Source organism: Nocardia sp. CY15 (genome assembly GCF_009829295.1).
GTDB lineage: Bacteria > Actinomycetota > Actinomycetes > Mycobacteriales > Mycobacteriaceae > Nocardia > Nocardia sputi.
Genome location: NZ_VUOT01000001.1, coordinates 682,467 through 910,408, shown reverse-complemented (window position 1 = coordinate 910,408; position 227,942 = coordinate 682,467). Strand labels below are relative to the sequence as shown.

Annotated in this window: 204 protein-coding genes, 1 tRNA gene, 1 other RNA gene and 6 pseudogenes (1 of these 212 only partly in view); 106 read left to right on the top strand and 106 right to left on the bottom strand. The window is 68.4% G+C overall.

The window, feature by feature from the left end; translation table 11 throughout:
- Together GVY39_RS04370 and GVY39_RS04365 are read left to right on the top strand one after the other, a co-directional pair.
- Positions 1 to 610 carry the 3' portion of a mycofactocin-coupled SDR family oxidoreductase gene (locus GVY39_RS04370; RefSeq protein WP_159920903.1) on the top strand. Its footprint begins 221 nt before the window's first position, so the window shows 610 of its 831 coding nt (coding positions 222-831); the start codon falls outside the window, past its left edge; it ends in the stop codon at positions 608 to 610.
- 137 nt (positions 611 to 747) lie between these two features.
- Positions 748 to 1,128: an STAS domain-containing protein gene (locus GVY39_RS04365; protein ID WP_159920905.1), complete on the top strand. Its 381-nt coding sequence runs from the start codon at positions 748 to 750 to the stop codon at positions 1,126 to 1,128.
- A gap of 42 nt (positions 1,129 to 1,170) precedes the next feature.
- Here the strand turns inward: GVY39_RS04365 and GVY39_RS04360 are convergent, their stop codons facing one another.
- The 7 genes from GVY39_RS04360 to GVY39_RS04330 all read right to left on the bottom strand — a co-directional run bounded on the left by GVY39_RS04360 (position 1,171) and on the right by GVY39_RS04330 (position 10,680).
- Positions 1,171 to 2,232, bottom strand: coding sequence for a DoxX family protein (locus tag GVY39_RS04360; protein ID WP_159920907.1), 1,062 nt, complete (start codon positions 2,230 to 2,232; stop codon positions 1,171 to 1,173).
- Positions 2,233 to 2,715: 483 nt separating this feature from the next.
- Positions 2,716 to 3,570, bottom strand: a complete 855-nt coding sequence (locus tag GVY39_RS04355; RefSeq protein WP_159920909.1) for an alpha/beta fold hydrolase — start codon at positions 3,568 to 3,570, stop codon at positions 2,716 to 2,718.
- 85 nt (positions 3,571 to 3,655) lie between these two features.
- Positions 3,656 to 5,407, bottom strand: a complete 1,752-nt coding sequence (locus tag GVY39_RS04350; RefSeq protein ID WP_159920911.1) for an amidohydrolase family protein — start codon at positions 5,405 to 5,407, stop codon at positions 3,656 to 3,658.
- 4 nt (positions 5,408 to 5,411) lie between these two features.
- The gene (locus GVY39_RS04345) at positions 5,412 to 7,061 is read right to left on the bottom strand and encodes a class I adenylate-forming enzyme family protein (RefSeq protein ID WP_159920913.1); all 1,650 of its coding nucleotides are present in this window, start codon (positions 7,059 to 7,061) and stop codon (positions 5,412 to 5,414) included.
- Between the two features lie 40 nt (positions 7,062 to 7,101).
- Positions 7,102 to 8,148 carry an NAD(P)-dependent alcohol dehydrogenase gene (locus tag GVY39_RS04340; protein WP_159921313.1) on the bottom strand — a complete coding sequence of 349 codons (1,047 nt, stop codon included), beginning with the start codon at positions 8,146 to 8,148 and terminating at the stop codon, positions 7,102 to 7,104.
- Positions 8,148 to 9,305 (bottom strand): serine hydrolase, encoded by a 1,158-nt coding sequence (locus GVY39_RS04335; protein ID WP_159920915.1) that lies wholly within the window; start codon positions 9,303 to 9,305, stop codon positions 8,148 to 8,150. The genes GVY39_RS04340 and GVY39_RS04335 overlap by 1 nt, the downstream gene beginning before the upstream one ends.
- A 7-nt stretch (positions 9,306 to 9,312) precedes the next feature.
- The gene (locus GVY39_RS04330; protein ID WP_159920917.1) at positions 9,313 to 10,680 is read right to left on the bottom strand and encodes an NAD(P)/FAD-dependent oxidoreductase; all 1,368 of its coding nucleotides are present in this window, start codon (positions 10,678 to 10,680) and stop codon (positions 9,313 to 9,315) included.
- A 210-nt stretch (positions 10,681 to 10,890) separates the two neighbouring features.
- Between GVY39_RS04330 and GVY39_RS04325 the strand changes: the two genes are divergently transcribed.
- Positions 10,891 to 11,511 carry a TetR/AcrR family transcriptional regulator gene (locus GVY39_RS04325; protein WP_159920919.1) on the top strand — a complete coding sequence of 207 codons (621 nt, stop codon included), beginning with the start codon at positions 10,891 to 10,893 and terminating at the stop codon, positions 11,509 to 11,511.
- Between the two features lie 1,203 nt (positions 11,512 to 12,714).
- Positions 12,715 to 13,470: a DUF6319 family protein gene (locus tag GVY39_RS04320; protein WP_159920921.1), complete on the top strand. Its 756-nt coding sequence runs from the start codon at positions 12,715 to 12,717 to the stop codon at positions 13,468 to 13,470.
- Position 13,471: 1 nt separating this feature from the next.
- On the opposite strand, the gene GVY39_RS04315 is transcribed toward GVY39_RS04320, so the two are convergent.
- Genes GVY39_RS04315 through GVY39_RS04305 form a run of 3 tightly spaced genes read right to left on the bottom strand, consistent with a single transcriptional unit; the run spans position 13,472 to position 16,136 of the window.
- Positions 13,472 to 15,004, bottom strand: coding sequence for a GGDEF domain-containing protein (locus tag GVY39_RS04315; RefSeq protein WP_159920923.1), 1,533 nt, complete (start codon positions 15,002 to 15,004; stop codon positions 13,472 to 13,474).
- Complete coding sequence (locus tag GVY39_RS04310; protein WP_159920925.1) at positions 15,004 to 15,570, bottom strand: hypothetical protein; 567 nt, start codon at positions 15,568 to 15,570, stop codon at positions 15,004 to 15,006. Before GVY39_RS04310 ends, GVY39_RS04315 begins: the two co-directional genes overlap by 1 nt.
- Positions 15,567 to 16,136, bottom strand: a complete 570-nt coding sequence (locus GVY39_RS04305; RefSeq protein ID WP_223521298.1) for a pyruvoyl-dependent arginine decarboxylase — start codon at positions 16,134 to 16,136, stop codon at positions 15,567 to 15,569. The genes GVY39_RS04310 and GVY39_RS04305 overlap by 4 nt, the downstream gene beginning before the upstream one ends.
- A 167-nt stretch (positions 16,137 to 16,303) precedes the next feature.
- Here GVY39_RS04305 and galK point away from each other — a divergent pair, with 167 nt between their 5' ends.
- From galK to GVY39_RS04290, 3 genes are all read left to right on the top strand, one after another.
- Positions 16,304 to 17,422 carry a galactokinase gene (gene galK / locus GVY39_RS04300; RefSeq protein WP_159920927.1) on the top strand — a complete coding sequence of 373 codons (1,119 nt, stop codon included), beginning with the start codon at positions 16,304 to 16,306 and terminating at the stop codon, positions 17,420 to 17,422.
- 251 nt (positions 17,423 to 17,673) lie between these two features.
- Positions 17,674 to 19,383 carry a sodium:solute symporter family protein gene (locus GVY39_RS04295; protein ID WP_201295165.1) on the top strand — a complete coding sequence of 570 codons (1,710 nt, stop codon included), beginning with the start codon at positions 17,674 to 17,676 and terminating at the stop codon, positions 19,381 to 19,383.
- 11 nt (positions 19,384 to 19,394) lie between these two features.
- Positions 19,395 to 19,652 carry a hypothetical protein gene (locus GVY39_RS04290; RefSeq protein WP_159920929.1) on the top strand — a complete coding sequence of 86 codons (258 nt, stop codon included), beginning with the start codon at positions 19,395 to 19,397 and terminating at the stop codon, positions 19,650 to 19,652.
- A 235-nt stretch (positions 19,653 to 19,887) separates the two neighbouring features.
- Here GVY39_RS04290 and GVY39_RS04285 read toward each other — a convergent pair.
- A pseudogene (locus GVY39_RS04285) lies at positions 19,888 to 20,334 on the bottom strand (SRPBCC family protein); the annotation flags it as partial.
- Positions 20,335 to 20,484: 150 nt separating this feature from the next.
- On the bottom strand, positions 20,485 to 21,444 hold the full coding sequence (locus GVY39_RS04280; RefSeq protein ID WP_159920933.1) for a hypothetical protein: 960 nt from the start codon (positions 21,442 to 21,444) through the stop codon (positions 20,485 to 20,487).
- Between the two features lie 471 nt (positions 21,445 to 21,915).
- Between GVY39_RS04280 and GVY39_RS04275 the strand changes: the two genes are divergently transcribed.
- The 3 genes from GVY39_RS04275 (at position 21,916) to GVY39_RS04265 (ending at position 23,549) form a co-directional block, all read left to right on the top strand.
- Complete coding sequence (locus tag GVY39_RS04275) at positions 21,916 to 22,392, top strand: DNA-directed RNA polymerase subunit beta (protein ID WP_159920935.1); 477 nt, start codon at positions 21,916 to 21,918, stop codon at positions 22,390 to 22,392.
- Entirely contained in the window at positions 22,385 to 22,723 is a 339-nt protein-coding gene (locus GVY39_RS04270; protein ID WP_159920937.1) for a hypothetical protein, read from the top strand. The genes GVY39_RS04275 and GVY39_RS04270 overlap by 8 nt, the downstream gene beginning before the upstream one ends.
- A 151-nt stretch (positions 22,724 to 22,874) precedes the next feature.
- Positions 22,875 to 23,549 (top strand): hypothetical protein, encoded by a 675-nt coding sequence (locus GVY39_RS04265; RefSeq protein WP_159920939.1) that lies wholly within the window; start codon positions 22,875 to 22,877, stop codon positions 23,547 to 23,549.
- A 368-nt stretch (positions 23,550 to 23,917) separates the two neighbouring features.
- On the opposite strand, the gene GVY39_RS04260 is transcribed toward GVY39_RS04265, so the two are convergent.
- A complete protein-coding gene (locus GVY39_RS04260) occupies positions 23,918 to 24,847 on the bottom strand; it encodes a hypothetical protein (RefSeq protein ID WP_236565309.1) in 930 nt (309 codons plus the stop codon).
- Between the two features lie 27 nt (positions 24,848 to 24,874).
- Positions 24,875 to 25,063 (bottom strand): annotated as a pseudogene (locus GVY39_RS34230) (helix-turn-helix domain-containing protein); the annotation flags it as partial.
- Between the two features lie 301 nt (positions 25,064 to 25,364).
- On the opposite strand from GVY39_RS34230, the gene GVY39_RS04255 reads away from it, so the two are divergent.
- From GVY39_RS04255 to GVY39_RS04235, 5 genes are all read left to right on the top strand, one after another.
- Complete coding sequence (locus GVY39_RS04255) at positions 25,365 to 25,853, top strand: DNA-directed RNA polymerase subunit beta (protein ID WP_159920943.1); 489 nt, start codon at positions 25,365 to 25,367, stop codon at positions 25,851 to 25,853.
- Positions 25,846 to 26,163, top strand: a complete 318-nt coding sequence (locus GVY39_RS04250) for a hypothetical protein (RefSeq protein WP_159920945.1) — start codon at positions 25,846 to 25,848, stop codon at positions 26,161 to 26,163. The genes GVY39_RS04255 and GVY39_RS04250 overlap by 8 nt, the downstream gene beginning before the upstream one ends.
- Positions 26,160 to 26,474 (top strand): hypothetical protein, encoded by a 315-nt coding sequence (locus tag GVY39_RS04245; RefSeq protein WP_159920947.1) that lies wholly within the window; start codon positions 26,160 to 26,162, stop codon positions 26,472 to 26,474. Before GVY39_RS04250 ends, GVY39_RS04245 begins: the two co-directional genes overlap by 4 nt.
- A gap of 576 nt (positions 26,475 to 27,050) precedes the next feature.
- Positions 27,051 to 27,581, top strand: a complete 531-nt coding sequence (locus GVY39_RS04240) for a hypothetical protein (protein WP_159920949.1) — start codon at positions 27,051 to 27,053, stop codon at positions 27,579 to 27,581.
- A 56-nt stretch (positions 27,582 to 27,637) separates the two neighbouring features.
- Complete coding sequence (locus GVY39_RS04235; RefSeq protein ID WP_159920951.1) at positions 27,638 to 28,789, top strand: hypothetical protein; 1,152 nt, start codon at positions 27,638 to 27,640, stop codon at positions 28,787 to 28,789.
- A 195-nt stretch (positions 28,790 to 28,984) separates the two neighbouring features.
- Here the strand turns inward: GVY39_RS04235 and GVY39_RS04230 are convergent, their stop codons facing one another.
- The 5 genes from GVY39_RS04230 to GVY39_RS04210 form a co-directional block, all read right to left on the bottom strand.
- Positions 28,985 to 29,797, bottom strand: coding sequence for a hypothetical protein (locus GVY39_RS04230; RefSeq protein ID WP_236565290.1), 813 nt, complete (start codon positions 29,795 to 29,797; stop codon positions 28,985 to 28,987).
- Between the two features lie 97 nt (positions 29,798 to 29,894).
- On the bottom strand, positions 29,895 to 31,361 hold the full coding sequence (locus tag GVY39_RS04225; RefSeq protein WP_236565291.1) for a PepSY domain-containing protein: 1,467 nt from the start codon (positions 31,359 to 31,361) through the stop codon (positions 29,895 to 29,897).
- Positions 31,362 to 31,707: 346 nt separating this feature from the next.
- Positions 31,708 to 32,271, bottom strand: coding sequence for a hypothetical protein (locus GVY39_RS04220; RefSeq protein ID WP_236565292.1), 564 nt, complete (start codon positions 32,269 to 32,271; stop codon positions 31,708 to 31,710).
- Between the two features lie 142 nt (positions 32,272 to 32,413).
- Positions 32,414 to 34,072, bottom strand: a complete 1,659-nt coding sequence (locus tag GVY39_RS04215) for an acyl-CoA synthetase (protein WP_159920957.1) — start codon at positions 34,070 to 34,072, stop codon at positions 32,414 to 32,416.
- A 176-nt stretch (positions 34,073 to 34,248) separates the two neighbouring features.
- The gene (locus GVY39_RS04210) at positions 34,249 to 35,874 is read right to left on the bottom strand and encodes an acyl-CoA synthetase (RefSeq protein ID WP_159920959.1); all 1,626 of its coding nucleotides are present in this window, start codon (positions 35,872 to 35,874) and stop codon (positions 34,249 to 34,251) included.
- 252 nt (positions 35,875 to 36,126) lie between these two features.
- Here GVY39_RS04210 and GVY39_RS04205 point away from each other — a divergent pair, with 252 nt between their 5' ends.
- Positions 36,127 to 36,729: a carboxymuconolactone decarboxylase family protein gene (locus GVY39_RS04205; RefSeq protein WP_159920961.1), complete on the top strand. Its 603-nt coding sequence runs from the start codon at positions 36,127 to 36,129 to the stop codon at positions 36,727 to 36,729.
- Here the strand turns inward: GVY39_RS04205 and GVY39_RS04200 are convergent.
- Complete coding sequence (locus tag GVY39_RS04200) at positions 36,697 to 37,200, bottom strand: helix-turn-helix transcriptional regulator (protein WP_159920963.1); 504 nt, start codon at positions 37,198 to 37,200, stop codon at positions 36,697 to 36,699. The genes GVY39_RS04205 and GVY39_RS04200 overlap by 33 nt on opposite strands.
- A gap of 556 nt (positions 37,201 to 37,756) precedes the next feature.
- Between GVY39_RS04200 and GVY39_RS04195 the strand changes: the two genes are divergently transcribed.
- Positions 37,757 to 38,668 (top strand): phosphatidylinositol mannoside acyltransferase, encoded by a 912-nt coding sequence (locus tag GVY39_RS04195; RefSeq protein ID WP_223521331.1) that lies wholly within the window; start codon positions 37,757 to 37,759, stop codon positions 38,666 to 38,668.
- A gap of 396 nt (positions 38,669 to 39,064) precedes the next feature.
- On the opposite strand, the gene GVY39_RS04190 is transcribed toward GVY39_RS04195, so the two are convergent.
- Together GVY39_RS04190 and GVY39_RS04185 are read right to left on the bottom strand one after the other, a co-directional pair.
- A complete protein-coding gene (locus GVY39_RS04190) occupies positions 39,065 to 40,420 on the bottom strand; it encodes a cytochrome P450 (RefSeq protein ID WP_159920967.1) in 1,356 nt (451 codons plus the stop codon).
- A 65-nt stretch (positions 40,421 to 40,485) separates the two neighbouring features.
- Positions 40,486 to 42,438, bottom strand: a complete 1,953-nt coding sequence (locus GVY39_RS04185) for a hypothetical protein (RefSeq protein WP_159920969.1) — start codon at positions 42,436 to 42,438, stop codon at positions 40,486 to 40,488.
- A gap of 414 nt (positions 42,439 to 42,852) precedes the next feature.
- Here GVY39_RS04185 and GVY39_RS04180 point away from each other — a divergent pair, with 414 nt between their 5' ends.
- Positions 42,853 to 43,128: a hypothetical protein gene (locus tag GVY39_RS04180; protein ID WP_159920971.1), complete on the top strand. Its 276-nt coding sequence runs from the start codon at positions 42,853 to 42,855 to the stop codon at positions 43,126 to 43,128.
- A gap of 91 nt (positions 43,129 to 43,219) precedes the next feature.
- On the opposite strand, the gene GVY39_RS04175 is transcribed toward GVY39_RS04180, so the two are convergent.
- Both GVY39_RS04175 and GVY39_RS04170 read right to left on the bottom strand, forming a co-directional pair.
- Positions 43,220 to 44,449 carry an acyl-CoA dehydrogenase family protein gene (locus GVY39_RS04175; RefSeq protein ID WP_159920973.1) on the bottom strand — a complete coding sequence of 410 codons (1,230 nt, stop codon included), beginning with the start codon at positions 44,447 to 44,449 and terminating at the stop codon, positions 43,220 to 43,222.
- Between the two features lie 33 nt (positions 44,450 to 44,482).
- Entirely contained in the window at positions 44,483 to 45,877 is a 1,395-nt protein-coding gene (locus GVY39_RS04170) for an acyl-CoA dehydrogenase family protein (RefSeq protein ID WP_370523768.1), read from the bottom strand.
- 305 nt (positions 45,878 to 46,182) lie between these two features.
- Here GVY39_RS04170 and GVY39_RS04165 point away from each other — a divergent pair, with 305 nt between their 5' ends.
- The gene (locus GVY39_RS04165) at positions 46,183 to 46,806 is read left to right on the top strand and encodes a Uma2 family endonuclease (RefSeq protein WP_159920977.1); all 624 of its coding nucleotides are present in this window, start codon (positions 46,183 to 46,185) and stop codon (positions 46,804 to 46,806) included.
- 153 nt (positions 46,807 to 46,959) lie between these two features.
- Here GVY39_RS04165 and ftsX read toward each other — a convergent pair whose 3' ends face one another.
- From ftsX to GVY39_RS04140, 6 genes are all read right to left on the bottom strand, one after another.
- Positions 46,960 to 47,865, bottom strand: a complete 906-nt coding sequence (ftsX, locus tag GVY39_RS04160) for a permease-like cell division protein FtsX (RefSeq protein WP_159920979.1) — start codon at positions 47,863 to 47,865, stop codon at positions 46,960 to 46,962.
- Complete coding sequence (gene ftsE, locus GVY39_RS04155; RefSeq protein WP_159920981.1) at positions 47,865 to 48,554, bottom strand: cell division ATP-binding protein FtsE; 690 nt, start codon at positions 48,552 to 48,554, stop codon at positions 47,865 to 47,867. The genes ftsX and ftsE overlap by 1 nt, the downstream gene beginning before the upstream one ends.
- Positions 48,555 to 48,638: 84 nt before the next feature.
- Positions 48,639 to 48,764 (bottom strand): hypothetical protein, encoded by a 126-nt coding sequence (locus GVY39_RS34935; RefSeq protein WP_255466107.1) that lies wholly within the window; start codon positions 48,762 to 48,764, stop codon positions 48,639 to 48,641.
- A gap of 16 nt (positions 48,765 to 48,780) precedes the next feature.
- Positions 48,781 to 49,641, bottom strand: a complete 861-nt coding sequence (locus tag GVY39_RS04150; RefSeq protein ID WP_159920983.1) for a mechanosensitive ion channel family protein — start codon at positions 49,639 to 49,641, stop codon at positions 48,781 to 48,783.
- Positions 49,642 to 50,757, bottom strand: coding sequence for a peptide chain release factor 2 (gene prfB / locus GVY39_RS04145; protein WP_159920985.1), 1,116 nt, complete (start codon positions 50,755 to 50,757; stop codon positions 49,642 to 49,644).
- 504 nt (positions 50,758 to 51,261) lie between these two features.
- Positions 51,262 to 52,122 (bottom strand): helix-turn-helix transcriptional regulator, encoded by an 861-nt coding sequence (locus tag GVY39_RS04140; RefSeq protein WP_159920987.1) that lies wholly within the window; start codon positions 52,120 to 52,122, stop codon positions 51,262 to 51,264.
- A 143-nt stretch (positions 52,123 to 52,265) separates the two neighbouring features.
- On the opposite strand from GVY39_RS04140, the gene GVY39_RS04135 reads away from it, so the two are divergent.
- Together GVY39_RS04135 and hisN are read left to right on the top strand one after the other, a co-directional pair.
- Positions 52,266 to 52,862 carry an NADPH-dependent FMN reductase gene (locus tag GVY39_RS04135; protein WP_159920989.1) on the top strand — a complete coding sequence of 199 codons (597 nt, stop codon included), beginning with the start codon at positions 52,266 to 52,268 and terminating at the stop codon, positions 52,860 to 52,862.
- A 58-nt stretch (positions 52,863 to 52,920) separates the two neighbouring features.
- Positions 52,921 to 53,706 carry a histidinol-phosphatase gene (hisN, locus tag GVY39_RS04130; protein ID WP_159920991.1) on the top strand — a complete coding sequence of 262 codons (786 nt, stop codon included), beginning with the start codon at positions 52,921 to 52,923 and terminating at the stop codon, positions 53,704 to 53,706.
- A 357-nt stretch (positions 53,707 to 54,063) separates the two neighbouring features.
- Here the strand turns inward: hisN and GVY39_RS04125 are convergent, their stop codons facing one another.
- The 3 genes from GVY39_RS04125 to GVY39_RS04110 form a co-directional block, all read right to left on the bottom strand.
- Complete coding sequence (locus GVY39_RS04125) at positions 54,064 to 54,948, bottom strand: alpha/beta fold hydrolase (protein WP_159920993.1); 885 nt, start codon at positions 54,946 to 54,948, stop codon at positions 54,064 to 54,066.
- A 366-nt stretch (positions 54,949 to 55,314) separates the two neighbouring features.
- The gene (locus tag GVY39_RS04120; protein WP_240679452.1) at positions 55,315 to 56,157 is read right to left on the bottom strand and encodes a hypothetical protein; all 843 of its coding nucleotides are present in this window, start codon (positions 56,155 to 56,157) and stop codon (positions 55,315 to 55,317) included.
- 562 nt (positions 56,158 to 56,719) lie between these two features.
- The gene (locus GVY39_RS04110; protein WP_159920997.1) at positions 56,720 to 57,697 is read right to left on the bottom strand and encodes a hypothetical protein; all 978 of its coding nucleotides are present in this window, start codon (positions 57,695 to 57,697) and stop codon (positions 56,720 to 56,722) included.
- Between the two features lie 197 nt (positions 57,698 to 57,894).
- Between GVY39_RS04110 and recQ the strand changes: the two genes are divergently transcribed.
- The 4 genes from recQ (at position 57,895) to smpB (ending at position 61,762) form a co-directional block, all read left to right on the top strand.
- Positions 57,895 to 59,769, top strand: a complete 1,875-nt coding sequence (recQ, locus tag GVY39_RS04105) for a DNA helicase RecQ (RefSeq protein WP_240679451.1) — start codon at positions 57,895 to 57,897, stop codon at positions 59,767 to 59,769.
- A gap of 73 nt (positions 59,770 to 59,842) precedes the next feature.
- Positions 59,843 to 60,922, top strand: coding sequence for a metallophosphoesterase (locus GVY39_RS04100; protein WP_159921001.1), 1,080 nt, complete (start codon positions 59,843 to 59,845; stop codon positions 60,920 to 60,922).
- Between the two features lie 67 nt (positions 60,923 to 60,989).
- Positions 60,990 to 61,232 (top strand): hypothetical protein, encoded by a 243-nt coding sequence (locus GVY39_RS04095; RefSeq protein WP_159921003.1) that lies wholly within the window; start codon positions 60,990 to 60,992, stop codon positions 61,230 to 61,232.
- A 56-nt stretch (positions 61,233 to 61,288) separates the two neighbouring features.
- The gene (gene smpB / locus GVY39_RS04090; protein ID WP_159921005.1) at positions 61,289 to 61,762 is read left to right on the top strand and encodes an SsrA-binding protein SmpB; all 474 of its coding nucleotides are present in this window, start codon (positions 61,289 to 61,291) and stop codon (positions 61,760 to 61,762) included.
- 230 nt (positions 61,763 to 61,992) lie between these two features.
- Here smpB and GVY39_RS04085 read toward each other — a convergent pair whose 3' ends face one another.
- Together GVY39_RS04085 and GVY39_RS04080 are read right to left on the bottom strand one after the other, a co-directional pair.
- Positions 61,993 to 63,291 carry an ABC transporter substrate-binding protein gene (locus GVY39_RS04085; RefSeq protein WP_159921007.1) on the bottom strand — a complete coding sequence of 433 codons (1,299 nt, stop codon included), beginning with the start codon at positions 63,289 to 63,291 and terminating at the stop codon, positions 61,993 to 61,995.
- A 10-nt stretch (positions 63,292 to 63,301) separates the two neighbouring features.
- Entirely contained in the window at positions 63,302 to 64,615 is a 1,314-nt protein-coding gene (locus GVY39_RS04080) for an ABC transporter substrate-binding protein (RefSeq protein ID WP_159921009.1), read from the bottom strand.
- A 433-nt stretch (positions 64,616 to 65,048) separates the two neighbouring features.
- Between GVY39_RS04080 and ssrA the strand changes: the two genes are divergently transcribed.
- From ssrA to GVY39_RS04050, 5 genes are all read left to right on the top strand, one after another.
- Positions 65,049 to 65,419: a transfer-messenger RNA gene (gene ssrA / locus GVY39_RS04075) on the top strand.
- A gap of 826 nt (positions 65,420 to 66,245) precedes the next feature.
- The gene (locus GVY39_RS04065) at positions 66,246 to 67,433 is read left to right on the top strand and encodes a helix-turn-helix domain-containing protein (protein ID WP_159921013.1); all 1,188 of its coding nucleotides are present in this window, start codon (positions 66,246 to 66,248) and stop codon (positions 67,431 to 67,433) included.
- Between the two features lie 343 nt (positions 67,434 to 67,776).
- Positions 67,777 to 68,670 (top strand): aminoglycoside phosphotransferase family protein, encoded by an 894-nt coding sequence (locus GVY39_RS04060; protein WP_159921015.1) that lies wholly within the window; start codon positions 67,777 to 67,779, stop codon positions 68,668 to 68,670.
- Positions 68,671 to 68,957: 287 nt separating this feature from the next.
- The gene (locus GVY39_RS04055; protein ID WP_159921017.1) at positions 68,958 to 70,139 is read left to right on the top strand and encodes an MFS transporter; all 1,182 of its coding nucleotides are present in this window, start codon (positions 68,958 to 68,960) and stop codon (positions 70,137 to 70,139) included.
- A gap of 106 nt (positions 70,140 to 70,245) precedes the next feature.
- Complete coding sequence (locus GVY39_RS04050) at positions 70,246 to 71,112, top strand: alpha/beta fold hydrolase (RefSeq protein WP_159921019.1); 867 nt, start codon at positions 70,246 to 70,248, stop codon at positions 71,110 to 71,112.
- A gap of 118 nt (positions 71,113 to 71,230) precedes the next feature.
- Here GVY39_RS04050 and GVY39_RS04045 read toward each other — a convergent pair whose 3' ends face one another.
- Entirely contained in the window at positions 71,231 to 71,980 is a 750-nt protein-coding gene (locus tag GVY39_RS04045; RefSeq protein ID WP_159921021.1) for an SDR family oxidoreductase, read from the bottom strand.
- Positions 71,981 to 72,081: 101 nt separating this feature from the next.
- Here GVY39_RS04045 and GVY39_RS04040 point away from each other — a divergent pair, with 101 nt between their 5' ends.
- Positions 72,082 to 72,969 (top strand): helix-turn-helix transcriptional regulator, encoded by an 888-nt coding sequence (locus GVY39_RS04040; protein WP_159921023.1) that lies wholly within the window; start codon positions 72,082 to 72,084, stop codon positions 72,967 to 72,969.
- A gap of 19 nt (positions 72,970 to 72,988) precedes the next feature.
- On the opposite strand, the gene GVY39_RS04035 is transcribed toward GVY39_RS04040, so the two are convergent.
- Positions 72,989 to 73,897, bottom strand: coding sequence for a DMT family transporter (locus GVY39_RS04035; protein ID WP_236565293.1), 909 nt, complete (start codon positions 73,895 to 73,897; stop codon positions 72,989 to 72,991).
- Between the two features lie 282 nt (positions 73,898 to 74,179).
- Between GVY39_RS04035 and GVY39_RS04030 the strand changes: the two genes are divergently transcribed.
- Positions 74,180 to 74,575: a hypothetical protein gene (locus tag GVY39_RS04030; protein ID WP_159921025.1), complete on the top strand. Its 396-nt coding sequence runs from the start codon at positions 74,180 to 74,182 to the stop codon at positions 74,573 to 74,575.
- A gap of 84 nt (positions 74,576 to 74,659) precedes the next feature.
- Positions 74,660 to 75,565, top strand: a complete 906-nt coding sequence (locus GVY39_RS04025) for a universal stress protein (RefSeq protein WP_159921027.1) — start codon at positions 74,660 to 74,662, stop codon at positions 75,563 to 75,565.
- A 3-nt stretch (positions 75,566 to 75,568) separates the two neighbouring features.
- On the opposite strand, the gene GVY39_RS04020 is transcribed toward GVY39_RS04025, so the two are convergent.
- Complete coding sequence (locus GVY39_RS04020; protein WP_159921029.1) at positions 75,569 to 76,024, bottom strand: hypothetical protein; 456 nt, start codon at positions 76,022 to 76,024, stop codon at positions 75,569 to 75,571.
- A 154-nt stretch (positions 76,025 to 76,178) separates the two neighbouring features.
- Between GVY39_RS04020 and GVY39_RS04015 the strand changes: the two genes are divergently transcribed.
- Together GVY39_RS04015 and GVY39_RS04010 are read left to right on the top strand one after the other, a co-directional pair.
- Positions 76,179 to 77,141, top strand: coding sequence for a GlxA family transcriptional regulator (locus tag GVY39_RS04015; RefSeq protein ID WP_159921031.1), 963 nt, complete (start codon positions 76,179 to 76,181; stop codon positions 77,139 to 77,141).
- 81 nt (positions 77,142 to 77,222) lie between these two features.
- Positions 77,223 to 77,837, top strand: a complete 615-nt coding sequence (locus tag GVY39_RS04010) for a dihydrofolate reductase family protein (protein WP_159921033.1) — start codon at positions 77,223 to 77,225, stop codon at positions 77,835 to 77,837.
- 20 nt (positions 77,838 to 77,857) lie between these two features.
- Here the strand turns inward: GVY39_RS04010 and GVY39_RS34930 are convergent, their stop codons facing one another.
- Positions 77,858 to 78,298, bottom strand: a complete 441-nt coding sequence (locus GVY39_RS34930; RefSeq protein ID WP_159921035.1) for a MarR family winged helix-turn-helix transcriptional regulator — start codon at positions 78,296 to 78,298, stop codon at positions 77,858 to 77,860.
- Between the two features lie 83 nt (positions 78,299 to 78,381).
- On the opposite strand from GVY39_RS34930, the gene GVY39_RS04000 reads away from it, so the two are divergent.
- Positions 78,382 to 79,560: an MFS transporter gene (locus GVY39_RS04000; protein WP_159921037.1), complete on the top strand. Its 1,179-nt coding sequence runs from the start codon at positions 78,382 to 78,384 to the stop codon at positions 79,558 to 79,560.
- Positions 79,561 to 79,571: 11 nt separating this feature from the next.
- On the opposite strand, the gene GVY39_RS03995 is transcribed toward GVY39_RS04000, so the two are convergent.
- From GVY39_RS03995 to GVY39_RS03985, 3 genes are all read right to left on the bottom strand, one after another.
- Positions 79,572 to 80,501 (bottom strand): hypothetical protein, encoded by a 930-nt coding sequence (locus GVY39_RS03995; protein WP_159921039.1) that lies wholly within the window; start codon positions 80,499 to 80,501, stop codon positions 79,572 to 79,574.
- Between the two features lie 62 nt (positions 80,502 to 80,563).
- On the bottom strand, positions 80,564 to 80,884 hold the full coding sequence (locus tag GVY39_RS03990) for an ester cyclase (protein WP_159921041.1): 321 nt from the start codon (positions 80,882 to 80,884) through the stop codon (positions 80,564 to 80,566).
- Positions 80,797 to 81,078, bottom strand: a complete 282-nt coding sequence (locus GVY39_RS03985) for a nuclear transport factor 2 family protein (protein ID WP_159921043.1) — start codon at positions 81,076 to 81,078, stop codon at positions 80,797 to 80,799. Before GVY39_RS03985 ends, GVY39_RS03990 begins: the two co-directional genes overlap by 88 nt.
- Positions 81,079 to 81,207: 129 nt before the next feature.
- On the opposite strand from GVY39_RS03985, the gene GVY39_RS03980 reads away from it, so the two are divergent.
- The gene (locus GVY39_RS03980; protein WP_201295166.1) at positions 81,208 to 81,999 is read left to right on the top strand and encodes a DJ-1/PfpI family protein; all 792 of its coding nucleotides are present in this window, start codon (positions 81,208 to 81,210) and stop codon (positions 81,997 to 81,999) included.
- Here the strand turns inward: GVY39_RS03980 and GVY39_RS03975 are convergent.
- Together GVY39_RS03975 and GVY39_RS03970 are read right to left on the bottom strand one after the other, a co-directional pair.
- On the bottom strand, positions 81,980 to 82,528 hold the full coding sequence (locus tag GVY39_RS03975; RefSeq protein WP_159921045.1) for a thioredoxin family protein: 549 nt from the start codon (positions 82,526 to 82,528) through the stop codon (positions 81,980 to 81,982). The two genes, GVY39_RS03980 and GVY39_RS03975, sit on opposite strands and share 20 nt — an antisense overlap.
- Before the next feature lie 105 nt (positions 82,529 to 82,633).
- Positions 82,634 to 83,572 (bottom strand): threonine/serine dehydratase, encoded by a 939-nt coding sequence (locus GVY39_RS03970; RefSeq protein WP_159921047.1) that lies wholly within the window; start codon positions 83,570 to 83,572, stop codon positions 82,634 to 82,636.
- A gap of 562 nt (positions 83,573 to 84,134) precedes the next feature.
- Between GVY39_RS03970 and GVY39_RS03965 the strand changes: the two genes are divergently transcribed.
- Together GVY39_RS03965 and GVY39_RS03960 are read left to right on the top strand one after the other, a co-directional pair.
- Positions 84,135 to 84,629 (top strand): hypothetical protein, encoded by a 495-nt coding sequence (locus tag GVY39_RS03965; RefSeq protein WP_159921049.1) that lies wholly within the window; start codon positions 84,135 to 84,137, stop codon positions 84,627 to 84,629.
- Between the two features lie 90 nt (positions 84,630 to 84,719).
- Positions 84,720 to 85,529 carry an AraC family transcriptional regulator gene (locus GVY39_RS03960; RefSeq protein ID WP_159921051.1) on the top strand — a complete coding sequence of 270 codons (810 nt, stop codon included), beginning with the start codon at positions 84,720 to 84,722 and terminating at the stop codon, positions 85,527 to 85,529.
- On the opposite strand, the gene GVY39_RS03955 is transcribed toward GVY39_RS03960, so the two are convergent.
- From GVY39_RS03955 to GVY39_RS03945, 3 genes are all read right to left on the bottom strand, one after another.
- Positions 85,457 to 85,861: a VOC family protein gene (locus GVY39_RS03955; protein ID WP_159921053.1), complete on the bottom strand. Its 405-nt coding sequence runs from the start codon at positions 85,859 to 85,861 to the stop codon at positions 85,457 to 85,459. The genes GVY39_RS03960 and GVY39_RS03955 overlap by 73 nt on opposite strands.
- Before the next feature lie 54 nt (positions 85,862 to 85,915).
- On the bottom strand, positions 85,916 to 86,329 hold the full coding sequence (locus GVY39_RS03950) for an arsenate reductase ArsC (RefSeq protein WP_159921055.1): 414 nt from the start codon (positions 86,327 to 86,329) through the stop codon (positions 85,916 to 85,918).
- A gap of 414 nt (positions 86,330 to 86,743) precedes the next feature.
- Positions 86,744 to 87,655 (bottom strand): oxygenase MpaB family protein, encoded by a 912-nt coding sequence (locus GVY39_RS03945; RefSeq protein ID WP_159921057.1) that lies wholly within the window; start codon positions 87,653 to 87,655, stop codon positions 86,744 to 86,746.
- Between the two features lie 111 nt (positions 87,656 to 87,766).
- Here GVY39_RS03945 and GVY39_RS03940 point away from each other — a divergent pair, with 111 nt between their 5' ends.
- A complete protein-coding gene (locus tag GVY39_RS03940) occupies positions 87,767 to 88,513 on the top strand; it encodes a Sir2 family NAD-dependent protein deacetylase (protein WP_159921059.1) in 747 nt (248 codons plus the stop codon).
- A 27-nt stretch (positions 88,514 to 88,540) separates the two neighbouring features.
- Here GVY39_RS03940 and GVY39_RS03935 read toward each other — a convergent pair whose 3' ends face one another.
- A complete protein-coding gene (locus GVY39_RS03935) occupies positions 88,541 to 89,839 on the bottom strand; it encodes a D-arabinono-1,4-lactone oxidase (RefSeq protein WP_159921061.1) in 1,299 nt (432 codons plus the stop codon).
- Between the two features lie 54 nt (positions 89,840 to 89,893).
- The gene (locus GVY39_RS03930; protein WP_159921063.1) at positions 89,894 to 90,574 is read right to left on the bottom strand and encodes a TetR/AcrR family transcriptional regulator; all 681 of its coding nucleotides are present in this window, start codon (positions 90,572 to 90,574) and stop codon (positions 89,894 to 89,896) included.
- Positions 90,575 to 90,691: 117 nt separating this feature from the next.
- Between GVY39_RS03930 and GVY39_RS03925 the strand changes: the two genes are divergently transcribed.
- From GVY39_RS03925 to GVY39_RS03880, 10 genes and pseudogenes are all read left to right on the top strand, one after another.
- The gene (locus GVY39_RS03925) at positions 90,692 to 92,191 is read left to right on the top strand and encodes an MFS transporter (RefSeq protein WP_159921065.1); all 1,500 of its coding nucleotides are present in this window, start codon (positions 90,692 to 90,694) and stop codon (positions 92,189 to 92,191) included.
- A gap of 745 nt (positions 92,192 to 92,936) precedes the next feature.
- Positions 92,937 to 93,299 (top strand): DUF190 domain-containing protein, encoded by a 363-nt coding sequence (locus tag GVY39_RS03920; protein ID WP_159921067.1) that lies wholly within the window; start codon positions 92,937 to 92,939, stop codon positions 93,297 to 93,299.
- The gene (locus tag GVY39_RS03915; protein WP_159921069.1) at positions 93,296 to 93,595 is read left to right on the top strand and encodes a fluoride efflux transporter CrcB; all 300 of its coding nucleotides are present in this window, start codon (positions 93,296 to 93,298) and stop codon (positions 93,593 to 93,595) included. The genes GVY39_RS03920 and GVY39_RS03915 overlap by 4 nt, the downstream gene beginning before the upstream one ends.
- 47 nt (positions 93,596 to 93,642) lie before the next feature.
- Complete coding sequence (gene pgm, locus GVY39_RS03910; RefSeq protein ID WP_159921071.1) at positions 93,643 to 95,286, top strand: phosphoglucomutase (alpha-D-glucose-1,6-bisphosphate-dependent); 1,644 nt, start codon at positions 93,643 to 93,645, stop codon at positions 95,284 to 95,286.
- A pseudogene (locus GVY39_RS03905) lies at positions 95,276 to 96,517 on the top strand (MFS transporter); the annotation flags it as partial. The gene pgm and the pseudogene GVY39_RS03905, both read left to right, overlap by 11 nt.
- A gap of 603 nt (positions 96,518 to 97,120) precedes the next feature.
- The gene (locus GVY39_RS03900; RefSeq protein WP_159921075.1) at positions 97,121 to 98,068 is read left to right on the top strand and encodes a hypothetical protein; all 948 of its coding nucleotides are present in this window, start codon (positions 97,121 to 97,123) and stop codon (positions 98,066 to 98,068) included.
- Between the two features lie 38 nt (positions 98,069 to 98,106).
- Positions 98,107 to 98,607, top strand: a complete 501-nt coding sequence (locus tag GVY39_RS03895) for a type VII secretion system-associated protein (RefSeq protein ID WP_159921077.1) — start codon at positions 98,107 to 98,109, stop codon at positions 98,605 to 98,607.
- Positions 98,608 to 99,045: 438 nt separating this feature from the next.
- The gene (locus GVY39_RS03890) at positions 99,046 to 99,747 is read left to right on the top strand and encodes a thioredoxin domain-containing protein (RefSeq protein ID WP_159921079.1); all 702 of its coding nucleotides are present in this window, start codon (positions 99,046 to 99,048) and stop codon (positions 99,745 to 99,747) included.
- Positions 99,748 to 100,262: 515 nt separating this feature from the next.
- Positions 100,263 to 100,335: transfer RNA gene (locus GVY39_RS03885), tRNA-Ala, on the top strand.
- A gap of 130 nt (positions 100,336 to 100,465) precedes the next feature.
- Complete coding sequence (locus GVY39_RS03880; RefSeq protein WP_159921081.1) at positions 100,466 to 100,681, top strand: hypothetical protein; 216 nt, start codon at positions 100,466 to 100,468, stop codon at positions 100,679 to 100,681.
- 96 nt (positions 100,682 to 100,777) lie between these two features.
- Here GVY39_RS03880 and GVY39_RS03875 read toward each other — a convergent pair whose 3' ends face one another.
- Positions 100,778 to 101,680, bottom strand: a complete 903-nt coding sequence (locus GVY39_RS03875; protein ID WP_159921083.1) for a YbaB/EbfC family nucleoid-associated protein — start codon at positions 101,678 to 101,680, stop codon at positions 100,778 to 100,780.
- A gap of 143 nt (positions 101,681 to 101,823) precedes the next feature.
- Between GVY39_RS03875 and GVY39_RS03870 the strand changes: the two genes are divergently transcribed.
- From GVY39_RS03870 to GVY39_RS03850, 5 genes are all read left to right on the top strand, one after another.
- Positions 101,824 to 102,129: a hypothetical protein gene (locus GVY39_RS03870; protein WP_159921085.1), complete on the top strand. Its 306-nt coding sequence runs from the start codon at positions 101,824 to 101,826 to the stop codon at positions 102,127 to 102,129.
- A gap of 62 nt (positions 102,130 to 102,191) precedes the next feature.
- Positions 102,192 to 103,190 carry a WXG100 family type VII secretion target gene (locus GVY39_RS03865; protein WP_159921087.1) on the top strand — a complete coding sequence of 333 codons (999 nt, stop codon included), beginning with the start codon at positions 102,192 to 102,194 and terminating at the stop codon, positions 103,188 to 103,190.
- A complete protein-coding gene (locus tag GVY39_RS03860; RefSeq protein WP_159921089.1) occupies positions 103,184 to 103,444 on the top strand; it encodes a hypothetical protein in 261 nt (86 codons plus the stop codon). Before GVY39_RS03865 ends, GVY39_RS03860 begins: the two co-directional genes overlap by 7 nt.
- A 382-nt stretch (positions 103,445 to 103,826) precedes the next feature.
- Positions 103,827 to 104,471 (top strand): dihydrofolate reductase family protein, encoded by a 645-nt coding sequence (locus GVY39_RS03855; RefSeq protein WP_159921091.1) that lies wholly within the window; start codon positions 103,827 to 103,829, stop codon positions 104,469 to 104,471.
- Between the two features lie 136 nt (positions 104,472 to 104,607).
- On the top strand, positions 104,608 to 105,423 hold the full coding sequence (locus GVY39_RS03850; protein ID WP_159921093.1) for a DUF1206 domain-containing protein: 816 nt from the start codon (positions 104,608 to 104,610) through the stop codon (positions 105,421 to 105,423).
- A 45-nt stretch (positions 105,424 to 105,468) separates the two neighbouring features.
- Here the strand turns inward: GVY39_RS03850 and GVY39_RS03845 are convergent, their stop codons facing one another.
- Entirely contained in the window at positions 105,469 to 106,833 is a 1,365-nt protein-coding gene (locus GVY39_RS03845) for an FAD-dependent oxidoreductase (RefSeq protein ID WP_159921095.1), read from the bottom strand.
- 231 nt (positions 106,834 to 107,064) lie between these two features.
- On the opposite strand from GVY39_RS03845, the gene GVY39_RS03840 reads away from it, so the two are divergent.
- The 5 genes from GVY39_RS03840 (at position 107,065) to GVY39_RS03820 (ending at position 112,169) form a co-directional block, all read left to right on the top strand.
- Positions 107,065 to 108,312, top strand: a complete 1,248-nt coding sequence (locus tag GVY39_RS03840) for a cytochrome P450 (RefSeq protein WP_159921097.1) — start codon at positions 107,065 to 107,067, stop codon at positions 108,310 to 108,312.
- A 101-nt stretch (positions 108,313 to 108,413) separates the two neighbouring features.
- Positions 108,414 to 109,358 (top strand): metal ABC transporter substrate-binding protein, encoded by a 945-nt coding sequence (locus GVY39_RS03835; protein WP_321209499.1) that lies wholly within the window; start codon positions 108,414 to 108,416, stop codon positions 109,356 to 109,358.
- Positions 109,355 to 110,089, top strand: coding sequence for a metal ABC transporter ATP-binding protein (locus tag GVY39_RS03830; protein ID WP_159921099.1), 735 nt, complete (start codon positions 109,355 to 109,357; stop codon positions 110,087 to 110,089). The genes GVY39_RS03835 and GVY39_RS03830 overlap by 4 nt, the downstream gene beginning before the upstream one ends.
- A gap of 27 nt (positions 110,090 to 110,116) precedes the next feature.
- Complete coding sequence (locus tag GVY39_RS03825; RefSeq protein ID WP_159921101.1) at positions 110,117 to 111,001, top strand: metal ABC transporter permease; 885 nt, start codon at positions 110,117 to 110,119, stop codon at positions 110,999 to 111,001.
- A gap of 88 nt (positions 111,002 to 111,089) precedes the next feature.
- A complete protein-coding gene (locus GVY39_RS03820; RefSeq protein ID WP_159921103.1) occupies positions 111,090 to 112,169 on the top strand; it encodes an ADP-ribosylglycohydrolase family protein in 1,080 nt (359 codons plus the stop codon).
- 299 nt (positions 112,170 to 112,468) lie between these two features.
- Here GVY39_RS03820 and GVY39_RS03815 read toward each other — a convergent pair whose 3' ends face one another.
- Positions 112,469 to 113,089 carry a TetR/AcrR family transcriptional regulator gene (locus tag GVY39_RS03815; RefSeq protein ID WP_195138950.1) on the bottom strand — a complete coding sequence of 207 codons (621 nt, stop codon included), beginning with the start codon at positions 113,087 to 113,089 and terminating at the stop codon, positions 112,469 to 112,471.
- A 78-nt stretch (positions 113,090 to 113,167) separates the two neighbouring features.
- On the opposite strand from GVY39_RS03815, the gene GVY39_RS03810 reads away from it, so the two are divergent.
- Positions 113,168 to 114,598, top strand: coding sequence for an MFS transporter (locus GVY39_RS03810; RefSeq protein ID WP_159921107.1), 1,431 nt, complete (start codon positions 113,168 to 113,170; stop codon positions 114,596 to 114,598).
- Positions 114,599 to 114,828: 230 nt separating this feature from the next.
- On the opposite strand, the gene GVY39_RS03805 is transcribed toward GVY39_RS03810, so the two are convergent.
- The 6 genes from GVY39_RS03805 to GVY39_RS03780 all read right to left on the bottom strand — a co-directional run bounded on the left by GVY39_RS03805 (position 114,829) and on the right by GVY39_RS03780 (position 118,833).
- The gene (locus tag GVY39_RS03805) at positions 114,829 to 115,782 is read right to left on the bottom strand and encodes an alpha/beta hydrolase family protein (RefSeq protein WP_236565294.1); all 954 of its coding nucleotides are present in this window, start codon (positions 115,780 to 115,782) and stop codon (positions 114,829 to 114,831) included.
- A gap of 108 nt (positions 115,783 to 115,890) precedes the next feature.
- Positions 115,891 to 116,283, bottom strand: a complete 393-nt coding sequence (locus GVY39_RS03800) for a DUF6463 family protein (protein ID WP_159921109.1) — start codon at positions 116,281 to 116,283, stop codon at positions 115,891 to 115,893.
- Entirely contained in the window at positions 116,283 to 116,828 is a 546-nt protein-coding gene (locus GVY39_RS03795) for a TetR/AcrR family transcriptional regulator (protein ID WP_159921111.1), read from the bottom strand. Before GVY39_RS03795 ends, GVY39_RS03800 begins: the two co-directional genes overlap by 1 nt.
- Before the next feature lie 60 nt (positions 116,829 to 116,888).
- The gene (locus tag GVY39_RS03790) at positions 116,889 to 117,431 is read right to left on the bottom strand and encodes a DoxX family membrane protein (protein ID WP_201295156.1); all 543 of its coding nucleotides are present in this window, start codon (positions 117,429 to 117,431) and stop codon (positions 116,889 to 116,891) included.
- Entirely contained in the window at positions 117,428 to 117,874 is a 447-nt protein-coding gene (locus GVY39_RS03785) for an ABA4-like family protein (RefSeq protein ID WP_159921113.1), read from the bottom strand. Before GVY39_RS03785 ends, GVY39_RS03790 begins: the two co-directional genes overlap by 4 nt.
- The gene (locus tag GVY39_RS03780) at positions 117,871 to 118,833 is read right to left on the bottom strand and encodes a hypothetical protein (protein ID WP_236565295.1); all 963 of its coding nucleotides are present in this window, start codon (positions 118,831 to 118,833) and stop codon (positions 117,871 to 117,873) included. Before GVY39_RS03780 ends, GVY39_RS03785 begins: the two co-directional genes overlap by 4 nt.
- A gap of 107 nt (positions 118,834 to 118,940) precedes the next feature.
- On the opposite strand from GVY39_RS03780, the gene GVY39_RS03775 reads away from it, so the two are divergent.
- Together GVY39_RS03775 and GVY39_RS03770 are read left to right on the top strand one after the other, a co-directional pair.
- A complete protein-coding gene (locus GVY39_RS03775; protein ID WP_159921115.1) occupies positions 118,941 to 119,594 on the top strand; it encodes a MerR family transcriptional regulator in 654 nt (217 codons plus the stop codon).
- A gap of 58 nt (positions 119,595 to 119,652) precedes the next feature.
- The gene (locus tag GVY39_RS03770) at positions 119,653 to 120,219 is read left to right on the top strand and encodes a type 1 glutamine amidotransferase domain-containing protein (RefSeq protein ID WP_159921117.1); all 567 of its coding nucleotides are present in this window, start codon (positions 119,653 to 119,655) and stop codon (positions 120,217 to 120,219) included.
- A 9-nt stretch (positions 120,220 to 120,228) separates the two neighbouring features.
- On the opposite strand, the gene GVY39_RS03765 is transcribed toward GVY39_RS03770, so the two are convergent.
- On the bottom strand, positions 120,229 to 120,900 hold the full coding sequence (locus GVY39_RS03765) for a TetR/AcrR family transcriptional regulator (RefSeq protein WP_159921119.1): 672 nt from the start codon (positions 120,898 to 120,900) through the stop codon (positions 120,229 to 120,231).
- A 111-nt stretch (positions 120,901 to 121,011) separates the two neighbouring features.
- Here GVY39_RS03765 and GVY39_RS03760 point away from each other — a divergent pair, with 111 nt between their 5' ends.
- The 3 genes from GVY39_RS03760 to GVY39_RS03750 all read left to right on the top strand — a co-directional run bounded on the left by GVY39_RS03760 (position 121,012) and on the right by GVY39_RS03750 (position 123,625).
- The gene (locus tag GVY39_RS03760; RefSeq protein ID WP_159921121.1) at positions 121,012 to 122,157 is read left to right on the top strand and encodes an acyl-CoA dehydrogenase family protein; all 1,146 of its coding nucleotides are present in this window, start codon (positions 121,012 to 121,014) and stop codon (positions 122,155 to 122,157) included.
- A gap of 146 nt (positions 122,158 to 122,303) precedes the next feature.
- Entirely contained in the window at positions 122,304 to 122,768 is a 465-nt protein-coding gene (locus tag GVY39_RS03755) for a PaaI family thioesterase (RefSeq protein WP_159921123.1), read from the top strand.
- A gap of 527 nt (positions 122,769 to 123,295) precedes the next feature.
- On the top strand, positions 123,296 to 123,625 hold the full coding sequence (locus GVY39_RS03750; protein WP_159921125.1) for a transglycosylase family protein: 330 nt from the start codon (positions 123,296 to 123,298) through the stop codon (positions 123,623 to 123,625).
- 207 nt (positions 123,626 to 123,832) lie between these two features.
- Here the strand turns inward: GVY39_RS03750 and GVY39_RS03745 are convergent, their stop codons facing one another.
- The 8 genes from GVY39_RS03745 to GVY39_RS03710 form a co-directional block, all read right to left on the bottom strand.
- Positions 123,833 to 124,294, bottom strand: coding sequence for an SDR family oxidoreductase (locus GVY39_RS03745; protein WP_159921127.1), 462 nt, complete (start codon positions 124,292 to 124,294; stop codon positions 123,833 to 123,835).
- A complete protein-coding gene (locus GVY39_RS03740; RefSeq protein WP_159921129.1) occupies positions 124,291 to 125,505 on the bottom strand; it encodes a thiolase family protein in 1,215 nt (404 codons plus the stop codon). The genes GVY39_RS03745 and GVY39_RS03740 overlap by 4 nt, the downstream gene beginning before the upstream one ends.
- Positions 125,506 to 125,589: 84 nt before the next feature.
- Positions 125,590 to 126,639: an ABC transporter ATP-binding protein gene (locus GVY39_RS03735; RefSeq protein ID WP_159921131.1), complete on the bottom strand. Its 1,050-nt coding sequence runs from the start codon at positions 126,637 to 126,639 to the stop codon at positions 125,590 to 125,592.
- Entirely contained in the window at positions 126,636 to 127,448 is an 813-nt protein-coding gene (gene modB, locus GVY39_RS03730; RefSeq protein WP_201295157.1) for a molybdate ABC transporter permease subunit, read from the bottom strand. Before modB ends, GVY39_RS03735 begins: the two co-directional genes overlap by 4 nt.
- Positions 127,445 to 128,221: a molybdate ABC transporter substrate-binding protein gene (gene modA / locus GVY39_RS03725; protein WP_159921133.1), complete on the bottom strand. Its 777-nt coding sequence runs from the start codon at positions 128,219 to 128,221 to the stop codon at positions 127,445 to 127,447. The genes modB and modA overlap by 4 nt, the downstream gene beginning before the upstream one ends.
- Before the next feature lie 6 nt (positions 128,222 to 128,227).
- On the bottom strand, positions 128,228 to 128,626 hold the full coding sequence (locus tag GVY39_RS03720; RefSeq protein ID WP_159921135.1) for a molybdopterin-binding protein: 399 nt from the start codon (positions 128,624 to 128,626) through the stop codon (positions 128,228 to 128,230).
- An 87-nt stretch (positions 128,627 to 128,713) separates the two neighbouring features.
- A complete protein-coding gene (locus GVY39_RS03715; protein ID WP_201295158.1) occupies positions 128,714 to 129,412 on the bottom strand; it encodes a hypothetical protein in 699 nt (232 codons plus the stop codon).
- Between the two features lie 48 nt (positions 129,413 to 129,460).
- A complete protein-coding gene (locus GVY39_RS03710; RefSeq protein ID WP_159921137.1) occupies positions 129,461 to 130,708 on the bottom strand; it encodes a CdaR family transcriptional regulator in 1,248 nt (415 codons plus the stop codon).
- A gap of 272 nt (positions 130,709 to 130,980) precedes the next feature.
- Here GVY39_RS03710 and GVY39_RS03705 point away from each other — a divergent pair, with 272 nt between their 5' ends.
- From GVY39_RS03705 to GVY39_RS03675, 7 genes are all read left to right on the top strand, one after another.
- Entirely contained in the window at positions 130,981 to 132,117 is a 1,137-nt protein-coding gene (locus GVY39_RS03705; RefSeq protein ID WP_159921139.1) for a triacylglycerol lipase, read from the top strand.
- Positions 132,118 to 132,284: 167 nt separating this feature from the next.
- Positions 132,285 to 133,673 (top strand): lipase family protein, encoded by a 1,389-nt coding sequence (locus GVY39_RS03700; protein WP_159921141.1) that lies wholly within the window; start codon positions 132,285 to 132,287, stop codon positions 133,671 to 133,673.
- A 140-nt stretch (positions 133,674 to 133,813) separates the two neighbouring features.
- On the top strand, positions 133,814 to 135,178 hold the full coding sequence (locus GVY39_RS03695) for a glutamine synthetase family protein (RefSeq protein WP_201295159.1): 1,365 nt from the start codon (positions 133,814 to 133,816) through the stop codon (positions 135,176 to 135,178).
- The gene (locus tag GVY39_RS03690) at positions 135,159 to 135,905 is read left to right on the top strand and encodes a gamma-glutamyl-gamma-aminobutyrate hydrolase family protein (protein ID WP_159921143.1); all 747 of its coding nucleotides are present in this window, start codon (positions 135,159 to 135,161) and stop codon (positions 135,903 to 135,905) included. Before GVY39_RS03695 ends, GVY39_RS03690 begins: the two co-directional genes overlap by 20 nt.
- Entirely contained in the window at positions 135,902 to 137,263 is a 1,362-nt protein-coding gene (locus GVY39_RS03685; protein ID WP_159921145.1) for an aldehyde dehydrogenase, read from the top strand. The genes GVY39_RS03690 and GVY39_RS03685 overlap by 4 nt, the downstream gene beginning before the upstream one ends.
- A complete protein-coding gene (locus GVY39_RS03680) occupies positions 137,260 to 138,048 on the top strand; it encodes a 3-oxoacyl-ACP reductase (protein WP_370523763.1) in 789 nt (262 codons plus the stop codon). The genes GVY39_RS03685 and GVY39_RS03680 overlap by 4 nt, the downstream gene beginning before the upstream one ends.
- A gap of 312 nt (positions 138,049 to 138,360) precedes the next feature.
- Positions 138,361 to 139,644, top strand: coding sequence for an MFS transporter (locus GVY39_RS03675; protein ID WP_159921336.1), 1,284 nt, complete (start codon positions 138,361 to 138,363; stop codon positions 139,642 to 139,644).
- A 152-nt stretch (positions 139,645 to 139,796) separates the two neighbouring features.
- Here the strand turns inward: GVY39_RS03675 and GVY39_RS03670 are convergent, their stop codons facing one another.
- Both GVY39_RS03670 and GVY39_RS03665 read right to left on the bottom strand, forming a co-directional pair.
- Positions 139,797 to 140,174 carry a hypothetical protein gene (locus tag GVY39_RS03670; RefSeq protein WP_159921149.1) on the bottom strand — a complete coding sequence of 126 codons (378 nt, stop codon included), beginning with the start codon at positions 140,172 to 140,174 and terminating at the stop codon, positions 139,797 to 139,799.
- Between the two features lie 84 nt (positions 140,175 to 140,258).
- Positions 140,259 to 140,828 carry a TetR/AcrR family transcriptional regulator gene (locus tag GVY39_RS03665; protein ID WP_159921151.1) on the bottom strand — a complete coding sequence of 190 codons (570 nt, stop codon included), beginning with the start codon at positions 140,826 to 140,828 and terminating at the stop codon, positions 140,259 to 140,261.
- A gap of 97 nt (positions 140,829 to 140,925) precedes the next feature.
- On the opposite strand from GVY39_RS03665, the gene GVY39_RS03660 reads away from it, so the two are divergent.
- Positions 140,926 to 141,363, top strand: a complete 438-nt coding sequence (locus GVY39_RS03660) for a hypothetical protein (RefSeq protein ID WP_159921153.1) — start codon at positions 140,926 to 140,928, stop codon at positions 141,361 to 141,363.
- 77 nt (positions 141,364 to 141,440) lie between these two features.
- Here the strand turns inward: GVY39_RS03660 and GVY39_RS03655 are convergent, their stop codons facing one another.
- From GVY39_RS03655 to GVY39_RS03625, 7 genes are read right to left on the bottom strand one after another with little or no spacing between them, the layout of a single operon-like run.
- Positions 141,441 to 142,244 carry an SDR family oxidoreductase gene (locus tag GVY39_RS03655; RefSeq protein ID WP_159921155.1) on the bottom strand — a complete coding sequence of 268 codons (804 nt, stop codon included), beginning with the start codon at positions 142,242 to 142,244 and terminating at the stop codon, positions 141,441 to 141,443.
- Positions 142,245 to 142,254: 10 nt separating this feature from the next.
- Positions 142,255 to 143,217 carry a DUF1702 family protein gene (locus tag GVY39_RS03650; protein WP_159921157.1) on the bottom strand — a complete coding sequence of 321 codons (963 nt, stop codon included), beginning with the start codon at positions 143,215 to 143,217 and terminating at the stop codon, positions 142,255 to 142,257.
- Positions 143,218 to 143,250: 33 nt separating this feature from the next.
- A complete protein-coding gene (locus GVY39_RS03645; RefSeq protein WP_159921159.1) occupies positions 143,251 to 143,745 on the bottom strand; it encodes a flavin reductase family protein in 495 nt (164 codons plus the stop codon).
- Positions 143,742 to 144,923, bottom strand: coding sequence for an enediyne biosynthesis protein (locus GVY39_RS03640; protein WP_159921161.1), 1,182 nt, complete (start codon positions 144,921 to 144,923; stop codon positions 143,742 to 143,744). Before GVY39_RS03640 ends, GVY39_RS03645 begins: the two co-directional genes overlap by 4 nt.
- On the bottom strand, positions 144,920 to 146,932 hold the full coding sequence (locus GVY39_RS03635) for a CRTAC1 family protein (RefSeq protein WP_201295160.1): 2,013 nt from the start codon (positions 146,930 to 146,932) through the stop codon (positions 144,920 to 144,922). Before GVY39_RS03635 ends, GVY39_RS03640 begins: the two co-directional genes overlap by 4 nt.
- On the bottom strand, positions 146,929 to 148,359 hold the full coding sequence (locus GVY39_RS03630) for an aminotransferase class I/II-fold pyridoxal phosphate-dependent enzyme (RefSeq protein WP_159921163.1): 1,431 nt from the start codon (positions 148,357 to 148,359) through the stop codon (positions 146,929 to 146,931). The genes GVY39_RS03635 and GVY39_RS03630 overlap by 4 nt, the downstream gene beginning before the upstream one ends.
- The gene (locus tag GVY39_RS03625) at positions 148,356 to 154,682 is read right to left on the bottom strand and encodes a type I polyketide synthase (RefSeq protein WP_159921165.1); all 6,327 of its coding nucleotides are present in this window, start codon (positions 154,680 to 154,682) and stop codon (positions 148,356 to 148,358) included. Before GVY39_RS03625 ends, GVY39_RS03630 begins: the two co-directional genes overlap by 4 nt.
- A gap of 448 nt (positions 154,683 to 155,130) precedes the next feature.
- Here GVY39_RS03625 and GVY39_RS03620 point away from each other — a divergent pair, with 448 nt between their 5' ends.
- Positions 155,131 to 155,679 (top strand): ester cyclase, encoded by a 549-nt coding sequence (locus tag GVY39_RS03620; protein WP_159921167.1) that lies wholly within the window; start codon positions 155,131 to 155,133, stop codon positions 155,677 to 155,679.
- A 24-nt stretch (positions 155,680 to 155,703) separates the two neighbouring features.
- Here GVY39_RS03620 and GVY39_RS03615 read toward each other — a convergent pair whose 3' ends face one another.
- Positions 155,704 to 156,432, bottom strand: coding sequence for a TetR/AcrR family transcriptional regulator (locus tag GVY39_RS03615; RefSeq protein WP_159921169.1), 729 nt, complete (start codon positions 156,430 to 156,432; stop codon positions 155,704 to 155,706).
- A 795-nt stretch (positions 156,433 to 157,227) separates the two neighbouring features.
- Here GVY39_RS03615 and GVY39_RS03610 point away from each other — a divergent pair.
- Positions 157,228 to 157,893: a hypothetical protein gene (locus GVY39_RS03610; protein ID WP_159921171.1), complete on the top strand. Its 666-nt coding sequence runs from the start codon at positions 157,228 to 157,230 to the stop codon at positions 157,891 to 157,893.
- A gap of 49 nt (positions 157,894 to 157,942) precedes the next feature.
- Entirely contained in the window at positions 157,943 to 158,122 is a 180-nt protein-coding gene (locus GVY39_RS03605) for a hypothetical protein (protein WP_159921173.1), read from the top strand.
- Here the strand turns inward: GVY39_RS03605 and GVY39_RS03600 are convergent.
- The 4 genes from GVY39_RS03600 to GVY39_RS03585 form a co-directional block, all read right to left on the bottom strand.
- Positions 158,119 to 158,520, bottom strand: a complete 402-nt coding sequence (locus GVY39_RS03600; protein ID WP_159921175.1) for a PaaI family thioesterase — start codon at positions 158,518 to 158,520, stop codon at positions 158,119 to 158,121. The genes GVY39_RS03605 and GVY39_RS03600 overlap by 4 nt on opposite strands.
- A 54-nt stretch (positions 158,521 to 158,574) precedes the next feature.
- A complete protein-coding gene (locus GVY39_RS03595) occupies positions 158,575 to 159,774 on the bottom strand; it encodes an MFS transporter (RefSeq protein WP_236565296.1) in 1,200 nt (399 codons plus the stop codon).
- A 100-nt stretch (positions 159,775 to 159,874) separates the two neighbouring features.
- Positions 159,875 to 160,624 (bottom strand): SDR family oxidoreductase, encoded by a 750-nt coding sequence (locus tag GVY39_RS03590; RefSeq protein WP_159921177.1) that lies wholly within the window; start codon positions 160,622 to 160,624, stop codon positions 159,875 to 159,877.
- Between the two features lie 64 nt (positions 160,625 to 160,688).
- Positions 160,689 to 161,060: a hypothetical protein gene (locus GVY39_RS03585; RefSeq protein ID WP_195069347.1), complete on the bottom strand. Its 372-nt coding sequence runs from the start codon at positions 161,058 to 161,060 to the stop codon at positions 160,689 to 160,691.
- Between the two features lie 572 nt (positions 161,061 to 161,632).
- Here GVY39_RS03585 and GVY39_RS35185 point away from each other — a divergent pair.
- The 3 genes from GVY39_RS35185 (at position 161,633) to GVY39_RS03570 (ending at position 164,497) form a co-directional block, all read left to right on the top strand.
- Positions 161,633 to 162,991 carry an N-acetylmuramoyl-L-alanine amidase gene (locus tag GVY39_RS35185; protein WP_159921179.1) on the top strand — a complete coding sequence of 453 codons (1,359 nt, stop codon included), beginning with the start codon at positions 161,633 to 161,635 and terminating at the stop codon, positions 162,989 to 162,991.
- 95 nt (positions 162,992 to 163,086) lie between these two features.
- Positions 163,087 to 164,121: a GTP-binding protein gene (locus GVY39_RS03575; RefSeq protein ID WP_159921181.1), complete on the top strand. Its 1,035-nt coding sequence runs from the start codon at positions 163,087 to 163,089 to the stop codon at positions 164,119 to 164,121.
- 184 nt (positions 164,122 to 164,305) lie between these two features.
- A complete protein-coding gene (locus GVY39_RS03570; RefSeq protein ID WP_159921183.1) occupies positions 164,306 to 164,497 on the top strand; it encodes a hypothetical protein in 192 nt (63 codons plus the stop codon).
- On the opposite strand, the gene GVY39_RS03565 is transcribed toward GVY39_RS03570, so the two are convergent.
- The 4 genes from GVY39_RS03565 to glp all read right to left on the bottom strand — a co-directional run bounded on the left by GVY39_RS03565 (position 164,487) and on the right by glp (position 168,406).
- On the bottom strand, positions 164,487 to 165,509 hold the full coding sequence (locus tag GVY39_RS03565) for an AraC family transcriptional regulator (protein ID WP_159921185.1): 1,023 nt from the start codon (positions 165,507 to 165,509) through the stop codon (positions 164,487 to 164,489). The two genes, GVY39_RS03570 and GVY39_RS03565, sit on opposite strands and share 11 nt — an antisense overlap.
- A 140-nt stretch (positions 165,510 to 165,649) precedes the next feature.
- Positions 165,650 to 166,084 carry a molybdenum cofactor biosynthesis protein MoaE gene (locus tag GVY39_RS03560; protein ID WP_159921187.1) on the bottom strand — a complete coding sequence of 145 codons (435 nt, stop codon included), beginning with the start codon at positions 166,082 to 166,084 and terminating at the stop codon, positions 165,650 to 165,652.
- Positions 166,071 to 167,174: a bifunctional molybdenum cofactor biosynthesis protein MoaC/MoaB gene (gene moaCB, locus GVY39_RS03555; protein WP_159921189.1), complete on the bottom strand. Its 1,104-nt coding sequence runs from the start codon at positions 167,172 to 167,174 to the stop codon at positions 166,071 to 166,073. The genes GVY39_RS03560 and moaCB overlap by 14 nt, the downstream gene beginning before the upstream one ends.
- A complete protein-coding gene (glp, locus tag GVY39_RS03550; protein ID WP_159921191.1) occupies positions 167,171 to 168,406 on the bottom strand; it encodes a gephyrin-like molybdotransferase Glp in 1,236 nt (411 codons plus the stop codon). Before glp ends, moaCB begins: the two co-directional genes overlap by 4 nt.
- 174 nt (positions 168,407 to 168,580) lie before the next feature.
- Between glp and moaA the strand changes: the two genes are divergently transcribed.
- The 4 genes from moaA (at position 168,581) to GVY39_RS03530 (ending at position 172,083) form a co-directional block, all read left to right on the top strand.
- Positions 168,581 to 169,639, top strand: a complete 1,059-nt coding sequence (moaA, locus tag GVY39_RS03545) for a GTP 3',8-cyclase MoaA (RefSeq protein ID WP_159921193.1) — start codon at positions 168,581 to 168,583, stop codon at positions 169,637 to 169,639.
- Complete coding sequence (locus tag GVY39_RS03540) at positions 169,632 to 169,874, top strand: MoaD/ThiS family protein (protein WP_159921195.1); 243 nt, start codon at positions 169,632 to 169,634, stop codon at positions 169,872 to 169,874. Before moaA ends, GVY39_RS03540 begins: the two co-directional genes overlap by 8 nt.
- 258 nt (positions 169,875 to 170,132) lie before the next feature.
- Positions 170,133 to 170,846, top strand: a complete 714-nt coding sequence (locus GVY39_RS03535) for a YciI family protein (RefSeq protein WP_159921197.1) — start codon at positions 170,133 to 170,135, stop codon at positions 170,844 to 170,846.
- A 1-nt stretch (position 170,847) separates the two neighbouring features.
- Complete coding sequence (locus tag GVY39_RS03530; RefSeq protein ID WP_159921199.1) at positions 170,848 to 172,083, top strand: RNA polymerase sigma factor; 1,236 nt, start codon at positions 170,848 to 170,850, stop codon at positions 172,081 to 172,083.
- A gap of 4 nt (positions 172,084 to 172,087) precedes the next feature.
- Here the strand turns inward: GVY39_RS03530 and nadE are convergent, their stop codons facing one another.
- Positions 172,088 to 172,912: an ammonia-dependent NAD(+) synthetase gene (gene nadE / locus GVY39_RS03525; RefSeq protein WP_159921201.1), complete on the bottom strand. Its 825-nt coding sequence runs from the start codon at positions 172,910 to 172,912 to the stop codon at positions 172,088 to 172,090.
- A 22-nt stretch (positions 172,913 to 172,934) separates the two neighbouring features.
- Positions 172,935 to 173,540, bottom strand: a complete 606-nt coding sequence (locus tag GVY39_RS03520) for a TetR/AcrR family transcriptional regulator (protein ID WP_159921344.1) — start codon at positions 173,538 to 173,540, stop codon at positions 172,935 to 172,937.
- A gap of 144 nt (positions 173,541 to 173,684) precedes the next feature.
- Here GVY39_RS03520 and GVY39_RS03515 point away from each other — a divergent pair, with 144 nt between their 5' ends.
- The 7 genes and pseudogenes from GVY39_RS03515 (at position 173,685) to GVY39_RS03495 (ending at position 179,759) form a co-directional block, all read left to right on the top strand.
- Complete coding sequence (locus GVY39_RS03515) at positions 173,685 to 174,254, top strand: NAD(P)H-dependent oxidoreductase (RefSeq protein ID WP_159921203.1); 570 nt, start codon at positions 173,685 to 173,687, stop codon at positions 174,252 to 174,254.
- Positions 174,255 to 174,645: 391 nt separating this feature from the next.
- A complete protein-coding gene (locus GVY39_RS03510; protein WP_039799742.1) occupies positions 174,646 to 174,879 on the top strand; it encodes a redoxin NrdH in 234 nt (77 codons plus the stop codon).
- Between the two features lie 83 nt (positions 174,880 to 174,962).
- Positions 174,963 to 175,424: a class Ib ribonucleoside-diphosphate reductase assembly flavoprotein NrdI gene (gene nrdI, locus GVY39_RS03505; protein WP_159921205.1), complete on the top strand. Its 462-nt coding sequence runs from the start codon at positions 174,963 to 174,965 to the stop codon at positions 175,422 to 175,424.
- Between the two features lie 62 nt (positions 175,425 to 175,486).
- Positions 175,487 to 175,960: pseudogene (locus GVY39_RS35180) on the top strand (ribonucleotide reductase N-terminal alpha domain-containing protein); the annotation flags it as partial.
- A pseudogene (locus GVY39_RS35175) lies at positions 175,949 to 177,154 on the top strand (LAGLIDADG family homing endonuclease); the annotation flags it as partial. The pseudogenes GVY39_RS35180 and GVY39_RS35175, both read left to right, overlap by 12 nt.
- A gap of 24 nt (positions 177,155 to 177,178) precedes the next feature.
- Positions 177,179 to 178,795: pseudogene (gene nrdE / locus GVY39_RS35170) on the top strand (class 1b ribonucleoside-diphosphate reductase subunit alpha); the annotation flags it as partial.
- Between the two features lie 142 nt (positions 178,796 to 178,937).
- Positions 178,938 to 179,759, top strand: a complete 822-nt coding sequence (locus tag GVY39_RS03495) for an SAM-dependent methyltransferase (RefSeq protein WP_159921207.1) — start codon at positions 178,938 to 178,940, stop codon at positions 179,757 to 179,759.
- Positions 179,760 to 179,864: 105 nt separating this feature from the next.
- Here the strand turns inward: GVY39_RS03495 and GVY39_RS03490 are convergent, their stop codons facing one another.
- On the bottom strand, positions 179,865 to 180,857 hold the full coding sequence (locus GVY39_RS03490; RefSeq protein WP_159921209.1) for an LLM class F420-dependent oxidoreductase: 993 nt from the start codon (positions 180,855 to 180,857) through the stop codon (positions 179,865 to 179,867).
- Between the two features lie 202 nt (positions 180,858 to 181,059).
- On the opposite strand from GVY39_RS03490, the gene GVY39_RS03485 reads away from it, so the two are divergent.
- Positions 181,060 to 181,602: a hypothetical protein gene (locus GVY39_RS03485; RefSeq protein WP_195069340.1), complete on the top strand. Its 543-nt coding sequence runs from the start codon at positions 181,060 to 181,062 to the stop codon at positions 181,600 to 181,602.
- A 213-nt stretch (positions 181,603 to 181,815) separates the two neighbouring features.
- Here the strand turns inward: GVY39_RS03485 and GVY39_RS03480 are convergent, their stop codons facing one another.
- From GVY39_RS03480 to GVY39_RS03465, 4 genes are all read right to left on the bottom strand, one after another.
- The gene (locus tag GVY39_RS03480; RefSeq protein ID WP_159921211.1) at positions 181,816 to 182,763 is read right to left on the bottom strand and encodes a TauD/TfdA family dioxygenase; all 948 of its coding nucleotides are present in this window, start codon (positions 182,761 to 182,763) and stop codon (positions 181,816 to 181,818) included.
- A 175-nt stretch (positions 182,764 to 182,938) separates the two neighbouring features.
- Positions 182,939 to 183,829, bottom strand: coding sequence for an ABC transporter permease (locus GVY39_RS03475; protein ID WP_159921213.1), 891 nt, complete (start codon positions 183,827 to 183,829; stop codon positions 182,939 to 182,941).
- Positions 183,822 to 184,679, bottom strand: a complete 858-nt coding sequence (locus GVY39_RS03470) for an ABC transporter ATP-binding protein (RefSeq protein WP_159921215.1) — start codon at positions 184,677 to 184,679, stop codon at positions 183,822 to 183,824. Before GVY39_RS03470 ends, GVY39_RS03475 begins: the two co-directional genes overlap by 8 nt.
- Positions 184,676 to 185,758 (bottom strand): ABC transporter substrate-binding protein, encoded by a 1,083-nt coding sequence (locus GVY39_RS03465; RefSeq protein ID WP_159921217.1) that lies wholly within the window; start codon positions 185,756 to 185,758, stop codon positions 184,676 to 184,678. The genes GVY39_RS03470 and GVY39_RS03465 overlap by 4 nt, the downstream gene beginning before the upstream one ends.
- 663 nt (positions 185,759 to 186,421) lie before the next feature.
- On the opposite strand from GVY39_RS03465, the gene mgtE reads away from it, so the two are divergent.
- Positions 186,422 to 187,786: a magnesium transporter gene (mgtE, locus tag GVY39_RS03460; protein ID WP_159921219.1), complete on the top strand. Its 1,365-nt coding sequence runs from the start codon at positions 186,422 to 186,424 to the stop codon at positions 187,784 to 187,786.
- A 156-nt stretch (positions 187,787 to 187,942) separates the two neighbouring features.
- Here mgtE and nrdF read toward each other — a convergent pair whose 3' ends face one another.
- Positions 187,943 to 188,905: a class 1b ribonucleoside-diphosphate reductase subunit beta gene (gene nrdF / locus GVY39_RS03455; protein WP_159921221.1), complete on the bottom strand. Its 963-nt coding sequence runs from the start codon at positions 188,903 to 188,905 to the stop codon at positions 187,943 to 187,945.
- Between the two features lie 517 nt (positions 188,906 to 189,422).
- Here nrdF and GVY39_RS03450 point away from each other — a divergent pair.
- A complete protein-coding gene (locus tag GVY39_RS03450) occupies positions 189,423 to 189,815 on the top strand; it encodes a hypothetical protein (RefSeq protein ID WP_159921223.1) in 393 nt (130 codons plus the stop codon).
- Between the two features lie 15 nt (positions 189,816 to 189,830).
- On the opposite strand, the gene GVY39_RS03445 is transcribed toward GVY39_RS03450, so the two are convergent.
- From GVY39_RS03445 to GVY39_RS03410, 8 genes are all read right to left on the bottom strand, one after another.
- Positions 189,831 to 190,790: a dioxygenase gene (locus tag GVY39_RS03445; RefSeq protein WP_159921225.1), complete on the bottom strand. Its 960-nt coding sequence runs from the start codon at positions 190,788 to 190,790 to the stop codon at positions 189,831 to 189,833.
- An 80-nt stretch (positions 190,791 to 190,870) separates the two neighbouring features.
- Complete coding sequence (locus tag GVY39_RS03440; RefSeq protein WP_159921227.1) at positions 190,871 to 191,689, bottom strand: ABC transporter permease; 819 nt, start codon at positions 191,687 to 191,689, stop codon at positions 190,871 to 190,873.
- Positions 191,689 to 192,507, bottom strand: a complete 819-nt coding sequence (locus GVY39_RS03435; protein ID WP_159921229.1) for an antibiotic transporter — start codon at positions 192,505 to 192,507, stop codon at positions 191,689 to 191,691. Before GVY39_RS03435 ends, GVY39_RS03440 begins: the two co-directional genes overlap by 1 nt.
- Positions 192,504 to 193,490, bottom strand: coding sequence for an ATP-binding cassette domain-containing protein (locus GVY39_RS03430; protein WP_159921231.1), 987 nt, complete (start codon positions 193,488 to 193,490; stop codon positions 192,504 to 192,506). The genes GVY39_RS03435 and GVY39_RS03430 overlap by 4 nt, the downstream gene beginning before the upstream one ends.
- On the bottom strand, positions 193,487 to 206,791 hold the full coding sequence (locus GVY39_RS03425; RefSeq protein WP_159921233.1) for a non-ribosomal peptide synthetase: 13,305 nt from the start codon (positions 206,789 to 206,791) through the stop codon (positions 193,487 to 193,489). The genes GVY39_RS03430 and GVY39_RS03425 overlap by 4 nt, the downstream gene beginning before the upstream one ends.
- A gap of 198 nt (positions 206,792 to 206,989) precedes the next feature.
- Positions 206,990 to 207,451, bottom strand: a complete 462-nt coding sequence (locus tag GVY39_RS03420) for an AMP-binding protein (RefSeq protein ID WP_159921235.1) — start codon at positions 207,449 to 207,451, stop codon at positions 206,990 to 206,992.
- Positions 207,452 to 207,589: 138 nt separating this feature from the next.
- Entirely contained in the window at positions 207,590 to 208,678 is a 1,089-nt protein-coding gene (locus GVY39_RS03415; RefSeq protein WP_159921237.1) for an ABC transporter substrate-binding protein, read from the bottom strand.
- A gap of 49 nt (positions 208,679 to 208,727) precedes the next feature.
- Positions 208,728 to 209,534, bottom strand: coding sequence for a VOC family protein (locus tag GVY39_RS03410; RefSeq protein ID WP_159921239.1), 807 nt, complete (start codon positions 209,532 to 209,534; stop codon positions 208,728 to 208,730).
- Positions 209,535 to 209,840: 306 nt separating this feature from the next.
- Between GVY39_RS03410 and ctaD the strand changes: the two genes are divergently transcribed.
- The 9 genes from ctaD to GVY39_RS03365 all read left to right on the top strand — a co-directional run bounded on the left by ctaD (position 209,841) and on the right by GVY39_RS03365 (position 219,633).
- Positions 209,841 to 211,583: a cytochrome c oxidase subunit I gene (gene ctaD, locus GVY39_RS03405; RefSeq protein WP_159921241.1), complete on the top strand. Its 1,743-nt coding sequence runs from the start codon at positions 209,841 to 209,843 to the stop codon at positions 211,581 to 211,583.
- Positions 211,584 to 211,723: 140 nt separating this feature from the next.
- On the top strand, positions 211,724 to 212,941 hold the full coding sequence (serB, locus tag GVY39_RS03400) for a phosphoserine phosphatase SerB (protein WP_159921243.1): 1,218 nt from the start codon (positions 211,724 to 211,726) through the stop codon (positions 212,939 to 212,941).
- Positions 212,942 to 213,036: 95 nt separating this feature from the next.
- Positions 213,037 to 213,459 carry a protease inhibitor I42 family protein gene (locus GVY39_RS03395; protein ID WP_159921245.1) on the top strand — a complete coding sequence of 141 codons (423 nt, stop codon included), beginning with the start codon at positions 213,037 to 213,039 and terminating at the stop codon, positions 213,457 to 213,459.
- Entirely contained in the window at positions 213,459 to 214,268 is an 810-nt protein-coding gene (locus tag GVY39_RS03390) for an aminoacyl-tRNA hydrolase (RefSeq protein WP_159921247.1), read from the top strand. The genes GVY39_RS03395 and GVY39_RS03390 overlap by 1 nt, the downstream gene beginning before the upstream one ends.
- 136 nt (positions 214,269 to 214,404) lie before the next feature.
- Positions 214,405 to 215,238 carry an ABC transporter ATP-binding protein gene (locus GVY39_RS03385; RefSeq protein WP_159921249.1) on the top strand — a complete coding sequence of 278 codons (834 nt, stop codon included), beginning with the start codon at positions 214,405 to 214,407 and terminating at the stop codon, positions 215,236 to 215,238.
- 118 nt (positions 215,239 to 215,356) lie between these two features.
- Positions 215,357 to 216,124, top strand: coding sequence for an NUDIX hydrolase (locus GVY39_RS03380; RefSeq protein ID WP_236565308.1), 768 nt, complete (start codon positions 215,357 to 215,359; stop codon positions 216,122 to 216,124).
- Positions 216,125 to 216,466: 342 nt separating this feature from the next.
- Positions 216,467 to 217,243, top strand: coding sequence for an enoyl-CoA hydratase-related protein (locus tag GVY39_RS03375; protein WP_159920400.1), 777 nt, complete (start codon positions 216,467 to 216,469; stop codon positions 217,241 to 217,243).
- Positions 217,244 to 217,280: 37 nt separating this feature from the next.
- Entirely contained in the window at positions 217,281 to 218,258 is a 978-nt protein-coding gene (locus GVY39_RS03370; protein ID WP_159920398.1) for a class I SAM-dependent methyltransferase, read from the top strand.
- Between the two features lie 151 nt (positions 218,259 to 218,409).
- Positions 218,410 to 219,633, top strand: coding sequence for a class I SAM-dependent methyltransferase (locus tag GVY39_RS03365; RefSeq protein ID WP_159920396.1), 1,224 nt, complete (start codon positions 218,410 to 218,412; stop codon positions 219,631 to 219,633).
- A gap of 170 nt (positions 219,634 to 219,803) precedes the next feature.
- Here the strand turns inward: GVY39_RS03365 and GVY39_RS03360 are convergent, their stop codons facing one another.
- Both GVY39_RS03360 and GVY39_RS03355 read right to left on the bottom strand, forming a co-directional pair.
- Complete coding sequence (locus GVY39_RS03360) at positions 219,804 to 219,974, bottom strand: hypothetical protein (protein WP_159920394.1); 171 nt, start codon at positions 219,972 to 219,974, stop codon at positions 219,804 to 219,806.
- 192 nt (positions 219,975 to 220,166) lie between these two features.
- Positions 220,167 to 221,474 carry a PQQ-binding-like beta-propeller repeat protein gene (locus tag GVY39_RS03355; protein ID WP_159920392.1) on the bottom strand — a complete coding sequence of 436 codons (1,308 nt, stop codon included), beginning with the start codon at positions 221,472 to 221,474 and terminating at the stop codon, positions 220,167 to 220,169.
- 230 nt (positions 221,475 to 221,704) lie between these two features.
- Here GVY39_RS03355 and GVY39_RS03350 point away from each other — a divergent pair, with 230 nt between their 5' ends.
- Together GVY39_RS03350 and GVY39_RS03345 are read left to right on the top strand one after the other, a co-directional pair.
- Entirely contained in the window at positions 221,705 to 222,454 is a 750-nt protein-coding gene (locus GVY39_RS03350; RefSeq protein ID WP_159920390.1) for an acyltransferase, read from the top strand.
- A gap of 115 nt (positions 222,455 to 222,569) precedes the next feature.
- Positions 222,570 to 223,115 (top strand): DUF1697 domain-containing protein, encoded by a 546-nt coding sequence (locus GVY39_RS03345; RefSeq protein ID WP_159920388.1) that lies wholly within the window; start codon positions 222,570 to 222,572, stop codon positions 223,113 to 223,115.
- A gap of 10 nt (positions 223,116 to 223,125) precedes the next feature.
- On the opposite strand, the gene GVY39_RS03340 is transcribed toward GVY39_RS03345, so the two are convergent.
- The 3 genes from GVY39_RS03340 to GVY39_RS03330 are packed head-to-tail and all read right to left on the bottom strand — an operon-like array spanning position 223,126 to position 226,858.
- Positions 223,126 to 224,379: a glycosyltransferase family 4 protein gene (locus tag GVY39_RS03340; protein ID WP_159920386.1), complete on the bottom strand. Its 1,254-nt coding sequence runs from the start codon at positions 224,377 to 224,379 to the stop codon at positions 223,126 to 223,128.
- Positions 224,376 to 226,043, bottom strand: a complete 1,668-nt coding sequence (locus GVY39_RS03335) for a glycoside hydrolase family 57 protein (RefSeq protein ID WP_236565276.1) — start codon at positions 226,041 to 226,043, stop codon at positions 224,376 to 224,378. Before GVY39_RS03335 ends, GVY39_RS03340 begins: the two co-directional genes overlap by 4 nt.
- On the bottom strand, positions 226,040 to 226,858 hold the full coding sequence (locus GVY39_RS03330; protein WP_201295147.1) for a bifunctional 2-polyprenyl-6-hydroxyphenol methylase/3-demethylubiquinol 3-O-methyltransferase UbiG: 819 nt from the start codon (positions 226,856 to 226,858) through the stop codon (positions 226,040 to 226,042). Before GVY39_RS03330 ends, GVY39_RS03335 begins: the two co-directional genes overlap by 4 nt.
- A gap of 267 nt (positions 226,859 to 227,125) precedes the next feature.
- On the opposite strand from GVY39_RS03330, the gene GVY39_RS03325 reads away from it, so the two are divergent.
- Positions 227,126 to 227,911 (top strand): electron transfer flavoprotein subunit beta/FixA family protein, encoded by a 786-nt coding sequence (locus GVY39_RS03325; protein ID WP_159920384.1) that lies wholly within the window; start codon positions 227,126 to 227,128, stop codon positions 227,909 to 227,911.
- Positions 227,912 to 227,942: the final 31 nt, after the last annotated feature.

The following is a 227,942-nucleotide window of genomic DNA, read 5'->3' as shown; positions in this document are numbered from 1 at the left end:
CGACGTGCGCAGCCTGGAACAGATGCGGACGGTCGCCGAGCGCGCGCTCGAGGAATTCGACCGCATCGACATCCTGATCGCCAACGCGGGTATCGCATCCAACTCACCCGTCGCCGAGATGGACGAGCAGTTGTGGCAGGACATGATCGACACCAACCTGACCGGAGTGTTCCACAGCTTCCGCGCGATCGTCCCGCACATGATCGAGCGCCGCTGGGGTCGGGTCGTGGCCACCTCGTCCATCGTGGCGAAGATGGGCGTGCGCAACGCGGCGCACTACGCGGCGAGCAAGTGGGGCGTGCTCGGCCTGGTGAAGTCACTGTCGCTGGAGGTGGCGCAGTACGGCATCACGGTGAACGCCCTGCTGCCCTCCGGCGTGGACACCGACATGATCCAGAACCCCGCGACCTGGCGGCTCATGGTGCCGGACAAGGAGAATCCCACCAAGGAGGACTGGATGGCGATCATCGAATCCGGCCCGCCCAACGGCGATTTGATCCAGCCCGCCGAGGTGGCCGAAGCGGTGCTGTTGCTGGTCTCCGAGCACGGCCGCCACTTCAACGGGGAGGCCGTCACCATTTCCTGCGGCGGCAGCGCGAATACCTCCTAGCGGCGCTCCCGTCCGCTGGAAAGGTCTGGCCGCGAACGCAGTTCGCGTCGTCGCGCTGCTGTACAGACCGAGCGCACCCATGCTTCACTGGAGGCACAAGGTCTGTGCACTGCCAGCTTCCGGCCAGGAGTCAGCGCATGTTCCGCGATACCGAACGGACCGGCCCGCTTCGGTTTTCGGTGTGCCGACCGCGCCCTGACGTCACCATGCTGATGGTGGCGGGCGAGATCGATGTCGCCACCGCACCCCGGCTTCGCGCGCAGCTGGCGAGCGGCCCGGCCCGCCGTGCGGCCGTCCTCGTGCTCGACCTCTCGCCGGTCACGTTCCTCGCGGCGGCCGGGCTGAGCGTCTTGGTCGAGGCGCAGGCCGAGGTGACGCGGACGCGCCGCCGGATGGCGCTGATCACCCGGGTGCGGCCGGTGGACCGAGTCATCGAGGTCACCGGACTGGCCGACCGGTTCCATCGGGTGCGGTCGCTGGAGGCCGCCCTCGCACCCGGCTACGACGAAACCGCTTGACGGGCGCCGGCCGATCGAAGTCCGCCGCCGCCCGTCCGCCGCTCAGCGGCGACGCTCGACCGCCTCACGGGCGGCGTGCGCTGTCTTCGCTCCCCGCCGGCGGGCCAGTCGCGCGGTAAGCGCGCCCCGCTCCTTGGCGACCTCGGCGATCTCGGGTCCGCGGTGCTTTGCGCGCTCGGCCAGCTCAGCGCTGCGTTCCTTGGCGATCTCCGCCAGTTCCGCCCCGCGCTGCTTGGCCACCTCCGCGAGATGAGCACTCCGATCCTTGGCGACCTCCGCCCAGTCGGCGCCGCGCTCCTTGGCCACCTCCGCCCAGTCGGCGCCGCGCTCTTTGGCGATCTCGGCCCATTCGGAGCCCCGCTCCTTGGCGACTTCCGCCAGATCTGTGCCGCGCTCTTTGGCGATCTCGGCCCATTCCGAGCCGTGCACCTTCGCGGTCTCGGCCAGGTCGCTGCCGTGTTCCTTGGCCGCCTCCGCCCAATCCGGCCCACGACGCTGGGCCGTTTCGGCCAGTTCCGTGCCTTTGCTCGCGGCGACCGATCCGAGCGCACGCGCCCGTTCCGCGGCCTCGTGCGCGTAGTTGCGCAGCGCAGCGCCGGTCGCGCCCTCCGAGGTCGCGCCGAACGGCAGTGCGGCGGTGACCGCGGCGGCGGCGTCGCGCGCGGCCCGGCGGCCGCGCCAGCCCAGCGACGGCTTGCCCTCGGTGTCGGCCGCGGCGATCATCAGTCCGCCGAGCAGGCCGAGGTCCTTGAGGAACGCGGTGCGCTTCGCCGACTTGCGCGCCGGATCCTGCTCGTTCCAGAAGTCCTGCTCGGTGACGGCCGAGGGCACCACGGTCGCCGCGAGCACCAAGGCGGCCAAGCGCGGCGCCTTACCCAGCGCCAGCAGAACGCCGCCGCTCACCTGGGCGAGGGCGTTGATCTGGACGACGGTGTGGGGGTTCGATGGCAACTTGGCGGCAACCTCGTCGGGAAGCTGTCGCTGTCCCCGCTGCAGCAGTTCGCTCGCGGCCTTGGCCCGCTCGTCCGGGCGCCGCAGCGTATCGACCCCATCTACGACGAACGCGGTGGCCAGTAGCGGCCGGGCGAGTCGGCGCAACAACATGACAAAACCCCTTCCCTTGATGTAGTCACAAATCGGATTCCCGCGCGCTCGATGACCAAACAAGCCGGTCCGCCGCCGTGTGAAGGCCGCCTCATCCGGTAACGGCTGCCGGAAGGAGATCGATCCAGGAGTAACGGCGCCGCGGCTGCGTCCGGCCTGCGGTCCCGCTCTCCCCGCCGAAAGGTATCTGCTGTGAATACTTCTACGGCGACAACGGCTTTCGAAGCCATCGTCGCCGCGCTACCCGCCGCACCGAGGTGCACGTTCCGCTTCGATTCCGTGCCCTGCCGGCACCGCGCGGAATGGTTCATCCGTAAACGGTCCTGTTGCCACCCGGCGGGGGTGGACTTCCTCTGCGAGACATGCCATACCCGCATTCAGTGGATGCTCGATATGGGCATGACGTTCGAATGCGTCGGATGCGGAGTGCGCTCCGCCAGTTTCCCGGAACTCTGCCCTACCGCCGCTGCGCTCTGACGCCGCTCAGCGGCCGTCGGGCCGCTCCCGCGCGGGCACGGCGGTCGCGGCGAGAAAGCCGGTGATGATCGAACTCACCTGGTCCGGGGCCTCCACCATCGGAAGATGACCGCAGTCCGGTAGTTCCACCGCGGTGTGCGGGCGCAGCTTGCGGTTGAGCCGCCCGCCCGCCCTCGCCGACAGGACGCGGTTGCGCCGCCCCCAGATCGTGCAGATCGGCGGGAAGCCGGCGGGCGGGTCGAACCCGTCGAGCGCGCGGTAGGACGGGAAGTCCTGCACCAAGTCGTGGAGGGCTTGCAGCCTGCCCCGGTCGGTCCAATGCGCCCGCACGCGTGGCTCGTGCTGGCTTCCCCTGCCGCGACCGCGCGGGCCGAGCTGATTGCCGACGATCAGCGAGACCACCGGGCCCGGCAGGCTGATGCGGCGGGCCAGCGGCGCCAGCGGCAGCCGCGCGTCGAGCCAGGCCAGGCCCGCCGACTGTCCCGAGCTGACGGTGTCCCAGGTGAGCGGATTGATCAACACGAGCGCGCGCACCCGGTCCGGACGGTCCATGGCGTAGCGCAGAGAGGTCGCGCTGCCGAGGCAGTTGCCGACCAGCACCACGTCGGTGCGGTCGTGGGCGTCGAGGAACGCGGTGAGCATGTCGACGTAGTCGGTGAGCCGGTAGCCCGTGGCGGGCTGGTCGGACCGGCCGTATCCGGGGAGATCGAGCGCGAAGATCTCGTGCTCGTCGCGCAGCGCCGCGACCTGGTCGTCCCAGATACGGCGTTGCGCGCCCGCGTTGTGCAGGAACACCACCGGCGACCCGGCGCCTGCGCGGTCGAAGACGACGGACCGGCCCCGATGCTGGAAAACGTCCACGTCGACTCCCTACGGACGGCCGGCGAACGAGCCGCCGTGTCCTTGGGATTCTACGTGGCCGACCGGGCCGATCAGCGCGATCGGATCACCGTGCGGAGGTCGACGCGCGCAGGAACCGGCCGGTGCGGCTGGTGCCGAGTACCGCGGCCGGAGCGCCGTCACCGAAGACCGGCACGCCGCCGACGAACACCGCGGTGACCGTGTCGTCGTTGCGGTTGACCATCCGCGACAGGTTGTCGAACGGGGCGATCGGCGATTCGTGGTAGTCGTCGAGCGAATCGTCCAGGCGCGCCGGATCGAGGACGACCACATCGGCTCGGTCGCCCACCCTCAGGTGCCCGGCGTCCAGGCGGCACCAGTCCGCGAGTTCGCCGGTGAGCCGGTGCACCGCCTGTTCCTCGGACAGGAACGGGCGACCCGCTCGCGCGGCGTCGCGCACCCGGCGCAGGAAGCGGAGCCCGAAGTTGTAGAACGCCATGTTGCGCAGATGCGCCCCCGCGTCGGAGAAGCCCAGCTGCACGCCGGGGTCGGCGGCGAGCCGATCGAGCACTTCGGGTCGATGGTTGGAGATCGTCGTACGCCAACGGACCTTGCCGTCGTGCTCCACCACGAGGTCCAGGAACGCGTCCACCGGATGTGTGCCACCGCGTTCCGCGCCCACCTGGCCGAAGGTCTTGCCGATCACCGTGGAGTCGGGGCATTCGACGATCCGCGCATCGAAGAAGTCGCGGTGCCACACCCTCGGGCCGAATCTCTTGTCGTAATCCGCGCGGAATCGGCGACGATAGGCCTCGTCGCGCAGTAGTTCCCGCCGTTGGTCCACCTGGTCGGCCAGGTGCAACGCTTCGGCGCCGGAACCGAATTCCTCGAACACCACCAGGTCGATGCCGTCGGCGTAGACCTCGAAGGGCACCGGCAGGTGCTGCCAGCGGAAGTCGGCCCCGAGCGCGTTCAGCACCCGAGCGATCAGCGGGAACAGGTGCACGACGCCGGGAATCGCCTTGATGTCGGCAGCCGAGAGCAGACTGACCTTCAGCGGCTTTCGGAACAGGCCGAGACTGGCGGCGGCCATCGTGATCAGGCTGTGCGGCCGTGACACGTCGGGCCCGCCTTGCAGCGCCCGGCCGCGCCGTCGCAGTACGGCGTTGAGCCTGCGCCGTTCCCGGCTGGTCGAGTAGGTGGAGGGCAGGGTGCGCGATCGGCACACCTCGCCGTCGAGTTTGTCGAACATCAACTGCTGGGAGGACATCCCGACGAAACCCGCGTCCAGCGCCTCGGTCAGCTTCGCCTCCATTCCGGCCAGTTCGGCGGCATCGGGCCGCACGTCCTCGCGGGTCGCGCGATCCAGCCCCATCTCGGCCGCCCGGATATCCGAATGCCCGATGAACGCGGCGACGTTCGGGCCCAACGGCAGTTCTTCCAGCGCGGCCGCGTACTCGTGCGCCGAGCGCCAGGTCTTGTGCGCGTCGACCGCCGCGACGACGTGCTTGCGCGGGATCGCCTCGACCCGCGCGAACAGGTCGCCCGCGTCGGAGGCGCCGACGTGGACGGTCGACAACGAACACGAGCCCAGCAGCACCGTGGTGATGCCGTGCCGGACCGACTCGGTCAGCGCCGGATGCTGGAGCACTTCCACGTCGTAGTGGGTGTGGATGTCGATCATGCCGGGGATCACCCACTTGCCGGTGGCGTCCACGACGTTCGGACAGGCCGGGTCGTCGATCGGGTCGGCGGAGACGGCCGCGATCCGCCCGTCCCGGATGCCGAGGTGCCGGACCGCGGAGGGCGCGCCGGTGCCGTCGAACCAGCGGCCGTTGGCGATGACGGTGTCGTACATGGATTCACACCTCGAGATCGGTGCGCACGACCTTGCCGGTCGCGTTGCGCGGGAGTGGGGTCGTGGTGAGCCGCCAGCGGGCAGGCACTTTGTAGTAGGCGAGCCGCTCGGCGGTGAACGCGCGCAGCTCGTCTTCAGTGGTCGGCGTGGCGCTGTCGACCACGACCAAGGCGGCGACCTGCTGCCCGAGGTCGGCGTCGGGCACGCCGAGGACCGCGCATTCGCGCACCGCGGGATGCTCCTCGAGGCACTGCTCGATCTCCGTGGGATAGACGTTCTCCCCGCCGCGCAGGATCAGGTCCGAACGGCGTCCGGACAAGCGCAGCCTGCCGTCTTCCAGCACCCCGATGTCGCCGGTGCGCAGCCAGCGGTCCGCGGTGATGGCCGCGGTGGTCGCCGCCTCGTCCTGCCAGTACCCCAGCATCACATAGGGGCTGCGCACGCAGATCTCGCCTTCGGTGCCCTCGGGTACCGCGTTGCCCGCGCTGTCGCGGATCTCCAGCGTGACCCCGACGACCGGTCGCCCCACGGTGTCCGGGAACGCCGCCAGCTCCGCCGGGCTCGCCAGCGTCGCGGCGGTGCTGCATTCGGTCAGCCCATAGCTGGTCACCAGCGCGTTGCGCGCGACGGGCAGCTGATCGCGCAGCTTCTGTTGCAGTGCGGCCGAGGACGGCGCCGAGTTCAACGAGAACGCGGCCAGCGAGGACAGGTCGTAGCCGGACAGGTCGAGTTCGAGCATCCTGGTGGCCATGGTCGGCATGGCGCCCCAGTTGGTGATCCGCTCGGTCTCGATCAGGCGCAGCACCCGGTCGGCGTCGAACGACCCTTGGTGGATCACCGCCGCGTCGCCGGTGACCAGCCGGGGAACCACGAGGTTGTGCAGACTGGCGATGTGGAACAGCGGTGAGGTGACCAGGAAGCGCCGCCCGCTGGGCAGTTCGCCCGCCCCGGTGAGCGCGGCGGCCAGGGCATCGTTGAAGACGTGGTAGTCGGCGACCGCGACCAGGTTCCGGTGCGAATGCACCGCGCCTTTGGGCCGTCCGCTGGTGCCGCTGGTGTACAGGATCACCGCGGGTTCGTCTTCGTCGATCTCGGTGTAGGGCAGCTCGTCGGTCCGGTATCCGGCGATGAGCGCGGGTACGTCGTGCTCCATGGTGAGCACCGGAATCCGGATGTCGAGTTCCGCTACCAGCGCGGCACGTTTCGCGTCCACGACGAGGACGCCGGGGCTGGTGTGCTCGACGCCGTAGGCGACCTCGCGCGGCGCCCACCACGCGTTGTAGCCCACCGCTATCGCGCCGAGCGCTTGCGCCGCCCAGAACGTGAGCACCCACTCGGGCGTGTTCGCCGCGAGGATGCCGATGCGGTCGCCCTTTCCGACGCCGTATCGATCCCGCAGGGCCGTGGCCAGTGCCGCGACCGCGGCGGCGTGCTCGGTGAAGGACATCCTGCGGTCCGCGGTGACCAGGTAGTCCCGATCGCCGTGCGCGACCGCGTCGGCGAGCACTTCGCGCAGCGAGGACTTGCGGTGGCGCAGGACCGGCATCGGCGCGCCGAGCACGTCCTCGATCACCATCTCGAATCGACCGCCGGGGCCGGTGAGCCGGGCGGCGGCTTGCGCCACGAACGCCTGCGGGTCGAAGGGCTTTGTCATATCGGGTACTTCCTCGTCACTGCACAGGAGTTGGGGTTGGTCACTGCTCGGGGACCAGAACCGCTCGGCCCGTGACCAGGCCGCGTTCCAGCCGGTCGAGGGCGTCGCGGCCGTCGGCCAGCGGGTAGCGCTCCACCTCGACGCGTAGCTTGCCCGACATAGCCAGGGTTACGGAGTCGATCAGGTCGGATTTGGTGCCGCCGTAGGATTTTCGGACCGACGCGCCCCACGGCCAGCCCGGCCCGCCCGCGGGGGCCGCCGTGATCTCCGGCGCGCCGCCGCCGAGGCCGATCATCCGGTAGGCCCCGTTCGGCGCCACCGATTCCACCGCGAGCCGTGCGGTCGCGTCGACGCCGACGAAGTCGAACACCGCGTCCGCGCCGCGGCCTTCGGTGCGGTCGAGGATCTCGCGTGCGGTGTCGTCGCCCGCCGTGAGTCCCTCCGCCGCGCCGCACCGCGCGGCGAGTTCGAGCTTGTCGGCGCTCACGTCGACGGCCAGCACCCGCGCCGCCGTGGTCGTGGCGAGAATCTGCACGGCGACGTGACCGAGCCCGCCGATCCCGATGACCACCGCCACCGACCCGGGCCCGAGTTGCTCGCGCGCGCCGCGGATGGCGTGATAGCTCGACAGCGCGGCGTCGGCCAGCGGCGCGGCCTGGGCGAAGTCGAGGTCGCCGATCGGCACGAACGAACTCGCGGGCACCCGGACGTAGTCCGCCATCCCGCCATCCGGCCCCAGACCGGGGCAGGGCGGCATGGCGGTGCGGCCAGCGGCGCGGCAGACGTTCTCGTTGCCCCCGGCGCACTCCCGGCAGACCCCGCACGACCAGCACAGGTACACGACGCCGCGCTCACCGGCCCTGCGGCCGCCGACCCCGTCGCCGACGGCCTCGACGGTGCCCGCGATCTCGTGGCCGAGAGTCAACGGCTCCTCGCGCATCCGGAAGGGGATGTGCAGCACGTGCAGGTCCGAATGGCAGATGCCTGCCGCGCCTACGCGCAGCAGCAGGTCGGTGGGACCGATCTGCGGGATCGGCACCTCGCGCAGTTCCAGCACACCCGGCCCGGTGAGCTGTAGCGCCCGCATCATCCGCGCACCGCCGCGAACGTCGCGCGCAGGTAGGCGTCGGCACGCTCGGAGCCGATCAACCCCGGGGCCATCCGGTTCATGGTGTAGGCGAACGTGGTGCGATGCTCGAGGTCGTTGACCACCATCGCACCGCCGTACCCGGCCCACCAGCAGACTCGGCCCTCGGGCACCTCAGGGGCGGTCTGCCGCTGCGGCAGACCGTAGCCGATGCCGAAACGCAGTGGCAGCAGCAGCGCGAGATCCACACCGTCGGACTGCTGCTGGAAGATCAGCTCGATCGTCCGCTCCGACAGCAGCCGCCGTCCGTCGAGTTCGCCGCCGCAGGACACCAGTGATTGCACCCGCGCCACCGAGCGCGCGTTGCCGTGGCCGTTCACCGCTCCGATCTCGGCCTGCCGCCATCCCGCGCTCGCGGTTTCGGCGATGTCGAGCAGCGGACTGGTGAGGGTCTTGACCAGCACGCTGTCCTGATCGAGCGTCGCCATGTCGAATTCGGGCACGGTGGGCGGGATCAAGGTGGCGATCCGCCCGTGGTGTTCGGCCGCCGTGCCGATGTGGAAGTCCGCGCCCAGTGGCCCGGCGAGTTCGTCGGCGAAGAACTCGCCCAGCGAGCGTCCGGTGACGCGGCGGATGACCGCCCCGATCAGGTGGCCGTAGGCGAGCGCGTGATACCCGGACGCGGTGCCCGGCTGCCACCACGGCGGTTGGCTCGCGAGGCGGGCGGCGGCCGCTTCGGCGTCGTAGATGTCGGTCAGCTCGATCGGCGGCTCCCACCCCGAGACGCCGGAGGTGTGCGCGAGCAGATGCCGGATCTCGATGTCGCTCTTGCCGTTGGCCGCGAACTCCGGCCAATACCTGGCCACCTTCGCGTGCACGTCCAGTTCGCCGCGCTCGACCAGCAGCAGCGCGCACAGCGCGGTCATGGTCTTGGTGAGGGAGAAGACGTTGACCAAGGTGTCCTCGGTCCACGGCGCGGTGCGCTCGGGGTCGCGGTATCCGCCCCAGAGGTCGACGACCGGTTCGCCGTCGACCGTGACGCAGATCGACGCGCCCAGCTCGTCGCCGGAGGCGAGCCGGGTCTCCAGTTCCCTTCGCACCCGCGCGAATCGCTCGGCGCAGAACCCCGACGTGGCGGTTCCCGTGGTAGTGGTCATCGCCGCCTCACACGTGTTCCAGAGCCCGGGCCGGAACCGGCAGCGCGTATCCCGCGGCGGCCGCGCGTTTCGCCCCGCGCGCCAATTCCCGCCGCATGTCTCGCACGTACGGCTCGAATTCGATCTGAATGGTGTGCCGGGGCGAGTCGTAGTAGCGGCCCGTCCTGGCCGTTTCCGCGGATCGGATGGCCGCGTGCATCTCCTGTTCCGAGGGCGGGTGGTAACGGCCGGTCAGGTAGGCGGCGACCAGCTTGCTCTGCTGCTCGGCGAAGTTCACCAGCGTGGGTAGCGGCTGGGCCAGACCGAGGAAGAACACATTGTCGATGCCGGGCTTCATCATCTGTTTGAACAGCGGGAATCGATTGTCGCTGTCGGGCAACAGCTCGGGATCGGAGAAGAACGGGAAGGAGATGCGGTAACCGGTGGCGCAGACGATCACGTCGACCTCTTCGACGCTGCCGTCGGCGAAGCGCACCCGCGAGCCCTCCAGCGCGGTGATCGCGGGCTTGAACGTGATGTCGCCGCAGCCCGCGCGGTGCAGGAACTCCTCGCTTGCCGACGGATGCGCCTCGAACGGCAGGTGGTCGGGTTCGGGCAGCCCGTAGTCCTCCATCTTGCCGCGATACTTGCGGACGAAACGCTGCTTGAGCCGCAGGCCCAGCTTCGGCGGCATCCATCGGGGCATCGAGCGCTTGTCACCGACCTTGCCGTTGACGTACTTCGGCAGCACCCAGACCCCGCGGCGAGCGGAAACGTAGAGCTTCGCGGCGAGAAACCGCTGCGACAGCTCCGAGGCGATGTCCAAGCCGGAATTGCCCATGCCGACCACCACGACGCGTTTGCCGCGCATGTCGACGGGATCGAACGGGTCGTTGTAGGCGTGACTGTGCAGTAGCGTGCCGTCGAATTCACCCGGGTAGTCCGGGATCCGGGGATCCCAATGATGCCCGTTGCAGACGATGAGCGCGTCGTAGTCCGTGGTGCGGCCCTCGCTGGTGGTGATCAGCCAGCGGCCGTCCGCGCCGCGCTCGGCCGCGGTCACCTTCGTGTTGAACACGATCCGTTCGCGGATGCCGAAATGGTCCACGTAGTCGCGGAAGTACTGGAACAGCTGCGAATGGTGGGGGAAGTCCGGCCATTCGTCGGGCGCCGGATAGTCCTCGAACGCCAACCGGAACTTGGAGGTGTCGATGTGCAGGCTCTGGTAGCAGGCCGACATGCCGTTGGGATTCTTGAAGTACCAGTTGCCGCCCACGTCGTCGGACGCCTCGAAGCAGTCGAAGGGGATGCCGTGGTCGTGCAGTCGTTTGGCGGCGGTGATGCCGGAAGGGCCCGCGCCGATCACGCAGACCCGGGGGAGTGCGGTTGACGTCATTCACTGACCTCGCATGGGAAGAGCCGCCGACGACGGCCGAACCGTCCGGCGCGGGTCGAGCGCCGGAGTGACGTAGGCAACAAAATAACACTCGGTAGACTTGACGTCTAGTGAGTGACACAATGTCTATTCATGCGGCTCGCGCGTAGACTCGCTCGGCGGAAGCCGCACGTAAGCACGCTTTTCACGGATACGAGGTAGCTGTTCACCATGCGCACGAACGCGAACACGAACCTGCGGGAGGAGCAGAAACAGCAGACCAGGGCCCGCTTGATGGCGGCGGCCAAGGAGCTGTTCGCCGCCCGGGGTTACGCGTCCGTGCGGGTGGACGACATCGCCGCCGCGGTCGGCTGTAGTCGCGCCACGTTCTACCTGCACTTCGCGGGCAAGTTGGAGATCCTGCGTGCGATCGCCGAGCAGGGCACCGCGCCCACCGCGCTGCACTTCTATCAGGACCTCGACCGGGTGCTCGAGACCGGTTCGCGCGCCGAGTTCGCCGACTGGATGACCCGCGCGATCGAGTGGTTCCACGAGTACAAGGACCTGTTGCCCGCCTGGGACGAGGCGACCGTGCTGGAACCGGAGTTTCGCGAGATCGCCCGCGCCGGCATCCTCGCCCTGCCCAACGCGATGACCGCCTACCTCGCCGGTTGGCCGGCCGAGCGGCGGGACGAAGCGCGGTTGCGGGTGGAACTTCTCGTCGCGCAACTGGAACGGTTCTTCACCCGATGGGCGATGCAGGGCACCATCGACGTCTCGGCGGAGCAGGCTGTCGAGGTGCTCACCGACATCTGGTTCCCAGCGCTGCGTGCGCCCGCCGCGGCGAGCTGACTGCTCGTCGGGCCGGTCGGAGCCGCGCAGGCACAGCGTGATTCCCCGCTGCGCCCACCCGACCGCGCTGGCGCCTTCCGCGTCGCGTGGGCAAGCGGCGGCGTCCGGGGTGTAGGGCAGGACGGCGTTCACCCGGACGATCTTCTTGCCGACCCGGGCGCAGTCCACCTTGCTCGGCACGTGCCAGTCGGTGACGTCGTAGCAGGTACCGGCCTGCCAGTCGGGAGCAAGGCACAAGCGGAACCGCTCGTATCCGGCGGCATCGGCGCCCCGGTGCTCGCGCTCCACTCGCGGGTCGGTGCAGGTGCCGGTCTGTAGCACGCGGAAGTTGGCAGGCAATGTCTCGCAGGGGACGGGGGCCAGGTCGACCGTGTCGTGCCCGGACGCCCGCGAAGCGAATATCGCCACGCAATTGCCCGGACGGGCTTCGGCCAGCGGATCGGATGCGGCCGCCCGGGTGGCGTCCTCCGCCGCCACCGGAACGATGAGAACCAGGCAGGAGATGCCACCGAGCACCGCGACGACACCTGCCGCGGCGCCGACGAGGAACGGTACGTCGCGCTGGTTCGCCCGTGGGGAGGGTGGAGGCGACGACCTCGTCGGCGCGGTGTTCGCCGTTTCCCCCTCAGGCGCCGACCGCTCGATGAACGATGGTTCCCGCCGGGGTGGACTCGTCGCCGAGGAGTGTGGCGGCTCCTCGAGCGGCGGCCGAGCTTCCCGTGCGGGGCGCACCGGCTCGCCGTAGCGGTTCCGGGCGTCGAAATGCGATCCAGGCCCGCGGGTTCCGGCGATCATCGCGATCACGATCACACCGGCGGCGAGCACGGTGACCGCGACCGCGCCGAAGAGCAGATCGGTGTGTAGTGGTGCGGCGGCGAGCACCGCCGAATGCCGCGCATGGGTCATCTGGCCCCCCTGGTCGCCCCGTTCCAGATACCGGTTCGGGGCGGACCGCTGCGGGTCGGCGCCGGAACGCCGGTGCTGGCAAACCGATTCGCCGGAATCAGATCATGTGACACGCGCGAGTGTCAAAGCGAGCGGGAGGGGCGCCGCTCGCGGGTGAGCGGCGAGTGTTGCCAAATATTCGCTGATAGCCCGGGCCGCGCCGTCCGCCGACCCGATTCGACGGTGGCCGCAGAATCTGTCGGCGGCGTGGGGCATCATCTGTGCACGCAGCCAACCACGAAATCGCTCGGAGTCACCATGCCCTCCCCACGAACCAAGCCGCAGCCCTTGTCGGACAGCGAGATTCAACAGATCGCCGCGGACCTCGCCGGTGGCCGACCGCCCATGGTGTGGTTCACCGCCGCCGCGGTCGGCGTTCCGGAGGGGCGCTCGGGCAAGGTGATCGCGCTCGGCGACCCGGCCGACGGTGACTTCTTGCAGGTCCGCCCGACCGGATCGAAGGATGTGCTGTCCTTCTCTCCCACCGAGGTCACCTTGACCAAGCCGCCCCGAGGGGCCGCGGGCCCCACCACCGGGCCGAAGTCGACAACAAGGAAGGAATCCCCTGTGACCCAGTCGCCGTCCACGACGAGCACCGCGACCCAGCCCGTCGAGGCGAGCGCCCTTGCACCGCAGGCAACGCCGAAGCCGGTGGAGGCCCCGGCGAGCCGCGCCGACAGCGCGGGGAAGCCGGCCCCCGCGGCTGCCGCGGCCAAACCCGCCAAGGCGGCCGCCGCGCGCAAGGCCAAGGCGCCCGAGGTCACCGTGACGCTGACCGGCACCGCCGACGGCGAGTGGTCCATCGACGTGGTCAGCGGTAAGAAGCGCACCCTGCGCAGCCTTCCGGTCGCCGGTTCCGCGGTCGCGCAGGCGGCGAAGATCCTGCATCCGGAGGTCGCCGAGGTGGTCGCGGGGGTCTTGGAGGCCTTGCGCGGGGTGCAGGAGGCCAAGGTGCAGCAGTTACAGGCCGAGCTCGAGGAGGCCAAGCGCCTGCTCGACGAGCTCAGCGATTGAGTCACACCGCCGGACTGGTGGATCGAGTGGCCGTGCGCCAGATGCGGCGCTCGGTGTCGGTGGGCGCGCGCCGCACGTCGTCGTGGAACGCGTAGCCCATCGAGTACTGCTTCGCGTGGTACATGGCCGCGTCCGCATCCCGGAGCAGGCTGTGGACGTCGGTGTGCGCGCCGCGCGGACCGACGCACGCGACGCCGACGCTCGCGGTGATCGGGATCTCGCCCGCGCTCAGCCCGAACGGCCGCACGAACGCGCCGAGCAGACGCTCGGCGAGCACGGCTGCCTCCGGACGGGCGAGCGGGGAGAGCACGACGAATTCGTCGCCGCCGTAGCGAGTCACCACGTCGTCGCGGCGCACCACCCGCCGGATCCTGGCCGCCGCCGTGGCGATCAGTTCGTCGCCGACGGCGTGCCCGTAGCTGTCGTTGACCCGCTTGAATCCGTCGAGGTCGATGAACAGCAGGCAGATCGGTTGCTCGGCCCACTGTTCCCCGCGCTGCCGCAGGGCGCGCAGCAGCGCGGCGCGGTTCAGCAGTCCGGTGAGCATGTCGTGGTCGGCCTGGTATTGCGCGCGCCGCTCGCTGCGGGCGCTGCGCACGATCGCGCGTTCACTGCGCACCAGCATGCCGATCAGCAGCAGCGCGAACAGCGACGACACCACCACGCGATCGAGCGGGTGGAGACTGGACCCCACGACCGGCACCAGCGAGGCCACGATCAGCGCGATCGCGATGAGGCTGGCGCGTTGTCTGGAGTGGTGCGGGTGGATGCGCCGCGGCGTGCCGAGGGTGGCCATGGTGGGGTGCAGCGCCGCGACGCCCACGGTGGCGTAGGCGGCGAGCAGGGGAGCCAGCAGCATCTCGCGCCCGAGCGCGGTCGCGCCCGCGGTCTCCAGGCTGTAGCCCAGGTCGCCGAGCAGCAGTGCGACCAGTCCGGCGTGCAGCAGCCAGAGCGAGGTCTCCGCGCGCGTCGAGGTGGCCATCGAGTGCGCGACCAAGGTCAGCAGCGCCGCGTCGAGCACCGGGTAGGTCGCCGCGACCAGTACGTCCAAGCCGGTCTGGGTCGACTGCAGGATCGGTGAGATGAGGAAGGTCCAGGAGGCCAGCAGCGCGCCGAGGCCGATGAGGGCCGAGTCCAGCAGCAGGTCGTAGTCGCCGTGCACTTGGCGCGGCCACAACCAGATCAGCGCCGCGATCCCGACGCCGAGATAACCGAGCAGGGTGAACGCGTCGTCGAGCGGATGGACCGCGTGGTCGCCGACGTCACGCAGCGTGGTGCCGGAGGCGAACAGCACCGCCGAACCGGACAGCAGATACCACGGCAGCGGATGAGCCGGCTGGTGCGTGCGCACTCCGACGGCGATCATGGCGAGCGTCTCGCCGACGATGATCACCATCGTCACGAGCGCCGCCACCTGTGAGTCGAGCGCCAGATGGACCGCGATCGCGGCCCCGCTTCCCCCCAGAAGCACCGCGTACCAGCCGAACCCGAGACTGCGCCGACAGCTGGCCTGTGGCTGTTCACTGGGTGTCATCAGCCCCCCTTGGTCGCTCCGTCCCCGGTGAACCGGGCCGCGTAGTAGATCTGTGAATCTTCCACCGCGACTTCGACGTTCGCCTGTTCGTCCAGCACCGCCCGAATGCTGTCGGCGAACGAGAACCGAGTGTTGTTGTACGAGCAGATGTCCCAACCGACCGCCGCACGCTCGCCAACCAAAACCTGGACAACTGATTTGATCATGGCATGGAAGGCCGCCCCTTGGCGGGCACTTGGCGCAACAAGGGTGAAACCCGCGTAGTAGATCGCGTCGCGTGCCGCGTGTTCGGGGTAACGGGCCGCGAAATAGTCCGGACTGATCCACGGCACGGTGTCCAGGTGCCTGGTCAGCGTGGTCACGCCGATCGGCTCCCCATCCGCGTGCGCCACGTACTTCTGCACGCGGGGGTCCACCATCTCCTCCCGGAACTCCTCGGGACGCAGCACCTGCCGTGCGATGGCCTTCGCGCGCAACGGGCCGAACGCCTCCTCGTAGAGGCGGTGGAAGATCTCGATCCGTTCCTCCGGAATCGTCGTCTCGACGGTCACGGAGATCTCGCTCATCGCGGACCCCATGGAATGGTGTGGTAGGCGGCCAGGACCAGCGCGCAGACCGGATCGCCGTCGGAGGCGGCATCCACGGTGCACAGCTGGACCGGGCCGAAGCCACCGCCGCGGCGGCGCGTCATGTCCGCCATGCTGGCCCGGATCAGCGCGGTCACCTCTGCGCTGGTCTCGGCCTCGTGCTCCACGAAAAGCCCGGCGCCGGAGCCGTCGTCGCGCAGCGCCCAGCCGATGCCCGCCGCGGCGGTCGAGCCGCGCCCGTACGCGTGCCGCACGGCGTAAACGCAGTAGAGGCGATCACCCCACGGGATCGGCTTGCGCACCCGGCCGATGCGTTCGACGGTGGCGCGCGGCGGAATGACCGACGACAACCGGATGAGGTTGGCCTCACCCACGCCGAGATCGCGCAGCGCCGCGTCGAACGCCGCCATGGCGGTCGGTCCGACGCCGGTCGCCGCGCCGAGCTCGATCGTCAGCGGCGCCGGGTGCGCCCGGTCCAGCGGCGGCCGCAGCCGATCCGGGCGAGGCCGCGCGCGAAGGTCGCCGCGTGAGGTGTCGTGAACCATGCTGCCCTCCCGATTCGACGCGGCCACAGGATTTGCAGGCCGACTTTGCGTCGAATTCGACTGTGCGTCACGAAGGCCGATCGCGCACCCGAGCGCGCCGAAAACACAGCTCGGGCGGCGTGTCTCGTAACCTGACACGACCGAGGAAGAACAGCGAGGAACCGAGTTTGCGGACATGGGTGGCGCCGGGGCGGGTCAACATCATCGGTGAGCACACCGACTACAACGAGGGCTACGTGCTGCCGATCGCACTACCGCTGGTGGTGCGGTGCACGGCGGCGGCGCGCACCGACGGGCGGGTGTGGGTCGGCTCGCGGCAGCGGGACGAGCCGGTCCTCGCGGCGGTGTCCGACCTGGCGGGTCAGCGGGAGCTGGTGCCCGGATGGGCGCGCTATCCGCTCGGGGTGGTCGCCGAGTTCACCCGGCGCGGGCACCGGATCCCCGGCGTGGATCTCGACCTCGACGGTGCGGTGCCGATCGGGGCGGGGCTGTCGTCCTCGGCAGCCCTGTCCTGCGCGGTGGCCGTCGCGCTGCGTGACCTGTTCGCACCCGAGCTCTCGGACCGGGCATTGATCGACATCGCCCGCGCCGCCGAGAACGATTACGTCGGCGCCCCCACCGGCTTACTCGACCAGTCGGCCGCGATGCTGTGCACGGCCGGGCACGCGCTGTTGCTGGACGTGCGAGCATTCGCCGCCGACACCACCGCGCCGCGCGGGCACGAGCAGATCCCGTTCGACCTGGGCGGCTTCGGACTCGAACTGCTGGTGATCGATACCGGGCAGCCGCACGAACTGGTCGACGGCGGCTACGCCGAGCGTCGCGCACAGTGCGCGGCGGCGGCCGCGGCGCTCGGCGTCACCACCTTGCGCGACGTGGCGTCCGCGGCGGACGCCGACCGGATCGCCGACGACGTGCTGCGCCGCCGGGCCAGGCACGTCGTGACCGAGAACGCCAGGGTGCTCACGGTTGCCGAGAAATTGCGGAAGGGAGTAGACCCCCGGGGCATCGGCCCGATACTGACCGCCGGGCACGCCTCGCTGCGCGACGACTTCGAGGTGTCCACTCCGGCCCTGGACGCGGCGGTCGACGCGGCGCTGGCGGCGGGGGCGCACGGCGCGCGGATGGTCGGCGGCGGCTTCGGCGGAAGCGCCATCGCGCTGGTCGATCACGACCGCGCCGCGGCGGTGGCGCGAGCGGTGGCACGGCGTTTCGCCGCATCGGATCTTCCCGCTCCGCGCACGTTCGTGGTGGTTCCCGCCGCGGGAGCCCACCGAATCGGCTGAGCGACCGTCCAGAATTTGTGCGCGAATGTGCCACGCCGGTCGGGCATGATCACGCACAGTAGGTGTCAGCCGACACCATTCGGCGGGGCGACGAGAGGTCGTGCGCACCGGGCAGGACCAGCACGACGCACGACCTTCCCGCGACGAACGATCTCGCTCGACGCCCCGGTTTCACCGCCAGGAGGAACGCTGTGCCGCTCGCCGATCCACCCGTTCTCGCTGCCGCGCCGATCGCGTCCGACCTGCACCTGGTGGCCTCGTCCCCGCACCTGCAGGCCGCCGAGACGCTACGCCTGGACGCGCAGCCGGTCGACTACGCGCTGGTGGCACTGTATTTCGTGTTCGTGCTCGGCATCGGCCTGCTGGCCAGGCAGCGAGTGTCCTCCAGCATCGACTTCTTCCTGTCCGGGCGCTCGCTTCCCGCTTGGGTGACCGGTCTGGCGTTCATTTCGGCCAACCTCGGCGCCGTCGAGATCATGGGCATGTCCGCCAACGGCGCGGAGTACGGGTTCCCGACCTTCCACTACTTCTGGATCGGCGCGATACCGGCCATGCTGTTCCTCGGCGTGGTGATGATGCCGTTCTACTACGGCTCCAAAGTGCGCAGCGTGCCGGAGTTCATGCGCAGGCGTTTCGGCACGGGCGCCCACCTGGTGAACGCGCTGAGTTTCGCCGTAGCTCAGATCCTCATCGCCGGGGTCAACCTGTATCTGCTCGGATCCATCCTGAACGTGCTGCTGGGCTGGCCGCTGTGGGTGTCGGTGATCGTGGCCGCCGTGATCGTGCTCTCCTACATCACCCTCGGCGGTCTGTCGGCCGCGATCTACAACGAGGTGCTCCAATTCTTCGTCATCGTGGCCGCGCTGCTGCCGCTCACCCTGGTCGGCCTGCACAAGGTCGGCGGCTGGGAGGGGCTGCAGGACAAGGTCGGCGCGTCACCGGGCGGCGCGGAACAATTGGAGTCCTGGGCGGGCAACGCGCTCAGCGGGTTCGCCAACGACTTCCTCTCGATCCTCGGCATCGTGTTCGGACTGGGTTTCGTGCTCTCGTTCGGGTACTGGACCACGAACTTCGTCGAAGTGCAGCGCGCGATGGCGACGCACTCCATCTCGGCGGCGCGGCGCACGCCGATCATCGGCGCCTACCCGAAGATGTTCATCCCGCTGATCGTGGTGATCCCGGGCATGATCAGCGCCGTCCTGGTGCCGCAGATGGCGGAGTACAAGGCGGCGGTCACCGCGAATCCCGACGTGGACAGCGACACCACCTACAACCAGGCGCTGCTGTACCTGATGAAGGACGTGCTGCCCAACGGCCTGCTCGGCGTGGGGCTCGCCGGCCTGCTCGCGGCGTTCATGGCGGGCATGGCGGCCAACATCTCCGCGTTCAACACGGTGTTCAGCTACGACCTGTGGCAGCAGTACGTGCGCCGCGACCGCCCGGACGGCTACTACCTCGGCGTGGGCAGGCTGGCCACCGTCGGGGCGACCGTGGCCGCGATCTTCACCGCGTTCATCGCCTCCGGGTTCAGCAACATGATGGACTACCTGCAAACGCTGTTCAGCTTCTTCAACGCGCCGCTGTTCGCCACCTTCATCCTCGGCATGTTCTGGAAACGGATGACACCGACAGCGGGCTGGATGGGCCTGGTCTGCGGAACCGCTTCGGCGATCGCGGTCTTCATCCTGCACGAGATGAAGGTGTTCGAGTTGTCCGGCCAAGGCGCGAGTTTCGTGGCCGCCGGTGTCGCGTTCGTGGTCGACATCGTGGTCAGCGTCGCCGTCACCCAGGTGACGCAGCCGAAACCCGCGTCGGAACTGGTCGGGCTGGTGTACTCGGAGACCCCGAAGGAGATCCGCACCGACCCGGAGGCCGGTTCGCTGCCTTGGTACCAGCGCCCGGTCCTGCTCGCGGGCATCGCGCTCGTGCTCGTGATCGCGCTCAACATTCTCGTCGGATAGGGAGCCCCGCAATGCTTTTCGATATCCGTACCATCGTCGGCGCGTTGCTCGGCTGCTACGCGATCGTTCTCGTCGTCACGAGCCTGGTGGACGACACCGCGGCCCAGCAGGCCAAGACCGGCGGCGTCGAGGTGAATCTGTGGGCCGGGCTCGGTATGGGCGCCGTCGCCGCGGCCTTCGTGGCCTGGGCGCTGCTGCGCCCGGTCCAGGTGCCGCCCGAACCGCACACCCCCGCGGACGAGAGCGCCGCTGGCGAGGACTCGGCCTGAGCGACGACGGAGCCCCCGGGCAAGCCGGGGGCTCCGTGGCTGGTCGGACGGATCAGATTCCCGGGCGGTTGGTTTCACCGGGCCATGTGCCGGCTCCGCCGGCACCGGGACGCGGAGTTCCGCCGGGCATGCCGGTTCCGCCCGCGCCTGGGCGAGGAGTCTCACCGGGCAAACTGCCGGTTCCGCCCGCGCCCGGGCGAGGAGTCTCACCCGGCATCGTGCCGGTTCCACCCGCGTCCGGACGCGGGATGTCGCCGCGCCAAGCGCCGGTTTCGTGGCCCTGGCCTTCGATGAAGTGCTTGAAGCGCTGCAAGTCACCGTTCACGCGGTGCTTCAGCACGCCGAGCTTGTCGGCGACGTTCTCCACGAACCCTTCGGGGTCGACGTCCATCTGCGCGGTCACCCTGGTGTGGGTGTCATCGAGCCGATGGAAGGTGACGACGCCCGCGTGCTTCGGCCCGCTGTCGGACTTCCAGGCGACGCGTTCGTCCGGATGCTGCTCGGTGATGGTGGCGTCGAACTCCCGCGTCGACGGGCCGACATGGACACGCCAGTGCATATGCCGGTCATCGAGCTGTTGAACCGCTTCCACACCTTCCATGAACTGCGGAAACGACTCGAACTGCGTCCACTGGTTGTAGGCGGTGCGAACCGGGACCTCGACGTCCACCGTGGCGGCCATTGTGCTCACTTGCTACCCCTTTCCTCGCCCACCCGCACGATCGCACGGACGGGCGTTCTTCGGTTGACAAGCGCTCCCTTGGGGGCGACTCGGGACATTTGATCGCTTACCCGGGCATCGGGAGCACAAACAGGCCCAGCGCCGCGAGGGCTACACCAAGACGGTCGCCGCGTAGGTGTCCAGCTCACGGACCGGTCGCGCCGAAGCCCACGGTTCGAACGTCGCACGGGTCTGCGCGTACGCCTGTCGCAGCCGCGGCGAGGTGTTCTGCGCGGCCAGGCGCAGGGCCCGCTCGGCGGCTTCACACGCGCGGTCGAGATCACGCGAACCTGTCAGCTGCGCGAGGCTGAGATTCCACAACGCCCGGTCACGGGTGGCATGGGCGGGAATGAGCCCGAGCACCCCTTCGATCGTGTCGGCCGCCACACCCAGCTCGCCACCGGTTTCCAGGCAGCGGGCGGTCATGGCGCCGGTCGTCCACGCACTCTGGTAGTAGCAGTACGACTCGTCCGGTGTCGTCTGCTCGACGAACTCGTCGCTGACTGCGATCAGCAGGCGCCACGCGTCGGACTTTCGTCCGTCGGACGCGAACGCCTGTGCCGCGCACAGCTTCCGGAAGTCCTCGACGCGCCTGTCCTGGACGTGCGGGCGCAGCATGCCGTCCGCGATGGCGGCGGCGGTCCGGTATCGGCGCATCTGAACCGCCAACTGCGTGCGGTGGCAGAGGACGCCGGTCGCGATGTCGGTGTCACCGGATTCGTCCGCATGCTGGTAGGCGAGCCGAAACAGCCTGTCGGCCTTGCTCAGGTCGCCCTGATCCCACGCGGACCAAGCGCTGCTGGCCGTGGCCTCTCCGGTCAACGATTGCAGGGCCGGGCGCAGATTCGCCGGGCAGTCGCGCAGCAGCGACGCGCACGTCTGCGCTTGCGCTTCGATGATCGGCCGAGCCGCGTCGGAGCCCAGCTGATCGTCCAGTAGTTGCGCGGTGTGCACGCTGTTGCGCAGATGACCGATCGCGTCCGGGGTGACGGTTGGGGAACCTCCGCTGCCGCTCATTGACGCCGCGCCGATGACCGCACCGGTGGCGGCGATGAAGTCTCGCCGGTTCACGTCTAGGTCTCCAATCAACGCCCGGAAACGCTTTTGTGCCCCATGGTCCGCATCTTCGAGAACCCTGTCCAGCCGCGCTTGGTGGCCGATACCGACCTGACGGTTCGGTCGGCTCTCCCAGAAGCTCACCGTGCGCTGACCACAACGCAGCAGCTCCGCGAGGTCGCTCTGGGTCAATCTGCACGCGTCCCGGAGCGTCTTCACATCCGCGCCGGTCCACATCGTCACCTCTGCCACGGCGCCCCCTTGCCCGCTGGACGGTCATTGCTGCCGATTGCTCGAGCCTGCGTGTGCATTGCCTTCCACCAGGCATAGTGCACCGGCACGCTGGTATCTGTACCCGAAACCGAGAAACGCTGTCGGGCAAACGAACCGCTGTGTGACGGGACGTCGGAAGCGTGCACACGCATTGAGCCGCCTGATGTTCCCGGTCCGGTTCCGGGTCGACCGACGACCGCGAGGGGACCATCAGTGCAGAACAACCCGTACGGGGACACGCCGTCATCCCGCTGCGCCTATTACCGGCAGGTGTGCGATCTGCCCGCAGAGGTGTATCCGCCGCATCCGGGGCGGATCGTGATGCGGACCGGGGCCGTGTGGGCGCTGACGATGCCCGCGTCATCGGGCCGGGACGTGCACGCGTGGATGCACAGCCACGGTCACCGGGCGGGGCCGATCCTGACCCATCCACGGTCGCGCCGGTGGACCTTCCTGATCCGTCCGGATCTGTCCCAGGAGATGGGGCTGTTCGCCGAGATGTTCCGGGTGAACGTGTCCATCGTGGGGGCCGGAGGCGTCGTGGCGCTGCCCGGTCCGGGGCAGCGGCCCGGCCGGTTCCGGGAATGGTTGTCCCCGCCTCGCGATTCGTTCAGGCCTTCCGGGTGGACCGTCGTCGCGGCCATCCGGGACCTTGTGGGCGGGCTGCGGCTGGTGCGGACCCATGCCTGATGCGCCTGCCACGTCCCACGGTCCTTACGACGAACGCGCCGAAGCCGAGATAGCCGTCCTCACCGACACCATCGCCGCCGTCGGCGCGGCACTCACCGACGCCATCCGCCACGGTCGGCGCCCTCGTTGCCGACGGGCCCACGTGATAGCGGTCGTGCTCTACGAGCTGATCGCCAGCGCCCGGACCGCGGCCGGGCCCGAGACCGGTCGTCTCTACGCCGCCCCCATCCTCGATTCTTTCGTCGAGAACCAGCCCACCGTCAACGAATTGTCCCCCCTCGATCTGCTGATCCCGTTCCTCGTCACCCGCCACACCACCTCGGCCTCCTGACGTCGTCGCCCGGACAACCCTTCGCACACCGCGAGGACCACCCGAAACGTGCGAGGACATCCGAGAACGCGCACCGCCATTCTTGCTGCTGCGGCTATGACGCTTTCGTTGTGGCCAATGCCCGAGAACAGCGAGCAGAGGAGGGTCCGAAATGAAGAAGGTCGAGATCTTCGAGATGCCCACCCGAAAGGAAATGCAGAACCCCGAGGCGCTGAGAAGTCGCCTACCGGCCACCAACGGAGGCCGGGGTGATGCGTACGGCGCGTACCAGCTCGCCTGCTTGATGGCCGCCACCCAGGCGGAAGAGAACGGCAACGACGACGAGGACTGTCTGAGCCGGTTCGAGGAGGCGCTACCGAGCTGGTTGAGCAACCTCGGCCTGCGACTGGACGTCCACGCCTACGGCGTCTGCCACATGACGGATGTCGACAGTATCGATCGTGGCGACGCGTCTTCGATCTATTGGACGCTGTCGGGCTTCACAGACCGGTCTCGCATCTACGAGGCCATCGCGTTCCCCTCCGGCACACCGGCGCCTGCCGGCTCGCTGATGGAGCAATACGACGACTGGTCGCAGAACGCCGCCGCGGTAGCGGAGCAGGAATCCACCGACGCGGCGCGCTTCGCCGCGTTCGTGGACACGATGTCGGAATACCTGAACACGTCGGACAAGAAGTTCAGCGGAAGCTCGTTCGGCTACTTCAACAGCACCGGCAGCGAAATCTACACACCGAGCTTGGAAGCAACCGGAATGCTGTGGAGCGTTGCGCCCATGTCCTCCTTCGACGGCCATATGTACGAATGCATCACCGCCCTGCCGAAATAAGCGTTCTTCGCGAGATCGCGTGCCTCGCACACGCCGTGACGTGTGCGAGGAACACGAAAGTGGGCGAGGGCAGTTCCCGGCGCGGGGGTGGGCTCTCTTTCCGGGGCTCGGAGGGCTCGCCGTGCAGGGGCAACAAGGTCTGTCGGTGCCACAGCGGGTCCGGTGGGGCCTGAGAGCAGTGCGAGCGGTTCGGTCGGGCTGATTCGCGTGTCACCACTGATACCGATAGCGGGGCCACGCGACACACGGTCAGGCAGCGGGCCGGACACAAGAGTTGGCTGCTGGCTTGGCGCGGCCTGCGCGGGACGGCAAGCGGTGGGTGTCGGTGACCCGTCGCGGCTGTATCGGGGCGGTCAGTGGTGCAGAGACTACCCACGCGTGACACCGGGCGCTGTGCCCTCTACTCCGGTTATCTCGTCCAGCAGCATCCGCAACGTCAATGAGTGCTTCTCGGGCGGAAGCGTATCCATCGCACTACGCGCCGCTTGGATTCCCTGGGCTCGATCACCGGCTCTCACCAGCATCAGACCCCGGTGCATCTCCAGATGCGCCGCGAAGCGCGGCAGTTCAGCCGGAAGTTCCCTTCGCGCTTGCTCTTGCGACGCCACGGCCGATTTCTCATCTCCGAGCCGTGCCGCCAGCAAGGAGAGGAACACGTTCATGCGCCACCACGGGACGGCGTAGTCAGACGTCTGCTCATAAGACCCGGCCTTGTCGAACACCCGGCGTCCCTCTTCCACGAGAGCGCGTCCCGTCCTGTGGTCACCGCGCAGCACTGCCGCATGCGCCTTGCCCATGATCGCGTTGAGACGCCCCAAGCTCGGCTTGTCCGACAGCGACAGTGCTTGGTCGGCGAAGAGGTCCGCGACCGGCAGCGCCGCACCTTCGTAACCGAGGGCAATGGCTGCCCGCCCGCGCACCCATACTCGGGTCTGCTCGTCCTCGGAACGATCCGCAGCCTCAGCCGCCATGCGATACCAATTGACCGCCTTCGCGCCGTCCGACCCCGGAAAGGTCTTCGCGTACAGGGTCATCAGCCGGGCCGCTGCTGCCCACATCTGCGGGCTGTCCAACTGCTGTTGCAGGATCGCCAAGTCGATGGCCAGGCGCCGTTGGATATCCGCTGCACCGAGGGACATGTAGTCCGTGCCGTAGGCGCTGAGCTTCGCCTGCCATGCCTCGACACTCGGCCCCGCAAGGTCCAGCCGCGCCGAGAACCCGGCCGCCAGAAGGTCGGATGCCACTACCGGCGCGATGCTGGTCGCGGCCACCTGAGCCAGGAATTTCCGTCTGTTCATGCCATCGTCCTCGAAAACAGCCAGAGGCACGTCCAGCACGGCCGATAGATGGCGTAGCCAGAACCGGCTGGGCACCGTGTCTCCGTTCTCCCAACGCCTCGAGATGTACTCCCGAGAGATACTCGCCCCCGAGTGGGCAGCCAGTTCGTCCGCCAACCTGCCTTGCGACCATCCCCGCGCCTTCCGCAGTTCACGGATCAACTCGCCCACACCCATAGGCCGATCATCTCCCGTTTCAGCAGCCCGCGGAAGGATCAACCGCAGCCACAACCCCAAGTGCCACTACCAATGCCACTGCTGGCAGCCCTCGTAGTGCAGGCATCGGGTGATCCAGCGCGCGATGCCACCCCTCTGTGCCACTGCACAATCCGATCTCCGTGCGTGACGCTCGATTCAGCCCCGACGCCGGGTGCCGCCGGTTCCTCATCCCGGCCCTGCTGGTCGCCCGAGGATGGGCGGCTGGCGGTTGGGCCTCGGCGTCGGGTGCACACCAGTGCATCGAGCAGGGGAGCCGATTGTGGATTCATCGAAACATGCTGGGCACACACCATTGTCGTTGTGCCACTTCTACCGGCACGTGTGTGACCTGCCCGCCGAAGTCCACCCACCGCATCTAGGCCGGATCACGCTACGCGCGGGGCGGGTCTGTGGGTTGATGATGCCCGCGTTCATCGGCTCGGAAGTCAAAGCGTGGATGCACCGCACGGGCCAGCCGTCCGGACCGGTGCTGACGCATCCGCGTTCGCAGCGCTGGACGTTCCTCACCGGGCCGGACCTGCCGGAGGACATTCGATTGTTCGCGGAGATGTCGCGGCTGGGTGTCTCTATCCTCCGTGCCGGAGAGATCGCGTTACCCAGTCCCGGACAGCGCCCCGGCTTATTCCGAGCGTGGGTGCAGCCTCCCCGGGATTCCTATCGGCCGCCAGGACGGGTTGTGGTCGAGGCGATCCGGGGGTGTGCCGCCCAGCACACCCGGCAGCGACGGCGGGTGATGGTCTATGCCTGAACACGCCAACCCTGTGGTGCCGTACGGGTGTGATCCGGCTTGTGGGCCGTGGATCACCGTCGAACAATGCGGCTTGTTCACCTTTCACCAGGAGACCGGCGAGGTGTTGTCGGTGAAGTGCCCTTCCATTCATTGCTTCGGGCAGATGGTGAAGATCGTCCACGGCCGCATGGCCCACCACGAATTCCCGATGGACATCGCCCCCGGAGGCCGGAAATGCCCGTGGATCGGTACCCGCGTCGTGTTCGACCACGTCCGCGATCTCGACCTCGCTGCCCAGCCTGCCCCACCACCGCAGGCGGGTCGATGATCGGTGACCAGGACGCCGAGCGCTCCGCAGCCGAACTCGACGTCCTCACCGACGTGATCGGCACGCTTGTGACCGCCACTGCGGATGCCGTGCGCGCCGGGATGAGCGACACCACCCGTGTTCGTGTGATGGCGAAGGTGGTCTTCGAACTGATCAGCAGTGCCCGCACCGCCGCCGGGCCGCACACCGGACGGCTGTATGCCGCCCCGGTACTCGATCCGATCATCGACAACATCTCGGCCGCCGATGACATCACCCTTCTGGACCTGTTGATTCCCGCGATCATCGGCCAGCACCTCGACCGCACCTGAACCGCCCGGACCGCCCCACACGAATAGCCGTCCCCTGGTCCCCCTTTGCGCCGCAGGGTACGTAGGCACATGAGGGGGAGGCTGTGCGGACGGGACTCCGCATCGGTGTACCGCAAACCGATCCCGCCGCCAGCCACCCCGCTCTTGAAACTTATTGCACAACAGTCTTATTCAGGGCCGGTCGAACTGTTCAGCGAAAGGTTCTCACATGCAACCCGACACAACCGAACCGCATCACTGCCCCGCAGAAATCAACGACACCACCCGCATGCGATGAGTTCACCCCTGCCGGACGAACCCGACGTGCATCTGATCGTGCGGATGCGTGGCTACCACTTGCATTGCGCGGCGTGCCTACTACGGCTCTGGTCTTCGTGCAAGGCGAAGGTATCCACCGTTGCACCGACGCCGTATCTGTCGCCAGCGGCAGAACCGATCGGTTGCCCCGGTTGCCGTGTGAACGCCTGTATGTCGAGCGGTGATGCGACACCCGCCTCTCAGCCCGTCGCTTGCCCGCAGGCCCGTGCGGACGCGACACTGACCTGTTCGGGAGACATGCCCAAGAAGGAGGTAGCCGTGGAGAATGACGAGCAGATGACCATGGATCTCGGCGTAGAGATCCATGTAGACGAGAAGCTGGTGCAGCAGCGGCAGGCATGGACCGCGTGGATAGCGCCGGAGCGCATGAAATCGCAAATCCGGAAATTCCTCACAGAGACGCTTCCAGATGTGCACCCGGAACGATCACCGTGCCCTTGGTGGGAGCGTCCGTTACTGTCCCGTATCGAGGAAGCGGCCGACACCGTTTTTCTGGACAAGCTCGCGATTCTGTCACCCGAGAATTTCGACACCGTCGACCAGTATGCCCGTTTCCTGGGTGATTATTTCGTGCGGCAGGCCGGGGCGCAATGGTTCGACGCACCTGCTTCCAGTGCCCCGATATACGAGGCAATCGGTCCGAGTCTGCGTTTCGACTACACCGATGACGTTTTCAGCGTGCTTTATCTCGTGCAGTGGGCGATCGAGGAAGGCTGCTCGGATGTGACGATGGAAGCTCACAGCATGGGCCTGGACTGGACTGACTGGAAGACCCATTCCCGCCCGTGATGGTTTGCAGCCCAATATCTTCCATCTAACTTTTGCTCCACCGGGGGGGCTGACCGATGTCCGTCGATGATGCCAGGCGCCGGGAGGAAGACCGCGAGAGATTCCGCCGACAGGAGGCGCAAAGCAAACAGCGCGGCCGGGACAACCCGCAGAAAGGGGAGCGGTTTCACCGGGGTATGGCGCAGATGCGCGGCGAGACCCGCGAAAACGGGTGGGTTCGCGAGCACAGAGAGTGCACCTCGGAAGGAAACCGCCGTATCGACCAGGCTCGGGTGTACACCGAGCGTGGAGAACGTGCATTCACCGAATACAAGTCCGGCCGCGTCGATGACACGAAAGGGGTACGCAAGCAACTCGCCATCGACCGGCATCTACTTGAAACGGATAGATATCGTACCGGCGCGTGGGTAACCGTCCAGGGTAAGCATATCCCGCAGGAAATCCGTGCTTTGCTCCGGCAGATGGAGCAGGACTTCAAAGGCCGATTCCAGCACATTGAGGTATCGCAAGAAATGGCCGTACAGGCCATCGACCTGGGCAAAAACCTGGAGCTGGTTCAACAGCTCGAACTGCCCGGTGTCGGCGAGCAGGCCCTACAGCAGAAGGCGCAGCAGCGCGACCAGCAGACGAAAGCCGCAGCGCTGGCGAAGAAGGCACAAGAGCGAGCCGAGAAATTCCGGAAGATTCGGCAGTTCCGGGAAGCCGCTGCGCGTGGCCGGGCGGATGCGCCGCAGCAAGTCGAACGCGACCGGCAGGTCCGAGAAGAAGCCGAGCGAGCCAGGCACGCACGCCAGACGCCGGAAACCGAGCGGGCACGGATCGAACGGGAGGCCGCCGAACGGGTGGCGCAGGAGTTCCCGGTGCCCAGCCGGTATCAGGAACGCGAAACCCCCGATACCGGAGAGCAAGCGGCCCGAGAGGCAGCCGAAGCCGCCAGCGTTGAGCGCGAAGCAGCCGAGGCGCGCGCAGTGGCAGCCGACAAGGAACGTGAGGCGGCGTTCCAGGCGCTGGACGAGGCGCGGAACACGGCTTTCAAAGAACTGGACGAGAAAGGTCGTCTGTCGGAGGTCGAAAAACCGCTCTGGTTGGGACAGGCACATCCCCCACAAGCAGCGGTGAGGCAGCTGCCCGGTCACGCGCCGAGCGTTGAGCGTGGCGGCACTGGGCAAGGACACGACCGCTCGCGCGGAGTAGCTCGTGAACAGTAACCGTCCGCGCTCGATCGGCCCACAGTTGGACCGTCGGGTGCGTCGGCGCCTGGCGGTCCTTCGCCAACTCCCTATCGGTGCGAGTGCGGCTCCGGTGCAGGTTGGAATCCCCTGAACCGGAGCCGCCGTGACCAGCTCACTCTATCTGCAAAGTTCCTGGTCTACAGTAAGCTTCAGGACTGTCTGCGCAGCAGTTCATTGCCCTTTGAACGGTGCGTTGATCGTGCTGAAGTACATGATCGCCGCGCCGATGGCGACGGGGGCCGTCACCAGTATCTGGCCCGCGACCGTGCCGAGGGCGCCGACCGCGACGATGCCGCCGAGGCAGCCGACGGCGGCGGCCGGGATGAACGGGCCGAACATGCCGACGATGGTGGCCGCGGCGATGGTCGCTCCCGCGATGCCGCCCAGGATGCAACCGACCGAGGCGCCGCCGATGCCGCCGACCAGGGTGCCGATGCTGGCGCCCATGCCGATCGTGCTGGTCATCCGGGTCCAGGCCGCCTGTTCACGGTCGTATTCGGTCTTCCACGGCGCTTTGTCCTCGAACGGCAGGGCTACCGGCTTGTAGGTCGCGTGTGCCAAGTCGAACTGTGGGGTCAACGTCGCGGTGCGTTCGGAAATCTCGGCGGCGATGGGGAATTCGAAGTCGTCGACGCGGAAGGTCAAGGGCGCTCCCGCGACGACGGCGCCGTCGGCGGCCTTGATCTTCAACGCACCGTCCTCGACCACCAGCGAGCCGGAATCGGTGGTGATGATGCTCGAGGTCTCGGTGGCGTACGCGGTGAAGCCGACCGACTCCGTGTCGACCGACTCCGTGTCGCCGGGCGAGGTTTCGGCGGGCGAGGTTTCGGCAGGCGCAGGGTCGACAGCTGCGGGGTCGGCGGGAGCGGTCTCGACGGAGGTGGCGTCGGCGGGCGCTGCGGGGGTGGCGGAACTGGTGCCCGCGGCGATGCTCAGCGCCGCGGTGGTGACTGCGGCGGCCAGGGCGAGTTTCGTGATCTGCATGGAAATCCTTGGTCTTCGAGGCATGGCTGTACGACGGCCATACCGGTGACGTTCGATAGGTCGTTGAGTGACGGGCTTTAGCCCCGGGGTATGGGAATTACGAGGTGGCGCGCACCCGTCCGGCGACGCCGATCAGGACGTCGATCACGAGGAACGCAAGCAGGCTCAACCCGACCAGCGGGACGAACCAGCCGATCACCAACGCGGCGGCCAGCAGTGGCGCGATCACCCATAGCGGGGTCGTGCGCAACGCGCCCCGCCGCGGAGCCCGGCCGATGGCGAATCGTCCGGCGTCGCGAGTCGGGCGCCTGCGCCACCACATCAGGTAGCCGCGCACGATCACCGTGATCAGGCCGATCATCGCCGCGAGCAGCAGCAACTGATTGAGCAGCCCGAACATCAGGCCCATGTGGAACTGGATGCCCCAATTGGTGAGCTTGGCCATCAGCGGCCAATCGGCATAGGCCAGACGGTCGGTGACCGCGCCGCTCGCACCGTCGACGGCCACCGAGTCGACGGTGTAGGTGCCGGGCATCCGTCGTTCCTTCACCGCGAATGCCTTGTCCGGCGTGGCGGGCACGGCGATCTCGGCTGCCTGGGTGATGCCTTCGGAGCGCGCGGTCGCGTACACCCGATCCAGTCGGGTGATCTGTTCGGTCGGGTCGGACGGCGTGTGCGCCGCGTGGCCGCCGCCGTGGTGGTCGGAGCCGGGATCATGCTCTTGCGCAGCGGCTCCGGGGAGTGCGGTGCTGACCGCGGGCGTGGTCCAGCTGAGCTGCTCACGCAGTTCGGTGATGTTCTCGCCCGCGTAGGTCGACCAGGTCATACCGGTCGCGGACAGCAGCAATGCCAAAGGCAGCACCCATATGCCGACCGCACCGTGCCAGTTCAGGGTGCGCCCCCTCGCGCGCTGCGTACGGTCGGCCGCCAGCAGCCAGCCCCAGCCGTTGCGGGCGCGTCGGGCCCGCACTCGGCGTACCCAGATGACCAGACCGGCCAACCCGACGATCCACAGCCAGGACGCGGCGAGCTCGCTGTAGAGCCGGCCGGTGTCGCCCAGGTGCAGATCCCTATGCAACTGATCGATCCAGGTGCGCAGCGGCAGCGCCCCCGAACTGCCGTATACGACGGCATCGCCCACCGGCTGAGCGGTATACGGGTTGACGAATACCGCCCGCCGCTCGGATTCGCCCAGCGTCGGGTCATCGAACAGCACGCGCGTGGTGCCTTCGGCGTCCGCGGCCGGGGCTACGGCGACGAGTGGCAGGTTCCGTCGGGTGGCGACGGCCGCGCCGACCTGCTCCGACAGCGGTTTCGGCGTTCCCGTCTGCGTGACCGTCAGCAGGTCGCGCGACACGATCGATTCGATCGTCGGCGATATCGCGTAGAGCGCGCCGGTGACGGCCGCGATGAGAATGAACGGCCCGACGAACACCCCCGCGTAGAAGTGCAGCCGTCCGGCCAGCGCGGTCAGGCTGTTGCGCGCGGTGGACCGGCGTGGGCCGGGGGAGTCCGACGGCTCCGGTAAGTCGGCGTCGGCAGTGATTGTTTCTGTTGTATTCACGGTCGTTTCGTTTCTGACGGCGGGAACCCGGACGCCGGTCGCAGGCGGTTCTCCCGGTTGACGTCGGCTCGAAGCCGTTTCGGCAAGAGCGCATGCCTCGTGGCCCGATCGTCGTTCAACCATGTGCGACGACTGGCCTGGTCGACGGCGAACGGGCGCACTCGGGAAAGCGCGATCTCGCCGCGGTGCGCGGAAGAATGGCTTGCGACCGGGCGACGGCGTCGCGTGTCGGCACGCTCAGGCGTGGGCACGAGAGTGCGAGGCTACGCCGTGCTGCACGGTGCGGACCGTGGCCGTGAGCGACACTCACGCCACAGTTGCTCCATGCCCCGGGTGTGGGAAAGGTTCAGACGACGACCGTGAGCGGCGGGGCGCGAGTACGCAGCCCGTCGGTGGTGAACAGCCGCAGGACCACCCGATCGCGATGGGTGGTCCGCAGTGGAGCTCGAACCACGACGACGGGCGGGACGTGGCGCACCGGAAGAACGCGGTGCAACACCGCGGTGCCGATCCGGTAGGCGGCCTCCGCGCCGCGGATCACGATGGCGGCGGCGCATGCCGCGAATACATGCGCGGTGATCATGGCCGGGGTCAGCTGCGCGTCACCGTGGTGCAGGTGTCCCGAGCCGATGCCCATGGTGAAGTGCCCCAGTAGCTGACCGGCTACCAGCGCCGCGACCAGCCCGGCCGAGGTGTCGCGCAGCGGAGCCGCGCCCGCCACCAGCGCGCCGATCACGGCGGACGCGGCGCCAAGCAGCGCCAATGCGGTGGTGTCGGGCAGCATGCCGCCGGAGGCCCAGCCGTGCGCCGCGACGGAAATCGCTCCTGAGATCGCACCGGCCGAACCACCGCGCACCCGCGCGACGGCGCCGCGACGTCCCGCGGCAGACCGGTCGAACTCGCAACTCACCCGCTGATGATAGCCGACAGATTGCACCCGACGGACCGAGTCGGCTCGGCCGAAACTCGCGGCGACGTGCACATTCGAGGTGGAGTTACTTCGGTCTTCCGGACGGGCGAGAACCACGCCGCCCGGAAGCCGTGGACGCGGATCAGCCCGCGTCCACCTCCATCTCGATCAGCGGCTTGCGCAGCAGCTTGCCGGTCGCGTTGCGGGGCAGCTCGTCGAGGAAGATCACCTCGCGCGGGACCTTGTAGCGGGCGAGGTTGGCCTTGACGTAGTCCTTGATCTCCTGCGGGTCGCGCTTGCTGTCCGGTCCGGGGACGACGAAGGCGCGCAGCCGTTTGCCGAACTCGCGATCGTCCACGCCGACGACGGCGGCCTCGAAGATGTCCTCGCGTCCCGCGATGAGGTTCTCGACCTCCAGGGGGAAGACGTTCTCGCCGCCGGAGACGATCATGTCGTCGTCGCGTCCGTCGATGTAGAGCAGACCGTCGGCGTCGAAGTGGCCTACGTCGCCGCTGTTCATCATGCCGTCGACGACCTCTTTGGTGCGGCCGTCGGTGTAGCCGGTGAAGGCGAAACCGTTGTCCACGAAGATCGTTCCGGTGACGTTCGGCTCGGTGATCGGCTTGCGGTTCTCGTCCAGCAGCACGATCCGGATGCCGACCGGAGCCTTACCGGCGGTGGTGGGCGCCTTCCGCAGATCCTCGGGCGTCGCGACCGTCATGACGGCGCACTCGGTGGAGCCGTAGAGGTTGTAGAGGCTGTCGTTGAAGTGGTCCAGTGCGCGGGTCACCACGTCCGGTGCGATGGCCGAGCCCGCCGCGAAGATCACCTTGATGCTGCTGACGTCGTACTCGGCGAGCACGTTCTCGTCCAGGTCCAGCATGCGTTGCAGCATGGTCGGGACCACGACCAGCGAATCCGCCCGGTACTTCGCGATATTCGCCAGAGTCTGCTCGGGGTTGAAGCGGCGCTGCTGGAAGACCACCCGGTTGCCGAGCGCGAGACCGAGGGTGAACTGCGACAGGCCGGTGCCGTGGAAGATCGGCGCCGCCATGATCATGGTGCCGTTGTTGGGCAGCGGCACCCGGTCGACGAATTGAGCCGAGGCGAACGGACTCACGCGATCGCGCGGCGCGCCCTTGGGGGTGCCGGTGGTGCCACTGGTCAGGATGACTATGCCGCCCGGCTTCGCGGGTGCGGGAAGCGGAGCGCCGGATTGTCCTTCGATCATCGAGTCGATGGTCGGGATCGCGGTATCGGCGTCGTCCTTCTCGTCCACCCAGGTGAGGATGCGCGGAATCGCGGCGGGAATGGCGCTCATCAAGTCGAAGAACTCGCTGTCGTGCAGCACCGCCTTGACCTGCTCACGCTCGGCGACGTCGGCGAACTGCGGCTTGGCGAACCCGGTGTTCATCAGCACCCCGCGCACGCCGAGCTTGCCGGTGGCCAGCAGGCTCAGCACCATGCCGCGGTGGTCGCGCGCCAGGATCGCCACCACGTCACCGGGATTGATGCCTTTGCTCTGCAACCCGCGAGCGAGGGCGTTGGACTGTTCGTTGAGCTGGCCGAAGGTCAGCTCGCCGCGCTCGTCGACGATGGCCGCGGCGTGCGGCCTGGTCTGCGCGGCGTGCATGACGACGCCCGCGAACGGACCGAACTTCAGAACGTTGAACGCCGACCGGGCGGCGTGGTCGGGGCGCAGCGGATTGAACAGCCGCCGCTTGACCATCACGTTCACGCCAAGGGCCAGATCGCCCGCCTTACGGGCGCTACCGGCCAACGCGGGGAGGGAAAGAGACATCGACGACAACCTTCCGGCGGTGCCACCCGGTGGTCCTCCGGGTGGTGCGAACCGCAATTTCGGTACCCAGTGCTGGCGCTAACAGTAGCAAGCTCGTGTAACCGGATGTGTCATGTATCTCAGCGGTCGCTACCGGCCGGTAGCGGGCCGGGCGTAGTCGCCCGGCCCGCTGCGGATCAGGCCTGGACCTCGTAGTCCACCAACACGCGGCGCAGCAGTTTGCCGGTCGCGTTGCGCGGCAGGTCGTCGAGGAAGACCACCTCGCGCGGCACCTTGTAGCGCGCCAGGTTGTTCTTGACGTACGCCTTGATCTCCTCGCCGTCCGGCGCCTGGCCCGGTTCCGGGACGACGAAGGCGCGCAGCCGCTTTCCGAACTCCGGGTCGTCCACGCCGACCACGGCCACGTCGAAGACGTCGGGCCGCTCCAGCAGCAGGTTCTCCACCTCCTGCGGGAAAACGTTCTCGCCGCCGGAGACGATCATGTCGTCGTCGCGGCCGTCCACCATCAGCAGCCCGTTCTCGTCGAAGTGGCCGACGTCGCCGCTGGACATGAAGCCGTCGATGACCTGCTTGGTGCGGCCGTCGGTGTAACCCTCGAAGGGAGCTCCGCTGCGGATGAAGATGCGGCCGGTGGTGTTGATCGCGGTGACCTGCTGGTCGTTGTCGTCGTAGAGCCGCACCTCGCAGGTGATCGGCGGACGTCCGACGGTGCCGGGCGCCAGGGCGAGGTCCTCGGGGTTCGCCACGGTCGCGACGGCGCACTCGGTGGAGCCGTAGAGGTTGTAGAGCACCGGCCCGAACGCCTCGGTGGCCTTGATGGTGAGCTCGGGCGACAGCGCGGAGCCGGCCAGCATGATCACCTTCAGCGACGAGAGGTCGTACTTCGCCCGGATCGCCGGATCGAGCTCCACCATCCGGTGCAGCATCGTCGGCACCGCCACCAGCATGTCGGCCTGGTGGTCGGCGATCATCTGCAGCGTCGCCTCGGCGTCGAAGCGGCGGCGCACCACCACTTTGTTGGCCAAAGCCGCGCCGACCAGCCAGGTGGCCAGACCGGTGCTGTGGAAGATCGGCGACACGATCACCTGGGTGCCGCGCTGCGGGAAGGGAATGCGGTCGACGAACTGGGCGGTGGACAGCGGGGTGACCTTGGTGCGCGGCGCACCCTTCGGCAAGCCGGTGGTGCCGCTGGTCAGGATGATGAAGCCGCCCGGTTTGCTGGGAGCCGGCAACGGTTCGGTCGAGTTGGCCGCGATGAGGTCGTCGAGCGTCTGCGCGCCCGCGGGCAGTGCGGTGCCCTCGTCGACCCAGGTCAGATAGCGGGGCAGATCAGCGGGAAGGGCGTCGAGCAGGCCGAGGAACTCGCTGTCGTGCAGCACCGCCTTGACCTTCTCGCGGGCGCACACCTCGGCGAACTGCGGCTTGGCGAACCCGGTGTTCATCAGCGCCACGCGCACGCCGAGCTTGCCCGCGGCGGCCATGGAAAGGATCAGCCCGCGGTGGTCACGCGCCAGCACGCCGATCACCGTGCCCTCGCTGATGCCCGCCGCCTGCAGGCCGCGCGCGATCGCGGTCGACTGCTCGTCCAGCTCGCGATAGGTCAGGGTGCCCGCCTCGTCGGCGAGACCGGGCGCGTCCGGCGCCACCCGCGCGGAGTGCCGGATCAGGGTGGCCTGCGGGCCGAGGATCTTGGACTCCTTCATCGTCCGCAGCGTTTCCAGCGGTTTTTTGGGGTCACTGACGCCCGCGCTCCGCAGCACCCCTAGCGCCTTCACAAATTCCAGCGTGTGGGCCAGCTTCATGTCGAACAAACCTCCACAAAAACCCTCGCGTCGGTACTCGACCTAGCGAACCAATACGGCGTGTTGACCGCCACCGTAGCAGTGGGGAGTGTGGCAGGTCACAACAAAAGCGGACAAACCAGTCTCGGTTGGGTTGCGTCGCCGCAGGTGAGGCCGGTCCGTGACCCGATTACGCCTTTTTCACACGCGGCTACCGGCCGGTAGCGCTACCCTCGCAACGTCTCGAAACCGCTCGAAGGGAGATGCGGTCATATGCCCGATCCGAAAGACCGCGCGCCGTTCATCGACGTCCCCGGCGATCTGCCCGGCATCCGGGGCCTGTTCGCCTTCAAACCGTCGACCGGCACGGCGCTGAGCGAGTTCGCCCAGACGCTGTTGCGCGGGCCCTCGCCGCTGACCCCGGGCGAGCGCGAAACCATTGCCGCGTACGTCTCTTCGCGCAACGAGACCTACTTCTGCACGCAGTCGCATGCCGCGACCGCGGCGGCGCTGGTGGACGGCGGGCGCGAGCTGATCGACGCGGTGATCGAGGACGTGGACTCCGCCGCGATCGGTGCGAAACTTCGTGCGCTGCTCCGGATCGCGGACAAGGTGCGCCGGTCGGGGCTCGACGTGACCGGGGAGGACATCGAGCACGCACGTGCCGCGGGCGCGAAGGACGAGGACATCCACGACGCGGTCCTCATCGCCGCGGCGTTCTGCATGTTCAACCGCTACGTGGACGGCCTGGCGACGATCGCGCCCCGCGAGCGGGCGACCTACGAGCAGATCGGCGGACTGCTCGCCACCGCCGGGTATGTCGCGGCCGCAGCGGCGCCGGACTCAGCGCCGGGCGCTGGCCAGGGCGACCAGTAGGGGTACCACCCGGGCGGCGGGGACCTCGAATCGCCCGCGGCCCGCGGTGTGCAGCCAGCCGACCGCCGCCAGTTGACGCAGGTGGTGATAGATCTGGCCGGAGGTGCCGACCCCTTCCACCCCGGCCAGCTCGGCGGCCGTTCTGCGCCCGCCCATGATCTCGCGCAGCAGGCGCAGCCGCACCGGACTGCCCAGCGCGGCAAGGCATTCCGCGGTCTCGGCCCAGTCGTCCTCGATGAGGTCGCCGGTGGTGAACCGGGCCTGCCACTCACGCTGCTGGTCGTTGGGCAGGCGGACCGTGCCCGCGAAGACGACACCGCCGTTGGGCTCGTCGGCTGCCGCGAACTCCTCCCGCAGGCGCGTCACCGCCCAATGATGATCGGTCTCCGGCGGGAGGTTCTCCGGCCATACCGCTTCTTCCAGTGCGCTGAGCCGCCATTCCAATTCGGCGACTCGGTCTTCCAGACTCACGAATCCACAAGCTACGGAAGTACCTGACCTCCGACAAACCGAAAGCTCCGGCTCCCGGGACGGCGGAAGCCGGTTCTGGTGCAGCTCGAGTGCATACGTCCACTGATTCGTCGATCCAGCGACAGGGCGTCAGGCTGCCCGCTCGATGCGCGCCTGTCCACGGGGTGAGCGCCGAATGGCGTGATCATGTCGTTGACTCGTCGATGCAGCGGCGTGCTTGTCAAGGGGGCATTTCTCCGATACGACCGTTCCGTATGGTCCGATCGAGGGTAGTGTGGGACTTTCGAGGCGGCCGCCGAATCTGCGGCGGCGGCTAGACCGGGTCCATACGGCAAGCCATCCAATCGGGCGTCATCGATCGCGAGTGAGCGGAGAATCCGAGAAATGCATCGAAGTAACCAGCCCGCACCTGACTTGTTCAGCCATCCCAGTGAGCCGGTCGATGTCGGCGCGCCGCACCCCGAGGCGGTTCGTCTGCCTGTATTCAGCGACGCCGTCACCGCAACGCCTTCGGTGGCGACCGACGAAGACGCCGGTCGAAGCCGGTAGGCAAGCGGTGCATCCGGCCGCCCGGGCATGGGATCTCGGTTACGCCGCCGGCTGGCGGCTGGTGCGCGCTCTGCCGGAACCACTGGCTGTCCGCCTCTTCGAAGCGGGAGCCGACCGCGCGGCCCGGAATGGTGGACCGAACCAGTTGCGCCGCAACCTGTCCAGGGTACTCGGTGTTCCACCGGCGGAGGTCCCGCACACATTGATCCGTGCCAGCCTGCGGTCCTACGCCCGTTACTGGCGCGAAGCCTTTCGGCTGCCGTCGATGGACCCGGTGCGACTCGCCGACGTCATCGAATCCTCGGCCACCGGGCTGGAACACATCCACCGGGCGGTCGAACGCGGCACCGGTGCGGTGCTCGCCCTGCCGCACAGCGGCAATTGGGACCTCGCGGGAGTGTGGCTGGTGCAGCGCGTGGGCTCGCCGACGGTCGTGGCGGAGCGACTCGCCCCGGAATCGTTGTTCCAGCGCTTCGTCCGCTTTCGCGAAGGCCTGGGATTCGAGATCATCCCGCTCACCGGCGGCGCGGAGCCACCGTTCCCGCAATTGGTCGCCCGAATCCGGCAGGGAAGGATAGTCGGGCTGCTGGGTGAACGCGACTTGTCCGGCGCCGGTGTACCGGTCACCTTCTTCGGTGAACCCGCTCGGCTGCCGGCCGGCCCGGCGCGGCTGGCCATCGACACCGGCGCGCCGCTGCTTCCCGTGCATTGCTGGTACACCCCTGACGGCTGGGGATTCCACGTGGATTCCCCAATCGACACCAGCGGTGGCGTGCACTCGACCACGCAGGCGCTGGCCGACCGATTCGCCGCGGGTATCGCCGCGCACCCAGCCGACTGGCATATGCTCCAGCCCCTGTGGACGGCCGATCTCACCGCTCGCCGGCTCGCTCGCCGAGACATGACCCCGCAGGACTGATCACTCGGAGGGTTCGCGACGGCACCTCAATCCTTGGGCAGCCCCCACGCGAATCCGGCGGCGATCACGAAACAACTGACGATCGAGATAGGCACGATGCTCCACATGGGTGCGAAGGCTACGGGCCATCCGGTCCCAGGTCCATACCTGTGCTGGCGTCGAAAAATGTTGCTGGCAACGTCTATCAACTGCCAATGTGGAGTTCTCGTCGCGGCGGCGCAACCAGGGTGCGTTGGGAGGAGCGGGGCCGCGCCGAGTGTGGCGGGGACGCACGACGTCCTCCCCGTCGAAAACACGAAACCGGTGTCGGCCCGAAGATCGAACCAATGAATCGCGCGGTGGCCGACATCGGGTGTTCGGGACCCGAAACAGCTCGATGAGTGTGTGCGGCTGAGGTCAGCGAGATCGTCCTCGAACACGGGTGGCGACCTGCATGTGCAGACCCTTGGGCGCAAGAGCTGCTGAGATTGCCGGACGAACGCGTGCGCCGGTGCGATGGCGTAGCCGCCAGCGAGCGATGATGGTAGCCAAAGCCAGCGTTGCTTGCGTCAGCGCGAAAGATTCGCCTACACACCCGCGAGGTCCTCTGCCGAAGGGGAGAAATGCGCCACTGACGCCAATTCTGCCTGGAGTGTCCCAACGGTCGGGATCAAACTTTTCCGGGTCGACGTACAGATCTTCACGGTGGTGGATGAGATAGGGGCTGACGACCAATGCAGTACCGCGGGGCAGTGCGTAACCGCCGAGTTGGGTGTCCGTCGTAATCGTACGAGTGAGTAGCCAGCCCGGCGTGTACAGGCGCAGCGCTTCTGTCACTACATGTCGGGTGAGTTGGAGGGCTGGCAAATGCCCGAACTGCGCCGCGTCCCCTTGCAGAACTCGGTCCACCTCGGTGTGCAGCCGTTGCTCGATATCCGGATGCAGGGCAACGAGGTGCAGAGACCACGCCAAGGCGCTCGCGGTGGTCTCGGTCCCCGCCACGAAGAAGATGGTGAGTTGGTCGCAGATCTCGGCGTCGGTCAGCGGTTCGTCTTCGCCCGCCGCTGCCCGCAACGTGGACAACAGGTCACCGCGGTCGACATCATCAGCGCGGCGCTGCGCCAGGACGGTATTCATGGTCGCACGAAAACCCGCGCGGGCCCGCTGATATCGCCGATTCGCTGGTGTCGGCAGCCTGCGCAGCGGCGCCGGTGTCAGCAATTGCCGATATATATCCCCGATGAGGATGGTCATATCGGCCAGCGTGCGATCCAGCACCATGGGTGGCAATGCACCGGAGTACATAGTCGCCAAAAACGTGCGCGCGGTGATTCGCAGTGATTCGGACAGTATATCGACGTAAGCGCCGTCCTGCCATTGCGTGGTGACGGCACTGATCTCCCGGCTCATAACGTCCGCATAATTGGGCAATCGCCCGTGGTGGAAACTTGGCTGGATCAACCGGCGATACCGGCGGTGCGAATCATGCTGCACGGTGAGTACGTTGTCTCTGAACATCGTGCGGGCAACATCGAATAACGGCCCGCCTTTGTCGAATACTCGATCCTGGCGCAGCACTTGATTGGTCAGTTCAAGGTCGCAGACAACGACGACGGTGACAGGTCCGAATTGGACACGGACCAGACCACTGTCGAGTTTCGGTAAGGAGGCCAGAAAGGTCCATGGATCACGGAGCAGCGGACGTAAGTGGCCGATCAGCGGGATCCTGCCCGGCGCGCGCGGGATCGCACGGTGCTCCTTAGCTCCAGCCATATTGGCAGAATCAGGCGAGGCTGTGCCGGATGCGCCCACTGTCGGCCTCCTAAGCATAAAGCGGGCTACGGTGCGAGCACCGTAGCCAACGATCTGTGGGTCATTTGCCCTACGTACTCGAATAACCAGCCCAAAATACCGCTGTACATTGCCACCACCCGGTCTCCAGTGCGCCTCTCCTCGGTGGCGGCGATCTTCATAAGCGTCATCTCGGATTTTCCACCGGCTATGATCGTTTGTTGATCCAGCTCGAGACAGGTTGTGCAGCCAGCTCCTCGGCATTCCCGCAGGCCTGTGCGGACGAGGCCGTACACGTACCGCACGGTGTCGGCCAGTTCATGCAGGAGTGCGTCGATTTCGGGGTGAGCCGTGGAACCCGGATCCTGTACACGCAGGAACAATTCATAGGCGTCCACGCATTCCGGAAGCTTTTCCCGCTGATATTCGATTCCTGCGTAGGCGCGCTCGAGTGCTGCGACGACACTCCTTCTGACCCTTTCGTCGGTGTCCTGGCCAGGCCCATAGGGCCAGATCCTCCTGGTCCCCGAAGCTACGAGATAGCTGATGCTGTACCCTCTCTCGGGGACCGTCACGTAGTCCGAGGACGCGTTGTTCGCCCGATGCGCGTTGAGGGTGGCGCAGTATCGGGGGTCCAGCCAGCAGAATGCGGCCGAGCCTGCGGTGAGGAAAACCGCGTCATTCCAGTCGACGTCCTTCTCACACGGGCACGAGGTCACCGTGTCCCAGTAGTGGGCGAGTTCACGGGCGAAGGTGATCGTCTCTCCCCTCGGCCGCACGATCCGTCTGAACACGAGTTCATTCAGCTCGCTGGGTGGTGTAAGCAGATCCACATAGCAGCCGCTCAGATCGTTCTGCCAGTACGACAGCGCGTCCAGAACGGCGACACACCGAGCGCAGGTTCCGGCCGCGGTGGGGTCGACGCTGCTTTCCGGCAGATTGTCATCGGTCCGATGGGGCACTGTTCGCCAGTGGTACGGCATGGAAAAGGTGAGGCGGCGAACGCTACTGAAGGCTTCGAGTTCACGGTTGTACGGTCGGGGCCTTTCCTTCGCGGAGGGGAGCGACCCAGTGTTCGCATTCCTGACTACAGCGGCCCAGATCGCAGCCCTGACGATCCAGCAAACGAGCATGAGTTTTGTCGGAGCCGTCGTGGCGTCCAGAGTCTCTGCGGCACGGTGTTCATGGAAGGGGATGTCCGCTTCGGACACTTCGACGCCGTCGTGTGCAGTTGCCGCAGTCATCAAACGCGCACCGGCCAGTGCACCTTCCCGCCCGTATCTGACACCGCCGTTCAGCAGGTAGTAATGACGGGTCGTCGCGGCTGAATCGTCTCCCGGAAAACCATTGGCCGCCAGATATTTTCGATACTCATCGTACCTCTCGCGGTAGGCCGCCGGCTCCCCTTTTCCGGTCAAGAAAGGGAGGGACTTCGAGTCTATGCGGCCGTCGCCCGCAGCGAAATCGGCGAGTCGGGAAACACGGGCGATTCCGCGCGCTGTGCCGGGGCGCTCGGCCCGTGTGAGTGCTCGGGCCGTGAGTTGAGCATCCTCGAACCATGCGGTGTCGGCGATGAGAGCTCGGACAACAGACAGCAGAGCAGGTTCGGCACCACACCCGAGGCACGACACTCGATCCGTGGCGTCTGTCGCTTCCACCGAGCCTGTGGCCCTTGATTCCGCTATTTGTTCTTTCGCCTTACCTAGCGCGACAAAAAAGGACAGTAGTGTTTTGCCGCTGCCGCAGATACGACAGCTGGACATACGCCTGAAGACTGCGTCCTCGATGGCAGGGTCGTTCAAGGTGTACAGGCTCATCCTGGTCGTAATCCGGGCTGAATCCGGGCTGAAGGCAGCGTATTCGTCCGCTTCCATCTCCTGCGGGTGGTCGATCCGGGCCGAGCCCCGCCGTACCAGTTCTCCAGCCAGGCACTCCGCGATCGGCCTGAACAGGCTACTGCCGTTGAGGACAGTTACGTGGCCGAGTGACTGAGCGGTCATGAGCGATTACTCCTCCACACACATCATTGTGTGTCTCCGAAACGTACTGCAGTTGATGGATCTGTCAAGCCCTCGTTGGCGGGGATCGAGCGCACCGACCAGCTGATACCTCATTTGCGGCAGCTCAGCGGACTCTTCCCAGACAGGCCCCAGGCGATCGTGCGGCCGGGTTCGACGAGGCGGTGGTCGGCGTGTGTGCCAGGGGAGTCAGGACCGGGGAGATTCACGCGTGGCCAGGTTCATCGGAACGACCTTCACCGGCGACGCCTGGCTTCCCGACGCGAGCTTCTCTGGCGAGACTCGGTTCGGTCACGCTGCCGTGGGGCTCGGCCGATGGTGATCCGGTCACGGTCCGGCTGCTGCTCGTCAGCGAGCGAGGCAGCGCGATGAACGGGAATCTGTTCGGGCGAGATCGTGTGGAAGCCAGCGTTCGGCAAAGCGGGATTGGACTACCAGAACCGAGCCGACGGGATTCACTCCGGGCTCCGGTACCTGTATGCGTCCAAGCTGCTGTCGCGGGGCCTGTCGGTCGAAGAGTTGGCTGACTACCTCGGACACGAGGTCCCTGGCTTCACTCTCCGCGTCTATACGCACCTGCTTCCGTCCAGCCATGAGCGTGCTCGTCAGGCCGTGGATGAGGCGGCACGAATCTGGGAGCTTCCCGGCGATGACGGCCTACAGGCGGCCTGAGCGAACTGTAGACCGATGAGCCGAAACCGGACACGAAAAACCGGTGCGAGTAGATGAGTGGACTCGCACCGATTTTCCGTTGTCTATCAGCCTATTTCAGCTCTGCGCTGGTCTTGCCCAGAACGCGGCGCGCCACGATGAGCTGCTGGATCTGCTGGGTGCCTTCGAAGATATCCAGGATCTTGGAGTCACGGCCCCACTTCTCCAGCAGCGTGCGCTGCGAGTAGCCGATGGCGCCGGCCAGTTCGACGGCCTTCAGGGTGACGTCGGTGCCGGTGCGGCCCGCCTTCGCCTTGGACATGGAGGCCTCGAGCGAGTTGGGCTTCTTGTTGTCGGCCATCCACGCCGCGCGCAGGGCGAGCAGGTAGGCAGCCTCGTAATCGGCTTCCATCCGCAGGAATTCGGCGGCGGCGGCGTGCTGGTTGTTGGCCGGGACGTCGTAGGAGATCTCCACCCCCGCGGCCGTCAGGATCGAGCGAAGCTCTTCCAGCGCGGCGCGTGCGACGCCGATCGCCATCGCGGCGACGAGCGGACGGGTGTTGTCGAAGGTCTGCATGACCCCGGCAAAACCCTTCTCCACGTTGACTTCCGGGCTGCCGAGGATGTTGTCCTTCGGAATGCGGCAGTCCTGCAACAGCAGTACCGCGGTGTCGGAGGCCTTGATGCCGAGCTTGTGCTCGAGCCGCGCCACCGAGAGCCCGGGAGCGTCGCGCGGCACGACGAACGACTTGATCGCCGCGCGGCCGAGGCTCTTGTCGACCGTCGCCCACACCACGATGTGGGTCGAGCGCTGGCCCGCGGTGACGAAGATCTTCTCGCCGTTGAGCACCCACTCGTCGCCGTCGAGTACGGCGGTGGTGGACACGGCGGCGGAGTCGGAACCGAAGGACGGCTCGGTGATCGCCATCGAGGCCCACACCTTGCCGAAGCGCTCGAGCTGCTCGTCGGTGGCGACGGCGGCGATGGCCGCGTTGCCGAGACCCTGGTACGGGATCGACAGCATGAGGCCGACATCGCCCCAGGAGGTCTCCAGCGCGTTCAGCAGCGCGGACATGTTGCCGCCGTTGGTGTTGCCGAGCAGTTCGGTGGCATGGCTGTCGGTCTTGCTGTCGTCGGACCGGCCACCGGCGGCGCCGCCGATCTTCTGGGTGCCGGAGTCGGCCAGGCCTTCGACCATGGCGGCCATGGTGTCCAGCTCGACCGGGTACTCGTGCTCGGCGAGGTCGTACTTGCGCGAGATGGGGCGGAAGATCTCCTGCGCGACCTGGTGCGCCTGGTTCGCGCTTGCCCGCAGCTTCTTGGGGAGTTCGAGGTTGATCATGGGGAAGTTCTCCTGGAAAACGGAACGAGCCGGTTAGATGAGCACGACACCTTCGGCGATGCCGATGGCCCGCAGGTCGCGGTACCAGCGCTCGACCGGGTGTTCCTTCGTGAAGCCGTGACCGCCGAGCAGCTGCACGCCGTCGAGGCCGATCTGCATGCCCTTGTCGGTGGCGAGCTTGCGGGCCAGCGCCGCCTCCCGGCCGAAGGACAGGCCCTGCTCCGCGCGGGAAGCGCCGCGCAGGGTCACCAGCCGCAGGCCGTCGAGTTCGATCGCGATGTTGGCGACCATGAAGGCCACCGCCTGACGATGCGAGATCGGCTCGCCGAACGCTTCCCGCTCGTTCACGTACGGGATCACGTAGTCCAGCACGGCCCGGCCGGTGCCCGCGGCGAGCGAAGCCCAGCCGAGGCGAGCCAGGCGCACCGCGTCGGCGTACTCCTCGGCGCGGGTCGTGGCGTCACCGTCGCCCAGGATGGCGTCGGCGCCGACGGCGACGTTGTCCAGGATCAGCCGGCCCAGGCCGGCGGCGCGCAGACCCATGCTCGGGTCGGCCTCCACCACCAGGCCGGGCGCGTCCGACTCGATGATGAACAGCGCGGGGCGGCCGTCGAGCTCGGCGGCGACCAAGAACAGCTCGGCGTCGGCTGCGGCGGGCACCAGGCTCTTCACACCCGAGATGCGGTAGCCGCTCGGCGAGCGCACCGCCTTGGTCTCCAGCGCGAACGGGTCGAACAGGGCGCGCGGCTCGCTGATCACGACCGAGGCCTGCGGCACGTTCTCACCGGTGAACGACGGCAGGTAGGTCTTCTGCTGCGCGTCGCTGCCCCACTGCGCGAGCGCGACCGCGACGCCGCTGGGCGCCAGGATGGGCAGGGCCAGACCCATGTCACCGTGCGCGAGTGCCTCGGCGACCAGGGAGTTGGTCACCGCGCCGCGCTCCGAGGCCGCACCCTCGAGTTCCTCGGGAACGTTGATCAGGGTGATGCCCAGCTCGGCGGCGCGCTCGAGCAGATCGCGGGGGGCCTCGGCGGCGTTGTCGGCCGCGTAGGCGGCCGGGCGCAGGATCTCGGCGGCGAACTCCTTCACCGTCTCGACGATCATCTGCTGTTCGTCAGAGGGTGTCAGGTCGAAGAAATCCTTGTTCTTCGCTTCGTTGGCGGCCAGGCGCTTCGGCGCGCCGGTGCCCGCGACCCTGGCGAACGCGCGGGTCGCGGCGCCCAGTGTGCGGAAACCGGTCCTGGTGCCCTCGTAGGTGACGCGCTCGATCGGCTTGCGCAGGTTGTATTTCTCGGCGAGTTCCGACCCGGTGAGGGTCGTCATAACCCGCATCGCCGCGCCCATCCAATCCCGCTTGGGTTGGTTCAGGCCGACCGCGGACGTGTCCGGACGTCGCTTCGTCGCGCTGTCTCGAGTGCTCATCATCACCTGTTTTCTCGGATGGGTTCGGTGCGGTCCGTCCCAGCTATCTTACTCGGGAGTAAGGCTATCTTACTCCCGAGTAAGAAGGGCGTCGAGGGGCAGCATACGCGGGGAATCCGCACTTTGCTGGACGAGTGCCCAATGCTGGGCAGTCGACGGCCCGCCGTCGTCCGCCACACACCGGGCTACCGGTCTCGCCTCGATGGCCGCACCATCCGCGATCCGGGGAAGAAGGCTGGGGAGGCATCGGGGACTGGGGCAGCGGCTCGGCTCCAGCGACTGAAGGCGTAGTCGTGACTACAATCCGACGCATGTCAGCGATCTTCGACTGGGCCCGGCCGGACAACGTCCAGCCCGAGCCGATCACAGTCGACATCTGGCGCGAACTTCCCGACGAGTTCTGCCGTTTGGTGGAAGTGGTGAACGGAGACGCGGTCCGCTGTGAATCGCCGACACGGGCGCACCAGAAAGCCGTCCACCGGCTATTGGCGATGTTGGAGGTGGCGGCTCGGGAATACATGGCCGAAGACCCTTCGGCTTGCTTGGACGCCAATCACGATTTCGATGTAGTGCTCTGGGAAGTGCCCCGCGCGACGATCCGACGTCCTGACATCGCGCTGTTCGAATGCGTACCGGCCGATGTCCGGCCGATGCCCGCACGGCACCTGAAGATCGCCGTCGAAGTGATCTCGCCCAGTCATGTGAAAACGGACCGGCTCGAGAAGATGGGTGAATACGCCGCCGCCGGGATTCCCTGGTACTGGCTGGTCAGCGTGTCGGATACCGACGTGACCTCCATCGAGACCTACGGCCTCGACCACAGCGTCGGCCATTACCGCCTCGCCCGCGTGCTGAAGCCGCAGACCGGCTTCGCCGTGGACCTGCCGATCCGAATCCGACTCGACTGGGATCGACTGACCGATCTGGTGCTGTGAGCTCGGGACGATCGCAGTACCCGAGGGTCGGCTCGTCGCCGTCGAAAGGTCGCGTTGCTGGTCGAGCTGGGACCGGCGTTCTCGAGGTCGAGGCGGGTTGAGCAGCCTGCGGCCGGGTCGAGCCGGTGGCTCGGCGGCCACCGGCTCGGACGATCACTCGCGCACGTAGTACCGCAGCGTTGCGTACGCCGTGATGGCCGCGAAGACAATGCCGACCGGTGCGATGACCAGCGCGGTCATGGCGATGTCGTCGCCGGTGATGCGCGGGAAGACCTTGCTGGCGAACAGGTCGCCGAGGGCGCGGTCGATCACCAGCGGGCGGGCGATGAGCAGACCGAGCATGGCCAGTACCGAGCCGGCCAGCGCGGCGACCACGGCCTCGAGCAGGAACGGCAACTGGGTGTACCAGCGGGTCGCGCCGACCAGCCGCATGATGCCGACCTCGGTGCGCCGGGTGAACGCGGCGATCTGCACCATGTTCGCGATCAGCATCACCGCGGCCAGTGCCTGAAGCACGGCCAGGCCGAACGCCGCGTTGCGCAATCCGTCGAACAGGCTGACCAACCGGTCCACGATGTCCTTGTCGTTGCGCACCATGCCCACGCCGGGGCGGTCGTAGAACTTCTCGTAGATCGTGGGGTAGAGCTCCGCGTTCTCCATCTTCACGCGCAGCGACGCGGGCAGCGGCGTCTCGCTGACGTATTTGGCAAGTTCGGGCTGGTCCTTGAAGGTCTTCTCCTTGGCCTCGCGGACCGCTTCCTCGCGGTTGAGGAATTGGACCGCCTCCACGCCGCTGGTCGCCTTCAGATCCGCCATGAGTGGCCGGCACGGGTCCTGCGAGCAGTCCGGATCGTTGGCCGAGACGTCCTCGGTGAGGTACAGCCGCACCTCCAGCCGGTCCAGGAAGTACTGCTCGGTCTTGTCCGCGATGCGCACCGCGAGCAGGCCGCCGCCGAGCATGGTGAGCGAGACCGCGGTGGTCAGGATCATCGCGATGGTCATCGTGACATTGCGGCGTAGACCCGCGAAGACCTCGCCGAACAGGAAGCTCGCGCGCATTACCGGCCCACCCCGTACACGCCCGTCGCCTCGTCGCGCACCAACCGCCCGTGATCGAGCTCCACCACCCGCCTGCGCATCGCGTCGACGATGTGGTTGTCGTGTGTGGCCATCACCACCGTGGTGCCGACCCGGTTGATCCGCTCCAGCAGCATCATGATGTCGCCGCTGGTGTCGGGATCGAGGTTGCCCGTCGGTTCGTCGGCCAGCAGGACCAGCGGCCGGTTCACGAAAGCCCGCGCGATCGCCACCCGCTGCTGCTCACCACCGGAAAGCTCGGTCGGCAGCCGGTCGGCCTTGCCGCCGAGGCCGACCATGTCGAGCACCTCGGGGACGGTGCGGTCGATGAACTGGCGTCGCTTGCCGATCACCTCCAGCGCGAACGCGACGTTCTGGTATACCGTCTTCTGCTGCAGCAGCCGGAAGTCCTGGAAGACGCACCCGATGCGCTGGCGCAGCTTGGGCACCTTGCGGCCGGGTAACCGGTCGACCCGGAAGTCGGCGACTCTGATCTCGCCCGCCGTCGGGGCCTCCTCCTTCAGCAGCAAACGCATGAAGGTCGACTTGCCCGAGCCGGACGGTCCGATGATGAAGACGAACTCGCCCTTGCCCACATCGACGGTGATGTCGTCCAGCGCGGGTCGCGTCGAGGTCTTGTACGACTTGGTCACGTTCCGCATGGTGATCACGGGGAGCCAGTGTAACCAGCAACCGGGCGCGGACTGCGTCGTCAACCATGGGTGACAGCGCGGCGGCGGCCCGTCACGCTCGGCTCAGCGACCCGGCGGTTCCGTGATCACCGCTGCCGGAACAGCGTTGACCAGGGTGGCCGGAGCGGTGGTCGTTTCGTCGGGTTTGACGAATACGTACAGCGCGAAGGTGGCGACCCAGGTTGCCATCAGGATCGCCGTGGATCTACGTGGTCTCACTGATTCCCTCCCGGCGCAGCGCCGCGGCGACACGTACCCGCAGCTCGCGTCCGACTTCGAATTGTTTACCCGGCAACGTTCGGGCAACCATTCGGATGTTCATCTGGTCGACGGTGAGGTCTTCCACACCCATGACGGTGGGCTCGTCGAGCAGCAGCGGCTTCAAGCGAGCGTCTTCGTACGCCTTTGTACCGACCTCGTGCAGGATCTCGTTGACCCTGGTGATGTCAGCGCTCGCGGCCACCGGCACGTCGATCGCGGCGCGCGCCCAGTCCTTCGACAGGTTCGTGACCTTCACGATCTGCCCGTTGGGGACCGTGATCACCTCACCGTCCGCGTTGCGCAGCGTGGTGATCCGCAGCGTGACGTCCTCGACCGTACCCTCCGCCTGGTCTGCGGCTCCAGTCACCGCGATGCGGACCACATCACCGAATCCGTACTGCCGCTCCGTGATCAGGAAGAACCCGGCGAGGATGTCCTGCACGATGCGCTGCGCGCCGAAGCCGAGCGCGGCGCCGAGCACCGCGGCGGGCGCGACCAACCCGGTGACGGCGAAGCCGAGCCGCCGCAGCACCTCCATGGTGATCAGCACGTAGACGATGGTCAGTACCACCCACGTGATCACCTGGGCCAGCGCGTGACGATGCTTGGCCGCCTCGGTGCGCACCAATGCGTCGCTGCTGTGGAACCCGGCGTCGATTCTGCGAGTGACCCGGTCCCTGATGTAGGTGGCGAACCGGCTGAACAGGATGGCGCCGAGAACGAGCAGCACGATCTCCAGGCCCGAGCCGCGTAGCCACGTGGTGAAACCGGTGGAAGCGATCGCCTGGATGCCCGCGACATTCATCTAGCTTGCCTGCTCTCGCATTCGCCAGCGGATACCCGACTCGATGAACCCGTCGATGTCACCGTCGAGCACCGCCGACGGGTTGTTGACCTCGTAGTTCGTCCGCAGGTCCTTGACCATCTGGTACGGGTGCAGCACGTAGGACCGCATCTGGTTGCCCCATGAGGCGCCCTCGTTGGTCTTCAGCGCGTCCATCTCGGCGCGCTCTTCCTGCCGCTTGCGCTCCAAGAGTTTGGCCTGTAACACCCGCATGGCCGAGATCTTGTTCTGCAGCTGGGATTTCTCGTTCTGGCAGGTGACCACGATGCCGGTGGGCAGGTGGGTGATGCGGACCGCGGAGTCGGTGGTGTTGACGCTCTGGCCACCCGGGCCCGAGGAGCGGTACACGTCGACCCGGATCTCCGTCTCCGGCACCTCGATGTGGTCGGTGGTCTCGACCACAGGTAGCACCTCGACCTCGGCGAATGAGGTCTGGCGGCGGCCCTGGTTGTCGAACGGGCTGATCCGCACCAGCCGGTGCGTGCCCATCTCGACCGACAGCGTGCCGTAGGCATAGGGCGTCTTCACCGCGAAGGTGGCGCTCTTGATGCCCGCTTCCTCGGCGTAGGACGTGTCGTAGACCTCGACCCCGTACTTGTGCCGGTCGGCCCAGCGGATGTACATGCGCATCAGCATCTCGGCCCAGTCGGCGGCGTCCACGCCACCGGCGCCGGAGCGGATGTTCACCAGTGCGTCACGCTTGTCGTACTCGCCCGACAGCAGCGTGCGGACCTCCATCGCCTCCACGTCGGCGTGCAGCGCGGTGCGCTCGGCATCGGCTTCGGCGAGCGCGATGGTCCTGGCCTCGCCCTCTTCCTCCTCGGCCAGTTCGTAGAGCACCGGCAGGTCGTCGAGCCGTTGCCGCAGCTCCTCGACCCGGCGCAATTCACCCTGGGCGTGGGACAGCTCGCTGGTGACCTGCTGGGCGTGGTCCTGGTCGTTCCACAGGTCGGGGTCCGCGGCCTGATGCTCGAGCTCGTCGATACGACGACGCAGCTCGTCGATGTCGAGGACCGATTCGACCGTCTTCAAAGTGGCGTCGAGTTCGGCGAGATCAGCGGAAACGTCAGGATGCACGATGGTCAAGCCTAGCTGCCCCTCCGTGACCGCAGCACACGAGTGCGCGCGGGGTGACCGGGGACGGTCTCGGCGCGGGTGGGCAGCGCCGTATATGGGCGGAGCGAGTGCGTCACCGGGACGCCGCGCGCTCGCTTTCCACCCCACGCCGGGTGGGTGCGCTGTGACGGACGCCTCATGGGTTCATACCCTAAACGGCGACCGCGCTTGGCGCAGTTGGTGATTGGAATTGGTCGCTCTGCGGACGGCCGGAGGCCTGTCGTCCTGTTCAGGTGTCCGCCGGAGTAAAAGCTGGGCTCGGCGAAACGCGGCTGTTCTCGGGTCTCGCTCCTCGCGGCCCGCGTGGTCGCGCTGCCAGAGCCGATGTCGTGGAGGCGGGCGTGGGATATGCCGGTGGCGAATTCACCGGGTGCACCCGACAGCACCTGGCGGGAACGGCTGGCGAGGGGGCGTGGACGAATATCCGGCGGGAAGGCTGCTCGGCTCTGCCCTGGAGGGCGCCGGTCAGTTCGGTACCGCGCGCAGTCCCCCCGGGCGGCGTCCGGTGAGGGTGTCGAGGGCGGCGGCGGTGGCGTCGTCGGCCGGTAGGTAGACGATCACTCGCTGGTCGTCGTCGGCGGAGAGTTCCAGGAACTCGTAGGCCAGGCGCAGGGCACCGGCCTCGGGGTGGGCGAGGCGGGTGATACCGCTGGTGGCGGCCAGGCTCGGCACGGTGTTCACCCGCTCGGTGAACGCCGGGCCCACAGTGACGGTGAGTTCGTCGGCGAGGCCGGCGATGTGCGGATCGGCGCGAAAAGGCCCCTGCTTCAACGTGGCGACCGTCTCGTCGGCGACGTGCTCCCAATCCGGGTAGCAAGCCCTGGCGGCAGGCACGCGGAAGACGAAGCGCGCCAGATTCGGCGGGGCGTCGGGTCCGTCGAAGAGGCCGGTGGGCGCCATCAGCCGGTGGTAGCCGTCGGTGTAGGCCAGAACCTCGGTGAGGCGGTTGACCACCACGGCGGGCGCGGGTTCGAGCCGGTCCATGATCGCGCGCACCGTCGGCCGCACCTCGCGGAGCGGTTGCGCGTCGCCCATGCAGGTGAACCCGCTGTCCACCGACTTGGTCAACCTGTGCAGGTGGATGCGCTCGGCGGGGCTCAAACGCAACGCGTCCGCGAGCGCGGAAAGCACCGGGGGCGAGGGACGCCGGTCGCGACCCTGCTCGAGACGAGTGACGTACTCCACGCTCACACCGGCCAAGGTGGCCAGCTCGGCGCGGCGCAAACCTGGCGTACGCCGCCGCGGACCGGTGGGCAGGCCGACCTGAGCGGGCGTCACCGCTTCGCGGCGGGTGCGCAGGAACAGCCCGAGTTCGTTGTCGCTCACCTTTCGAACCTAACAAGGCGAAACGCCTGAAGGGTGTCCCTGTCACTACCACTCTCACGGCGGTCTCCCTGCTTCGCGCGCCGGACAGCAGATTGGGTTGACGCGGCTCGTCCGGGCCGCTTTGTGATCCGAGGAGGAACAGCATGTCCAGCACCCCCCTGAAGCTCGCGGTGATCATCGGCAGCGTCCGGGAGGGACGTTTCGGGCCCGTCGTCGCGACCTGGTTCACCGAGCAGGCGCGGCGGCACGGTGTGTTCGAGGTGGACGTCATCGACTTGGCCGAGGCGCACATCCCCCTGGAGTTGCCCGCGGTGCCCCCGGCGCTCGACCCGGATCCGCAGCGCCCCGAGGGAATGACCGACCTCAGCCGCCGACTCGCGGCAGCTGATGCCTTCGTCATCGTGACGCCCGATTACAACCGGAGCATCCCGGCCTCGCTCAAGGCCGTCATCGACTGGCATTTCACGCAGTGGGACGCGAAGGCGATCGGTTTCGTCGGCTACAGCGGAGCCTCCGGTGGCTTGCTGGCCATCGAGCACCTGCGGCAGATCTTCAACGAACTCAACGCGCACACCGTCCGCAACTATGTGTCGTTCCCGCGCTACTACCTGCTCTTCGACGCAGAGGGACGGTTGCTGGAACCCGAAGAGCCCGCCGCCGCCGCGACGGCGCTGCTCGACCAGCTGCACTGGTGGGCGAGCGCGTTGGCCGCGGCGCGGTCGCTGGAAACCGTGGGATGAGTGCCGGGTCGGCGCCGCTGCCCATCGGCGCGACCGGGCGGCCGATAAGGTGCGGAGTGTGGCTGTGTACTCCTCCGATCTGGAACTCGCCCTGCGGCTGGCCGATGCCGCCGACGCGATCACCCGGGACCGTTTCGGTGCGCTGGACCTGAAAGTCGACGCGAAGCCGGACCTGACGCCGGTGTCCGACGCCGACCTGGCCGTGGAGCAGGCGATTCGGCAGGTGCTGTCCGAAGCCCGGCCCGGCGACGCGGTGCTGGGTGAGGAATTCGGCGGGGCCGCCGAGTTCAGCGGACGCCAGTGGGTGGTCGACCCCATCGACGGCACCAAGAACTTCGTGCGCGGGGTGCCCATCTGGGCGACGCTGATCGCGCTGCTGGAAGACGGGGAGCCGGTCGTCGGTGTGGTGAGCGCCCCCGCCTTGGTCCGACGCTGGTGGGCCGCCGCGGGATCGGGGGCGTGGTCGAGCTTCCAAGGGCAGGTGGCCGAGCCGATTTCGGTCTCCGCCGTCGGCGAGCTGGGTTCGGCCAGCCTGGCGTTCTCCAGTCTTTCCGGCTGGCGCGAGCGCGGACTGCGCGAGCATTTCCTCGCCCTGACCGACGACGTGTGGCGCGTGCGCGGCTACGGCGACTTCCTCAGTTACTGCCTGCTCGCCGAAGGCGCCGTCGACATCGCCACCGAACCGGAGGTCTCCCTGTGGGACCTGGCCGCGCTGGACATCCTCGTCCGCGAAGCGGGCGGGCGCTTCTCTGCGCTGGACGGCGCACCCGGTCCGCATGGTGGCGACGCCATCGCCACCAACGGTTTGCTCCACGAGAACGTCCTCGACCGCCTGCGGGGCTGACGCCGCTTGCTGCTGGTTTCGGTGCCCGTGCATCGGGCGGTGTACTCGCGCTTCGTCGGTGTTGTCCACCACCTGGCTTGGCATCGGGGTCTGCTCGGCGTCCAAGTTCGAGCACATCCGCAGTGATCTTGTTCTCCAAGAAGCGCTGTCGACAAACGCCGACCCTCTGCACCTGTCGATCACGTTCGGCCCTTAGTGACGAAACTGCGGTCGGCTACGCCATGCTCGCCCGCCAGCTCATGGGGCACCCGGTGGAAGCACCTGATCGTCGGGGTGGCAACTGAGCTGGGCCCAGCTTCTTTTCGGTTCGCAATCTGGGAAAGGTCGTGAGTAGTAGGCCGCCTGTCAACGGGAGTCTCAGTCGATAAGTTCGCGCACCGCTTCGATGACGGCTTCGGGCCGCTCTTCGGGCAGGAAGTGGCCGCAATTCACTGTCGCGGTGCGTAGATCTGTTGTCCATGAGCACCAGATGGCCTCGGGGTCGAAGGGGAGGGCGAGGTCGCCGGGGTCTTGCCAGAGGGCAGTGACCGGCATGGTCAGGCGGTGACCGGCAAGGCGATCGGCCTCGTCATGGAGGTTGTCGGCGTAAGCGCTCGCGCGATAGTCGGCGCAGACCGCGGTGATCGCGTCGTCGTGGCGGGCGGCGTCCAGGTATTCGGAACGGATATCGGCGGGGATCGCGTCGTGGTTGTGCGCCCAGGTGTCGAGGAAGTGCCCGAAGAACGCCTCGGGATCAGCTCGAATCATTCGCTCGGCGAAATCGCCGGGTTGGGCGAGCAGGTAGAGGTGAAAGGCGAAGATCCCTGCGGTCCCGTGCAGGGTGGCCCACATGTCGGCTGCCGGTAGGACGTCGAGGATTGCCAAGTGGCTGATTGTCTCCGGGTGATCCAGCCCTGCGCGGAAGGCGACGAGCCCACCTCGGTCGTGGCCGACCAGGGCGAATCGGGGGTGGCCCAACGACCGCATGAGTTCAACGATGTCGGTGGCCATCGTTCGTTTGGTGTAGGTGTCCTCGCCGGGTATATCGGCAGGCTTGTCGCTTTCACCGTAGCCACGCAGATCCGGACAGATCACCCGGTGATCTCGCGCCAGGTCGGCGGCGACATGACGCCAAGCCAGATGTGTCTGCGGGAATCCATGCAAGAGCACGACCGGTGTACCGGAGCCGGCCACGGCGACGTTCAGCGCGATGTCGCCGACTTGAATACGGTCGTAAGTGAACTCGGCAATTCTGCTGCGCATGCTCGCACAGTAGCCACCGGCACCGACATTCTCGCGAGTGAACACTCGGCTTCGTTTCGGTCCGCAGTTCGCCGGGGCCGGACGCCGTTCGCACTGCCAGAGCACGAACCCAGGTCGGTTCCCGCCGACGAAGCCTCACCCACACCGAATACGCACGCTTCGGCTTGGGCGCCCCCGCCACACCGCGGGTGGTGGTGGAGCCGATCAACCCCCGCACCCTCGGTCCACCGAGCAGCGTGCCCTGCTGCGGGCCGCGGCGGCGCGCGTTCGCGATGATCGTCTTCGGCCTGGATGCCGGGCCGCGAAAGCCCGAGAGCCCTGGATCAGCAAACACCGCCGCTGCGTCCGCGACTACGAACCCGCCACTCAGGGTTGATCGGGCTCGTCGCGGTGGATACGGACTGCATACTGTATCGGCTTGTGGACGGGCACCTCGAGGAGGTCGGCTGCTGTCGCGGATGTGGGCTGAGGTGCCACGGCGTGGTCGTCGACTTGCCGGTCGAGTTCTTCGACGACCCAGTCGATCGACTGTTCATAGGCGGCCAGGCCAGCCGAAATGACCGGGTCGTCCCGATAGTCGCGTTTGGCCCGGTCGAGGAATTCCTTGATTTCGTCGCCGTGTTGGTAGCCGTAACCGTCCGGGTACCGCTGCGACGGCTCAGGTGCGGGAGCCCAGCGCAGCCCGTGGGCTTCGACGAAGTCGTTGACCGCGGCCAGCTGGCCGAGAGAGGTCGCCAGTTCTGGAAGCCGACCTTCATAGATCTCGGCGGCTGTCGATGCCGGGCCGAAGACCCGCTCGGCCTGACGCTCCGGTGACCGGTCCGGTACAGGGGCTCTGTCGACGATGGCATCCCAGACAGGTTGCGCGATCAATGCGAAGACGACCATGTCGCCGTCCAGCACGGTCGACGCGGGGATGTTGTCGTATTCGATTGCCAGGTGGGTGCGTTCGATGAGCTGCAGCAGCTCCTCGATGTGGCTGTCGGAGGTGAGTGCGTCACCGTCGAAGGTGCTGGTCTGATCTTTTGCAAAGAATCTGCCGTCGCGATACCGGTCGAGGAAGTAGCGCACAACGAGTTCGGTATCGAGGTCCTCGCGGACGCCGTCGATCCCGCCGAGTCGGTCGTAGGTGCCCGCGATGCCCAGCGTGATCGGCAGGTAGTTTCCGCCGACGCGTTGAAGCACGACCAGGGTGGCGTCAACAGGCATCAGACTGACACCGGTGATCATGCAACTACAGTCGTAGAAACCCATCGCGCCACCAACCGTTCTTCAAAGCCCGGTCGGTCCAGCCGAGCCGACCCTCACCGCAACCCGGCCTCCTGCCCACAGTAGGCACTTCCCACCACTGATACGTTGCGCTCACCCTGCCACTCAACCGGTCGCCCACAGACGGGGTAGTCCGCGCGCGGACCCAGTGGTTGCGTACGGATTCCGCCGTTCCGGCCGCCTTGTCGGCCCATTAGGCCGATGTCGCGAGGTTTCCCACGAGAGGCATTGTCGCCGACGGGCCGACAGCCGTCGGCGGATCAGGCGGCAAGTGACCACTGTCCGTTGCTGACTCAACGGTCGAGCCCTTCACCGGTGATCGCCTCGACGAGCGCGGAGATGAGAATTTCCGCCACTGGCGGGGTGACGGCGTTGCCGTACCGGCGCACCTTCACCTTGTCGGCGTTGCGCAGCTGGAGTCCGCGGCGCTCGTGGGCGTCGTTCGCGGATCGCGCGGCGGTTCATGTCGGAGATGCTGCGCGTTCCTGGAATGCCTTTCGGTCTATCCCGCCCGCGCCGGAGTCGCTGGAGTCAGATCGATGCCCGCTGGTGGGCGCAGGCGGCGCAGAGAGCCGTCCATGCTGGTGACGAACAGCGCCCAGGAATTCCCGTCGCGGTCGATGCGGACCGAAGTCGCGCCGTCCGGCGGGCCGCGCAGCGGGCCGGGTTTGATCAAGCCGGTGATGATCGCGCACGTGGCCCCGGTGTTCGTATCCACCTGGTAGACGGCGCCGAGGACGTGATCGGCGACGAAGAGCGCGCCCGCTCGGGTGGCCTCCATATCGTCGGGCAGGGCGACCAGGTCCGGGATGCCGGAGACGACCGTGGGACGCGACGGATCATCGAGTCGGACGCGGAGTATCTGCAGCGTCATGGTGTCGACGTAAACCGATTCGCCGTCCGCGGCCAGCGCGAGGCCGTTGGAAGGCGGCAGGATCGCCCAATCCCGCTCGTACTCGCTCGTCTGGGGCCAGTAGCGGGAGATCCCGCTCGGACCGCCCAGCCCGATCGTGGTGAACAGCAGGCTGCCGTCCGGCAGCAACAGCAGACCATTGGGCCCGTTCAGCCCGGTCAGCAGGACGCGCACCGCCCCGGTCTCGGTGTCGTAGCGCTGGAGTGTGCCGGGCGGTTCGCTGAGCCCGTCTCCGGTGAGGAAGTAGACGTAGCGTCCCGCGACGCGCACGCCCGCGGGCCGGTGCACGTCCGTGACCAGCTTCTCCATCCGTCCGGCACGGTCGACGTGGGCCAGGTAGCCGTCCATCAGCCCGGTGACGTAGAAACCGCCCTGCCCGTCGGAATCCAGATTCTCCAGATTGCCGACGCCTTCGACGACTGTCGTGGTCTCCCAGCCGTCCGAGCACATCGTGGGAAATGTCTCCGCTCGCGCTGTCGGCATCGCCCCGGTGACCACGGCGACTCCGGCGACCACGGTGGCGGTGAGCATCGCCGCACGCGCCCGGATCCCTCTCCCTGTTGCCATGAGCGACAACATAACAGCGCTTGATGGAGCGGGAAGGCCTGATATTTCCGCACGAGCGGAGAAAATTCGAGGTCAGCGAGCCGTGATCCACCACACCCTTTCTCGGTTGTCCACATGTGGAGAACTCGGCGGTTCAGCAGGACGAACGCCGAACCGGACCCCTACCGCCCTGGCCGAGCGCTCGTAGGATGGGCCGGGTGACTCCCCCCGATGATTTCGCGACTGTGGCGATCGAAGACGCTTCCGGTTCGGACTCCGGATCCGTTGCGGCGCAAGATGTTCTACGCCGGGTCTTCGGTTACGACAGCTTCCGCGGCGACCAGCGCGCGATCGTGCAGCACGTGATCGACGGCGGCGACGCGCTGGTGCTCATGCCGACCGGCGGCGGCAAGTCGCTCTGCTACCAGGTGCCCGCTCTGGTGCGCCCCGGTGTCGGTGTGGTGGTCTCACCGCTCATCGCTCTCATGCAGGACCAGGTTGACGCGCTCAGCGCTCTGGGCGTGCGCGCGGGATTCCTCAACTCCACCCAGTACCCCGATGAGCGGCGGACCGTCGAAGCGCAGTTCGTCGCGGGCGAGCTCGATCTGCTGTATCTGGCGCCGGAGCGGCTGCGCCTGGATTCGACCGCGCAACTGCTGGATCGTGGCAAGGTCGCGCTGTTCGCCATCGACGAAGCGCACTGCGTGTCCCAGTGGGGTCACGACTTCAGGCCGGATTACCTGGGCCTTTCCATGCTGCACGAGCGATGGCCGGAGGTGCCGCGGATCGCGCTGACCGCGACCGCTACCGAGAAGACGCGCGACGAGATCATCCAACGTCTCGATCTCGGCGGCGCCCGCCGCTTCGTGTCCAGCTTCGACCGGCCCAATATCCAGTACCGGATCGAGCCGAAGAACCGTCCCGACCGTCAGCTGCTGGAATTCATCAGCACCGAGCACGCGGGAGACGCGGGCATCGTCTACTGCCTCTCGCGCAACTCGGTGGAGAAGACCGCGGCGTTCCTCACCGAGAACGGCATCTCCGCGGTGCCGTACCACGCCGGCTTGGACAATCGCACCCGTGCGGCGAACCAGTCGCGCTTCCTGCGCGAAGACGGGCTGGTCGTCGTGGCGACCATCGCCTTCGGCATGGGCATCGACAAGCCCGATGTGCGCTTCGTCGCCCATCTCGACCTGCCGAAATCGGTGGAGGGCTACTACCAGGAGACCGGCCGCGCCGGCCGCGACGGGCTGCCCTCGACGGCGTGGATGGTCTACGGCCTCAACGACGTGGTGCAGCAGCGCAAGATGATCGACGCCTCCGAGGGCGACGCCGCCCACCGGCGCCAGCTGCAGCTGCACTTGGACGCGATGCTCGCGCTCTGCGAGACGGTCGGTTGCCGGCGCACCCAACTGCTCGCCTACTTCGGCGAGCCCGGCCTGCCCTGCGGCAACTGCGACACCTGCCTGTCCCCGCCGCAATCCTGGGACGGCACCGTGGCCGCGCAGAAATTGCTGTCCGCGGTGCTGCGGCTGAAGCGGGAACGCGGCCAGAGCTTCGGCGCGGGCCACATCGTGGACATCCTGCTCGGCAAGAAGAATCCCAAGGTTCTGCAGCACGACCACCACGAGCTGAAAGTCTTCGGCGTCGGCACCGACCTGCGCGACACGGAATGGCGCGGGGTGGTGCGGCAACTGCTGGCCCATGGGCTGCTGGCCGTCCACGGCGACTACGGGGTGTTGACGCTCACCGAGGCCAGCAGTGAAGTGCTGTTCGACGGTCGCCGAGTGCTCCTGCGCCGCGAGCCCGAACGCGCGATCAAGCACGCGCGGGCGGCGAAGGCCGCCAAGGCGGCCGCCGCCGACCTCACACAGACCGATCTGCCGCTGTTCGAGAAGCTGCGCGAATGGCGCGCGGCGACCGCGAAGGAACAGGGCGTTCCCGCCTACGTCGTCTTCCATGACGCCACCCTGCGCGAGATCGCGGCACGCAAGCCGGCCAGCCTGGCCGAGCTCGGCGGTGTCAGCGGTGTCGGCGAGAACAAACTCGCGAAATACGGGGAACAGGTGCTCGAAGTGCTCACAGCGGCATGAGCCCTCCGCCGCGCGGATCGCCGATGGGCGAGGATGGTCGCCGGGCAGGACCGCCGAATACCCTGGAGGACATGTGAGTGCGGGCGAGACGATCGGGCGCCGGGAATTCCTGGTCGGCGCCGCCACCCTCGCGGCCGGGGCCACGCTGGTCGGCCGTACGCCCGCGCATGCGGTGCCGGTCGCCGAGGGAGTCAGCAAGTTCCCCTTCCCGACCGAGCGCCGGGTGCGGGTACTGCTGACCGGCGACGCGGGCACCGGCGCCCGCGCCCAGTGGGCGGTGGCCGACGCCATGCGCGCGTGTCACGGCCGTGAGCCGGTCTCGCTGGCCCTGGGCCTCGGCGACAACATCTACGAGCACGGTCCCGTCGACGCGGCCGATGTCCAGTTCGCCGACAAATTCGAAAACCCCAACGCCGGACTGGATTTCCCGTGGCTGATGGTGCTGGGCAACCACGACAACAGCTCCGTGCTCGGTGGTGACGGCGGGTGGCTGCTGCGCGGCAACGCGGAGGTGGAGTACCACGCCGTCTCGCGGCGCTGGTGGATGCCGAGCCGCTACTACTCGGTGCGGATCCCGGAGCCCGACCCCGTCGTCGAGTTCTTCGTTCTCGACGTCAATCCGCTGGCCGCCTACGTGCCGCCGGTGTTCTCGCCCTATTGGGCGGTCGACGGCCAGTTCATGAACGAGCAACGCGACTGGCTCGACCGCGCCATCGCCGAGTCGCCCGCCACGTGGAAGATCGCCTGCACCCACCAGCCCTACCTGAGCAACGGCCCGCATGGCGACGCAGGCCGCTACGAGGGCTTGTCGCTGGAGCCGATCAACGGCGTGCACGTGCAACGCTTCATCGAAGACCATGTGGTCGGCCGGTGCCACTTCATTCTGTCCGGCCACGACCACTCGCTGCAGGTTCTCGAACCCACGGCGGCGTCGAAGGGAACCAGGCAGATCGTGTCCGGTGCCGCCGCGAAGACCGTCGGCCCCGAACCGCGACTTGCCGCGAGTGCCGGTCACAGCGCGTTGTACGAGACCTATCACGAGTTGGGATTCATGATCCTCGAGCTCACCGAAGGCCGGGCCGAGTTGGGCGTGCACACGGTCGACCTGGCGACCGGTGGGTCCACCGAGGTTTTCCGGCGGCGCTTGGGCTGAGTTCCAACTCCATTGCGCCTAGCGGCAATTGCGGCGTGTCGCCGTCGTGGCGGTTACCGTGCAGGCTATGGCACCGGGTGAGGGTTCCAGCGATGCGGACGACGAAGTTTCAACCGGCTCTATCGGGGGTGAGGCCCCGGACGCGCCACCGTACGTGCGCGGCAGGACCGATCCGTCGGTAGAGAGCGTGTGGCTGCGCCGCCGCCCGGCGCCGCACCGGTCCGGCGTCCCGCGGATGTCGACGGTGGCGCTGCTCGTCGCGTTCCTCGCCGTCCTCGCTCTCTACATAGTGCTGCGCCAAGGCGGGTAGCGCGTCGGCGACCTGCGGGAATAATCCGGTTGCCGGGTCACTTAAAGTGGACCGTTATGAAGGAACAGGGGCGCAAGGTCATCGCGACCAACCGCCGGGCGCGGCACAACTACACGATCCTGGACATCTACGAGGCCGGGATCGCGTTGGTCGGCACCGAGGTGAAGAGCCTGCGTGAGGGCAAGGCCTCGCTGGTCGACGCCTTCGCGACGGTGGACAACGGCGAGGTGTGGCTGCGTGGGCTGCACATCCCCGAGTTCAGCCACGGCACCTGGACGAACCACGCGCCCCGCCGGGTGCGCAAGTTGCTGCTGCACAAGCGCGAGATCGAGCGGTTGGTCGGCAAGTCCCGGGAGGGCAACCAGACGCTGGTGCCGCTGTCGATGTATTTCTCCGACGGCAAGGTGAAGGTCGAGTTGGCGCTGGCCAAGGGCAAGCAGGACTACGACAAGCGCCAAGACTTGGCCCGGCGCACCGCCGAGCGAGAGGTCACCCGCGAGCTGGGACGGCGGGTCAAAGGCATGCGATAACCGGCGAGCGACCCGGCCTGCTCGCTATCGCGGGTTTCGCGCCGGTCGAAGCGCTACCGGTGAGCCCGGAGTCGCCGGACGACGTGACGCGAAGATCACCACGTAACTCCGGACTACGGCCGCTGCTCATGCAGCGCCTCGCAGCCGGAGTCGTCCGGCTCACCGTGACGGCCGCCAGGGAGCCCGGGCGGCCGCGCGGCGAACCGCGACGACCGCCCTGCGATAGCAGATCATCGTGTGCACGGCTCGCGCATCGCGATGCGCTTCAGTGTGGGGCTGCGGTAGTCGGCGACCACCGTGCGCGAACCCAGCGAAGTGGACGGATCGGGCACGTTGACCACCGCGCGCTGCGCCGCGACGTCGGGTTCTTCCCGCCCATAGACCTGGGGCGCGGCCATTCCCTCGGAATCGACGGTGAGCCCGGCGAGGGCCTTGCGCAGCGTCGCGCGGTCCAATTCGCCCGTCTCGGCTGCCTTGGTCAGTAGCGCCTTCATCGGATAGGAGATCGCCCAACCCAGGTTGTAACCGAAATTCGTCGGTTCGCGCGGCGCGGCGTTCCTGGCGCGCTGCGCTCCGGTGCTCGTGCCGTCCCAGCCGTCGAACGGCGAGGTGTAGTTGTAGAGGGCCGTGAGCGCGGGCGCGGCAGGCGTCTCGAGCAACGCGTTGTTCCAGGTGGGGGTGGACCCCAGGAAACGGCCCGAGTAGCCGGATTTCGCCAGCTTGCCGACGATCTCGGCGGCTTCGCCCGGTCCGGTGGCCAGAAGGACCACGTCGGGCGGGTCGGCCATGATCTCGGCGACCGGGTAATCCTGATTGCCCACTTCGGTATTGGGCCCGGTGTCGATCCGCGCGTTGATTGTCGCGCCATTGTCCAACGCCCACTTGAGCGCCCCGCTGGCGTAGTCACCGCCATAGTTGCCGCGATAGGCGACCACGCCGAGCGTGCGCGGCTGATAGTGGTTCTGCGCGAACCAGTCCAGCCCGAGCACAGCTTCGGTGCAGTAGGAGAAACCGTCGTCCAGCACCAGATCGCGGTCCGTGGAGCGATACTGCCAGCCCGACCAGAGCGTGCCCGCGCCGGTCACCAGGTTCGCCTCGTCCATCTCGGGCAGAACGCCGAGTGTCTGCGCGGTCCCGAAACTCATAGCGAGAGCCAGCACATGGGGCGCCACGTTCTCGAATTCCTTGGCGTGCTTGCGCGGGTCGTAGGCGGTGTCGCGGCTGTAGGTCGCGATGTCGATCTCGTACCCGCCGATGCCGCCCTGCTTGTTCACCTCGTTCCAGAACGCCAGTTGCCCTTCTTGCAGGGACTTTCCGAGCGGAGCGAAGGGACCGTTGTTCAGATCCGACAGGACGCCCAAGTAGATGCAGCCCTTGTCGCGGTGTATCGCGTGGGGACAGGGTTCGCGGGTGACGCCCGGTGCGGCGGTGGGTGTCGGGGTCGAACATCCGCCGGTCAGCGCCAGACCGAGTGCCAGGGGAGCGGCCGCGAGACGAAGCAGCCGACGGAAGTTACGGTGTGAAAGCATGTTCGCTCGCTTACGGCTGCACGCAGGGCTCGGTGAGGGTGATGCGGTCCTGAGTCGGGCCGTGGTATTCGGCCGCCAGGGTCTTCGCGCCCAGCGGCGCGGTCTGATCCGGCACTTCGATGACCGCTCGCTGCCGAGTGAGGTCGGGTTTGGCCGCGCCGTAGATGTATTCGGGAATCGCGCCCTCGTAGTCGACGCGCAGGCCGTGCACCGCCTCGCGTACGCCCGCACGGTTGAGCTTGTCTTCGTTGACCGCCCGGGTGAGCAGCGCCTTCATCGGGTAGGAGAACATCCAGCCCGCGCTGTAACCCCAGGTGGATGGCTCCCTGGTCGCCGAGGCCCTGGCCTTCTTCGCGCCCGCGCTGGTACCGTCCCAGCCGTCCAGCGGCGAGGTCATGTTGTAGCGTGCCGTGATCGCTGTCGCTGCCGGGCTTTTCAGCAGGCCACCGTTCCACGTCGGGCCCGAGCCGAGGAACCTGCCCGGGAAACCGGCCAGTGCCGCCTTGCCCATGATCTCGCCCGCCTCCGCGGGCCCCGTGGCCAGCAGCACGAGATCGGCTCTGGCGTTCAGGATCTTGGCGACCGCGGCGTCCTGATTGCCTATCTGAGTGTTGGGCTCGGTGTCGATCTGCGCCACCATGTCGACGCGGTTGGCGGAGGCCCATTTCTTCGCGCCGGTGGAGTAGTCGCCGCCGTAATCGCCCTGATAGCTGACCGTCGCGATGGAATTCGGCTTCGCCACGTGCTCGGCGAGCCAGTCCAGGGCGATGATGGCCTCGGAACAATAGGAGTATCCGGACTCCAGCAGCAGGCCCTTGTCGCTGTTCTCGAATTGCCAACCCGACCAGAGGGTTCCGGCGATGGCGACCATGTTCGCCGCATCCATCTCGGGAAGCACCTTCTGCGTCTGCACGGTGCCGAAGCTCATCGCGAGCGCGAGGACGTGCGGCTCGATCCGCCGGTAGGCCTCGGCGTGCTTCTGCAGATCGTAGTTCGTGTCCTCGGTGTGGGTGGCGATGTCCACCTCGTATTTGCCGCCGATCCCGCCCCCTTCGTTCACCGCCTTCCAGAACGCCAGCTGGCCGTGCTGGATGTCCTTGCCCAGCGCGGCGAACGGCCCGCTCGTCAGATCGGACAGCACACCCAGGTAGATACAACCCTTGCGGGAGTCGATCGCGTTGGGACACGGGTCGGCGGTGACACCCGGGTGGGAGGTCCGGTTCGATTCGCCTCGCACGGTGGAGCACCCGGCCAGGACGAGTCCGGCGATGACGGTGAGGGCGGACAAGCGCAGCAACCTGTTCCGAATGGTGCGAACTGCCAAAGTGTTTCCTTAGTCTGAATTCGAGATCCGCTGCTCAGAGCCGATCGTACGGCTCGTGCAGTGTAAGTCGGCTTCGTCGTCGCGCCCGGAGAATCGGCTACCAGCATCCGGGAAGGGGCGGGTACCGCGCGTGCGGTGATCGTCAACGGTGCTTGCGGCGTGCTTCGGCTCGCGGTGCGGGAGGTCGTCGGCGGGTACGCCCGCTCAGCCCCCGGAGTGCCGATGGTCCATTGGCCCGCGGAGGATGTTCCTCGGTTCTCCACGACAGGTCAGGTTCGACGCCGCGACGTACATACGCCGACCTGGGCCTTCTCGGCGACGAGATGTGTCCACCGGAAGCAGCGGATGTTGCGACCGCCACCACCGAAAATCGGGATGATCCGAGCTTCCGGCGGTGTTAACATGGACAGCCCGGCAAGGTGCCGGGGCGTACGGGGCTGAACGGTTTCGACTGCGTACGTAGATTCAGGGGAAGCGTGTCGGTGCAGGCAAGAGACCACCGTAAGCGTCGTTGCAACCAATTAAGCGCCGATTCTCATCAGCGCGAGTACGCTCTCGCTGCCTAACCAGCAGAGCGTCTCTGTCGGCCCGGGGCATGCCCTCGGCTCCGGTGCCGGCATCAGCTAGAGGGCTCACCGTCCTACTCGGTCGCGGAGTAGGACGGGACATCGAACAGCGACTGGGATCGTCATCCGGGCTTGTTCGCGGGACCCGGAGATCCGAGTAGAGGCACAGCGGACTGCACACGGAGAAGCCCTGAAGACGCGGCGGAGGACCCGGGTTCGATTCCCGGCAGCTCCACGAGTGCGAGGCCCATGCCCATGGAGGGCATGGGCCTCGCTCGTTCCGCTGAGTGTTTTATGGGGGTGCAACCCCCACGCCCCGCCCGGCGGGCTCCGCCCCCGGACCCCCGTATCCGTGGTCGCGCTGGGCGGTCATGGTTCCAGTAAGTTCCCGCAAGCTCCACTACGGAAGGCTCGGTCTGCCAGGACGGGCCTTCCGTAGTGGCACACCAGCCGCCCGTGGGCTGTGCGGCAGACTTCCGGCTGAGCGTGGACCGGAGCTGGGTAGGCCGTTGGTCGATCGGATACAGTCCAGCGCTCTGCACAACCTCAAAGAGCTTCGCCCTCGAAACCCGGCGGGTTCCGAGATCAGGATGCTGTTCGTTTTCGACCCATTCCTTGCTCTCCTCGACCGGGACTGCGCGGCCATCGACCGCCTTGAACGGCTTGCTCAGGATTCCGCGCTCGTCGACCATGTGCCATATTCCGTCGGGGCGCTCGAGCCACCCGTACGGCCCCTCCTCCTGATCGTCCGGCGCGGTCATCGCTGCTCGTCCTCCAGTCGCTCGAAGATCTCGCGCGCGGGTACCGACTCATCCGGATCGTCGCCCAGCTCGAGTAGCCACGGCAGTACTCAGAACACCAGGATGAGCAGTCCGCCGAGGGCGGCGATGACGATGAGGATGGTTGTGAGCTCTGTGGTCATTCGGTGACCCTTCGGCGCGTGGAAGTGTGGTCGGTGGGGCATCCGACGCTGGGGATCAGGGGTGAACCGACGTCGGGGCCTGTGGATACCTTGGCCCGGGTGAACCCATGCGAAGCGGCACATCGTGTGTCACCGTGGGGGCATGGACGATGCCGGGGTGGGGGAACGTACGGCCAGGGCGCGCAAGCTCGCTCGGCTCACCCAGTTACAGCTCGCGCAGAAGGCGAATGTGTCGGTATCGCTGCTGCGTAAGGTCGAGCGAAGCGCCCGCCCCGCCTCGCCCGCGTTCATCGCGGCCGTAGCCGGCGCCCTCGGGGTGAACATCGAAGACCTGACCGGGCAGCCATACACTCCGACGCGCGAGGATGCTGGGGCACACGCCACCATTCGCGAGATGCGCCGAAAGATTCTGGCGTTCAACGACGAACCCCTGAGCGCGCCGACCACCCTGGAAAAGCTGACCGCGGCACTGCATCGGGTTCAGGAGAGCAGGCGTCGGGGGCGGTACGGCGACCACATCGCCGAACTTCCGGACGTGATCCACGGTCTGCACATGCTTGCGAGCGACGAGCCTTCCGGGCAGCGTCTGGAGACGATCTATTCGACGCTCGCCTACGCCTACAACAGTGCGTCGTCGGTCGCCTACCGGTACGGCTACCTCGACCTCGCGGGGCTGGCCGCCGAGCGCTGCGTGTGGGCCGCTGAACGCGGTGGTGACCCGGCGTGGCCGATCGCGGCCGAATACCACCGCGCGCTGATCCTGCAGTATTCCGGCGCATACACCGGTGGGATGCGGATCATCGAGCGCGCACACGCCGCCAGCGAACGACTGCCCACCACGCCGGAAGTCCTCGCGGTGCGCGGTGCGCTGCACCTGCGGGGGGCGATTCTCTCGGCTCGCGCGCTCGACGCCGACACCGCCGACGCGCACCTTCGGGAAGCGCGCCGGATCGGGGAGGCGATCCGCTCCGCCTCGTACCAGGAGTACGGAACGGGGTTCCATCTGCCGAACGTCGCGATCCACTCGGTCGCGGTGCCCGTCGAGTTGTCCGATGGCACGACCGCGGTGGCGCGCGCCGAGGGGATTCGGCTACCGGCGTCGGTCTCGCCGTCGCGCGCCGGGCATCACTGGATCGACGTGTCTCGCGCGTGGTTGCTACACGGGGACAGGCATCGTGCCCTGACCAGTCTCGATCAGGCGCGCCGGATCGCGCCGGGGCTCACGCGCAACCACCCGCAGGTGCACGAGACCGTCCGTGTGCTCGCCCACGCCCGCCGCGGAACCGACACCCTGGTCCGGTTCGCGAAGTGGGCCAACGTCAAGATTTGAGCTGATTCGGGCACCGGCCGTGCGCCTTGGTGTCACTGCGTAAGCGTGTGGAGGCGGCTCCGCGCCTCGGCTCGACGACCCCGCCTCGGGCGACCCCGGTGTTGCCTGGGTAGTCCACATGGGTCTGTTCCCGCTCGGTCCGCCTGCGGCGACAAAGCGGGTAATTCGGGCGAATCGGATGTTTTCTGTTTGATTGCTGGCTGGGGTGGAATGTCGGGGGTAATGTCGATTTACCAGGGAAAATGGGGTGTTAGCCCCCCGGTATCTGGATGGCTGCCATGAAGCTCGAGGCCGAGATGGGTTACTGCTCCCAAAGTGGGAGTGGGGGGCTTGGGAGGCTGACATGACCGCGGGGATTGCGGGCAATGGGATGCGGTCGATTCTGCGCGCCGCCTGTGTGAGCGTCGGCATCGATGCCAGCGATGCCGAGTCGCTGGGAATGCAGGGCGCCTACCGGCTGCGCGACGGGATCGTCGTGCGGATCGGCGGGCGCGGACAAAAGCACGCGACCGGGCGGGAAGTCGCCGTGGCTCGCTGGCTGGACACTTGCGGGGTGTCGGCCCTGCGCGTCGTCTCCGATATCCCGCAGCCGGTGGTCGTCGAGGGCTGCCCGGTGACCTTCTGGCACGACCTGCCGCCGCATCGCCCCGGTACGCCCGCGGAAGTGGCCAGGGCGCTGGGGCGGCTGCACCGGCTGCCGCTGCCGGGGTTCGAGCTACGCCGGATGTCACCCTTGGCGCGGGTCGAGGAGCAGATCGCCGCCGCGCGGACCGTGTCCGAGGACGATCGGCGCTGGCTGACCAAACACTTGGAGGAATTGCGCGGCCGGTGGAAGGCGCTGCCCAAGGGTATGCCGTGGTCGGTGGTGCAGGGTGGTGACTGGGTCGACAGCGTGGCAGTAGTCGCCCACGACGGGGATGTGATCCTGACAGGTGCGGGCCGGGCGATGATCGGCCCGCCGGAATGGGATCTGGTGCCCGCGGCGATCGAGTGCTGGACGGCAGCCGAGATCACCGTTTCGCAGTACGCGGACTTCTGCGCCGGGTATGGCCGCGACGTGATGCGCTGGGATGGGTTCTACCTGTTGCGCGACATCCAGGAGTTCCAGATGGCGCTGCGGTCGATGCATGCTGCCACCGCCGACCCGGCTTACCAGCGCCAGGCGCTGCGCCGTCTCGCATACATCCGCGGCGACGAGGGCATGCGGCCTTGGCCTGGCTGGGCGGATCTCGACTAGGTGGCATCTCCAAGTCATCGCCGCGCCGAGTTCGTTCGGCGGGGCGGCGGCTCGGTCTCCGCGGTCGGTGTGATGGCGGCGGTCATCGGTCGTTGATCGACGCCGTTGGAAGGGCGCTCACCTCGTCCGGGTGAGGTTCGTCGGATATGCCGGTCGCGGGCGGGATGTTGCCGTGCGGGCTGAGCACGTTCCTCATGACTAACCGTCTATATAATCTTGACAGGTTAGTGACACGCATGCATTCTTAACCACTGAAAGTAATTTAGACGGTTTAGGTGGTGTGGTGCATGCGGCGCGAACAGGTTGGCTGGGCAGGCCTGGCGGCTATGACGGTGTCGTTCGGACTGAACTTCTCCATGGGAGTGTTCTTCGCGCCCACCGCCGCCTCGTACGGGGTGAGTGCCACGGCGCTGGCCATCGCCGCCGCTCTCGGCACCACGGTGACAGGGCTGGCCCAGCCGTTCGTCGGTGGCCTGTTGGATCGGGTCGGAGCGAAGCGGGTGCTGATCGGCGGTCTGATGCTGATCTCGGCCAGCTATCTTGTGCTGGCGGTGGTGCGTACGACGTGGGAATTCGTCACGGCTTACGTGTTCCTCGGCGGGATCGGGTTCGCTTCGTCGTCCACGCTCGCGGTCACCACCATGATCGGACGCGTGCTGGGGGATCAGGTCGGGCCCGCGCTCGCCAGGGCGGCGGTGGGGATCAACTTGGGGCAGTTGATCGGTCCGTGGATTGCCACGGCGTTGTTCCAGCCCGTCGGTGTCCGGGCTACCTACGCACTTCTCGGCGGCGTTGGGCTGTTGGTCACCGCTGTGCTGTGGTGGGTGCTGCCCGCCGACAATATCCGCGGCCTCGCACTGCGGGCCGAGTCGTTGGCCGGTCGGGGGCGTGTGCTGATCTCTTTCGGCCTGCATTCGGCGACCCTCTACGTGGTTGTCCTGATGCTGCCCGAACATGCGGTCCAGACCGACTGGTCGATCGCCGGTGCCGGTCGCCTGGTGGCTGTCGCGGCATTGGCGGCGGGCCTGACTTCGGCGGCGATGGCGCGATTGCAGCGTTGGTATCGACCAGAGGTCCTGCTGCGGATCCTGTACGGGATGCGGGTGATCGCGCTCGCGCTCGCCGTCTTCGTGCCCGGTTCGAGCGTGCTCATCGCAGTCGCGGTGGTCTTCGGCGCGGCCTCATTTCCGGTCATCCCGTTGACCATGGCGATCATCACCCGCGGTCTCGACCCCGCCCGGATGGGCCGAACCTTGGCTCCAGCGTGGGTGATCCATCAGCTCGCCGCGGCCGCCGGTCTGGCGGTTGCCAGTGGAATCCATGCTCAGACCGGCGACTACCGAGGATATTTCGCACTGGGTGTGGTCTTCAGTGTCGCCGCGGCGCTACTGGTCGTCCCGGGGCGCGAACCCGAAACCCAACTCCTCACCAGCGCGGCCCGACCGTCCACGATCCGTGCCCGGCACTGAGCCCGATCGGTGCTCGGACCGCTGCTACGCCGACCTCGCCGAGGTTCTTGTTGCCTGCGACCGACCCCAACTGTCCGTTCGATCAAGTACAACCAGGAGAAACACAGTGAACACAGTGCGCCACAACACCGTCGAGATCCAGGGTCTGCCGGTCTTCTACCGCGAGGCGGGAGATCCCGGCAAGCCGACCGTCGTACTGCTGCACGGCTTTCCGACGAGTTCGGCGATGTTCCGCAATCTGTTGCCGGAGCTGGCCGCAGATTATCATCTGATCGCGCCGGACCATATCGGATTCGGGCAATCGGCCATGCCGTCCGTGCTCGCCTTCGACTACAGCTTCGAAAAGCTCACCGAGATCACCCTGGAACTGTTGAACACTTTGGGTGTCCAGCGGTTCGCCCTCTACATCCAGGATTACGGCGCACCGATCGGACTGCGCATCGCCTCCCGCAACCCGGATCGCGTCACCGCGATCATCACCCAGAGCGGCAACGCCTACCTGGAGGGGTTCACCCCGTTCTGGGAGGTGCTGTTCGCACACGCCAACGACCGTGCCGCACACGAGCCCGAGGTGCGTAAGCTGCTCGAAATCGACGCCACGAGATGGCAGTACACGCACGGTGTGCCGGCCGATCGGCTGGCGTGGATCAGCCCCGACACCTGGACTTTGGATCAGCACTACCTGGATCGGCCGGGCAATAAGGAGATCCAACTCCAGCTCTTCGCCGACTACAAGCTGAACCTGGATCTCTACCCGGAGTTCCAGAAGTACTTCGCTGAGCACCGGCCTCCGGTCCTGATCACCTGGGGCGAGCACGACGAGATCTTCGGAGCCGACGGCGCCCGCTCCTACCTGCGCGATCTGCCGGACGCCGAACTGCACCTGCTGAACACGGGCCACTTCGCCCTGGAAACGCACGGCACCGAGATAGCCGCACTGATCCGCGACTTCCTCACCCGCAAGCTCGGCTGACCGGCGGGAGATCGAGCCGGGCCGACGTTTTCGCTCGAGCGAAACCGAGCGCCGCGCGGAATTCAGACGGGGCATGCCCAGGTATGGGCATGCCCCGTTCCAACGGACAGGTCGGTGATCAGCCCTGCTGGGTCGGGACGACGACCAGTTCGGCGATGTTGACGTGCCGGGGCGCGCCCACGGTGTAGGCGATCGCGTCGGCGATGTCGGCGGATTCCAGGATCTTTATCGCCGTGCGCCACTCCTCCAGCCCGGCGCGTTGTTGCTCGTCCTGCATCCCCGCGCCGAGTTCGGTGCCGACGAAGCCGGGTTCGATGTTCTTGACCCGGACGCCGCGCGGCCCGAACTCGGCCCGCAGGTTGCGGGTCAGGTGCGCGACCGCGGCCTTGGTGGCGGTGTACACGGCGTAGTTGGGGAAGACGGTGTGCCCGCCGATCGAGCCGACCAGCACCAGATCCGCCGGCTTGTCCTCGGTCGCGGCGGCGAGCAAGTCGTCGATGAACGCTCTCGCGGTGTAGAGCAAGCCGGTGATGTTGGTGCCGACCATCTGGTCCCACTCGTCGGTCAACGCGGATTCGAACGGCGCGGCGAGCATGACGCCCGCGTTCGCGACGACCAGGTCGACGGGCCCGAACGCCGCCCGCACGGTGGCGGCGGCGTCTCGCAGGGACTGTTGATCACCGACGTCGGCGACCACCGCGACCGCGTTCGCGCCGATCTCGGCGGCGAGTTCTTCGATGCGATCCTTGCGCCTGCCCAACAGCGCTACCTCGGCGCCTTGCTGCGCGAGCTGCCGCGCGGTCGCGGCGCCGATTCCGCTCGATGCTCCGGTGACGACCGCGACGCGGCCGGAAAGGTTGTTCGTCATGTCCACTACCTTCCGGCCTTTCCCGCTCGCCTGACAGGCTGCGGACTTCCTGGTAGTCGCGGGGCCACCCAGGCCCGGTGCGGCTGACCTACCCTCGAACCATGGATTCCGACAATCGACTGGGCGCCTTCCTGCGCGCGCGCCGTGAGCTGGTCCGACCGGAAGATTTCGGGATGTCCAGCGGTGGCCAGCGACGGGTCGCCGGGCTGCGCCGCGAGGAGATCGCGCTGCTCGCGGGGGTGAGCGCCGACTATTACGTGCGCCTGGAACAGGGGCGCGACAGGCACCCCTCCGAACAGGTCATCGCCGCGCTGGCGCGGGTGTTCGCGCTCGACGAGGAGGGCACGGCGCACCTGCGGGAACTGGCGCGCCCCACCGGGCGTCGGCCGAAGGCCCCTCGGCAGCCCGAGCGCGTCGCACCGGGTTTGGTCCGCCTGATGAACGCCTGGCCGAACACCCCCGCGCTGGTGCTCGGCAGATATCTGGACGTCTTGGCGGCGAATCCGCTGGCCGCGGCGGTCAATTCGTGCTCTGTTCCCGGCGTCAACCAGGTGCGCATGGTCTTCCTCGATCCCGAGGCGCGCGACATCTACGGTGATTGGCCGACCATCGCGGCCGACACCGTCGCGAGCCTGCGGGCGACCGCGGGCGCCGACCTGGACGATCCGCGCTTGACCGCACTGGTGGGGGAGCTGTCGCTGAAGAGCGAGGAATTCCGGCAGCTGTGGGCGCGCCACGACGTCCGCGCGAAGACCGCGGGCGTCAAGCATTTCCGTAACCCCGTGGTCGGGGACCTGACCCTGTCCTACGAGACGTTCAGCGTCAACGGCGCGCCGGGTCAGCTACTGATCGCCTACCACGCGGAGCCCGGATCGCCCTCCGAGCGCTCTCTTGCCCTGCTCGGCAGCTTGATCGCCGACAACCCCGATACCGCGCGCGACGAGCACCGTGACGCCGGGCAATCCGGTTCCTCCCGGCAGAGGAGCTGAGCCGCGCCCGACCGCCGATTCAATCCTTCGCTCCGGTCCGTGTCGCACCTGCCGACGCGGCGACCACACACGCGACGCCCGCCCACTGCCCGAGAGTCATGACCTGACCGAGGACGGCCAGGCCCGCGATCGCCGCCACTGCGGGCTCGAGGCTCATCAGCACGCCGAAGACGCGAGGCGGCATCCGCCGCAGCGCTTCCAGCTCGACCGAATACGGCAGCACCGACGACAGTATCGCCACCGCGAATCCGGCGGCCAGCACGCCGGGCCGCAACAGCGCGGCGCCCGCGTCGATGACGCCGACCGGCAGCATCACCAGCCCGCCGAATGCCATGGCGAGCGCCAGCCCGCCGCCGCCGCTGGTCTGCTCGCCGAGGGCGGCGCTCAGCAAGATGTAACCCGCCCAGCAGGCCGCCGCGGCCAGCGCGAACATCACCCCGACCCAGTCCACGTCTCCGTCCGCCCTGGTCAGCAGCAGCACTCCGGCCCCGGCAAGCACCGCCCACAGCGGATCGCTCCAGCGCCGCGAGCCCGCCAGTGCGACCGTGAGCGGTCCCAGGAATTCGATGGTCACCGCCATGCCGAGTGGAATCCGATCGATCGCCGCGTAGAACGAGAGGTTCATCAACGCGAGCCCCGCCCCGTACCCGAGCACCACGGGCAGTGCGCCACGCGCCACCCGCAGCGACGAGCGCCAGATCACCAGCAGGACGATTCCGGCGAAGACCAGCCGCAATGTGACCGCACCGGCCGCGCCGGTAGCCGGGAACAGCTGCTTGGCCACCGCCGCGCCTACCTGCACGCTGACGATGCCCGCCAGCACCAGTATCGTCGGCGGCACGCCACCGAGCCCCTGAGCGGCGATCGAACGCCGGACCGAAACCGGCCTGGCCCCGCGCACCATCCGCTCGAAGTCGATCGCGACCACTCCGCACCTCCGTCGCCTGTAGGAAACCTTCGGACACACAACCACGCCGGGACGACACGACCGAACACACGGCACTCGGGGCGGAGGTCGTCGTAGCCACGCCGGTCCCCTGCCGTACGGCGGCGGCGTGGAAAGCCGCCCGATTCGTGTCCCGGCGTGGTCGAGATTCGGCGGTTCGCACCCCGCCGAGACCGAACGGGAGTGAGGATCTAGACATCGCGCCGGCGACCGTTGCCCGCGCCCGTTCGAAGAAGAGCGACTCACGACGATAGGACCACCGGAATGCGGATACGAGTTGGTGCGGTAGCGGCGATCGTAGCCACCGCGGCGGTCGTGCTGGGTGGCCACCCCTCGGCTGGGGCCACGGTTACCCAGGTGGAGATGTATCCCGATATCAACTTCGGGTTGGTGACGAACTACGGGACGGGCTGCACCTATACCGCGCGAGCCACCCTGACCGATAGCATCACGCCGGTCGTCTTCTACGACAACGGTATTCCGTTCGGCGTGGTCCGCCCCTCCGGAGGTGTCGCCTTGATCGACTGGGTGCCCGCCACGCCCGGACCGCACACCATCAGTGCCGTGCAGCAGCCGGAGACGCCGTACGTGGCGAGTATCGACCTCAGGGTCGGCCAAGGCGTCCACCTGGGCTACGCGTGCGCCGTTCTCGGCGGTTGACGGCGACCCTTCCGGTCCGCCGCGCCGGTAGGGTCGAGCGCGGTGGTGCGGGGCTCGATCTTTTCGGCGTGAAAGGACGTGAGCATGCGAAGCAACGGGCCGATCGTGGTCGGTGTGGACGGGTCCGCCGGATCGGCGGCGGCGGTCGCGTGGGGAGCGCAGGCGGCCGCGCAGCACCGGGCGCCGCTGCACCTCGTGCACGCGCTCGACCCGGTCGCCGACTACGGACCTGGCATCACCGAACCGCTCACCAGCACCGACTATGCCCGGCTGGAGGGCCACGGGCGCTGGGTGCTCGACACGGCGGCAGAGGAGGCGCGAATCGCCGTCCGCGCTCTGCGCGACGTCGAGGTAAGCACCGAGCTGGTGCACGAGCCGGCCGGGCCGGTGCTGCTGGACCGCACCGGCCGGGCGAGGCTGACGGTGGTCGGCACCAGGGAGCGCGGCACCGTGCGACGTGCCTTGCTCGGATCGGTCAGCGCGGCGCTGGCGCGGCGGGCGCACTGCCCGGTGGTCGTGGTCCGAGAGGGTGCGCCGCTCACCGAGGAAGCCAGGAAGCGGCCGGTCGTCGTCGGGGTGGACGGCACCGAGATCAGCGAACCCGCCATCGAAGCGGCGCTACGGGAGGCTTCGGCGCGGGGTGTGCCCCTGCTGGCGCTGCATGTGTGGATCGGCATCGAAATGCCGACGGTGAGCGCCGAACTCGCGGTAGACACCGAGAAGCAGATCGTGCTCGCGGAAAGCCTCGCCGGATGGCAGGAGCGTTTCCCCGAGGTGCTGATCAGGCGCGAGATCGTGACCGACCGGCCCGAGCGCTCTCTGCTCGAACGCTCCGAGCAGGCCCAGCTGCTGGTGGTCGGCAGCCGGGGCCGCGGCGGGTTCGCCGGCATGCTGTTCGGCTCGACCAGCCAGGCCCTGCTGCTGTCGGTGGCGTGCCCGATCATGATCGTGCGCGATGTCACGATGGCGGTCCGCTACCTGCCCGACTGAGCGTCACGCTCCGGTCGTCGAGCCCGGCCGCACGATCATCAGGACGGTGACCACCGCCCACAGCACGTTGAACACCCCGGTGTCCATGGCGAGACGGCGGATGAGCGCCGGAGTGGTGCCGGTGAGGTCGGCCAGGATCTTCTGCTGCCCGGGCAGCACGAGCAGTGCGAGCACGCCCGCCGCGGCCGCGGTCAACCCGATCGACACCACCAGCCAGGCGTCGTCGAGCACGCCGAGGCTGAGCGCGGTGAGCACACCGAAGGTCGGGACGAGCACGCCGAACAGGGCATAGACCCGGCAGATGCGATGCAGCGTGCCGAGGACGGCGGGATCGTGGCCGGTCGCGGTGGCGGCGAGGGCGCGGCGGGTGGTGGCCGGGAACATGCTGGCCGCGACCGTTACCGGGCCGACGGCGATGATCACGGCGAGCACGTGGACCGAGAGCAGGAACTTCGTCACGGCGGTCGACACTAGTCAGCGTGGCGGGGGAGCGAAATTGGCGAAAGTGCCATATAGCGGTCGTTTCTCGCCAAGTGCTGTGAGCTGCGGAGATCGAACGGAACGCCAGACAGGCGGTATTGGCTGGAAGTGACCGGATGAATACGCTTTCGCCATGCATACCGTGGCCGTACTCGCCCTGGACAAGGTGATCGCGTTCGATCTTGCCACGCCCCTGGAGGTGTTCGGACGGACGAGGCTCCCCGACGGCAGGCCCGGTTATCGCGTACTGGTCTGCGCGGCCACATCGACAGTCGACGCCGGGGTGTTCACGCTGCGGGCGCTGCACGGGCTCGAGGCGCTGACCGAGGCCGACACGATCGTCGTACCCGGCTGCGCCGACCTGGACTCGCCGGTGCCGGAGGAGGTGATCGACGCGCTGCGCCGGGCGGCGGCCGCGGGCACGCGCATCGCGTCGATCTGTTCGGGCGCCTTCATCCTGGCCGCGACCGGACTGCTCGACGGCCACCGCGCGACCACCCACTGGCTCGCCGCCGCGGAACTCGCGACCCGCCACCCGGACATCGAGGTGGACGCCGAGGTGCTGTACGTGGACAACGGATCGCTGCTCACCTCGGCGGGCGCGGCCGCCGGAATAGACCTGTGCCTGCACATGATTCGCCGGGACTACGGCTCGGCGACGGCGGCCGACGCGGCCAGGGCGGCGGTCGTTCCGCTGGAGCGCGAAGGCGGACAGGCGCAATTCATCGTGCACGACCAGCCGCCGACGCCGCGCGGCTCGGCGTTGGAACCGGTGCTGCGGTGGATTCAGGACAACTCGGCGCGGGATCTCTCCCTGGACGACATCGCCGCACACGCCGGAATGAGCACTCGCACGCTCAATCGCCGCTTTCGCGAGCACACCGGCACCACACCGTTGCAGTGGCTGCTGCGCGCCCGTATCCGGCAGGCCCAGTATCTGCTGGAAGCCACCAGCCACCCGGTCGACCGGATCGCGGGCCAAGTCGGTTTCGGATCGCCGACCGCGTTCCGCGACCGCTTCAAGCGGGTGGTGGGGACGAGTCCGCACAGCTATCGGGCCGCCTTCCACGGCTCCGATACGAGACCAGCCGGATAGCGCGCCCACCGATGAGTTCGCGCGCGTAGTCCCGTCGGATCAAGCGACAACACCCGCAGCATTGATCCAGGAGAAACGCGAATGAGGAAAATCACCGCAGGTCTGTTCGTCGCCCTCGACGGTGTCGTGGAGGACCCGCAGGACTGGCACTTCCCCTACTTCGACGACGCCATGGGCGCGGCGGTCGACGCCCAGCTCGGCGCCGCCGACACGCTGCTGCTCGGCCGCAGGACCTATAACAGCTTCGCGGGTGCTTGGCCGGAGCGCGAACAGGCAGGTGGCCCGGACGCGGTGTTCGCCAAGAAATTGGGCGATGCGCGCAAGATCGTGGTGACCCGGCAGGATCTCGACTTCACCTGGCGCAATTCCGAAGTGATCGACGGCGACCTGATCGAGGCGGCGACGGCGTTGAAGAACGAGCCGGGCGGCGACATCGGCATCAGCGGCTCCGTCTCGGTCGTCCGTCAGCTACTGGCCGTGGGCCTGCTGGACGAGCTGCACCTGCTCGTGCACCCGATCGCGGTCGGCAAAGGCGAGCGTCTGTTCGAGGACGGCGCCCAAACGATTCCGCTGCGGCTGCTGTCGTCGCAGACCTTCGAGACCGGTGTGCTGCACCTGGTCTACACCCGCGACGAGGCGGCGCCCGCAGGGGGTTACGAGGACGCGAAAGCGCATCTCTCGCAGAGTGTTCGGTAGCCAGGCGGGGCGGGCCTCGATCAGCCCTCGGTATCGGTGGCCATGGTGAGCAAGAGGTCGCGCAGGGCCTCTTGCTGAGCTTCGGTCAGTGCCGTCAGGGGTGAGTTGGCGCCGAGTAATTCGAGCGCGTCGTCGCGCCGCCGCTGACCGGCCGGTGTCAGCACGATTTGTTTCGCGCGCCGGTCCGTGGGATGCGGCTCGCGGCGGACCAAGCCCTGCTGCTCGAGCCGGTCCAGCACGAAGGTCGCGTTGGACGGCTCGCACGACATTCGCGCCGCCAGCTCCCTGGCGGTGATCGCCTCGGACAGTTCCCGCAGGGCGATCACTTGCGAAGGGGTGAGGTCGAGCTGCTCGGCGACGCGGCGGACGTGCACGTCCAGCCGGTGGGTGAACCGGTGCACCAGCTTGCACACGTCGCGGTCGAGTTCGGTGTCCACCACGGGGTCCGGCTGCCGCGTCATTGCTCCGAGTCTAGCGTCTTCGATTCGAACTGTGATAGTTCTAGTTCAAATCATTATAGTTAGAACTATCTGGAAGGCGTGTGATGCGGTCCGCGGTGTTCTCTCTCATGCTCGTCGTGTTCACCCTGACCACCGGCGAATTCGTGATCGCGGGCATCCTGCCCGACGTCGCGGACGGCTTGGCCGTCTCGGTGGCCGCGGCGGGCGCGCTGGTGACGGCGTATGCGGTCGGCATGGTCGTCGGCGGTCCGGTGGTCACCGTGCTGACCGCGCGGGTGGCGCGCAAGCCGTTGGTCATCGGGTTGGTGCTGGTGTCGATACTGGCGAACACGGGTTCGGCGCTTGCGCCGAATTACGTTGTGCTGCTCGTGATGCGCGGTGCGGCGGGCTCCGTCGTCGCCACCTTCTTCGCGGTCGCGATCGCCACGGCCGTGTCGACCGCTCGGCCGGGATCCGAAGCCGCGGCGGTGGCGCGGGTGGCGCTCGGGATGAATCTGGGCATCGTGCTCGGTACGCCACTGGGCGCGGCGATCGGCCAGAGTCTGGGCTGGCGAGCGACTTTCGCGTCCGTGGCGCTGTGCGCAGCGCTGGCGCTTCCCTTGGTGCTGCGCTTCATGCCGGACTCGCCGGGGTCGGCCGCCGGTTCTATCGGGCGGGAACTGCGTGTGTTCACCGATCGCGACGTGCTCTGGGCCTTGGCGCTCACCGCCGTCGGAAACATCGGCGTGGTCATGGTCTTCACCTACATCGCGCCGCTGCTCACCGAGGTCGGCGGCTTTCCCGCCGGGGCAGTGCCGATCCTGCTGCTGGTCTACGGCTGCGGCGCGGTGGTCGGCAACCAGCTCGGCGGCAAGCTCGCCGACCGGGCGCTGCTGCCCTCGGTGACCGCGCTACTCGTGGCGCTGGCCATCGTGCTGGTCCTGCTCTGGACGGCAGGTGGGACAAGGATCCTCGTCGCGCCGCTGATCTTCGCGCTCGGTGCGCTGGCCTTCGCGATCATCCCGGGTATGCAGACCCGGGTGGTCGCCGCGGCCACGGCCGCGCCGACCCTGGCCGTCGCGGTGAACGCGTCGGGATTCCAGCTCGCCGCGGCGGGCGCGGGCCGGATCGGCGGCTGGGTCCTCGCCGACGGGCCGGGTCTGCGGTCGCTCTACCTGGTCGGCGCGGCACTCACCGGCCTGGGCGTCGTACTCGCGGTGTACCTGCTCCGGCGCGACCGCCGGGTCGGTTCGAGCAGTGAAACCATCGCGCTCACAGGGTAATTCGAGAGCCGCTAGTGGCCGAGCGCTTTCGCGACGATGCCGCCGGTGACCGGTTTGATCAGATAGCTGGTCGAGTCGTGCGGCGACGCGCCGTTGTCGAAGGATTGCTCGGTGACCGGGACGACGGCGCCGCCGGGATACGGCGGGAAGAACGGAGTGAGGTCGAGATGCGCCGCAACGAGGTCGTCCTCGTCGACCAAGTTGTGCCAGTGCGTCACCGCTTTCGGCACGGTGCTCGGCTGCGGGCGCAGCCGGTCGTACACGACCGTGCGCAGACCGAGCGGCGAGCCCATGGTCAGCAGGGTCACCGGCTGGTCGGTGCGGTGCAGCGCCTCGTAGGCCACCACGCTGCCGAGCGAGTGCGCGATGACCAGGCGGGTGTCGGGACCGACCTGGTCGAGCACCTGCCGCTGGGCGTACTCCCGCACCTCGTCGTCGGTGAAGTACCGGGCGACCTGGGACAGCGCGCGGATGACGAACTTCTGCGCCAATCCGAAGCCGAACGGTGCGAACCAGCGCAACCGCATCAGCGCGTTGAGCGCAGGCCGCAGTCGAGCCTGCGCTCCCTGCGCCACCGCACCCGGCGGCGGGGGAGTGCCCAGGCGGCGGGCGGTCGCCCGATCACGCTCGTCGCCCGCGTGTGCGGCGGCCGTCGCGAGCCATTCGGCGGCGAGCTGCTCCATCAAGTCCAATTGCGCGTCGTCGAGTTCGGCGCCCGTGCCCTGGGCGCCTTCGACCAGGAACCGATTGCCGTAGAAGGCCATGCGGGTCGACAGGTCCCCGGGGGAATTGTCGCGCCACAACCGGTCCGCGAGCTCGGGGGCGCCGTGATTTCGCACTCCGCCCGCCAGTCCGGGCAGCCAGCGCGCCTCCAACGTGTCAGCCGATTCCTGTTCCTGCGCGATGCCGTGTACAAGGACGATCGTCGCCAACGTCCCCACCCCTTTCGATCCCCGGTGTCGGCACCAGTGTCTCTCATCGCGGCCCGCTCGGCAGCGGTGGGCTACTTCCCGGGACGGTTCCGGGCGCGGATCGCTTTGCCCAGTGGGGCAATCGAATTGGCGAGACCGAACAGCACTCGCTCGGCGATCGAGTGCGGCGGAGGCAGGACGGCGAGCTGGCGGGCGAGGTCGAGTCCGTTGACGATCGCGGTGTTCGACTCGATCAACCCGCCCCGCACGACGAACACGTCGGTGCCGAGGATGTCGAGCTGTCGTCCGTTCGGCGCCAACCCGATCAGCGGCACGGTGCCGTCGAACCGGCCCCGCATGCGCCAGTGCACCACCGCGCGCTCGTCCTGCGCGGTGACCGAGAGGATGTCCACGGTGAGGTCGGGAACCGCGACATGACATCGCGGAAGTAGGCCACGATCTCGTCCGGAGCGCGCAGGTCGGCGATGCCGACGAACACGTCGAGCGCGCCCGGCCGCCAGCAGTCCGCGACGGTCTCCCAGTCCTGCTCGCCGATCGCCTCGACGTAACGACGCGCGACCGAGCCCGGGTCCTCTGGATTCGTCATCGATGATCCTTTCCGGAAGCGGGGTCGGCGCCAAGCATGGCTCATGCGGCGGAGATCGACACCGGTTCGGCACAATGAGACTCCAGGCATCTCTTCTTCGCGGAGATGCCCGATGAACAGGGGGCGAAGATGACCGGATTCGAGCAGGGCGTACCGGGCAAGCCGGTGCGGATCGCGATCGTGACCTATCCGGGGATGACCGCGCTCGACGCGATCGGCCCGTACGAGGTGCTGCGCTTCGCGCCGGGGGCGCAGGTCCGCTTCGTCTGGCACGAGCCGGGACCGATCGCCACCGACAGCGGGGTGCTGCTGCTGGGCGCCACGCATTCGTTCGATGAGACGCCCGCGCCCGATATCGTGCTCGTTCCCGGTGGTCCGGGCTCGGCGGCAGCCGCGGTCGACGACGCGCTGCTGGACTGGCTGCGGCGAGCGCACGAGGGCACGCTCTGGACGACCTCGGTCTGCACGGGTGCGCTGGTACTGGCCGCAGCCGGACTGTTGCCCGGACGGCCGGCAACGACGCACTGGCTGGCGCAGTCCGCGTTGCGTGCGCTCGGAGCGGACGCTCGACCGGACGAACGGATCGTGCGCGACGGAAAGACGATCACGGCCGCGGGGGTGTCCGCGGGCATCGATCTGGCGCTGTGGCTGGTCGGGGAAACCTTCGGCGCGCGGCAGGCGCAAACGGCTCAGTTGATCATCGAGTACGACCCGCAACTGCCCTACGACGCCGGTCATGTCAGCAAGGCATCGCGCGAGGTTCGGCGAGCCGCCATTGCCGCGCAGGTTCGTACCGTGGCGGAGCCGGGTGGCTTCGGGGAGTTCGCCAGGTTGTCGGCCGCCGTGCCGCGGCTGGCGTGGCGCAGCGCGATTCGACGCGTGCGCGAACGAGGAAAAAGCTTCAGGCGTCCCGCCACTTGATCGAGCAACCCATGCTCGGCCGGTGCGGTTCGGGGGCGGGCTCGCCTGCCAGCACGGCTTCGACTGCCCTGCGCAAGTCGTCCCCGGTCAGCGGTTTCCCGTTCCCGGGTGTCGATTCGTCGAAGGCGCCGCGATAGGCGAGTTCGAGCTTCGCGTCGTAGAGGAAAAAGTCCGGCGTGCAGGCGGCGCGGAAGGCTCGCCCCACGTGCTGGGCCTCGTCGACGAGATACGGGAAGGTCCAGCCCGCGCGGATCGCTTGGTCGCGCAGCCGCAGCGGCGCGTCGTCCGGATAGGTGGCCGCGTCGTTGGTGCAGATGGCTACGGTCGGCATGGACGGCAGGGAATCGACCAGTTCGCCGAGCGCCGCCTCGATGTGTTTGACGTAGGGGCAGTGGTTGCACGCGAAGACGACCAGCAGACCGGGCCCGCCCGCGAAGTCGTCCCGGGAATAGACGCGCTGGTCGAGATCGGGAAGGGAGAAGTCGGGTAGCGGCGTGCCGATGGGAACCATGTGGGAGGTATGTGCCATGGTGTGCCTTCCGTCGGGATCGCAGAGGACAGCGGGAGCCTAACGCCGTGTCGTCCGATTCGTCGGAAATACGCTGATGGGCCGTCGATCGGCGTGGCGGCTGCCCTAGGGGGCCAGATCCGAGGGATCGGTGTTCGCCCCGCACAGCACCACGCATACCCGCTCACCCGGCGCGGGCCGGAAGGCGGGTTCGTCGCCGAGTATCGCCGCCAGCGCGGTGGCCGCGCCGTGCTCGACGGCGAGCCGGCGCTCTTCCCACAGCTCGCGGCGTGCCGCGACGATCGCGGCGTCCTCGACCAGCACCGAGTCCACCTCGTAGCGCCGCGCGGCCGTCAGCGCCATCTCCGAGGCGCGGCGCGCGCCGAGCGAGTCGGCGGCGACCGAGTCGACCGCCACGTCGACGACCTTTCCGGCCGCGATGGCGGCATGCAGCGCGCGGCAGCGGGCGGGTTCCACGGCGACGGTCCGGACACCGTGGTGATCGGCGGCGGTGGCCACGCCCGAGAACAACCCGCCTCCGCCCACCGCGACCACCACGGCGCCGAGGTCCGGAATCCGGTCGTGGATCTCCGTCATGAGCGTGCCCGCGCCCGCGGCGATGAGCGGGTTGTCGTAAGCGTGGGAGAGCAGGGCGCCGGTGGAATCGGCGAATTCGCGGCTGGCCGCGAGCGCGTCGGCGTATTGCGTTCCCACCAGACGGACATCAGCGCCGTAGGAGGCGAGCCGGTCCACCTTGACGCGTGGTGCGGTGGTGGGCAGGAACACCGTGGCGGAAATGCCCAGACTGCGGGCCGCCCACGCACAGGCGAGGCCGGCGTTTCCGCCCGAGGCGATCGTCACGCCCACTCCCGGGAGCGTGCGGTTCTCACGATGGGCCAGCAAGAAGTTCAGCGCACCGCGCGCTTTGAAACTTCCGGTGTGCTGGAGGAACTCCAGCGCGAACCACAGCCGGCCCGTGTTGTCCGCCTGTGCCACGGAGACCGGTCTGACCAGCCCGGTCACCCGTCCGGCCGCGGCCTTCACGTCGCTGTGGGTCAGTTCCATAAAGCTCCTCGGGACACGGGCGTGCGGCCCGCTTCGGTACTCATGCCGGTGCGGCGGTCCAGGGTGGGCAGGATTGCTATGGGGCCGCCGTCGAGCGTTGCTCTCGCCATTCGCGGATGATCGCCTACCGACACACTATGCGGACCCGGTGATCGCGGGAGCAAGCCTTCCGACTCTCCGGCCGCAGGGGTCGGCGCCGCTCCAGGTGAACATCGGATGATTCGGTTGCTCCCGTCGTCGTGGAGAGCGATCGAGCAGTGCGACCCATCCGCCCATGCAGTGGTCGGCCGGAAGTGCTGCGGGCCGCGCGCAGCGATATGAGAACCCCTCGGCCGCAAACAGATTACCCGCACGGATACAGGCGCGGTCGAGCGGGTCGATAATTCAACCTTATTTCCCTCTGTTCGGGGAGGTTTCGGGCGATTGCGGTCCAATTGCCAGTTTATCGGCGTGTATCCGAGATTTTCCTCTTCTCCGTTGTCATGCTCAGTGCCTGGCTGGTCCGAACCAATCGCCTGGTGAGCGGGCGCGACGAGAGGTCTGAGGTGTGAAACTGAGCTGGATGGCGATTTCCGCGCTGGTCGCCGCCACTGTGTCCGGGTGTTCCGACGACACGTCGGTGAGTGGGGAACCGGCCTCGTCGAGCGCCGCTACCGCTTCCGGCGCTCCGGCGACGACCACCGCGGTGCACGAGCACGAGCAGGCGGACGGCGGTATCAGGATTTTGCTGGGAGATGTCAAGAAAGTCCCGGTACCCGCCGATGTGGTGCTCGATATCCGGGCTCCAGCCGCATGGGGGCAGTCCGCCAACGGCATTCGCTGCACGGTGACCGACAGTTCTGGCCGGAATGAAGACCTGCGTTCGTCGGACGCGAAGAAGACCGAGACGTTCGGCGGGACGGAATGGGTGACGGTGTGGACGTTCTCCTCCGCGCCGAACAGCGACGTCACCGTTGGTTGCAAAGACCCGGAATCGAAGATCGCGGCGGCTCATCCTGATCCGTACCTCCGAGTGGTGCCGCGGCAGATCGTCCCGATCGCTCCACCGCAGCGCTGATCCTGCCTGCGCCGATCCGCCGGGCGGTCGCGGGGTCATGGGCGCTCGGGCGGCCGCGGTTCGTCGGTAGTCTGGCGTAGCGTCGCCGACATGGACGATGTCGCTTACCGGGAGCGGCCATCCCGGTACGAGGGCGCCGTGCTGTGGACCAAGACCGTCGATGGTCGCGGTCCGGCGCTGCCGGTGCTGCCAGTGCTGCCGGTGCTGCCCGACGGGTGCATGGATCTGATCTGGATGAACGGTCGGCTGATCGTCGCCGGGCCGGACACCCGCGCTCACCACCCCGGGACCTCGCCGGGCGGTGCGTACGTCGGCATCCGATTCTTCCCGGGTACCGCGCCCGCTTTGCTCGGCGTTCCAGCGCGCGAGGTGCGGGATGAGCGGATCGATCTGGCCCAGCTCTGGCCATCCGCCGTGGTCCGGTCGCTGGTCGGTCGGCTCGAGGCGGCCGACCGCCCGGCGGCGGCGCTCGAAGGGTTCGTGCTGCGGCGAGCGGCGGACGCCGAGCCTGCCGATCCGCTCATGCGGTGGGTGGTCGGCGCGCTGAACGCCGGCCGGCCTGTCGCCGGGATCGCCGACGCGGTGGGGCTCGGTGAGCGCACCCTGCACCGCCGCTCGCTGGACGCGTTCGGCTACGGCCCCAAGACCCTGGCCAGGGTGTTGCGCATGCAACGCGCGCTGGCCTCGGCGCGCAGCGGCGTGCCGCTCGCCGAAACCGCCGCCCTGACCGGGTTCGCCGACCAAGCGCACCTGTCGCGTGAGGTGCGCGCGCTGGCGGGCATTCCGATGCGGGAGTTGCTCGCCCGATCCCGGCGTGCTCGCCCTGGCTATCCGGAAGCGGCCGGGAGTGCGGCGTACAAGTCGACGCCGTTGCCGTCCGGGTCGAGCACCACCGCGTAGCGCTGGCCCCAGAAGGCGTCCCACGGCTTCAGCTCGCCCTGGTAGCCGGCGTCCACCAGGTCGGCGTACACGGCGTCGACCTCCGCGGGATCGGCGCAGCGGAAAGCGATGCCGATCCGGCCCGCGGAAGTCGGCCGCGTCCACTCGGTGTGGAAGGACTTGATGACGGCTTCGGTGTCCAGAGCGAGCCGCAGACCGTTGGCCAGCGCCGCCTCGGCATGCCCTTCCTGTTCGGAGCCCTCCGGGAAGTCGAGCCCGAGACGGCGATAGAAGGCCACCGAAGCGGACATGTCACTGACGACGATGCCGATGACGTCGAGTTGGGGTGTCATACCGGCAGCGTAGGCAGCGGCGTCCGGTGGCGTCTTGAACGAATCGGACAGGACTCAGCGTGCCGGCGCGGGGACCAGCTCGGCGATCAGGTTCTCCACCAGGATGCGGATGCGGTCACGAATGGTGCGCACCACGTCGATGGTCTGATCGGCGGGGTCCGGCAGCATCCAGTCGCGGTAGCTGATGCCGGGGAAGAACGGGCAGGCGTCGCCGACGCCCATGGTGACCACCACGTCGGAGATGCCGATCGCGTCCATCGTGAGCGGCTTGGGGTTGCGACCGGAGATGTCGATGCCGATTTCGGCCATGGCGTCCACCACCGTGGCGTTGAGGGTCTCGGCCGGAGCGCTGCCCGCCGACCGCACGTCGAACCGGTCGCCCGCGAGAGCGGTGAGGAACCCGGCGGCCATTTGCGAGCGGCCCGCGTTGTGCACGCAGACGAACAGCACACTGGGCTTGTGGGACATGTGAACGCCTTTCGATGTGCAAGGTGGAGCATGAGTGTGCGCGCCGCCGGACCGGCCGTCCGGCATGGGGGAGCCGAAACGCTGTCGTAGCGTATGAGATACGTATACCAGCGCGGCGCCAATCGTTACGTCGCGCCGTGCTTCCGCATGCGCGCCCGTACGGTGGCCGCAGGTCAGAGGCTCGAATCCTTTGTCGCCCAGTGCTTGCGGCACCTTTGCCGTCGAGCGGGGACAGGATCCGACGGTAGTGCGGGAGTGTGAGCCAGCGATGAAACTCCTTCCGCACGTCCTGCCCGCAACCGGCGAAACCCCGGTCGACGCGGGTCGACCGGGGTTCGGCGAGTCAGCGGCCTCGCGGGTTGTCTGCCCCGGCCGGCTGTCCCCGCGCTGCCGGGGAACGGACTGGGGGGCGTATCAGATCGGACGCAGGTCGATCATCTTGCGCAGCCGCTGTCGGTCGCGCTCGAGGCGGCGTGCTTCGTAGGCGATCGGGAAGTAACGCAACCGCTCCGGCAGCAGCGGGACGATGCGGGCGATCAGCCAGCCGAGCACGCGAAGCTTGCGTTCGTCGGCCGCGGTCCAGGTCAGCCCGAGCTTCTGCCGCGCGACCTCGGGTGTGGTGCCGACCGTGACGAAGTGCTGGAGCCGGCCGATCGGCGCCACCGCTGCTTTCCACGCGGGATGCAGCGCGCGCGGCAGCTGCTCGGGCGCAGCGACGGAGCGGATCACCCGCAGGTAGTCGCGTGCGGTGTCGGTCGCGACCAGACGGTTCGCGACGGTGTCTTCGAAGAACTTCTCGAATTCGGTGTAGTCGGCCGGGATCTCCTTGGGCGCCACCGAGAAATTGCGCATCAGCTGCAACGTCTCCTGGAAATACGCCTCCTTCTCCGCCGCGGTGAGCGGGCGGCGGGCGAAGTACTTGGCGCTCTCGGTGAACGCGAACGTCCCGGTGTGCAGCACCCAGGCCCACGGGCCGCTGGCGAGGGCGGTGTGGCGGACGCCGTCGGCGTCGGTGGTGTTCAGCGAGGCGTGCAGCTCACGCAGCCGGTCGGCCTCGGCCAGCGCCTCCTCGCCGCCGTAGACCCACATCATCACCGACGCCAGGCTGCGCAGGGCACGGCCCATCGGATCGGTACGGAAGGTGGAGTACTCGTCCACCACCGCGGAGATGGTCGGCTCCATGGTCTGCAGCAGGAAGGCCGAGCCCGCGGTGAGGGAGAAGGTGACCAGTCCGGTCTGGTCCCACATCTGGGTACCCGGTTCGATCGGGCGGCGGGGCGGCAGCGTTCGCGCGCCGGTGGATTCGCGTACGACGGACGCGGTCATCGTGATCTCCCTTGATCGGCCGAACTCAATACAATGAGATGATAACGCTAATAATCTCTCATCGTCTATCCATGAGCGCCGGTTCTCTCGCTGCCCCTAGGCTGTGCGGATATGACGACCGATTGGCGCAGTCGCACCGGCCGGATCGGGGTGCTCACGGGCGCGGGCATCTCGACCGATTCCGGCATTCCCGATTTCCGCGGCCCGCGCGGGGTCTGGACGAAAGACCCGATCGCCGAATTGCTGTCTACCTATCAGAGTTATGTGGCCGACGCCGGTCTACGGGAACGCGCGTGGCTCGCGCGCCGGGACAATCCGGCTTGGCGAGCCGTGCCGAACGCCGCGCACAACGCCCTCGCCGACTTGGAACGGGCCGGGCGGCCGGTGACCATCATCACGCAGAACATCGACCGTCTCCATCAGCGAGCGGGCTCCTCGCCGGAGCGGGTGATCGAGATCCACGGCAACATGTTCGAAGTGGTGTGCATCGAATGCGACTACCAGACCTCCATGGCCGCGACCTTGGAGCGGGTGGCCGCGGGTGAGCCCGACCCGCCGTGTCCGGATTGCGGTGGCATTCTCAAGTCCGCCACCGTGATGTTCGGTCAGCAGATGGACCGCCGCACCATGGTCGAGGCCTCGCTCGCCGCCGAGACGAGCGACATCTTCCTGGCCATCGGGACGTCGTTGCAAGTCGAGCCCGCCGCCTCGATGTGCTCGATCGCTGTCCAGAACGGCGCCGACTTGGTCATCGTGAACGCCGAGCCGACGCCATACGACGCCATGGCCACCGAGATCATTCGCGAACCCATCGGCACCGCCGTGCCCCGCCTGGTCGCGGAAATCCTCGCGGAGTGACCGGACCGCGATGAGGTCCCCGCGGGCTCAGCCCACCGGGCCGAGCACCCGATCGAGGTAGGGGTTGGCGAAACGTCCTTTCGGGTCGAAACGTCGCCGCACCTCGGCGAACCGATCCCAGTCGGGGTAGCGCTCGCGCAGGGTCGCCGCGGTCTGGAAGTGGCGTTTGCCCCAGTGCGGGCGTCCCTGGTAGCGGTCGAAAACCGCTTCGCACGCCCGGAAGTACGGCTCGAAATCCATGCCGCGGTATTGGTGCACCGCGATGTAGCAGGTGTCGCGCCCGCCCGCCGGGGAGAGGAACGCGTCGTCGGGCGCGACCCACCGCACCTCGATGGGCATCGGGGTGTCGAAGCGGGTCGCCACTTCCTTGATCTCGCGGATCGCGTCGGCGGAATGCGCGCGCGGGACGGCGTATTCCATCTCGGTGAAGCGGATCAGCCGCGGCGAGGCGAACACCCGGTAGGAACGGTCCACCTGACGCCGGTAACTGCCCGCGTAGGCGGCGCTGCGCTGGATCAAGGGGGCAAGGCGCGGCCTGCTGCGGCTCACCTTGCAGAGCAGGTCGAACAGATAGTTGGACATCAGGATGTCGGCGAACCAGTCCACCGCCTTGGGGCGCGGCTGCTCGGGCAGCGGCACGCGGTTGTTGCGCTTGGTCATGGCCAGCGGGCTGTGCGCGAACATGTAGAACTCGAAGTGCTCGTTGCCGTCGAGGAACGAATCCAGGTCGGCGAGCACGTCCTCCACCGGGATCGGTCGTTCGATGCCCTCCAGCACGAAGGACGGCACCATCCGCAGCGTCACGGCGGTGACGACGCCCAGCGCGCCGATGCTGACCCGCGCCGCCCGCCAGCCCTCGGGGTCGGTCTGCTCGTTCAACTCGACCCGGCTTCCGTCGGCGGCCATCAGCTCCACGGAATGCACTGCGGCCGACAGGTTTTGCAAGCCCGCGCCGGTGCCGTGGGTAGCGGTGGCGATGGCGCCGGCGACGGTCTGCACATCGATGTCGCCCAGATTCGGGAAGGCGAGGCCGTGCTCGTGCAGGGCGGTGCTCGCGGCGTTGAGGCTGATGCCTGCCTCCACCCGCACCAGGCCGGCGGCCCGGTCGACGTCGAGCACGCGGTTCAGCTTCGCCAGGTTCAGCAGCGTGCCGTCGGTCAGGACGGCGTCGGTGAAGGAATGGCCCGCGCCCGCGACGCGCACGGTGCGGCCGTCGGCTTCGGCGGCGGCGAGCAGGCCCGCCACTTCGTCGATCGAGCGCGGTGTGGCGAGGATCGCGGGCGCACACTGTTGATCGCCTGCCCAGTTCACCCACGAGTTGGTCACATGACCAACTCTACGGGAGCGAACGTGACGCGCGCTACTTACGGTTCGATTTCGCTACCGCTTGCGCCAGCCGCAGGTCAGGTGCTGCTTGGCGTGCTCGACCTCTTCGTCGGTCAGCGGGGGAACGTCGAGATGCCGACGCGGCGTGCTGTCGCCGCGCAAACCGTTCAGCATGATGGCCATATACCGCTGCCACACATCGGGATTGACCGGCCTGGCGAACTCGGCGAGGCCGTCGACCATGTGCACGAGCGCGAAGAAGTCCGAGGGCTCGATGCCATCGGCGAGCACGCCCGCGTCGCGGGCGCGTGCGCAGATGGCGGTCACGGTTGGCTTGATACGATCGCGTACGACCACGAAGCGGTCGGTCTCGTCGTCCTCGAGTTCGAGCATGACCTCGCTGAACCCGCGATTGCTGGCCATGTGCCGACATGCGTACTCGAAGAATTCGACAAGTCCGAACCAGGGGTCCGGGTGCCGGTAGGCGGCGTCCGCCGCGTCGGCGAAATCGTTGAGGTTCTGATCGAAGACCTCGACGATCAGTTCCTTCTTGTTCGCGAAGCGGCGGTAGACCGTGCCGACGCCGACGCCGGCGCGCTCGGCCACGTCGTCGAGGGTTATCTCGAGTCCGTGGTCGGCGAACAGTTCGCGCGCCGCGGCGATGATCCGCTGCTGGTTACGTGCGGCATCGGCCCGCAGGCGCCGAGGTGGAGAGGCGACCGTGGCGTGATTCACATCCTCATTCTATCAACATCCGGGATTAACCGGAGGCAGTGTCTCCGTTCTCATGGTAGCTTCTACGTTTAAGTGGAGGAACATCCTCCGGATCAATGCTCGACACAAAGGGGACACATGACTACCGCGATCGACCGTGGGGCACCCGCCCCCGAGCACACCGGAAGTGGCCGGCGCGGCTCGCACGCGCTGCGGTGGTGGGTGCTCGCCGTCCTCGGTGTCGCACAGCTCATGGTCGTGCTCGACGCGACCGTGGTGAATATCGCGCTGCCCGCCGCGCAGCAAGACCTCGGCTTCGACGACGGTGACCGCTCCTGGGTGGTCACCGGCTACGCGCTGGCGTTCGGCAGCCTGCTGCTGCTCGGTGGACGCCTCAGCGACCTGTTCGGCAGGCGCAACACCTTCATCGTCGGCCTGGTCGGCTTCGCGGTCGCCTCCGCGATCGGCGGCGCGGCCACCAGTTTCGAGATGCTCGTCGCCTCCCGTGTCGGGCAGGGCGTCTTCGGCGCGCTGCTCGCCCCCGCCGCACTCGCCCTGCTCACGGTGACCTTCACCGAACCGTCCGAGCGAGCGAAGGCGTTCGGCATCTTCGGTGCGGTCGCGGGCACCGGCGGCGCGATCGGCCTGCTGCTCGGCGGCGCGCTCACCGAATGGGCGTCGTGGCGCTGGGTGATGTTCGTGAACCTGGCCTTCGCGGCCGTCGCCCTGGTGGGCGCGGTGCTGCTGCTGGCCAAGCACGCGAGCACCGAGCGGCCCAAGCTCGACATCCCCGGCACGGTCGTGGTCACCGCGGGCTTGTTCGGCATCGTCTACGGGTTCTCGCACGCGGAATCGGATGGGTGGACCAACGGCGTCACCCTCGCCTTCCTGTTCGGTGGCGCGGCGCTGGTCGCGGTGTTCGCGTGGCTCGAGACCAGGGTCGCGCACCCGCTGCTTCCGGTGCGGATCGTGCTCGACCGGATGCGCGGCACCTCCTACCTGACGGTGTTCGTCATGGGCATCGGGATGTTCGCGATCTTCCTGTTCCTCACCTACTACATGCAGCTGACGCTGGGTTACTCGCCGATCATGACCGGCGTGGCCTTCCTGCCGATGGTTGCCGCCATGGTGGTCTCCTCGACCACCGCCCCGTCCCTGGTGTTGCCGAAGGTCGGGCCGAAAATCCTGGTCAGCGGTGGTTTTCTGGTCGCGGCGGCGGGCATGGCCTGGCTGACCCGGATCGGCTTGGACACCGGCTACGCCACCCACATCCTGCCCGCCCTGATCCTGCTGGGCCTCGGCCTCGGCGGCGCGATGGCCACCGCCTTCCAGGGCGCCACCTCCGGCGTGCAGCACGAGGACGCGGGCGTGGCCTCGGCCATGATCAACACCAGCCAGCAGGTCGGCGGATCGATCGGTACGGCGCTGCTGAGCACCATCGCCGCCTCCGCGGCCACCGACTACCTGTCCACCCGCAAGCCGGACCCGCTCACCATCGCGCAGTCCGCGATCGAGAGCTACACCACCAGCTTCTGGTGGGCCACCGCGATCTTCGTGGCGGGCGGCATCCTCACCGCGGTGCTCATGCCGAGCACGGCGCCCGCGCCCGCCGAAGGGGAGCCGGTGCTCGCCCACTGACCCGGCTGCGGCACAGCCGATCCGGTCCCCGATAGAGCCGCCGCCGCTCCCGCGACCTCGTCGCAGGAGCGGCGGCCGCCGTCTTCGATGGTGAGCCGCCGGGTTCCGCCGGCACGCGAGCGAGAAAGCCTCCTCGGAACGCCGGTCCAGCTCCGTGGCTGTCCGATTGCCAATCAGCGGCTACGCGCGGCTTGCCCCATTGTCAGACGACCGTCTTTCCGCGTGCGCGGTGGCGTTGATCGCGGCTGTGTGCCATGCCGCTCGTATCGGGCACGACACGCGGCGCCGGTCCGCCGTGCACGGCAAAGCGCCCCCGAATCCCCATTTTTTGTGCAAAATACGAGATAAGTGGACGCGCCGAGCTTTGCTGAACGCCATCGGCATTGCGCTCGACCCGGTCTCGCGCAGAGGTGAACGGTCTCTTATCCGACCTACGCGGTAAATGTCATGGGATGCTTTGCAATCGGAACCTCGATGATTCCGACCGCTGTGGTGTGGGTAGCCAAGAGACTGCTGAACACCCTTCCCTGCCTCGGCGTACCCCGCGGTCGCACCACCCTCACCATCCCACCCGCGAGGTTCGTAGACTCCTCGGACCGGGCGCGGTGCCCCCCGCGCTCGTCCGCCCCGGGGGGTGGCGGTGGCGTAGCCGGGACGTTCGAGCCCGGCGCGGGCATGGCACGGTGTGTGTACCTGGTTCGGCTCGGTGATCGACGGGAACGGCACGACGGAAGGGGGTCAGGCAATGGGTGGTTCGCAAGCGGGTGCTGCCACGGTGGGACGATGGCGGCCCGCCGCACAGCTCACCGTGCTGCTCGACGAGGACGACTTGTGGCGGCACACGCCCGCCTATCACGAGATCGTGCGCCGGGCCAGGGATACCGGTCTGGCGGGCGCCAGCGTGTGGCGCGGTATCGAGGGATACGGCGCGTCCGCGCATGTCCACACCAGCCGGATGCTGGATATCGCCGACCACCTTCCCCTGATGCCGGTGTTGGTCGACGAGCCGGAACGCCTGCGCGCCTTCGTCGAACGCAATGCCGAACTTTTCACCTCGGTCAACGTCACATCGGCGCCGGTGGACCAGTGGCAGGAAGGTGAGCGATGAGAAGACCGCGGGTCAAGCCGGGTGCTCGCGCCGGGTCTGCCGTAGACCATGCGGTAGCAGCCTGTTTCGCCTCGCCTGTGCCGCCGCGCACGACGGCCGTTACCATTGTCGGTTCGGCGTGGCTCGGGAATCTGAGCGGCGCGTCGGCGGGCGATCGGCCGCTCGCCGCCGCGAAAGCAGGCTTCCGCACCGTGCCGACCACGTTCAGCATGTACGGCTACGAGATGTTCCGGCTGGTGGCCGACGTGAACGACGTGGCCGTGGGGTCGGCGGTGACCGGGCGGTCGTGGACATGATCCTGATGACGAGCCGGGCACAGCCGATACGGAAGGGAGACCCGAGCATGGCCCACGATCGAGCCGGGCGTCCCGCGCGTCCCACCGATCTGGAAGACATCGCACACCTGGTGACGGCGTACTACAGCCGTACCCCGGATGCGCGGGATCCGGCCCAGCGGGTGGCGTTCGGAACGTCGGGACATCGCGGCTCCAGCCTGGACGGCGCCTTCAACGAGGCGCACATCCTCGCGATCACCCAGTCGATCGTGGAGTACCGCGCCACCCGGGGCATCACCGGACCGGTCTACCTGGCCAGGGACACCCATGCGCTGTCCGAGCCCGCCTGGACCACCGCGCTAGAGGTGCTCGCGGGCAACGACGTGACCGCGGTGATCGACGCACGCGACCGCTACACCCCCACGCCCGCGCTCAGTCACGCGGTGCTGCGCCACAATCGGGGCGGCGCCAAGCACCAGGCCGACGGCATCGTGGTCACCCCATCGCACAATCCGCCTCGCGACGGGGGCTTCAAATACAACCCCCCGCACGGCGGCCCGGCCGACAACACGGCCACCGACGCCATCGCCGCCCGCGCGAACGAGCTGCTGCGCGACGGCCTCGCCCAGGTCAAGCGCACCACGCTGGAGCGAGCGCTGGCCACCGGCGTGGAACGCTACGACTATCTCGACCACTACATCGACGACCTGCCCAACGTGCTGAATCTGGACGCGATCCGCGGCGCGGGCATCCGCATCGGCGCCGACCCGATGGGCGGCGCCAGCGTCGACTACTGGGAGGAGATCGGCCAGCGTTACGACCTCGAACTCGAGGTGGTCAACCCGTTCGTGGATCCCACCTGGCGGTTCATGACGCTCGACAGCGACGGCAAGATCCGGATGGACCCGTCCTCGCGCTTCGCGATGGCTTCGCTGATCGCGATCAAGGACGACTACGACATCTCCACGGGCAACGACGCCGACGCCGACCGGCACGGCATCGTCACGCCCGACGGCGGGCTGATGAATCCGAACCACTTCCTGGCGGTGGCCATCGAGTACCTGGTAGCCAACCGGATGGGGTGGGACGCGCTGACCAAGATCGGCAAGACTGCGGTCACGTCGTCGATGATCGACCGGGTGGTCTCCGTGCTCGGCCGCGACGTGCACGAGGTGCCCGTCGGGTTCAAATTCTTCGTCCCGGGGTTGTTCAGCGGCAGCCTGGCATTCGGCGGCGAGGAGAGCGCGGGCGCGTCGTTCCTGCGGATGGACGGCACCGTCTGGACCACCGACAAGGACGGCATCCTGCTCGCCCTGCTGGCCGGTGAGATCGCCGCGGTCACCGGGCAGAGCCCCTCAGCGCGCTACGTCGAACTCGAACGCCGCTACGGCAGCCCCGCCTACGCGCGGATCGACGCCCCCGCCACCGTGGAACAGAAAGAGCTGCTCGCGAAGTTGACTCCGGACATGATCACCACGAAGGAGATCGCCGGGGAGCCGGTCACCGCGGTACTGACCAGGGCGCGGGGCAACGGCGCGCCGCTGGGCGGCCTCAAAGTGACCACGGAGAACGCCTGGTTCGCCGCTCGCCCCTCCGGCACCGAGGACAAATACAAGATCTACGCGGAGTCGTTCCACGGCCCCGAGCACCTCGCCGAGGTGCAGACAGCCGCGGAGGAATTGGTGGGACAGGCGCTGTCCGGTGACCGATAGATCCAAGCCCCTGCCCACCGAGATCTGGGTGCTGGTCGGGGGCGCGTTCGTCATCGCCATCGGGTTCGGCCTGGTGGCCCCGGTGCTGCCGCAGTTCGCGCGCGGATTCGGCGTCGGCGTAGCGGCCGCCTCGGCGATCGTCTCCGCGTTCGCTCTGATGCGGTTGCTGTTCGCGCCGGTGAGCGGGCGGCTGGTGCAGCGGCTGGGGGAGCGCTCGGTCTACCTCGGCGGGCTGCTGATCGTGGCGTTGTCCACCGGCGCCAGCGCGCTGGCCCAGAGCTACTGGCAGCTCATGGTGTTGCGGTCGCTCGGCGGTATCGGATCGACCATGTTCACCGTGTCGTCGCTGGCGCTGGTCATCCGGATGTCGCCGCCCGAACAGCGCGGCCGGGTCTCCGGGTTGTGGTCGACCAGCTTCCTGGTCGGCTCGGTGAGTGGGCCGCTCGTGGGCGGCGGGTTGTCCGGGCTCGGCTTGCGGTGGCCGTTCGTGATCTACGCGGTCGCGTTGTCGCTCGTCAGCGTCGTGGTCTACCTGAGTCTGCGCAATTCGGAACTGGCCGCGCCGGAGCCGGTCGGCGGGGTGCGCATGATGTCCTTCCGGGAGGGCTGGGCGCGGCCGGAGTACCGGGCTGTGCTGCTGTCGAATTTCGCCAACGGGGCGGCCGTGTTCGGTGTCCGGATGGCGTTGGTGCCGTTGCTCGTCGTCGAGGTGCTGCACCAGGCCCCGGGAATGGCCGGTGTCGCGTTGACGGTGTTCGCCGCGGGCAACGTCGCGGTGCTGTTCGCCTCGGGGCGACTGTCCGACCGGTGGGGACGAAAACCGTTCGTGATCGTCGGCTCGCTGGTGTGCGCGGCGGGCACGGCGGGGCTCGGCCTGGCGACCGACGTGCCCTGGCTGCTGGCCACCTCCTTCGTGGCAGGGCTGGGTTCGGGCATGTTCACGCCCACTCAGCAGGCTGCCGTCGCCGACATCATCGGGCCCAATGCGCGCGGCGGGCCGGTGCTGGCCGGTTTCCAGATGGCCGCCGACCTCGGCACCGTCATCGGGCCGGTCGCCGTGGGAGCCCTCGCCCAGCAGGTGTCCTACGGGCTCGCGCTCGGCGTGACCGGCGCTCTCCTCGCGGTCGCCGCACTCGTGTGGGCCGTGGTCCCAGAGCCGCTGCGGCGTCGCGGTTCCGTCCATGCGGAGATCCCGTCCGAACGGTCCGGGGGCGCCGACGATGCCGAACGCCGACCGGCTGGGATCGATCGAGCAGTGAACGAGGTGTCGGGCGCGCCGGTAGCCGACAGTCCGGCGCCGGTCGTGGCGGAGGCAGGTGCACCGGGTGATCGCCGGGAAAACGTGAAACAAGATCGCACGGTGGCTGATCGTCCCGAACCGGTTACGGGTGAAGCGGTAGGGGAGGCCGAGGATCCAGCGGGTCGTTCCGCTGCCGTGACAGATGATCGCCGCGGTACCTCAGGCGTCGTCAGGCCGATGGTAGCCGCGCCCGGCATTGCGGTCGCCGACTCGAATGGCCAGGAATCTCCGACCCCCGAAGGGTGGCCGATGTCTCGCCGCACACGTCGGCGGGTGCAGCGACGTACCCGCCGAACACGCTGAATCTGAGGCGCAACCCGCCCGGCGCGGCGCAAGGGGGAGCCATCTGACACCGTCACACCGGGGCTGTCACACAGTCAGAGACCCAGCAAGAGCTCCTATTCCCAGAGTTGGGGATGCGGTCGCTGATTGCTGCTCATGCTGTGGACAGTATGAGTCTGGCGATGCACTGGTGCGCGCGAGACAAGGGTATCGGGTTGTGCTCCTAGCGAGACCGGGAATTGGAGGTCAACCATGCGTGCCCAAGTGCTGCTGACTCGGGTTGCCGACAGTATCGCTGCCACGCTTGGGCGGGCAACCGGAGCTGTCGCTGACCGCTGGGGGTCGTTTGCACACGTAGCAGGGGACAACGTTGGGCGACTGACCTCGCACGACGCGGACAATGGCCTGCTGATCGCGCGCTCCAATCTCGAGGGGAGAGGTGGGTCGGGGCCAGGCACATTCGCCGGTATTGGTGAGGGCAAGATGGTGTCGTTCACGCCCCGTCAGGTGAAGAGCATCCCGCTCAAGGGCGCCGACGGCCGAGTGATCGGCACCGCGTTTCCCAGCAAACCCAGCGATGAGAAGTTGGTGACGGCCTGGGCCTCCACCGAGATGGATGTGGGAGGGATCAAGGCGAAAGGCAGCGATTTCATGGTGGTTCCCGCCTACGAGATCCCGTCTCCAACTGGCGAAGCAGGACGCTGGTTCGATTTCGGGGAACTACAGAACGCACCTTGGCTCGAGGATGTCATGACATCCGGCAGGCTGCCGATCTATGCCTGGGCCCATGCCAACCCAGAGCAATTCGTCGTCAGCGTCAACAAGGGTTCGTGGCTGCGACCGAAATGGACAAATGTGCACCTCGACGGCGACACCTACGCTCGGCTGCTGATGGTCGACAAGCATTTCACACAAGCGGCGGGAACCAACCCCGGCGCGAGCGTGGTGATGCTTTCGTGCGAATCCGCAATCGAGACGGGGCTGCCAGGTGGCTCAGCGGCCCGGGCAGCCGCCGAAAATCTCCACCAGCACGGTGGCGCTACGGGCAATATATACGGCGCTACCGGAGATGTGATCTTGCCCAAGCCACAGGACGATCTCTCCCAGTTAGCGGTTGTGCAGCACTACGACGACGCAGGCAACCCCCTCCCCCTGTTCGAAAAGTTCTCCCCTCCGAGTCCAGGTAATCCCAGTCCATAGTGATAGCAGAGCACTGAGAGGTCCTCATAGTGGAACCAATGCCCGGCGCTGTCCGGCGAGACGACTGGTTCGTCCTTCTCGACCCGACATGGCAAACCGAAAACCCATCAGGCGATCCACCTGTGGAGGTGATCGTCGGAGGCTGGCGGCTCGACCAGAACGGAAGTCTCGGTCCGTTCCAGTCGAACCCTCGCTATATCCCTCGCAACGACTCGACCCCGACCGACCCGATGGATGCTTTGCTACGACTGATCGCTAACGGAGACGACTGCAGCGACCAGATCATCCCAACCCTGCGCAATACCGTGGTTCAACTCGCATGCGACAGCCAGGACCAGCTGTGCATCGCCCCCGCACCAGACGACGTGACTTGTGCACTCGTCGTCACTGCCGAGGTCCACAAGCAACGACTGAACGTGCCGCACTGGTGGCCGATCCTCGGCGCTCAACTGCCAGAGGTGATCCCTGCCGGGATCGACGTCTTGTTCAACCCTGGTAGCGAGCACCAGTTCCGACTCACCACCGAGGCAATTCGGTAGCCGAACTCCTGATCGGCGTACCGCACGATGCCCGAATCAAGGCACCGTAACGGTCACGGGACAAACGAGCCTCATCAGACCGGAAGCCGGTGATGGCCCAGGCAGGGTTGCACAGACAGCAATTTCACGCCGAATCCGCCCGATTTCGGCCAGTCAGCGATTTCCTGGCGCTCTAACCTGGTCGGCGTGGACCCACTCAAACCGCTTGGTGGAAGGACTTCGACCAACCGGAACGCCGCAGGGCCTCACCGTCGTCCCCGATGCGGCGGTCGGGCTGGTTTCACCTGATCCGAGGACACACTGGGTGGGCTGTGCGGTGTCGTCTCGTGTGCGCAGTCGGCGTCGGATCGGGATGCCTGGCCCGGCGGCGGATGGGACGAGGGGTTGCGGCAAAGTGTCATTGTGAGCGAATCGCGTTCGAGTTACACGCCACGGCCGATGTCCAGTGCGACCACCTATGCGCTCGGCGCGGTCGCTCTCGCGCTGATCGTATTGATCGTCATCGCGGCGATGCGATGGGGGCGGGACGAAGCGGCCGTTCGCAACGACGGTTACGGTTCGGTACGGGAACCGGCGGTGCACTCGATGCTCGAGCAGAACGGTTCGATCCTGCTCGGCCGCCCGGACGCGAAGAAGACCATCGAGGTCTTCGAGGACCCGCTGTGCCCAGGCTGCGGCAGTTTGGAGCACATCTACGGTCAAGAGCTCGCGCAGCGGATCGATGAGGGCGCGCTCGCGGTGCGCTACCGCTTGGTGAATTTCCTCGACGCGCGGTCCCGGAGCAAGGACTACTCGACCCGTGCTGTCGCCGCGAACCAATGTGTCGCCGAGGCGGGTTCGGGCCCGGTCTACTCCAAGTTCCACACCGACCTGTTCACCACGAAGCGTCCCAGCGAAGGGGGCGCCGACCTGAGCAACGACGAACTCGCCGCGATCGCCCGCGACGCCGGAGCCTCCGAGCCGGTGCGGCAATGCATCACGACCGGCGCCAAGATCGACTTCGCGCGCACCACCGCCATGGCGCAGACGGCGGCGCTCGGCGAGGCGCTGGGCGGCTCCGCGGCCACGCCTTCGGTCTTCGACGGCACGAGCAAGGTCGACACCGGCGACGAAAACTGGGTGGTCGGGCTCACCGATTGATCGGCGGTCGTCTACGCCGCCCGTCTGCGGCCCAGTCGGCCAGACATCGAACGGAAGGGCCGGAACGCCGACTCCACCAAATCGACGTTCCGGCCCACTCGACGGCGCGACCCGACATCCCCAGCCCCCGGGATCGCCGGCCACCGAGTTCTTCCGTTGGCCTAGGGCCGGGCAACGGCTCCACCTGCCGCCGCCCGGCCCCCGCACTCGACGGCGCGATCCGGCCCCCTGTCCCTAGACCGCACCTCGAGATGTCACACCGCTGCCGCGAGACCTGCCGGCTCGCCGGACTCTCGGAATGGACAAACCAGCAACCCCATCTGCTCTACCCATTCCGAGCGCCCCAACCGGTCACCGTCCCGTAGCACACGATTCAACCTGCTTCGAACACATGTTCGATTATAGGCTCATTCACCCCCGCCTGTCACCCCCGAATCGAGCCGATTTGGTCGCCGACACACCGTTGGTGTAACTTCATTCAGGCGCGGCGGGGAAGTCCGAAGCGCAACCAACCAGGGGCTATGGCGCAGCTGGTAGCGCACCACACTGGCAGTGTGGGGGTCAGGGGTTCGAGTCCCCTTAGCTCCACTCGAGCAGAAGACCAGGTCCGGCGATTTTCCGGGCCTGGTCTTTGTCGTTCCGGCACCTCTCGAATCCCGGGTTGACGACACCACTGACGACAGTTCAGATCGCGGTGTCGTCGGAGGAGTCGAACAGGGTGTCCATCGAATCCAGCGCGTCGCGCTTCACCGCCCACCTTCAGGGTGGCGATTTCTGTTTCTGGCAGGTGCCGCGTCAACAAACTGCGCGCCGTCATGGCCGCTGTTTCCGCTCGAGTCTTCGTGCCTGGCTTTCGACCTTCCGGTATTTCTCAGTTTCCGGCGACGACACGACTGACAAGCTTTGGTTCGCACCCGATCAGCTCAGGCACTGAGCTACTTGCAGCAGGCTTGGCTTTTACAGCACCTCTACTGTTGTGGCGTGGAACTGTCCGATTCGCTTTGCTGTCGTCGCTGATCGGCGGTTCTGGTCATATTCCGTCGGTCGAGTGCGGTCCCCACCACCACTCGTCTGACATGAGCGGGTAGTCGTCGGGTGGCCAGCTCGCGCCGGTGATGTGGGAGTCGTCGGAGGGATCGTGCCAGGCGATGACCGACTCGGTGATGTCAACGGGGCAGGATGCGGCGGCCCGGGGCAGTGATGGTGTCGAGCCCTCGGTGCTGTGCAGGGGTTGCGACGTGCCGCCACCGGTGTTTTCGGCGGCCGGGGGTTCGGTGGCGGTGCGCGGCTGAGGTGATGTGTCAGTGGGTCGATCAGGTGTCGACTGGCGGCGGGTGCGGGTGACCGGAGCGTACGTGACGGGATCGAACTCGGAGATTCGTGCTGGTGCGGGGTGGTGTCGCGGAGATTTCGCGGGACGCGTTGCCGGTGTCGCAGCCCTCGTCGGTGCGGTGCGAATGGGCGCACGTGGTGCGGCCCGAGATGGGGTCGGGGTCTGGGTCACGCTCGGTGCTGTGTTCGGTTCGCTGGGTGAACCTTCGCGTGCTCGTGCGGAAACGTGCTGCTGGTCTGCCGTCGGCGAAGACACCCCGGTGTGGATGGGTTCGTTGCTGGGTCGCGGCTGCGTGAGCTTGTCGACGACATGCTGGCGACCCTCCTGCAGGCGTGGATCGCTGCTCAGCGCCGCCACGGTCTCACGCATGACCGCTGCCGCGTCGGCCACCGCTGCGCGATGCAGGTCGATGATCATCTCGACCAGCCGACGCGGGTCCAGATAGGCGCCGCCCTCGCCTAACTCGATACTGTGCAGCGTGCCGTTCGCGCCGACTTCCACGCGCAGCGACCCATCCGCACTGGCTGCCTTACCCCTGGCATCGGTGAGCGCACGCTGGAGTCGTTCGATGTGGCCGGAGACCGGATCGATATCCCCCATACTGCGAACCTTCTCTACTCGAATCGTCAAGTGGACCATACGACTGCTCAAAGGGCGACGAACTGCTGGTTCGAGTTGTTGCGTGGGTGAGTCGTGGTCGCTAATGTAACCGCCGACGGGCTACAGGGACATGGGGGGAAATCATGGCTGCCGCAGCGGATCTCGATTCGTCACGGACGCAAGAACTCGCGACGACGCTGGGCAAGGCGGAGACGCAGATCGCGGGGATGTTCACCGGTGAGGCCGGGGATGCTGGTCTGACGTTGCCGGGAACGAAGATTTCGGATGTGTCGACGACTGCGATCGCCAAGGTCGCGAAAGCGGCACAGACGTTGATCGCCGACTATGACGCGCTGTCGGAGGCGACCTCGACCGCGGTGAGGGAGTTTCAGAACAAGGATACCGAGAACGCGGGCGATATCGCTGCTGCGCAGGGGGCGCTGGCATGAGGACCTCGGGTTCCGGGGAACAGGATTCCGTTGCCGGGGCGGCGCCCCTCACCGTCGCGCAGGTGCTGGCTTGGGAGCCTGCGACGTTGCGGACGCGAGGTGATGGCTGGTCCCTCCAGGCCTCGAATCTGACAAGCTTCGATGACACCCAGTACCGCGCCGTCGATGCCGGTCGTGACTTCTGGACGGGTAGTGCTGCGGAGGCGATGCGGTCCAAGCACGAGGAAATTCGCACAACCACAAGGCGTCTCATCACGGCCCTGCAGGACGGTGCGACCGCGGCGCAGTCCGGTGCGAGCACTTTGGGCTCAGCGAAGACCGCCGTGGTCAATGCGGTGAGGGCGGCGGAATCGAAGGGCTACGAGGTCGGTGACGACGGAGCCGTCACCATCTCGACCAGCACCCATCAAACCCTGCTGTCGCAGTTGCCGGATGCCTCGTCGTATTCGGTGGCGGCGGGAACGCTGCAGGTCGATGCGGATGCCTCGGCCACCGCGGTGAAGCAGGCACTCGCGAATGCTCGCACCGCCGCCGCTTCCGTGCAGGCCGCGATCGAAACCGCGTTCAGCCGACTCCCGGAGGGGGATTCGGTGATTTCTTACGGGCTCCCGCAGAACACCGGTGGGTACGGCAGCTACACGAAGGAGTACCCCTTTACCGCACCGTCCGGCTATTCTCCCGCCCAGATCCATGACGAGATCGCGAAGAACTTCGACAAGTACTTCCCGTTCAGCGGCTGCGGTCCCACCATCGAGACCGGCAAGGAATGTCGTCTGGATTCGCCGGTCGGTGGGCAGCCGGTCCGGATCGAATACGTCGGCCCAGAGGGGATCGTCATCAAGTCGCTCGACGGCCACATCGAAGGCGCCGACCGCACGATCACTTTCCAAGCGCTACCGACGAGCGGAAATCTGTGGGAGCTGAAGGTGGACGCCTGGGGCCCAGTCGGCGGAGCTTCAGCGATTCCGGGCGGCGGCGAGGCGAGTGGCACCGTCTGGCAACGCTTTGCCAGCAATCTCACCGACCGCCTCCCCTGGCCCGGGGACGGCCTGAGATGGTGATCGTCAAAGACGTCCTGCTGTTCCTGTCCGGCGCCATCAGCGCCTGGGTCGTCTCACTGCTGCTTCTCTATGTCTTCTATATCTCCGCCGCAGACAGAGTCGCCTTTCCATTCATCGGCGCCCTCGTCGCGGTGGCAATCCTCACCGCGTCAGCCCTCGGCGCGAACAGGTTCTCCCGTCGCGCCCGCCTCGGATTCGGCATGGGCGCACTTGCCTACGGGATCGCTATTCTGTTGTCCGCGATTCTGGGCTGAGCCGCCCGGCTGCGGTCGCGGGCGATGACCGTTGCGCGCGGATTGCCGCACCAAGTTCTGGTGGAGCCTGCCTTCGCTGCCGAGGGGTTCGAGTCCCCTTAGCTCCACTTCAACAAAGATCAGGTCCGGCGAGTTCGCGGACTTGGCATTCGTCCTTGGCGGGCATCTCGAGGTATGCACGACCAGATTGCGGCTTCGTATGCTCACACTCCGCTCGGGGACGTCGCTCCTACGGCCCGATCCGGCAGGTCGCATAGCCGTTGCCGTGGAATTCAGCTCCTCGGCGCTTGACGGCTGCCTGCTATCGGACCACTGATTGCAATGTGGGATCAGTCTGGGTACATTGCGAACCGATTGCAAACTGCAATCAGAAAGGGTTTCGATGAAACAGTTGGTCCGCGTTCAGAACTTCAGCGTCTCCGGTGATGGCTACGGTTCAGGGGAGGGGCAGAGCCTCGAGCGCCCGTTCGGCCATGCCGATCCCGGTCCGCTGTTCTCTTGGGCGGGCGCCACCGCTCACTGGCCCACCCGGACCGAGCCCGGCGGAACCTACGGCCTCGACGACTACTGCGCTCGCGATTTCCGCAACAACATCGGGGCCGAGATCATGGGGCGCAACAAGTTCGGTCCGCAGCGGGGGCCATGGGAGAACTACGACTGGCAGGGCTGGTGGGGGGACGAACCCCCGTTCCACACTCCGGTATTCGTCCTCACCCACCACGTGCGGCCCTCGTTCACGCTGGGGGACACCACGTTCCACTTCCTCGATGCGTCTCCGAAAGATGCGCTCGCTCGGGCATTCGATGCCGCGGAGGGTAAGGACGTGCGCATCGGTGGCGGTGTCGCGACGGTCCGGGAGTTTCTCGACGCGGATCTCATCGACACGATGCACGTCGCCGTCGCGCCGGTCGAGCTCGGTCGCGGTGAAAGACTGTGGACGAGTCCCGACGAACTCGTCGACCGTTTTCATCTGGAGCGGATCCCGAGCCCGAGCGGGGTGGTGCATCACTTCTTCTGGCGAAGGTGACCGACGGGCAGTAGCCGCCCCATAGCGGAGGCCGGAACTCACCTCGGAAATGAAGGGGTGCTTTTACGGCAGACGTGGGTATCCGGTCCGTGTTCTGCGAGCGGCTCGCGCCGCGGAACTTGGACGGAGAAGCAGTATGGCTCACACAAACCTTTCCGGCACCGCCGGACGGATCGCCCAGAACGGCGTCTTCGAGCGATTCGCCCGCGCGGGCTATGTCATGTCCGGCTTGGTCCACCTGCTCGTCGGCTACATCGCCATCCGGCTCGCGCTCGGCGGGGGAGGCGGCACCGCCGACCAATCCGGCGCCATGGCCGAACTGGCCGCCAAACCGGGCGGCGTGCTCACGCTCGGGGTGGGCGTGGTCGCGTTTCTGCTGATGGCGCTCTGGCGGCTGGTGGAGGCCGTATTCGGCAGCGCGTCCAAACCCGGCGCCGACAGCAGGAAACACGAAGCGTTCGATCGCGCCAAAGCTTTCTCGCTGTTCGTGGTCTACATCGCGTTCGCCGTCTCCGCGTTCCGTTTCGCCCGAGGCAGCGGCAAGTCGAGCAGCAGTGAAAGCGTCGGGCTCACCGCCCGCCTGATGCAGAACACGGCGGGGACGATCGCCCTCGTCGTGGGCGGGCTGATCATCATCGCGGTCGGTGGCTACCACGTGTACAAAGGGGCGCGTCAGAGCTTCCTCGACGACCTCCACGGGACACCCAGCGCCTTCGTGCGGCGGCTCGGCACCGTGGGATACATCGCGAAGGGACTGGCCATCGGCGCGGTCGGGTTGCTGGTGATCTTCGCCACGCTCGGGTCGGATCCGAACAAGTCCGCCGGACTCGACGGCGCCTTGAAGACGCTGGGCGCTCAACCCTTCGGCGTGGCTCTGCTGCTCGTGGCGGGGCTGGGCATCATCACCTACGGGCTCTACAGCTTCGTGATGGCCCGGCGCGCCAAGATGTAGCGGAGCCGGTCCCGCCCGGAACCGACGGCGGCGGCGATCCCCTCGTCAGCCCACCGCGGCGGTCTCGTGCTCCAGTACTTCGCTGGCCGCGCGTTCACCCGAGCGGATGGCTCCGTCGATCCAGCCGCACATGACCGCGGAACTCTCGGTGCCCGCCCAATGGATGCGACCGCACGGCTCGCGCAGGGCGTGGCCGAACTGGGTGAGCACGCCGGTCGGGGCATGGCTGAGCATGCCGCCGCCGGAGTAACGCTCGACGCTCCAGTTCTGCTCGACGAAGTCGACGGGTGAGCCGGCTTTCCGGCCGAACCGTTCGACGAGTGCGCCGAGGATCGCGCTCTTGCGTTCCGCGTCATCGAGCCGGCCCAACTGCCGTGCGATGGGCCCTTCGACGATGACGCACAGGACACCGGGCCGCCCGGTGTCGGTGCACGCATCGATGGTGATCGTCGCAGGCGAACTCGGCGCGGCCGACTGCCCCGACAGCCCGTCGGCTCGCCAGAACGGTTCCTCGTACACGACGGAGATCTTGATGATCGAGCCGCTCGGCATACGTTGATGGAGGAACCAGCGATCGACGGGCAACATCGGCTTGTACGCGATCTGGTCGGCGATCGCCAAGGGGACGGCCACGATCGCGCGCCGGGCGCGCATGGTCACCTGGGCTGCGCGGACCGTCACCCCCTCGGCATCCTGATGGATGCATCGGACCGGTTGCGAGAGATGGATCGAATCGCCGAGTTCGGCGGCCATCGGCCCGTAGACGGCGCCCATGCCCCCGACCGGCCGCGCGTCCTGCGCTCCGTCCTTCACGCCCAGAACGAAGTCGGGTCCGCCCCCCGAAGCCATCTGGTACAGCACGAAAAGCAACGACACCTCCGAAGCCGCCGAGGTGTAGCAGCCCGCTATGGCGGTCTCGAGCAAATCGTGGGCGGGCTTGGACAGGACATTGTTCTCCAGCCAATGCGCCAGGCTGACCTGATCCCACTTGTCGGCCTTCTTCGCCGCCCACGGCGCTTCCAGCGGAACCGACTTGCACATATGTCCGAGCTCGAGGAATACCGCGCCGAGGTTCATCGCCGCCCACGGGCTCATGGTCCACGGGATCGTGCCCGTATAGCGGTGCTGCTTGCCGTCGACCACCATCAGGGCCGAGCCGTCGGTGTACTGCTTGTAACTCGCTACCCCGAACTCGGTCATCAGAGCCTGGACCCGGTCCTGACCCGGCCCGATCCAGGCGCCGCCGCGATCGATCCACGAACCGTCGTCGCGCACTTCGGTGAAGGTGCGTCCGCCCAGCCGGTCCCGTGCTTCCAGCAGCGCGACCGATCGGCCCGCTTGTTTCAGCCGCAGCGCGGCCGTCAATCCCGCGAAACCGCCGCCGATTACGCAAAAGTCGGCGTCTGTCATGGCGTGCCGTCCTCGTGTCGAAGTTCCGCACGGCCGCCGTGGTACCCGCGCTCGATCGGCGCACTCGGCACAGCGGGTGCGATTCGCCTTCGATCAGGTCTACGCGTCGAATCTTGGGCAATTCTATAGCAAATTGCCGCGCTCGGTCATCTCGAGGCATTTCCGGTGCGGACGCCCGGCAAGCTGCCTAGGCTCACGGATCTTGTTGTCCGACCGCCTGGAGCTCCTCCGATGACGATGTCCCCGTCCTCTGCGCACAGCCGCGCGACGCATGGTTCGCCGATCGATACCGACGGCCCGCGGATTCCGCTTTTCGCAACGGAATTCGCTGCGGACCCGCACAGCGCCTATCGCGAGATGCGTGCGCGATACGGATCGTTGGCGCCGGTGGAACTGGCGCCGGGCGTACCGGCCACCTTGGTGATCGGTTATCACGCCGCGGTGCGGATCATGAACGACCCGGACCACTTCCCGGCCGACCCGCGCGCTTGGCAGCAGAACATCGCCGCGGACTGCCCGGTGTTGCCGATGATGCAGTGGCGGCCGAACGCTTTGCGGAATGCCGGAGCCGAGCATGCCCGCTATCGGCAGGCCAACGTCGCGGGGCTGGAGATGGTCGACCTGTACGGCCTGCGCGACACCGTCGCGCAGCTGGCCATTCCGCTGATCAACTCGTTCTGCGCGGACGGGGCCGCGGATGTGGTGCGCCAGTACGCCTTTCCACTCGCCTTCGCGGTGCTGAACGCCTTGCTGGGGTGTCCGGCCGAGATCGCGCAGCGCGCCGCGACCGGTATGGCCGCGATCTTCGAGGGTGTCGAGGCGGAGCGCGGGAACAAGATGCTCATCGATTCGCTGGGGGAGTTGACGCTGCTGAAACGGGCCGAACCCGGCAACGACATCACGACGCGCATGCTGCGGCACTCGGCGGGGTTGAGCGACACCGAGATGGTGCACCAGCTGGGGACCCTGTACGGCGCGGGTATCGAGCCTCAGCAGAATTTGATCGTCAACACCTTGCTGCTGATCCTCACCGACGAGCGCTTCGGCGGCAGTGTGCTGGGCGGGAGCCTGTCGACCCGGGACGCTCTGGACGAGGTGCTGTTCAACGATCCGCCGATGGCGAACTTCTGCTTCAGCTTCCCGAAGCAGCCGGTGCTGATCGATGACGTCTGGCTGCCCGCCCACCAGCCGGTGGTGATCAGCATGGCCGCCTGCAACACCGACCCGGCGATCAGAACCGACCAGTACGCGGGCAATCGGGCGCATTTGGCGTTCGGCGGCGGGCCGCACGTGTGTCCGGCGAGTTCACTGGCCTACCTGATCGCCCAGGACGCCATCGACCAACTGCTCGACGCCCTGCCGGAGATGCGGCTCGCCGTCCCGGTGAACGAGCTGATCTGGCGTCCGGGTCCGTTCCATCGAGCGCTGACCGCCCTCCCGGTCGTTTTCCCGGAGTCGGCGCCCCTGCCGGTGCTGTAGTTCGCGGGACGGCTGTTCCGGCGGTCCGAAGCGACGAGCGGCTCTTCGTTTCAGCGACTCTAACTTGAAAGTTAGGGTAAGCGAACTTATCATCTCCTTGTATGAAGGTTCGGCTCCACCCGCTGCTCGCCCTGTCTCCACGCCGATGGATGGCGGCGATAGCCGTGGGCGCGCTGGCATTCACGCTCACCGCCTGCGCCGAGAGCGGCGCCGGACCCAACGATCGGCCGGTGGTGCTCACGACGTTCACGGTGCTCGCGGATATCGCCAGGAACGTGGCGGGCGAGCACCTGACCGTGGAGTCGATCACCAAGGCGGGTGCGGAGATCCACGGCTACGAGCCGACGCCGGGTGACATCAAGAAGGCGGCCAAGGCGGACCTCATCCTGGACAACGGCTTGAACCTGGAGGCGTGGTTCGCCCAGTTCGTCTCCGACTTGCGGGTGCCGCATGTCGTGGTCAGCGAGGGTGTCGCCCCGTTGCCGATCCGCGAGGACGCCTACCAGGGCAAACCGAACCCGCACGCGTGGATGTCACCGCAGAACGCGCAGATCTACGTCGACAACATGGTGCGGGCGTTCAGCGATCTCTCTCCCGGCCATGCCGCCGATTTCCGTTCCAACGGGGAGCGGTACAAGTCCGAGCTGCGCAAGGTGCACGACGAACTCACCGGTACCTTGAACGCGCTGCCGCCGAACGAGCGGGCCTTGGTGACTTGCGAGGGCGCGTTCTCCTATCTGGCCCGCGATGCCGGCCTCACCGAGAAGTACATCTGGGCGGTCAATGCCGAGCAGCAGGCCACGCCCCAGCAGATCGCGTCGGCCATCGACTTCGTCCGGCAGCAGCGGGTGCCCGCGGTGTTCTGCGAGTCCACGGTGTCGGACGCGCCGATGCGCCGCGTGGTCGAGGCCACCGGCGCGGCGTTCGGAGGGGTGCTGTACGTCGATTCGCTGTCGGAAGCCGACGGCCCGGTCCCGACCTACCTGGCGTTGATCCGCCACGACGCGCAGACGATCGGCTCCGCACTGACGGGTCGCCGTCCATGAGCGGGCCGGTGATCGAGGTGCGTGGCGTCAGCGTCCACTACGGCGAGGTGCCCGCGCTCGAGGACGTCGATCTGACCGTGAACGCGGGGCGGGTCTGCGGTCTCATCGGGATGAACGGTTCCGGCAAGTCGACGTTGTTCAAGACGATCATGGGCCTGGCTCACCCCGACCGGGGAACGGTTCGGATCAACGGCGGCGCGCCCGTCGCGGCGCGGCGCGCGGGCATCCTCGGCTATGTCCCGCAGAGCGAGGACGTCGACTGGAGCTTCCCGCTTTCGGTCCGAGACGTGGTGATGACCGGCCGCTACGGCCGACTCGGTTTCACCAGGCGTCCGCGTGAGGCGGATCGGGAAGCGGTCGCGCACGCACTGGAACGCGTGGAACTGACCGACCTCGCCGACCGGCAGATCGGGCAGTTGTCCGGCGGACAGAAGAAGCGCGCCTTCGTTGCGCGCGGGCTGGCCCAAGGCGCGACCGTCCTGCTGCTCGACGAACCGTTCGCGGGCGTCGACAAGCGTTCGGAGGCCACGATCACCGCACTGCTGCGGCAGCTCGCCGGCGACGGCGCCACGATCCTGGTGTCGACGCACGACCTGCACGCCTTGCCCGGCCTCGCAGACGAGGCGGTGCTGCTGATGCGCACCGTGCTCGCCCAGGGCGATCTCGACGCGGTCCTGCGGCCGGAGAACCTGGCCAGGGCGTTCGGCCTGGACGTGATGAACCGGGTGTGAGCCCCGGCCGAGTGTGGGGACAGATATATGAGCTTGACCGAAATTTTCATCGATCCCCTGCGCTACGAGTTCATGGTGCGCGCACTGGCCACCACCGTGACCGCGGCGCTGGTGTGCGCGGTGCTGTCGTGCTGGCTGGTGCTGATCGGGTGGTCGTTGATGGGAGACGCCGTCTCGCACGCGGTGCTGCCCGGTGTGGTGCTGGCCTACATCGTCGGGCTGCCGTTCGCGGTGGGCGCGATCGTGTTCGGATTCCTGGCGGTGGCGCTGATCGGCGTGGTCCGGGACACCAGCCGGATCAAGGAGGACGCCGCCATCGGCATCGTCTTCACCACACTGTTCGCCTTCGGCTTGGTGCTGGTCTCGGTGACGCCCAGTCAGACCGATCTCAACCACATCGTGTTCGGCAACCTGCTCGGCGTCAGCCGCGGTGAACTGGTGCAGGTGGTGATCCTCGCCGCGATCACCCTCGGCGCGCTGATTCTCAAACGTCGCGACTTCACTCTCTACGCCTTCGACCCCACGCACGCGCACGCCATCGGCCTCAGTCCGCGGTTGCTCGGCACGGCACTGCTCGGATTGCTGGCCCTCACCGCCGTTGTCGCCCTGCAAGCGGTCGGCGTCGTCCTCGTGGTCGCCATGCTCATCATCCCGGGCGCGACGGCCTACCTGCTCACCGACCGCTTCGGCCGGATGTTGCTCATCGCCCCCGCCATCTCGGTGACCTGTGCGGTGGCGGGCCTGTACCTGAGTTACCACCTCGACACGGCTCCCGGCGGCATGGTTGTCGTCGTCCAAGGGATGGTCTTCACGGCCGTGTATCTGTTCGCGCCGCGTCAAGGCGTGATCGGTCGGCGGATCTTCGCGGCACGTCGGCTGAAGAACGCGGATTCGGTGAGCGTTCGAGAGTGAACGCAGCAGAGTGGCCGGGGGGCTGAGTGGGGGCACCGGTACCGCCACTGTGGTGGACCGCGGGCCGGATGCGTGATGATGTTGTCTCGTGGTGGATTACACGATGGTCTTCGATCGGGTCCGGGGGTCACTGCTGGGTGGAGCGGTGGGTGACGCGCTGGGGTGGCCCATCGAATTCCTGCGGCTGGAGCAGATTCGGCAGCGGTATGGCGATCACGGCGTGACGGGCTTTCTGCCGCAGCATGTCCAGGACGCGGCGCAGCAGATCACCGACGACACGCAGATGACGTTGTTCACCGCTGAGGGGCTTTTGCGGTCCGCGCCCGGCGCTGATCCGCTGCCGGCGTTGCGCCGAGCATATCTGCGCTGGTGGCAGACGCAGCGGCAAGAGGTGCCCGCGCCCCACGTCGACGGGTGGCTGGCGAGCCTTCCCTTTCTGTACGCGGCGCGCGCGCCCGGGAACGCGTGCATGTCCGGGCTCGGGCAGCAGTCACGGGGGTTCGTCGCACCGAACCCGTTCGGGGAGAGCGGGCCGGTGAACCCGCATTCGAAAGGCTGCGGCACCGTGATGCGGTCCGCGCCGATCGGTCTGGCCGGTATGGGGTCCGACCTTGCTTTCACCACGGCCGCGCGGGCCGCTCAATTGACCCACGGGCATCCGACGGGATACCTCGCGGCGGGGGCGTTCGCCGCACTGATCGATCGTGTGGTGAGCGGTGTCGAGCTGTCGATCGCCGTACGGCAGACGATCGCTCAGCTCACGACTTTCCCCGCGAGCGCCGAGACGGTGGCGGCCCTGACGCGAGCTGTGGAGTTGTCCGAGGAGGGGGTCTCCGCCGAACAGGTCGAGCGGGTCGGCGAAGGGTGGGTCGCGGAGGAATGCCTGGCCATCGCGGTGTATTGCGCCCTGCACGCGGCCAGGACCGGTGATGTGCGCGCGGCGTTGCTGCTGTCGGTGAACCATTCCGGCGATTCCGATTCCACGGGTGCGGTGGCAGGCAATCTGATCGGCGCCGTCCACGGGGTCTCCGGATTGCCGAGGGAATGGGCGTCCGCGGTCGAGGGGCGCGACGTGCTGGTTCAGGTCGCCGACGATCTCGTCATGAACTTCGGGCTCGGCGACCGGTCCGGGCTCGCCGCCCGCTATCCCGCCGACGAGGGTTTGTGACGGTCGCTCCGGTGGTCGAGGCGGGGTCACGCCTCACCGCTGACATCCGCACCGGTCTCGCTCGGGTCTCGTGGTTCGGTAGGTAACCGGCACCTCCAGCGCGCGGTCGCGTAGCCACCGGTGAGCCGGGTCCGCCTCGAGCCGGACGTGCCACAGCAACGACCGTCACACGGTGCGGGGCCGCGGTCGTGGTCGTCGCCGGGCGCTGCGCCGTCATCGGCGGCACCATCGCTCGCGGTGATGCCCACGAGCGCGGGGATCATCGGATACGTTGTGCCGCTGATGGTCACGACACCTGGTCAGGGCAGTAGCTGACGAATCAGGGCGCCGGCGGCCCAGTCCTGCCACTCCTGGCTGGTCCAGCCGCGTTCGTGGACGAGGAGGTGGTAGGTCTCGGGCGCGAGGACCACCAAGGCGATGTCGGCGGCGCGGTCGGGGTCGATCCCTTCGCGCAGCGGGGTTTTGGCGGCCAGCGCCGCACCGAGGCGGTGCTGCACGAGGTGGCGTTGGGCGATGTTGGTCTGCCACAGTTCGGCCAGTTCCGGATCGGTCGCGGCGGCCGAGCGAACGGCCTCCAGCAAGGGGGTGACCCGGGCCAGGATCGCGCCCGCGGCCGCCACTTGGAGCCGGATCTGCTCGAGCGGTGGCGCGGCGACCGCCTCGGCGAACCACGGCCGGTCGAGCGTGGCGACCGGCTCGGTGTCGCCCGCGATCTCGACGTCGAGCAACTCCGCGAGGATCGCGCGCTTGGTGGCGAAGGTGAAGTACAGGGTCTGCACGGCCATCCCAGCTTCTTCGGCGATGGCCTTCATGGTGGTCGCCGTGTAACCGCGGGTGGTGAACAACTCCCGCGCCGCGCCCAGCATGCGCGCCCGGTTGGCCGAGGTCTTGGCCGCGCGCACTCCGGTGTTCTTCGACATGGAGGACATCCTACTTGACTGGAGTTCAGCACTAGTGAACTATTTCGCTAGATCGATGCTCTAGTGAAAGGATGCGTGATGGGCGGGTTGGGACGATGGCGGCTGCTGGTGATTACGGTTGTCGAGTTGGTGATCTTCCTCGATACGACGGTGCTGAACGTGGCGCTTCCGGAGATCGGGAGGCACTTCGGCCTGGGTGAAGCCGGTTTGGGCTGGGTGACCAACGCCTATCTGCTCGCGTTCGGCGGGTTCATGCTGCTGGGGGGCCGCGCGGCGGACCTGTACGGACCGCGCCGCATGTTCGGGGCCGGGCTGGCGGTCTTCACTGTCGCCTCCGCGCTGGCCGGATTCGCGGGCACGGCGTGGTTGCTGATCGCCGCGCGTGCCCTGCAGGGCATCGGTGCGGCCGTCGTGATCCCGGCGCAACTGGCGCTGCTGGCCACGGCGTTCACCGATCCAGCGGCGCGGCGCCGGGCCTTCGGAGTCTGGAGCGCGATGGGCGCCGCGGGCGCGGCGATCGGCACCGCGGTGGGCGGTCCGCTGACCGACGTCTTCGGTTGGCCGTCGATCTTCCTGATCAACCTGCCGATCGGACTGCTCGCGCTGGCGTTGTTGCGCAAGCTGCCCGCGGACCCCGCCAGCACGGCCGAGGCGGGACGACTCGATGTGCCGGGCGCGCTCACCGGAACGGGCGCGCTGCTGATCATCGGATACTCGATCGGCGCGTGGGGCGATCCGGGCCTCCGGCTGCTCGCTTCCGCGCTGCTCGGAGTGGGTGCCGCCCTTTTCGTCGGCTTCCTGGTCATCGAGCTGCGCAGCTCGCACCCGCTGATGCCGCTGCGGCTGTTCGCGATTCGTCAGGTGAGCGGTTCGGCAGCGGTGAACGCTCTCGTCGGCGCGGCGCACGTGCCCGCGTTCGCCCTGCTCGCGCTGTATCTGCAGAACACCCAGGGCTACAGTCCGACGGCGTCGGGGCTGGCGGTGTTGCCGGTCGCGGTGGTCAACATCGTCGTCTCCCGCACCCTCATCCCGTTCGCGCTGGCGAAGCTCGGCCCCCAGGGTGTGCTGGCCGCCGGAATGGCGTTGCAGGCCGCGGCGCTGGCTTGGTTCGCGCGGTTGCCCGAACACGCCTCTTACCTCGTCGACGTGCTGCCCGGGGCCATCGTGTTCGGCGTCGGTTTGCCTGCCGCGTTCGTCGGCGTCACCGTCCCGGCCGTCACGGCGGTGGACGAGACGGATCGGGGCATCGCCGCCGGTGTCGTCAACACCGCGCAGCGGGTCGGAGCCGGGATCGGCGTCACGGCCGTGCTCCTGCTCGCGCAGACGGTGACCGAAAAAGCGAACGGCTCCTCCGTCGATGGCGTCCGCGCGGGCTTCGCCGCCGCGGCCTTACTGGCGCTGGTCGGTTGCCTGCTCACGGTTCTGGTGCTGCGGGTCCCGGTTTCCGAGGCCGATGCGGCCGCCGATGTCCTGAACGACGAGACGAATGAGTCCCACCCCCGTCGGTGAGCTCCGACACCACGCCGGGAGGCCACCGCGCGGTCGGGCGACAGTGTGCGCGGAACCCGAGCCCGCCATCAGCGCACGGATGCGCTGGTCCGGTTCGCTGGGGACAGGACATCGTGCCCTATCCACGCATGCGCTGGTGGCCTGCGCTCGTCGCCACGGCCGGGCCCGCGCGGCGGCTGCGAGCCCGGCCGTGCGTCGTGCAGGATGAGCGCGCGGTCGGGAGCCGCTGCTCACGCCCCGAGGGCGCGGGCCAGGTGGGGCCAGGAATCGTGCAGGTCCGCCTCGAACTGCCCCCAGGTGTGCGAGCCCTCCGGGCGGTTGACATGGATCGCCGGTAGCCCGAGCTCGGTGAGACGGTCGGCGAAGGCCGCCGTGCACGAACTCGCGATCGCCTCGATCGGCGGGAAGGGCAGCCCTCCTCGATCTATCGCCCCCGGAGTGCCGGAGGCGGCGGACAAGTAGATGGTTTTCCCGGCCAGAGCGCCCGCGTTGGCGAAAGCGTCGTGCGCCCGCCAGACCGCGTCGCCCGGCGATCCCCACATGTTCGCCGGGTTGCCCCCGCCGCGGATGACCTGCGCGCTGACCATCGCGGCGCCTGCGGCGTCAGCGGCCCAAGGGCACCCGCTGTAGGCCGCCACGGCCTCGTACACCTCGGGCGCCTGAATCGCGAGGTCGACGGCCGAAGCGGCGCTCATCGACACCCCGGCGATCGCGTTTCGTCCGTTCGTATCCAGTTCGGAGTCGAGGGTTCCGGGAAGCTCCCGGGTGAGGTAGGTCTGCCATCGGTTTCGCCCCACCGCCGGATCGTCGGCGAGCCAGTCGGTGTACATGCTGTAGGCCCCGCCGACCGGCATCACCACATTGACGCGCTTGTCGGCGAAGAACGTACGAACGTCCGTGTCGTCCCACCACGAGATCCCGTCGACCCCACCGCCGATGCCGGTGAGCAGATACAGCGTGGGCGCGGGGCCGCCACCCGCGGCGCGGATCACCCGATTGGGGACCACCCGATCCATCGACGGCGAGTAGACATCGATCTGCGAAACCGAGCCTCCGAGCGGAATTTCCCCGACGACGCGGGCCCGCCCGGGCTCGGCTTCGGCAGGTTGAACGGAAAAGAGGGACACCGCTACCGCGCTCGCCAGCACGCTGACGAGCGCGCCCAAACACCTAGAAGCACTCACGATTTCGGTGTACCCACCCCGGTCCGCCGTACTCCACAAGCCGGTACGGATCTCACCGCAGACTACGCGAAAACGTCACGGAACCAGTCTGTTTCGGTGGAAGGCGTCTCACCGTTCCGGCTGGTCCACGCGGTAGGCGGCGGCAAGGGCTACCGCGGCGACGGCCAGTATCAGCCAGCCGCCGGTGACGGGAAAATAGATGACGGTCAGCGGGATTCCGATCGCGACCAGGTACCAGCCGACGTGGCCGGGTACGCGGCCGGTAGCGCTGAGCGCGTTGCGGGTGAGCGCGCCGATGGCCAACAGCGCGATTCCGCACATCATGAACCACACGCTGGCATCGAGCGCGAAATAGGCGGGATCGCCGGTGTCGGAGGCCGCCGCCAGGAATCCTTCGGACGCGATGCCGGACCAGTCGTTGGGCTGGATGAACGCGTACACGAAGTGGATCGCCGCCGTCGCGAAGAGCAGTCGGTGCACCCAGGGGCCGAGGGCGGGCATCAGTTCTCCTTCCGGATCGCCAGTCGCAGCACCAAGGCATAGATATCGGCGATCTCTTTCGCGGGAAGTGGTGGAATCACCTGCTGGGCCCCGACGAGTGCGAGGTAGAGCAGGCGCGCCAACGGTTCGATCTCTTCGTTGTTCTCGTGGAGATCGCGCAACAGTGACTCGAGGTATTCGACCCGCCTCCGGTCCACGCGCTGCTGGAGCCGGTACACCTCCGGGTCCTGCATCGCCCAGGAGCGCATGGCGATCTCCACTGCGTTGTCCGCGTCCTGATCTGCGAGTACGAGGTCCGTCAGCCGGGCGAGTTTGTCGCGTGCGGGGGCGTCGCCTGCCTCGGTTTCGGTGATATAGCGGCCGGTGTACACGGATTCGAAGTGTTCGAGCAGGTCGGTCTTGTACCCGGACATGCCCCGGAAATGGTGGTAGAACGACCCTTTCGTGAGGCCGAGGTCGGCGCACAAACGCTCCACGGTGAGCGCCCGCGCCCCGTCCTCGGCCAGCACCGCCAACCCGGCGTCGAGCCAATCCCGCTTGCTCATCCGACCTCCTCGACCCTCGAGGCCGAACATACCATACCGTATGGGATGGATGCGAATGCCTCAGGCTGTCGTGCGGTCGCCGGCCCTATTCGCCTGGAAGTCGAGGCCACGGCCTCCTCGGCGGGGGAGTTTCAGCACCCCGGCCGCCCACAGGGCAACGCCGATGTACAGCACCTGCTCCGGGATACGCGCCCACAGTGGCGTCGCGGGCGCGCCGTTGAACGGGACGTCGCTGACGGCTACGTAGATGTTGGCGGGCAGCATCACGACGAACAAGGCAGCCAGTCCCAGCCCTGCGGGCCGGCGCGTGCGTGTGAGGAACAGGCCCACGGCACCGAGCAGTTCCAAAACGCCGGTCAGGTAGATCATCGCGCCGGGGAACGGTACGAACGGCGGCACCATCGGGAGGAGATCGGCATGGGTCGGGGCGGGGGAGTCCGCGAACGACTCCGGCAGGAAATGCGTTGTGCCGGTCATGATCAGCATCACGCCGAGGGCGTAGGCGCCGCAGGTGGGCCACGCGGCGAATCGGCGTGCGCCGAGGGCGCCTGCCGCACGCAGCACGAGCAGGCTGGTCAGCAGAACGAGGAGTGTTTCCATCATGCCTCCGTGGGGACGGTCCGGCCGGGCGCCGGTGTGGTGGTGAGTCGGATGAGCAGGTAGATCAGGACGCCGATCGGCGCGAACAGGATGGTGAGCACGAGCAGCGGGCTGATCAGCAGCGGTGTGCGTCCGCGGGCGCGGCTGTCCAGGAAGATCCAGCGTCCGAGGAACAAATCGAAGGCCACGAAGTGCGCCCATGCCGCCGCGGCCCCGGAGCTTTCACCGAGAACGGTTTGCAGCCCAGGCAGATTCGGGTTGATCAACGCCTCGGCGAACGAGCCGAACTCGGGCACGATCAGTGCCGCGTAGACGATCAGGGGCGGGAGGCAGATGAGCGGTGACGCGACGATCGCACCGGTCCGCCGCCACGTCGGCGCCAGGACCATCAGTGCCCAGAACGGCGCCGCCAACCAGAAGGTGATGTCGAAGAGCGATTCCGTCATCGGCTCGCTCCTGCGGGAAGTCTGTTCACCACAACGGCTTTCGAGCGCACCGCCATGGCTGTGGACACGATTGCGGCGAGAGTGATGACGGCGAAGGCGAGAAGAGTCGCCGCGTCGGGATGGACCACCGACTGTCCGCGCAACGCTTGCCAGGTCAGCACCGCGAGCAGCGCGGCGTAGGTCGCCGCCGCGACCGTGACGAGCCTTCGCCTGGTATCCGCCGATCGCAGAACCGGAATGCGGCGTGAGCCGTACTCGACGGCGAGCAGAACCAGCGGAATGACCTGCAACGCATGCATCCCGAGGAAATGCGGGATGCGCAGGTCGCCTCCGGCGGTACTCCAGCCGAGTATGGGCAACCCCGGCCCGCCGTCGGGAAGCCCGACGGTATGGGCGCCGCTGATCGAGCTGCCCGCTGCTCGTTGCTCGGGTGTCGGTCCGACCATCAACATCCCTAGTGCGGCGCCCGCGAGCGACAGGACGGCGCCGTAGCGGATCGCCGCGTTGCGGGCGGGGTCGCTCGCCGGGTCGACGAACACCGCCGCGGACGCGATCAGTGTGGCCACCCAGACGACCACGATCGAGGAGCCCATGATCTCCCACAGCGCCGCGTTCAACGGCGTCGTGAAATTGAAGTGGCTGGTCGTGCCCCGCACGATCTGGGTGGTGATGACCAGCAACTCCACCGCCAGGCCGAGCGCCGCGACCGTCCCGGCCCACCAGGCGACGCGGCGCCAGCGAGTGAGCTGGGCGATCAACCACGCCCACGTCACGGCGTAGATCAACACCGAAAGGGCGAATTTCGCGGATTTGGCCCAAATCGGCAGCCCGGTCAGGGTGCGGTCATCGACGACGATGCCCGCGATCGACCACACGACCAGGAGTGCCATCGCGACGGCGAGCAGCATCAGCGGGCGGTGCCAGGAGAGGGCGGGGAAGCGCCGGAAGAGGGTAGTCACGCACAGGGCCTTTCGGGAACTAGAACTATCGATAGTGAAACTATCAGTAAGATTATGGATAGCGGTACTATCCAGTGTCAAGATGTCGACCGAGCCCGAGGAGTCCGATGCGGATCGCCGAACTCAGCCGCGCCAGCGGTGTTTCTCCCGCGACGATCAAGTACTACGTGCGGGAAGGCCTGCTGCCGTCCGGCGTGCGAACCCACCGCAACCAGGCCGAATACAGCGAGGCACACGTGAGTCGGCTGCGGCTGATCCGGGCACTGGTGGATATCGGCGGCGTGTCCATCGAAGCGGCGAGGGAACTGCTCGCGGCGCTCGACAGCGGCAACCTGTCCGCGCGCGATTCCCTCGGTCATGTGCAGTACGCGCTGGGTGGGCGGCGCTCTCCGGTCGCCGACGAGCAGCGGGCGGCCGCCGCCGAGGACGTCGCGGCACTGCTGGACGGGCGCGGCTGGCGAATCCACGACGAGAGCCCGGCCCTCGGCACCCTCATCGATGTCTGCGCCGCGCTGCGCCAGCTCGGCCACGGTGACGTGGTCGGCGCGCTGGACGACTACGCGGGCGCCAGCGAGGCCATCGCCGCCACCGACCTCGCCCTGGTCCGCAACGAACCCGCCGTCGAGCGGATGACCGAAACCGCGATCGTCGGAACGATCTTGGGTGACACCCTGCTCGCCGCGCTGCGCCGGCTGGCGCAAGAGCATCTCTCCCGCACGCTGTTGCCGCCGGACGACGCTTCCGGCCGCACCGAGGTTTAGCGGAGCCCTCGCGCGGCATGACGGGAACAGGATCATTCGACCGAAAGGAGAGGCGCTCATGGCCGATCAGCTGGATGGGACGCGGGTCCTGATCATCACCTCGAACACGGGAGTGGAGCGGGACGAACTGCTGGTGCCGCGCGACGAACTGCGTCAGCGCGGCGCGCGGGTCACCCATGCCGCGCCGAAGCGCGAGCAGGTGCAGACTTTCCGCCACGACACGGAGAAAGACGCTGCTGTACAACCGGATTCGTCGTTGCACGAGGTTTCCGTGGACGACTTCGACGTGCTCGTGGTGCCCGGCGGCACGGTGAACGCGGACAAGCTGCGGGTCACCGACCGGGCGATCGAGCTGGCCAAGGAGTTCGCGGGCGCGGGCAAGCCGATCGCCGCGATCTGCCACGGCCCCTGGCTGCTCGTGAACGCCGAGCTGGTGTCCGGCAAGACGCTGACCTCGTACTTCTCGCTCCGGGCCGACATCGTCAACGCGGGCGGCGCGTGGGTCGACGAACCGGCGGTCCGCTCCGCCGAGGGCGGGTGGACGCTGCTCACCTCCCGCAACCCGGGTGATCTCCCCGATTTCGTCCATGCCATTACGCGGGAAGTGGTACCTGCCTCCCGGTGATGCACTGGTTCACTTGTCCGGCAATGGTTCTCGCGGGTCGATCGCGATGCCCAGATCGCGGAGCCGGTTGTCGATGAGCAGCCAGCATTCGGTGGTCAGGCGGTCGACGAGGGCGGACTCGGTGGTGTCGTGGTGTTCCAGCCACCAGCGCACCGAGGCGTCGACCAGGCCCAGCAGGGCGACCACCAGCCGGTCCGCGGCCATCGGGTCGGCCCCGAACTCCGGCAGGTAGCGCGCCGCCGCCGCGGAGATCTCGGCGGCGAAAGCGCTTCCGCCGACGCGCGGCTCGTTGCGGCCCCGCCGGTAATCGCGTCCGACCAGGAAGCGATACAGATTGGGGTGCTCGGCGGCCCACCGTACGTGCTGGGCCAATGGCTCGCGGATGACGTCCAGTGGCGTGCCGTGCACCGCCAATCGCGCCCGGATCCGCTCGGTCAGATCGTGGTGCGCGTACCGGGCGACCGCCAAGTCCAGCTCTTCCTTGCTGGCGAAGTGTCGATAGACATGTGTTCGGGCCAGTCCGGCCCGGTCGGCGATCCGGCCGGTCAGCGCGTGCGGACCGTCCTCCTCGATCGCCGCTATCGCGGCTTGCACGATGGCGCGGCGGCGCTCGTCGCGGCCGGGCCGATTGCTGGTGGAACGCCGAGCGTCGGCGGTGTCCACCCAGGGTTGTCGTGCCACAGGGTGAGCGTATCCGCCGGGCAATCCGGTGGTACACCTTGTACCCGGTCAGCTATTGGTACACACTGTACCCGTAACTATCGGTATCAGACTTTCGCAAGGACACCCCCGATGACGACCTACCGGTCCGCCTGGCTCGACGACGACCTGGACGCCCTGCGCGAGCTCGCCCGCTCGTTCTTCGCGAAGGAGTTGACGCCGAACATCGACAAGTTCATCGAGCAGCACCACGTCGACCGCGACTTCTGGACCAAGGCGGGCGCGCTCGGCCTGCTGTGCGCGTCGATCCCGGAGGAGTACGGCGGTGGCGGCGGCACCTTCGCGCACGAGGCCGTGCTCATCGAGGAGCAGGCCAAGGCGTTCGACACCTCCTGGGGCGCCACCTTGCACAGCGGGATCGTCGCGCACTACCTGCTGCACTACGGCACCGAAGAGCAGAAACGGCAGTGGCTGCCCAAGATGGCCACCGGCGAGGTCGTCGGCGCGATCGCCATGACCGAGCCGGGTACGGGATCGGATCTGCAGAACGTCAAGACCAAGGCGATCCGCGAGGGCGACGAGTACGTCGTGAACGGCTCGAAGACCTTCATCACCAACGGCAGCCAAGCCGATCTCGTCATCGTGGTCGCCAAGACCGACACCAGCGCGGGCGCCGCGGGGATCTCGCTGATCCTGGTGGAGGCCGACCGGCCGGGCTTCCGGCGCGGACGGGTGCTGGACAAGGTGGGCCAGAAAGGTCAGGACACCTCGGAGCTGTTCTTCGAGGACGTCCGCGTCCCGGTGTCCAACCTGCTCGGCACTCGGGAAGGGCAGGGCTTCATCCAGCTGATGCAGCAGCTTCCGCAGGAACGGCTGATCATCGCCGTCGGATCGGTGGCGGGCATGGAGGCCGCGCTGGAGGCGACGTTGCGCTACACCAAGGAGCGGCACGCCTTCGGCAAGCCGGTGTTCGCGTTCCAGAACACCAAGTTCAAGCTCGCCGAGGTGGCCACAGAAACCCGGGTGGCCCGGGTCTTCCTGGACGATTGCATCGCGCGGCACCTGCGTGGGGAGCTGGACATCCCGACCGTCGCCATGGCCAAGTGGTGGACCACCGACCGCGCCATGTCGGTGGCCGACGAATGCCTACAGCTGCACGGCGGCTACGGCTACATGACCGAATACCCGATCTCGCGGATGTGGACCGACAGCCGCGTGCAGAAGATCTACGGCGGCACCAACGAGATCATGAAGGAGATCATCGCCCGCAGCCTGTGACCCTCCCGCGGCCGACGGTGTTGGCAAACTGTCAACACTCTGTCGGCGCGCGCGTTCGAGGGCCTACGCTTCGGTGACGTCCACCACGGTGGCCGTGGCAGAGACAACGAGGTGCCGGCCACCTCCGGCGTGAAGGGACGGTTGCGATGAGCGACGTCGGGACTCCTCCGTTCGAGGACATCGTCAACGGGGCACTGGAATACACCATCCCGATCGCGCACAAGATGGGTGTCCGGGCGGTGGAGGTGCGGCGGGGTTTCGCGGCGACCTCGGTGCCCGCCGAGGGCAACGGCAACCACTTCGGCGTGATGTACGCCGGTGTGCTGTTCACCGTCGCCGAGATCCTCGGCGGCGCGATCGCGGTGGCGACCTTCGACAACTCCGCGTTCTATCCGCTGGTGAAGGACCTGCGCGTGTTCTTCCGCAAGCCGGCCAGGACCGACGTGCGGGCGGAGGCGACGCTGTCGGAGGCGGAGATCGCACGCGTCACCGCGGAGGCGGCGGAGAACGGCAAATCCGAGTTCACCTTGCGGGCGGTGGTCACCGACGCCGACGGCGTGGTCGTCGCCGAAACCGAGGGGCTCTACCAGTTGCGGGCGCACGGGAAGTAGTCGGCGCCTGAGCCGGAGGCGCGTCCGACGCGCCTCCTGGCCGGTCCGGTCCTGCGCCGGGATCGCGAATCGCCCGCGTCGCCATCTGCGGTCACGGTCATATCTTTGGCTCGTCCGGAAGGTAACGAACCGGTCGCTGGGCTCCCCTTCGCGCCGGTATCCGGCAAAGGCATGCCTACTACCGCAAGTCGTGGACCTGGGAAAATGCGACTCGTTTCACGATTTCCGAGTGATCTCGAACACATAACGCCCCCATAACAGCGGATCGGCACAGCCCCGTTTCCCGCGAGCGACCTGGGGTGATGGCGCGAACTCTCGACCAGGGGTTAAACGTGGTCCCACGTTATTCGAACGTGATCTGCCGCGACATCTCCGCTAACGTCGGTCACGGCTCGGGGCAACACCGAGATCGAGCTCGAATCGCAGAACGCCGGAAACCCTGTCCCGCGGTTCGAGTGTCCACAACCTTCCTGGGGACAGGGGCGCGGCGAACTTCGCCGAGCCGGTGGGCGCAGGCGGGAAATCTCATGTCGCATAACCGTAAATTCACCACTCGTGTTCTCGGCTTCACCGCGGCTCTCGGCGCTCTCGTCGCCGTGCCGTTCGGCCTGTCCACCGCCACCGCTTCGGCCCACAACTGGGATGCCGTCGCGCAGTGCGAGAGCAGTGGCAACTGGTCCACCAACACCGGAAACGGCTTCTCGGGCGGCCTGCAGTTCACCCAGAGCACCTGGGAGGCCAACGGCGGCACCGGCAGCCCGTCCAACGCCAGCCGCGAGGAGCAGATCCGCGTCGCCGAGAACGTGCTCGCGACCCAGGGCCCGGGCGCCTGGCCTGTGTGCGGCGCTTACCTCTGATGCGTCACCGGCGCCTACCGCGAATCCGCGGTAGGCGCCGAGCTATTTCATGGCGATAATACTGATCGCCATATATAGGTGCTCTCGAAAATCGCATCCGCAATTCGGAATCCGATTATTCACAGCGAATCGTTATTCGCCGTGCCCGAATTCGGCGTTATATTCTGATGCCTGAGCTCGGGTCCGGTCGCTGCCGGGTAACGGTGCTCAGGCACGCCACAGCCGGTCACCGGCGCGGGACAGCACGATGTTCGGCACCACCGCGTTGCGGGACAACCGGGTGATCGCCAGGACCATCTCGGCGACGTCGCCGGTGGTGAGCATCGCGGACCGGTCGAGAACATCACGCTTCCACGCGGTCATGTCGGTGTCGACGTAGCCGGGGGACACCGCGGTGGCGCTGACGCCGTTCCCGGACTCCTCCAGCGACACGGTTTCGCACAGCGAGATCAGCGCCGCTTTGGTGGCTCCGTAGGCGGCCAGGCCCGCCTCTGCGGCGACACCGGTGATCGACGCGAGCGCGACGATCTTCGCGCCGCGCTCCCGATCGGTGGTGTCGCGGGTGCGCGCGGCGAGAGTCACGTGATAGCCCTCGCCGGCCAGGCGGCGCGCCACCTCGGCGCCGATGCCGCGCGACCCGCCGGTGACCAGCGCGGTACGGACGCTCATCCGAGACGTTCGATGATCGTGGCGTTGGCCAACCCGCCCGCCTCGCACATCGTCTGCAGACCGTAACGGCTGCCGGTCTGCTCCAGGTGGTTGACCAGCGTCGCCAGGATGCGGGTGCCCGAGGCGCCCAGTGGATGGCCGAGGGCGATCGCGCCGCCGCGGGGGTTCAGCCGCTGCGGGTCGGCGTTCAACTCGTGCTGCCAGACCAGCGGCACCGGCGCGAACGCCTCGTTCACCTCGTAGGCGTCGATGTCGTCGATGCCCAGTCCGGCGCGCTCGAGTACTTTGCGAGTGGCCGGGATGACGGCTGTGAGCATCAGCAGCGGGTCGTCGCCCACCACGGCGAACGAGTGGAATCGGGCGCGCGGGCGCAAGCCCAGCTTCGCCGCCGCTTCCTCGCTCATGATCAGTGCGGCCGAGGCGCCGTCGGTCAGTGGGGAGGAGTTCCCCGGGGTGATCGACCACTCGATCTCGGGGAAGCGCGTCGTGTACTGATCGTCGGCGAAGGCGGGCCGCAGTTTCGCGAGGCTTTCACCGGTGGTGCTGGGCCGGATGGTCTCGTCGGCCGTCAGCGCGCCCGCGGGCACCAGTTCGTTGTCGAATCCGCCTGCCGCCGCGGCTCGAGCGGCGAGCTGATGCGAGCGGGCGGCGAATTCGTCGAGCGCGGTGCGATCGAACTTCCACCGGGCGCTGATCACCTCGGCCGCGATGCCCTGCTGGATCAGGCCGTCCGGGTAGCGGTGGGCGAGTGGGCCGCGGCTGGCGTCCTTGCCCTGGCCGTTGGAGAACATCGGCGCGCGGCTCATCGATTCGACGCCGCACGCGATCGCGATGTCGTAGGCGCCCGCGATGACACCCTGGGCCGCGAAGTGCGCGGCCTGCTGGCTGGACCCGCACTGCCGGTCGACCGTGGTGGCGGGCACCGACTCCGGGAACCCCGCGGCCAGCGCGGCGGTCCTGCTGATGTTGAACGCCTGCTCGCCGCTCTGTGTGACGCATCCGCCGACCACGTCGTCCACCATCGCGGGATCGAGGTCGTTACGGGCGACGAGTTCGGCGAGCACGCCCGCCAGCAAGGTGGCCGGATGCACGTCCGACAGGCCGCCGCCTGCCTTGCCCTTACCGGACGGTGTGCGGACGACATCGACGATGACGGCGGACCTCGCGGACCTCGCGGACCTCGCGAATCTCGCGAATCTCGCGAATCTCATAGCCCTCTCCGATCAGCTAAGTTAATTGCTATTCTCGCCTAAGTTAACACGAATTCGCGTCTGCGAACCATGTTGATGGCACTCTCACGCCGGGTAGGTGTGGGTTTCGGTGGCCTTGACCGCTGCCCACAGTCGCAGGCCGGGCCGAAGTCGCAGCTCGGCCACGGTGGCCGGGGTGACGTCGGCGAGCACGGGTGGGGCGCCGTCGAGCCGGACTCGGACGGTGTGGGCGTGCTGTTCGATCGCGGCGACGGTGACCGGCCAGGTGTTGCGCGGGCTGCCCGCGGGAGGCGCCGGGTGCAGGCCGACCGCGGTCGGTGCGAAGGCGACGTGCACCGGTCCGCTGCCCGGCTCGGCCACGGTGAACGAACCCCCGTCCGCGAGGTGGACGGTGGTGTCCCGGGCGGTCCCGCGATAGAGGTTGAGACCGACCAGGTTGGCGACGTAGTCGGAGCGCGGCCGCCGTGCGACCTCGGCGGGCGGACCGTGCTGCACCACCGCGCCGTCCTCGACGATCACCAGGCGGTCGGCCAGGACCATCGCGTCGAGCGGATCGTGCGTGACGAGCACGGTGTGCCCGGGATAGTCGGCCAGATGGTGGGCGAGGTCCGACCGGACCCGTAGCCGCGTGCTCGCATCCAGCGCGGCCAGTGGTTCGTCGAGCAGCAGCAGCGCCGGGTCGGTGGCCAGTGCCCGGGCCAGCGCCACTCGCTGCGCCTGGCCTCCGGACAGGGCGCGCGGTTCGGCGGCGGCCTGCGGCGTCAGCCCGACGCGCTCGAGCCAGTGCGCGGCGCGTGCGCGGGCCGCGGCGCGACCGTGCCCACGAGCGCGCAGCCCGAACGCGACATTCTCCAGAGCGCTGAGGTGGGAGAACAGCAGGTAGTCCTGGAAGACGACGCCGATTCGTCGCCGCTCGGCGGGGACGAACACCTTCGGCGGCGCGTCCCAGGTTTCGTCGTCGAGCCGGATCGCGCCCTCGGTGAGCGGCGTCAGCCCGGCCAGCGCGCGCAACGCGGTGGTCTTGCCCGCGCCGTTGGGGCCGAGCAGGGCGACCACCTCACCCGGCGCGACGGTCACGCGGATGTCGAGCCGGAACGACTCCCGGGTGACCCGCAGGTGCGCGTCCAGCGTCACATCACACCTCGGATCCACCGCTCCCGCAGCGCGACCAGCACCGCCACCGAGACGCCGAGCAGGACCAGGCTCAGCACGATCGCGTCGGCCGGATCGGTCTCCAGCGCCAGGTAGACCGCCAACGGCATCGTGGTGGTCCGCCCGGGGAAGTTACCCGCGAACGTGATGGTGGCGCCGAATTCACCCAGCGCCCGCGCCCAGCACAACACCGCGCCCGCGACGATGCCGGGCAGCACCGACGGCACCGTGACCCGCCGGAAGGTCAGCCAGCGCGACGCGCCGAGGGTCGCGGCCGCCTCTTCGAAGCGCGGATCGGCCGCCCGCAGCGCGCCCTCCACCGAGATCACCAGGAACGGCATCGCCACGAACGCCTCCGCGACCACCACGCCCGCGGTCGTGAAAGGCAACGACACGCCGAGCCATTCGTGCAGGTAGCGGCCGACCAGTCCGCGCCTGCCGAGCACCAGCAGCAAGGCGACGCCGCCGACGACCGGGGGCAACACCAGCGGAACGGTGACCAGTGCCCGGATCAGCCCGCTTCCCGGTACCTCGCCGCGCGCGAGCAGCCAGGCCAGCGGGATGCCGAATACCAGGCAGATCACCGTCGCCACGCTCGCGCACACCAGCGAAAGGCGCAGCGCCTGGGCGACTTCCGCGGTCAGCAGCCGGTCGGGCAGCGTCCGCCACGGCGCGCGCAACAGCAATCCCAGCAGCGGTACGACCAGGAACGCCAGCGCGCCCACCGCGGGCAGCACCAGGACGAGGGGGCGTCGTCCCGCGGGTGTCCGTCGCCGTGCCGCGCGGATCACGGTGTCTCGAATCCCGCCTCCGCGAACACCGCACGCGCCTGGTCGGAACGTATGAATTCGACGAACGCGGCCGCCGCCGCGGCATTGGGCGCGTGCGCCAGCGGTGCCACCGGATAGTCGTTTATCGCCTTGCCTGCTTCCGGGACGGCGATGCCCTCCACCTGAGCGCCGCCCGCTCGCACGTCGGTGCGATAGACCAGGGCGGCGTCGACCTCGCCGAGTTTCACCTTGGTCAGCGCCGCTTTCACGTCGGTCTCGCGCGTGTCCGGCCGGGGGTCGACGCCCGCCGCCTGGAAGACCGTCTTCGCGGCCGCGCCGCACGGCACCTGCTCGGCGCACAGCGCTATCTCGAGCTCGGTCCTGCCGAAATCGGCCAGTGCGGTGACCCCGCCGGGATTGCCCTTCGGCACCGCGATCTCCAGCCTGTTGCGCGCGAAGGTGGCCGGTGCGGCGGTGACCTCGCCCGCGTCCACGACCTGCTGCATGTTCTTCGGCGCGGCCGCGGCGAAGACGTCGGCGGGTGCGCCCTGGATGATCTGTTCGGCGAGCGCGGAGCTGGCGCCGAAGCTGTAGACCACCCGCACCCCCGGGTGCGCGGCCTCGAACCGGTCGCCGAGTTCGGTGAACGTCTCGGTCAGCGAGGCCGCGGCGAACACCGTCACGGTGCCGCCGATCCGGTCCGCATCTGCGGAGCCCGCGTCGTCGGAGCCGCAACCGGTCAACGCCATCGCGGCGACTCCGGCAGCGGCCACCACGCTCAGCGATCGAATCATCCCTGGTCAACTCTCCGGTATCTCGACGACGACGTGTGTCGATTTGACCGACGCCACCGCGACGCTGCCGACTTCGAGCCCGAGTTCCTCGACCGACTCCCGGCTCAGCAGCGACACCAGGCGGAACGGCCCGGCCTGCATTTCGACCTGGGCCATGACGGTGTCCTTGACCACCCGCGTGACGATGCCGCGCATGCGATTGCGCGCCGACGCGGCCACGGTGACCCCCGGCTGGGGAGCCTCCGCGTTGGCCCGGAGGAACTCGGCGAGTTCCCGCCCGCTGACGCCCTTGCGCCCGTTGCCGAGCTGGAGCGCGGTCAGTTTGCCCTGATCGATCCAGCGCCGCACGGTGTCGTCGCTGACCCCGAGCAGCGAGGCTGCCTCGCTGATCCGCAAATTCGACATGAAGTGCAGTTTATTTCCGTATCTGCGGAAATCAAGCCGGGTGGAGAACGTGATGTGACGTCGGCCGCCGCGTGCGATCGGTCCGTCTCAGGCCGCGGTCAACCGCAGCATCGAACGCGCACCGGGCTGGAATTCGAAATCGACGTCGACGATGTCCGACCGGATGCGGTCGGCGCGCAATGCGTTACGGAGGCGGTCGAGCAGGTCGTCCAGCCGCCTGCCCGCATGGCCGACGAGCGGGAACACCCGGACCTCGCCACGGCTCGTGCGCGCCAGCTCCCGCAGGGCGGCCAGGTGGAAGCCGAAATCCAGCCGGTCGGCGTAGGTGAACAGCAGATGCGAACTCAGCACCAGATCGAAGGCGCGATCGGGGAAGTCGAGGGCGGGCAGCACACCGAAGTGGTAGCGCCCCGGGCTGGCGTGCAGGTCCTCGGTGAAGCGACGGGCCGCGGCCTGCCGCAGCCGCCGATGGCCCTCGGGGTCGCCGTAGAAGTCCCATACGAAGCGGTCGGCGGCGGCTGTGGTGTAGGACGCGTTGCGGTCCAGTTCCGCGGACGCCAGGGCGGTCAGTTCCGCGGCGGGCATGCGATAGACCGGATCGACCGCGACCACCCGCGCGCCGAGTGCGGCCGCCTCCGCCGCGAAGCCGGCAGCGCCACCTGGGCAGTCGAGGATGTCGCCGCGCAGGTCGTCGTCCGTGAGTGCGAACATGGCCCGGTACTCGCTCAGCGATCGACCGGTCAGCAGATAGCGGCCATCGCCCAGCGGATCCTGCTCGTCTCCCACGCGTCGGACGGTAGCCACGCGCCGGGGACGGTGCGAGGGAATTTCGCCCTAGGTCTGGTCGGGGCCGGTTGGCCGGCTCGGGTAGAGGCGCTGGATCGTCAGCGCGGCCGCGAGCAGCCGCGAGTCGTGCGGATCGGTGGGATCGACGCCGGTGAGTTCGGCGATGCGGCGCAGGCGGTAGCTGAAGGTGTTGGGATGCACGTGGATTTCGGCGGCCGCGGCCTTGCGGTCGGAACCGTGCCGCAGGTGGGCGTCGAGCGCGTCGAGCAGGTGCGGGCTGTCCAGGATCGGGGCGATGCGCTCGGCCAGCCGCGTGCGCGCGGTACCCGGTCTGGTGAGCTGGTACTCCAGCAACAGGTCGTCGAGCTGGTAGACGCCCGGGGGCCTGCCGAGCAGGCGCGCGAGTTCGGCGAGGTCGGTCGCTTCTTTCGCGGTCTGCGGGATGGCGTCCCTGGGCGCGGACGGATATTCGGCGAGGAATACCGCGACGCCGAAGCGCTCGGTCAGTTCCGCGGCCAGCCGGGTATGGCGGGTCTCGTCCAGCTCGGCTTCGGAAGCGCTGGGCAACAACGCGATTCCGGTCCAGCCGTCGAAGGTGGCCAGCGTCGTGGTGCCCGCCAGGGCGTCCAACGTGCGGTGCAGGATGCGGATGCGGCGCCGCCCGACCAGCGTCGCGACGGGACTCGGCTGGTCGTCGTGCCGGATGTGGATCGCCAGCACCGTGTAGTGCTCGGCCAAGGCGGTGTCGGCCCGCGCCGCCAGCTCCGCGGCGGGCAATCCGTGCAGCAGCGCCGAGCACAGCGCGCGGCGCGCCTCCCGTTCCGCGTTGTAGATGGACTGCTCGACCTCGGCGTAGGTCTCCACGACCGTGATGTTGATCCGCATGAGCAGATCGAGCAGGCGGCTGCCGACCAGGACGAGATCGTCGAGCTCCTCGGGGGAGGCCAGCGCGGCCGCCTCCTGGAGCACCGACTGCGCGGAACCGTGCATGGCCTCGATCAGCACGGGGAGCGGAAACCGGTCCTCGGCGTGCCGCTCGGCCACCGGGGCGACGAAGGTCGCGACCTCGGCCCGAGTGAAGCTGCGCTGTTCGCCGATCGCTTGGAGCGCCGCCCGGCCGCAGGCGTAGATCGCCGGAAGCACCTCGGCCGTGAAATGCCCCTCCGGCAGGTCGGCGGCCGGCGGGGTGGTGCCGAGGCCCGCGGCGAGCATGCGCTCGGCGATCTGCGGCCAGCGAGTGAGCAACCGGCTGACGAGCGGGGCGTCCCCGGCCACCGGGGACAACGCGACGGGCATGGGCCGATTGTTTCCGACCACCGAACGCGCGGCAAGGTCGTGCGCGCTGTCGCGCGAATTTTGGTTCGCACACCAATTTCCGGATGAAATGTTCTCTTCGGCGTGCAGTGACATCCCTGCGGGTCGCGCCATACATTCGGGAGGCGGCTCGCAACTATGGTCTCGGTCACATCGACATCCGAAAGTGGCGTGGGAGACATTCTGTGGCGGTGCTCGATTACCCGCCGGGCCGCGCTATTTCGGCGCGAATGGAAGTGAACTGGATGTTGGCAATGATGCACAACGCTCGGCGGGCGATTCTCGGTGCCGCGGTGATCGCCGGCGTGACAATGGCCGCCGCACTGGGCGGCGGGGCGGCGCACGCGCAGGAGGAGATCGAACCGATACAGCAGGCGCTCGCGGACTACATCAGCGCGGGACTGACACCCGCCCCGGACGGCAGCCTGCCCCGCGCGATCGTGGACACCGGCAGCTCGGGCTGGGCCACCAGCGTCGCTTCCGACGCCTCCGGCGAAGGCCCGGAGATGTCGGCGTACCTGGCCGCGTTCGCCTACGGACTGACCCATCCCGACTCGGCTCCCGCAGGCGCCAACCGCTGGAACTGCGCGCCGACCGCCGAACACCCGCGGCCGGTGGTGCTGTTGCACGGCACCTGGTTGAACGCCTACGACACCTTCTCCTACCTGTCGCCGCGCCTGGCGCGCGCCGGGCACTGCGTGTTCGCCTTCAACTACGGACGCTCCGGCCTGCTGCAAGGCGGCGGGCTCGGACCGGTCCTGCCCGGGCGCTACGGTGTCGGCCGGATGGAGGACTCGGCGTCGCAGTTGCGCGACTTCATCGATCGGGTGCTGGCCGCGACCGGTGCGCAGGCCGTCGACATCGTCGGGCATTCCCAAGGCGGCACGATCGCCAACCACTACCTGAAATTCGAAGGCGGCCAGGGCAAAGTGGGCAAGCTGGTGAGCCTGGGCGCCACCCATCACGGCACCTCGCTGATGGGCATCGCGACACTGGGCCGGATCATCAACAACTTGGGCGTCGACATTCTCGGGTTCTACGAGCCGCTGGTGGGATTCGCCAATATCCAGCAGGCGGTGGGCTCGCCGTTCTACGCCAGGTTGAACGCACAGGGCGACACGGTTCCCGGCGTCGCCTACACGGCGGTCGGTTCCCGGCACGACGAGGTCACCAACCCCTACCACTGGACATTCCTGCAAGCGGGTCCCGACGCGACGGTGGACAACATCACGCTGCAAGAAGGGTGCGACCAGGATCTGTCGGACCACCTGACGATGATGTATTCCCCGCGGACGGCATCGATCGTGTTGCGCGCGCTCGATCCGGTCGCGCATCCGGCGCTGGAATGCACCTTCAATCCGTGGTTGATCGGCGGTAACGGCAGCCTTTGAGCGACGCTGTCACTGCATCGTCACGAGAAATCACGACCGGCTGATTGGCTCCGGGGACAATTCTTTTCCGGTCGCGACCTTGGTTGGCTGGAACACGGGCATCCGGCCGCGTCACCGGCGCGGGGGTGCCCGTGCTCACGGCCGTGCCGTCGGAAAGGAACAACGGGATGAGTGTGGCGCCCGAGTGGGACGGCGGCCCGGCGCCGCACGATCCGGCGGCGTTCTCGCGGCGGCCGATGCTGCCCGAAGAGGATCCGTTCTACGTCCCTCCGCCCGCGCTCGGGCGTCTGCGTCCCGGCGCGATCGTCCGCTCGCGCCGGGTGGAGATAGGTTTCTTCGGGCTTGTGCCCCAGCGCATTTCGGCCTGGCAATTGCTCTATCGCACCGGTGATCTGCACGGTGAGCCGGAGGTGGCGGTGACCACCGTGCTGCTGCCATGGGGAGCGGATCCGGCCCAGCCGCGTCCGCTGGTCTCGTTCCAGTGCGCGATCGACGCGGTGGCCTCGAAATGCCTTCCCTCCTACTCGCTGCGGCGTGGTGCGCGGGCGGCGGGGGCGATCCCGCAACTCGAGCTACCGCTGATCACCAGTGCCCTGGCGCGGGGCTGGGCGGTGTCGGTGCCGGATCACGGTGGAACCGCGGGCCGGTTCGGTGTGGCAAGGGAGCCGGGATACCGCGCGCTGGACGCGGTCCGCGCCGGCCTCGCCTTCGGCCCGCTGGGGCTGGATTCCAGCACACCCGTCGCGTTGTGGGGATATTCGGGCGGGGGACTGGCCACCGCGTGGGCCGCGGAGGTGGCCGCCGAGTACGCCCCGGAACTGAACGTCGTCGGCGCGGTCGCCGGGTCGCCGGTGGGCGATCCGGCCGCAGCTTTCGTCCGGCTCAACGGCACACTGTTCGCCGGATTCGCGGCCGTCTTCACCGCCGGACTGCGTCGCGGGTACCCGGAACTGGACCGCATGCTGCGCGCTCACTTGGACGCGCGGTATCTGGGGTGGCTGGCCGAGACCGAGACCACCGCGACGTTCCCGCTGCTGTACCGCTTCGCCCGGCGCGACATCGACAAGCACAGCAGAGCGGGACTCGCCGCCATGATCGCGCAGGACGGATTGCGGCGGATTCTCGACGACATCCATCCCGGCCGCGCGGCGCCCGCCATGCCCGTGCTCGTGCTCCAAGGCGTGCACGACGAGGTGATCGCGGTCGCGGACGTGGACGGCCACGTCGCGCGCTACGTCGCCGCGGGCGCCCACGTGCGCTACCTGCGCGATCGGCTCAGCACCCATCTGCTGCTGCAATTCCTGGCGCTGCCGGTCATGGTCGACTGGCTCGCCGGTCGATTCACCGACCGCGAGCTGCCCGCGGCCGGTACGCGGACGCACTGGTCGCTCGCTTTCGCCGGTCCGGCGCTGAGCGGCCACCTGCGTTTCGCGGCCCTGCTCGTCCGTATGTGGCTGGGACGACCGATCCGCGCACCGCGCCGGCCGGTGATGTCCCGTCCGCGCCCACGCCGTCCGTCCGTCCGTTCCGCCGCCGTGCGCAATCCCTCGGCCTGACCCGGCGCGCACCACGAAGGCGTCGCTGAGCTGGGCTGATTGCACCCCACCGTGCGGCGAGGCCGAGATTCACGCGTCGCCTCACAAACGTGCCGGTTTTGCTCTAGCGTGAGCACGGTTGGTGCCGAGAGGGGTCGTGGATGCGTAGCGGGATGCTGAGTGTGGCGCAGTTGCGGGACCGGGTCGACACGGGTGAGATCGACACGGTGCTGGTCGCCATGACCGACATGCAAGGGCGGTTGCAGGGGAAGCGTTGCGCGGCGCGATATTTCCTGGACGAAGTGGTCGAGCACGCCACCGAAGCATGTGGCTACCTGCTCGCGGTGGACGTGGACATGGCCACCGTCGACGGATACGCCTTGTCGTCCTGGGAGACCGGATACGGGGACGTCGTACTGCGGCCGGATCTGCACACGCTGCGGACGGCGCCGTGGTGGCCGGGCACGGCGCTCGTGCTGTGCGACGTCGAGCAGGTGGTGCCGCAGGGGCGAGCCGTAGCGGCTTCGCCGCGCCAGGTGCTGCGCAAGCAGCTTGACCGGCTGAGCGAGCGTGGTCTGCGGGCTTTCGTCGGGACCGAACTCGAGTTCCTGGTGTTCGACGACAGCTACGAAGCGGCGTGGAACGCCGGGTATCGCGGCCTGACGCCGGCCAACCAATACAACGTCGACTACTCGATGCTCGGCACCGGCCGGGTCGAACCGTTGTTGCGCCGCATCCGCAAGGAGATGGACGGCGCCGGAATGTATGTCGAGTCGGCCAAAGGCGAGTGCAACCCCGGCCAGCACGAGATCGCGTTCCGCTACGACGAAGCGCTGGTCACCTGCGACAACCACAGCATCTACAAGACCGGCGCGAAGGAGATCGCGGCGCAAGCGGGGCGCAGTCTCACCTTCATGGCGAAATACAATGAGCGTGAGGGTAACTCATGCCATATCCACCTGAGTCTGCGCAGTGACTCGGGCGAGCCCGTCTTCGCGGGTGACGGGCCGGACGGCATGTCGCCGCTCATGCGCCACTTCATTGCGGGCCAGCTGGACTGCCTGCGCGAGTTCACCTACCTGCTGGCGCCGAACATCAACTCCTACAAGCGATTCGTCGCGGGCAGCTTCGCGCCCACCGCGATCGCGTGGGGCCGGGACAACCGGACCTGCGCCATTCGCGTCGTCGGCGAGGACCATTCGCTGCGCTTCGAGAACCGGGTGCCCGGCGGCGACGTGAACCCGTATCTGGCCGTGGCCGCCCTGATCGCGGCGGGACTGCACGGCGTCGAGCGGAGGCTGCCGCTGGAGCCGGAGTTCCACGGCAACGCCTACCACTCGAAGCGGCCCCGAGTGCCGCGTACGCTGCGCGAAGCGGCCGAGCTGTTCGCGGGCAGCACGGTGGCCCGTACGGCCTTCGGTGATGATGTAGTGGAGCACTACCGCAACGCCGCGCGCGTCGAGCTGGACGCCTACGACGCCGCGGTCACCGACTGGGAGCGTATCCGTGGTTTCGAACGACTCTGAGGTCGCGGGAGCCCGTCCCGTGATCGGCCTGCCCACCTATGTGGAGCGGACCCGCTTCAACGCGTGGGATCTGCCGAGCGCTGTCCTGCCGCACGCCTATGTCGACATGGTGGTGGCCGCGGGTGGCATCCCGGTGTTGCTGCCGCCCGCGGGCGTCCCGCGCCCCGAGCTGGTGCGCAGGCTCGACGGGTTGGTGCTGACCGGCGGCGCGGACGTCGATCCCGCGCGTTACGGCGGTCCTTCGACCGGGATACCCGGCTACACCAGACCGGACCGGGACGAATCCGAATTCGGCCTGTTCGAGCTGGCCAGGGCCGCGGGCATGCCCATCCTCGCGGTCTGCCGCGGTCTGCAGCTGGCGAACGTGGCGCTCGGCGGCACGTTGATTCCGCATCTGCCCGACGTCGTCGGACACGAGGAGCACTCCGGTGTCGAGGGCGGATTCACCGCCACGCGGGTGCTGACGATCGCGGGTAGCCGGGTCGCGCGGTCGGCTGGTCCGGAAGTGAAGGTCCACTGCCACCATCATCAGGCCATCGATCGGCTCGGCGAAGGCCTGGCCGCGACCGCGTACGCCGCCGACGGCACGATAGAGGCCGCGGAGGCCACCGACGGTTCGTTCCTGGTCGGTGTGCAGTGGCATCCGGAGGCCGACGCCACCGACCGCAGGCTGACCCGGGCACTGGTCGAGGCGGCGGACACCTATGGAAGGGAGCGGCAGTCGTGACGACAGCGCAGGTGATCAATCCCGCGACCGAACAGGTGGTCACCACCGTCGAACTCGTCGGGGAAGCCGAGACCGACGCGGCCATCGCTCGAGCCCAGCTTGCCTCGGGCGCGTGGCGGGAGGTGGCGCCGGGTGATCGGGCGAGGTTGCTGCGCCGGTTCGCCGAGGCGGTCGAGTCGGATCTGGAGCACCTAGCGCGGCTCGAGGTGGTCAACGCCGGGCACACCATCGGCAACGCGCGGTGGGAGGCGGGCAACGTCCGCGACGTCCTGCACTACGCCGCCGGGATGCCGGAACGGCTGCTGGGCAGCCAGATTCCGGTCGCGGGCGGGGTCGACATCACCTTCCACGAACCGCTCGGCGTGGTCGGAGTCATCGTGCCGTGGAATTTCCCGATGCCGATCGCGGCCTGGGGCTTCGCGCCCGCGCTCGCCGCGGGCAACACAGTGGTGCTCAAGCCCGCCGAGATCACGCCGCTGACCGCCTTGCGGTTGGGTGAACTCGCGCTCGAGGCGGGTCTGCCCGGGGGCGTATTCCAGGTGCTGCCCGGCAAGGGCTCGGTGGTGGGGCAGCGCTTCGTCACCCATCCCGCCGTCCGCAAGGTGGTGTTCACCGGTTCCACCGAGGTCGGCACGCAGATCATGGCGGGCTGCGCGCGGCAGGTGAAGCGGGTGACGCTGGAATTGGGCGGCAAGAGCGCGAACATCGTGTTCGCCGACGCGGACCTGGAACAGGCGGCGGCGACCGCGCCCTACGGCGTCTTCGACAACGCCGGGCAGGACTGCTGCGCCCGTTCGCGGATCCTGGTGCAGCGCAGCGTGTTCGATCGATTCCTGGAACTGCTGGAACCCGCGGTGCGGGGGGTTCGGGTCGGTGACCCGTCCGATGAATCCACCGAGATGGGCCCGCTCATCTCGGCCGCGCACCGGGAGCGCGTCGCGGAATTCGTGCAGCCCTCGACGAAGGTCGCGTTCACCGGAAGCATGCCCGATGGTCCTGGGTTCTGGTATCCGCCGACGGTTGTGCTGCCCGGCGCACCCACCGACCGGGTGCTCACCGAGGAAGTGTTCGGCCCGGTGGTGGCGGTGCTTCCGTTCGAGGACGAAGCCGACGCGCTGCGGATCGCCAACGACACGAATTACGGTCTGTCCGGCTCGATCTGGACCCGGGATGTCGGCCGTGCGCTGCGCGTGGCCCGCGGTGTGGAGGCGGGCAATCTGTCGGTGAATTCGCATTCTTCGGTCCGGTATTGGACCCCGTTCGGCGGTTTCAAGCAGTCCGGGCTGGGACGGGAACTCGGGCCGGACGCCGCGTTGGCGTTCACCGAGACCAAGAACGTCTTCCTCGCCACTCAGTGACACATCCGACAGGAGATACGTTGCAGCGCTTACAGGATCGAGTCGCCGTCGTCACCGGCGGCGGGAGCGGTATCGGTCTGGCCACGGTCCGTCGTTTCGCGGCGGAAGGGGCGAAGGTGGTGGTCGCCGACATCGACGCGCAGACCGGCAAGGCGGCCGCCGAGGAGGTCGGCGGGCGGTACGTGCAGGTGGACGTCACCGACGAGGCCCAGGTGCAAGCCCTGTTCCAATCGGCCGTCGACACCTACGGCGGGCTGGATGTCGCGTTCAACAACGCGGGCATCTCCCCGCCGGACGATGATTCGATCCTGACCACCGGCCTGGAGGCCTGGCGGCGGGTGCAGGAGGTCAATCTGACCTCCGTGTACCTGTGCAGCAAATACGCCATCGGGCACATGCTCGAGCGCGGCAAGGGCTCGGTGATCAACACCGCCTCGTTCGTCGCGGTGATGGGCGCGGCGACCTCGCAGATCTCCTATACCGCTTCCAAGGGCGGCGTGCTGGCGATGAGCCGCGAACTGGGAGTGCAGTTCGCCCGCAACGGCATCCGGGTCAACGCCTTGTGCCCCGGGCCGGTGAACACGCCGCTGCTGCGGGAACTGTTCGCCAAGGACCCGGAGCGCGCCGCGCGGCGACTGGTGCACGTTCCGCTCGGCCGGTTCGCCGAGCCGGAGGAGATCGCCGCCGCCGTCGCCTTCCTCGCCAGCGACGATTCCTCGTTCATCACCGCCTCCCAGTTCCTCGTGGACGGTGGCATCGCGGGCGCGTACGTGACGCCGCTGTAGGACCGGGGCTTTCCTTTTCGGCGCTGCCGCGCGTGAGCCACAGCGCGACACGCACCACATCCGACTTCATGTGACCGGAGTCACATAACATCTCGAATGCGCTGGTCGGAGTCTCGATGTCCGGGTGTTTCGCGGCTCGTGCTGGTTTACCGCCCGCTAATCCTGGGTATCGGTCTGTTTCGTGCCACGCCTACGGTCTGTCGGACCGAGGTGAAACGAACCGAGGTCCGTGGACGGGCTGGAGAGGACGTGCACGTGACCGACCGGACATCGGAGAGTTTCCCGCTGCGGCGTTCCGTGGCGGCCTCCGCCATGGGCAACGCCACCGAATGGTTCGACTACGGTGTCTACGCCGCGACCGCGACGTATCTCACCCACGCCTTCTTCCCCGGGGAACTGGGCACGCTCGGCACCATGCTCGGCTTCGCCATCTCGTTCGTGCTCCGGCCGCTCGGCGGCATGGTGTGGGGGCCCCTCGGTGATCGGATCGGTCGCAAAGCCGTGCTGGCCACCACGATTCTGCTGATGGCCGCCGCCACCGGCGCCATCGGCCTGCTGCCCACCCACGCGTCCGTCGGGGTGCTTGCCCCGGTTCTGCTCATCACGCTGCGCGTGGTGCAGGGCTTCTCGACCGGTGGTGAATACGGCGGCGCGGCCACGTATCTGGCCGAGTGCGCGACGGACCGCAAACGCGGTTTCCTCGGCAGTTTCCTGGAATTCGGCACGCTCGCCGGTTTCGTGGGCGGCTCGGCCACCGTACTGGCCTGCCAGCTCGCCCTCGGTTCGGACGCCATGCACGAGTGGGGCTGGCGCATACCGTTCCTGATCGCCATCCCGCTCGGACTCACCGGCTGGTACCTGCGCGCCAAGCTGGAGGAGAGCCCGGTGTTCACCGAGGTCGCCGACCACAAGCGTCCGCCCGGTGGCCTGCGCGAGGTGTTGACCACCTATCGGCGCGAGACTCTCACATTGGCCGGACTGGTGGTCGCGCTCAACGTGGTCAACTACACGCTGCTGACCTACCAGCCCACCTACCTGCAGAACACCATCGGCATGGGCGAGTCGGCCACCACCGCGATGATGCTGGTCGGGCAGCTGGTGATGATGCTGGTGCTGCCGTTCTTCGGCAGGCTGTCCGACAGCGTCGGCCGCCGCCCGTTGTGGTTGTTCTCGCTGCTAAGTCTGGCCGTGTTCGCGGTGCCGATGTACTGGCTGATGGGCCAGGGAACCGCGTGGGCGATCTTCGGCTTCATCGTGCTCGGCCTGCTGTACGTGCCGCAGCTGGCCACCATCAGCTCCACCTTCCCCGCCATCTTCCCGACCCATGTCCGCTACGCGGGCTTCGCGCTGGCCTACAACGTCTCCACCGCGGCCTTCGGCGGCACTGCCCCGCTGGTCAACGAGGCCGTCATCGATGCCACCGGCTGGGCGCTGTTCCCCGCCGTCTACACGGTCGGCGCGTCCCTGGTCGGCCTGGTGGCTTGGAACTACCTGCGCGAAACCGCCGGAACCTCGCTGCGCGGCACCGAGGTCCCCGACGCGGGCGAACCCACTCCGGACCCCGACCCAGACCTACCCGCCCAACCCGCGTACTGAACCGCTCCGCACGCGCACATGGCCGCCCATGTGTGGTCTGCGGCGATGCGGCGGGTGTGGCTGAGGCGTCGAACGACCGACCCGGAAATGGTTTGGACAAGCGGTGGCGTGCGGGTGGCCGTCGGGTGGCCGCATCCGGTCCGGCTGTCGGCTCACGCGGAAGGCGGTTCGGTGTCGTCGAAGTCCTCGGGCCAGCTGTCCTCGATGATCAGGCGCCCATCTTCCAGCGCGGTCGTGTACTGGCCGGCGACCACGTCGGCCGGATAGGTCGGCCAGTAGGAGACCGCGCCGGTGGGCTTGTCGATGACGCAGACGGAACCGCCGACGAACACCGGCGGGCTGCTCGGGTCGGCGTGCGGTGGGCGGGGGAAGGTGGCGACGGCGACGAAGCAGGCGTCGAATTCCGTTAGGTGATAGGTGATTCCGCGATCGGTGTAGTCGCCGTTGGTGAGATGGCGGTCGGCGATCAGGTGCGCCTCGCTGAGGTCCACCGGTGTGGTCGCCTCGGTCGGGTAGGCATGGATGTCCATGAGTAGATGGCGGCTGGGGAGGGGCCGCCGCTCCTTCCGGGTCTCTGGATAACACGGTGGCGGCTCGCCGCGAGCCGTTTCCGGTCAGTCGAACCGGATGGTGGACAGCATCCTGCGGGCGAGGGCCTCCGGATCGGGATCGTCGGCCAGTGACGAATTATGCAGTGCCCCTTCGCGCCACAGCGAAGCGAAGCCGTGCACCAGTGACCATGCGGCCAGTTGCGTCGCTTGCTGATGGGTACGGTCGTGCTCCGCTTGGATCGCGGAGACGCCGGAGCGCAGCGCCAGCGCGGAACGCTCGCGCGCCGCGCGCAATTGCGGGTCCTGCGCGTGCAACAGGTTGTGCCGGAACATCACGTCGAAGTGGCCGGGATGCTCGCGTGCGAAGCGGATATACGCCACCGCGACCTCGCGGAAATCGTCGGCCGCCCGCATGAGCTGTGTGGCCAGCAGGTCGAAACCCTCGGTGGCCAACGCGGTGAGCAGACCTGCCCGATCACCGAAGTGGTGGGCCGGTGCGGCGTGCGAGACGCCCGCGTGCCGCGCCAGGTTGCGCAGGGAGAGAGCGTCGACGCCTTCGGCGGCGATTCGCTCGGCGGCCGCCGTCAGTAGCGTCGCGCGGAGATCGCCGTGGTGATAGCTGTCCTTCGCCATCCCTCGATGGTGGCCGATCATCTAGACATTGACAAGTTGGTGACCGCAGTTCTAATCTTTCCACTGTCAAGTTTGTTCGAACGCACAGGAGATCCCGATGGCACCGCTGGTTGTCCTCGCCGCCGTCACCGCAATCGCCCGGCTCATCGGCTGGCTGAGCGGCAACGACTGGCTCGATTCGTGGGCGCACGCGACCGCACTCGGGCTGGCCTCGATGCTCGTGCTCACCTCGAGCGCGCACTTCCTCCAGCCGCGCCGCGATGCCCTGATCGCCATGGTGCCGCCGCGACTGCCGAACGCGCCCGCATTGGTGACGCTGACCGGCGTCCTGGAACTGGCGGGTGCGGCCGGCGTGCTGATCCCCGCGACCGCCGACGTGGCCGCGGCCTGCCTGATCGCGCTGCTGGTGGCGCTGTTCCCGGCGAATGTCCGCGCCGCCCGCGCCGGGTTGGGCATCAAGACCATGCCCCTGCCCCTGCGGGCACTGGTTCAGGTCCTCTTCATCGGGGCCTGCGTGGTCGTCATGGTCGGCTGAGTACGGCCGAGTACGGCTGAAGGCCCGCTCACCCACCGAGAAGATGGTGGATGAGCGGGTCTTCGAGCTGAGGACGCTCAGCCGGAGCGTAGCGCCTTCGCGATGGTGCGCCGCATGAACGGCCGTGCCAGATCCTCGGGCAGGTTCGCCCAGGCCAGGAAGAACCGCGTCAGCGGGTCGAGTGCGATGTGGTGACGGCCGCGTTCCAAGCCCTGCACGGCGGCCTCGGCGACCCGCTGGGCCGTCATCGGTTCGATCGACCCGGTGATCGCCTTGGTCTCCACCGGCTTGCGCTGGTTCTCCATGGCCAGCCCTGGCGTGTCGGTGTCGGCGGGATAGATCACCGTGACGTCCACGCCCTTCGGCTCGACTTCATAGCGCAGGCACAGCGCCAGCTGCCGGATGGCCGCCTTGGTGGGCCCGTAGGCGGTGTAGCCGGTGATCCCGAGAAACGCCGAAGTCGAGCTGACCAGCAGGATCTTTCCGCCGCCCCGCTCCACCATGCCGGGCAGCACCCGGCGCACCGCGTGCACCGCGCCGAGATAGTTGGCCGACATCTGCACCTCGAACTCGGCGGCGTCCACTTCGAGGAAGCGGCCGGGCAGCGCGAGACCGGCGCAGCAGGCGATGACCTCGCACGGCCCGTTGCGCTGCTCCAATTCCGTGATGGCCGAGGCCAGTTGATCCGGATGCGTCACGTCGGCGGCGGCCCGGTCCGCGCCCAATCGTTTCGCGGCGTCGCGCAGCGGAAGCTTCCGGCGCGCGATGATCGACACCCGCGCGCCACGCCGCGCGAAGGCCTCCGCCACCGCCGCGCCGATCCCTTCCGATCCGCCGGTGACGATGACGTGCTTGCCTGCCCAGTCCTCGACCCGTGCCATCGCGCGGTCCTCAGGCTCGACTGGCGGTGACGATGTCGGCGATCCGGTCCCGCCACAGCAGGTAGGTGCCGGAGGTGCCGTCGTCGGGCAGGCCGTCGAGCGAACTCTCGATCAGCGCATCGGTTTTCGCCACCGTGGTCCCGCAGAAGACCTGCGCCGCCGCCTCGCTGTGCTCGTTGACGCTGTTGGTCTGCTGCCGGATGCGCGCGACCATGGCCGAACCCAGCGACAGCTGCGGCCGGAATTCACCGGCCCTATCCCAGAGCTCTTCCATCGCGGCCGGTTCCACGCCGCCCGCGAAGGTGACCGCGATGCCGACGCCGCTCCACAGATCGGTGTGGCGCTTCGGGTCGAACTCGTCGATCAGCCGCACCACACCGGCCGGGTTGCCGCCGCCGATGAACCACAGCGCGCGGCCCATGCCCTGATCGGCGATGCGCTTCAGGTTGTCCCGGTCGCCGAGCCAGCCGGGGTAGCGGGTCTCGACGTGCTTGTCCCGCACGTAGCGCTGCATCTGGAAGAACGCTTTGTAGAAGCCGTAGCCGTCGATGGCGAGCCAGCGGAACAGCGGGTGCCGCGGGAACAGCTTCTTCCACCGGAACTTCGGGATCTTCGCCATGGCCAGGCCCACTCCCACGTACATGGTCAGGGCGTAGTCGCAGGCCGGCCCGTCGATCAAGTCGGCGGCGCGACGGCCGGGCGAGAGCGAGTCGATGGCGGTGAGCCCGACCGCGGCGCCCTCGTAGGCGAAGCCGCGGTACTTCGGCGGCACCTGCAACAGCGCGGCGATCAGCTCCTCGTTGTCCGAGCTGCGGACCGCGGAGTCGATGCCGCCGACCAGGTGCAAGGTCACCTGCTCGAGTTCCAGCGCGGTGTGCTGGTCGGGCTGCTCGAATCCGCTGAGCACCATGCGGACACTGGCCGGACTGGGGACGAGCAGGGCCGCGCGCAGCGGACCCAACGGCGAGGGCATGGGATCTCCAATCGTCGGGGGAGTATGGGGTCGTCAGAGGAGCAAACGACGGAAGCCGCCGTCGAAGAACGTCAGCGCTCCGGTGGCGGCCAGTTCGGCGGAGCGTTCGGCGTGCACGACCTCACCGATCACGATGCTGTGGTCGCCGCTGTCGAAGACCGTGTCGAGCTTGCATTCCAGGCCCGCGGCCGCGTCCGCCAGCATCGGCGCCGCGGTGTGCGGGCCGGGGAACCACCCGACCCGGTCGAATTGCGCGCTGCCGTCGGGGCGGGTGGAGTCGGCGAAATAGCGCGCCACCGCCTCCTGCCGCGCGGAGAGCACGGAGACGGCGAACGCGCCCGCCTCGTGGATCGCCCGATGCAGACGTGCCGTGTGGGCCACGCACACCAGGATCAGCGGGGGATCCAGCGAGACGGACGTGAACGCGTTGGCGGTCATACCGTGTGGCCGTGGCCACCCGGTGGTGACCACGGTGACACCGGTGGTGAAAGCGCCGAGCACGCGGCGCAGCTCGGCGCTGTCGGTCATGAGCGGGCAGCCTCCGTCACCAGCTCGGCGGGCTCGTCCTCGTCGGGAGCGACGGGACCGGACTGCGCGGGCGCGCTCGGCGCCGCGCCGCGTTGCCGCCACCACTCGGCGATGCCGCGTGCCCACCAGTAGACGCCGCGAGCGCCGCAGACGACGACCAGCGCGATGAACAACCCGTAGGAGATGTGCAGCGCGGTGACCACGCCGTACATGATGCCGACCGAGGCGCCGAACATGATCTGCTGCTTCTTGCCCGAGGGGGTGGTGCCCGGATCGGTGACCATGTAATTGGTGAACAGCACGAATGCCAGGCCGGTCATCATGCTCAGGCCGGCCAGGATCGAGATGTTCGGCTCGATGATCCCGCGCACGATGGCCTGGAGTGCGAACGCGCCCACCCACGCCATGATCAGCGGCATCTTCAGCGTCAGCTTGGCGTTCAACAGGGTGCCGGTCATCAACAGGCCGAGCACGATGAGCGCGTCCGCCGGGCCGGAGATGTACTCGGTGAAGTGGTAGGGCGGCGCGACCGAGATCATCGGGAACACCAGGAAGCACACCACCACACCGAAGTTCGACGGGTTCATGAAGTGGCGCACCTTGCCGTTGATCTTGGCGCGCAGCACCCACTTCGTGCCGACGGCGACCACGATGCCGAAGATCACCGGCCACAGCTTGTCGTGGGCGAAGGTCAGGAAGTTGAACGCCAGACCCGTGATGTGCGCGGGGAGCAGGAACTCGAACAGTCCGCGCGGCCCCCGGCCCAGGAAGGCGGGCGACCGCTTGTACGCCCAGGCCGCCAGGACTTCCAGCCCGATCTCGGTGGAGTACGCGGTGGCCAGCGCGATGAACGGCCACAGGAACGGTTGCTCGAAGCCGAGCAGCGGGAATCCGATCAGATTGAAGATCGTGATCGAGATGGCGAAGTTGCGCAGCGCCAGGTAGCGCGTGTCCTTGGTCGGCGCGGGGGTTTCCACCCACTCCTTGGCGAATTCGGTCCCCGAACGCTGAACGGCCGAGATGCGTTCGGCGGCCGTCGTTTTGCTCTCGGGGGCAGCGCCGTTGCCTGCCGCGCCGTTGGCGGAGGCGCTGCCGTTGCCTTCGATCGCCGCGGTTTCGTGCTGCCCGTTCGACGCGGCTACCGCGTCGCCCGGATCCTTCTTGTCGTTGTCGCTCATCGCTGCTTGACCTCCTGCGCGTTCGAGGCGAGGTTCACGGTGTGCCAGCCCGGCGCGAGCTGGAGGGTTTGTTCGTGCGGGGTGCCATTGGTCTCCCGCCAGCGCAGCACGACGTTCAACGGAGCGGCCGGATCGACCTCGCCGAGGCCGATGTGCACCTCGGTGGCGCGCTTGCCGGTGTGCCCGCTACCGCCGTCGAGGTGGCTGGTGAGCAGGCGGCCTTCCGCCGTGCGCACCTCGACCTGGGCGTCCACCGCCGGAACGCCCTGAACCGGAAGGCCGGCCGCCGTCGTCGTGGTCGTGGTGCCCTCCCAGACCGGCTTGAACAGTTTCAGGCCGAGGAACTGGCCGTTGTCCGCCTTGTTGTTGTGGTAGAAGGTCGGATCGCCCCACTGGCGGGCGACGGCGAAGCTGAGCGCGCCGTTGCCGGAGGTGTCGCCGACGGCGATGCCGCGCGAGGGGATCGGGGTGTCCATGCCGAGCGCGTGGGTGAGGTTGGCGAACTTGCCGTCGTCACCGCGGCTGAAGAAGCCGACCGGATCGCTGCCCGCCAAGTCGGCGTCCTCGCCGATGATCGGCCAGGACCACGGGTACTTGGTCAGGTCGTCGTTCATGGTGCCGAGTTCCTGGATCTGCGGCCACCGGTTGACCTCGCCTTTGATCATGCCGGTGGACTGGACCACCTCGTTGCGACCGTCGTTGTCGAAGTCGTTGATCTTCGCGTCCCAGCCCCAGGTCTCCCAAGCCAATCCGACGTCCGTCGCGCGATTCTCGAACGGCGCGACGCCCTCGGCCAATTGCCGCGCCGCGTCGGCGGTGTCCTCGGCCGTGTTGTAGAACGCGAAGTGCCCTTCCATCAGAGCGAAGCGCACCGCGATGTTGCTGACGAACAGGTCCGGCATGCCGTCGCCGTTCATATCGCCGAAGTCGGCCGCCATGCCCTTGTCCGAATCATGGCCCAGCACATACGATTTCGGGTCGGTGAGCCCGCGCTCGCCCTCGGCGAATCCGAAGCGGATCCGGCCCGGCGTGGACTCGTTGACGAACAAGCGGTCGCGTCCGAAGTCGTTGGCCACGTACAACTCGGGCAGTTGGTCGCCGTTGAGGTCGGCCGCGGCCGCCGCCAGCGCCCATCCGGTGTCCATGCCGATCGGGAAGGGGTTGGCCACCTCGCGGTAGTCGGCGGTCGGTTCCTCGCCCGCCTTGGCGGAGGCCAGGGTGAAGATCCGGTCCTTGCCGCCGTTGCGGGCGTTGGACAGCGAGTCGGTCATCCACAGCGCGAGCTGGCCCTCCTCGGAGAGCACGTCCATGTCGTTGAAGTACTGGCCCAGGTAGATGTCCGGCTTGCCGTCGCCGTCGAAGTCGGAGACCGAGACCGCCGCGGTGATCCAGCGCTCGCCCTCGTAGTGCCCGTCGGGGGTGTTCGGCGAAGCGACGATGTCGATCGGGCGGAAGGCCTTGGCGTCCAGGCGGGTGGCGTTGGCGCGCTGCAGGTACAGGATCGGCGTGCGGCCGTAGTACGACACCAGCGCGTCCATCCGGCCGTCACCGTTGAAGTCGCCGGGAACGCAGCCCGAGGGCACCGTGGACGAATCCGCGGGCAGCGGCTCGGGGTCGAGCACGAAAGGCTCGTACCGGCTGGTGTTGCTGTCCGGGGTCGGCGTGATGAAGGCCGTGTCCGAGCGGGGATCGACTACGCACAGGTCGTCCGCCAGCCGGTTGCCGTCGAGGTCGTTCATCGCGATGGCCGCGCCGACCGAGGAGATCCAGGCCGACAGGTGCTTGTACGGTTCGCGCAGCTCACGGATCTTGCGGTCGGTCGGCAATCCCTTGGGCAGCGCGATCGGCATCGCGGTGAAGTCGAACTTGCTCGCGATCGGCCCGCCCGCCACGTCGTGCGTCGGCAGCAGCGCCGAACGCGCGGGAATGAACAGCGAGCCCATCAGCAGCAGGGATACCGCGGGGACCACCGCTTTTCGGAGGACGGATCGGTTGATGGGAATTTTCACGAGTGCTGCTCCTCATGGGCGAGAGTGAATTGCTGTCCCGCGGTGTCCGCGAGTCCGTCGAGCACCTCGCGCAGCGTGGCCAGCGCTTGGTCCATTTGCTGCTCGGTGTGCCTGCAGTTGATGAAGAACCGCAACCTGGCCTCCCCGGCCGGGACGACCGGGTGGGTGATGGCGTTCACGCTGAAGTCGCGCTGCAGCATGGCCAACGCCGCGAGCACGGCGGGTTCGTCGGCGCCGGTCATGACCGGGATGATCGGCGAATCCGACGACATGCCGATGTCGAAGCCGTATTCCTCGGCGCGGCGGTGGAAGTACTCGCTGTTGCGCCGCAACTGGGTCACGCGTTCGGGCTCGTCGCGCAGCACCTCGAGTCCGGCCAGTGCCGCGCCGATGGCCGACGGGGCGGGGGCGGCGGTGTACATGCTCAATCCACCCGCGACGTACTTGAATCCGTCGACCAGTTCCCGGTTGCCCGCGAGATAACCGCCGACGCTGCCGAGGGCTTTGGACAGCGTGCCCATCCAGACGTCCACCGCGTCGCCGGGCAGGTCGAACAGCTCACGCACGCCGTGCCCGGTGGCGCCGAGCGTGCCGAACGAATGCGCCTCGTCGATCATGATCGAGCAGTCGTAGCGCCGGGCCACCTCGATGATCTCGGGCAGCCGCACCACGTCGCCGTCCATGCTGTAGAGGCCCTCGATGATCACCATGGCCCGGTCGAAGCTGCGGCGCGACATCTTGAGGATGGTCTCGAGCGACTCCGGATCGTTGTGCCGGAAGGAAACCCGCTTGCAGCGCGACCACTCGGTGCCCGAGACCACGCTGTGGTGGATCAGCGCGTCGCACACCGCGAGATCACGTTTGCCGAGCAGGAATCCGACCGCAGCGGCGTTGGTGAGGTAGCCGCTCGCGGTCACCAGGGCCGCCTCGGTGTCGTAGACGCGGGCGATCTCGGCTTCCAGCTCGCGATAGATCGGCAGCTCGCCCGCCACGATGCGGACGGCGGCGGCGGAGGTGCCGTACCGATCGATCGCGTCCTTGGCGGCTCGGCGCACCCGCGGGTCGGCAGCCAGGTCCAGATAGCCGAAGCTGCTGAAGTTGACCACGTCCCGGTCGGCCATCCGCGTCACCGCGCCGCTGATGCCCTCGTGCGGCAGGTAGTACGGGTTGATCAGGCCCACCTGCCGCACCCAGGCGTCGAATCGCCCGAACCGCTGCCCGGCCTCGAGCACGCCGGGGTGATCACGGAAGGAGGTGTGCGCGGCCCCGCGCGGCGCGGTGCCGCCGTTGGCGGGGGCCGGGGTGGGGGTGGCGGAGCCGTTCGTAGCTCGTGCGCCGTTGGTCGTCGCCGGGGCGGCGCTGGTCTCACCGCCCGCGTGCCTGGCCAGCAGTGCGCGGGCCAGCTCCCGGGGGTTGTTGTCGGTCATTCGTCCTCGCTCCTCGCCGCGCGCTCTTCTTCCTGGGCAATCTGCTCGGCAATTCGCGCGCCGAGCCCGCGCAACGTCAGTCCGATCACGGCGAGCACCGATAGCTGGGTGCCGAGCACCTGCACCACGCGGGCCCCGAACTCCATGCCCATCAGCGAGTCCATGCCGAGTTCGGGCAGCGGGGTGTTCAGGTCCACCGTCTCGGCGTCGACGCCGAGCACCGCGGCGAGCTGTTCGGCGAGCAGGTAGGCCACCACCTCCCCGCGCTGTTCGACACCCAATCGCAGGATCTCCGCCCGCAGCGCACCCGCGCCCGACGCTCCGCCGCCCGCGGCCGCCACCTGCTCGGCGAAACGCGGCGTGCGGGTGGACGGGCGGTGCGCCAGCGCCCACTGGCTCCAGTCCACGTCGAACAGCACGATCTGCGGCAGGTCCAGCCGCAGGCACTCGCCGAGCAGATCGGTGGCCACGTCCATGTCCACTGAGCGGTAACCGGTCATCTCCGCGTACCGGCTGACCGCCTCGTAGTCGGCCATGCCGCCGCCACCGCTCATGAAGCCCCAGTTCACCGCCAGTGCGGCCGCGCCACGGGCGCGGCGGGCGGCGGCGATCATGTCGAGCACCGAATTGGCCGCCGCGTAACCGAATTGGGGCGAGATGCCGACGATGCTGCTCGCCGAGGAGAACAGCACGAACATGTCCAGATCGATGCCGGCGGCGGTCACCGCGGTGTCCAGGTTGACCGCGCCCGCGACCTTGGGCCCGAAGATCTCCGCCAGCGACTCGACGGTGATCTGCGGGACCTCGAGGTTGTTCACCACACCGGCGGCGTGGAAGATGCCGCGCAACGGACGGCCGCAGGCCTGGATGCGCTCGATGAGCGCGGCGACGGCGTCGTAGTCGGCCATGTCGATGCGTTCCTCGACGACTTCCACGCCGGCGGCGGCGAATTCGGCGACCGCGGCGCGGGCCGCGTCCCCCGTGGCGCCGCTGCGCCCGGCAAGCACCAGGCGACGCGCGCCGATCCGCACCAGCCAGCGCGCGGTCGCCAGCCCGAACGCGCCGAAGCCGCCGGTGACCAAGTAGCTGGCCGCAGGGTCGATCGGCAGGCTCGGCCGCTTCGCCAGCACCGTCGGTTCCGGTTCGCGCAGGTCGAGCACGACCCGGCCGATCTGCTTGGACCGCACCACCGTTTCGAACGCCTCGGCGGTCGAATCCAGCGTGAACGCGGTGTAGGGCAGGTAGTCGTAGGTGCCTTCGTTCAAGGCGTCCATCGCCCGGCGCGCCGCGCGCCGGACCAGTTCGGGACGCACCGCAAGGGCGCGGTCCATGTCGACGGCGAAGAACGACAGGTTCCGGTCGAACGGGCGCAGGTCGATCGCCCCGCCGCCGTAGATGTCGGCTTTGCCGATCTCGACGACCCGGCCGAATTCGGCGGCCACCCGCAGGTTCTGCTGGAGGATTTCACCGGGGGAGGAGTTGTAGACCACGTCGACGCCGCGCCCGCCGGTCAGCATGAGCACGTCGTCGACGAAGCTGATCGAGCGTGAGTTGACCACCTCGTGCGCGCCCGCCGCCGTGGCCACCGCGCGGCGCTCGTCCGAGCCCGCCGTCGCGATCACCCGCGCGCCGAGGCGCACCGCCACCTGGACCGCGGCCATGCCCATGCCGCCCGCCGCGCCGTGTATCAGCACCGTCTCACCCGGTTGCAGGTGCGCCAGTTGGCCGAAGGCGAATTCGGCGGTGAGGAAGGGCAGCACCGAGCTGGAATGGCAGGGGTCGAGCACGGAGTCGGGGTAATTGAGGGGCATCGTGGCTCCCTCGTCGGGCCGGAGTGTGACGTGGCGGCGCAACAGATCCCTGGCGCACACCGACATCTGGTCGCCGACGGCGACATCGGTCACCCCTGGACCGACCCGCTCGATCACGCCGAATCCGTCCATGCCCAGCTCGGTGCCGAAATACGTTCCGGCCAACTCCTTTTCGGTGAGCACGCCGAGCGCCTTGAGCGCGTCCTTGTAGTTGAGGCCCACCGCGTCCATCCGGATCTCGACCTCACCGGGGCCGGGCGCGACCCGATCCACCGCGCGCCACGCCAGGTCCGACAACAGCCGTGAGCGCCCGATCTCCAAGCGGAACGAGGTTTCCGGGCCGGTCAGCGGTGCGGCCTCGTCCCAGACCGCCAGATGGTCGCGCAGGGACTTGCGCAGGTGCAGCGCCCAGCACGCGCCCGCCCGCAACGCGACCTCGTCGGCGCGTCCGTCGCCGAGCACCTGCTCGATGATGTCGGCGGCGCGTGTGGCGGGTTCGGTGTCGACCAGTCGCCAGTGCACCGCGGGTTGCTCGTTGCGCAAGGTGCGCCGGGCGCCGGTGAGCGCCGCCTGCGCCGGATGCGCGAAGGCGTCGATCGGCAGGCAGAACGCCTGCTCGGTGACCACCACGGCGCGTACCTCGGCCGCCGGGGCGTCGTCTTCGTCTTCGCCGACCACCAGCTCGCCGAGTGCCTTGGCGACCAGCGCGAGCCCGTAGGCATTGGGCACCGCGTCCAGCTCGGCGCCGGACACCACGACCACGCGGCTGCGTGTCACGCCGGGCCGCTCGTGGGCGGCCCGCAGGGTCGCGAGGACGCGCCGCGCGGCGGCCTCCTCCGGTTCCAAGGTGAGGATCTCCGACGCGGCTCGGGCGCTGGCGATTTCCTTCGCGCGCTGGGAGACGGTGCTGCCCAGGCTGATCACGAGCAGGAACTCCTCCGCGCCCACGGGTTCGTCGACGGCCGTGGTGTCGTCGACGATGGACCACACCGGCTCGTAGAACAGGCCGTCGAGCTGGTCGTGCAGATCCGGCTCGGCCGCGAGACCGGCGAACCGCACGCCCGAAAGCGTCAATGCGACAACGCCTTCCGGTGAAGCGACGGTGATGTCGGCGCACAGCGGGTCGCCGTCCACCCGGCGCACCAGCACGACCGCCCGCTCCGGCAGCGGCCCGGTCCAGCGGACCCCGGCGACCGAGGACGGCACCACGACGCTCGCGTCGCTCGCGGTCTGGGCGTACAGGGCGGCGAAGCATTGCAGCGCGGCGTCCACCGCCGCCGGGTGGGCCAGATGCGGCAGGCTCGGCGCGCGACCGGCCAGTGGCGTGAGATCGAGCCGGGCCACGACGGAGTCGGCCCCGACTTGCGCCGCGGTGATCAACCGGAAGCTCGGGCCGTAGGCCAGGCCGTGCGCGGCGAGGCCGTCGTACAGCGTCGCCGCCGCCACGTCCACCGCGTCCGCCGCCGGGGTCAGGTCGATCGTGCGCGCGTCGACGTCGGCCTCGATCAGCCTGCCGTGCGCGTTGACCGTCCAGGTGGTCGCCGTGGCGGCGCGCGAGCGCAGCGTGAACCGGTGGGTGGTCTCCTCGACGGTGAGGCGCAGTACCGGCACGTCGTGCTGCCCGATCACCAGCGGCGCGACGAACTGCACCGACTCCAGCCCGAACGTGGTGCGGCCGGTGCGCACCGCGACGGCGCTGAGCGCGGCGTCCAGGTAGGCCGCGCCCGGCAGCACGACCGACCCGTCCACGACGTGATCGGGCAGCCACGGCAAGGCGGCCACGGACAGCTCGACCTCCCACTCCGGCGCGGACGCCGCCGTGCGCTGACCGAGCATGACGTACCCGTCGACGGCGCCGACGCGGTCCGCCTCGATCGCGGGGTCCTCGGTCCACAGCGTGCGGCGCTGCCACGGGTAACGCGGCAGATCCACGTGCGCGACAGGTGTTCGGGGGGCGCCGGGCGCGCGTGTGGTGTCCAGCCCGCCCACCTGGTACAGCTCGCCCACCGCGCGCAGCAGGTTGTCGCGATCGTCGGCGTCGCGCGACAGCGTGCTGATCGCCGCGCCGTCGAGGCCGCGGCGCACGAACGCCTCCTTGATGTTGCCGCTGAGCACCGGGTGTGGTCCCACCTCCAGGAACACCCGGTGGCCCGCGTCGAGCAGGCTGTCAACGGCCGCGCCGAAGCGCACCGGCTCGCGCACGTTTCGGCACCAGTACTCGGCGTCCCAGTCCGGGCCGGACAGTTCGCCGCCGGTGACGGTGGACCAGATCGGCACGCGCGCGGGCTGCGGCGTGAGGCCGGCCAGCGCCGTGGTGAGGTCGCCGAGGATCGGGTCCATCAGGTGACTGTGGTAGGGCACCTCGACACGCAACGCCTTGGCGAAGACGCCTTCGTCGGTGAGTTCGGCCCTGATGCGGTCCAACTCGGTCGAATCACCCGACAGCGTCGCCGCGGAGTGGCTGTTGACCGCCGCGACGCAGACGCCCTCGACGCCCGCGAGACGCTCGTTCAGCTGCTCCTCCGAGAGCCCGACGGCGAGCATGCCGCCGGTGCCCGCGGTGGTGGCCTGCAACCGGGCGCGGTGACAACTGACCAGCAGGGCGTCGCGCAGTGACAGCGAGCCGGAGGCGTAGGCCGAGGCCACTTCCCCGACGCTGTGGCCGACCACCGCGGCGGGGTGGATGCCGGCTTCGGCGAGTTCGGCCAGGAGCGCGGCCTGGACCAGGAAGTTCGCCGGCTGCGCGTACTCGGTCCTGGTGATCCGCGACTCCTGCTCCGGGCGCAGCAGTTCCTCGACGACCGACCATCCCGCGATCTCGCGGAAGATCTCGTCGATCGACCGCGCGGCGGCGGCGAAGTGCCCGTCGGCCTCGAGCAGGCCGCGGGCCATTCCCCACCACTGCGGGCCCATGCCGCTGAACACGAATACCGGCCGGGTCGACCCGTCGGTGAGCGCGCGGACGGGTGTCTTGCCCGCTCCCACGGCGAAATCGGCCAGCTGCGCACGCAGGTCACCGGTATCCCGGTAGGCGAACGCGGCGCGGATCGGATGATGCGCGCGCTGGACCCACGCGGCCTCGGTCACCACGTCCACGGGGGCGGTTTCGGTGAGGTCGTGCAGGTGTGTGGCCATCGTGCGCAGCGCGGTCTCGTTGCGGGCCGACAGCGGCAGCACGGTGATCGGTGTGCGCGCGGCCTGCGCGGGCGTCGCGGGGACCTCGGGCGCGCGGGTGAGGATCGCATGGGCGTTGGTGCCGCCGTAGCCGAAGCTGTTGACCGCCACCGCGGCCCGGCCGTCGCCGTTCGGCAGCGGTTCGGTCTCCAGCGGAATGCGTACGCGCAGTTCGTCGAACCGGATCTCCGGGTTCGGGTTGTCCAGCCGCAGTTGCGGGGCGATGACGCCGTGGTGCAGGGTCAGCGCGGCCTTGATGACGCCCGCGACGCCCGCGGCGGCCTCGGTGTGCCCGATGTTGTTCTTCACCGAGCCGACCGGCAGTGGCTCGTCGCGGCCCTCGACCGCGCCGTACACCGCGCCCAGGGCGGCCAATTCGAGCGGGTCGCCGACCGGCGTGCCGGTGCCGTGCGCCTCCACGAAGCGGATGTCGCGGGCGTCGACGCCCGCCAGCCGGTGCACCCGCCGGGCCAGGGCCTCCTGCGCGACCGGGTTGGGCACCGGGATGGCCAGCGTGCGGCCGTCCTGGTTGACCCCGCTGCCGCGCACCACCGCGTAGATCCGGTCGCGGTCGCGCATCGCCGCGTCGAGCGTCTTCAGCACCACGGCGCCCGCGCCCTCGCCGCGCCCGTAGCCGTCGGCGGCCGCGTCGAAGGACTTGCACCGGCCGTCCACCGCGAGGAAGCGGCCTTTGCACATGGAGATGAACGCCTCGGGCCGCAACATCGCGTTGGCGCCCCCGACGATCGCCGTCTCGCACTCGCCCGCTTCCAGCGCGAGCATCGCTTGGTGCAGGGCGACCAGGGAGGACGAGCAGGCGGTGTCGATGGTCATCGTGGGTCCGAGCAGGTCCAGCAGGAACGCGATGCGGGCCGACAGCAGCGTGTGCGAGGAGCTGGTCGGGCTGTGACTGTTGATGGAGGCCCGGGCGATCGAGCCGCTGCGCACCAGCGCGTTGTCGTTCATGAAGCCGCCGACGAACACGCCGACCTCACGACCGCTGACCCGCCCCGCCATCCCGGCGTCGTCCAGCGCCTCCCAGGCGACCTCGAGCAGCAGCCGCTGCTGGGGATCCATGATCGACGCCTCGCGCTGGGAGATGCCGAAGAACTCGGCGTCGAACTCCCACAGCGACTGGGTCAGGAAGCCTCCGTGCCTGGTGTACATCCGGCCCGGCGCGTCGGGGTCGGGGTCGTAGAACTTCGCGAGATTCCAGCGGTCCGTCGGTACTTCCACGATTCCGTCGCCCCTGTGCACGACGAGATCCCAGAAAGAGTCCGGCCCGTCGATGCCGCCCGGAAAACGGCAGCCGATACCGACAATTGCTACATTGGGCATGCAAAATCCCCTGATGCTCAGGCATTCGAAAGCGCCGCCGGTCGGGCGTCGGCGTCGACGAATCAGCGTGGAGACAACCGGATTCGCGACGCCGGTAAACCTGTTCGGCCATGAGCGTCGCCCGGAGGTGAAGTGGTTCCGCGGTAGGAGGTCAGTGTCCACCCATGGTAGGAGGCCCGATTCGCGAAGGTCAATACGGAATCGAGCCGTCGGTAATCGAAAAGCATTGTCTGACAGGTAAAGAGAACTCCATCATCAATGCAGGTAGAAGCAGGTATGACAGTATTATTCCGCTGTTATTACACGGTTATTGCCCAATTAAATAGGATGGATTACATTGTTATTCCGACGTTTTCGAGAACATTCAGCGCCCGAAGCTGTTGAGTAGCGGCTCGATTCGTGCCTACGATGACGCGTCGAATGCGCACCGAGGTGAAAGGTGATGGGCGTGAATCCGTACAACACCGGGCAGTTCCGTATCGAAGCGGAGGCCGAGCCCATCGAAAGCCTCGCCTGGCTGATCGAGTTCACCGAGCAATACATCGCGGGGTGGAACAGTGGGGACGGCGCGGCGGTCGCGAAATGCGTCACCGAGGACACGATCTGGCACGACCCATCGTTGGACGCGCCCGCGCACGGGCGGGCGGGCGTGGAGAAGTTCGTCGCCGACACGGTGCGCTCGTTCCCGGACGTGGCCTACACCAACCCGTTTCCGCCGGTGCTGGCCGCCGACGACCGGATCGCGCTGGTGCCGTGGCGGATGACCGGCACCCATCTGGGCCCGATCGACCCGCCAGGCTTCGGCCCGACCGGCAAGCGCATCGACCTGCTGGTCATCGACGTCTGGCAGTTCCGCTCCGGGCTGATCTGGCGCAGCCAGGCCACCTGGGACCTGACGGAGATGCTGCTGCAGTTGGGTCTGATGCCGCCGCGCGGAAGCGCCGCGGAGCGCGCGATGGCACGCGCCCAGCGGCTGAGGTCCCGGCTGCCGTTCTGACCGGCATTCGCCCCGTGCCGGCGTTCAGTCGCCGGACTGGGCGGCGAAGCGCTCCACCGCGAGCAGAACCGACGCGCCGACGGTTTCCAGTTCGGCGCCCATGCCGACGAGAAGATTCACGATCGCAGGTACCAGAACCTCGAGCAGGCCGTCGTCGCCCAGATGCCCGGCCATCTCCAATTGGACGAAGCCGAACAGGCCCATCCACAGTTGCGCCGCGGCGGAGCGGACGTCCGCGGTGTTGATCAACCCGGCGTCCTGAGCGCGCTGCACCGCGCCGACCACGTGGTCGAAGGTTTCCGTGTAGTGCTCGAACTCCGAATCGTGCCCGGCCACGAGCACATTGCCGCGGTTGATCTTCATATCGATGCGCGTCCCGGTGCCGAACATCAGCCCGAACAGCTCCGGCCTGCGCTGGGCCTCGTCCCGGAATACGAGGCCGAGTACGAGCAGATCGGTGATCGGCTCCTCGCTCACCCCCGCCGCGGTCATGCGCGCGGCCAACCGCGCGAAGCCGGCGGAACCAGCCGCGCGGATCAAGCCGGGCATCCCGCCGAAGTTGGAGTACACCGCCATCGTGGAGACCCCGCACATTCGCGACACGCGGCGGACGGTGAGCGCGTGCAGACCCTCGGTCGACACCACCTCGACTGTCGCGTCGATCAGGCGATCGCGCAGGGCGGTGTTCATCGCGTCCGTTCCGGCGGCTGGGCGCACGGCTAGTTCAGTTGTTCCGGCAGTCTGCTTGCTCATCGTTTCCGTTTCCCCAAATACGGTCAAGCCGTGACGCGTAGGTCTGCTGGTGCGCTGTCCTCGGGAAGGCGGTACCGTGGCTCGGCCGAGGACGCCTTGGTCGTGGTCACCGCGAAGACGGCCGGTATCGGCGCTGCCGCTCGTGGCCGGAACGCTCGGCCCGGCCTTCGTGGTATCGGGGAGAGGGCGTGGGTTTCGATCGATGCACCGTCGATTCGCTCGGACAGGGAAGCTGATCGTGGTTCATCGCGCACAGATTTCTCCGTTCTTGCCGCACGAACGGGCGGACAGAGCATGAGGTGGGACCGCGTTCGCGGGCTACGAAGAGCAGGTGCGCCCGCCGAGAGGTGCGTGTCGGAGGTGAGTGTCGTCACTGAAACTCTATGTGATAGAGGGTAACACCCACGCTGGATCAGCCGAATGTTTTGCGGCATTCCGGAATTCGCCGGGACACGCGCTATTGTGCTGATCGACGAGCGAAGCCGCTTAGTTCTGGATTCGGTGACAATTGGTCTGCGAATCCGTCCTGTGATCGGCATATGTTGTCGCAAATGGGACAAGTGGGACCTGCGCTCGGTGCAGTAAAGAGTGGATCGCGTATTTGTCAAGATCGACCTCGAACGTGCTGATGCGGGACAAGTGACTCGCCGATCCGGAGCAGGGCCGGGACGGGCGAAGCCGCCGAGGGGATGCCGCGTCGCGGTCATCAGCTGCCGCCGGGTCTGGAGAGCGCGGTCACAAACATCCGGCAACGGTATCGTCAAGCGGGACAGATAGTGGGCGGGAGGTCGGTCGATGTCGTCATCGATTCCGGGAGTCGTCGCCTGGCCTGCGATCTGCCTCGTCGCCGCGGTCGTCGCGTTCCGGCTGATGCTCCTGCGCGACACGGTCGTCGACCAATTGGTGAATCGCCTGTTCGTCTGGGGTCTGCTGAGCCTGCTGCTGTACCGGTGCGCCATGACGCCCGCAAGCGCGAGTCCGGCGCACCAACTCGTCCTCGGCTGCACCGTGATGTCCTCGATGTGCCTGCAAGGAGTCGTCCGCGTCTGGGCCGCGGACGTGCAGCTGGGGGCGGTCTGGCGCAGGCACCGCGTTTGCTGCGATCGCCGCCGGGTCCACCGCCGTGATCCTGCTGGCGGGCGCATCGGCTCGGCGCGAGGGGAGGCTCGTCGACCTGACGCCGGACGTGGAAGGCCTGGTGGTGTGGACCGCGTTCGGACTCCCGCTGCTGATGAACATCTGGCTGTCGGCCCGTATGTTCCTACCGGAGTTGCGGTCCGACGGCATCGGCCCGGCGGGAAAGCTGGTGTGCGGGCGATGATCTGGGCCGCGGCGGGATCTCACCGCCGCGGTCACCGAGATCGTGCTGCCGCCCGCCCCGACGAGCGGGTCGACGCGAGTACCCGGCTGATGCGGATGACGGTGGAAATCCAGGACGCGCTGTCGCAACTCGGTCGCTAGCCCCGGCGACCGCGGGCTGGGAGGTCCGCTGACCGACTACGCACACCGAGTGGCGTGCGCGGTAATCGCACGGAAGGCGGGATCGGCGCCGCTCGCGTCGACCTCGGTCCAGCCGCCGGTCCCCGCGGCGGATTTCGACGCCGGGCTGCGGCAACTGCTCGATCTCGCCCGGGTGTGGCCGACCGCCCGCGCTCCGGCCGGGGCGGCGCCGGCCCTGGTGGCGGGCTAGAGCACCGCTTGGGTCTGGGTGACCTTCGCGACCAGCTTGTCCGCGTCGTCCCGGATCACCGTCTCGACCACGATGAACGAGCGTCCGGCGTGCAGCGGCGCCGCGGACGCGATGGCATGGCCGGCGCGGACCGCGCGCAGGAAATTCGTCTTCGACTCCACCGTGGTGGTGCCCTGCTTTCCTTCGGGCAGATTCAGGAACGCGCACACCGCGCCGGTGGCGTCGGCCAGCGACATCAGTACCCCGCCGTGCAGCACGCCGCCGAGCGTGCACAGTGATTGGTCCCAAGCCAGGCGGCTACGGACCAGTTCGGGTCCGTGGGCGAGCACCTCGACGCCGAGGCGCTCGGTGAACGGCATGGTCTGGTGGAACAGCGCGGTGCCCGTCTCATCGATCATGGCCGCGACCCTGCCCGCCACCGGTCGCCGAGTCGATTACCTTGCGGGTAATCGTCAGTGCGCCAACTGTCTCCGGTCTCGGCGGCGGTGGGCCCACACGACCGCGACGACCGACAACGCGGTCGATCCGCCGCAGGCCATGACGAGTCCGGGCGAAGAACGGTCCACGAGCACGCCACCCGCGAGCGCGCCGAGCGAGATCGTCGCTTGGAAGGAGGCGGTGAACAGCACCGAGGCCGCTTCCGGTGCGTCCGTGGCCGCTTTCGCGAACCATGCTTGCGAAGACACCGGCACCGCGCCGTACCCGACGCCCCACACGACGAGCAGAACTGCCGCGCCGAACGACCATTGGCCCAGCCAGGGAAGCAGCAGTGTGGCGGCCGCGATCAGCGCCGTGGCTGCGGCGAGGGTGGCGCGGGGTCTGCGCGCGATCGAGGCCCCGCCGAGGAAGTTGCCGCACATACCGGCCGCGCCGTAGACGAGCAGGAGCAAGGTGATCGTGCCGGGGCCGACCCGGGTGACCTGCTCGAGGAATGGCGTCACGTAGGTGTATGCGCCGAAATGGGCCGAGACGACGAGGAATGTCACCAGCAGGGTGAAGTGGATACCCGGGCGGCGCAGCAGGGTACCGAGAACCGCGGCCCGGGTGACCTGTTCGGCGCGCAGCGCGGGCAGGAATGCGATCAACATGGCCAGCACGACGGCCGCGAAGGCGCCCACCACGAGGAAAGTCGTTCGCCAACCGGCGATCTCACCCAGCAAGGTACCCGCGGGGACGCCGAACACGGAGCCGAGCGGCACCGACGAGAAGATCACGGCGTTGGCCTTGGCGACCGAGTCCGCGGGTACGAGCCGTTCGGCCAGTCCGGCCGCGATGGACCAGAAGCCGCCGATGGTGATGCCGACGAGGATCCGTGAAACCAGCAGCACCCGATAATCCGGTGCGGCCGCGGCCAGCGTGTCGGCGAGCACCAGCAGCAGCATGAACAGGCACAACATCCGCCGTCGATCGATGCCTGCGGTGGCGACGGTGACGACCGGCGCCGCCACGGCGGCCACCAGCCCCGGCATGGTCATCATCAGGCCGGCCATGCCATCGGAGACGGTGAAGTCGGCGCCGATCGAGGTGAGCAGCCCGATCGGCAGGATCTCGGTGGTGACGATCGAGAAGATCCCGAGCATCACCGCGACAACCGCGGGCCAACCGGTGGGTGCGCTGCGGGCGGTGCGTTCAGTGGTGCGGAGTGTGGACACGGCGTCGAGTCCAGCAGCTCCGCGGCATCCGAGCTGGCGAGTTCCCGACAGCACCGTCGGCGCCCGGCCGCGCCGGTGCGCTCGCGCCCCGCTACCTTGTTCAGCTCATCCGCGCCACCAGCGCGTCGGGGAGGTGGGGGAGCGCGAAATCGAGCAGCCGCCACGGCCACCCGGGGACGCAGGCCCGGCGCCGCTCCTGCTCGATGGCGGCCACCATCGCCGCGACGCCCTTGTCCAGCGGCGCGACCATTCGCGCGTCGCCCGCCTTGGCCGCCATGTCGGTGGCGATGAAACCCGGTAACAGCGTGGTGACGGCGATCGGCGAACGGGCCAATTCGGTGGCCAATGCCGCACCGAGTGCGGCGACGCCCGCCTTGCTCGCCGAGTAGGCCGCCTTCTTGCCGGGCAGCCCGCGCACCGCGCTCATCGATGAGACGAGAACCAGGTGCCCGGCATCCTGCGCGCGGAAGATCTCCAGCGCCGCTTCCGCCTGCGCCAGCGCGCTGACGAAGTTGGTGGTCGCCGTGGCCAGATTCGCATCCGCCCTTCCGCTGCCGACCGGCGCTCCCTTGCCGATCCCGGCGTTGACGATCACGCGGTCGAGGCCACCCAGCTCGTCACGCAGTTCGCCGAAGACGCGCGGAACCGCCGTGTGGTCGTCCACGTCGAGTGCGCGCACCGCGACGGTGACCTCCGGATGAGTGGCCCGCAGCTCGTCGCGCAGCGTCGTGAGCGCGTCCAGCCTGCGGGCGCACAGCGCGAGGTCGCGGCCCTTTGCCGCGAAGTCCCGCGCCATGGCGGCCCCGAGACCCGCGCTCGCGCCGGTGATCAGAATCCTGCTCCTCGTCATGCGGCTGACCCTAGCGTTCGCCGAACGCGCGGCGATACGCCGCCGACGGGACGTGCGCCGTTGCTCAGCCGCCGAACGATCCGGTCGGCGGCGGGGTCGGCGACAACCGCCACGGACCGCAGTTCTCGGTCTTGAAGCCGACATCGGTCGGCTCGATCTCCACCCGGACGGGGCTGAGCCGGGTGTAGTTGTTGGCGATGATGTACTGCATGTTCGTGTTGTCGCCCTCGACCTTCCACAGCCTGCGCCAGTCGCACGCGTAGGCCGGATCGGAGGCGCCGGGCGCCTCCCAGACGCCGGGGGCGATATCGACGCCGACCAGGTAGACGCCGTCGTGCGGCATGGTGTTCGCGGGTTCGGCCGCCGCCGTCGCCGTGGCGAGCAGGGTCGCCGCGCAGGTCATGGCTCCCGCGAGTAGGAGGGCGCTTGCACGCATACCGTTCTCCTTGACTTGTACTACCGCCGCGTCCACGTACTTCCGCCGCCGCGGCCGACTCGGGAGATCCCCGCATCTCCGCGGCCAGGAATACCAGAACGGACCGGGTGGTGTGGCCCGAATTCGCGATTTCGCGCGGGTGGACGCGGGCTCGGCTGCCCGGCGATCGGTCGGTGTGGCCGGGCGATGCCGACCCGAACTCGTCGAGTCCCGCCTTACGCAACCACGAGTTCGCCGACAGGCTTGGCAAGGGGTCTTCTGGTGTACCAGCTACTGGCTTTGTTCCGTGCCGCGGCGCGTGGTTGTCGCGAAGGTAGTCCGGCTTGCCCGTATCCAGCAGCAACTTCGACGTCTTCTGCGTGCCGATCGGCACGGTGTGGCTCCGAATGCATTACGCTCTGCTATCTCTGCGCAAACTGTCTCGGCGCGTTCGCCGACCGGGCGCTGCGCATGCCGTAACACTTCGATTACGTAACTTGCTTCGCTGATACACGTGTTGTCAGAGTAACCAGTGGGTTTGGTGTTACAAGTGGGAAGGGAGGGGCGCCCCGTCCCGGGGCGCCGACCGCACTATGAAGCCAAGCATCGTCAAGGCCGGTATCTGTACCGCCGTCACGGCCGCGGTAACGGTGACGTTGTCCGGATTGCTGCCGGTCACCGCGCACGCGGCGCCGTCGGCGCTGGACATGTCGAAGAAACTCGCGGGCAAGACCGTGTTCCTCGACCCCGGACATCAGGGGCCGAACCATTCCCAGGACCTGGCAAGACAGGTCAGCGATGGTCGCGGCGGCACCAAGGACTGCCAGACCACCGGCATGACCACCATGAACGGCGTTCCCGAGCACACCATCAACTGGAACGTCGCACAGGTCGTCAAGACGTCGCTGGAGACACTCGGCGCGCGCGTCGTGCTGAGCCGCCAGGACGACACGAACTGGGGCGGCTGCGTCGACGACCGCGCCCGCGCGGCGAGCCAGTCCGGCGCCGACGTGGCGGTGAGCATCCATGCCGACAGCGCGCCCGCGCAGTATCGCGGGTTCCACCTGATCGTCCCGGAGCTGCCCATCCCGAATCTGATCGTCGACCAGGCGCAGTCCGGTGCGGGACGCGCCGCGTCGACGTCGGTGCGCGACGCGTATCGCCAGGCGGGATTCCCGCCCGCGAACTATGGCGGCGTGGTGGACGGGCTGCAGACCCGCAAGGACGTGGCAGGGCCCGCCCTGACCACCGTTCCGGTGGTGTTCCTCGAGATGGGCAACGGCGCCAATCCCGAGGACGCGGCGCTGCTGGAGACCCCGGACGGGCAGCTCAAGCACGCGATCGCGCTGACCACCGGCCTGGTCGGCTACCTGCTCGGCGGACCGCAAGCCGGCGCTTCGCCGGATCAGCAGGCAGCGCAGCCCATCCCGCCGGGTACGTCGTTCGATCGCCCCGCCTCGGACCCGGGCACGCCGCAGGGCCAGGCGAATCAGGGTACTCCGCAAGCGCAGACGAACACCGGTACTCCGCAAGCCCAGACGAACACCGGTACTCCGCAAGCCCAGACGACCCCCGGTACTCCACAGGCCCAGAACCCGGCGATCCCGCAGGCGCAGACGATCCCGGCGGTGCCCCAGAGCCCCGCGGCCCCCGCGGTGCCGCAGGCGCAGTCCGCTCCGGGCGCCTCGACGCCGAAGTCGGCGCCGGGCGCGGCGACACCGCAGTCGCCGGGCACTTCGGCGACACCGGATGCGCCGGGCGCGTCCGGAGCCCAATCGCCGGACACGCCGTACGCCCAGCAGTCCCCGGGGACCGCGGGCGGCAACGCCTCGATCATGGAGTTGCTGATGCCGTTGGCGAAGATGCTGGGCTTGGACGACAACGCCATCACCACGGAATTGATCAACCTCGGCTACAGCCTGGCGGCCATGCTGCTGGGCCCCTCGAAATAGTCCGCACACCGAACCCACCGGACGCCATCCTCACCACCATGAGGGTGGCGTCCGGCATTTTTCGCGGGTCGGGCGGGCGCACTAGGGTGAGCGGAATGGCAGACCGGATTCCTGTTGTGCTCGTCGCGGGGTTTCTCGGTTCGGGGAAGACCACGCTGCTCAATCACTTGTTGCGAGACAACCGGGGGACGCGGATCGGCGTCGTCGTCAACGACTTCGGAGCGATCAACATCGATTCGATGCTGGTCGCGGGGCAAGTCGACGCCATGGTCTCGCTCGGCAACGGCTGCGTGTGCTGCGCGGTCGACGTCACCGAGCTGGACGAGCTGTTCACCCGGCTCACGCAGCCGCGCGCCGGAATCGACGTCCTCGTGGTGGAAGCCAGCGGCTTGGCCGAGCCGCGCAATCTCATCCGGATGGTGCTCGGCAGCGACAACCCGCGCCTGCGCTACGGAGGACTGGTCGAAGTGGTCGACGCCGAACAGTTCCCGGACAGCAGCGCCCGTCATCCGGAACTGCGCACCCATCTGCGCCTGGCCGATCTGGTGGTGGTGAACAAGGCCGATCGGGTGGCGCCCGAGCAACTCGCGCGACTGCGTGCGGACATCGCGGCACTCGTCGGCCCGGTGCCCGTGTACGCGACCACCTACGGCCGGATCGATCCCGGGCTGTTGTTCGACGAACCGCTGCGCGAACGGCCGCTGGTGGCCGAGCAACTGAGCTTCGACGAACTACTCCTCGACCACGACCACGACCACGACCCCGGGCACCGCCACATGCACGACGACTACACCAGCGTCTCGTTCACCACCGCACGAGCGCTCGACCCGCGCAAGCTGATCGGTTTCCTGGAGGACCCGCCACCGGGATTGTTCCGGGCCAAAGGCTTCGCCGCCTTCGGGGTTGCGGACGAGCGCAGGAAATTCGTCATGCACATGGTCGGTCGCCACATCGTCTTCGAGTCGGGCAGCTGGTCGCGCGGCGAATCGCGGGGCGCGCAGCTGGTGCTCATCGGGGCGGGCCTGCACACCGACACGGCCCTGGCCCGGCTGCACGACACCGTGCACGACGCCGCAGATCCGCTCGACCCGCAGAGCATGCTCGGCGTGTGGCGCTATACGCCGCACTGAACGCGCCAGATTGGCGCGTTCGGTCGCGACATGGCGCGTTCGGTGCTGGTGACCGAGTGGTCTTTTCGTGAGACTGAAGGCGTGTCCGCCGGTCCGGGGGCACGGGGAGCGTACTGCCGCGCGCGGCGCCGCCCGGCAGCCGATCCGTCACCGACCGAATCGTCCTGCGACCGATGGGAGTTCCGTGTCAGATTCCATGGAGAGCGCCACCGCGTACGTCATCCAGGCGCTCGAGGCCAAGGGCACCGCCACCCGCGATGACTTCGATGTTCCCGCGATCGTCGCCGAGACCCACGCCATCGCCAAGAGCTGGGATTTCCGTGCGATCGAGGACGCGACGTTCTGGTCGATCGCGGCGCGTTTCCTCAGGACGTGAACGTCCGATCCGCCCGCTCGGTGCGATGCGCGGTGATGGCCAGCGACCACCGCCGAGCCGCTCGCCGCATCGATGCCGGATCGGAGTAGCCGAGAATCTCCGCCTGGCGCGACGCGCTCAGCGGCCCGGCGGCGGTCGCGGCGACCAGCCGTGCGCCACGCGCCCGATCCAGTTCCGCGCGCCACGTGGTGCCCGCCTCCCGCAACCGGCGCTGGAGGGTGCGCGGGCTGGTGGCCAGCCTGCGCGCCACGCGCTCCAGGGAGGCGTCGCCTTCGTCCAGGCAGTCCGCCAGGGCCGTCGCGACCCGTTCCGGCCATGCCGTGGCCAGCGGTGGCGGCGGCGGAAGAGCCGCGGCCAGCGGCTGCAGTATGCCGGCCAGCACCGGATCGCTGGTGGTCAACGGTAGATCCATGTCCGAGGCGCGAAAGGTCATGGCGTCCACCGGCGCGTCGAACTCGATCGCGGTGGTGCCGAACACCTCGACGAAGGTCTCGATTCGTGCGGGGGCGTGCTGGCGCAGCGAGACCCGCAGCGGGGCCAGCGGTTCACGCACCACGCGCCGCGCCCGGCTGAGCACCGCGCTCAGGCCCCACAGCTGGGTCAGGTCACGGCCACGGCCCGCACCATCGATCATGTCGAGGTAGAGCGTGACCTCCTCGTCGTTCTCCGCGACCAGGTCGAATCGGTGATTGGTGGTCACCGCGGTGACGTACGGCCCGCAGGTCGCCAGTCCGGCCCCCAGCGTCGGGGCCGAGGAGAACAGATAGTCGTAGAGGCCGAGGCAGGTCAGCTCGTAGCGGCTCGCCACGTTCAACGCGACGTCGGGGTCACCCAATTCGTGTTCGGCGATCTCCCACAGCCGAGAGAACGTCTGGCTGGGCAGGTGCAGATCCTCGCCCGCCATGGTCCACTCCGGTAAACCGGATTCCCGCAGCAGCCGGTCGCGGTCCACGCCTACCGCGGTGAGTTGCGAGATGACGAATCGGTGGAGCAAAACCTGGTCGGTTCCCATCGCGTGCTCCTTCCCAACGCAACCGATCGGCCCACCTCGGCTTACGAGCGAAGCGAGACGGAAGCGCATTCCGATCGCAGCCCGGCGCACACGCTATACCGGCCGTGTTGATTCGTCATGAGATTCATGTCACGGACAGATCACCCGCAGGCGTTCACCCATTCGGACAGGCCGTCGGCGAACAATTGGCGCTTCCAGATCGGCACCTCGTGTTTGATCCGGTCCACCAGTTCCGCACACGCGGCGAACGCTTCGCCGCGATGCGCCGCCGCCACCGCGACGACGATCGCGCGGTCGCCGATGCCGAGCGACCCGACGCGGTGCACGGCGGCGACCGGCAAGCCGTGCGTGGTGGCGATTTCGGCGCAGACGGTGTGCAGGAAACGCTCCGCTTGCGGGTGCGCGGAGTATTCCAGGGACGAAACGCTCTGTCCGCCATCGTGATCGCGGACCTTGCCGGTGAACACCACGACCGCGCCGTAATGCGGTCCGGTGACCGCCGCTTCGACCTCCGCCGGGTCGAGCGGCTGGTCGCTGATCCGGGCGAGCCGGACCGTGGCCTCAGCCGTTGTCATGACTTCCACCTCCGGCAACTTGTGCGAGCAGATGATCCAACAGCGGTTCCAGCACCGCCATGCCGTCTTCGACGCCGCCGAGCGATCCCGGCAGATTCACGATCACCGAGCGGCCGGCGAGCCCGGCCACACCGCGGCTGAGGGCCGCGAGCGGGAATTTCGCGGTACCGCGCTGCCGGATCGCCTCCGCCACACCGGGAAGTTCGCGATCGAGCACGGCGAGGGTGGCTTCCGGGGTGCCGTCGGTCGGCGAGGCGCCGGTTCCGCCGGTGCTGATGACGAGGGAGGGTTCGAACCGCAACGCGTCGGACAACCCGATCTCGATCTCGGCGTCGGCGTAGACCAGCGGACCGCGCACCGAGAAGCCCAGACCGGCCAGCCAGTCCACGAGCGCCGGGCCGGTGGTGTCGATGCGGGTGCCCGCCGCGACGCCGGTCGACGCGACCAGCACCACCGCCGAGCGTTCCTCCCCGTCGAATTCCGGCTCGGCGTACTCCGGGGTGTCCTGCGCGTCATCCGCGTCATCCGCGTCATCCGCGTCATCCGCGTCATCCGCGTCATCGGAGGACAGCTCGTCATCAGCGGAAGGCAGGATCTCGCTCTCCTCGGAGGCCGCTTCGGCCGGGCGCTCCCAGTGCCCGCGCTTGCCGCCTTCTTTGGTGAGCAGCCGCACGTCGGTGAGCGTAGCGGCGGGGTCGACCGCTTTCACCATGTCGTGCAGGGTGAGCCCGGCGACCGCGACCGCGGTGAGCGCCTCCATCTCGACCCCGGTGGGGCCTTTGGTCTTCGCGGTGGCCTCGATCGTGATGGCGGTGTCGGTGAAACCGAACTCGACCCGCACCGACGACAGCGCCAGCTGATGGCACAGCGGGATCAGCTCGGCGGTCTTCTTCGCTCCCGCGATGCCCGCGATGCGGGCAGTGGCCAGCACGTCCGCCTTCGGCATGTCGTCGGCTCGCACCAGCGCGACCACCTCGGCCGTGGTGCGCAACTCGCCCGCGGCGACGGCGATCCGGGTGGTCTCGCTCTTGGCGCTCACATCGACCATGCGGGCGCGACCTTCGTGATCGACATGGGACAACTCGCTCATAAGGACCACACTCGCACAAACGCTCCGGCGGGCAGCGCGGTGACCTCGGCGGGCACGTCGATCAGCACGTCGGCCCACGCCATGGCCGCCACGAGGTGTGAGCCGGGCCCGGACACCACCTCGACCGCCTCCGGATGCCGGTGCGCCTTGCGCGGAGCGCCGACCAGCTTGCCGCGCAGGAATTGACGCTTCCCCTCCGGCGAGCGCGCCACGGCGTTGCGCAGCGGAAGCTCGTAGGCGTCCACCTCGGGCAGCCCGGCGAGGTGGCGCAGCATCGGGCGGGCGAACACCTCGAACGACACCATCGTGCTGACCGGGTTGCCGGGGAAGCTGAGCACCGGCACACCCTCGACGACGGTCAGCCCCTGCGGGCCGCCCGGTTGCATCGCGACCGAACCGAACTGCCCGCCCATGGGCTCGAGCACGTCCTTGACCACCTCGAAGTCGCCCTTGGACACCCCGCCGGAGGTGAACACCACATCGGCGGCCTCCGTCGCGGCCGACAGCAGCGCGCGGAAACGCGCCGGATCGTCGGTGCTGTGCGCGACCGAGACCACCTCGACGCCGTTCGCCGCGAGCGCCGCGGCGAGGGCGACGCCGTTGGAGTTGTAGATCTGCCCGGGACGCAGCCTCTTTCCGGCCTCGACCAGCTCGTCGCCGGTGGTGATCACCGCGCCGCGCACCGGGCGGAAGACCGTCACCGCGGGCAGGCCGACCGCGGCGAGGGCGGCGACATGCCGGGGCGCGAGCCTGGTCCCGGTACGCACGAGCAGGTCGCCGTTGCGTACGTCGGTGCCCGGCTCACGCACGAAGTCGCCTGCGCCGCGGCCACGCTCGATGGTCACCGTGCCGTCGCCCGCTCGGGTGTCCTCCACCGGCACGACGCAGTCCGCGCCGGGCGGGATCGGCGCGCCGGTCATCACCTTCATCGCCGCGCCCGGCGGCAGGGGCGTGCGGCCCGCGGCACCTGCCGCGACCACGCCGGTCAAAGGCAGGGTGACCGGGGCGACCAGCACCGATTCCGCGCGCACCGCGTATCCGTCCATCGCGGAGTTGCGGAACACCGGCAGGTCGATCGGCGAACGGACATCCTCGGCCAGTTGCCTGCCCAGCGCCCGCGGCACCTCGACGGACTCGACCGCGCGCGCGGCCAGCGGCCGCAGCAGCTGTTCGATGGCGGCGCGGTAGTCGTCGACGGGCCTGGCCGAGACGTCGGCGGGCCGAGGGTTCATGCGAGTCAGCCTAACGCCCGATCCGGGCGATTCTCCGCCTCCGTGGCCGTGCGCCGTCCGTGCGCAGGTCACCCCACCCGGACGCGGGCCTCACCGCGGGACCGTCCCCATGGTGAGCAGCCGGCGCGCCATTCCGCCCGCAGACGAATCGGGACAGGCGGTCATAATGGACGTGTGACTCTGGTCGAGATCGGGATTCCCGCCGTGCGTTCCGGGCGTCCCTCGCTCGCCGGCCGGCCCGATATCCCTTACTTGCTGGATCGTTTCGGACGCGTCGCCCGCGACCTACGCGTATCCATCACCGAGAAGTGCTCGCTGCGCTGTACCTACTGCATGCCCGAGGAGGGGCTGCCGGAGATTCCGCGGCACGAACTGCTCACGGTGGAGGAGATCGTTCGGCTGGTGCGCCTCGCGGTGCGGGATCTGGGGGTGCGTGAGGTCCGCTTCACCGGGGGTGAGCCGCTGATGCGCCGCGACCTGGAACAGATCATCTCCGGGTGCCATGCCGAGGTGCCGCACATCCCGTTGGCGATGACGACCAACGGTATCGGGCTCGAACACCGCGCGCGCGGCCTCGCCGCCGCGGGCCTGCGCCGGGTGAACGTGTCGCTGGACACGGTGGACCGGGCCGGTTTCGCGCGGCTGACGCGCCGCGACCGCCTCGAATCGGTGTTCGCGGGCATCCGTGCCGCCCGGGCCGCTGGGCTGGCCCCGATCAAGGTCAACGCCGTCCTGATGCGCCAAACCCTCGCCGGAGCACCGGATCTGCTGCGCTGGTGCCTGGACGAGAGCTGTGAGCTGCGTTTCATCGAGGAGATGCCGCTCGACGCCGACCACGAGTGGGCCCGCGCCAACATGGTCACCGCCGCCGAACTGCTCGACGTACTGGGCGCCCGGTTCGAACTCACCGAGGTCGGCCGCGCCGACCCGTCGGCTCCCGCGGAGAAGTGGCTGGTCGACGGCGGGCCCGGCACCGTGGGCATCATCGCGACCGTGACCCGCAAGTTCTGCGACACCTGCGACCGCACCCGGCTCACCGCCGACGGCATGCTGCGCTCCTGTCTGTTCAGCGACCAGGAATTCGACCTGCGCCAGGCGCTGCGCTCCGGCGCGGGCGACGAGGAGGTCGCGACCCTCTGGCGCGGCGCGATGTGGGACAAGTGGGCAGGTCACGGGATCGACGCCGAAGGCTTCGTTCCTCCGGAGCGGACGATGGGAGCCATCGGTGGTTGAGATCCGCTATTTCGCCGCGATCGCCGACGCCGTCGGCAAGGACAGCGAAACCCTCGATCTCCCGGCCGGAGCCACGGTGGCCGACCTGCGGGCCGCCCTGTCGGCGACCTACGGCACGGACCTGGAGAAGATGCTGTCGGTGTGCGCCTACCTGATCGGCGACGAACTCACCCGCGACCCCACGGCCGCGCTCAGCCCGAGTGTCGACGTCCTGCCACCCTTCGCGGGCGGATAGGCGCTGGGGCGGGATAAAGGCCTTCGCCGACCGCTCGGCAGGACACGACATGGGCAGAGGGTGCCTGCGTTTCCGCGCCGGAGCGGATCTATGTCGAGTTGATCCGCGATCTGCTGCGCGACCGCCCAGGCGAACGGCGGGCGAGTCCGCTGAGGCCGCGCGGGATTTCTCCGGGCGAAGTGTAGAGATCGGCCCGCGCGTTTCGTCGTCCGAGTAGAAGGGGTATCCGAGCCCCTCGCTGCGAGGAAGGATGACGTTATGCACTACCTGGCGACACTGGTAGGACGTGAAGACGGCCCCGGGGTCCGGCCCGGCACCCCGGAGTTCGACGCGGAGGTGGCGAAGTACGCGGCGTTCGAGGAACGCGAGGCCGCGGCGGTCGCGGGCGGCGTGGCGCTGTACCCCTCCGCCGACGCGCTGCACATCCGGCGGGCCGACGGTCGGACGCTCGTCACCGACGGCCCGTTCGCGGAGCAGGCCGAGGTCGTCGGCGGGTTCTACGTCTTCGAGGCCGCCGACCTGGACGAGGCCATCCGGCTGGCGCGTCAGGTGCCCGCCGCCGAGGACGGAGCGGTCGAGGTGCGCCCCATGGTGATGTGGTCGCCCCACGACACCCCGCGCGCGGATTGGTGGTTGGCGCTGCTGTGGGAAGTGCCGGACGCGGTGATCGCGCCGGGCAGCCCGGAGTGGGACGACGCGGTCGCCGACCATGAGCGGTTCGGTGAGAAGCACGCGGCGGCCCTCCGCGGTGGCGGGGCGCTGCAACCGCCGTCCTCGGCGACCACGGTGCGGGTGCGCGACGGGAAGCTGCTGCTCACCGATGGTCCGTACGCGGAGTCGGCCGAGGTGGTCGACGGGCTGTACCTGTTCGCCGCGCCGGACCGGGAGCAGGCGGTGCGGATCGCGGCGGCCATCCCGCTCGGCGAGCGCGGGCGCACCGAGCTGCGCCGGGTCGTGGACTTGGGCGACTGACGTGCGGACGGGGCAGGCCGCGACGATCGACGCCGTCTACCGCGCCGAGTTCGGCCGGGCTCTGGCGACGGTGGCCAGGACCGTCGGCGACATCGGACTGGCCGAGGACGCCGTGCAGGAGGCATTCGCCGACGCCGTGCGCACCTGGCCGGAGCGCGGGCTGCCGTCGAACCCGGGGGCGTGGATCACCACGGCCGCCCGCAATCGAGCGCTGGACCGGCTGCGGCGCGAGTCGGCGCGGGCGGCCAAGGAATACGACGCGGTCCTGACCCGGACGCCGAGCGAGGAGAACGAGGTGTCACCGGTGCCGGACGACCAGCTGCGGATGATCTTCGCCTGTTGCCATCCGGCACTGGCGCGACCCTCGCAGGTGGCCCTGACGCTGCGCCTGGTGTGCGGGTTACGGACGGCCGAGATCGCGCGTGCCTTCCTGCAACCGGAACACACGGTGGCGCAACGGCTCACGCGTGCGAAGGCGAAGATCCGGCAGGCGGGCATCCCGCTGCGGGTTCCGCCCGCGCACCTGATGCCGGAGCGGGTGCCGGGTGTGCTGGCGTGCGTGTATCTGGTGTTCACCGAAGGGTATTCCGCCACTTCGGGTCCCACCGCGGTGCGCGACGAGCTGTGCGACGAGGCGATCCGGCTCGGCAGGCTGCTGTGCGAGTTGCTTCCAGGGGAACCCGAGGCGCGGGCGCTGCTGGCGCTGATGCTGTTGCAGGACAGCCGCCGGGAGCAGCGTCGGCGCGACGACGGGGAATCGGTGCCACTGGAGGAACAGGATCGGTCGCGGTGGGACCACGCGATGGTGCGGGCGGGGCTGGCGTGCCTGCGGTCCGCCGAAGCCGAGGGCAGCGGCCCGTACCTGGTGCAGGCGCGCATCGCCGCCGCGCATGCGACAGCGCCGAGTTGGGCGCGGACCGACTGGCACTCGATCGCCGCGGAATACGACGAACTGCTGCGGCTGGCCCCGTCACCGGCGGTGTCGGTGAACCGCGCCGTGGCCGTGGGATTCTCCCGCGGATTCGACGCGGGTTTGGCCGCCCTCGACGAGGTCGCCGACGATCCGCGGCTGGCCGGATCGCACTTGGTCCCCGCGACCCGCGCCGACCTGCTGCGACGCAGCGGCCGGTGGCGGGAGGCCGCGGCGAACTACCGCGTGGCGTTGGCACTGGCGCGCAACGATCAAGCGCGGCGGTTCCTGGCTCGCCGTCTCGCCGAGAGCGAGGCGGCTCGCTAGGCCTCTAGCGCCACCAGGTGTCCAGCGGAGTCACCGGGACAGTGCGCTTGTGCCGGGTGCCGCGGAAGATGCTCTCCAGCCGCTCGGCGACCTCCGGAGTGACCTCTTTGCCCTCCAGGTAGTCATCGATCTCGCTGTAGCGCAGGCCGAGCGCCTCCTCGTCGGGCAGGGCGGGGCGGTCGTCCTCCAGATCGGCGGTGGGCACCTTGGACCAGATGCTGGCCGGTGCGCCGAGTTCTTGGAGCAGCGCGGCGCCCTGACGCTTGGTGAGGCCGGTGAGCGGAGTGAGGTCGACGCCACCGTCACCGTACTTGGTGAAGAATCCGGTGACCGCCTCGGCCGCGTGGTCGGTGCCGACCACGAGCAGGTTCTCCTGTCCGGCCAGCGCGTACTGGATCACCATGCGTTCGCGCGCTTTGATGTTGCCGCGCACGAAGTCCCGCAGTTCGTGGACCTGCAACGCGGTCGCCGTCTCGGCGGCCGCGGCGTTCGCGCTGGGCCGGATGTTCACCACGACTTCGCGGTCGGGCTGGATGAACCGCACCGCGATTCGCGCGTCCGCCTCGTCGGCCTGCACGCCGTAGGGCAGCCGGACGGCGAGGAAGGTGGCGTCCACGCCGTCGGCGCGCAGTTCCTCGACCGCGAGCTGGCACAGCCGGCCTGCCAGCGCGCTGTCCTGCCCACCGCTGATGCCCAGAACGAAACCTCGTGCGGGGGTGGCGTTCAGATAGTCCTTGAGGAAATCGACGCGGCGTCGTACCTCGTCCTTCGGTTCGATCGTCGGCCGGACGCCCAATTCACTGATGATCTGTTCGCGCAGGTTCCCCATGGCGCCCGAGTCTATAGGCGTTTCACCGGGCGACGACGCGCCGAACGACGCTCTCCCAGTTGTCGCCGATCTGCTCGCGGGTATAGCCGAGAACCTGCATCTGGTGTATTACCAGCGCCGCGCCCATCATCGCCAGCAGTCCGTCGGCGAGCAGCGGGACGTCTCCAGTCACGTCGGCCTGCCGCAGCAGCATCGCGACATGCGCGCGCAGCAATCCGTACGGCCCGCCGGAATAGCGGTCACCGGCCTCGCCGATCTCGGCGGCGCGATGCAGTTCGCCTTCCACTTCGATGTCCAGCAGCCGGGCTCGACCGAAGGCGACCAGTCGTTCCACCGGGTGTGCGCCCGGGCCGAGCGGCGGCGGCCCGAAGATGAACGCCTCCTGGAACTTCTGCTCGGAGTGGTCCAGCAGCGCGAGCATCAGGCCGGACCGGTTGCCGAACCGGCGGAATACCGTGCCCTTGCCGACCCCGGCGCGTTTGGCCAGCGCGTCCATGGTGAGGCTGTCGACGCCCTGTTCACGCACCAGCTGCTGCGCCGCGTCCAGCAACAGGCGGCGGTTGCGCGCCGCGTCGGCGCGTTCGGCGGGCCCCGACGTGCCGGGCAGCGGCGCACCGACGTCGAGCAGCCCACGTACGCCGGATGGCGACGCGTCGGGTGTGGGGTAGTTCACAGCGCTCACGCAGACTCCGCGGGAAGTAATCGGACCATGGTCCGGTTAGTGTGTGATGAACGTACGGACACCACCTCATTCAGTACACCAGGAGTCGTCATGAGTCAGACCCGCATTCTTGCACTCGTCGGTAGCCTGCGTGCCGCCTCGGTCAACCGGCGGCTGGCCGAGGCCGCCGCACATACCGCGCCGGAGGGTGTCGAGGTCACCCTCTACGACGGACTCGCCGACATCCCGTTCTACAACGAGGACATCGACGTGCCCGGTTCGGTTCCCGTGGCCGCTCAGGCGCTGCGCGACGCGGTCGCCGAGGCGGACGGCCTGCTGGTGGTGACCCCGGAGTACAACGGCACGCTGTCGGCGGTGTTGAAGAACGCGATCGACTGGGCCTCTCGCCCCTACGGCGCGGGCGCCATCAAGGGCAAGCCCACCGCCGTGGTGAGCGCGTCGATCAGCCCGAACGCGGCGCAGTGGGCGCACGGCGACGCGGTCAAGGCGCTCGGCGTAGCGGGTGCGCGGGTGGTCGAGTCCGCGCATCTGCACTTCGGCGTCATCGGCGAGCGGTTCGGCGCCGCGCATCCGCGCGACGATGCCGAGGCGCTGACCCAGCTGGCCGGCACCGTGCGCGAACTGGTCGAGGCCACGCGCGGCGAACTGGCGTCGGTGTAAGCTCCATCTCCGGTTTCGAACGAGGGTCACCGTGGCCTGCGCGGCGGTGGCCCTCTTCGCACGCCTGGGGGGTTGCTGAAAGTAAGCTGAAGCGCCGATCAGTGATCTGCGCCACTGTTTGATGCGGGGGTGAATCGAGCGTCCTGGTACTTCTCTCGATGGAATTTCACCGATGTGACTCGCTACATGTCGTGTTGTAGGAATCTGTCGGCCACTAGGTGTAGTGTCTTCGCTACTGGAAGACGGTGAGAGGCCCCGCTCATCAGAGGTCGGCCACGCGTGGCTGATCAGGGGATTCGGGTCCGGCTCCAGGAGTTTGCGCAGCATACGTCGATCGTGCATGCATACGGATCTCAGGCTGTGGATCAGGCACAAGGAGAGAGGGACATCAATGACCGTCACCGTGTACACCAAGCCCGCTTGCGTCCAGTGCAACGCCACCTACAAGGCCCTCGACAAGGCCGGGGTGGACTACGAGGTCATCGACATCTCGGAGAACGACGAGGCGCGTGACTACGTCATGGCCCTCGGGTACTTGCAGGCGCCGGTCGTGGTGGCGGGGGACGATCACTGGTCGGGCTTCCGGCCCGACCGCATCAAGTCGCTCGCGACCGTGGCGGCCTGAAGCCTGCGCAGCTTCCTGTTCATCCGAGGGGCGAGCGCCGGGTGGTCCGCCGCGCGGCACTCCCGAGAAGAAGGAAGGCGACCATGTCGGAGACGACGGCGCTGGTCTACTTCTCCAGCGCTTCGGAGAACACGCATCGCTTCGTCGAGAAGCTGGGACTCCCGGCGACTCGCATACCACTGCACACCGCCGACTCGCTGCGCGTAGAGGAACCGTACGTGCTGATCGTCCCCACCTATGGGGGCGGTCGGCACGTGCTGGGGGGCGACCGATCCGATAAGGATTTCCTACCGCGGCAGGTCGCCAAGTTCCTCAACGATCCGCACAACCGCGCCCTGCTGCGCGGTGTCATCGCGGCGGGCAACACGAACTTCGGCGACACCTTCTGCTACGCGGGCGAGCTGATCGCACGCAAGTGCGGGGTGCCGTACCTGTATCGCTTCGAACTCATGGGAACCGCTGAGGACGTCGAACGCGTCCGAGAGGGATTGGGATTGTTTTGGCAACAGCAACGACAGCACCGGCCGGAAAAACAGCTCGCTTAGAGCAGCCCCCGGTCCGCGGCGCCGAAGCGGGCGAGGTCCTCGACTACCACGCCCTCAACGCCATGCTGAACCTGTACGGTCCGGACGGCGAGATCCAGTTCGACAAAGACCGTGAGGCCGCCAACCAGTACTTCCTGCAGCACGTCAACCAGAACACCGTCTTCTTCCACAATCTGGACGAGAAGCTGGACTACCTGGTCGAGGAGAACTACTACGAGGCAGAGGTACTCGACCAGTACAGCCGCGAGTTCATCAAGAAACTGTTCAAGCAGGCCTACGCCAAGAAGTTCCGGTTCCCGACCTTCCTCGGCGCCTTCAAGTACTACACCTCCTACACGCTGAAGACCTTCGACGGCAAGCGCTACCTGGAGCGGTTCGAGGACCGGGTGTGCATGGTGGCGCTCACCCTCGCCGCCGGTGACGAGGCGCTGGCGGGCAAACTGGTCGACGAGATCATCGAGGGCCGCTTCCAGCCGGCCACCCCGACCTTCCTGAACTCGGGCAAGAAGCAGCGCGGCGAGCCGGTGTCGTGCTTCCCCGCCGGTACCCCGGTGGACACCAGCGAGGGCCCCCGCCCGATCGAGAGCCTGCGCCCGGGCGACCGTGTGCTGTCGCACGACGGCTCGTACGCGGTAGTCGAGAAGCTCATCGAGAACCCGAACGATCAGGCGCTGGTCTCGATTTCGCACTTCGGGCACAAGGAGCCGATCCGGTGCACCCCGGAGCATCCGATCCTGGTCTGGACCACCCGTGACGTCGAAACCCTGATCGATGGCGACGGTGCCGACCCGTTCAACGGTTTCGTATGGTTGGCGGCTCAGGATGTGCACCCGTCCGATTTCATCGTGACGACCGCTCCGCTCGACACGCGTGACCGCCGCGTTTTCGATCTGATGGACGTCGTCGGGGCGGGCCGCTACGAGGAGGTCGACGGGCTGATTCGTAAAGTGAATGTGGACGCCAAGCATCGGAACAAGCAGCGGTACAACCAGAATTTCGTAGCGGTCAACCGGTATGTCGAGGAGTCCTACGAGTTCGGCCTGATCCTCGGTTGGTACCTTGCCGAAGGACATGTGTCCAAGCGCTCGGGTGTGGACGGGGTCGCGCCGAACGGCGTTCACTTCACTCTCGGCGCGCACGAAGCCGAGTACCACGTCGAGTTGGGCATGGCCTTCAAGCAGGTGTTCGGGGCCGAGTTGACCCTGCACACCAACCATTCCGACCACTCCACCCGAATGGTATGCAACAGCAAGGTCGTCGCATCGTTGATGCTGTCGCTGGCCGGCACGGGCTACGCGACCAAGCGGCTGTCACACGAAGTGATGACCGCCGACGAAGATTTCCTGCGTGGCCTGGTAGCCGGCCTCTTCCGTGGCGACGGATGCAGCACCAGCGGTGGAATGGTGCTCGATCTGGTCAATCCCGAGCTGATCGATCAGGTACAGCTGATTCTGCGGCGCCTGGGCATCGTGTCGGTGGTCCGCAGCTACCTCAATCAGGCCGGGAACCCAACCGGGCAGATATTCGTGCCCGGCCTGCCCGGCACCAATGAAGAGTTCATCTTCGACATCGGCAAGAACCTGTACAACTACACCGGGCGAAAAGGCACGAAGCGCACAACATACCAGGTCGTTCACGGCCGCCACGTGTACGGTGTCCGAGCGATCGAGCGCACCGAGTACGCTCCCGATAAGGTGTACAACCTCCACGTGGAGCGCACGCACACCTACACGATTCGCGGCGCCGTCGTCCACAATTGCTTTCTCCTTCGCATCGAGGACAACATGGAGTCCATCGGGCGCTCGATCAACTCCGCGCTGCAGCTGTCCAAGCGTGGCGGCGGTGTCGCTCTGCTGCTGAGCAACATTCGCGAGCACGGTGCGCCGATCAAGAAGATCGAGAACCAGAGCTCGGGCGTCATCCCGATCATGAAGCTGCTCGAGGACTCGTTCTCCTACGCCAACCAGCTCGGCGCGCGTCAGGGCGCGGGCGCGGTGTACCTGCACGCGCACCACCCGGACATCTACCGGTTCCTGGACACCAAGCGGGAGAACGCGGACGAGAAGATCCGCATCAAGACGCTCTCGCTGGGCGTGGTCATCCCGGACATCACCTTCGAGCTGGCCAAGAAGAACGAGGACATGTACCTGTTCTCGCCCTATGACGTGGAGCGCATCTACGGCAAGCCGTTCGCCGACATCGACGTCACCGAGAAGTACTACGAGATGGTCGACGACAAGCGCATCCGCAAGTCGAAGATCAAGGCGCGCGAGTTCTTCCAGACCATCGCCGAGTTGCAGTTCGAGTCCGGTTACCCGTACATCATGTTCGAGGACACGGTGAACCGGGCCAACCCGATCGCGGGCAAGATCACCCACTCCAACCTGTGCTCGGAGATCTTGCAGGTCTCCACGCCCTCGGAGTTCAACGACGACCTGTCCTACGCCAAGGTGGGCAAGGACATCTCCTGCAACCTCGGGTCGCTGAACATCGCCAAGACGATGGACTCACCGGACTTCGCACAGACCATCGAGGTGGCCATCCGGGCGTTGACCGCGGTGTCGGACCAGACCCACATCTACTCGGTGCCGTCCATCGAACAGGGCAACAACTCCTCGCACGCCATCGGTCTCGGACAGATGAACCTGCACGGCTACCTGGCGCGGGAACGGATCCACTACGGGTCCGAAGAGGGCATCGACTTCACCGACATCTACTTCTACACCGTGGTCTACCACGCGATCCGGGCGTCGAACCGGATCGCGATCGAGCGCGGTACCTACTTCGGCGGCTTCCCCGAATCGAAGTACGCCAGCGGCGAGTATTTCGACAAGTACACCGATCGGACGTGGGAGCCGAAGACCGATCGCGTCCGCCAGTTGTTCGCCGACGCGGGCGTGCACATCCCGACCCAGGACGACTGGCGTGAGCTGAAGGCCTCGGTCATGGAGCACGGCATCTACAACCAGAACCTGCAAGCGGTCCCGCCGACCGGGTCGATCTCCTATATCAACCACTCCACCAGCTCCATCCACCCGGTGGCGTCGAAGATCGAGATCCGCAAGGAGGGCAAGATCGGGCGCGTCTACTACCCGGCGCCCTACATGACCAACGACAACCTCGAGTACTACGAGGACGCCTACGAGATCGGCTACGAGAAGATCATCGACACCTATGCCGCGGCCACCCAGCACGTGGACCAGGGCCTGTCGCTGACGCTGTTCTTCAAGGACTCCGCTACCACCCGCGATCTCAACCGCGCCCAGATCTACGCCTGGCGCAAGGGCATCAAGACCCTCTACTACATCCGGCTGCGCCAGATGGCCCTGGAGGGAACCGAAGTCGAGGGTTGCGTCTCCTGCATGCTGTGATCGGCGTAGCGAACAGGGTGGCCTCCCGCCCGGGGGCCACCCGGCGGCCTATTCCCATGCCGGGCCTCCGTTGTGGTGCGGTGTCCGGTCCGCATCTGGAATATGCTGGCGCAGAGGCGATCCGGTAGTGATGGGAACGACGATGACCGATCTCGGCGGCAACGGTGAGCCGCTCAGGGCAATCCATGACTCGAGCGTGCCGAGCAGCGCCCGAATATACGACTACGTCCTGGGCGGGAAAGACCACTACCAAGTGGATCGGGACGCGGCCGAGAAGGTGATCGCGGCGTTTCCCACCGCTCGTGTCGCGGCTCGGCAGAACCGGCTTTTCATGCACCGCGCGGTGAACGCTCTCACCGCGATGGGTGTGGTGCAGTTCCTCGACATCGGTACCGGCATCCCCACCGAACCGAATCTGCACCAGGTGGCCCAGGCGCCGAGCCCCGAAGCGCGGGTGGTCTACGTGGACAACGACCCGATCGTGCTGAGCCACGCCCGCGCGCTGCTCACCGGTACGCCGGAGGGACGCACGGCTTACATCGACGCCGACCTGAAGGACCCGGGAGCGATCCTGTCCGCGCCCGAACTCGCCGACACCCTGGACCTGAAGAGCCCGGTGGCGTTGAGCCTGGTCGCGGTGCTGCATTTCCTGTCCGCCGAGCAGGACCCCTACGGCATCGTCGAGACGTTGCTGGATGCCCTCGCGCCCGGTTCGTTCCTCGTGGTCTCGCATATCACCGCCGACCTCGAACCCGAGATCATGGACAATGCGCTCGACGTGTATCGGCAGAGCGGGGTCTATGCGCAGACGCGCACGCGGGACGAATTCGCCCGGTTCTTCACCGGATTGGAACTTCTGGACCCGGGAATCGTCGTCGCCAACCAGTGGCGCCCGGCCACCGCGTCACCGGCATGGCTCGACTCGCAAGTCAACTGCTGGAGCGCGGTCGCCCGTAAACGGTGAACTGTGCTGTTCGCCGCGCCCGCGCGGAGCGTCGGCGGCCTCCGGTCTCGCGGCCGAGCGTGGATTTCGCGGGCTCGGCCGCTCGGAAGACCTGTTCGTGGGCGATCAACTCAACGCGGGAATCACTTCGCGTTCGAAGAGTTCGATGCCGGAGGTGTCGTAGGCGGCTTCGGGAAAGTTGAGGATGGCGTAGCCGAGGCCGAGGTCGCGAACTCGGCGTAGGTTCTCGATGATCTGCTCGGGAGTGCCGATCGTGGCGCCGCTGCTGTGCAGCATGTCCAGGTAGGTCTCGGCCGAGTCGGCGCCGATGACGGGAGTCAGGCGTGCGGTCAGCGCGGCGAGGCGATCCTCGACTTCGGCCTGGGTCGAGCCGATGGCGACGTTGAAGTTCGAACTGCGGACGATAGCGTCGAAGTCGCTGCCGACGTCGGCGCAGTGCGCGCGCAGCACCTCGGACTTGTGCGCGAATTCGTCGGGATCACCGCTGAAGTTGGTGTATTTGGCGTATTTCGCGGCGATGCGCAGCGTCTTCTTCTCCCCGCCGCCCGCGATCCACAACGGAATACCGTCCTCCTGCAACGGAAGCGGACGGACGATAGCGCCGTCGACCTGGTAGTACTTGCCGTCGAGAGTGGCCGAACCGGTGGTCCAGGCCTGGCGGAAGATCTGTACACCCTCGTCGAGGCGGCCCAGTCGTTCGCCCGCGGACGGGAAGCCGTAGCCGTAGGCGCGCCACTCGTGTTCGTACCAGCCACCGCCGATACCCATCTCGACACGGCCGCCCGAGATGAGGTCGACCGTCGCGGCCACCTTGGCGAGGTAGGCGGGGTTGCGGTAGCTGATCGCGGTACACATCTGGCCCAGGCGGATGCGCGAGGTGGTGGCGGCGAACGCCGACATCAGCGTCCATGCTTCGTGCGTGGCCTCTTCGGTGGGGACCGGAACGGTGTGGAAGTGGTCGTACACCCACAGCGATTCCCACGTCGAGTTCGCATCGGCGCGCTGGGCGAGGTCTCGCATCACCCCCCACTGGTCGGCTGGGTCGATGCCGACCAGATCGAGCCGCCACCCCTGCGGAATGAAGATGCCGAAGCGCACGAATATCTCCTTCATATGTACCCGAACCGCCGCGGCGAGCGCCGCGGCTTTCCTTCCCACTGTCGCGAGTGCGCCGCTCGCCGGCAACCGTTCGGCGCTCGACGCACCCAATTCCGCGCACGGCGGACCAGGCCGCGCCGCCGGTCGCCTGTGGTGAAATCCGCTGGCGGGAGACGGGGCGCATGCCGCACGCTGGAACTGTATGAACGAAAGACTTCACAACGATGGAAGGCAGCCCCGGCTCGGCGTCGATTTCGGCCGGGTCATCCAAGGGGCGGCCATGGCGCCCGGGGACGAGGACACGGTGTTTCTTTCCGGCGGTCTCGAGCAGGCGCTGCGCACCCCGCCCAGCCCGGGCGCTTTCGAGGTGTTGACGCGCTTGGTGCAGCGCTTCGAGGGACGCGCGTGGGTCATCTCCAAATGCGGCCCCGAGATCGAGCAGCGCACCCGGCAGTGGCTCGACCACCACGACTTCTACGACCGGACCGGGATCGCCCGCGACAATGTGCGCTTCTGCCGTGCCCGGGGGGACAAGGCGGTGCACTGCGCCGAACTCGGCATCACGCACATGATCGACGACCGCCTCGACGTGCACCGCGTGCTGCGTGATCTGGTGCCGTACCGGTTGCTGTTCGGCGTGCAGCCGGAGCCGATTCCCGAGTGGGTGCTCCACGTCCCGACCTGGGACGAGGTGGAGCGAGCCGTGCTGGCGACGACAGATCCGACGCCGCCGGTGCACCCGTAGCCCAGTGGGCGGCCTGGTGCCTGTCGATGAGCCCGGTCGAGCAGGCTTTCGGCAGTTCGAGAAGCTCGCCGTGACGGCCGAGTACCGCATGATTCCCCTGGCAGCGGTTCCCGAGTCGGCCGGCCGTAGTTCTGGTCGGCTCGCACATGTCGTGACGGCGCGAATCGGCCGGGCGTCCTGCGCGGTACCCGGCCGATTCCGCCTGTCCGGTTCCTACGCGCCGGTGAACTTCGCTCCGGCGATGGACTTCGACGGCTCACCGTCCACGCCGACCGGGATGTCGCCCTCGAGTGTGGTGCGGTACAGCACCCGGGTGACGTCGAGGTGGTCGAGATCGCTCGGCGCGAGGTGCGCGGTGACGCGGTTGTCCCAGAACGCGATGCTGCCCTTCTGCCAGCGGAACCGCACCGTGTAGGCCGGGTTGGTCACTTCGTCGAACAGCAGTTTCAGCACGGCGTCGCTCTGATGCGGGGCGAGTCCGACGATCCTGGTGGTGAAGCCGGGGTTGACGAACAGGGCCCGTTCGCCAGTCACCGGGTGCACCCGGACGACCGGATGCTCGGTGACCAGCGGCGCGGCCGCGACCTTCTTCGCGTAGTCGCTGTCGGCATCCCAGACCGGCCTGCTGCCGCCGAACCGGTGTTCGGCGCGCAGCCCTTCGACGAAACGCTGGAGCGACTCCGGCAGGTTCTCGTAGGCGGCGACGAGGTTCGTCCAGCCGGTGTCGCCGCCGCGTTCCGGGGCGATCTCGGCGCGCAGGATCGAGGCCGCGGGCGGGTTGATCAGCGCGGAGACATCGGTGTGCCAGTGGTTGGTGTAGCTGAATTTCCGCACACCGAAGCGCTTCTCGTACAGCCGGCTGTCGACCGCGAGGATCTCGGGGTGATCGGTGGGCGCGTCGTCATCGTACGGGTGCGACGGCGTGACCGCGCCGAACCGGCGGGAGAAGGCTATCTGCTGAGCGTGGTCGATGTGCTGATCACGGAAGAACAGCACCTTGTAGGTGTGCAGCGCGTCGGTGATGGCCGCGACCTGCTGGTCGGTCAGCGGCTCGCGCAGATCGACGCCGGAGACGTCGGCGCCGAGGTAACCGGCGACGGGAGCGACGTGCACCGCGTTATCGGTGGCGATCGAGAGAGGGGTTTCGTGTACGGCGGTCATCGGGAGAACTCACTTCGGAATAGAGGATCGGGCCGGTGTAGACCGGAGAAGCGGGTGTCCGGCAAGGTGACAAGCGCTGCCGCACACCCGCATGAAGTCGACAACGCGCCGTTTGGTCAGCGCCCGCACGGCGACCCCTTCCGGATGCGACGATCCTGGAACCGGGCGGTCATGGTCAGCCGTTCGCCGGGGCGCGCCACCGCGAGAGGCGTCGTTCGAGGGCGACCAGCAGGCCGTTGAACCCGAGACCGAGCAGCGAGATGGCGAGGATGCCCGCGTACATGTTCGGTATCGCGAAGTTCTGCTGCGCGGCGGTGATCAGATAGCCGAGACCGGCTCTGGCCCCGAACATCTCCGCGGCGAGCAGTACCAGGATCGAACTGGCGGCGGCCATCCGCAGACCGGTGAAGATGGACGGCAGCGCCGCGGGCAGGATCACCTTCTGGAACAGGCGCAGCGGCGAAAATCCCAGGGAAGCGGCGGATTTGACGAGCAACGGATCCACGGTGCGCACGCCGGTGATGGTGTTCAGCAGAATCGGGAAGAAACTCGCGTAGACGACGATGGCGACCTTCGAGGTCTCACCGATGCCGAGGATCAGCAGGAACACCGGGAGCAACGCCAGCGCCGCGGTGTTGCGGAACAGTTCGAGGATCGGGTTCAGGAAGTCCGCCACCGGCTTGTACCAGGCGATCGAGATGCCCACCGGAATGCCCGCGGCCAACGCGAGCGAATACCCGACCAGCGAACGATTCAGGCTCGCGGAGATGTGTGTCCACATCTCCCCGCTCACCACCAAATCGGCGAACGCCTGGGCGACCACCGAGAACGGCGGCAGGAACACCTCGTCCACCAGCCCGAGGGCCGGGGCGATCTGCCACAGCAGCAAGAACAGCGCGATCACGAACGTCGGTTTGAACACCCGCCAGGCGAAGCGGCTCGCGATCCGGACGGCTCGGGTCAGCGGGGCGGACGCCGCCTTCACCCGGGGCGTCGAGGCGGGCCGGGTGGGCGCGGCCGGCTTCTCCCGCACCGGCCGCTCGCTCAGCTGTATGGCACTAGACATGGGCCGTCCTCTCGGTGGTGGATTCGATGTCGGCGGTGCGGTCCGACAGGGACTCCCGTTCCAGGCTCGCGGCCCGCTGGACCTCGCTGTGCAGCAGCGTCCAGATCTCGTGGCGGTAGTCGCGGAAGCGTTCGGAGGAGCGGATGTCGTCGGCGGCGTCCCGGTCGATCTCGACCTCGACCACGGCCTTGACCCGGCCGGGTCGTGAGGTCAGCACGGCCACCCGCTGGCCGAGGTATACCGCCTCGTCGATGCCGTGGGTGATGAAAAGGACGGTCTTGCCGGTGGCCCGCCAGATGCGCAACAGCTCGTCCTGCAACGACTCCCTGGTCTGCGCGTCGAGCGCGGCGAACGGCTCGTCCATCAGCAGCACCTCGGGATCGAACGCGAGACTGCGCGCGATCGCGACGCGTTGCTTCATGCCGCCCGACAGTTCGTGCGGGTAGCGGTCGCCGAAACCGGAGAGGCCGACCAGCTCCAGGTAGTGCTCGGCGAGCTCGCGGCGCGCCTTGCGGCGCAACCCTTTTGCTTCCAAGCCGAATTCGATGTTGGCGCGGGCGGTCCGCCAGGGCAGCAGCGCGTACTGCTGGAAGACGATCCCGCGATCCAGGCCTGGCCCGGTGATCGGCTTGCCGTCCAGCAGGATCTCACCGGAGGTCGGCTTGCTCAGCCCGCCGAGCAGGTCCAGCAGGGTGGACTTGCCCGACCCGCTCGGGCCGACCAGCACCAGGAACTCGCCCTCGCGCAGCTCCAGCGAGATGTCCTCGATCGCGGTGAGCCGCTCGTGCGAGCCGCGCACCGCGAACTGCTTGCCCACCGCGGTCAGCGATAGTTTTGTCGCCGTGGTCATTTCGCGGCCACCGCCTCTCCGGTCGGCCCGGCCTCCGGTTGATATCTGCCGTTGGCGTACGGGTTGAACTCGTTGGTGTACAGATCCGCGGCCTTCAACTTGCCGTCCGGCAGTTCGCCGTTGCGCACCAGCCAGTCGATCCAGATCTGCAGTTCCTTCTCCGCGACCACCGCGCCCGGCGCCGGAATGCCGGAGCTGAGCCAGTACGGCACCAAGCTGGTGTTCTCGTTGCGGCCGCGCTTGCCGATGATCTGGACGAACCGCTCGCGCACCTGGTCACGGGGCGTCACCTGCAACCAGCGGATCGCGCGCGCGGTGCCTTGCACGAAGTCCTCCACCGCTTCGGAATTCTTGGCGATGTAGTCGTCACGGAAGACATACGTGCCGTAGCCGAAGGTGCCGAAGATGGCCTTGTCGGTGTACAGCGGATGGATGCCGCCGCGTTGCAGGGCGGTGTCCCGGAAGACGCTGCCCAAGGCGCCGACGTCGACCTGCCCCTTGCGCACCGCGTCCTCGGTGTTGGCCGGTGGCACGACGACCAGTTCCACCTGCTTGATCTCGTCGTCGGACAGGCCCTGCCGATGCAGCCACTCCCTGGTGATGAACTCATGGTGTGCGCCGAGAGTGTTGACGGCGACCTTCTTGCCGATCAGATCGCGTGCCGAGGTGATGCCGGAGTCGTCACGCACGTAATAGCCGGTGAACGACTCCTCGTCCGCGCCATAGGAACTGAGCACGGAGGTGACTTTCGCCCCTCCCGCGATCAGCTTCACCACCGCACCGTTGAACGCACTGCCGACCTCGACCTGATTCGTGGCCGCGGCCTGGATGCTGGCCGGGCCACTGGTGGTGTCGCCCTCCCACCGCAAGCTGATCTTCGTGAAGTAACCGAGGTCGTCGGCCAGTTCGAAGGGGTTCACCTGCCCGGTGCTTCCTTGGTAGCGGAGCACGGTCTTGCCGTCGGCGGTTCTGGCGGGAGCGGACTCACCGCATCCGGTGAGCACGGACAGGCCGGTGAGCACCGTTGCGGCGGCGGAGAGAGCGCGGGCGACGCGCCGGGAGGATAGGGGGAGAGGCATTGTTCGTACTTTCGAAGACGAGAAGACACCGTGCGGGGGGATGCTCGGCATGCGGCGACACCGCGGCGGAAGCAGCGGCGGTTGATGACCACGCGGATCCGGTCGGGACCGGTGGCCGCGCTACGTCAGCGGCAACAGATTCCGTGCGGAACGCGCATGAAGTCGACCGCCCGACGGCGGATCAGTGCTGTTGCTGTCGACACTTCGAGACTTCCGTGAGCTGTGCTGAGGCGTGGGCCTGCTCCGGTGACCTTGCCGGGTCCGGGGCCTGCTCGGCTCATACTGTCCCGGTTCCCAAGCGTGGGAGCAACAGTTCTACGCCGGGTGCGTCCAAACTTGCGCTCCCGATGGTCCGCGTGAGCGGTGCGCGAAAGCCGGTTCGGTCACAACGCCCGCTCGAAGGCGATCATTGTCTGCGAAGCGATGTAAGCTGCACGAGGACGTTTCGCGTCCGCGAGATGTTGATCCGAATGGTGCGGATATCCGAGATCCGCGGCGACGACGAGAGGGAGGTGGGGTAGCGATGCGCAGCGAACCTCCCAGTCGAAGGCCGCGCGGCGCCGCCCCTTCGCATTCCTGATCAGGTCGCGACGGCAGGGGCCGGCGCCCGCGGTGTGAATTTTCGCGTTCTCTGTTCACTCACGCATGTGCTGAGGTCCTCCCATGTCGCAGACCGACATCATCGAAGTACGTCCGACGCTGTCCGAATCCCTCCAGGACATCGTCGAAACCCGACGCGTGGACGCCGCGTTGGACTGGCTCGGCAACCATCCGCCGCACGTCATCGCCGATCAGCTCGCCCGCATGGACGCGGTGCGGGCCGGGATGGCGTTCCGCCTGCTCGACAAAGACCTGGCGCTGGCCGTCTTCGAGGAGCTCGAGCCGGTGGACCAGCAGCAGATCCTGCAGGGGCTGCGTGATCAGAGCTTCCGCGACCTGGTCGAGGGCATGGCGCCCGACGACCGCGCCCGCATGCTGCGCGAAGCGCCTGCCAAGGTCGCCAAGAAGGCGCTGGCCGGGCTGAGCCCGCGCGAGCGGCGGATGACCGCGAGCCTGCTCGGCTACCCGGAGGGCTCCGCCGGTCAATACATGACGCCGGAGGTGGTTGCGCTGCCGCGCGACCTCACCGTGGCCGCGGCGCTCGCCATGGTGCGAGCCAAAGGCGCCAACGCCGAGACGGTGTACACGCTGCCCGTCGTCGACGGGGGCAGGCGGCTGACCGGCATCGTCGAACTGCGCGAGCTGGTGCTCAGCAAGCCCGAGACGATGGTGTCGGAGCTGGTCGTCACCGAGCCCGCCTTCGCTCGCGCCACCGATTCCGCGGAGAAGGCCGCCCGGTTGATGCGCGAGACCAACGACATCAACCTGCCGGTGGTGGACAGCGAGGACCGGCTGGTCGGGCTGCTGACCATCGATGACGCGGTCGAGGTGATCGAGGCCGCCGACAGCGAGGACGTCGCGCTGCAGGCGGGTTCCGCGCCGTGGGAGGGCCACTACATGGCCGCCGGGGTGTTCCAGCTGGCCCGCTATCGCGCGCTGTGGCTGCTGCTGTTGCTGTTCGCGGCGACCCTGACGGTGAGCGTGACCGACTTCTTCGAGGGCACCTTGCAGCAGGCCGCGCACCTCGCGCTGTTCATCCCGCTGCTCATCGGCGCGGGCGGCAACGCGGGCGCGCAGGCCGCCACCGCCTGTGTGCGCGCGGTCGCGGTCGGCGAGGTCCGGGCGTCGGACCTGCTGAAGGTGATCTGGCGGGAATGCCGGGTCGGCCTGGTGCTCGGTTCGCTGCTGGCCTCGGTGGGCCTGGCGATCGGCGCCCTGTTCGTCGGCCCGCGCATCGCTCTGGTCGTCGGGATCACCCTGATCCTGATCTGCGGCTGGGCCGCCACCATCGGCGGCACCATGCCGCTGCTGGCCAAGAAGCTGCGCATCGACCCGGCAGTCGTGTCCGCGCCGATGGTCACCACCCTGGTCGACGCCACCGGCCTGATCATCTACTTCACCACGGCGAAACTGGTGCTGGGAATCTGAAGGTCCGAATGCGCGGACCCCGAAGGGATTCCGCGCCGGGAGCCGGCTTCGTATCGGGATCGATGTCGACCGTTTCGTGAAAGGGTCAGCCCGGGGTGTGCCGAACGGGTCGCGGCGGCGGACCGGTCCGCCGCCGCGTCGCATCGTGGCGGTCGTTCAGAACTCCCAGTCCTCGTCCTCGGTGTTCACGGCCTTGCCGATGACGTAGCTCGAGCCGGAGCCGGAGAAGAAGTCGTGGTTCTCGTCGGCGTTGGGGGACAGCGCCGAGAGGATGGCGGGGTTGACCTCGGTTTCGTCCTTGGGGAACAGGCCCTCGTAGCCGAGGTTCATCAGCGCCTTGTTGGCGTTGTAGCGCAGGAACTTCTTGACGTCCTCGGTGAGGCCGACCTCGTCGTAGAGGTCCTGGGTGTATTCGACCTCGTTGTCGTAGAGCTCGAACAGCAGCTCGAAGGTGTAGTCCTTGAGCTCGGCGCGCTCGGCTGGAGAGGCCAGCTCCAAGCCCTTCTGGTACTTGTAGCCGATGTAGTAACCGTGGACGGCTTCGTCGCGGATGATCAGCCGGATCATATCGGCGGTGTTGGTGAGCTTGGCCCGCGACGACCAGTGCATCGGCAGGTAGAAGCCGGAGTAGAACAGGAAACTCTCCAGCAGTGTGGAGGCGACCTTGCGCTTGAGCGGATCGTCTCCGTTGTAGTACCCCAGCACGATCTCGGCCTTGCGCTGGAGGTTGCGGTTCTCCTCCGACCAGCGGAACGCCTCATCGATCTCGCGGGTGGAGCACAGCGTGGAGAAGATCGAGCTGTAGCTCTTGGCATGCACCGACTCCATGAACGCGATGTTGGTCAGCACCGCCTCTTCGTGCGGGGTCAGCGCGTCCGGGATCAGGCTCACCGCGCCGACCGTGCCCTGGATGGTGTCCAGCAGGGTGAGGCCGGTGAAGACCCGCATGGTCAGCTGCTTCTCGTCGGCGGTGAGGGTGTTCCACGACGGAATGTCGTTGGAGACCGGCACCTTCTCCGGCAGCCAGAAGTTGCCGGTCAGCCGGTCCCAGACCTCGGCGTCCTTTTCGTCGGGCACCCGATTCCAGTTGATGGCCGACACCCGATCGATCAGTTTCATCCTGCCTCCACGCCTTTCCCGAGCACGCTGCCGTCACGGAATTCCTACCCCCGGGACACTACTCCTTGGGGGTGACATCTCCGCTCAGCACAACACCTTGTGTCGCCGCGACCGGTGTCCCACCTGGGAAAGAACGCGGGGACGCGCCGCGCGCGGCCACCCATTGTGCGGCACGCACCCCCGGGCGGCCACATCGGCACCGGCGCACGAATCGATCGCCGAATGTTTGCCATACGGTGTCCGGGGAGCTGGTATCGGTGGACCGCCGACGCGACTCACAGGGGCGGATGCTCGTTGCCCCGCGGCCGCGAAAGCGTTGCCGGATCCGTCCATTCGTCATGCCACCGGCGTGCCGAGGCGTCGATCGTGCCGGAAGTCACGACCGCCGCGGGACGATCCGGGGATCGCACCGCTGCCGCGCGGCCACGGACCCACCCGTCCACCTGCGCCGATCCGGCCGGGCGAGCGGCTACGTTGGGCGCAGGATGTCCCCTGTGTTCGGAAGGAGTGAGTTGCCATGACCAGTCCGATCACCACCCGTCCGGTGCTCAGCGACATGACGATCTTCGCGGGCGTGCTCATCCTCGTCGCCGGTGTCCTGCATCTGTTGACGGCCATGGCGGCGATCGGGGGACGCGACGTCTTCTTGGTGACCGAGGATCAGGTGTTTCTGGTCGATGTCGCCACCTGGGGATGGATCCATGTGACGATCGGGGTGCTGGCGGTGTGCGCGGCACTCGGCGTAGTGTCGGGCAGGACCTGGGGTTTTCTCGCCGGTATCGGGCTGGCGGCAATCAGCATCCTGGACAACTTCCTGTTCGTGTCGATCTACCCGTTCTGGGCGCTGGTGCTGATCGCCATCGACGTCCTCGTGATCTGGGCGCTGGCCAGGCAACTCGCCACCGCGTGATCGCGGGCCGCCCGGCTACCGCGGTGGGCGGCCGCCGGGCCCTCCGCTGCCGCCGGGCGGGCGTCCACCGGGCTGGGCACCGGAACCGTTGTCCGACCGGGTGTTCTGTGATCGCTCGGCGACGCCAACGGTGAGCGAGGCCCGCATCCCGGAGGACGGCTCGCCCGACACCGTGGCCAGTTCCGCGTCCCAGCCGTCGCCGAAGACGTTGTCGGAGGCGAGCGTGACTTGCGAAAGGTTCGCCACGCTGCGCGCGTAACCGGAGTCGTGGGCGAATACCGCCTCGCAGGTGTTCTGCGGCAGTGCGATCTGCGAGGTCAGTCGCGCGTTCTGGCCGGCGACCGCGGTCTCGAGCGAGTCGTAGACCTCGAAATGGATGTGCGGCCACCGTCCCGAGTAGCAAGCCGGGAAGATCGACGTGAACGACACCTTGCCGTCGCCGTCGGCCACCTGGACGCCGCGCAGGTAGTTCTGCTCGGTGACACCGCTGCTGTAGAGCGAGTAATTGCCGTCCCGGTCGCAATGCCAGACGTACACCGCCATGCCCGCTCCAGCCGCCCCGCTGTTCGCCAGATCGCGCAGCGTCAACTCGAGCGTCATCGCAACACCCAGCGCGACACCGGAATACGAACCGAACGAGGTGGTGATGTCGCTGCGCACCACACCCGACTCGATGAGGACGTTGGGTCCGTTGGACCCATCGCCCGGATACGGTCCCGCGGTCTCCTGTGGCGCGGCGGCGATGTCGCCGGATCGCGCGGTGGTCGCTGATCCGGTGCCGGAGGTCGTGGCCGCCGTCTCGTCCGATCCCGTCGCGCAGCCGCCCACGACCGCCGCCGCGCCCGCCGTCGCCCCGAGGAAGAACAGGGCGCGGCGCCGGGACACCAGAACCTTCATATCGTGTGCGAGGCCGAGATCGTGCTCGTGCCTCTCACCGCGTCGTACGCCCACAGTCTGCCTTTCGTCGGTCGACATCGTCCCCGTGACGTTAGGAACGTGCGCTCGTGATCGGCTGGGATCGCGCTGGGAGTTCGCTGTGAACCGGCGGCCGGGATCTAGCGTCGGCTGGCCCTGCGGTAGCCGATCGTCGCGGGCACTGCGAACAGGATGATCGCGCCGAGCGACCACACCACGGTGAGGGTGAGCGAGCGGGCGAGGGGCCCACCGGAGGCGAGCGCGCGCATGGTGTCGACCGCTACCGACATGGGTTGGTTGCGGACCACCGGCTGGATCCACTTCGGGAAGGCGGCCAGCGGGACGAAGCCGGTGCTGAAGAACATCATCAGTGAGGTGAGGATCGTGATGCCCTCCACCAGCGTCGACTTCGCGGTGAAGACGGCCACGGAGGTGACGATGGTGGCGAAGGCCAAGCCGAACAGAACCGGAATGAACAGGAAGACGATCGTCGCCGCGACGCTCTGGTGGAAGCGGAATCCCATCACGGAGCCGACCAGGACGACGGCGAGGGTGCACAGGAAGATACGGCAGCCCTCCGCGAGGATTCGGGAGGCCAGACCCGATGCCCGGTGCACCGGCAGCACCCAGAACCGTGCGAGCAGGCCCGCGTCGCGTTCGCGGCCGAGCAGGACACCTCCCGCCACCGCGCCGGACAGCGCGCCCACCAGGGCGACCATGGGCACCGACCCATACAGCGCGCTCTCGCCGGTGAACTTCCGGATCTGTCCGCCGATCACCGTGTTCAGCATGACCAACAGCAGGCACGGGATGATCAGCGTCTCCAGCAGCGTGACCGGATTGCGCGCCCAGCGCAGCAGCAGTCGTTGGGTCTGGATCAGGGTGTGGCGCAGCAGCGCCGACACCGACACCTCCGAAGCGGTGCGCGCTTCGTCCTTGCGATCCGCCAGCAGTACCATCACGCCCTCCTCGAGCTCAGCCGGATCGACAGCGGAACGCAGACGATGAGGATGCCGAGCGCCCATGCCAGCGGCGGTCCCAGCAGCGACCAGCTCACCTGCCCGGCGTTCGGCCCGATGTCACCGGCGAACGCCCGCAACGCGATGGCCCATTGCGAGACCGGCTGGTTGCGCACGAACGGTTGCACCCAGGCCGGAAACTGGTCGGCCGGAGCGATCCCGGTGGACAGCATGCCGAAGATCAGAGGCGGCAACACCAGCGCCTGTGCGGTCGCCTCGGGGTTGCGCGAGACGGTGCCGATCACGTCCCCGCCCCAGATCAGCGCGAGGCCGATGAGCAAGGAGAACAGCACGAAACCGATCGTGTGCGCGGTGCTGAGGTAGAAACGGAACCCGATGACGTAGCCGCAGATCAGCGCGGTGATCAGTCCGATGCTCAGGCGGAAGACACTGCCGGACAGGCGCGCTGCGACCGGGACCAGCGGGCCGATCGGCATCGAGCCGAAGCGCCGGTTGAGCCCGGCGACCGAATCGGTGGCGGCGCGGAAGGCCGCCGAGACGGCCGTGAACGCGGCGGCCTGGAGGATCACCAGCGGCATCATGTACTGCGCGTAGCTGCTGAACCCGGTGCCGATGACGGTCATGATCGTCTTCAGCGGGATGTAGAAGCTGGCGGTGAAGGCCGCGGGGGCCAGCACCGAGGTGAGCACCTCGCCGGTCTGCACCGAGGGCACGATCAGCCGGGTGGTCAGCACCCACCATTGCTGCGGTCGCAGCGGCGCGGCGCGGGTCTGGCTGAGCCAGGTCGCCGCCGTCACGCCACGACCTCCGGCTGCGCGGTCTGCTCCACCGTCGCCAGATGCCCGGTGAGCTGCAGGAAGACGTCGTCGAGCGAGGGGCGGCGCAGTGCGATGTCCACCAGTTCGACGCCCGCGCTGTCCAGGCGGCGCAGCGCTTCGGCGAGCGTCCGCGCGCCGTCCGGGGCGGGCACGGCGATCCGGTCGGACTCAGGGGTCAGCGCGGCCCGGGTCTCCTGCGGCAGCAGCGAACCCAGGGCCGCGGCGATGGCGGGCAGATCCTTCAGATCCAGCGGTACGACCTCGCAGTAGCTGCCGCCGGTCCGCGACTTCAGCTCGTCGGCGGTGCCGTGGGCGATCACCACGCCGTGATCGATGACGATGATGCGGTCGCTGAGCGCGTCGGCCTCTTCCAGGTACTGGGTGGTGAGCAAGGTGGTGATGCCCGCCTTCTTGAAGCCGGAGACCAGATCCCACACGCCCTGTCTGCTGCGCGGGTCCAGCCCGGTGGTGGGTTCGTCCAGGAACACCACGTCGGGCCGGACGACCAGACCGCAGGCGATGTCGATGCGCCTGCGCATACCGCCGGAGTAGGTGCCGACCCGGCGGCCGGCCGCGCGCTCGAGATCGAACTCGGCCAGCAGCTCGTCCGCGCGGGCGCGGGCGGCCCGCTTGCGCAGGCCCATCAGCCTGCCGAACATCACGAGGTTCTCGTAGCCGCTGAGCATGTCGTCCAGCGCGGCGTACTGCCCGGTCAGCATGATGCTGCGCCGCACCGCCGCCGGGTCGGCCACCACGTCGTACCCGGCGACCACGGCGCGCCCGCGGTCCGGCCGGATCAGCGTCGACAGGATGTTCACCGTGGTGGTCTTGCCCGCGCCGTTCGGTCCGAGAATGCCGAGCACCTCGCCCGGCTCGGCCGCGAAATCGACTCCGCGCAATGCCTTGACCGCGCCGAAGGATTTCTCGATCCCCTCGACGACGACTCCTTGGTCGGAATTCATCCTCGGCCTCCCAGATGTGCATCGAGTGCGCGCGCGATGATCGGCAGCGCCTGCGGCGCCGTCATCTCGTCGTGGGTGACGTCGATGTCGTGGTTGATGATTTCGCCGGTCACATACGGCCGCCAGCCGTCGGGACCGAAGATGTCGGAGGTGCCGACGGTCGCGCTGAAGTACACGATGTCGCCGTCGAACACCGGGCGGCGGTAACCGGTTCTGGTGCGCGCGGCGGCGTTGTACGACCCGGCCATCCGCTCCAGCGTGGGGGCGTCGATCAGCGAGACGCCGCCGAGTCGTTCCCGGATCAGGTCCGCCGCCTGCTGCGCGGTCGCGTCCGCGGGTACGTCGTGGATGCCGAACACCGCGCCGAACGAGTGGACGAACGACCCGGCGGTGAGCCGTTCGATGCTGTGGCCGTCGATATCGGAGGTGTCGGCGTCCAGCAGCGCGACCACGCCCACCTCGGCGCCCTCGGCCTTCAGTTTCACCGCGGCCGCGTGGGCGATCAGGCCGCCGAACGACCAGCCGAGCAGGTGGTAGGGCCCTTCGGGTTGCAGGGTCCGGATCTCGCGCACGTAGCGTTCGGCGAACTCCTCGATCGAGCGCGCGGGTGGTTCGTTGCCGCTCAGATCGGGCGCTTGCAGGCCGTAGATCGGGCGGCCGGGCGCGAGCGCGTCCGCGAACCCCAGGTAGGTCCACGACATCCCGGATGACGGGTGGATGCAGAACAGCGCCGGTTGCGAGCCTCCGAGCCGGATCGGCAGCACCACGTCGAGCCCGAGTCCGCCCGCCGCCGGAAGGGCCGGACGCGCCGTGGCCGCCGCTTCTTCCTCGGCGGCGATCCGCGCCGCCGCGGACTGCGCGAAACGGGCCGCCGCGTGCAGCGTGTCGATCCACAGATCGGCCAGCTCGGCGACCTCGTCCCGGCCGAGCAGAGACGACGGGAAGCCGAAGCTCGCCCGCAGCCGGTCCCCGATCACCACGGCGTTCACGTCGATCGCCGCCTGCAAGGGCACGCCGGGATCCTCGGTGACGTGCACGTCACCCAGATCTTCGGCCGGTAGCCAGCCCAGGCCCTCGAGCCCGGCCGGGATGTCGCCGGTGGAGTACCGGCCGAGGTAGTTGAACCCGACCCGTCCCGGCAGCCGTCGCGGCAGCTGCCGCGCGGTCTCGGGGTTGAGGTAGCGCAGCAAGCCGAAGCCGATGCCTTTGTCCGGGACCGTGAGCAGTTGATGCTTCACCGCGCGGATCGCCCTGCCCAGCGCGGGCCCGCCGGCGAGCGCGTCCTCGATGTCGATCCCCGCCAAGTCGAGGCGAACCGGGTACATGCTGGTGAACCAGCCGATGGTGCGCGAGAGATCGGCGCCGGGCACCACTTCTTCCTGACGGCCGTGACCTTCCAGGCGCAGCAACGCCGACGGGTCGGACTGTCGCCAGCGCACCAGCGCCAGCGCCAAAGTGGCCAGCAGCGCGTCGTTGACACTGCCCTGGAACAAGCCGGGCAGGGTGGTGAGCAGCGCGGCGGTGACCTCCTCGGACGCCTCCCGCTCGACCATGCGCAGCGTGCCGGTCCGGTCGAGCTCGGGATCCAGCTCCCGCCCGCCGATCAACGGATCGGGTCCGTCGAGCACGTCATGCCAGTACGCCAGCTCGGCGACCCGATGTTCCGAGCGCGCCTCCTCGGCCAGCGCGTGCGCCCACCGCCGCATCGAGGTCCCGGTCTCGGCGAGCACCGGGGTGTTGCCGACCGACACCTGAGCCCAGGCGGCCACCAGATCCGGCACCAGGATGCGCCAGGACACGCCGTCGATGACGAGGTGGTGCGCCAGCACGATCAGCCGTCCCGCGCCGGTGCGCGTGCCCGCGGCGCCCACCGGGTCCAGCCAGATGAACTGCAGCACGGTGCCGTTCGCCGGATCGAGCCGGTCGGCCGCGGCGTCCAGTTCGGTCATGGCGAACTCGTGCAGCTCGATCGGCTCGATCGCGTCGAATTCGATGCGGTGCACGAGCGCGTCCACGTCGACCGAGCCGGGCGCGCCGACCACGATGCGCGGGCCGTCTTCGGCGTCGGCGAGCAGCCGGGCGCGCAGGATGTCGTGCCGGTCCACCGCGGCGGTGAGCACCGCGACGATCTGCGAGCGCTCGATTCCCACCGGCAGTTCCAAAACCGCGGTCTGGGCGAAGCGGTCGTAGTTCCCGCCCCGCTCGAGCATGTAGTGCACGATCGGCGGGGCAGGCAGCTCGCCGACGCCGCCGCCGGGCAGTTCCTCCAGCGTCACCGTCGTGCCCGCGGCGTCGACCGCCGCGGCCAGCGCCGCCACCGTGCGGTGCTCGAACACCTGCAAAGGCGTGCAGTTGATGCCTTGCTGCTTGGCCCGCGACACCAGCTGGATGGCCAGGATGCTGTCTCCGCCGAGGGAGAAGAACGAATCGTCGGCGCCGACCTTCGCCACGCCGAGCAGTTCACCGAAGATTCCGGCCAGCTGCTGTTCGGTCGGCGTGGACGGTGCGCGGTATTCGGTGCGGTCGGTGGTGAATTCCGGTTCGGGCAGCGCCTTGCGGTCCAGTTTGCCGACCGCGTTGCGCGGGATCTCGTCCAGCACCACGAACGCCGAGGGCACCATGTAGCCGGGCAGGATGTCGGCGGCGAACGCGCGCGCTTTCGCCACGTCGAGTTCGACCCCGGGCGCGTGGACCAGGTACGCGGCCAGCGCGGTCGCCCCGGTGGGGCCGGGCACGCCGAGCGTCAGCGCGAAATCCACGCCCTCGGCGCGGCCGAGCACCGCATCGATCTCGCCGAGCTCGATGCGCTGGCCGCGCACCTTCACCTGGAAATCGGTGCGGCCCAGATATTCCAGTTCCAGTCCCACCTCGCCGCGGATCCAGCGCACCAAGTCGCCGGTCCGGTACATCCGTTCGCCCGCCGCGCCGAACGGGTTCGCGTGGAAGCGGGCGGCGGTGAGACTCGGCCGCGCGTGGTAGCCGCGAGCCAGCGCGGGGCCTGCGAGGTACAGCTCGCCCGCCACGCCCACCGGGACCGGGCGCAGCCGGTCGTCGAGCACCAGCGCGGCCGCGCCGTGGACCGGTGTCCCGATGGAAACGGGCAGGCCGAGCTCCATCGGCGTCGAACCCGTTGCCCAGATGGTGAATTCGGTGGGGCCGTACAGGTTGACCATGGTGCGTCCGGTGGCCCAGCGTTCGACCAGCTCGGCGCTGACCGCTTCACCGACCGAAGCGAGTACCCGCACGCCGGCCAGTTCGGCGGGATCGAGGGTGGCCAGCGCGGACGGTGTGATCACCAGGTGCGTGACCTGCTCGGCGGCGATCAGCTCGGCGAGCTCGCTGCCGCCGAACACCTCCGGCGGCGCGACCACCGACGCGCCACCGGAGCCGAACGCCATGAGCGCTTCGAACAGCGACGCGTCGAAACTCGGCGACGCCACTTGCAGTACCCGGGAGTGCTCGTCCAATTCGAGTAACTTCTGTTGCGCGGCGACGAAATCGGCGATGCCGCGGTGCGAGACCGTGACACCCTTCGGCGTGCCGGTGGAGCCGGAGGTGTAGATCATCCAGGCCGCGTTGTCCAGCCGGATCGGGCTGGGCAGTTCACGCGCGTCCAGCGGGCGGCTGCTCGCGGCGCTCCAGCGTTCCACGAGGGCCAGGTCGTCGAGCACCAGCCAATTCGTGCTGTCGGGCAGCATCGGGCGGAACGCGGCGAGGGTGAGGCCCAGCGTCGCGCCGGAATCGGTGAGCATGTGGTCGATGCGGTCCACCGGGTGCTTCGGGTCGACCGGCAGGAACGCCGCGCCGGCCTTGGCAGCGGCCCACACGCCGGTCAACAGTTCCGCCGAACGCGGAAGCCCGAGTGCCACCACGGTTTCCGGGCCCGCGCCTTCCTCACGCAACACCCGCGCCAGGCGATTGGCGTGCGCGTCGATCTCCCGATAGGTGGTGGTGTATCCGCCGACGACCAGGGCGGGCCGCTGCGGGTATCGGTGTGCGGTCTCGGCCAGCAGCCTCGCGAGCGTTGTCGTCCCGGCGGATTCGGGACCGCGCACCGGCACCAGCGTCGCGCGTTCGACGTCGTCGAGGAGGTCGATATCGGCGATACGAACCTCGGGCCGCGCCAGGACCGCCGCGAGCACTCGCCGCCACCGGTTGGCGAACGCGGCCATCGTGGCCGAGTCGAACAGATCCGTCGCGTAGGTCAGCACGGCGTCGATGCCGGCCGGACCACTGTCGGCGAAGCGCTCGCGCAGGTCGAGGGTCAGGTCGAACTGGGAGGCGTTGCGGTCGAAATCCTCCACCTCGAAGCGCAGGCCGGGCAGCTCCAGGACCGGTTCGACGAAGTTCTGCAGCGACAGCGAGACCTGGAACAGCGGATGGTGCGCGGTCGATCGCGGCGGGTCCAGCACTTGGACCAGCCGCTCGAACGGCACGTCCGCGTTGGCGAAGGCGTCCAGGTCCGCGGACCGGACGGCGTCCAGGAACGCCGCGAAGCCTGCTGCGGTATCGACCGGAGTGCGCAACGCCAGAGTGTTGACGAACATGCCCACGAGCTGGTCGAGCGCCTCTTCGCCACGTCCGGCGACCGGGGTGCCGATCACCACGTCGTCGGTGCCGCCGAGCCGGGCGAGCAGCACCGCGAGCGCGGCGTGCACGACCATGAACGGGCTGACGTTGTGCGCGGCGGCGAAGTCCACCAGCGCTCGGTGCGTCTCGGTGTCGACGGTGAAGCCGTGATCGGCGCTGTGCATGGTCTGCACCGCGGGGCGCGGCCGGTCGGAGGGCAGTTCCAGCACCTCGGGCGCGCCCGCCAGCGTCTCGCGCCAGAACCGGATCTGATCGGCCGCCAGTGATTGCGGGTCCGCCTCGTCGCCGAGCACCTCGCGATGCCAGAGCGCGAAGTCGGCGTACTGCACCGGCAGCGGGACGCGGATGGCGTGCCCGCCGCCCGCCCGCTCGGAGTAGGCGGCGACCAGGTCGGCGGCCAGCGGCGCCATCGACGCGCCGTCCGCGCTTATGTGGTGCACGACCAGCACGACGACGTGCACCGCCGGCGTGGCGGCCGCGATCTCGCCGGGGCTCGCCGTATGGCCCGACGCGACCGGTGCGGTGCCCGCGGCGGGGCCGGAGGAGACCGGCGCCGCACCGGTGGAATGACCCGACGACACCGGCGCGGCACTCACGGAAGGCTCCGGGCCACCGTGGAGCCGGAACAGGCTCACCCGCAGCGGCGGTTGGGTGGCGAGATCGAATCCGGTGCCCGCCAGTTCGGTGATCCGGGCGCGCAGCGCCGCGCCGTCCCCGGTGCCGACCACCGGCATGTCGGGCACGGCGACGTCGGCGCCGACCACCACCTGACGCGGTCCCTCCGCGTCCGCCGGATAGAGCGTGCGCAGGCTCTCGTGCCGGTCGACCACATCGACGAGCGCGGCCCGCAGCGCGTCGACGTCGAGTTCGCCGGTGAGCCGCAGCGCCACCGCGATGTTGTAGGCGGGCGAGGCGGGATCCATCCGGTTGAGCACCCACATGCGCTGCTGCGCGGGGGACAGCGGAACGCGATCGGGCCGGATCCGCGGCGCCAGGGCGAATCGGCCCGGCGCATCGCCGGTGGCCGGGATCACCCGGGCGGACAGCTGAGCCACGGTCGGCGCGTCGAACACCTCGCGCAGCGCGATCCGCGAGCCGAGCGCCGCGTTCACCCGCGCCACCACTTTCGTCGCGCTGAGCGAATTGCCGCCGAGTTCGAAGAACGACTGGTCGACGCCGACTCGCTCGCGCTCGAGCACCTCGCCGAACACCGCGGCCACCGCCTCCTCGACCGGTGTGCGCGGCGCGAGGTAGGGGCGGTGGCTCTCGGAGAAGTCCGGCACCGGAAGGGCTTTGCGATCCAGTTTGCCGACCGGGGTGAGCGGAATCGTGTCGAGCACCACCAGGTAGCCGGGCACCATGTAGCCGGGCAACTCGGCGGCCACCTGGGCGCGCAGCCGCTCGACGTCCAACCGAACGCCCTCGACGGGCAGCACATAGGAGACCAGCACGGTGGTCCCGGCAGGGCCGGTGCGCCCGATGGTCACCGCGTACTCGACCTCGTCGTCACGGGAGAGCACCGCGTCGATCTCGCCCAGCTCGATGCGCAGGCCGCGGATCTTGACCTGGAAGTCGCTGCGGCCCAGATACTCCAGCTCGTAACCGTTGCCGTTGTCGACCCAGCGCACCATATCGCCGGTGCGGTACATCCGGCCGCCGGGTTCGCCGAACGGGTCGGCGACGAACCGGCTCGCGGTCATCTCGAAGCGGTTGAAGTAGCCGCGGGCGAGCGCGGGGCCCGCCAGATACAGCTCACCGGGCACTCCGACGGGCACCGGACGCAGCCAGGTGTCCAGCACCACCGTGGCCGATCCGCGGATCGGTCCGCCGATCGTGATCGGCTCACCCGAGACGAGTTCGCCAGGGCCGGTCGCCCAGATGCTGAACTCGGTGGGGCCGTACAGGTTCACCATGCGCCTGCCCGGCGCCCATCGCTCGATCAGCTCCGGCGTCGCCGCCTCGCCCGCGACCGCCAGCACGCGCAGATGTTCCAGGCCGGCGGGTTCCATGGTGGCCAGCGCCGACGGCGTGATCACCGCGTGGGTGACGCGCTGGGTGCGCAGCAGGGTTTCCAATTCCGTTCCGCCGTAGACGTCCGGCGGCGACACCACCAGCCTGCCGCCCGCGCCGTGCGCGGTGAGCAGCTCGAACACCGAGGCGTCGAAGCTGGGGGAGGCCACCTGGAGCGCGCTGGCGGTGTGATCCAACCCGAGCGTCTCCCGTTGCGCGGCGACGAGGTTCGCGATTCCGCGGTGGCTGAGCAGCACGGCCTTCGGTTTGCCGGTGGAGCCGGAGGTGTAGATCAGGTAGGCCGTCTGGTCCAGGTCGATCGGCCCGCCGCGCTCCTCGTCGGTGATCGGCGCTTCGGAGACCGTCATCACCCGCCGGATGGTGTTGAGGTCGTCGAGCAGCAGCCAGTCGATCGTGCCTGGCAGCGTCTCGCCGGTCGCGGTGACCGTCACGCCGATCGGGGCCTTGGAGTCGGTGAGCATGTGCTCGATGCGCTCCACGGGGTAGTTCGGGTCCAGTGGGGCGAACGCCGCGCCGGTCTTGGCCAGCGCCCACACCGCGACCACCGATTCCAGTGAGCGGGTGAGTGCCAGCACGACGAACACCTCGCGCCCGACACCCCGGCGCAGCAGCATCCGGGCGAAGCGATTGGACCAGGCGTCGAGTTCGCCGTAGGACATGGTGAGTTCACCGGCGGTGATCGCGATCGCGTCCGGATCGATCCGCGCGCCCGCGGTGAGCAGCTCGGGCATGGTGGCCTGCGGCACCGACTCCGGGCCGCGCACCGGCACGAGCGCGGCGCGTTCGGCCTCGTCGCAGTACTGCAGTTGCGAGACCAGCGCGTGGGGGTTGTCCGCCAGCTGGGTGAGCAGCCGGACGAACCGATCCAGCAGCGGCAGGGCCGCTTCCCGCGGAAGTTGGTCGGCCATGTACTTCAGCGTGATCCGCAGCGTGTCCCGACCGTTGTCGCCGCGCAGCGGAATCACCATGAGATTCAACGGGTACGGCGTCGCGTCGGTGCCTTCCACGTCGAGCACCCGCATGCCCGCGATGTCCAGCGCCTGCGACAGCGCCTCGCGATCGATCGGATAGGACTCGAAAACGGTCAGCGTGTCGAACAGTTCGGCCAGCCCCACCGCTTGGTGGATGGCGGCCAGTCCCACGTGCTGGTGGTCCAGCAGCCGCACCTGCTCGGACTGCAGGCGCGCGAGGAGGTCGGTGACCTTCTCCGACGGATCCAGCCGCACCCGCACCGGCAGCGTGTTGATGAACAGGCCGACCATCTCCTCGACTCCGGCCAGTTCCGGCGGCCGTCCCGAGACGGTGCCGCCGAACACCACGTCGGTGCGACCGGTGAGCATGGCCAGCAGCATCGCCCACGCGGCCTGCACCAAGGTGTTCACCGTGGCGCCCGCTTCCCGGCCCGTGGTCTCCAGCCCGGCGACGGTGGCGCGGGACAGGTCGACGGAGATCATCCCGGTCTCGGTCGATTCGATTCCGGCGAGGGTGGGCACCGCGCGGGTCGGCGTGTCGATGCCGGCCAGCGAATCGGTCCATGCCGCGAGGGATTCGCTGTCGTCCCTGCTCGCCAGCCAGGTCAGGAACTCGCGATAGGAATGCGCCTGCGGCAGGGCCGTGGTGTCGCCGTCGGTGACGTAGAGGGTGAGCAGTTCGCGCACGAGCAGCGGCGTCGACCAGCCGTCCAGCACCAAGTGGTGATTGGTCAGCACGAAGCGGTAGGTGTCGGGTGCGATCCGGATGAGCGTGCAGCGCAGCAGCGGGGGACGGGTGAGCTCGAACCGGGTGCGCGCGTCCAGCGCGATCAGCCGGTCCAGCTCCCTGGCGCGCTCGTCCTCGTCGGCCATGCCGGTGAGATCCGCTTCCCGCCACTCGATCTCGGCGTCGGCCAGGACCAGCTGGCGCGGGCCCTCCTCGGTCTCGACGAAGGCGACGCGCAGGTTCTCGTGGCGGGTCACCAAAGCCTGTGCGGCGCGACGCAACCGGGCCGCGTCGACGGTGCCCGCCAGGGTGAGCAGCGACTGCACCGTGTAACCGTCCGCGGTGTCGGAGTCGTAGAGCGCGTGGAAGAGCAGACCGTATTGCAGCGGCGAAAGCGGCCACACGTCGGCGAGGTTCGGGTAGTCGCGCTCCCAGGCATCGATCTGCGCCTGGGTGACGGTGACCAGGTCGAAGTCCGACGGTGTGCGTCCGCCCGCGCTCGCGGACCCGGCGTGCTCGGCGAGCGCGGCCAGCGCCTGCCCCCACAGCGCGGCGAGCTCGCCGAGGTCGGCCTCGTCGAACAGCCGTGCGGCGTAGGCCCAGGTCACTTCCAGGCCCGCGTCGGTGAGCACGGCGTTGATGTCCACCGCGGCGGCCAGCGGCGCGCGGTCGTCCTGGGTCGCGGCGAACCGGCGCGGCAGCCACGGCTGCGCGTCGCCGCCGGTGGACGCGCGACCGAGGTAGTTGAAGCTGATCTGGGGGGTGGGCGCGTCCGCGAGCGCCGCCGCGGTCTCCGGGACCAGGTAGCGCAGCATGCCGAACCCGATGCCCTTGTCCGGCAGGGCGCGCAGCTGTTCCTTGGTCGCCTTGATCGCCGCGCCCGCCGCGGGGCCGCCCGCGAACGCCTCCGCCACGTCGATGCCGGTCAGATCGATCGCGACCGGGTAGACGCTGGTGAACCAGCCCACCGTGCGCGCCACGTCGGCGCCGGGCAGGATGGTCTCCTCGCGGCCGTGGCCCTCCAGCGTGAACAGCGCCGAGGTGCGCCCTCGCCAACGGGCCAGCGCCAGCACGAGCCCTGCCAGCAGCACGTCGTCGGCGCCGCAGTGGAAACGGTCCGGCGCGGTGGTGAGCACGGTCCGCGCGATGTCCGGCGCAACGAGGGTCGTCAGATTCGCCATCGAGCCCACCACATCGCGGGCGGGGTCCATCGGCGCCGAGCCGAGCGCGGGGTCGGGCGTGGCCAGAACGCGTTGCCACATCGGCAATTCCGCGGTGCGCGTGGCCGCGTGCTCGCGCTGTCCGTGGGCCCAGCGCCGGAACGAGGTACCGACCGGCGCGAGCTCGGCGCCCAGCGCGGCGGTGGCCAGATCCGGCAGCAGGATGCGCCAGGAGATGCCGTCGGTGACGAGATGGTGCAGCACCAGCCACAGCAGCGGCGCGGCGCCGGCGCGCTCGATCCACACGAAGCGCGCGACCACGCCCGCCTCCGGGTCGAGCAGGTCGGCGGCGCGCTGCAACGCACCCTCGCAGGTCGCCTCGAGATCCGTCTCCGCGGTCACGACGTCGAGCAGGGGGCCCGCGTGCACCGCACCGTGTTCGGCGACCACCCAGTTCCAGCCGTCGCTCGTGCGGCGCAGCGTCGAGCGCAGCACGTCGTGCCGGTCCAGCAGCGCCTGGAGCGCGGCGACCAGACTCGCGCGCTCGATGCCGGTGGGCAGATCGATCAGCACGGCCTGGGCGAACCGCTGCCACGTGTCGCCGTGCTCGAGCATCGCGTGCACGATCGGCGTCGGCTCCACCTCGCCCACCCCGCCGCCGGGCAGCTCGTGCACCACCCCGGTCGGTACTTCGGCGGCCACCGCGGCGAGCGCGGCGACGGTCTTGCGCTCGAAGACATCGCGCGCGCTGAGCCCGAGCCCTGCCGCCTTCGCCCGCGACACCAGCTGGATCGAGACGATGCTGTCGCCGCCGAGTGCGAAGAAGCTCTCGTCGACACCTACCGATTCCAGCCCGAGCACCTCCGCGAACAACGCGGCGAGGAGCTCCTCGCGTGGCGTGGACGGCGGCCTGCTCGTGCTCGTGCGCGCACCGAACTCCGGTGCGGGCAGCGCCTTGCGGTCCACCTTGCCAAGCGGTGTGAGCGGGAGGCTGTCGAGCACCATGACCACCGAGGGCACCATGTAGGCCGGGAGTGTTTCGCCCGCAGCGGCTTTCAGGGCCTCCGGATGCAACTCCGCGCCCGGCTTCGGCAGCACGTACGACACGAGCGCGGTCGCGCCCGAACCGGTTTCGACGCCGAGGGTGAGCGCGAAGTCGACGTCGGGATGCCGCTGCAGGGCGGCGTCGATCTCGCCGAGCTCGATGCGGAAGCCGCGCACCTTGACCTGGAAATCGCTGCGCCCCTGGTACTCCAGTTCGGCACGACCGTCGTGCTCGACCCAGCGCACCAGGTCTCCGGTGCGATACATGCGCTCGCCGGTCGCGTAGGGGTTGGCGACGAATCGGTCGGCGGTGAGCCCGTTGCGCCGGTGATAGCCGCGGGCCACACCGGGACCGGCGAGGTAGAGTTCGCCGGTCGTACCCGGCGGCAGCGGCCGCAGCCACGGGTCGAGGACGACGGCCGACACCTCGCGGGCCAGACCGCCGATGGTGATCGGGCCGTCGGGTGTCAGCGGGGCGCTGAGGGTCACGGTGACGGTGGTCTCGGTGGGGCCGTAGCCGTTCAGCAAGGTCCGGCCCGACCATTTCGCGACCAGCTCGGGCGGGCAGGCGTCGCCGCCGACGATCACGGTGCGCAGGTCGGGCAGCGTGGCCGGGTCGAGCGATCCGACGACGGCCGGGGTCACGTTGAGATGGGTCACGCGGTGGGCGCGCAGCACCTGAGCCAGCTCCGCGCCCGCGTACGCCGACGGCGGCACAACGGCCAGCGTCGCGCCCGCCGCGAGCGTGACCAGAATCTCCTCGACGGAGATGTCGAAACTCGGTGATACAGCATGGGCGACAACCGAATTCGCGTCGATGCCGAAACCGGCGCCGGAACTCGCCACCAGGTTGGCCAGGCCGCGATGCGGGACGAGCACGCCTTTGGGGAGTCCGGTGGAGCCGGAGGTATAGATGACGTACGCGACCTGGTCGGGACGCAGCGCGGCGGTGCGCTCGGCGTCGGTCAGCGGTGCGGCGTCCTGCTCGGCCAACGCCCGCTCGGTGCCCTCGTCATCGAGGATCAGCCAGGACACCCGATCCGGCAACGACTTTCGCGCCGACGCCGTCGTCACCCCGGCGACGACTCCGCTGTCGCCGACCATGTGCTCGATCCGGTCGGCCGGATAGGTCGGGTCGATCGGCACGAACGCCGCGCCGGTCTTGGCCACCGCGATCGTCGCCAGGACCGACTGGATCGACCGCGGAATCGAGATCGCCACGGTGTGTTCGGGGCCGGCGCCCGCGGCGATCAGCACCCGCGCCAGCCGGTTGGTGTAGTCGTCCAGCCCGCGGTAGGTCAGCGCGGTCTCGCCTTCGACGAGAGCGGTCGCCAGCGGATCCCGGGCCGCGCCCTCGGCGAGGATGTCCGGCAGCGTCCGCGCCGCGACGCCCACGGGGCCGCGCGCGGGGGCGAAGTCCGCGCGCTCGTCGGCCGACAGCACCGGGACGGTGGCCAACGGCGCGTCCGGTCCCGCGGCGAGGAAGCGGTGCAGGAAGGACAGGAACCGGCGGTGCTGCCCGGTCAGCTCGGCGTCGGTGTAGAGGTTGCCGTTGGCCTGGAAGTCGACATGCGTGCTCTCGCCGCCGACGCCCGGATACAGGTTGACGAACAGGTCATCGATCAAACCGGAGGTCAGCACGTGCAGCCGCCCGGTGACCTGGCCGAGCTGAATCCTGGTGTCGACCATCATCAGGTTCACCGAGGGGCCGAAAGACGCGGCCTCGTCCATCGGCCAGCCGAGGTCGCGGAAGATGTCTTCCTGCCGGTAACGCTGGCGCCGCAGCGCACCCGTCAACTCGCCCTGGGCGGCGCGGATGACGTCGCCCACCGTCGTGGAGGGCGTCAGGCGCAGCCGCAGCGGAACGACGTTGGCGATCATGCCGCCGGAACGCCGCAGCGTGGCGGTGGTGCGCGCGGACACGGGAAGGCTGAGCACGACCTCGGGTGCGCCGGTCATCGCCGACAGGTACGCGCCGAACGCGGCGACCACGGTCGGCGCGACGCCGGAGGACACCTGCTCGGCGACGTCAGCCAGCAGTCGGGCGGTGTCGGCGGGCAGCGCGCCCGCGACCCGCCTCGGATGCCCGTCCACGCCCGCGGTGCGACCGGCCAGGTTCACCGGATCGGCCATGCCGTCCAGATGCGCCAGCCAGTGCTCGCGGTCGGCGACGAACCGCTCCGAACTGCGGTAGGCCAGGTCCGCGTCGACAATCTTGCGCAGGTCCTCCGCCTTCGCCGGCGGCGCTGCACGGCCCTCCACGGCGGCGTTGTAGAGCTCTCCGGTGCGCTGCACCATGGTCAGCGCGCCCATACCGTCCAGCACGATGTGGTGGATCCGGGAATACCAGAACCAGCGTTCCGCTCCGACGCGCAGCATGGCGATGCGCACCAGGCGGTCGCGGGTCAGTTCCAACGGCGCCTCGTACTCGGCGCGCATCCAGGTGTGCGCGGCCGCCTCGGGGTCGGGTTCGGAGCGGAAGTCGAACGTTTCCAGGCTGTCGTCGAGGGTGGGGTCGACGAATTGGAACGGGTGCCCCTCCACTTCGACGAGGCGGAGGTAGCCGGTGCCGAACTCGCGCCCGGCCTGCTGCGCCGAACGCGCGAGCAGGTCGAGGTCGATCGGTCCGTTCAGTTCGACGTACTGGGCGATGGAGATCGGAGTGTCACCGGCGACGTGCTGGGCGAACCAGATGCCGCGCTGTGCCGCCGACAAGGCGAAGGCCCCGTCGGGAAGAACCGTGTCCGTATTTTTCGCCGAAAGGGAAGGCTGTTGCATGACGTGTCCTACGTTCAGACCGCGGTCGGACTACTCGGCGATGACCGCCCGTAGCCGCCGCGGTTGCGGTAGTACCTGCCGCCGCACAGCTCGCGGCAAGTCAATTCTGAACCGGCGCGGTCGGCGCTGCGGGGGTATTGCGCACACTGCGCGACCCGAACATCGCTGTTCGGGTCGCGTGGGGAGGGATATGCCCGGTCAGGCGGATGCGGGAAGAAGATCCAGGTCGGCGGTGCCCAGCGGGGCGGAGGAACTGGTGAGGTAGCGCTGGAGGGTGGAGCGGTCGTCCAGCACCAGCCAGGTGATCGAGCCGGCCTGGTCGGGCCGCTGATCCTTGGTGGTGACGCCCACCGGGGTGCCGAGCGCGAAGGAGCCGTCTTCGGTCACGGGGACGGTCACTGCGCCGATCTTGGTGGCGGCCCGCTCGGCCACGACGGACTCGATGGTCTGGTCGATCGCCACCGCGATGCGGGTGCCGGGGCCCGCGCCGATGCCGAGCAGCAGGCGGGCGAGGCGGTTGGACCAGCGATCCAGTTCGGCGTAGGTGAGGTCGCAATCGGCGGTGGACACCACGACCGCCTGCGGATCGACCTCGGCGACGGGCTCGGCCAGCGGCAGGACGTAGAGGTTGTCGGCGAGCGAATCGGTCAGCGTGTGCATTTCGTGTCCTCGAGTGTCGATTGAGAGGTTGTTCTGCGTACCTCTTAATCTCGTCCTCGAGCGGCCCTTCCGACAGCAACCCCAGCGCTGGTCCGGGCACTCCCAGGGTGGGCGAAATCCCACCCAAGGGTGTGGCGCTCAGTCGGTCACGTAGCCGTTGAGCGTGTTGCGCAGATCGGTGAGCAGGGCGCGGGCGGCGGTGAGGCCCTCGCCGTGCCAGACGCTGTCCTCCACGGCGAACACCCGGCGGTCGGTGGCGGCGCCGAGTTCCTTCCATTCGTCGGTGCGCAGCACCGCTTCACCGTGCTCCTTGCCCTCCCGGCCCGCGAGGATCACGTAGATCACGTCGCCTTCCACCTTCGTGGCGAACTCGCCCCCGCGCACGTCGAACGAGGCGCCGCGCTGGGCGGCGGGCCGCTGCACGCCCCCGTCGCCGAGCACCTGGCCCGCGAAGCTGTCGCCGCCCTGCACCTGGTCGGTGTCGGCGGTGAACCGGATGACCGATGCCTGGGTCTGGCCCGCCGCCAGCGCGACACCGGTGTCGCGCGCCTCGGTGCGGTAGTTCTGCAGGGCGGTCTCCGCCGCGCCCAGACGTCCCAAACCCGCGGCGAAAGCCGCGAATTCGGCCTGCCAGCTGTTGTTCGAGCCGACCAGCACGGTCGGGGCGATGGCCTGGAGCGCGGCGAAACTCGCCGCGCCGGTGGGGATCTCGCCGAGGATCAGGTCGGGGCGCAGATCGGCGATCCGGGCCGGGTCGGGTTGCGCGGCGGTGCCGACGCCGGGAATCTTCAGCACGCCGGTCCCCAGATAGGCCGGTTGCGGGCTCGGCCCGTCGAGGGTCACCGTGCCGACGACCCGCTCCCACAGGCCGAGCGCGCAGACCGCGTCCAGCGCGGAGGTGGTGAGCACGACGATGCGCTGTGGATCGGCGGGCACCTCGGAGACCCCCGCCGCATGCGTGACGCTCCGGGTCTGCGCATCCGCCGGGTCCGGCGCGCTCGGCAACGCGCACGCCCGGGTGGTGTCACGCTCCAGACCCACCACGCCCGCACCCGCGATATTCGTGGTGGTGCGCACGATCGAGACGTCGTCGTCGCTCTTGCCGCCACAGCCCGCCGCCAGAACGGTCGCGCACACGGCGGCGACCACGATCACCCGGCGACCCGCGGCGGCGGGTGTGGGAGAAGCTGTGCGGTTTCGGAAGCGAACGAAGGCGCTCAGCGGCATGCGGCTGAGGGTACCGTGTCTGATTCGCAGCGCCGGACGGCGCCGTGAATCACGCTTTCTCGCCGCCGATGCTGAAGCGGGCGCCGGTGGCGTCGGTGACCGCGGCCATGCGGCCGTAGGGGGTGTTCTCCGGGGGCGAGAGCACCGAGCCGCCCAGTTCGGCGAGCCGGTCGACGGTCTTGTCCACGTCGTCGGCGCCGAAGTAGACGGTCCAGCCGGCGGGTGCGCCTTCGGGCAGGAACGCCGAGGCGTCCATGACGCCGCCGAGCATCGGACTCTCCGCGTGGATGGTGGAGTAGCGGAATTCCGGGACGTCGGAGATCGTCAAGACGTCCGACCAGCCGAACACGTCGCGGTAGAACGTCAGCGAGGCGTCGTAGGCGCGGGTGTGCAACTCGAACCACGACGGTGCGCCCGCGTGGTCGCGCCACTGCCCGCCGGAGACCAGGCCCATGGTCTCGAAACCGGGGAACGTCCCGGCCTGCCAGATGCCGACGCCCGCGCCCCCGACGTCGCCGAGCACGGCCATCGTGCCCAGCTCGCCGACCGCCATCGGCGGCACGACCAGCGACGCCCCCGCCGCGGTCGCCGCGTCGGCGGTGGCCTGGGCATCGGGACTGGCCAGATACACCGTCCACTGTTCCGGGCTGTCAGTGTCGCCGGGCATCCTGGCCATCGCGCCCGCCACCGCGCGCCCGTCCTTGCGGAAGGTGATATAGCCGCCGAACTCCTCGCCCGCGCTCTCGGCGGTCCACCCGAACAGGTCGCGATAGAACGCGATGCTCCGGTCGGGATCGGAGGTGTACAGCTCTACCCAACAGGGATCGCCCGGCTTGGTGTCGTTCGGTTTCGTCATCACTGGTTCTCCTGGCTGCGAGGTGAACTGATGTCACCGGTACAGACGGACCCGGCCCGCCGAACTGATCGGTGCCGACCGCAGTAGGACCAGAATCGCAACCCGAGCCCCGAGGGGACCGCGAACACGCCGTGCCGCAGGTGCGGCCGAACAAATACGACAGAGAGTAGGACCCGTTCGGCTCGCTCCATCGCCACGGTTTACGATTCGAAGAGCGCAAGCGAACTGTCGTCTGTCCCGACATAGCGGATGGATGCGATCAGCGGAGCCTGCGGAGCGACCTAAAGGCACCTTTCAGGAGGATCAGTGACTGCCGTAGAGCCCCAGCCAGTCCCTCAGTTGGAAGCGACTCGGCCTTATCCGGCTCGGACCGGGCCGAAGGGCTCGTTCATCTACAAGATGGTCACCACCACGGACCCCAAGGTCCTGGGTGTCATGTACCTGACCACGTCGATGGGCTTCTTCCTCATCGGTGGCCTGATGGCGCTGCTGATGCGCGGTGAGCTCGCGCGCCCCGGCCTGCAGTTCCTGTCGACCGAGCAGTTCAACCAGCTGTTCACCATGCACGGCACGATCATGCTGCTGTTCTACGCGACCGCGATCGTGTTCGGCTTCGCCAACATCATCCTGCCGCTGCAGATCGGCGCCCCCGACGTCGCCTTCCCCCGCCTGAATGCCTTCAGCTACTGGCTGTACGCGTTCGGCGCCAGCATGGCGACCGCGGGCTTCATCACCCCGGGCGGCGCCGCGGACTTCGGCTGGACGGCGTACGTGCCGCTGACCGACATCCTGCACTCGCCCGGCGTCGGAACCGACCTGTGGATCCTGGGCCTCGCGGTGTCCGGTCTGGGCACCATCCTCGGTGGCGTGAACATGCTGACCACCGTGGTCTGCCTGCGTGCTCCCGGTATGACCATGTTCCGGATGCCGATCTTCACCTGGAACATCGCCGTCACCAGCGTCCTGGTGCTGCTGGCCTTCCCGCTGCTGACCGCCGCGCTGTTCGGCCTGGCCTACGACCGCCACCTGGGTGGCCACATCTACGACCCCGCGACCGGCGGCATCCTGCTCTACCAGCACCTGTTCTGGTTCTTCGGCCACCCCGAGGTGTACATCATCGCGCTGCCGTTCTTCGGCATCGTCTCGGAGATCTTCCCGGTCTTCTCGCGTAAGCCGATCTTCGGTTACACCACGCTGGTCTACGCCACCCTGGGTATCGCCGCGTTGTCCATCGCGGTGTGGGCGCACCACATGTACGCCACCGGCGCGGTCCTGCTGCCGTACTTCTCGTTCATGACCTTCCTCATCGCGGTCCCGACCGGTGTGAAGTTCTTCAACTGGATCGGCACGATGTGGCGCGGTCAGCTGACCTTCGAGTCGCCGATGCTGTTCTCCATCGGGTTCATCGTCACCTTCCTCTTCGGTGGCCTGTCCGGCGTCATCCTGGCCAGCCCGCCGCTGGACTTCCACGTCACCGACTCGTACTTCGTCGTGGCGCACTTCCACTACGTGCTCTTCGGCACCATCGTGTTCGCCACCTACGCGGGCATCTACTTCTGGTTCCCGAAGATGACCGGACGCATGCTGGACGAGCGCCTGGCCAAGTGGCACTTCTGGACGACGTTCATCGGCTTCCACACCACCTTCCTCGTCCAGCACTGGCTGGGCGCCGAGGGCATGCCGCGCCGCTACGCCGACTACCTGCCCAGCGACGGCTTCACCACGCTGAACACGATCTCCACGATCGGCGCCTTCGTGCTCGGCGCGTCGATGCTGCCGTTCCTGTGGAACGTCTTCAAGAGCTACCGCTACGGCGAGGTGGTCACCGTGGACGACCCGTGGGGCTACGGCAACTCGCTGGAGTGGGCCACCACCTGCCCGCCGCCGCGGCACAACTTCTACGAGCTGCCGCGCATCCGCTCCGAGCGTCCCGCCTTCGAGCTGCACTACCCGCACATGATCGAGCGCATGCGCGCCGAGGCCCACGTGGGCTGGGGTGCGGGCAAGCACGCCACCGAGGTCCACGAGACGGCCGCGTTGACGAAGTAGGCGAAAGATACCGCCATGAGTGTGCACCTGCTGGTGACAGCGGGTGCACACTCTTTTGTGGAGAGCAGTACGCACCGTTGGCGTCACGACAACGATGTCCACCGACAGCGACGGCGAACACCGAGTTTGGAGCGCATCAGTTGGCCGACACCACCGTTCTCGTCACCGTCACCGGGCCGGACCGCCCCGGTGTGACGTCCGTGCTGCTCGCGGCGATGTCCCGGCACCGGGTGAGTCTGCTGGACGTGGAGCAGGTCGTGATCCGGGGGAGGCTGACCCTGGGTGTCCTGGTCATCTGCCCGACCGACGCCGAGGCGTTGCAGGACGAGCTCGAAGAGGCCATGAACACCGTCGGCATGCACGTCGACGTGGAAGTGGACGCGGCGATCGGCAGGCAGCCGATGTCCACCCACGCGGTGGTCATCCTCGGTAGCCCGGTGACCGCGCGCGCGTTCAGCGCGGTGTCGCGGCAACTGGCCGCCCTCGGCGCCAATATCGACTCCATTCGCGGCATCGCCGATTACCCGGTGACCGGCATGGAGCTGATGGTCACCGCCATCGACTCCGGCCCGGACACTGATTCGCGGCTGCGCACGGCACTGGCCGAGGTCGCGGTGGCCGAGCAGGTGGACGTCGCGGTGGAGCGGGCCGGTCTGGCCCGCCGCGGCAAGCGGCTGATCGTGTTCGACGTCGACTCGACCCTGATCCAGGGCGAGGTTATCGAGATGCTCGCCGCACACGCGGGTGTGGAGGACGAGGTCCGCAAGGTGACCGAGGCCGCCATGCGCGGAGAGATCGACTTCGCCGAATCGCTGCGGCAGCGGGTCGCGACGCTGGCCGGATTGGACGAGTCGGTGATCGAGGAGGTGGCCGACCGGATCGCGTTGACCCCCGGCGCGCGCACCACCATCCGCACGCTGCGCCGGATCGGTTTCCGCTGCGGCGTGGTGTCCGGCGGTTTCCGTCAGGTGATCGAACCGCTGGCGCACGAGCTGGAGTTGGACTTCGTGCAGGCGAACACGCTGGAGGTCGTGGACGGCAAGCTGACGGGCCGGGTCGTCGGCGAGATCGTCGACCGCGCGGCCAAGGCGACCGCGCTGCGCAAGTTCGCGGCCGAGGCCGGGGTGCCGATGGAACAGACCGTCGCGGTGGGCGACGGCGCCAACGACATCGACATGCTCAACGCCGCCGGGCTGGGCGTCGCCTTCAACGCCAAACCCGCGCTGCGCGAGGTCGCCGACGCCGCGCTCTCGCACCCGTACCTGGACGCCGTCCTGTTCATTCTCGGAGTCACCCGGCACGAAGTGGAAGCCGCCGACGCCAGGGACGGTTTGCTGCGTCGCGTCCCGCTGGGGTGAGCGGTCCGGACCCACACCCCGGACAGCGCGCCGGTGTGCGCAGCCGCCGATCGGTAGGCTCACTGCGGGTTGATCATTCGGCGATCGGAGGAAGGGTGCGGAAGTCCCTGCTTGTGCTGCTGATCGGATCGGCGGTGGCGGGGTGCGGCAACGGCTCGTCGGAGACGACCACCGCCGAGGTCGCGAATGCCGTTGTGCGCGTAGGTGAGGCCGACAACGCGCAGCAGCGGCGGCTGTCGGCCGGACAGCGGCTCGTGGTCGCCCTGCCTGCCAACCCGTCGACCGGATACTCCTGGAGCGTCGCGGCACTCGACTCGTCGGTGGTGAAACCGGACGGCGAGGCCGATTTCGAACCGGATGCGGCCGCGCCGGTCGCGCCGGGCGCCGGCGGCACGGCCGTGTGGAGCTTCGTAGGCGTCGGGACGGGTGCGACCACATTGAAGATGGAGTACACGCGTCCGTGGGACCAGGGTTTGGAGCCGGCCCGGACGTTCTCGTTGACGATCGAGGTGCGGTGATGACGAGCATGCCGGACTGCGGCGCCGAGCCATCCGCGGCGGCAGCCACATCGGACGTCACCACAACGACATCGGATATCGCGGCATTCGACGCCCGGCATGCGGAACTGGCCCGCGGCTACTACGGGGCGGCCGACCCGGACGACCCCGCCATGGTGCAGGCGATGCAGATGGTCCTGCACTTGCCCAAAGCCGATCCGCCCCCGCGCAGCGCCCTGCTGGCCGCGGCGGCGGCCGCCGCGGTGGCGCTGTGCCTGGACGAGCGGGTCGGGCCGTGTGGCGAATGGGAAGAGCCGTATCTGGCGTGGAAGCGATCCCGCATCCGCAAGGTGGCTCGTCGCGCGCGGGGCGCCCAGTGGCAGGCGACCTGCGCGGTGGACGGCGTCACCGTCGAGATCGACGGTGCGCGGGCGCGGGCGCTGGTCCCGGGGCCGGTGGGCCGGGTCGATCCACGGATCAAGCGTCTGCAGATCGGCGGCACCGATCTCGAGCACGACGAGCCCGGGCCGCCCGATCCGAGCCTGCCCGTCCTGTGGGTGAACACCGGGCTCGGGATGACACTGGGCAAGGCGGCCGCCCAGGTGGGCCACGCGAGCATGCTGCTGGCGGGCGCGCTGCCGGTCGAGCACGCGCGGCGCTGGGCCGAACTCGGCTTCCGCTGCGCGGTGCGCGAGGCCGACGCGGGACGCTGGGCCGCGCTGGTCGAGCAGGTGGCCGAGGGCGGCGCGGTCGCCGTGCGCGACGCGGGCTACACCGAGGTTGCGCCGGGCTCCATGACGGTGATCGCCGTCCCCGCCCGATCCTGGTGAACATCGCGCGGTGACGTCGCGGGCGTGTCGGACGCTCGGGCGATACGGCCCTGATGGCTGCGATCGGGCACGGATTCCAGCCACGGCTCGGCTTTCCCCTCCCCGCGTTGGCAAGTGCCCCCTCAGGTGGGCCAAGATGGAGCCCGTGCCGCAACCGGATCCCGATCTGCTCATCGATTTCACCGACGTGACCGTCCGCCGCTCGGGGCATACCCTCGTCGGTCCGGTCACCTGGCAGGTCGAGCTCGACGAACGCTGGGTGGTCCTCGGCCCCAACGGCGCGGGCAAGACCTCGCTGCTGCGAATGGCCGCCGCCGAGATGCACCCGACCGCGGGCGTCGCCCATCTGCTCGGCGAGCGGATCGGGAAAGTGGACGTCAGCGAGTTGCGTCCGCGCATCGGCCTGTCCTCGGCCGCGGTGGCCAGCCGGGTCCCGATCGATGAGAAGGTCAGCGATCTGGTGGTGTCCGCCGGTTACGCGGTGCTCGGCCGCTGGCGCGAGCGCTACGACGACATGGACACCGATCGCGCCATCGACATGCTGGAAAGTCTCGGCGCCGAGCACCTGTCGGACCGCACCTACGGAACGCTGTCGGAGGGCGAGCGCAAACGGGTGCTCATCGCCCGCGCCCTGATGACCGATCCCGAGCTGTTGTTGCTCGACGAACCGGCCGCGGGCCTGGATCTGGGCGGCCGGGAGGAACTGGTCGAGCGGCTCGGCGATCTGGCCGCGGACCCGGACTCGCCCGCGATCGTGCTGGTCACCCATCACGTCGAGGAGATCCCGCCCGGATTCACCCACGGCCTGCTGCTCAACGAAGGCTCAGTGGTCGCGCAGGGCTTGCTCTCCGACGTGCTCACCGCGGAGAACCTCAGCGACGCCTTCCGGCAATCGATCGCGCTGGATCGAGTCGACGGCCGCTACTTCGCGCGGCGTGCGCGGCGCGCGGGCAGGCACCGCACCCGCTGACCGGCAACGGCCGTGTCGTCGCTCACCAAGCGCGCGTTAGGGTGCAGACGTGAGTGAGACAGAAGCGCAGGCAGACTCTCAGCAACAGGCGCCGCCGCTGAAGGACGCGTCAACGGTGATGCTCGTGCGCGACGGCGTCGACGGGCCCGAGATCTTCCTGCAGCGCCGGGTCGGCGCCATGGCGTTCGCCGCGGGCATGACCGTGTTCCCTGGTGGCGGCGTCGACCCGTCCGACGCGACCGCGAACATCGCCTGGGCCGGACCGGAGCCCGCCTGGTGGGCCGAGCGATTCGCCACCACCGAGCCGAGGGCCAAGGCGCTGGTCTGCGCGGCGGTGCGGGAGACGTTCGAGGAGTGCGGTGTGCTGCTGGCCGGCCCGACCGCCGACAGCGTCGTCTCCGACACCGCCGGGTACCGGGACGCGCGCGGCAGGCTCGAGCGCAGGGAACTGTCGCTGGCGTCGTTCCTCGCCGAGGAGAGGCTCGTGCTGCGCGCCGACCTGCTGCGGCCGTGGGCGAATTGGATCACCCCGGTCATCGAGCCGCGCCGCTACGACACCCGGTTCTTCGTCGCGGTGCTGCCGCAAGGACAGCGGGCCGACGGCGCCACGTCCGAGGCGGCGGAGGTGCGCTGGAGCACCCCGGCGGCGGCGCTGGACCGATGGCGTTCGGGCGCCGACGTGCTGCTGCCGCCGACCTGGTCGCAGCTGGTCGCGCTGGGTGCGTTCCGCTCCACCGCCGACATCCTGGCCGCGCAGCGGGCCATCGATCCGATCCTGCCCGTACTGGCCGATCTGGACGGCAAGCGGAGGCTGTCGTTCCCGGACAACCAGCGCTACTTCGCCGATCTTCCGGATGCTCGACGGCTGAAGGGGTCCGCGCGCTGACCGCCCACGCTGTGTCTGTTGGTCGGCGTGGGCGGGGTCCTGCGTGGTTACGCTGCGCTACCTCCTCCGGTCCTGACCGCCCACGCTGTGTCTGTTGGTCGGCGTGGGCGGGGTCCTGCGTGGTTACGCTGCGCTACCTCCTCCGGTCCTGACCGCCCACGCTGTGTCTGTTGGTCGGCGTGGGCGGGGTCCTGCGTGGTTACGCTGCGCTACCTCCTCCGGACCTGACCGCCCACGCTGTGTCTGTTGGTCGGCGTGGGCGGGGTCCTGCGTGGTTACGCTGCGCTACCTCCTCCGGACCTGACCGCCCACGCCGGTGAGCACGCGGTAGCGTGACCTCTCATGGCCGAATTCGTGACCCTGGATCTGCCCGAGGGTGATGCCGCGCGCCGCGTGGCCGTCCTCCGGATCGATCGCCCGCCGCTGAATCTGCTGAATCTGCAGCTGGTGCGCGAGCTGGCCGAGGCGGCCGACGCCGTCGCCGCGGACCCGGGCGTCGCCGCGGTGGTCGTGTACGGCGACGAACGAGTGTTCTCGGCGGGTGACGACGTGGCCGAACTGAGCGGGCTGGGCAGTGACGAGGCCACCGCCATGGCGGCCGATCTCCAGCGGGCCCTGGGCTGCCTGGCCAGGATCCCGCAGCCCACTGTCGCGGCGATCAGCGGTTACTGCCTCGGCGGCGGGCTGGAACTGGCGCTGGGCGCGGATCGCCGCGTCATCGGTGACAACGTGAAGCTGGGTCTGCCGCAGATCAAAACCGGCCTGATCCCGCTCGCGGGCATCCGGCGCCTGGCGCTGCTGATCGGGCCGGGCCCGGCCAAGGACCTCGTCTACACCGGCCGTTTCGTCGAGCCGGAGGAGGCGAAGGCTCTCGGCCTGGTGGACGAGGTCGTCGCGCCGGACGACGTGTACACCGCCGCGATGGGTTGGGCGCGCCAGTTCGCCGATGGTCCCGCCCGCGCGCTGGCCGCCACCAAAGCGGTCTTCGAAGCCGGTCCGCACGGTCTGGATCGCGCCCGTGACGAGTGGTCGGTCCTGTTCACCACGGAAGATCGCCTGATAGGAACAGGTTCCTATTTGGCCGACGGTCCGGGGTCGGCGCAATTCGTGGGGCGATAGCAGGCGTCAACTGGGGATTTGGGTAGGCTTGCCGACCATGACGGTACGTCCCGACGACCCCGCGCCGAACCCGCACGCCACCGAGGCAGAGGTCGAAGCAGCGCTCAAGGATACGAAGCTGGCCCAGGTTCTCTACCACGACTGGGAAGCCGAGACCTATGACGACAAATGGTCCATTTCCTATGACGAGCGCTGTATCGAATACGCGCGCGGCCGGTTCGACGCGGCCGTCGGTCCCGCCCCGCTGCCCTACGACAAGGCGCTCGAACTGGGTTGCGGTACCGGCTTCTTCCTGCTGAACCTGATGCAGGCGGGCGTGGCGAAGTCCGGCTCGGTCACCGACCTGTCGCCGGGCATGGTGAAGGTCGCGCTGCGCAACGCGCAGAACCTCGGGTTGGACGTGGACGGCCGGGTCGCCGACGCCGAGACCATCCCTTACGAGGACGACACCTTCGATCTGGTGGTCGGTCACGCGGTGCTGCACCACATCCCGGACGTCGAATTGGCGCTCAAGGAGTGCCTGCGCGTGCTGAAGCCGGGCGGGCGCTTCGTGTTCGCCGGTGAGCCGACCACGGTCGGCAACTTCTACGCGCGCTGGTTGGGCCGGATCACCTGGAAGGCCACCACCACGGTCACCAAGCTGCCGATGCTCAGCGACTGGCGGCGCCCGCAGGAGGAGCTGGACGAGTCCTCGCGCGCCGCGGCCCTGGAAGCGGTCGTCGACCTGCACACCTTCGACCCGCGCGCCCTGGAGGCGATGGCCCGCTCGGCGGGCGCTGTCGAGGTGGCCGCCAAGACCGAGGAATTCGCGGCCGCGCTGTGGGGCTGGCCGGTGCGCACCTTCGAGGCGGCCGTGCCCGCCGAGAAGCTCACCTGGCGCTACCGGATGGCGATGTACCGCGCCTGGCTGGGGCTGAGTTGGGTGGACGAGAACGTCATGCGCCGCGTGGTTCCGCGTCAGTTCTTCTACAACGCCATGATCACCGGCGTGAAGCCGAGCTCCGCCGGAAAGTAGTGGGCCGCGTCACCCTTCGCGACCATGTCGCTCCCCACGATGGCACGGTCGGTGCAGTCGAGGGGTGCGAGCCCCTGGTCGCATTCCCGCGCCGGGCTCCCGAGGCGGCACGCCGCGACAGCGGTGGGACGGACGTCCTGGGGGATCGGTAGTGGGCTATCGCTTCTCCCACGAGGATGTCCGGTACCTGGGTAGCGCGGCAGGCAATGCCGCGCTGACCGAGGTGGCCCTGCTGGAGCTGACCCCGGCGACGCACTTGCGCGATCTCGAACAGGTGCGCCGCACGCACGGCGACCGAACGGCGGCCCTGATCGAGACCGTGCGCTTGCGGCGCAGGGCAGGCGCGAAGCTCCTCGATGCCGCGCAGTGGCTCTTCACCGACGACGCGCTGCAACAGGCCACCCCGACGCTCGTCGCGCGGCAGCGTGCCGCCCGGCTGGCCGGACGGACGGTGCACGACGTCACCTGCTCGATCGGAGCCGAACTCGTCGAGCTGGCCCGGGTGTGCCCGGCGGTGCTCGGCAGCGATCTGGACGAAGTGCGGCTGGCTTTCGCCGCGCACAATCTGGGGCCGCACTGGCACGAGGCGGCGGAGCCGGGTCCGCTCGCGTCCGCCGGGGGACCTGCGGAGCGAACCCGAAACGTGATGCTGGTCCGCGCGGATGCGCTGTGTCCGAGCAGTCGCGACACCGTGATCATCGCCGACCCCGCCCGGCGCGCCGACGGCAGGCGCACCCATGACCCGGCCGCGCTGAGCCCGCCGCTGCCGGACCTGCTCGCTGCCTACGCGGGTCGCGATCTGGCCGTGAAGTGCGCGCCCGGTCTCGATTTCGACCGGCTCGGCTGGTCGGGTGAGGTGGAGGTGGTCTCGCTCGACGGCTCGGTGCGTGAGGCATGCCTGTGGTCCGCGGGACTCACCGAGTCCGGCGTCACCCGTCGCGCGACGGTGCTCTCCGCCAAGGGAGCCGCGTGGACCATCACCGACGCCGAGCCCGACGACATCGATGAGCGCGCGCCGGGGCAGTGGATCATCGATCCGGACGGTGCGATCGTGCGCGCCGGGCTCGTCCGTCATTACGCCTCGAAATACGGCCTGTGGCAACTGGATCCACGCATCGCCTATCTCACCGGCGACACCGTTCCCGAGGGTGTACGTGGTTTCCGCATCCTCGATCGCATGGATTTTCGCGAGAAAATCCTGCGCGCCGAACTGCATCGCCGCGATTGCGGGCCTCTCGAAATTCTCGTCCGGGGCGTCGATGTGGATCCTGACGCGCTGCGTTCGCGACTCAAACTCCACGGCACCCGGCCGCATACGCTGGTTATCACTCGCATCGGCCGCGCCGCGACGGTCTTCCTCTGTTCCACCCCGTGATCATCGGATGTCTGCTCGAATCGCTTCTACGCGGGAAGGGCGGCGACGACGAGTCTCGCAGCGGCCGCCCATCGCTGGTCGGTCGGATTCGTCAGCCGCGCTATGGTCGCCTCGGTCACCGAACCCTGTTGTGGCCGCGCCACTTCGATGGATGCGCTGAAGGACAGTACTCAGCCGGCTGTGAGGTGGTAGGTGCAGCTTCGACCATAGGAACCGTCGTGGCGTTCGGTGCTGGTGTCTCGCCCGTCGCCGAGGCTCACATCCGCGAGGGCGCTGATTTCCCCACCGCTGAGCACGCATTCGTCGTCGACGGCGTGTTCGGCGAACGGCTCGCCGGTCACCTTCGCCGGTGTGGTCGCGGCCGGGCTTCGCGGCACTGCCACCGGCTGCCCGTCGACCGTGTCAGCGCACGCGGCGGTAGACGTGAGTAGAGCGATCGCGACTATCGTCGCCTTACCGAGCCGCGGGAGAATTCCGGCCCCTGGCCATAGTTCCCCCCGCTCGAACCGGAACACGACAAGTTCGAGGTGACTCTACTCCGGTTCGAACGCGAAGATCTCGCCGATCCGGGTGGCGACCACGACCTCGCCCTTCGCGCCCACCGACGTGCCCGTGACGGTCCCCTTCGCGCCCGGCAGGACGTCGGAGTCGATGGTGGCTCCGGTCTGCGTGTCGAAGGTGACGAGATTCAGGCCGTCTCCGATCGCCGCGGCGGCGTATCCGGTGTCGCCCGCTGTCTGCGCCGCAGGCCCGCGCAGCGCGAGATCTTTTCGCTCCCAAACAGTTTCAACCGCGTCGCCGTTGTCCCGCAGCCCGAGCAGGTAGCCGTCGTCGCCGGACGGGATGATCAGGCCGTCGCCGGATACCGAGATGCCGCCGCGCGGCGCCCACTCCAACTGGTGGACCCACTTGGTCCGCCCGTCGACGGTATCGAGGGCGATCAGCCGATTGCTGTTGTCGCCGACGTAGAGGGTGCCGCCGTCGGCGGACAGGGCCGGGCTGGTCGCGCTGCCGCGCTGCAGCAGTTCGGCGCTCCACTCCCGCTCGACCTTGCCATCGGCATAGCGCAGCGCGACCACCGCCCCGGACGGCCGACCCGGCTGCCACAACGTCACATAGAAACGGCCGCTCGCGGTGTCGATCGGGGAGATGTTCGCGACGGGGCACTGCGGCCCTCCGGCGGCGCAGTCGTCCAGTCCCTGACCTGCGGCAGGCCAGCCGAGGTTGGCGTGGGCGAGGAAGTCCGGCTCGCCGAGCAGTTGCACGGTCGGCACCATTCGATCGCCGGTCTGCCGCGACAGCACGTCGACCTGGCCGGATTGCGTGACCGTCAGCAGCTTTCCGTCACCGGTGAACTGCACCGAGACCGGCGTTCCGGCAACGGGCGTGGCCCATCGCGGCTGCCCCAGGTAGTTGAACGAGATCACCCTGCTGTCGTCGCCGACGTAGACGTTGGTCATCCCGTCGACCGCGGACGGCGCCGAGATCGCGCTCGAGCCCAAGGCATTGCAGAACCGCTTGCGACCGGTGGCCATCTGGAAGGAGAAGATCGAACAGTTCGGCAGTTGCGTGGTGACGAACAGCTGACTGTCGGGCCCCAGCGTGATCGGCTGGGCGATCGGCCCGCCGACCGGCCGCGACCAGCTCAGCTCGATCTTTTGCGATCCGGTGACCGGACTGGTGCCGCTGTTGCGGCCGTCGTGGTAGGCGGCGGTCCAGCCCTTGCCGGAGCCGACGGTGATGTCGTCGTAATCGGTGCCGCAACCGGTCGATGCCAGCGCACCGACCGTAACCAGCACGGCCAGCACGACCGGGGCACGTTTCCGGGACGGTCGCCACATGGAAGTAGCCAGTACGCCGCCGCTTCGCACCTGCCGCACTCCTGTCGTCGTTGGCGTTCGCCGTCGCCGTCTCCGGCGCACGAGTCACTGTACGGGAGGCCCGTGCGCGGGTGAACGCGTCCCGGCGTTGTCGTCGCGGGTGCTCGTCACGGTGCTCGTCGTGGGCGATAGGCTCTATCCGTCGCCGCGAGGCGGGCGACGGCCGTAGGACCACGACAGGAGAACCGTTCGTGACGAGCATGTGGGGCGCACCGTTGCGCTCGCGCTGGCGGGGATCGCGCCGCCGGGATCCGCAGCAGGCGCGTTTTCTGACGCTGGCGTCGCTGCGCTGGGTGCTCGCGAATCGGGCGTACACGCCCTGGTATCTGGTGCGCTACTACCGGCTGCTCAAATTCCGCCTGGCCAACCCGCACATCGTGCTGCGCGGCATGGTGTTCCTCGGCCGCCGCGTGGAGATCCATGCGACGCCGGAGCTGAGCCGCATGGAGATCGGCCGCTGGGTGCACATCGGCGACGGCAACGCGATCCGCTGCCACGAGGGTTCGCTGCGCATCGGCGACAAGGTGGTGTTCGGCAAGGACAACGTCGTCAACACCTACCTCGACATCGAGATCGGGGACTCGACCCTGGTGGCCGACTGGTGCTACATCTGCGACTTCGACCACAAGATGGACGACATCACCGTGCCGATCAAGGACCAGGGCATCGTGAAGAGCCCGGTCCGCATCGGTCCCGACACCTGGATCGCCGCCAAGGTGACCGTGCTGCGCGAGACCCGCGTCGGCCGCGGCTGCGTACTCGGCGCGCACGCCGTGGTCAAAGGCGAGATCCCGGACTACAGCATCGCCGTCGGCGCACCGGCCAAGGTGGTCAAGAACCGCAAGGCGGCCTGGGAGGCGGGCGCTGAAGAGCGCGCCAAGTACTTCGCCGCGCTGGAGGACATCGCGCGCAAGAAGAACGGCGCCACACAGACCGCCTGACGGCGAAACAGCCGGATGAGTCGCGCAGCGAGGTGACTCACCCTGGCATCCGAGCCGGTGGGACCTGCTCGGTGAAGCCCTGGATTCGTCGGTGCGGACGAGTAGGTTCGGCGCTATGACTGCCTATGCCGCCCTGCTGCGGGGGATCACGCCGAGCAACCCGAACATGAGCAACGCGAAGTTGCGGGCGGTATTCGAGGCGCTCGGATTCGAGGGAGTCGGTTCGGTGCTGGCCAGCGGCAACATCGTGTTCCGCAGCGCGGAGACCGACGTGCCCGCGTTGGAGGAGCGTATCCAGCAGGCGCTGACCGCCGAACTCGGGATCGGCGGCGGCACGATCATCCGCAGCCACGACGAACTGCGCGCGCTGCTGGACAGCGACCCGTTCCCCGGCCTGACCCACGGGCGCGGCACCTATCTGATCGCCACATTCCTCAAGGACACGGCCGAGCATCCGGCGACACTGCCCGAGCAACCCGATCCGCTCACCAGGATCGTCGCCTACGACAAGGCAGCGCGCGCCTTCCTCGCGGTCATCGACAACAGCGAGCCGGGCAAGACGCCGGACTTCATGGCCTGGCTGGACAAGACGTACGGCAAGGACATCACCACCCGCACCTGGCTCACCGTCGAGCGCATCGTCAAGAAGCTCGCGGCCTGACCGGGCGGCCCTACTTCGGATCGCGTTCCGGCAGCGGACGTTCCACGATGGTCGGCCGGCCGAGCGGATTGCGCACCCGCCGCTTGGCCGAGTGGTACACCTGGGCGGTTTCCGCGGCAACCACGTCCCACGCGAAATCGGCGGTGAGCCGTTCGCGGGCGGCGTAGGCCCGCTGCTGCGCGGCGGCCGGGTCGTCGAGGGTGGCGCGGACCGCCTCGACCAATCCGTCGACGTCCGCGGGCGCGAACGAGGCGCCGGTGACGCCGTCGATCACGGCCTCGCCCAGGCCGCCCGCCGTCGAGGTGATCAGCGGGGTGCCCGCCGCGGCCGCCTCGAGCGCGACGATGCCGAAGGGTTCGTACCGGCTGGGCAGCACGATCGCGTCGGCGCCGTGCAGCCAGCCGAGCAGTTCGGCGTGGTCGAGCTGACCGGCGAAGGTCACCGCGCGGGCGACGCGGTGCACGCGGGCGCGCTCCCGCAACCACTCGAACTGGGTGCCGACGCCCGCGACGGTCAGGGTGGTGCCGGGGTGGGCGCGGCGGATGCGCGGCAGCGCGGCGATCGCGTCCTGCACGCCCTTCTCGTACTCGAGCCTGCCCACGTACAGCAGCCGGGGCGGACCGCTGCGCGGCGAGCGCGGACGAAACGTCCACGCGCTCACGTCGATTCCGTTGCGGATCACCGTCATCGGGATCCGCTCCGGACCGTAGAGCCGCTCGACCTCGTCCTGCATGGACGCCGAGCAGGTGATCAGCGCGTCGGATTCGTTGGCGAGCCACCACTCCACCGAGTGCACCTGCTTGTTGACCTTGCCCGCGACCCAACCGCTGTGCCGCCCCGCCTCGGTGGCATGGATGGTCGACACCAGCGGCACGTCGTAGTACTCGGCCAGGGCGATGCCGGGGTGGGCGACCAGCCAGTCGTGCGCGTGCACGACGTCGGGCGTCCAGCCGTCGCCGATGCCCGGCTTGCCGAGCGCGACGCCCGCGCGCACCATGGCGTGGCCCATGGCCAGCGTCCAGGCGAGCATGTCCTCGCCGAAGTCGAACACCGGCGGGTCCTCCGCGACCGCCACCACCAGCACGCCGTCGGCGATGTAGGAGTGCGTGGGATGGGTCGCGGCGTCGGTGCCGGAGGGACGTCGCGACAGGACGACCACCTCGTGGCCCGCCGCGGCCAGCTCGACGGCGAGGTGATGCACGTGCCTGCCGAGCCCACCCACCACGACCGGCGGGTACTCCCACGACACCATCAAAATCTTCATGCAAGTCCTTCTGCGGCCGAGCCCGGGTCCGCCGGGTCCGGTCCGTGGTCCGCGGTGGCGGGGCCCGATCCTGGCGCGGCGGCGGATACTGCCCCGGTGACGCTGGGTACGGACCCCGCGGAGATGAGTCGTCGCGCGTCCACGCCGGGGAAGAGTCCGTCAGCTGCCCCCCATCCTGCCGCCAACTGCCGTGCTTTCGCGAGTTGGCCCGCCCCGACGGCCGTGGCGATTTCCCGGACCGCGTGGGCGTGGCGGTGTGCGCGGTCGCGCGCGTAACCCGCCGCGGAGTCCTTGCTGACCATGAACGCCCAGTCGCTGGAGACGGTCAGGATCGCCTCACGCAGCAGCTGGTCGGCCACGTGGTCGCGCAACCCGGGCGCGCCGCCCTGCGCGGCGCGCATCTTGTCGACGGTGTCCAGGGTCAACCGGACGATGTCGTCGTTGAGCTCGACCAGGTCGCTCACCTGCTCGCCCGCCCACACCCGCCAGTCCTTGCCCGAGCCCCAGGAGGAGTCGGCCAGCGGCACCGGTTCGCCCAGGTAGCCGCGTGTCCGCGCGTCGGCGAGGGTGCCCACGGTGACGCCCGCCTCTGGCAGCGCGCGCAGCACCTGTGCCAGCCATTGCGGGCCTTCGTGCCACCAGTGGCCGAACAGTTCGGTGTCGAACGCCGCGACGACCAAGGCGGGCCGCCCGATCCGCTCGGACTCGGAGACCAACCGCTCCCGCACGGTGCGCACGAAGTCCTCCACGTCCCGGGCGACGGCCGCCGCGGCCAGTTCCGGATCGTAGGGAGCTTTGTCGGGACCTGCGACGGTCTTGCCGGTGACCCGGGCGGGTTTGAGACCCGTCGCGTGGTCGTAGTGATGAAAGTCACGGTAGGCGCCGTGGCCCGGATAACCGGATTTCGGTGACCAGACCCGGTAACTCACCTGCAGATCCCGGCCGAACGCGACCACATCGGAATCCCGCACCGAGCGGCCGAGCGTCGTGTCACCGCGCAGGGCTGGTCCGTCGACCATGAAATGCGTCACACCCGCGGCGGCGTAGCCGGCCTCCATGCCGGGGGTGTATCCGCACTCCGGCGCCCAGATGCCGGTCGGCGTGCGACCCCAGCGGTGCCGCGCGTCGGCCAGGCCCTCGGTGAGCTGGAATTGCCGCAGTCGCGGATCCAGTAGCGGCTGGAACGGATGGGCCAGCGGCCCGCCGAGCAGTTCGATGGTCTCCGCGTCGATGAGCGCCCGCCATACCGGCGCGGCGCCGTGCCGCCAGTGCCGCTCGAATTCGGCCAAGGCTGCTGCGGCGAGCCGGTGTTCGTGCCTGCCCAGCGCGACATTGCCCGCCATGGCCGCTTCGTCGGCGCGCAGCTGCCAGTTCCCCAGCCAGTGGTGCATACCCGCCAGGCAGTGCGGGTCGTCCAGCTGAGCCGCGAGCACCGGAGTGATGCCGAGACTGAGCAGATGCGAACGCCCTTCGGCGGCAAGGGTTCGCAAGACCTCGACGACGGGCAGGTAGGATGCGGCCCAGGACTGGTAGAGCCATTCCTCGCCGACCGGCCAGCGGCCGTGATGGGCCAGCCAGGGCAGGTGGGAGTGCAGGACCAAGGTGAACTGGCCCGGCACGGGGCTTGCCGCGTGCCCGCCGGGCACGGTACCGCGATCGGTCAAGGCTTCACCGCGATGGCGACCAGATCCAAGCTCGCGTCGATGTCCGCGACGACCAGCGCGAAGTCGTCGATCGTGACGGCGGCGACGTCCGCGGTCAGTTCGGCGGGCCAGGGTTCTCCGGCCAGCGCTCGCTCGATCTGCGCGTCGATGAACGATCCACCGTGCTTGGCGTCCAACGCTTTCAAGCCGGGCCCGTGGTGCACGCCGACCATCTGCGCGATTTCGAAACCGGCGTCGATCAGCAGTTCGGTCAGCTCGGCCGCGTTCAGTTCCCTGGTGTGGAAGGGGTTGAGCGGTGTGTCGCGACCGGGGGAGAAGGTGATCCGGTTGGGTGTGCTGATCAGCAGTTCGCCGCCGGGCCGCAGCACGCGAAGGCACTCCCGCAGGAACTGCGACTGGTCCCACAGGTGCTCGATCACCTGGAAGTTCACCACGACGTCGACCGAGGCGTCCTCCAGTGGCAGCTCGGCGAGGTTGCCCTGGATCATCTCCACGCGCGGGTAGCGCGCGCGCACGTGCTCGACGGCGCTGGTGTCGTAGTCGACACCGATCACCTTGGTGGCCACGCCTGCGATCATGTCGGCGCCGTAGCCCTCTCCGGAGCCGGCCTCCAGCACGGTCTTTCCGGCGCAGCGGTCCAGCAGGCGGGCGTAGGCGATCTCGTGCCTGCGGAACCAGTAGTTCTCCTCGGCGATGCCGGGAACGGTGCGCTCGCCGGTCAGCGGCAGCGGTTCCGCGGTGCCCACGGTCGTCTCGGGGTCCGCGGTGATGCCGGTCGGGTCGCCCACTGCGGCAGGGATCACAGCCTCGCTCATCACTCCGACGTTACTGGCACCGCCTCCGCACGGAACACCCCACCCGGTCGGCCCCGATGTGCGGCTTCGCGGGGCCGGGACGGGCCCGCCGAATCGGCGGACTGTAACGCGTGGTACCCAGTTGGTGAGAGAGAAGCCACTAAGTTACCCACGAGTAACTTAACGTAGGGTAATCTCACGGCCTGAGCCACAAAACACCCGGACGTACGGCACCGCTCGTGCGACCACCACATACGTGTACCCAGAACAGGAGGTCGACGAAGACCGATGCCGAACATCGTCGTACTCATCAAGCAGGTTCCCGACACCTGGTCCGAGCGCAAGCTCACCGATGGTGACTACACCCTCGATCGCGAGGCCGCCGACGCCGTTCTCGACGAGATCAACGAGCGCGCCGTCGAAGAGGCGCTGCTGATCAAGGAGGCCCAGGGCGGCGAGGTCACCGTGCTGGCCGCCGGTCCGGACCGCGCCACCGAGGCCATCCGCAAGGCGCTGTCCATGGGCGCCGACAAGGCCATCCACATCAACGACCCGGCCATCCACGGTTCCGACGCCGTGCAGACGGCGTGGGTGCTGGCCAGCGCGCTCGGCCAGGTCGAAGGTGTCGAGTTGGTCATCGCGGGCAACGAGGCCACCGACGGTCGCGCGGGCGCCGTGCCCGCGATCATCGCCGAGTACCTGGGCCTGCCGCAGCTGACGCACCTGCGCAAGCTGACCGTCGACGGTGACAAGATCACCGGCGAGCGCGAGACCGACGATGGCGTGTTCAAGCTGGAGGCCAGCCTGCCTGCCATCGTCAGCGTCACCGAGAAGATCAACGAGCCGCGCTTCCCGTCGTTCAAGGGCATCATGGCCGCGAAGAAGAAGGAAGTGCAGACCTTCACGCTGGCCGATCTGGGCGTCGACCCGTCGACCGTGGGTGTCGCGAACGCGGGCACCACCGTCACCGCGGCCACGCCGAAGCCCCCGCGCACCGCGGGCGAGAAGATCGCGGACGAAGGCGACGGCGGCTCCAAGATCGCCCAGTACCTGATCGGCCAGAAGATCATCTGATCTCGGCAGCGCTGCAGACTTCCTAGGAGAG

Bases quoted from the DNA above. Each gene is read 5' to 3' on its own strand.
- GVY39_RS04365 (WP_159920905.1), top strand. From the start codon at position 748: ATGTTCCGCGATACCGAACGGACCGGCCCGCTTCGGTTTTCGGTGTGC.
- GVY39_RS04360 (WP_159920907.1), bottom strand. From the start codon at position 2,232: ATGTTGTTGCGCCGACTCGCCCGGCCGCTACTGGCCACCGCGTTCGTC.
- GVY39_RS04350 (WP_159920911.1), bottom strand. From the start codon at position 5,407: ATGTACGACACCGTCATCGCCAACGGCCGCTGGTTCGACGGCACCGGC.
- GVY39_RS04345 (WP_159920913.1), bottom strand. From the start codon at position 7,061: ATGACAAAGCCCTTCGACCCGCAGGCGTTCGTGGCGCAAGCCGCCGCC.
- GVY39_RS04340 (WP_159921313.1), bottom strand. From the start codon at position 8,148: ATGCGGGCGCTACAGCTCACCGGGCCGGGTGTGCTGGAACTGCGCGAG.
- GVY39_RS04335 (WP_159920915.1), bottom strand. From the start codon at position 9,305: ATGACCACTACCACGGGAACCGCCACGTCGGGGTTCTGCGCCGAGCGA.
- GVY39_RS04330 (WP_159920917.1), bottom strand. From the start codon at position 10,680: ATGACGTCAACCGCACTCCCCCGGGTCTGCGTGATCGGCGCGGGCCCT.
- GVY39_RS04325 (WP_159920919.1), top strand. From the start codon at position 10,891: ATGCGCACGAACGCGAACACGAACCTGCGGGAGGAGCAGAAACAGCAG.
- GVY39_RS04320 (WP_159920921.1), top strand. From the start codon at position 12,715: ATGCCCTCCCCACGAACCAAGCCGCAGCCCTTGTCGGACAGCGAGATT.
- GVY39_RS04315 (WP_159920923.1), bottom strand. From the start codon at position 15,004: ATGACACCCAGTGAACAGCCACAGGCCAGCTGTCGGCGCAGTCTCGGG.
- GVY39_RS04310 (WP_159920925.1), bottom strand. From the start codon at position 15,570: ATGAGCGAGATCTCCGTGACCGTCGAGACGACGATTCCGGAGGAACGG.
- GVY39_RS04305 (WP_223521298.1), bottom strand. From the start codon at position 16,136: ATGGTTCACGACACCTCACGCGGCGACCTTCGCGCGCGGCCTCGCCCG.
- GVY39_RS04290 (WP_159920929.1), top strand. From the start codon at position 19,395: ATGCTTTTCGATATCCGTACCATCGTCGGCGCGTTGCTCGGCTGCTAC.
- GVY39_RS04270 (WP_159920937.1), top strand. From the start codon at position 22,385: ATGCCTGATGCGCCTGCCACGTCCCACGGTCCTTACGACGAACGCGCC.
- GVY39_RS04265 (WP_159920939.1), top strand. From the start codon at position 22,875: ATGAAGAAGGTCGAGATCTTCGAGATGCCCACCCGAAAGGAAATGCAG.
- GVY39_RS04260 (WP_236565309.1), bottom strand. From the start codon at position 24,847: ATGAACAGACGGAAATTCCTGGCTCAGGTGGCCGCGACCAGCATCGCG.
- GVY39_RS04250 (WP_159920945.1), top strand. From the start codon at position 25,846: ATGCCTGAACACGCCAACCCTGTGGTGCCGTACGGGTGTGATCCGGCT.
- GVY39_RS04245 (WP_159920947.1), top strand. From the start codon at position 26,160: ATGATCGGTGACCAGGACGCCGAGCGCTCCGCAGCCGAACTCGACGTC.
- GVY39_RS04235 (WP_159920951.1), top strand. From the start codon at position 27,638: ATGTCCGTCGATGATGCCAGGCGCCGGGAGGAAGACCGCGAGAGATTC.
- GVY39_RS04230 (WP_236565290.1), bottom strand. From the start codon at position 29,797: ATGCAGATCACGAAACTCGCCCTGGCCGCCGCAGTCACCACCGCGGCG.
- GVY39_RS04215 (WP_159920957.1), bottom strand. From the start codon at position 34,072: ATGTCTCTTTCCCTCCCCGCGTTGGCCGGTAGCGCCCGTAAGGCGGGC.
- GVY39_RS04210 (WP_159920959.1), bottom strand. From the start codon at position 35,874: ATGAAGCTGGCCCACACGCTGGAATTTGTGAAGGCGCTAGGGGTGCTG.
- GVY39_RS04205 (WP_159920961.1), top strand. From the start codon at position 36,127: ATGCCCGATCCGAAAGACCGCGCGCCGTTCATCGACGTCCCCGGCGAT.
- GVY39_RS04190 (WP_159920967.1), bottom strand. From the start codon at position 40,420: ATGGCTGGAGCTAAGGAGCACCGTGCGATCCCGCGCGCGCCGGGCAGG.
- GVY39_RS04185 (WP_159920969.1), bottom strand. From the start codon at position 42,438: ATGACCGCTCAGTCACTCGGCCACGTAACTGTCCTCAACGGCAGTAGC.
- GVY39_RS04175 (WP_159920973.1), bottom strand. From the start codon at position 44,449: ATGATCAACCTCGAACTCCCCAAGAAGCTGCGGGCAAGCGCGAACCAG.
- GVY39_RS04165 (WP_159920977.1), top strand. From the start codon at position 46,183: ATGTCAGCGATCTTCGACTGGGCCCGGCCGGACAACGTCCAGCCCGAG.
- ftsX (WP_159920979.1), bottom strand. From the start codon at position 47,865: ATGCGCGCGAGCTTCCTGTTCGGCGAGGTCTTCGCGGGTCTACGCCGC.
- GVY39_RS34935 (WP_255466107.1), bottom strand. From the start codon at position 48,764: ATGGCAACCTGGGTCGCCACCTTCGCGCTGTACGTATTCGTCAAACCC.
- GVY39_RS04150 (WP_159920983.1), bottom strand. From the start codon at position 49,641: ATGAATGTCGCGGGCATCCAGGCGATCGCTTCCACCGGTTTCACCACG.
- GVY39_RS04135 (WP_159920989.1), top strand. From the start codon at position 52,266: ATGTCCAGCACCCCCCTGAAGCTCGCGGTGATCATCGGCAGCGTCCGG.
- GVY39_RS04125 (WP_159920993.1), bottom strand. From the start codon at position 54,948: ATGCGCAGCAGAATTGCCGAGTTCACTTACGACCGTATTCAAGTCGGC.
- GVY39_RS04120 (WP_240679452.1), bottom strand. From the start codon at position 56,157: ATGCCTGTTGACGCCACCCTGGTCGTGCTTCAACGCGTCGGCGGAAAC.
- GVY39_RS04110 (WP_159920997.1), bottom strand. From the start codon at position 57,697: ATGGCAACAGGGAGAGGGATCCGGGCGCGTGCGGCGATGCTCACCGCC.
- GVY39_RS04095 (WP_159921003.1), top strand. From the start codon at position 60,990: ATGGCACCGGGTGAGGGTTCCAGCGATGCGGACGACGAAGTTTCAACC.
- smpB (WP_159921005.1), top strand. From the start codon at position 61,289: ATGAAGGAACAGGGGCGCAAGGTCATCGCGACCAACCGCCGGGCGCGG.
- GVY39_RS04085 (WP_159921007.1), bottom strand. From the start codon at position 63,291: ATGCTTTCACACCGTAACTTCCGTCGGCTGCTTCGTCTCGCGGCCGCT.
- GVY39_RS04065 (WP_159921013.1), top strand. From the start codon at position 66,246: ATGGACGATGCCGGGGTGGGGGAACGTACGGCCAGGGCGCGCAAGCTC.
- GVY39_RS04060 (WP_159921015.1), top strand. From the start codon at position 67,777: ATGACCGCGGGGATTGCGGGCAATGGGATGCGGTCGATTCTGCGCGCC.
- GVY39_RS04055 (WP_159921017.1), top strand. From the start codon at position 68,958: ATGCGGCGCGAACAGGTTGGCTGGGCAGGCCTGGCGGCTATGACGGTG.
- GVY39_RS04045 (WP_159921021.1), bottom strand. From the start codon at position 71,980: ATGACGAACAACCTTTCCGGCCGCGTCGCGGTCGTCACCGGAGCATCG.
- GVY39_RS04040 (WP_159921023.1), top strand. From the start codon at position 72,082: ATGGATTCCGACAATCGACTGGGCGCCTTCCTGCGCGCGCGCCGTGAG.
- GVY39_RS04030 (WP_159921025.1), top strand. From the start codon at position 74,180: ATGCGGATACGAGTTGGTGCGGTAGCGGCGATCGTAGCCACCGCGGCG.
- GVY39_RS04025 (WP_159921027.1), top strand. From the start codon at position 74,660: ATGCGAAGCAACGGGCCGATCGTGGTCGGTGTGGACGGGTCCGCCGGA.
- GVY39_RS04015 (WP_159921031.1), top strand. From the start codon at position 76,179: ATGCATACCGTGGCCGTACTCGCCCTGGACAAGGTGATCGCGTTCGAT.
- GVY39_RS04010 (WP_159921033.1), top strand. From the start codon at position 77,223: ATGAGGAAAATCACCGCAGGTCTGTTCGTCGCCCTCGACGGTGTCGTG.
- GVY39_RS34930 (WP_159921035.1), bottom strand. From the start codon at position 78,298: ATGACGCGGCAGCCGGACCCCGTGGTGGACACCGAACTCGACCGCGAC.
- GVY39_RS04000 (WP_159921037.1), top strand. From the start codon at position 78,382: ATGCGGTCCGCGGTGTTCTCTCTCATGCTCGTCGTGTTCACCCTGACC.
- GVY39_RS03985 (WP_159921043.1), bottom strand. From the start codon at position 81,078: ATGACGAATCCAGAGGACCCGGGCTCGGTCGCGCGTCGTTACGTCGAG.
- GVY39_RS03980 (WP_201295166.1), top strand. From the start codon at position 81,208: ATGACCGGATTCGAGCAGGGCGTACCGGGCAAGCCGGTGCGGATCGCG.
- GVY39_RS03975 (WP_159921045.1), bottom strand. From the start codon at position 82,528: ATGGCACATACCTCCCACATGGTTCCCATCGGCACGCCGCTACCCGAC.
- GVY39_RS03970 (WP_159921047.1), bottom strand. From the start codon at position 83,572: ATGGAACTGACCCACAGCGACGTGAAGGCCGCGGCCGGACGGGTGACC.
- GVY39_RS03965 (WP_159921049.1), top strand. From the start codon at position 84,135: ATGGCGATTTCCGCGCTGGTCGCCGCCACTGTGTCCGGGTGTTCCGAC.
- GVY39_RS03960 (WP_159921051.1), top strand. From the start codon at position 84,720: ATGGACGATGTCGCTTACCGGGAGCGGCCATCCCGGTACGAGGGCGCC.
- GVY39_RS03955 (WP_159921053.1), bottom strand. From the start codon at position 85,861: ATGACACCCCAACTCGACGTCATCGGCATCGTCGTCAGTGACATGTCC.
- GVY39_RS03950 (WP_159921055.1), bottom strand. From the start codon at position 86,329: ATGTCCCACAAGCCCAGTGTGCTGTTCGTCTGCGTGCACAACGCGGGC.
- GVY39_RS03945 (WP_159921057.1), bottom strand. From the start codon at position 87,655: ATGACCGCGTCCGTCGTACGCGAATCCACCGGCGCGCGAACGCTGCCG.
- GVY39_RS03940 (WP_159921059.1), top strand. From the start codon at position 87,767: ATGACGACCGATTGGCGCAGTCGCACCGGCCGGATCGGGGTGCTCACG.
- GVY39_RS03925 (WP_159921065.1), top strand. From the start codon at position 90,692: ATGACTACCGCGATCGACCGTGGGGCACCCGCCCCCGAGCACACCGGA.
- GVY39_RS03920 (WP_159921067.1), top strand. From the start codon at position 92,937: ATGGGTGGTTCGCAAGCGGGTGCTGCCACGGTGGGACGATGGCGGCCC.
- GVY39_RS03915 (WP_159921069.1), top strand. From the start codon at position 93,296: ATGAGAAGACCGCGGGTCAAGCCGGGTGCTCGCGCCGGGTCTGCCGTA.
- pgm (WP_159921071.1), top strand. From the start codon at position 93,643: ATGGCCCACGATCGAGCCGGGCGTCCCGCGCGTCCCACCGATCTGGAA.
- GVY39_RS03900 (WP_159921075.1), top strand. From the start codon at position 97,121: ATGCGTGCCCAAGTGCTGCTGACTCGGGTTGCCGACAGTATCGCTGCC.
- GVY39_RS03895 (WP_159921077.1), top strand. From the start codon at position 98,107: ATGCCCGGCGCTGTCCGGCGAGACGACTGGTTCGTCCTTCTCGACCCG.
- GVY39_RS03890 (WP_159921079.1), top strand. From the start codon at position 99,046: ATGTCCAGTGCGACCACCTATGCGCTCGGCGCGGTCGCTCTCGCGCTG.
- GVY39_RS03875 (WP_159921083.1), bottom strand. From the start codon at position 101,680: ATGGGGGATATCGATCCGGTCTCCGGCCACATCGAACGACTCCAGCGT.
- GVY39_RS03870 (WP_159921085.1), top strand. From the start codon at position 101,824: ATGGCTGCCGCAGCGGATCTCGATTCGTCACGGACGCAAGAACTCGCG.
- GVY39_RS03860 (WP_159921089.1), top strand. From the start codon at position 103,184: ATGGTGATCGTCAAAGACGTCCTGCTGTTCCTGTCCGGCGCCATCAGC.
- GVY39_RS03855 (WP_159921091.1), top strand. From the start codon at position 103,827: ATGAAACAGTTGGTCCGCGTTCAGAACTTCAGCGTCTCCGGTGATGGC.
- GVY39_RS03850 (WP_159921093.1), top strand. From the start codon at position 104,608: ATGGCTCACACAAACCTTTCCGGCACCGCCGGACGGATCGCCCAGAAC.
- GVY39_RS03845 (WP_159921095.1), bottom strand. From the start codon at position 106,833: ATGACAGACGCCGACTTTTGCGTAATCGGCGGCGGTTTCGCGGGATTG.
- GVY39_RS03840 (WP_159921097.1), top strand. From the start codon at position 107,065: ATGACGATGTCCCCGTCCTCTGCGCACAGCCGCGCGACGCATGGTTCG.
- GVY39_RS03835 (WP_321209499.1), top strand. From the start codon at position 108,414: ATGAAGGTTCGGCTCCACCCGCTGCTCGCCCTGTCTCCACGCCGATGG.
- GVY39_RS03830 (WP_159921099.1), top strand. From the start codon at position 109,355: ATGAGCGGGCCGGTGATCGAGGTGCGTGGCGTCAGCGTCCACTACGGC.
- GVY39_RS03825 (WP_159921101.1), top strand. From the start codon at position 110,117: ATGAGCTTGACCGAAATTTTCATCGATCCCCTGCGCTACGAGTTCATG.
- GVY39_RS03815 (WP_195138950.1), bottom strand. From the start codon at position 113,089: ATGTCGAAGAACACCGGAGTGCGCGCGGCCAAGACCTCGGCCAACCGG.
- GVY39_RS03810 (WP_159921107.1), top strand. From the start codon at position 113,168: ATGGGCGGGTTGGGACGATGGCGGCTGCTGGTGATTACGGTTGTCGAG.
- GVY39_RS03800 (WP_159921109.1), bottom strand. From the start codon at position 116,283: ATGCCCGCCCTCGGCCCCTGGGTGCACCGACTGCTCTTCGCGACGGCG.
- GVY39_RS03795 (WP_159921111.1), bottom strand. From the start codon at position 116,828: ATGAGCAAGCGGGATTGGCTCGACGCCGGGTTGGCGGTGCTGGCCGAG.
- GVY39_RS03790 (WP_201295156.1), bottom strand. From the start codon at position 117,431: ATGATGGAAACACTCCTCGTTCTGCTGACCAGCCTGCTCGTGCTGCGT.
- GVY39_RS03785 (WP_159921113.1), bottom strand. From the start codon at position 117,874: ATGACGGAATCGCTCTTCGACATCACCTTCTGGTTGGCGGCGCCGTTC.
- GVY39_RS03775 (WP_159921115.1), top strand. From the start codon at position 118,941: ATGCGGATCGCCGAACTCAGCCGCGCCAGCGGTGTTTCTCCCGCGACG.
- GVY39_RS03770 (WP_159921117.1), top strand. From the start codon at position 119,653: ATGGCCGATCAGCTGGATGGGACGCGGGTCCTGATCATCACCTCGAAC.
- GVY39_RS03760 (WP_159921121.1), top strand. From the start codon at position 121,012: ATGACGACCTACCGGTCCGCCTGGCTCGACGACGACCTGGACGCCCTG.
- GVY39_RS03755 (WP_159921123.1), top strand. From the start codon at position 122,304: ATGAGCGACGTCGGGACTCCTCCGTTCGAGGACATCGTCAACGGGGCA.
- GVY39_RS03750 (WP_159921125.1), top strand. From the start codon at position 123,296: ATGTCGCATAACCGTAAATTCACCACTCGTGTTCTCGGCTTCACCGCG.
- GVY39_RS03745 (WP_159921127.1), bottom strand. From the start codon at position 124,294: ATGAGCGTCCGTACCGCGCTGGTCACCGGCGGGTCGCGCGGCATCGGC.
- GVY39_RS03740 (WP_159921129.1), bottom strand. From the start codon at position 125,505: ATGAGATTCGCGAGATTCGCGAGATTCGCGAGGTCCGCGAGGTCCGCG.
- modA (WP_159921133.1), bottom strand. From the start codon at position 128,221: ATGATTCGATCGCTGAGCGTGGTGGCCGCTGCCGGAGTCGCCGCGATG.
- GVY39_RS03720 (WP_159921135.1), bottom strand. From the start codon at position 128,626: ATGTCGAATTTGCGGATCAGCGAGGCAGCCTCGCTGCTCGGGGTCAGC.
- GVY39_RS03710 (WP_159921137.1), bottom strand. From the start codon at position 130,708: ATGCCCGTCGCGTTGTCCCCGGTGGCCGGGGACGCCCCGCTCGTCAGC.
- GVY39_RS03705 (WP_159921139.1), top strand. From the start codon at position 130,981: ATGATGCACAACGCTCGGCGGGCGATTCTCGGTGCCGCGGTGATCGCC.
- GVY39_RS03700 (WP_159921141.1), top strand. From the start codon at position 132,285: ATGAGTGTGGCGCCCGAGTGGGACGGCGGCCCGGCGCCGCACGATCCG.
- GVY39_RS03695 (WP_201295159.1), top strand. From the start codon at position 133,814: ATGCGTAGCGGGATGCTGAGTGTGGCGCAGTTGCGGGACCGGGTCGAC.
- GVY39_RS03675 (WP_159921336.1), top strand. From the start codon at position 138,361: ATGGGCAACGCCACCGAATGGTTCGACTACGGTGTCTACGCCGCGACC.
- GVY39_RS03670 (WP_159921149.1), bottom strand. From the start codon at position 140,174: ATGGACATCCATGCCTACCCGACCGAGGCGACCACACCGGTGGACCTC.
- GVY39_RS03665 (WP_159921151.1), bottom strand. From the start codon at position 140,828: ATGGCGAAGGACAGCTATCACCACGGCGATCTCCGCGCGACGCTACTG.
- GVY39_RS03660 (WP_159921153.1), top strand. From the start codon at position 140,926: ATGGCACCGCTGGTTGTCCTCGCCGCCGTCACCGCAATCGCCCGGCTC.
- GVY39_RS03655 (WP_159921155.1), bottom strand. From the start codon at position 142,244: ATGGCACGGGTCGAGGACTGGGCAGGCAAGCACGTCATCGTCACCGGC.
- GVY39_RS03650 (WP_159921157.1), bottom strand. From the start codon at position 143,217: ATGCCCTCGCCGTTGGGTCCGCTGCGCGCGGCCCTGCTCGTCCCCAGT.
- GVY39_RS03645 (WP_159921159.1), bottom strand. From the start codon at position 143,745: ATGACCGACAGCGCCGAGCTGCGCCGCGTGCTCGGCGCTTTCACCACC.
- GVY39_RS03640 (WP_159921161.1), bottom strand. From the start codon at position 144,923: ATGAGCGACAACGACAAGAAGGATCCGGGCGACGCGGTAGCCGCGTCG.
- GVY39_RS03630 (WP_159921163.1), bottom strand. From the start codon at position 148,359: ATGACCGACAACAACCCCCGGGAGCTGGCCCGCGCACTGCTGGCCAGG.
- GVY39_RS03625 (WP_159921165.1), bottom strand. From the start codon at position 154,682: ATGCCCAATGTAGCAATTGTCGGTATCGGCTGCCGTTTTCCGGGCGGC.
- GVY39_RS03615 (WP_159921169.1), bottom strand. From the start codon at position 156,432: ATGAGCAAGCAGACTGCCGGAACAACTGAACTAGCCGTGCGCCCAGCC.
- GVY39_RS03610 (WP_159921171.1), top strand. From the start codon at position 157,228: ATGTCGTCATCGATTCCGGGAGTCGTCGCCTGGCCTGCGATCTGCCTC.
- GVY39_RS03600 (WP_159921175.1), bottom strand. From the start codon at position 158,520: ATGATCGATGAGACGGGCACCGCGCTGTTCCACCAGACCATGCCGTTC.
- GVY39_RS03590 (WP_159921177.1), bottom strand. From the start codon at position 160,624: ATGACGAGGAGCAGGATTCTGATCACCGGCGCGAGCGCGGGTCTCGGG.
- GVY39_RS03585 (WP_195069347.1), bottom strand. From the start codon at position 161,060: ATGCGTGCAAGCGCCCTCCTACTCGCGGGAGCCATGACCTGCGCGGCG.
- GVY39_RS35185 (WP_159921179.1), top strand. From the start codon at position 161,633: ATGAAGCCAAGCATCGTCAAGGCCGGTATCTGTACCGCCGTCACGGCC.
- GVY39_RS03575 (WP_159921181.1), top strand. From the start codon at position 163,087: ATGGCAGACCGGATTCCTGTTGTGCTCGTCGCGGGGTTTCTCGGTTCG.
- GVY39_RS03565 (WP_159921185.1), bottom strand. From the start codon at position 165,509: ATGGGAACCGACCAGGTTTTGCTCCACCGATTCGTCATCTCGCAACTC.
- GVY39_RS03560 (WP_159921187.1), bottom strand. From the start codon at position 166,084: ATGACAACGGCTGAGGCCACGGTCCGGCTCGCCCGGATCAGCGACCAG.
- moaCB (WP_159921189.1), bottom strand. From the start codon at position 167,174: ATGAGCGAGTTGTCCCATGTCGATCACGAAGGTCGCGCCCGCATGGTC.
- glp (WP_159921191.1), bottom strand. From the start codon at position 168,406: ATGAACCCTCGGCCCGCCGACGTCTCGGCCAGGCCCGTCGACGACTAC.
- GVY39_RS03535 (WP_159921197.1), top strand. From the start codon at position 170,133: ATGCACTACCTGGCGACACTGGTAGGACGTGAAGACGGCCCCGGGGTC.
- nadE (WP_159921201.1), bottom strand. From the start codon at position 172,912: ATGGGGAACCTGCGCGAACAGATCATCAGTGAATTGGGCGTCCGGCCG.
- GVY39_RS03515 (WP_159921203.1), top strand. From the start codon at position 173,685: ATGAGTCAGACCCGCATTCTTGCACTCGTCGGTAGCCTGCGTGCCGCC.
- GVY39_RS03510 (WP_039799742.1), top strand. From the start codon at position 174,646: ATGACCGTCACCGTGTACACCAAGCCCGCTTGCGTCCAGTGCAACGCC.
- nrdI (WP_159921205.1), top strand. From the start codon at position 174,963: ATGTCGGAGACGACGGCGCTGGTCTACTTCTCCAGCGCTTCGGAGAAC.
- GVY39_RS03495 (WP_159921207.1), top strand. From the start codon at position 178,938: ATGACCGATCTCGGCGGCAACGGTGAGCCGCTCAGGGCAATCCATGAC.
- GVY39_RS03485 (WP_195069340.1), top strand. From the start codon at position 181,060: ATGAACGAAAGACTTCACAACGATGGAAGGCAGCCCCGGCTCGGCGTC.
- GVY39_RS03480 (WP_159921211.1), bottom strand. From the start codon at position 182,763: ATGACCGCCGTACACGAAACCCCTCTCTCGATCGCCACCGATAACGCG.
- GVY39_RS03475 (WP_159921213.1), bottom strand. From the start codon at position 183,829: ATGTCTAGTGCCATACAGCTGAGCGAGCGGCCGGTGCGGGAGAAGCCG.
- GVY39_RS03470 (WP_159921215.1), bottom strand. From the start codon at position 184,679: ATGACCACGGCGACAAAACTATCGCTGACCGCGGTGGGCAAGCAGTTC.
- GVY39_RS03465 (WP_159921217.1), bottom strand. From the start codon at position 185,758: ATGCCTCTCCCCCTATCCTCCCGGCGCGTCGCCCGCGCTCTCTCCGCC.
- mgtE (WP_159921219.1), top strand. From the start codon at position 186,422: ATGTCGCAGACCGACATCATCGAAGTACGTCCGACGCTGTCCGAATCC.
- nrdF (WP_159921221.1), bottom strand. From the start codon at position 188,905: ATGAAACTGATCGATCGGGTGTCGGCCATCAACTGGAATCGGGTGCCC.
- GVY39_RS03450 (WP_159921223.1), top strand. From the start codon at position 189,423: ATGACCAGTCCGATCACCACCCGTCCGGTGCTCAGCGACATGACGATC.
- GVY39_RS03445 (WP_159921225.1), bottom strand. From the start codon at position 190,790: ATGTCGACCGACGAAAGGCAGACTGTGGGCGTACGACGCGGTGAGAGG.
- GVY39_RS03440 (WP_159921227.1), bottom strand. From the start codon at position 191,689: ATGGTACTGCTGGCGGATCGCAAGGACGAAGCGCGCACCGCTTCGGAG.
- GVY39_RS03430 (WP_159921231.1), bottom strand. From the start codon at position 193,490: ATGAATTCCGACCAAGGAGTCGTCGTCGAGGGGATCGAGAAATCCTTC.
- GVY39_RS03425 (WP_159921233.1), bottom strand. From the start codon at position 206,791: ATGCAACAGCCTTCCCTTTCGGCGAAAAATACGGACACGGTTCTTCCC.
- GVY39_RS03420 (WP_159921235.1), bottom strand. From the start codon at position 207,451: ATGCACACGCTGACCGATTCGCTCGCCGACAACCTCTACGTCCTGCCG.
- GVY39_RS03415 (WP_159921237.1), bottom strand. From the start codon at position 208,678: ATGCCGCTGAGCGCCTTCGTTCGCTTCCGAAACCGCACAGCTTCTCCC.
- GVY39_RS03410 (WP_159921239.1), bottom strand. From the start codon at position 209,534: ATGACGAAACCGAACGACACCAAGCCGGGCGATCCCTGTTGGGTAGAG.
- GVY39_RS03390 (WP_159921247.1), top strand. From the start codon at position 213,459: ATGACGAGCATGCCGGACTGCGGCGCCGAGCCATCCGCGGCGGCAGCC.
- GVY39_RS03385 (WP_159921249.1), top strand. From the start codon at position 214,405: ATGGAGCCCGTGCCGCAACCGGATCCCGATCTGCTCATCGATTTCACC.
- GVY39_RS03380 (WP_236565308.1), top strand. From the start codon at position 215,357: ATGCTCGTGCGCGACGGCGTCGACGGGCCCGAGATCTTCCTGCAGCGC.
- GVY39_RS03375 (WP_159920400.1), top strand. From the start codon at position 216,467: ATGGCCGAATTCGTGACCCTGGATCTGCCCGAGGGTGATGCCGCGCGC.
- GVY39_RS03370 (WP_159920398.1), top strand. From the start codon at position 217,281: ATGACGGTACGTCCCGACGACCCCGCGCCGAACCCGCACGCCACCGAG.
- GVY39_RS03355 (WP_159920392.1), bottom strand. From the start codon at position 221,474: ATGTGGCGACCGTCCCGGAAACGTGCCCCGGTCGTGCTGGCCGTGCTG.
- GVY39_RS03345 (WP_159920388.1), top strand. From the start codon at position 222,570: ATGACTGCCTATGCCGCCCTGCTGCGGGGGATCACGCCGAGCAACCCG.
- GVY39_RS03340 (WP_159920386.1), bottom strand. From the start codon at position 224,379: ATGAAGATTTTGATGGTGTCGTGGGAGTACCCGCCGGTCGTGGTGGGT.
- GVY39_RS03330 (WP_201295147.1), bottom strand. From the start codon at position 226,858: ATGAGCGAGGCTGTGATCCCTGCCGCAGTGGGCGACCCGACCGGCATC.
- GVY39_RS03325 (WP_159920384.1), top strand. From the start codon at position 227,126: ATGCCGAACATCGTCGTACTCATCAAGCAGGTTCCCGACACCTGGTCC.